Origin of the sequence: Desulfovibrio psychrotolerans, assembly GCF_013340305.1 — a bacterium.
Taxonomy (GTDB): domain Bacteria; phylum Desulfobacterota; class Desulfovibrionia; order Desulfovibrionales; family Desulfovibrionaceae; genus Halodesulfovibrio; species Halodesulfovibrio psychrotolerans.
The window spans coordinates 115343-346028 of the sequence record NZ_BLVP01000002.1 but is presented as its reverse complement, the minus strand read 5'-3'; the positions used below and the strand labels follow the sequence as shown (position 1 = coordinate 346028).

191 protein-coding genes, 3 tRNA genes and 2 pseudogenes (1 of these 196 only partly in view) are annotated in these 230686 nt (G+C 60.1%); 97 read left to right on the top strand and 99 right to left on the bottom strand.

The genetic code is table 11. The features are described from left to right. The 4 genes from HUV26_RS04375 to HUV26_RS04360 form a co-directional block, all read left to right on the top strand. Nucleotides 1-944, top strand: the 3' portion of a protein-coding gene (locus HUV26_RS04375; protein WP_243451253.1) for an ABC transporter permease. 55 nt of this gene lie to the left of the window's left edge; only the last 944 of its 999 coding nucleotides appear in the window; the start codon falls outside the window, past its left edge; the stop codon is at nt 942-944. Continuing rightward, nucleotides 945-1781: an ABC transporter permease gene (locus tag HUV26_RS04370; RefSeq protein ID WP_174408877.1), complete on the top strand. Its 837-nt coding sequence runs from the start codon at nt 945-947 to the stop codon at nt 1779-1781. A 94-nt stretch (nt 1782-1875) separates the two neighbouring features. Further along, nucleotides 1876-3486, top strand: coding sequence for a DNA repair protein RecN (locus tag HUV26_RS04365; RefSeq protein ID WP_174408876.1), 1611 nt, complete (start codon nt 1876-1878; stop codon nt 3484-3486). A gap of 88 nt (nt 3487-3574) precedes the next feature. Continuing rightward, nucleotides 3575-5113 (top strand): hypothetical protein, encoded by a 1539-nt coding sequence (locus HUV26_RS04360; RefSeq protein ID WP_174408875.1) that lies wholly within the window; start codon nt 3575-3577, stop codon nt 5111-5113. Between the two features lie 86 nt (nt 5114-5199). On the opposite strand, the gene rnr is transcribed toward HUV26_RS04360, so the two are convergent. The 3 genes from rnr to HUV26_RS04345 all read right to left on the bottom strand — a co-directional run bounded on the left by rnr (nt 5200) and on the right by HUV26_RS04345 (nt 9522). Continuing rightward, a complete protein-coding gene (rnr, locus tag HUV26_RS04355) occupies nt 5200-7650 on the bottom strand; it encodes a ribonuclease R (RefSeq protein WP_174408874.1) in 2451 nt (816 codons plus the stop codon). Between the two features lie 3 nt (nt 7651-7653). Next, the gene (gene lpxK, locus HUV26_RS04350; protein WP_174408873.1) at nt 7654-8751 is read right to left on the bottom strand and encodes a tetraacyldisaccharide 4'-kinase; all 1098 of its coding nucleotides are present in this window, start codon (nt 8749-8751) and stop codon (nt 7654-7656) included. A 63-nt stretch (nt 8752-8814) separates the two neighbouring features. Then, nucleotides 8815-9522 carry a Bax inhibitor-1/YccA family protein gene (locus HUV26_RS04345; protein ID WP_174408872.1) on the bottom strand — a complete coding sequence of 236 codons (708 nt, stop codon included), beginning with the start codon at nt 9520-9522 and terminating at the stop codon, nt 8815-8817. Between the two features lie 223 nt (nt 9523-9745). On the opposite strand from HUV26_RS04345, the gene HUV26_RS04340 reads away from it, so the two are divergent. Beyond that, nucleotides 9746-10939, top strand: coding sequence for a response regulator (locus tag HUV26_RS04340; RefSeq protein ID WP_174408871.1), 1194 nt, complete (start codon nt 9746-9748; stop codon nt 10937-10939). A gap of 38 nt (nt 10940-10977) precedes the next feature. On the opposite strand, the gene HUV26_RS04335 is transcribed toward HUV26_RS04340, so the two are convergent. Next, nucleotides 10978-11847: a radical SAM protein gene (locus HUV26_RS04335; protein WP_174408870.1), complete on the bottom strand. Its 870-nt coding sequence runs from the start codon at nt 11845-11847 to the stop codon at nt 10978-10980. A 237-nt stretch (nt 11848-12084) separates the two neighbouring features. On the opposite strand from HUV26_RS04335, the gene HUV26_RS04330 reads away from it, so the two are divergent. The 7 genes from HUV26_RS04330 to HUV26_RS04300 all read left to right on the top strand — a co-directional run bounded on the left by HUV26_RS04330 (nt 12085) and on the right by HUV26_RS04300 (nt 18721). Then, complete coding sequence (locus HUV26_RS04330; RefSeq protein ID WP_205245113.1) at nt 12085-12903, top strand: DeoR/GlpR family DNA-binding transcription regulator; 819 nt, start codon at nt 12085-12087, stop codon at nt 12901-12903. Beyond that, nucleotides 12900-13946 (top strand): ABC transporter ATP-binding protein, encoded by a 1047-nt coding sequence (locus HUV26_RS04325; protein ID WP_174408868.1) that lies wholly within the window; start codon nt 12900-12902, stop codon nt 13944-13946. Before HUV26_RS04330 ends, HUV26_RS04325 begins: the two co-directional genes overlap by 4 nt. Continuing rightward, the gene (locus HUV26_RS04320) at nt 13930-15210 is read left to right on the top strand and encodes an ABC transporter substrate-binding protein (RefSeq protein WP_174408867.1); all 1281 of its coding nucleotides are present in this window, start codon (nt 13930-13932) and stop codon (nt 15208-15210) included. Before HUV26_RS04325 ends, HUV26_RS04320 begins: the two co-directional genes overlap by 17 nt. A 99-nt stretch (nt 15211-15309) precedes the next feature. Next, nucleotides 15310-16182, top strand: coding sequence for a carbohydrate ABC transporter permease (locus HUV26_RS04315; protein ID WP_174408866.1), 873 nt, complete (start codon nt 15310-15312; stop codon nt 16180-16182). A gap of 7 nt (nt 16183-16189) precedes the next feature. Next, the gene (locus HUV26_RS04310) at nt 16190-16999 is read left to right on the top strand and encodes a carbohydrate ABC transporter permease (RefSeq protein WP_174408865.1); all 810 of its coding nucleotides are present in this window, start codon (nt 16190-16192) and stop codon (nt 16997-16999) included. Then, nucleotides 16996-17904 carry an endonuclease/exonuclease/phosphatase family protein gene (locus tag HUV26_RS04305; RefSeq protein ID WP_174408864.1) on the top strand — a complete coding sequence of 303 codons (909 nt, stop codon included), beginning with the start codon at nt 16996-16998 and terminating at the stop codon, nt 17902-17904. The genes HUV26_RS04310 and HUV26_RS04305 overlap by 4 nt, the downstream gene beginning before the upstream one ends. Further along, a complete protein-coding gene (locus tag HUV26_RS04300) occupies nt 17891-18721 on the top strand; it encodes an HAD family hydrolase (protein ID WP_174408863.1) in 831 nt (276 codons plus the stop codon). The genes HUV26_RS04305 and HUV26_RS04300 overlap by 14 nt, the downstream gene beginning before the upstream one ends. A gap of 83 nt (nt 18722-18804) precedes the next feature. Here the strand turns inward: HUV26_RS04300 and nhaA are convergent, their stop codons facing one another. The 3 genes from nhaA to HUV26_RS04285 form a co-directional block, all read right to left on the bottom strand. Continuing rightward, entirely contained in the window at nt 18805-20163 is a 1359-nt protein-coding gene (nhaA, locus tag HUV26_RS04295) for a Na+/H+ antiporter NhaA (RefSeq protein WP_174408862.1), read from the bottom strand. A gap of 457 nt (nt 20164-20620) precedes the next feature. Continuing rightward, nucleotides 20621-21304, bottom strand: a complete 684-nt coding sequence (locus HUV26_RS04290; protein ID WP_174408861.1) for a Crp/Fnr family transcriptional regulator — start codon at nt 21302-21304, stop codon at nt 20621-20623. 72 nt (nt 21305-21376) lie between these two features. Then, entirely contained in the window at nt 21377-22006 is a 630-nt protein-coding gene (locus tag HUV26_RS04285; protein ID WP_174408860.1) for an FMN-dependent NADH-azoreductase, read from the bottom strand. 223 nt (nt 22007-22229) lie between these two features. On the opposite strand from HUV26_RS04285, the gene HUV26_RS04280 reads away from it, so the two are divergent. Further along, complete coding sequence (locus HUV26_RS04280) at nt 22230-22493, top strand: hypothetical protein (protein ID WP_174408859.1); 264 nt, start codon at nt 22230-22232, stop codon at nt 22491-22493. A 100-nt stretch (nt 22494-22593) separates the two neighbouring features. Here HUV26_RS04280 and HUV26_RS04275 read toward each other — a convergent pair whose 3' ends face one another. The 14 genes and pseudogenes from HUV26_RS04275 to HUV26_RS04210 form a co-directional block, all read right to left on the bottom strand. Next, complete coding sequence (locus HUV26_RS04275) at nt 22594-23580, bottom strand: quinone oxidoreductase family protein (protein WP_174408858.1); 987 nt, start codon at nt 23578-23580, stop codon at nt 22594-22596. A 177-nt stretch (nt 23581-23757) separates the two neighbouring features. After that, a complete protein-coding gene (locus HUV26_RS04270; RefSeq protein ID WP_174408857.1) occupies nt 23758-24276 on the bottom strand; it encodes a rhodanese-like domain-containing protein in 519 nt (172 codons plus the stop codon). Next, the gene (locus HUV26_RS04265; protein ID WP_174408856.1) at nt 24273-24776 is read right to left on the bottom strand and encodes a DoxX family protein; all 504 of its coding nucleotides are present in this window, start codon (nt 24774-24776) and stop codon (nt 24273-24275) included. Before HUV26_RS04265 ends, HUV26_RS04270 begins: the two co-directional genes overlap by 4 nt. 176 nt (nt 24777-24952) lie before the next feature. After that, nucleotides 24953-26131, bottom strand: a complete 1179-nt coding sequence (locus HUV26_RS04260; protein ID WP_174408855.1) for a phosphoglycerate kinase — start codon at nt 26129-26131, stop codon at nt 24953-24955. Nucleotides 26132-26439: 308 nt separating this feature from the next. Beyond that, nucleotides 26440-28434 carry a transketolase gene (tkt, locus tag HUV26_RS04255; RefSeq protein WP_174408854.1) on the bottom strand — a complete coding sequence of 665 codons (1995 nt, stop codon included), beginning with the start codon at nt 28432-28434 and terminating at the stop codon, nt 26440-26442. 226 nt (nt 28435-28660) lie between these two features. Continuing rightward, on the bottom strand, nt 28661-29317 hold the full coding sequence (gene rpe, locus HUV26_RS04250) for a ribulose-phosphate 3-epimerase (RefSeq protein WP_174408901.1): 657 nt from the start codon (nt 29315-29317) through the stop codon (nt 28661-28663). Between the two features lie 847 nt (nt 29318-30164). Further along, a pseudogene (locus tag HUV26_RS04245) lies at nt 30165-30390 on the bottom strand (MerR family transcriptional regulator); the annotation flags it as partial. 150 nt (nt 30391-30540) lie between these two features. Further along, nucleotides 30541-32970 carry a phenylalanine--tRNA ligase subunit beta gene (gene pheT / locus HUV26_RS04240; RefSeq protein ID WP_174408853.1) on the bottom strand — a complete coding sequence of 810 codons (2430 nt, stop codon included), beginning with the start codon at nt 32968-32970 and terminating at the stop codon, nt 30541-30543. A 102-nt stretch (nt 32971-33072) separates the two neighbouring features. After that, nucleotides 33073-34110, bottom strand: coding sequence for a phenylalanine--tRNA ligase subunit alpha (locus HUV26_RS04235; RefSeq protein WP_174408852.1), 1038 nt, complete (start codon nt 34108-34110; stop codon nt 33073-33075). Nucleotides 34111-34124: 14 nt separating this feature from the next. Further along, on the bottom strand, nt 34125-34478 hold the full coding sequence (rplT, locus tag HUV26_RS04230) for a 50S ribosomal protein L20 (RefSeq protein WP_174408851.1): 354 nt from the start codon (nt 34476-34478) through the stop codon (nt 34125-34127). A gap of 106 nt (nt 34479-34584) precedes the next feature. Further along, nucleotides 34585-34782 (bottom strand): 50S ribosomal protein L35, encoded by a 198-nt coding sequence (gene rpmI / locus HUV26_RS04225; protein ID WP_174408850.1) that lies wholly within the window; start codon nt 34780-34782, stop codon nt 34585-34587. 189 nt (nt 34783-34971) lie between these two features. Then, a complete protein-coding gene (gene infC, locus HUV26_RS04220) occupies nt 34972-35517 on the bottom strand; it encodes a translation initiation factor IF-3 (RefSeq protein WP_174408900.1) in 546 nt (181 codons plus the stop codon). Then, entirely contained in the window at nt 35504-37438 is a 1935-nt protein-coding gene (gene thrS, locus HUV26_RS04215; RefSeq protein ID WP_174408849.1) for a threonine--tRNA ligase, read from the bottom strand. Before thrS ends, infC begins: the two co-directional genes overlap by 14 nt. A 77-nt stretch (nt 37439-37515) precedes the next feature. After that, a tRNA-Val gene (locus HUV26_RS04210) sits at nt 37516-37590 on the bottom strand. A 404-nt stretch (nt 37591-37994) separates the two neighbouring features. Here HUV26_RS04210 and hcp point away from each other — a divergent pair. Then, nucleotides 37995-39599 (top strand): hydroxylamine reductase, encoded by a 1605-nt coding sequence (gene hcp / locus HUV26_RS04205; RefSeq protein WP_174408899.1) that lies wholly within the window; start codon nt 37995-37997, stop codon nt 39597-39599. A 271-nt stretch (nt 39600-39870) separates the two neighbouring features. After that, entirely contained in the window at nt 39871-40722 is an 852-nt protein-coding gene (locus HUV26_RS04200) for an ATP-binding protein (protein WP_174408848.1), read from the top strand. 120 nt (nt 40723-40842) lie between these two features. Here the strand turns inward: HUV26_RS04200 and HUV26_RS04195 are convergent, their stop codons facing one another. The 5 genes from HUV26_RS04195 to HUV26_RS04175 form a co-directional block, all read right to left on the bottom strand. Continuing rightward, nucleotides 40843-41148, bottom strand: coding sequence for a ribbon-helix-helix domain-containing protein (locus tag HUV26_RS04195; protein WP_174408847.1), 306 nt, complete (start codon nt 41146-41148; stop codon nt 40843-40845). Between the two features lie 137 nt (nt 41149-41285). Further along, a complete protein-coding gene (locus HUV26_RS04190) occupies nt 41286-41849 on the bottom strand; it encodes a DJ-1/PfpI family protein (protein WP_174408846.1) in 564 nt (187 codons plus the stop codon). Between the two features lie 159 nt (nt 41850-42008). Next, a complete protein-coding gene (locus HUV26_RS04185) occupies nt 42009-43904 on the bottom strand; it encodes a peptidylprolyl isomerase (protein ID WP_174408845.1) in 1896 nt (631 codons plus the stop codon). A gap of 39 nt (nt 43905-43943) precedes the next feature. Beyond that, a complete protein-coding gene (locus HUV26_RS04180) occupies nt 43944-45875 on the bottom strand; it encodes an aconitate hydratase (protein ID WP_174408844.1) in 1932 nt (643 codons plus the stop codon). Nucleotides 45876-46292: 417 nt separating this feature from the next. Beyond that, a complete protein-coding gene (locus tag HUV26_RS04175; RefSeq protein ID WP_174408843.1) occupies nt 46293-47807 on the bottom strand; it encodes a sigma-54-dependent transcriptional regulator in 1515 nt (504 codons plus the stop codon). Between the two features lie 172 nt (nt 47808-47979). On the opposite strand from HUV26_RS04175, the gene larB reads away from it, so the two are divergent. The 4 genes from larB to HUV26_RS04155 all read left to right on the top strand — a co-directional run bounded on the left by larB (nt 47980) and on the right by HUV26_RS04155 (nt 52219). Then, the gene (gene larB, locus HUV26_RS04170) at nt 47980-48774 is read left to right on the top strand and encodes a nickel pincer cofactor biosynthesis protein LarB (RefSeq protein WP_174408842.1); all 795 of its coding nucleotides are present in this window, start codon (nt 47980-47982) and stop codon (nt 48772-48774) included. Nucleotides 48775-48777: 3 nt separating this feature from the next. Then, nucleotides 48778-49881, top strand: coding sequence for a glycosyltransferase (locus HUV26_RS04165; protein ID WP_174408841.1), 1104 nt, complete (start codon nt 48778-48780; stop codon nt 49879-49881). A gap of 7 nt (nt 49882-49888) precedes the next feature. Then, the gene (locus HUV26_RS04160) at nt 49889-50971 is read left to right on the top strand and encodes a glycosyltransferase family 4 protein (RefSeq protein ID WP_174408840.1); all 1083 of its coding nucleotides are present in this window, start codon (nt 49889-49891) and stop codon (nt 50969-50971) included. 78 nt (nt 50972-51049) lie between these two features. Continuing rightward, nucleotides 51050-52219, top strand: a complete 1170-nt coding sequence (locus tag HUV26_RS04155; RefSeq protein WP_174408839.1) for an aminotransferase class I/II-fold pyridoxal phosphate-dependent enzyme — start codon at nt 51050-51052, stop codon at nt 52217-52219. Here the strand turns inward: HUV26_RS04155 and HUV26_RS04150 are convergent. Beyond that, nucleotides 52185-53288, bottom strand: a complete 1104-nt coding sequence (locus HUV26_RS04150) for an HDOD domain-containing protein (RefSeq protein WP_174408838.1) — start codon at nt 53286-53288, stop codon at nt 52185-52187. The two genes, HUV26_RS04155 and HUV26_RS04150, sit on opposite strands and share 35 nt — an antisense overlap. Before the next feature lie 396 nt (nt 53289-53684). Here HUV26_RS04150 and HUV26_RS04145 point away from each other — a divergent pair, with 396 nt between their 5' ends. Continuing rightward, nucleotides 53685-55436 (top strand): sigma-54 interaction domain-containing protein, encoded by a 1752-nt coding sequence (locus tag HUV26_RS04145; RefSeq protein WP_174408837.1) that lies wholly within the window; start codon nt 53685-53687, stop codon nt 55434-55436. Between the two features lie 76 nt (nt 55437-55512). Here HUV26_RS04145 and feoB read toward each other — a convergent pair whose 3' ends face one another. The 9 genes from feoB to HUV26_RS04100 form a co-directional block, all read right to left on the bottom strand. Next, nucleotides 55513-57813, bottom strand: coding sequence for a ferrous iron transport protein B (gene feoB, locus HUV26_RS04140; RefSeq protein WP_174408836.1), 2301 nt, complete (start codon nt 57811-57813; stop codon nt 55513-55515). Between the two features lie 37 nt (nt 57814-57850). Continuing rightward, nucleotides 57851-58087 (bottom strand): FeoA family protein, encoded by a 237-nt coding sequence (locus HUV26_RS04135; RefSeq protein WP_174408835.1) that lies wholly within the window; start codon nt 58085-58087, stop codon nt 57851-57853. 166 nt (nt 58088-58253) lie between these two features. Beyond that, nucleotides 58254-58502: a FeoB-associated Cys-rich membrane protein gene (locus HUV26_RS04130; protein WP_174408834.1), complete on the bottom strand. Its 249-nt coding sequence runs from the start codon at nt 58500-58502 to the stop codon at nt 58254-58256. 39 nt (nt 58503-58541) lie between these two features. Further along, a complete protein-coding gene (locus HUV26_RS04125) occupies nt 58542-58805 on the bottom strand; it encodes a FeoA family protein (protein ID WP_174408833.1) in 264 nt (87 codons plus the stop codon). A 321-nt stretch (nt 58806-59126) separates the two neighbouring features. After that, nucleotides 59127-60425 carry a phenylacetate--CoA ligase family protein gene (locus tag HUV26_RS04120; RefSeq protein WP_174408832.1) on the bottom strand — a complete coding sequence of 433 codons (1299 nt, stop codon included), beginning with the start codon at nt 60423-60425 and terminating at the stop codon, nt 59127-59129. A 14-nt stretch (nt 60426-60439) separates the two neighbouring features. Beyond that, complete coding sequence (locus HUV26_RS04115) at nt 60440-61192, bottom strand: ABC transporter ATP-binding protein (protein ID WP_174408831.1); 753 nt, start codon at nt 61190-61192, stop codon at nt 60440-60442. Nucleotide 61193: 1 nt separating this feature from the next. After that, nucleotides 61194-62150 (bottom strand): ABC transporter ATP-binding protein, encoded by a 957-nt coding sequence (locus HUV26_RS04110; RefSeq protein WP_174408830.1) that lies wholly within the window; start codon nt 62148-62150, stop codon nt 61194-61196. Beyond that, on the bottom strand, nt 62143-63261 hold the full coding sequence (locus tag HUV26_RS04105) for a branched-chain amino acid ABC transporter permease (protein WP_174408829.1): 1119 nt from the start codon (nt 63259-63261) through the stop codon (nt 62143-62145). Before HUV26_RS04105 ends, HUV26_RS04110 begins: the two co-directional genes overlap by 8 nt. Beyond that, nucleotides 63258-64157, bottom strand: a complete 900-nt coding sequence (locus HUV26_RS04100) for a branched-chain amino acid ABC transporter permease (RefSeq protein WP_243451252.1) — start codon at nt 64155-64157, stop codon at nt 63258-63260. Before HUV26_RS04100 ends, HUV26_RS04105 begins: the two co-directional genes overlap by 4 nt. Nucleotides 64158-64458: 301 nt before the next feature. Between HUV26_RS04100 and HUV26_RS04095 the strand changes: the two genes are divergently transcribed. Together HUV26_RS04095 and HUV26_RS04090 are read left to right on the top strand one after the other, a co-directional pair. Continuing rightward, a complete protein-coding gene (locus tag HUV26_RS04095) occupies nt 64459-65646 on the top strand; it encodes an ABC transporter ATP-binding protein (protein WP_243451251.1) in 1188 nt (395 codons plus the stop codon). 558 nt (nt 65647-66204) lie between these two features. Continuing rightward, nucleotides 66205-66858, top strand: a complete 654-nt coding sequence (locus tag HUV26_RS04090) for a response regulator (RefSeq protein WP_174408828.1) — start codon at nt 66205-66207, stop codon at nt 66856-66858. Nucleotides 66859-66889: 31 nt separating this feature from the next. On the opposite strand, the gene HUV26_RS04085 is transcribed toward HUV26_RS04090, so the two are convergent. The 9 genes from HUV26_RS04085 to HUV26_RS04045 form a co-directional block, all read right to left on the bottom strand. Beyond that, nucleotides 66890-67690, bottom strand: a complete 801-nt coding sequence (locus HUV26_RS04085) for an Hpt domain-containing protein (RefSeq protein WP_174408827.1) — start codon at nt 67688-67690, stop codon at nt 66890-66892. Nucleotides 67691-67835: 145 nt separating this feature from the next. Then, entirely contained in the window at nt 67836-68270 is a 435-nt protein-coding gene (locus HUV26_RS04080; protein WP_174408826.1) for a Fur family transcriptional regulator, read from the bottom strand. Between the two features lie 99 nt (nt 68271-68369). Continuing rightward, nucleotides 68370-71282 carry an insulinase family protein gene (locus HUV26_RS04075; RefSeq protein WP_174408825.1) on the bottom strand — a complete coding sequence of 971 codons (2913 nt, stop codon included), beginning with the start codon at nt 71280-71282 and terminating at the stop codon, nt 68370-68372. A gap of 164 nt (nt 71283-71446) precedes the next feature. After that, nucleotides 71447-72322: a response regulator gene (locus HUV26_RS04070; protein WP_174408824.1), complete on the bottom strand. Its 876-nt coding sequence runs from the start codon at nt 72320-72322 to the stop codon at nt 71447-71449. 2 nt (nt 72323-72324) lie between these two features. After that, entirely contained in the window at nt 72325-73113 is a 789-nt protein-coding gene (locus HUV26_RS04065) for a GGDEF domain-containing protein (RefSeq protein WP_174408823.1), read from the bottom strand. A 170-nt stretch (nt 73114-73283) separates the two neighbouring features. Next, complete coding sequence (locus HUV26_RS04060; RefSeq protein WP_174408822.1) at nt 73284-74033, bottom strand: hypothetical protein; 750 nt, start codon at nt 74031-74033, stop codon at nt 73284-73286. A 96-nt stretch (nt 74034-74129) separates the two neighbouring features. Next, nucleotides 74130-74450, bottom strand: a complete 321-nt coding sequence (locus HUV26_RS04055) for an isoamylase early set domain-containing protein (RefSeq protein ID WP_174408821.1) — start codon at nt 74448-74450, stop codon at nt 74130-74132. 320 nt (nt 74451-74770) lie between these two features. Beyond that, nucleotides 74771-75163, bottom strand: a complete 393-nt coding sequence (locus HUV26_RS04050; RefSeq protein WP_174408820.1) for a hypothetical protein — start codon at nt 75161-75163, stop codon at nt 74771-74773. A gap of 17 nt (nt 75164-75180) precedes the next feature. Further along, on the bottom strand, nt 75181-75462 hold the full coding sequence (locus tag HUV26_RS04045) for a helix-turn-helix domain-containing protein (protein ID WP_174408819.1): 282 nt from the start codon (nt 75460-75462) through the stop codon (nt 75181-75183). 608 nt (nt 75463-76070) lie between these two features. On the opposite strand from HUV26_RS04045, the gene pgl reads away from it, so the two are divergent. Beyond that, nucleotides 76071-76805, top strand: a complete 735-nt coding sequence (gene pgl / locus HUV26_RS04040; RefSeq protein ID WP_174408818.1) for a 6-phosphogluconolactonase — start codon at nt 76071-76073, stop codon at nt 76803-76805. Between the two features lie 123 nt (nt 76806-76928). Here the strand turns inward: pgl and HUV26_RS04035 are convergent, their stop codons facing one another. Beyond that, nucleotides 76929-77561, bottom strand: coding sequence for a YigZ family protein (locus tag HUV26_RS04035; RefSeq protein ID WP_174408817.1), 633 nt, complete (start codon nt 77559-77561; stop codon nt 76929-76931). Nucleotides 77562-77670: 109 nt separating this feature from the next. On the opposite strand from HUV26_RS04035, the gene HUV26_RS04030 reads away from it, so the two are divergent. From HUV26_RS04030 to HUV26_RS04005, 6 genes are all read left to right on the top strand, one after another. Next, nucleotides 77671-79944 (top strand): type IA DNA topoisomerase, encoded by a 2274-nt coding sequence (locus HUV26_RS04030; protein WP_174408816.1) that lies wholly within the window; start codon nt 77671-77673, stop codon nt 79942-79944. Between the two features lie 223 nt (nt 79945-80167). Further along, nucleotides 80168-80665, top strand: coding sequence for a rubrerythrin family protein (locus HUV26_RS04025; RefSeq protein ID WP_174408815.1), 498 nt, complete (start codon nt 80168-80170; stop codon nt 80663-80665). Nucleotides 80666-80776: 111 nt separating this feature from the next. Continuing rightward, nucleotides 80777-81448, top strand: coding sequence for a winged helix-turn-helix domain-containing protein (locus HUV26_RS04020; protein WP_174408814.1), 672 nt, complete (start codon nt 80777-80779; stop codon nt 81446-81448). Between the two features lie 279 nt (nt 81449-81727). Beyond that, the gene (locus HUV26_RS04015; protein ID WP_174408813.1) at nt 81728-83596 is read left to right on the top strand and encodes a UbiD family decarboxylase; all 1869 of its coding nucleotides are present in this window, start codon (nt 81728-81730) and stop codon (nt 83594-83596) included. A 287-nt stretch (nt 83597-83883) separates the two neighbouring features. Beyond that, nucleotides 83884-85377, top strand: a complete 1494-nt coding sequence (locus HUV26_RS04010; RefSeq protein WP_174408812.1) for a UTP--glucose-1-phosphate uridylyltransferase — start codon at nt 83884-83886, stop codon at nt 85375-85377. A 167-nt stretch (nt 85378-85544) separates the two neighbouring features. Then, nucleotides 85545-85967 (top strand): hypothetical protein, encoded by a 423-nt coding sequence (locus tag HUV26_RS04005; RefSeq protein ID WP_174408811.1) that lies wholly within the window; start codon nt 85545-85547, stop codon nt 85965-85967. A gap of 154 nt (nt 85968-86121) precedes the next feature. On the opposite strand, the gene HUV26_RS04000 is transcribed toward HUV26_RS04005, so the two are convergent. Further along, nucleotides 86122-88719: a heavy metal translocating P-type ATPase gene (locus HUV26_RS04000; RefSeq protein ID WP_174408897.1), complete on the bottom strand. Its 2598-nt coding sequence runs from the start codon at nt 88717-88719 to the stop codon at nt 86122-86124. A gap of 307 nt (nt 88720-89026) precedes the next feature. Here HUV26_RS04000 and HUV26_RS03995 point away from each other — a divergent pair, with 307 nt between their 5' ends. Then, nucleotides 89027-89227 (top strand): heavy-metal-associated domain-containing protein, encoded by a 201-nt coding sequence (locus HUV26_RS03995; RefSeq protein WP_174408810.1) that lies wholly within the window; start codon nt 89027-89029, stop codon nt 89225-89227. A gap of 94 nt (nt 89228-89321) precedes the next feature. On the opposite strand, the gene HUV26_RS03990 is transcribed toward HUV26_RS03995, so the two are convergent. From HUV26_RS03990 to HUV26_RS03980, 3 genes are read right to left on the bottom strand one after another with little or no spacing between them, the layout of a single operon-like run. Next, nucleotides 89322-90173, bottom strand: coding sequence for an AMIN domain-containing protein (locus HUV26_RS03990; RefSeq protein WP_174408809.1), 852 nt, complete (start codon nt 90171-90173; stop codon nt 89322-89324). A 58-nt stretch (nt 90174-90231) separates the two neighbouring features. Further along, entirely contained in the window at nt 90232-91062 is an 831-nt protein-coding gene (locus HUV26_RS03985) for a tetratricopeptide repeat protein (protein WP_174408808.1), read from the bottom strand. A 38-nt stretch (nt 91063-91100) separates the two neighbouring features. Then, nucleotides 91101-91889: a tetratricopeptide repeat protein gene (locus HUV26_RS03980; protein ID WP_174408807.1), complete on the bottom strand. Its 789-nt coding sequence runs from the start codon at nt 91887-91889 to the stop codon at nt 91101-91103. A 355-nt stretch (nt 91890-92244) separates the two neighbouring features. Here HUV26_RS03980 and HUV26_RS03975 point away from each other — a divergent pair, with 355 nt between their 5' ends. The 9 genes from HUV26_RS03975 to HUV26_RS03935 all read left to right on the top strand — a co-directional run bounded on the left by HUV26_RS03975 (nt 92245) and on the right by HUV26_RS03935 (nt 100253). Beyond that, nucleotides 92245-92589 (top strand): hydrogenase maturation nickel metallochaperone HypA/HybF, encoded by a 345-nt coding sequence (locus tag HUV26_RS03975; RefSeq protein WP_308483145.1) that lies wholly within the window; start codon nt 92245-92247, stop codon nt 92587-92589. Nucleotides 92590-92601: 12 nt separating this feature from the next. Further along, nucleotides 92602-93258 (top strand): hydrogenase nickel incorporation protein HypB, encoded by a 657-nt coding sequence (gene hypB, locus HUV26_RS03970; protein ID WP_174408805.1) that lies wholly within the window; start codon nt 92602-92604, stop codon nt 93256-93258. Nucleotides 93259-93301: 43 nt separating this feature from the next. Further along, the gene (locus HUV26_RS03965) at nt 93302-94744 is read left to right on the top strand and encodes a sigma-54 interaction domain-containing protein (protein WP_174408804.1); all 1443 of its coding nucleotides are present in this window, start codon (nt 93302-93304) and stop codon (nt 94742-94744) included. A gap of 356 nt (nt 94745-95100) precedes the next feature. Further along, complete coding sequence (locus HUV26_RS03960; RefSeq protein ID WP_174408803.1) at nt 95101-95601, top strand: hypothetical protein; 501 nt, start codon at nt 95101-95103, stop codon at nt 95599-95601. Beyond that, entirely contained in the window at nt 95598-95957 is a 360-nt protein-coding gene (locus HUV26_RS03955; protein WP_174408802.1) for a NifB/NifX family molybdenum-iron cluster-binding protein, read from the top strand. The genes HUV26_RS03960 and HUV26_RS03955 overlap by 4 nt, the downstream gene beginning before the upstream one ends. 51 nt (nt 95958-96008) lie before the next feature. After that, nucleotides 96009-96311, top strand: a complete 303-nt coding sequence (locus HUV26_RS03950) for a hypothetical protein (protein ID WP_174408801.1) — start codon at nt 96009-96011, stop codon at nt 96309-96311. A gap of 246 nt (nt 96312-96557) precedes the next feature. Next, on the top strand, nt 96558-97715 hold the full coding sequence (locus HUV26_RS03945) for a nucleotide-binding protein (protein ID WP_174408800.1): 1158 nt from the start codon (nt 96558-96560) through the stop codon (nt 97713-97715). Next, the gene (locus HUV26_RS03940) at nt 97708-98586 is read left to right on the top strand and encodes an ATP-binding protein (protein WP_174408799.1); all 879 of its coding nucleotides are present in this window, start codon (nt 97708-97710) and stop codon (nt 98584-98586) included. The genes HUV26_RS03945 and HUV26_RS03940 overlap by 8 nt, the downstream gene beginning before the upstream one ends. A 290-nt stretch (nt 98587-98876) precedes the next feature. After that, nucleotides 98877-100253 carry an iron-sulfur cluster carrier protein MrpORP gene (locus HUV26_RS03935; RefSeq protein ID WP_174408798.1) on the top strand — a complete coding sequence of 459 codons (1377 nt, stop codon included), beginning with the start codon at nt 98877-98879 and terminating at the stop codon, nt 100251-100253. Nucleotides 100254-100345: 92 nt separating this feature from the next. Here HUV26_RS03935 and HUV26_RS03930 read toward each other — a convergent pair whose 3' ends face one another. The 5 genes from HUV26_RS03930 to HUV26_RS03910 form a co-directional block, all read right to left on the bottom strand. Then, on the bottom strand, nt 100346-101203 hold the full coding sequence (locus HUV26_RS03930) for a 4-hydroxybenzoate octaprenyltransferase (protein ID WP_174408797.1): 858 nt from the start codon (nt 101201-101203) through the stop codon (nt 100346-100348). 35 nt (nt 101204-101238) lie between these two features. Beyond that, complete coding sequence (locus HUV26_RS03925; protein ID WP_174408796.1) at nt 101239-102495, bottom strand: HD domain-containing phosphohydrolase; 1257 nt, start codon at nt 102493-102495, stop codon at nt 101239-101241. Nucleotides 102496-102585: 90 nt separating this feature from the next. Beyond that, complete coding sequence (locus HUV26_RS03920; RefSeq protein WP_243451250.1) at nt 102586-103506, bottom strand: MogA/MoaB family molybdenum cofactor biosynthesis protein; 921 nt, start codon at nt 103504-103506, stop codon at nt 102586-102588. Nucleotides 103507-103694: 188 nt separating this feature from the next. Next, complete coding sequence (locus HUV26_RS03915) at nt 103695-104399, bottom strand: hypothetical protein (protein WP_174408795.1); 705 nt, start codon at nt 104397-104399, stop codon at nt 103695-103697. Nucleotides 104400-104419: 20 nt separating this feature from the next. Then, entirely contained in the window at nt 104420-105070 is a 651-nt protein-coding gene (locus HUV26_RS03910; protein WP_174408794.1) for a LysE family translocator, read from the bottom strand. 349 nt (nt 105071-105419) lie between these two features. Between HUV26_RS03910 and HUV26_RS03905 the strand changes: the two genes are divergently transcribed. Beyond that, nucleotides 105420-106697, top strand: a complete 1278-nt coding sequence (locus HUV26_RS03905; RefSeq protein ID WP_174408793.1) for an AI-2E family transporter — start codon at nt 105420-105422, stop codon at nt 106695-106697. A 2-nt stretch (nt 106698-106699) separates the two neighbouring features. Further along, on the top strand, nt 106700-106897 hold the full coding sequence (locus HUV26_RS03900) for a YwbE family protein (RefSeq protein ID WP_174408792.1): 198 nt from the start codon (nt 106700-106702) through the stop codon (nt 106895-106897). A gap of 87 nt (nt 106898-106984) precedes the next feature. Here HUV26_RS03900 and nifB read toward each other — a convergent pair whose 3' ends face one another. From nifB to nifH, 10 genes are all read right to left on the bottom strand, one after another. Continuing rightward, on the bottom strand, nt 106985-108253 hold the full coding sequence (gene nifB, locus HUV26_RS03895; RefSeq protein ID WP_174408791.1) for a nitrogenase cofactor biosynthesis protein NifB: 1269 nt from the start codon (nt 108251-108253) through the stop codon (nt 106985-106987). Nucleotides 108254-108307: 54 nt separating this feature from the next. Continuing rightward, nucleotides 108308-109663, bottom strand: coding sequence for a nitrogenase component 1 (locus HUV26_RS03890; RefSeq protein WP_174408790.1), 1356 nt, complete (start codon nt 109661-109663; stop codon nt 108308-108310). Continuing rightward, on the bottom strand, nt 109660-111114 hold the full coding sequence (gene nifE / locus HUV26_RS03885; RefSeq protein WP_174408895.1) for a nitrogenase iron-molybdenum cofactor biosynthesis protein NifE: 1455 nt from the start codon (nt 111112-111114) through the stop codon (nt 109660-109662). Before nifE ends, HUV26_RS03890 begins: the two co-directional genes overlap by 4 nt. A gap of 172 nt (nt 111115-111286) precedes the next feature. Further along, complete coding sequence (locus HUV26_RS03880; protein WP_174408789.1) at nt 111287-111595, bottom strand: (2Fe-2S) ferredoxin domain-containing protein; 309 nt, start codon at nt 111593-111595, stop codon at nt 111287-111289. 44 nt (nt 111596-111639) lie between these two features. Beyond that, nucleotides 111640-112860, bottom strand: coding sequence for a NifB/NifX family molybdenum-iron cluster-binding protein (locus HUV26_RS03875; RefSeq protein WP_174408788.1), 1221 nt, complete (start codon nt 112858-112860; stop codon nt 111640-111642). 116 nt (nt 112861-112976) lie between these two features. Continuing rightward, nucleotides 112977-114353, bottom strand: a complete 1377-nt coding sequence (gene nifK, locus HUV26_RS03870; protein ID WP_174408787.1) for a nitrogenase molybdenum-iron protein subunit beta — start codon at nt 114351-114353, stop codon at nt 112977-112979. Nucleotides 114354-114371: 18 nt separating this feature from the next. Further along, the gene (gene nifD / locus HUV26_RS03865; protein ID WP_174408786.1) at nt 114372-116000 is read right to left on the bottom strand and encodes a nitrogenase molybdenum-iron protein alpha chain; all 1629 of its coding nucleotides are present in this window, start codon (nt 115998-116000) and stop codon (nt 114372-114374) included. Nucleotides 116001-116035: 35 nt separating this feature from the next. Continuing rightward, nucleotides 116036-116410, bottom strand: a complete 375-nt coding sequence (locus tag HUV26_RS03860) for a P-II family nitrogen regulator (RefSeq protein ID WP_174408785.1) — start codon at nt 116408-116410, stop codon at nt 116036-116038. Continuing rightward, nucleotides 116407-116748 carry a P-II family nitrogen regulator gene (locus HUV26_RS03855; RefSeq protein ID WP_174408784.1) on the bottom strand — a complete coding sequence of 114 codons (342 nt, stop codon included), beginning with the start codon at nt 116746-116748 and terminating at the stop codon, nt 116407-116409. Before HUV26_RS03855 ends, HUV26_RS03860 begins: the two co-directional genes overlap by 4 nt. Before the next feature lie 59 nt (nt 116749-116807). Then, nucleotides 116808-117638, bottom strand: coding sequence for a nitrogenase iron protein (gene nifH / locus HUV26_RS03850; protein ID WP_174408783.1), 831 nt, complete (start codon nt 117636-117638; stop codon nt 116808-116810). A 523-nt stretch (nt 117639-118161) separates the two neighbouring features. On the opposite strand from nifH, the gene HUV26_RS03845 reads away from it, so the two are divergent. Beyond that, entirely contained in the window at nt 118162-119436 is a 1275-nt protein-coding gene (locus HUV26_RS03845; protein WP_174408782.1) for a LeuA family protein, read from the top strand. 441 nt (nt 119437-119877) lie between these two features. Then, entirely contained in the window at nt 119878-120342 is a 465-nt protein-coding gene (locus tag HUV26_RS03840) for an Lrp/AsnC family transcriptional regulator (protein ID WP_174408781.1), read from the top strand. A gap of 211 nt (nt 120343-120553) precedes the next feature. Here the strand turns inward: HUV26_RS03840 and fdhF are convergent, their stop codons facing one another. From fdhF to HUV26_RS03815, 5 genes are all read right to left on the bottom strand, one after another. Continuing rightward, nucleotides 120554-123292: a formate dehydrogenase subunit alpha gene (gene fdhF / locus HUV26_RS16760; RefSeq protein ID WP_274602450.1), complete on the bottom strand. Its 2739-nt coding sequence runs from the start codon at nt 123290-123292 to the stop codon at nt 120554-120556. Nucleotides 123293-123318: 26 nt separating this feature from the next. Next, entirely contained in the window at nt 123319-125229 is a 1911-nt protein-coding gene (nuoF, locus tag HUV26_RS03830) for an NADH-quinone oxidoreductase subunit NuoF (RefSeq protein ID WP_308483144.1), read from the bottom strand. A 196-nt stretch (nt 125230-125425) separates the two neighbouring features. Further along, on the bottom strand, nt 125426-126187 hold the full coding sequence (locus tag HUV26_RS03825) for an NADH-quinone oxidoreductase subunit NuoE family protein (protein ID WP_174408779.1): 762 nt from the start codon (nt 126185-126187) through the stop codon (nt 125426-125428). A gap of 55 nt (nt 126188-126242) precedes the next feature. Beyond that, complete coding sequence (gene folD, locus HUV26_RS03820; protein WP_174408778.1) at nt 126243-127160, bottom strand: bifunctional methylenetetrahydrofolate dehydrogenase/methenyltetrahydrofolate cyclohydrolase FolD; 918 nt, start codon at nt 127158-127160, stop codon at nt 126243-126245. An 83-nt stretch (nt 127161-127243) separates the two neighbouring features. Then, nucleotides 127244-129043: a formate--tetrahydrofolate ligase gene (locus HUV26_RS03815; RefSeq protein ID WP_243451249.1), complete on the bottom strand. Its 1800-nt coding sequence runs from the start codon at nt 129041-129043 to the stop codon at nt 127244-127246. 261 nt (nt 129044-129304) lie between these two features. Here HUV26_RS03815 and HUV26_RS03810 point away from each other — a divergent pair, with 261 nt between their 5' ends. Continuing rightward, nucleotides 129305-130084, top strand: coding sequence for a substrate-binding periplasmic protein (locus HUV26_RS03810; RefSeq protein WP_174408777.1), 780 nt, complete (start codon nt 129305-129307; stop codon nt 130082-130084). Between the two features lie 220 nt (nt 130085-130304). Beyond that, nucleotides 130305-133256 carry an ATP-dependent helicase HrpB gene (gene hrpB / locus HUV26_RS03805; RefSeq protein WP_308483143.1) on the top strand — a complete coding sequence of 984 codons (2952 nt, stop codon included), beginning with the start codon at nt 130305-130307 and terminating at the stop codon, nt 133254-133256. Nucleotides 133257-133510: 254 nt separating this feature from the next. On the opposite strand, the gene hgcB is transcribed toward hrpB, so the two are convergent. Together hgcB and hgcA are read right to left on the bottom strand one after the other, a co-directional pair. After that, a complete protein-coding gene (hgcB, locus tag HUV26_RS03800; protein ID WP_174408776.1) occupies nt 133511-133801 on the bottom strand; it encodes a mercury methylation ferredoxin HgcB in 291 nt (96 codons plus the stop codon). 8 nt (nt 133802-133809) lie between these two features. Then, nucleotides 133810-134916 (bottom strand): annotated as a pseudogene (gene hgcA / locus HUV26_RS03795) (mercury methylation corrinoid protein HgcA); the annotation flags it as partial. Nucleotides 134917-135779: 863 nt separating this feature from the next. Between hgcA and HUV26_RS03790 the strand changes: the two are divergent. From HUV26_RS03790 to HUV26_RS03760, 7 genes are all read left to right on the top strand, one after another. Then, nucleotides 135780-136442: an endonuclease III domain-containing protein gene (locus HUV26_RS03790; RefSeq protein ID WP_174408775.1), complete on the top strand. Its 663-nt coding sequence runs from the start codon at nt 135780-135782 to the stop codon at nt 136440-136442. Continuing rightward, nucleotides 136439-137602, top strand: a complete 1164-nt coding sequence (locus HUV26_RS03785) for a murein hydrolase activator EnvC family protein (RefSeq protein ID WP_174408774.1) — start codon at nt 136439-136441, stop codon at nt 137600-137602. Before HUV26_RS03790 ends, HUV26_RS03785 begins: the two co-directional genes overlap by 4 nt. Before the next feature lie 29 nt (nt 137603-137631). Further along, the gene (locus HUV26_RS03780; protein ID WP_174408773.1) at nt 137632-138924 is read left to right on the top strand and encodes a S41 family peptidase; all 1293 of its coding nucleotides are present in this window, start codon (nt 137632-137634) and stop codon (nt 138922-138924) included. Nucleotides 138925-138995: 71 nt separating this feature from the next. Beyond that, complete coding sequence (locus HUV26_RS03775; RefSeq protein ID WP_174408772.1) at nt 138996-140414, top strand: divergent polysaccharide deacetylase family protein; 1419 nt, start codon at nt 138996-138998, stop codon at nt 140412-140414. Between the two features lie 80 nt (nt 140415-140494). Next, nucleotides 140495-140914: a nucleoside-diphosphate kinase gene (ndk, locus tag HUV26_RS03770; protein WP_174408771.1), complete on the top strand. Its 420-nt coding sequence runs from the start codon at nt 140495-140497 to the stop codon at nt 140912-140914. Then, nucleotides 140914-141717 carry a pyrroline-5-carboxylate reductase gene (gene proC / locus HUV26_RS03765; RefSeq protein WP_174408770.1) on the top strand — a complete coding sequence of 268 codons (804 nt, stop codon included), beginning with the start codon at nt 140914-140916 and terminating at the stop codon, nt 141715-141717. Before ndk ends, proC begins: the two co-directional genes overlap by 1 nt. A gap of 226 nt (nt 141718-141943) precedes the next feature. After that, nucleotides 141944-143008, top strand: coding sequence for an NAD-dependent epimerase/dehydratase family protein (locus HUV26_RS03760; RefSeq protein ID WP_174408769.1), 1065 nt, complete (start codon nt 141944-141946; stop codon nt 143006-143008). Nucleotides 143009-143134: 126 nt separating this feature from the next. Here the strand turns inward: HUV26_RS03760 and HUV26_RS03755 are convergent, their stop codons facing one another. Next, entirely contained in the window at nt 143135-145618 is a 2484-nt protein-coding gene (locus HUV26_RS03755) for a glycogen/starch/alpha-glucan phosphorylase (protein WP_308483142.1), read from the bottom strand. A gap of 561 nt (nt 145619-146179) precedes the next feature. Here HUV26_RS03755 and HUV26_RS03750 point away from each other — a divergent pair. The 9 genes from HUV26_RS03750 (at nt 146180) to rlmN (ending at nt 158115) form a co-directional block, all read left to right on the top strand. Continuing rightward, nucleotides 146180-148024 (top strand): DEAD/DEAH box helicase, encoded by a 1845-nt coding sequence (locus HUV26_RS03750; RefSeq protein ID WP_174408768.1) that lies wholly within the window; start codon nt 146180-146182, stop codon nt 148022-148024. 319 nt (nt 148025-148343) lie between these two features. Then, a complete protein-coding gene (locus tag HUV26_RS03745) occupies nt 148344-149669 on the top strand; it encodes an amidohydrolase family protein (RefSeq protein ID WP_174408767.1) in 1326 nt (441 codons plus the stop codon). A gap of 22 nt (nt 149670-149691) precedes the next feature. Beyond that, a complete protein-coding gene (locus tag HUV26_RS03740) occupies nt 149692-150648 on the top strand; it encodes an aspartate carbamoyltransferase catalytic subunit (RefSeq protein WP_174408766.1) in 957 nt (318 codons plus the stop codon). Further along, the gene (locus tag HUV26_RS03735; protein WP_174408765.1) at nt 150645-151919 is read left to right on the top strand and encodes a dihydroorotase; all 1275 of its coding nucleotides are present in this window, start codon (nt 150645-150647) and stop codon (nt 151917-151919) included. The genes HUV26_RS03740 and HUV26_RS03735 overlap by 4 nt, the downstream gene beginning before the upstream one ends. A gap of 272 nt (nt 151920-152191) precedes the next feature. Further along, a complete protein-coding gene (locus HUV26_RS03730; protein ID WP_174408764.1) occupies nt 152192-153505 on the top strand; it encodes an HD domain-containing protein in 1314 nt (437 codons plus the stop codon). A gap of 157 nt (nt 153506-153662) precedes the next feature. Next, nucleotides 153663-154280, top strand: a complete 618-nt coding sequence (locus tag HUV26_RS03725) for a hypothetical protein (RefSeq protein WP_174408763.1) — start codon at nt 153663-153665, stop codon at nt 154278-154280. A gap of 4 nt (nt 154281-154284) precedes the next feature. Next, nucleotides 154285-155430 (top strand): helix-turn-helix domain-containing protein, encoded by a 1146-nt coding sequence (locus HUV26_RS03720; protein ID WP_174408762.1) that lies wholly within the window; start codon nt 154285-154287, stop codon nt 155428-155430. A gap of 300 nt (nt 155431-155730) precedes the next feature. Next, the gene (locus tag HUV26_RS03715) at nt 155731-156717 is read left to right on the top strand and encodes a glycosyltransferase (RefSeq protein WP_174408761.1); all 987 of its coding nucleotides are present in this window, start codon (nt 155731-155733) and stop codon (nt 156715-156717) included. Nucleotides 156718-157038: 321 nt separating this feature from the next. Then, nucleotides 157039-158115 (top strand): dual-specificity RNA methyltransferase RlmN, encoded by a 1077-nt coding sequence (rlmN, locus tag HUV26_RS03710; protein ID WP_174408760.1) that lies wholly within the window; start codon nt 157039-157041, stop codon nt 158113-158115. Here rlmN and HUV26_RS03705 read toward each other — a convergent pair. Together HUV26_RS03705 and HUV26_RS03700 are read right to left on the bottom strand one after the other, a co-directional pair. Next, on the bottom strand, nt 158099-159334 hold the full coding sequence (locus HUV26_RS03705) for an iron-containing alcohol dehydrogenase (protein ID WP_174408759.1): 1236 nt from the start codon (nt 159332-159334) through the stop codon (nt 158099-158101). The genes rlmN and HUV26_RS03705 overlap by 17 nt on opposite strands. A 261-nt stretch (nt 159335-159595) precedes the next feature. After that, nucleotides 159596-160078: a GNAT family N-acetyltransferase gene (locus tag HUV26_RS03700; protein WP_174408758.1), complete on the bottom strand. Its 483-nt coding sequence runs from the start codon at nt 160076-160078 to the stop codon at nt 159596-159598. Nucleotides 160079-160487: 409 nt separating this feature from the next. Here HUV26_RS03700 and HUV26_RS03695 point away from each other — a divergent pair, with 409 nt between their 5' ends. After that, nucleotides 160488-160697, top strand: a complete 210-nt coding sequence (locus HUV26_RS03695; protein ID WP_174408757.1) for an alkylphosphonate utilization protein — start codon at nt 160488-160490, stop codon at nt 160695-160697. A gap of 67 nt (nt 160698-160764) precedes the next feature. Here HUV26_RS03695 and HUV26_RS03690 read toward each other — a convergent pair whose 3' ends face one another. From HUV26_RS03690 to HUV26_RS03670, 5 genes are all read right to left on the bottom strand, one after another. Then, the gene (locus HUV26_RS03690) at nt 160765-162510 is read right to left on the bottom strand and encodes a glutamine--tRNA ligase/YqeY domain fusion protein (protein WP_174408756.1); all 1746 of its coding nucleotides are present in this window, start codon (nt 162508-162510) and stop codon (nt 160765-160767) included. Nucleotides 162511-162716: 206 nt separating this feature from the next. Next, nucleotides 162717-163517 carry a 3'-5' exonuclease gene (locus HUV26_RS03685; protein ID WP_243451246.1) on the bottom strand — a complete coding sequence of 267 codons (801 nt, stop codon included), beginning with the start codon at nt 163515-163517 and terminating at the stop codon, nt 162717-162719. A gap of 44 nt (nt 163518-163561) precedes the next feature. Next, entirely contained in the window at nt 163562-165748 is a 2187-nt protein-coding gene (locus HUV26_RS03680; protein WP_174408755.1) for a putative nucleotidyltransferase substrate binding domain-containing protein, read from the bottom strand. Between the two features lie 234 nt (nt 165749-165982). After that, entirely contained in the window at nt 165983-167758 is a 1776-nt protein-coding gene (locus HUV26_RS03675) for a sodium:solute symporter family protein (protein ID WP_174408754.1), read from the bottom strand. A gap of 44 nt (nt 167759-167802) precedes the next feature. Then, nucleotides 167803-168042, bottom strand: a complete 240-nt coding sequence (locus HUV26_RS03670) for a DUF4212 domain-containing protein (RefSeq protein ID WP_308483141.1) — start codon at nt 168040-168042, stop codon at nt 167803-167805. Between the two features lie 570 nt (nt 168043-168612). On the opposite strand from HUV26_RS03670, the gene HUV26_RS03665 reads away from it, so the two are divergent. After that, a complete protein-coding gene (locus tag HUV26_RS03665; RefSeq protein WP_174408752.1) occupies nt 168613-170802 on the top strand; it encodes a methyl-accepting chemotaxis protein in 2190 nt (729 codons plus the stop codon). 81 nt (nt 170803-170883) lie between these two features. On the opposite strand, the gene HUV26_RS03660 is transcribed toward HUV26_RS03665, so the two are convergent. Both HUV26_RS03660 and HUV26_RS03655 read right to left on the bottom strand, forming a co-directional pair. Beyond that, entirely contained in the window at nt 170884-173916 is a 3033-nt protein-coding gene (locus HUV26_RS03660; protein ID WP_174408751.1) for an efflux RND transporter permease subunit, read from the bottom strand. Then, on the bottom strand, nt 173913-175043 hold the full coding sequence (locus HUV26_RS03655; RefSeq protein WP_174408750.1) for an efflux RND transporter periplasmic adaptor subunit: 1131 nt from the start codon (nt 175041-175043) through the stop codon (nt 173913-173915). The genes HUV26_RS03660 and HUV26_RS03655 overlap by 4 nt, the downstream gene beginning before the upstream one ends. A gap of 453 nt (nt 175044-175496) precedes the next feature. On the opposite strand from HUV26_RS03655, the gene HUV26_RS03650 reads away from it, so the two are divergent. The 19 genes from HUV26_RS03650 to HUV26_RS03560 all read left to right on the top strand — a co-directional run bounded on the left by HUV26_RS03650 (nt 175497) and on the right by HUV26_RS03560 (nt 196688). Continuing rightward, entirely contained in the window at nt 175497-176615 is a 1119-nt protein-coding gene (locus HUV26_RS03650; RefSeq protein WP_174408749.1) for a branched-chain amino acid ABC transporter substrate-binding protein, read from the top strand. 138 nt (nt 176616-176753) lie between these two features. After that, the gene (locus tag HUV26_RS03645; protein ID WP_174408748.1) at nt 176754-177662 is read left to right on the top strand and encodes a branched-chain amino acid ABC transporter permease; all 909 of its coding nucleotides are present in this window, start codon (nt 176754-176756) and stop codon (nt 177660-177662) included. A gap of 60 nt (nt 177663-177722) precedes the next feature. Next, nucleotides 177723-178949 (top strand): ABC transporter permease subunit, encoded by a 1227-nt coding sequence (locus HUV26_RS03640; protein ID WP_174408747.1) that lies wholly within the window; start codon nt 177723-177725, stop codon nt 178947-178949. Beyond that, complete coding sequence (locus HUV26_RS03635) at nt 178949-179734, top strand: ABC transporter ATP-binding protein (RefSeq protein ID WP_174408746.1); 786 nt, start codon at nt 178949-178951, stop codon at nt 179732-179734. Before HUV26_RS03640 ends, HUV26_RS03635 begins: the two co-directional genes overlap by 1 nt. After that, nucleotides 179727-180431 carry an ABC transporter ATP-binding protein gene (locus tag HUV26_RS03630; RefSeq protein ID WP_174408745.1) on the top strand — a complete coding sequence of 235 codons (705 nt, stop codon included), beginning with the start codon at nt 179727-179729 and terminating at the stop codon, nt 180429-180431. Before HUV26_RS03635 ends, HUV26_RS03630 begins: the two co-directional genes overlap by 8 nt. A gap of 180 nt (nt 180432-180611) precedes the next feature. Next, on the top strand, nt 180612-181202 hold the full coding sequence (locus HUV26_RS03625; RefSeq protein ID WP_174408744.1) for a DUF4390 domain-containing protein: 591 nt from the start codon (nt 180612-180614) through the stop codon (nt 181200-181202). Nucleotides 181203-181218: 16 nt separating this feature from the next. Then, nucleotides 181219-183456: a sensor histidine kinase gene (locus HUV26_RS03620; protein ID WP_243451245.1), complete on the top strand. Its 2238-nt coding sequence runs from the start codon at nt 181219-181221 to the stop codon at nt 183454-183456. Nucleotides 183457-183551: 95 nt separating this feature from the next. Then, nucleotides 183552-184514, top strand: coding sequence for a TIGR01777 family oxidoreductase (locus HUV26_RS03615; RefSeq protein WP_174408743.1), 963 nt, complete (start codon nt 183552-183554; stop codon nt 184512-184514). After that, nucleotides 184511-185905 (top strand): HD domain-containing phosphohydrolase, encoded by a 1395-nt coding sequence (locus HUV26_RS03610; RefSeq protein WP_174408742.1) that lies wholly within the window; start codon nt 184511-184513, stop codon nt 185903-185905. The genes HUV26_RS03615 and HUV26_RS03610 overlap by 4 nt, the downstream gene beginning before the upstream one ends. A gap of 15 nt (nt 185906-185920) precedes the next feature. Continuing rightward, the gene (locus HUV26_RS03605; RefSeq protein ID WP_174408741.1) at nt 185921-187348 is read left to right on the top strand and encodes a sigma-54-dependent transcriptional regulator; all 1428 of its coding nucleotides are present in this window, start codon (nt 185921-185923) and stop codon (nt 187346-187348) included. Nucleotides 187349-187448: 100 nt separating this feature from the next. Next, nucleotides 187449-188207 carry a 2,3-diphosphoglycerate-dependent phosphoglycerate mutase gene (gpmA, locus tag HUV26_RS03600; protein ID WP_174408740.1) on the top strand — a complete coding sequence of 253 codons (759 nt, stop codon included), beginning with the start codon at nt 187449-187451 and terminating at the stop codon, nt 188205-188207. Nucleotides 188208-188411: 204 nt separating this feature from the next. Further along, a complete protein-coding gene (locus HUV26_RS03595; protein ID WP_174408739.1) occupies nt 188412-189770 on the top strand; it encodes a tetratricopeptide repeat protein in 1359 nt (452 codons plus the stop codon). Nucleotides 189771-190011: 241 nt separating this feature from the next. After that, the gene (locus HUV26_RS03590) at nt 190012-191184 is read left to right on the top strand and encodes a homocysteine biosynthesis protein (RefSeq protein WP_174408738.1); all 1173 of its coding nucleotides are present in this window, start codon (nt 190012-190014) and stop codon (nt 191182-191184) included. A 13-nt stretch (nt 191185-191197) separates the two neighbouring features. Next, nucleotides 191198-192040, top strand: a complete 843-nt coding sequence (larE, locus tag HUV26_RS03585; protein ID WP_174408737.1) for an ATP-dependent sacrificial sulfur transferase LarE — start codon at nt 191198-191200, stop codon at nt 192038-192040. Nucleotides 192041-192345: 305 nt separating this feature from the next. Next, complete coding sequence (locus HUV26_RS03580) at nt 192346-192657, top strand: FmdB family zinc ribbon protein (protein ID WP_174408736.1); 312 nt, start codon at nt 192346-192348, stop codon at nt 192655-192657. 97 nt (nt 192658-192754) lie between these two features. Next, on the top strand, nt 192755-194047 hold the full coding sequence (gene purB, locus HUV26_RS03575) for an adenylosuccinate lyase (RefSeq protein WP_174408735.1): 1293 nt from the start codon (nt 192755-192757) through the stop codon (nt 194045-194047). A 19-nt stretch (nt 194048-194066) separates the two neighbouring features. Beyond that, nucleotides 194067-194627 carry an orotate phosphoribosyltransferase gene (pyrE, locus tag HUV26_RS03570; RefSeq protein WP_174408734.1) on the top strand — a complete coding sequence of 187 codons (561 nt, stop codon included), beginning with the start codon at nt 194067-194069 and terminating at the stop codon, nt 194625-194627. Nucleotides 194628-194675: 48 nt separating this feature from the next. Continuing rightward, a complete protein-coding gene (locus tag HUV26_RS03565) occupies nt 194676-195989 on the top strand; it encodes a L,D-transpeptidase family protein (RefSeq protein ID WP_174408733.1) in 1314 nt (437 codons plus the stop codon). Then, entirely contained in the window at nt 195990-196688 is a 699-nt protein-coding gene (locus HUV26_RS03560) for a hypothetical protein (RefSeq protein WP_174408732.1), read from the top strand. Between the two features lie 162 nt (nt 196689-196850). Here the strand turns inward: HUV26_RS03560 and HUV26_RS03555 are convergent, their stop codons facing one another. From HUV26_RS03555 to HUV26_RS03530, 6 genes are all read right to left on the bottom strand, one after another. After that, complete coding sequence (locus HUV26_RS03555; RefSeq protein ID WP_174408731.1) at nt 196851-197351, bottom strand: MOSC domain-containing protein; 501 nt, start codon at nt 197349-197351, stop codon at nt 196851-196853. Between the two features lie 144 nt (nt 197352-197495). Then, nucleotides 197496-198347 carry a WcbI family polysaccharide biosynthesis putative acetyltransferase gene (locus HUV26_RS03550; RefSeq protein ID WP_174408730.1) on the bottom strand — a complete coding sequence of 284 codons (852 nt, stop codon included), beginning with the start codon at nt 198345-198347 and terminating at the stop codon, nt 197496-197498. A gap of 48 nt (nt 198348-198395) precedes the next feature. Beyond that, entirely contained in the window at nt 198396-199232 is an 837-nt protein-coding gene (gene amrB / locus HUV26_RS03545; protein ID WP_174408729.1) for an AmmeMemoRadiSam system protein B, read from the bottom strand. 60 nt (nt 199233-199292) lie between these two features. Continuing rightward, nucleotides 199293-203093 (bottom strand): tetratricopeptide repeat protein, encoded by a 3801-nt coding sequence (locus HUV26_RS03540; RefSeq protein ID WP_174408728.1) that lies wholly within the window; start codon nt 203091-203093, stop codon nt 199293-199295. Between the two features lie 115 nt (nt 203094-203208). Further along, nucleotides 203209-204240: a sigma-54 interaction domain-containing protein gene (locus HUV26_RS03535; RefSeq protein ID WP_174408727.1), complete on the bottom strand. Its 1032-nt coding sequence runs from the start codon at nt 204238-204240 to the stop codon at nt 203209-203211. 179 nt (nt 204241-204419) lie between these two features. After that, nucleotides 204420-204797 carry a flagellar basal body protein gene (locus tag HUV26_RS03530; RefSeq protein WP_174408726.1) on the bottom strand — a complete coding sequence of 126 codons (378 nt, stop codon included), beginning with the start codon at nt 204795-204797 and terminating at the stop codon, nt 204420-204422. A gap of 207 nt (nt 204798-205004) precedes the next feature. On the opposite strand from HUV26_RS03530, the gene msrB reads away from it, so the two are divergent. Next, nucleotides 205005-205550 (top strand): peptide-methionine (R)-S-oxide reductase MsrB, encoded by a 546-nt coding sequence (gene msrB, locus HUV26_RS03525; protein WP_174408725.1) that lies wholly within the window; start codon nt 205005-205007, stop codon nt 205548-205550. A 258-nt stretch (nt 205551-205808) separates the two neighbouring features. After that, a complete protein-coding gene (locus tag HUV26_RS03520; protein WP_174408724.1) occupies nt 205809-206768 on the top strand; it encodes a substrate-binding periplasmic protein in 960 nt (319 codons plus the stop codon). Nucleotides 206769-206819: 51 nt separating this feature from the next. Here the strand turns inward: HUV26_RS03520 and HUV26_RS03515 are convergent, their stop codons facing one another. From HUV26_RS03515 to HUV26_RS03495, 5 genes are all read right to left on the bottom strand, one after another. After that, a complete protein-coding gene (locus HUV26_RS03515) occupies nt 206820-207287 on the bottom strand; it encodes an ArsR/SmtB family transcription factor (RefSeq protein ID WP_174408723.1) in 468 nt (155 codons plus the stop codon). A gap of 19 nt (nt 207288-207306) precedes the next feature. Beyond that, nucleotides 207307-209781: a PAS domain-containing sensor histidine kinase gene (locus HUV26_RS03510; protein WP_174408722.1), complete on the bottom strand. Its 2475-nt coding sequence runs from the start codon at nt 209779-209781 to the stop codon at nt 207307-207309. Between the two features lie 282 nt (nt 209782-210063). Continuing rightward, complete coding sequence (locus tag HUV26_RS03505; RefSeq protein ID WP_174408721.1) at nt 210064-210573, bottom strand: chemotaxis protein CheW; 510 nt, start codon at nt 210571-210573, stop codon at nt 210064-210066. A 161-nt stretch (nt 210574-210734) separates the two neighbouring features. After that, nucleotides 210735-211028 carry a hypothetical protein gene (locus HUV26_RS03500; protein ID WP_174408720.1) on the bottom strand — a complete coding sequence of 98 codons (294 nt, stop codon included), beginning with the start codon at nt 211026-211028 and terminating at the stop codon, nt 210735-210737. Nucleotides 211029-211319: 291 nt separating this feature from the next. Then, nucleotides 211320-212273: a histidine racemase CntK family protein gene (locus HUV26_RS03495; RefSeq protein WP_174408719.1), complete on the bottom strand. Its 954-nt coding sequence runs from the start codon at nt 212271-212273 to the stop codon at nt 211320-211322. 551 nt (nt 212274-212824) lie between these two features. Here HUV26_RS03495 and HUV26_RS03490 point away from each other — a divergent pair. The 13 genes from HUV26_RS03490 to HUV26_RS03430 all read left to right on the top strand — a co-directional run bounded on the left by HUV26_RS03490 (nt 212825) and on the right by HUV26_RS03430 (nt 223948). Continuing rightward, on the top strand, nt 212825-213985 hold the full coding sequence (locus HUV26_RS03490; protein WP_174408718.1) for an ABC transporter substrate-binding protein: 1161 nt from the start codon (nt 212825-212827) through the stop codon (nt 213983-213985). Between the two features lie 135 nt (nt 213986-214120). Beyond that, nucleotides 214121-215041: a branched-chain amino acid ABC transporter permease gene (locus HUV26_RS03485; protein WP_243451257.1), complete on the top strand. Its 921-nt coding sequence runs from the start codon at nt 214121-214123 to the stop codon at nt 215039-215041. A 24-nt stretch (nt 215042-215065) separates the two neighbouring features. Beyond that, nucleotides 215066-216142, top strand: coding sequence for a branched-chain amino acid ABC transporter permease (locus tag HUV26_RS03480; RefSeq protein WP_174408716.1), 1077 nt, complete (start codon nt 215066-215068; stop codon nt 216140-216142). Between the two features lie 12 nt (nt 216143-216154). Further along, nucleotides 216155-216922, top strand: a complete 768-nt coding sequence (locus tag HUV26_RS03475) for an ABC transporter ATP-binding protein (protein WP_174408715.1) — start codon at nt 216155-216157, stop codon at nt 216920-216922. Then, complete coding sequence (locus HUV26_RS03470) at nt 216922-217656, top strand: ABC transporter ATP-binding protein (RefSeq protein WP_174408714.1); 735 nt, start codon at nt 216922-216924, stop codon at nt 217654-217656. The genes HUV26_RS03475 and HUV26_RS03470 overlap by 1 nt, the downstream gene beginning before the upstream one ends. Nucleotides 217657-217901: 245 nt before the next feature. Continuing rightward, nucleotides 217902-219065 (top strand): MFS transporter, encoded by a 1164-nt coding sequence (locus HUV26_RS03465; protein ID WP_174408713.1) that lies wholly within the window; start codon nt 217902-217904, stop codon nt 219063-219065. 95 nt (nt 219066-219160) lie between these two features. Next, nucleotides 219161-219643, top strand: coding sequence for a hypothetical protein (locus HUV26_RS03460; RefSeq protein WP_174408712.1), 483 nt, complete (start codon nt 219161-219163; stop codon nt 219641-219643). A 60-nt stretch (nt 219644-219703) separates the two neighbouring features. Beyond that, nucleotides 219704-220549, top strand: a complete 846-nt coding sequence (locus HUV26_RS03455; protein ID WP_174408711.1) for a universal stress protein — start codon at nt 219704-219706, stop codon at nt 220547-220549. An 821-nt stretch (nt 220550-221370) separates the two neighbouring features. Next, nucleotides 221371-222192 (top strand): ABC transporter substrate-binding protein, encoded by an 822-nt coding sequence (locus tag HUV26_RS03450; protein WP_174408710.1) that lies wholly within the window; start codon nt 221371-221373, stop codon nt 222190-222192. A gap of 96 nt (nt 222193-222288) precedes the next feature. Beyond that, entirely contained in the window at nt 222289-222984 is a 696-nt protein-coding gene (locus HUV26_RS03445) for an ABC transporter permease (RefSeq protein WP_174408709.1), read from the top strand. Then, the gene (locus HUV26_RS03440; RefSeq protein ID WP_174408708.1) at nt 222981-223652 is read left to right on the top strand and encodes an ABC transporter ATP-binding protein; all 672 of its coding nucleotides are present in this window, start codon (nt 222981-222983) and stop codon (nt 223650-223652) included. Before HUV26_RS03445 ends, HUV26_RS03440 begins: the two co-directional genes overlap by 4 nt. A gap of 137 nt (nt 223653-223789) precedes the next feature. Continuing rightward, nucleotides 223790-223864 (top strand) — tRNA-Gln (locus HUV26_RS03435). A 6-nt stretch (nt 223865-223870) separates the two neighbouring features. Continuing rightward, nucleotides 223871-223948, top strand: a tRNA-Glu gene (locus tag HUV26_RS03430). Nucleotides 223949-224016: 68 nt separating this feature from the next. On the opposite strand, the gene HUV26_RS03425 is transcribed toward HUV26_RS03430, so the two are convergent. The 6 genes from HUV26_RS03425 to nikA all read right to left on the bottom strand — a co-directional run bounded on the left by HUV26_RS03425 (nt 224017) and on the right by nikA (nt 230560). Next, nucleotides 224017-225312, bottom strand: coding sequence for an MATE family efflux transporter (locus HUV26_RS03425; protein WP_174408707.1), 1296 nt, complete (start codon nt 225310-225312; stop codon nt 224017-224019). Nucleotides 225313-225485: 173 nt separating this feature from the next. Next, nucleotides 225486-226286 carry an ABC transporter ATP-binding protein gene (locus tag HUV26_RS03420; protein WP_174408706.1) on the bottom strand — a complete coding sequence of 267 codons (801 nt, stop codon included), beginning with the start codon at nt 226284-226286 and terminating at the stop codon, nt 225486-225488. Next, the gene (locus HUV26_RS03415) at nt 226273-227211 is read right to left on the bottom strand and encodes an ABC transporter ATP-binding protein (protein WP_205245109.1); all 939 of its coding nucleotides are present in this window, start codon (nt 227209-227211) and stop codon (nt 226273-226275) included. The genes HUV26_RS03420 and HUV26_RS03415 overlap by 14 nt, the downstream gene beginning before the upstream one ends. Nucleotides 227212-227213: 2 nt before the next feature. Beyond that, complete coding sequence (gene opp1C, locus HUV26_RS03410) at nt 227214-228032, bottom strand: nickel/cobalt ABC transporter permease (protein WP_174408705.1); 819 nt, start codon at nt 228030-228032, stop codon at nt 227214-227216. Further along, complete coding sequence (gene opp1B / locus HUV26_RS03405) at nt 228033-228968, bottom strand: nickel/cobalt ABC transporter permease (RefSeq protein ID WP_174408704.1); 936 nt, start codon at nt 228966-228968, stop codon at nt 228033-228035. An 11-nt stretch (nt 228969-228979) separates the two neighbouring features. Further along, on the bottom strand, nt 228980-230560 hold the full coding sequence (gene nikA, locus HUV26_RS03400) for a nickel ABC transporter substrate-binding protein (protein ID WP_174408703.1): 1581 nt from the start codon (nt 230558-230560) through the stop codon (nt 228980-228982). Nucleotides 230561-230686 lie beyond the last annotated feature (126 nt).

Genomic DNA, 230686 nt, shown 5'->3' with positions numbered 1-230686 from the left:
TGCTTTGGGGGATAACGGTCATCAGCTTCTGGGTCATCCATCTTGCGCCGGGCAAGCCCACGGATATGCAGACCTCCATGAACCCGCTGGCGGGAGAAGAGACGCGCCTGCGCCTTGAGCGCCTGTACGGCTTGGACAAACCCCTGCATATACAATACATCAACTGGCTGGAGCGCATCGTTAAGCTGGACTTCGGGCGCTCCATGTCAGGCGACTTCCGTCCCGTGTGGGACAAGATAAAGGAACGCATTCCCCTCACCGTGGGCATGAACGTTGCCTCGCTTGTGCTCACACTGCTCATCGCCGTGCCCATCGGCGTTGCCTCGGCGTATTATCAGGGGCGCTGGTTCGACTCCATAAGTGCTGTGTTTGTGTTCATCGGCTTTGCCATGCCCGGATTCTGGCTGGCACTGCTCATGATGCTCTACTTCGGCATCCATCTGCAATGGCTTCCCATATCGGGCCTTACTTCATTGGATTACCACGCCCTCAGCCCCATGGGAAAACTGACAGACCTTGCACGGCATCTGGTCATGCCCATTTTCATCTACACCTTCGGCAGCCTTGCGGGCATGTCGCGCTTCATGCGTTCTTCCATGCTTGAAGTGCTGCGGCAGGACTATATCCTCACCGCCCGCGCCAAAGGGCTGCCCCTGCGCACGGTTATTTTCAAACATGCCCTGCGCAACGCGCTTTTGCCGGTCATCACCATCCTCGGTCTTTCTGTGCCGGGGCTCATCGGCGGCTCGGTCATCATCGAATCCATCTTCGCCCTGCCGGGGTTAGGCCAACTGTTCTACGGAGCGGTCATGGCGCGTGATTACCCCCTCATCATGGGCAATCTTGTCCTCGGTGCGGTACTCACACTGGCGGGCAACATGATTGCCGACCTCTGCTACGGGCTTGCAGACCCGCGCATCCGCAGCACGGGAAGGGAAGCCTAAATGCCCCTGCTCAGCGCGCACTACTGGCGGCAGTACGGCCTGCTCACGCTGGGGATTGCCATTGTGGCCGTCATGTCCGGCGCAGCCCTTCTGGCTCCGTGGATATCACCGCATGATCCCACAACGCTGGATCTCAACGCCATTCTGCAAGGCCCCAGCGCACGCCACCCGTTCGGCACCGATGCATTGGGACGCGATGTCCTCGCCCGCATGCTCTACGGTGCCCGCATCTCGCTATGGGTAGGCTTTGTGGCCGTGGGTATCTCCGTGTCCATAGGCATCGCACTCGGTCTTGTGGCAGGCTTTTTCCGGGGATGGGTGGACGAGGCAATCATGCGCCTGGTAGACATAATGCTCTGCTTTCCATCATTTTTTCTCATCCTTGCCGTCATTGCCTTTCTGGAACCCAGCCTGAATAATATCATGATCGTCATCGGCCTCACCTCATGGATGGGCGTGGCACGCCTTGTGCGCGCAGAAACGCTGAGCCTGAGGGAGAGAGACTTCATCGCCGCCGCCCGTCTTGCCGGGGCCGGACCAGTGCGCATTCTCGGCCTGCACATTCTTCCCAACGCCCTTGCGCCGGTGCTGGTCTCCGCCACGCTCGGCATAGCCGGGGCCATTCTCACCGAATCCGCGCTGAGCTTTCTGGGGCTGGGTGTCCAGCCGCCCATGCCCAGCTGGGGCAACATCCTCATGGAAGGCAAGGAAGTGCTGGAAATAGCCCCGTGGATGTCTCTCTTTCCCGGCTTTGCCATCCTTATCACCGTGCTTGGCTACAACCTGCTGGGCGAAAGCCTGCGCGACATTCTGGACCCCCGGCTCACGCGGTCATGAAAACGTTTCCGGCTCCACCCCTTTGCAAAGCCAGCGCAATTTGGATAGACATCGACTTGCTCAGTCTTTAACCCCCACGCGCGGAACACACCCCATGCTGGAACTTCTCAGAATACGGCATCTGGCACTTATAGACGACATGGAACTGGAGTTCGCTCCGGGCATGAACGTGCTCACCGGCGAAACCGGAGCAGGAAAAAGCTTTATCCTGAAGGCACTTAACTTCCTCACCGGCGAGAAAATGAGCCCGGACCTCGTACGTCCGGGATCGGAAAAAGCCCACGTGGAAGCGCTCTTCGCCCTGCCGGAAGGCGATCTCGTCCTCAAGCGGGAGCTTGTTGCCGCCACAGGGCGCAGCCGCCTGCTCATCAATGATTCGCTGGGCTCGCAGGACGCCATACGCGACCTGCGCCCTTCCCTGCTTGTGCACACCAGCCAGCACGGGCAGCAAAAGCTCCTGCAACCCGCATTTCAGGCCAAAATTCTTGATGATTATCTGAACAGACCAGACCTGCTGCAACAGCGCGACACCCTGCTCCGGGAACTGCGCGACATCTCCGTCCGGCGCGATGCGTTGCGCGACCGCGCCCGCCACCTTGAAGACAAGCGCGAACTGCTGGAATTCCAGCAGAAGGAAATTGCCAAAGTCAACCCGGAGCACGGCGAAGAAGAGACGCTGGAAACAAAGAAACAGGAACTGCGCAACCAAACCGCCGTTCAGGACGCCATTGATTCGGCTCTCTCTCTGCTCGGGGCGGGAGAAGGCGGCATTCTGGACGGCTTGGGCCGCCTTGAACGGATAATGGAGAACCTGCGCCGCATCCTCCCGGGATACGAAGAAGACACCGAAGCCATAATCGAAGCGCGCCAAGCCCTTCAGGATCTTGCCATGCGCCTTCGCAAACAGCCTGCAGGCGACCCGGACGAGGATTCACTGGAAAGCATAGAGGCGCGCCTGTACGAACTGGCCCAGCTCAAACGCAAACTCAAACGCTCGCTGGATGAGATAGTGGACCTGCAAAAGGAAATCTCAGAAAACCTCTCCTTTCTGGATTCCTGCGCGCTGGACCTGAAACAACTGGAAAGAAAAGAATCCGCCCTGCTTGATGAACTGGCCGCAACGCTGCACCAACTCAACCCGTTGCGGCGCGAAGCAGGCAACGCCCTCTGTGCGGCCATAGTGCACGAACTCAAAGAACTTGGTTTTTCCGAGCATGTGCATGTACGGTTCGACTTCAGGCCCGTCCCCCTGCATCCGGGCAGGGAAGACTGCATGGAAGACCGCCCGACAATGATGTGGATTCCCAACCCCGGCCAGCCGCCGCAACCGCTGGATAAAATCGCCTCCGGCGGCGAACTTTCCCGTTTTCTGCTCGCTGTGGTCGGCATTATGAACCGCAAAGAAACCCCCAGCCTCATCTTCGATGAAGTCGATTCCGGCGTGGGCGGACTCACCCTCAACCACGTGGCCAACGCCCTCGCCCGGCTGGCGGCACAGCAACAGGTCATCCTCATTACGCACTGGCCCCAGCTTGCGGCCCGCGCCTCCCGGCATTTCCAGGTCCGCAAAGAGGTACGTCAGGGCAATACCTTTACCTTCTGCCACGCCCTGAACGGGCTGGAAATCCGCGACGAGCTTTCCCGCATGGCCGGCGGCGGCGACCAAGGCATAGCCATGGCGCGCGAACTGCTCCAGCAGCGGTAAGTATGCGCTTGCATGAACCCTCTTTTTTGCCCATATTCGAAAGCACTTTCCGCACCCGTGCGGCACACAACCAAGGGAAAAGGGTCAGATGACAACGGAGACAGCCCCGGCACTCTCTCCTGCGCAACGCTTTACCGCGTACTGGAACACTCTGCGGGAGCAGAAGGAACGGAAAACCGTTCGCGAGATTCTGGAACGCGAAGTTTTGCTGTGCTTCATCAACACCAACAAAGACCGCATCAACGAATTTCCCCTTCTTACACCGCAGCAAAGAGCCGCCGTTGACTTTCTTACCATCCGGGGTGCCGCCGAACCGCTCCACGAACCCGTGGGCAACCTCATCTCCGCATTCATCAACCTGCTGAACAAATACGGCGGGCTGGCCTCAAGCGGCGACAACGCAGGTGCGGAAGCAGAAGTCCCCCTGCTCCTCAATCTGGAATCCCTGCTGCTCAAGGCGGTGCAGAGCGTTGTCTACACCACCGCACTGAGCGTAGACAATTTCAGCGAGGTGCTCATCCGCCACTACGGCGAAGAAGCACTGCACCCCATAGACTCCATTATGGAAACGGTGGAATTGGGCGAACGGTTCTGGAAGGAACATTTCGATCACTTCATCGGCATGCTGGCGGACTGCGCCTACAGAGAAATCACCGCCAACCAGCTATATTCCATCAGGCGCGACAAATCCCGGCTGGTCATCCGCTTCAATTTCGACGACATCCTGAGCCGCCTGAAAAACACGGCCAAATCCGTAGAAAAAACCCGCGCACAAAGCACGTACGAAGAGAGCCTGCGCTCATTCGAATCCCGCAGGGCGCGCAAAGGGCTTGTAGAACACCTCACAACCCTTGCCCAAACCACAGCACTCCCCTTTCAACTGTCCGACCTGCCCCACATCGCCCGCATAGTCTGCATGGACCCCGCCGGTCTTTCATACGAAAACGCACAAGCCCTCCTGAACGGGGGAGCATCAGGCGCAACCGATGCGGAAGGAACCGTACTGGATGAGGGACACGCCGCATTCGTGCTGGAACAGGTCCGCATCATGGCCTGCACCGCCGCGTTCAGCCTGAACATCATGCGGCAGGATTTTCAAAAATCACTGGGCATGTTCGAAAGCAAAGAAGCCGCCTGCATAATGAAACTGCTCGGCACATTCGACCTTGCATCCATAGAACAAGCCTTCTACGCCATGCTGGAATTCCAGTTCCTCTCCATCATCCGCCAGCGGGCGGGAGATGACCTCGGCAAAATGCAGCTGCGTGCCATGCGCTTGCGCCGCGCCCGAGTTGCGGCTGTGGGTGCACTTGCCGAACAGGGTATGAACCGCATCCGGCGCAACAAGCTGTGGGTGCGTGACCCCGACAACGATGAATTCCTGCTCTTTGCCCAACAACTCCCTCAGGATTTCAAGGCCATGGTGGAGATGCTGCACCTTGAACCCGCACTGCAAAAAAGCATTCTCGCCCTGTGGCAGCGCGCCCCGCAGAAGGTTTTTCTGCTGGTGCAGCTTAATCTGGACCTCATATCCCGCACCACCACCAATCTGAATCAGCGCTTGGGCGAAATATTCGTCCGACTGGGCACCCTCGGTCCCGGCAAAAAAAACGGCACCGCCGCATAGCAACGGTGCCGTATCGGCACATAATTTCCCACCCCAAACACGTCTTCTTTCACTCCGCTCCAGAATCAGGGGCGGACGCAACCAGCTTATTTTTCCGTTTTACGAAGGCCGGTTCCTCCGGCAGACGTTTTTTTGCGCGTCCCCGGCTTGTCTCCTGTCCGACCGGCCTTCTTCGGTGCCGTGCCGGAACCGGCTCCACCCCTGGCCCCACCGTTTCGTCCGGTACTGCGGCCTCTCGTCTTGCCAGCCTGATCACTCGGACCATCCGACCTGTCCGGGCGTCTGCTCCTTCCAGCTGTCTTGCGGGGTTGGGGTTCCGCGCCAAACTCTTCTCCGCCATCCCCGTCAACGGCTTTGCCGGGCTGGCGGGCAGATTTCCCGCCATCTTCCTCATCCCGCAGCGTGAAATTGATCTCCAGCCGGGAAAGATTCACTTCGGCAAGCCACAGATTCACTCGCTGCCCCAGACGGAACCGCCGCCCTGTGCGCTCGCCCAAAAGCTCCTGCCGCTCGGGGAAATAGCCGTAATAATCGTCGTCCACGGTAGAGATGCGCACCAGCCCTTCAGCCATCACCTCTTCCAGTTCCACCCAGAACCCGAAATCGGTCACACCGTTGATAATGCCCGTATAGCGCTCTCCAATCCTGTCCCGCAGGAACAGCACGGTAAGCCGCTTCAGAATCTCGCGCTCCGCTTCCATGGCCTTGCGTTCGCGGGCGTTAAGGTGGTCCGCCACCTGCATCAGTTGCCCCGGCGTGGGATTGGGACCAAACCCCGGCACCTTCAGGGCGTGCTTGAGCGCACGATGTACCACAAGGTCCGCATACCGCCGTATGGGCGATGTGAAGTGGCAATAACATTCGGAGGCAAGCCCGAAGTGCCCCTCATGTTCCGGAGTATAATTCGCCTGCATCATGGTGCGCAGCGCCAGCCTGTTGACGATGAACTCCTGATCCGTTCCCTGTGCCATACGCAGTACATGCTGCAAGGCTTCGGGCGTAGGCGTCTCGGGCACATGCTGAGCCATGTCCGTGCGTTGCAGCGTGCGGAACAGCCCGAGCAGTTTTTCCCCGTCCGGATCAGGGTGGGATCGATAAAGAAAATGCTCGCCACGTTCCGTAAGAAACCGTGCCACCGCTTCGTTGGCAGCAATCATGAACTCTTCGATAATCTTATGCGAAAAACGCCGCACACGGCGGCGCAAATCCACCGGCTCACCAAAGACGTTAAAGGCCACCTCCGCTTCCGGCAGGTCAAAGTCCAGGCTGCCCCTGTGCGTGCGCTGCGCTCTCAGCAACCGCGCCAGTTCTTCCGCCTTCTCCAGCATGGGCAGCACGGGGTCCAGCATCAGCCGTTCCTCCGCCGCCCTGTCCACCAGCGCCGCATGAACCTGCTCGTAGGTCAGCCGTGCCTTGCTCTCAATGACGGCAGCATAGAACTTAGACTTCCCGTAGCTGCCATCGGCGTAGAAATAGGTCTCTGCCACCATGGCAAGTCTGGGCACCCGCGGATTGAGGCTGCACAACCCGTTAGAAAGCGCCTCGGGGAACATGGGTTCCACCGATTGCGGAAAATAATATGAGTTGGCGCGCTCCTGCGCCTCCTCGTCCATGGCGGAACCGGGCCGCACATAGTGGCTCACGTCCGCAATGGCAACCCACAGACGGTAGCCGTCGCCCTGCGCCTCCACATACACGGCATCGTCAAAGTCCTTGGCGGTAGCACCGTCAATGGTCACAAAGGCCATATGCCGCAGGTCCACGCGCCCTTCAAAATCCCCGGCGGAGGGCACAGCAGGCAACGCCGCCGCCTCCTGCAACACAGAAGGGGGAAACTCCATGGGAATGTCATTGTTCAGTTTGACCAGCCGCTCCTGCACGCCCGCAGCCTCTTCATTCCCCAAGCTTTCCAGCGCCACGGCACTCCACAGCCCTTCCTCCACCTGCTCCTCGGGGCGCACCACCAGCAGTTCCCCCTTACCGGGCTTCTCTTCCAGTGCGTCCGTGGTCACCATCAGGGAAATACGCAGGCGCGGGTCTGTGGGACGGCACAAATAACCCTCGCCTCCCAGCTTGCGCACCACACGGCAGGTCATAGTCTCGTGGGCACGTTCCAGAATGCGGACAATGCGCCCTTCCACGTTCTTGCCCTGCCTTCCCCCGGGCAGCAGCGCCACCACAACCTTGTCACCGTGCATGGCATCCGCCATGGCGTGCGGAGCCACAAACACATCGCCGCGTTTCCGGTCTTCAGGCAATACAAATCCCACCCCGGAACGCTGCACCTCCAGCGTACCTGTGAGCATCTTAAGCTGCTCCGCAAGCCCCCACGCGCCGCCGCGCAGGCGCAGCACCCGGCCCTGATTCTTCAGGTCCTCCAGTTGCAGCTCCAATCCCTTCTTCCACCGCTTTCCCACACCCGCCATACGCAGCAGGTCATCCATCTTGAGCGGACGCCGTGCCTCTTTGAACAACGCCAAAATGTCGTTGTGCGACAGCGCCAATTCTGCGCCGTTCTTCTTTTTTGATGTAGCCATTCTCTATCCTTCGGCGGGCGTCATACCCCGCCAGACCTCGTCCCACCATTCGGGGAACGAGGCAGTACAATTCCACGCGGAACCAAACTCGGTCTTCAGTGCTAAGGTCCACACTTCGCCCGTTACTTCAGGCGGCAAGTCCGCCATCTTCACAGCGTCCTTGGGAGTGCAGAGCAGTGGCAGCGCCCGTTGCGACGGTCGTGTCTGACGAGCCTGACGAACCATGGCTCCCACATCGTCTGCCGTATACCGGTGATGGTCCGCAAAAATATGATGCCGCACAGGCGGCCTGCCTAAAAACGCGGTTGCCGTCGCCTCCACCTGAGCGGGGTTTCCCACTCCGCTGAACAGCACGTATCCATCGGGAGCAAACACATCGGGCGTTACGCAATCCTCGCCACCGCACGCCCGTACAATCCCCGTGGAACGCAGGTGAAAGCCGAAAACAGGAACATCAAACACCGCAAGCCGCCGCCGGATATCCGGCAATAGCGCAATGAACCGGGCGGGATCGGCCTTGATAATGAACGCATGGGCGCGGCTCAAGGCATCTGCCCCTTCGCGCCACGAACCGGCGGGTATAACTCTGTTCCAGTCCTCGCGCAGGTCTTCCGGTGCAAGGAGCACGATATCAAGATTCCGGCGTACGGCAAGGTGCTGGAATCCGTCATCCAGAATGAAAACGTTGGGCGAAAGCGCCTCCTGCGCCCATTGCGCGGCCCTGCTCCGTACCGGGTCCACCACCACCCGCGCCAGCGGGTGCTGGCGCGCCAGCATAAGCGGCTCATCGCCCGCCTCGCCGGGTGCACTCTGCGCATCCACAAGATACGGCAGACGGGGCGGTGCCGCCTTGTAGCCCCGCGTCAGCACCACGGCCCGCAGCCCTTCCTGCGCCGCCCAGCCGAGCAGCCAGTCCACCACGGGCGTCTTCCCGGTGCCTCCCCACCCTATGTTCCCCACGGAAACCACGGGAACAGAAGGAACAACCCCCGCCCCTTCCCGTTCAAGCCTGCGTCTGCGCGCCGACATGGCGGCACCGTAGAGCAGCCCCAAAGGGCTGAGCAGAGGAAACAGCAGTCGCTGTGCGGAATGGGATGGCATATGCGCCCCGGCGCGGTTGAAATGAAAAAGGGAGCCGGAGGCTCCCTTCGTTTTCGGTATCGCCTAGTCTCTCGACCCGCCGAAGAGCCGCAGCAGGAAAAGGAAAAGGTTGATGAAATCCAGATACAAGGTCAGGGCTCCAAGAATGGTGCCTCTCCGCACGGCTGTGGCATCGTCCATAGGCATGGTCTCGCCCATGTAGCGCAGCTTCTGGCTGTCATAGGCGGTAAGGCCGGTGAAGATGATCACGCCGATGACGCTTATCATCATGTCCATGGCGGAACTGCCAAGGAACATGTTGATGATCATGGCAATGATGATGCCGAAAAGCCCCATCATCATGAACTGACCCATTCCGGTCAGGTCACGCTTGGTGGTCATGCCATAAATGGACATGGCGGCAAACATACCGGCCGCCGTGAAAAACGCATTAAATATGGTGCTCTGCGCATACACCAGCAGAATGGCAGAAAGTGTCACGCCGTTCAGCGCACTGTACGCAAGGAACAGCCCCGTGGCGGCAGAGGCGGAAAGCTTGCTCACACGGGCGCTCAGATACAGCACCAGGCCGATCTGCCCGAAAAAGAGCACCAACAGCAGCAGGGTATTGCCGAAAATAAGATTGAGCATGGTCTCGCTGCTGGCCACAGCAAGCGCTGTGGCAGCGGTTACGCCCAGACCGGCCGTCATCCAGCCGTAAACACCCCGCATGAAAGTATTGACCAGTTCCACACGGCGTACGCCGGGTGCGCTGACAGTCCTACCGAACATGGTTCCTCCGTTTAACGTATGTATGTTGCGCGTGAACGCGTGTCCGTCGGTGTAACTACGTATCATCTATTGCTCACACCAGCCAAAAAGGTAACAATCATTACCGGGCTTGGCAAGAACAACCGGCGGAAATCCGTACCGATCCACTCGGAAAGGCGCGCCGCTAAACGGTTTCCCCCACCCCGGCATCACTCACAAAGGCTTTTTTCCGCAAAGGATACCCATGAGCGCATCGCAAGACACCACCCCCCGCAACGACATCGGCAACGCTCCGGCTTCCGCGCAGGACCAGTTGAACCGCCGGGTGCTCTTCGTGGATGACGAAAGCAATATTCTGGACAGCTTCCGCCGCACGCTCCGCAAGCGGTTCGACGTCACCACCGCGTCCGGGCCCCTTTCAGGGCTGGATACCATACGCGACCATCCCGCCTTCGCGGTGGTGGTTTCCGACCTGCGCATGCCAAAAATGAACGGGGTGGAATTTCTCAGCAGAGTCAGAAGCCTCTCGCCGGACTCCGTGCGCATCATGCTCACCGCCCATGCGGATGTGGAAGCAGCCGTGGCGGCGGTAAACGATGGCGCCGTGTTCAGGTTTCTCACCAAGCCCTGCCAGACAGAAACCCTCATCCGCGCCATAGAAGCGGGCATGGAGCATTACCGTCTCGTCAACGCAGAACGCGACCTGCTGCGGGGAACGCTGCGCGGCTCCATAAACGTGCTCACAGAGGTGCTTGCCCTTACCAACCCGGAAGCCTTCGGGCGCAGCCAGCGCATAAAGGGTCACATGTCTGCGCTGGCAAAGCGGTTCGACCGCCCGGACGCATGGAAGCTGGACCTTGCCGCCATGCTCAGCCAGATAGGCTGCGTCACCCTCACATCCGACATGCTGCACAAGAAGCTGGCAGGCGGCAAGCTCTCTGCAGATGAAAAGGAGCTGCTCGCCAACCACCCGGATGTGGGCTATAATCTGTTGAAGCACATCCCCCGACTGCACGATGTGGCGGAGATGGTCCGCCAGCAGAACACGTCCCTCTCGGAAAACAGGCAGATTTCCTTCGGCGCAAGAGCACTCAAAATCCTTCTGGACTACGATGCCCGCCTCCAGAGCGGCGCGCAACCGGACGATGCCCTGAATGATATGCTCCCCGCGCACGATGTGTACGACTCCACCATCCTGCTCGCCTTTGCGGAGATGATACGCGGCAGTGCCCCCCGTTCCAGCCGACAACTCTATCTGGAGGACCTGCGCCCCGGCATGGTCACCGCCCAAAATATTGAAACACGCGATGGCACCCTGCTCGCCACAGCCGGGCAGGAACTTTCAGATGCAAGCGTCTCCCGCATCCGCAACTTCGCCCGCGCCTACGGGCTGGACGAACCGCTGTCCATACTCCATTCCCCGGATACAGAGGAGTAGCCGCGCCGCCTGCTGAAGCGGCTCCGCGTGCGGCATTCCTACAAGGTGCGCATGTGCTCCGGTTTCAGCGGCACCCTGCCCTCCAGCGCGGCATCCAGAAGCGCCAGCGCATCGGCTTTGTCGCGCGGCAGGCGCACGGTCATGGGCAGAGAATTGGAAGCATGGTTGGCAAGCAGCAACCCCCTGCGCATGTCAAGCCCGCGGAGCATCTCCCGCAGTTCATGCAGCAGCCCGATGGTATCGGGCAAGAGAAAGTCGCCGCGCTCATACTCGTCATGCAGCGGTGTTCCCGGAATAAGCATCAGGCTCAGCACGCCTATCATGTCCGGCGAAAGGGCGTTGAGCACACGCGCCGTTTCTCTGGCATGTGCAAGGCTCCCCTCCACGCCGCCCAAACCGGCGATAACGGTAACATTCAGCCTCATGCCCGCGCCGTTCAACCGCCTGCCCTGTTCAATCATCCGGGCACTGTCCGTGTTTTTGCCCACCCGGCGCAGCACGGCATCATCTCCTGATTCAAGCCCCATATAGATGAACGACAATCCCAGCGAGCGCAGTTCCGCAAGCTGGGTATCGCTTTTGCGGGCAATGGATGCGGCGCTGCCGTAGCTGCCCACCCGCGCCACCCACGGCAACTGCCCGCGGATGCTCTGCAATATGCCCACAAGCCGGTCCTGCGGCAAAGCAAGGCAGTCGCCGTCGCACAGAAACAATCTGCGCATGGATACCAGATGCCGCGCCGCCCACGCGATATCCTCCTGAATGACAGCATCATCCTTCACCCGAAATACCTTGTCACGGTACGCCCCGCAAAATGTACACCGGTTGTGGGGACACCCCGTCGCCACCTGCAGCAGTATGGAATCCTGTTCGCTGGGCGGCCTTATGATATCGCCTTCATAATGCATGCGCTCTCCTTCCGTCCCCGGCTACCCGCTTTTGCAGGCTTCGTCCAGCGGCTTCGCAGCCCGGTCCTGCACACCGCATCCATAGATGTTCTGCCCGTGCGGCACGTCGTGTCACACACTTGTCGTCCACCTTCCATCACAGCGTCACACCCCGCACCTAGTTTCGTTCGAAACGAAAAAAGAACAACAGGAAACGCAATCGCACACTTTCCTGTTTCGAACGAAAAGGAGCTTGCTGTGCCTCTTTCCGAACGCCAGACCCAGATCCTCGCCCGCCTTCAGCATGCGGGCGGCAGCCTTTCCAGTTCGGAACTTACCGATACCTTTGGCGTCTCCGTGCAGACCATCCGCAAAGACCTGAACGAACTCAGCAATCAGGGGCTTGTGCAGCGTGTCCACGGCGGCATCACCCTGCCCAACCGTAACCTCTCATTCAGCAACCGGCAGGTCATCAATCTGGAAGCCAAACGGGCCATTGCCCGTGCCGTTGCTGCAAGCCTGCCGGAAGGAGCCTGCATCTTCCTCGGCATCGGCACCACGCCGCAGCAGGTGGCGCTGGCACTGCTGGACCATCCGGGCCTGCAGGTCATCACCAACAACCTGAATGCAGCCATGACACTGTGCCATAATCCCCGTATCGAAACCCTTCTTGCAGGCGGCAGGGTGCGCCCCTCCGATCAGGACATGACGGGCGAAGATACCACAGCTTTTCTGCGCCGCTTCCGGGTCAACTTCGGCATCTTCGGCATCGGCGGTTTGAGCGCGCGGGGCGACCTCATGGACTTTTCCCCGGAAGAATCCCACATCTCCCGCGCCATCATCGAATGCAGCGAACAGCGCATCCTCGTGGCAGACAGCAGCAAATACCTGCGCAACGCCCCGGTGCGCTCCGGATCGCTGAGTGATGTGCACCTTTACGTCACCGAATCAATCTGCCCGTCCGTGGCAGCGTTACTGGAACAGGCTGGCACGGAATTGCTGTGCGCAGGCTCCGGCGGCGTCCGCACCGCATCAAAGACAGGCCGCACAGCACGGCGGCAGGAGATGGAACCATGAGTCTTCAGGTCCGCAACCTCAGCAAACACTGGCAGCAGACCAAGGCCGTTGATCAGATCGACTTTGCCGTGGACAAAGGAGAATTTGTCGCACTGCTCGGTCCGTCAGGATGCGGCAAGTCCACCACGCTAAAAATGATTGCCGGTCTGGAATCCCCCACAAACGGACAAATCCTGCTGGACGGTCAGGACATCACCCGCCTCCCTCCGGGCAAGCGCAGGCTCTCCATGGTCTTCCAGTCCTATGCACTGTTCCCGCACCTCTCCGTGCGCGAAAACATCCTCTTCGGCCTCAAAGCCCGGCGCGTCCCGCCGGAGGAACAACGCAGACGGCTCGAACACGTGGCCGACCTCGTCGATCTGGGCAACCATCTGGAAAAGAAGCCCTCGCAGCTTTCAGGCGGACAATGCCAGCGTGTGGCACTGGCGCGCGCCATCGTGGCACAGGCTTCGTTATGCCTCATGGACGAACCGCTCTCCAACCTTGATGCCAAACTGCGCCATGAAATGCGGGCAGAAATTCGCTCGCTGCAACAGCGGCTGGGCATGACCGTGCTCTATGTCACCCATGATCAGGTAGAGGCCATGAGCATGGCAGACCGCATCCTGCTCATACACGAGGGCAAGCTGGTGCAATCCGGCTCCCCCGAGCAACTGTACGGAACGCCCGCCAGCACATTTGTAGCGCGCTTCATCGGCAACCCTCCCATGAACCTCCTGCGCACGGAAAACGGCTTCCTCGGCGTCAGGCCGGAGCATGTCCGCTGCGCGCCGGATGGCATGCAGGCAAACGTGGTGCGCTGCGATTACCACGGGGCAGACACCATCATAGACGCAACCCTCCCCGCGTACGGGATGCAGGTCATCCGCCTGCGCGTGGCAGGTCACCAGATTCTTCCGGCACACCACGCGCTCACCTTGCGCTGGCAGCCGGAACACGAGCATCATTTCTGCGCGCGCAGCGGTGCTCGGCTTCAGGCAACTGTTTCCCCTGTCTTTCACACCACTTTGACCAAGGAGACCAATCATGTTGCGAATCGGTAAACGCCTGCTGCTCGTTGCCCTTGCCCTGCTGGCATTCGGCACTGCGGCGCAGGCAAAAACAGAACTGACAATGTACTACCCTGTGGCCGTGGGCGGCCCGCTGACCAGCGTTGTGGACGGCATGATTCAGGATTTTGAACGCAACAACCCCGACGTAAAGGTCAACGCCATCTACGCAGGCAACTACAACGATGCCCGTGTCAAGGCATTGGCCGCGCTCAAGGGCGGCCAGCCCGCTCAGCTTTCCGTGCTCTTCTCCATAGACGTGCATGAACTTATGGAACTGGACGCCATCATGCCTTTTGACGACGTGGTGGAAACCGATGACGAGCGTCAGTGGCTGCAAAGCTTCTACCCCGCCCTTATGGAAAACGGCATCGTAAACGGCAAGGTCTACGGCATTCCGTTCCAGCGTTCCACCATCGTTATGTACTACAACAAGGATGCGTTCCGCGAAGCCGGGCTTAATCCCGAACAGCCGCCCAAGAATTGGGATGAAATGGCGCAGATGGGCCAGAAGCTGACCAAAAAGGATGCCTCCGGCCGCGTGGAACGGTGGGGCGTCATGATCCCTTCCACCGGTTATCCCTACTGGATGTTCGGAGCACTGGCCAAACAGAACGGCGAAGTGCTCATGAACGGCGCAGGCAACGAGGTCTATTTCAACAAGCCCGGCGTGGTGGAAGCCCTCACCTACTGGCGCGACCTGAGCGCCAAGCACGGCATCATGCCGCAGGGAGCCATAGACTGGGGCACCCTTCGCCAGAACTTCATGGAACAGAAAACCGCCATCATGTGGCATTCCACCGGCAACCTCACAGCGGTCAAGGAAAGCGCCACCTTTGATTTCGGCGTCGCCTTTCTGCCCGCGCACAAAAACTACGGATCTCCCACCGGCGGCGGTAACTTCTACATCTTCAAGCAGTCCACTCCGGAAGAACGCAAGGCAGCCATCCGGCTTGTCCGCCATATGACAAACCCGGAACAGGCAGCCCTGTGGAGCATTGCCACGGGCTACATGGGCGTCAGCCCCGCTTCGTATGAAACGCAGGCCCTCAAGACGTATGTGGCAGACTTCCCTGCGGCAGCGGTTGCCCGCGACCAGTTGCAGTACGCCACGGCAGAACTGTCCACCCACCAGTCCGGCCGCGTGCGCAAGCTGCTGGATGACGCCATCCAGTCCGTGCTGAACGGCGAAAAGCAGCCGCAGGAAGCGCTGGACGCAGCACAAAAGCAGGCAGAACGCATCCTCTCCGGCTATTAACAACCAGCGCGGCACCCTTTCGGCCCTTGCGACCCTTTTGACCCCTTCGACCCTTTGATTGGGTGCCGCGCCTTCCATCCCCGCGCTTCAGGATACGCCATGAATAGAATACACCAGCTGTACGCGTGGCTGATGCTGCTGCCCGCCCTGGTCATGCTCTTCGCCTTCACCCATGCCCCCACGCTGAGCACCGTCTGGCATTCGCTGCTCAGTCCGGCCAGAGGCGGGCGCCCGCAAACCTTCGCCGGGCTTTCCAACTACCGCATGATGCTGGAAGACGATGTTTTCTGGCAGACGCTGACCAACAACCTCTGGTACGCGGCGGGCACAGTCCCCTCCTCCATCGTTCTGGCTGTTGCCATGGCTCTGTGGGTGAACAGCGGCATGGCAGGGCGCACCCTCCTGCGGCTGGCTTATTTCACCCCCACCATGCTGCCCATGATCGCCGTCGCGAACATCTGGCTTTTCTTTTACACTCCGGAAGTCGGCCTCTTCAACAAGCTGCTGACACTGGCAGGGCAGGAAGGCATCAACTGGCTGGGCGACCCCAAATGGGCCCTGCGCAGCCTCATGCTTATGACCGTCTGGAAGGAGGCCGGCTTCTTCATGATCTTCTATCTGGCCGCCCTCCAGTCTCTGAACCGCGAAATGTATCAGGCCGCAGAGCTTGAAGGCGCATCGTGCTGGCGCATCTTCCGCCGCATCACGCTGCCGCTGCTCATGCCCACCACGCTTTTCGTGCTGGTAAACGCCGTGCTGAACGCCTTCAAGCTGGTGGACCACCTGTTTATCCTCACCAAAGGCGGCCCCAACAACGCCAGCAACCTGCTGCTCTACTACATTTACGAAAATGCGTTCAGTTTCTTCAACAGCACCTACGCCGCCACCCTCACCGTTGTGCTGCTGAGCATACTCATCCTTCTGGCTCTCGTGCTGTTCGGACTTATCGAACGCCGGGTCCACTACCGCTGAGGCCGCCATGCAAACACTCTCCCGTCTCCTTTCCACGTCCGCCGCATGGCTGCTGGGCCTGCTGTGGATACTGCCCCTGCTTTACGCCGTATGGGCCGCCATCCATCCCGGTGAATACGCCACCCGCTTCGACCTGCTGGCCCCGCTCACGTTCGACAACTTCACCACGGCATGGAAGCATGCCCCGTTCATGCGCTTCATGCTGAACACGGTCATCATCACGGGCCTGATTCTTGCCTTTCAGCTTGTGCTCTGCACCTTGGCGGGCTACGCCCTTGCGCGCATGCCCTTCCGGGGGGCAAGCGTGGTCTTCGGCCTCATCCTGCTGCAACTCATGGTCATGCCGGAAATTCTCATCGTGGAAAACTACCGCACCCTTGCGGGTCTGGGCCTCATAGACACCCACATAGGCGTGGGACTACCCTACATGGCAAGCGCCTTCGGCATCTTTCTGCTGCGCCAGACCTTCCGCACCGTGCCGCAAGACCTGGAAGACGCCGCGCGGCTGGAAGGCTGCACCCGCCTGGGCGTGCTGTGGAAGGTCTTCGTTCCCCTTGCGCGCCCCACCTATCTTGCCTACGGTCTGGTTTCCGTGAGCCATCACTGGAACAACTTTCTCTGGCCGCTGGTGGTCACAAACACGGAACGCAGCCGCCCGCTCACGGTGGGCATGGCCATTTTCGGTGCGCCGGAGTCCGGCGTGGACTGGCCCGTCATCTGCGCGGGCACCCTCATCGCCGTGGGACCACTGCTGGCCGTGTTCCTGATCTTCCAACGGCAGTTTGTACAATCCTTCATGCACACAGGACTCAAATGACCCATACAGCCCCTCTGCGCATCCTGAGCTGGAACATACAAAGCGGCAAAGACTGCGACGGACGCATCAACCTTCGCCGCATAGCGGACTACATACGGGACAGGGAAACGCCACACATCCTCTGCCTGCAGGAGGTGGCCCGCCATTTCGACTGTTACACAACGCCGGATATGCCCGATCAGCTCGCCTTTCTGTGTGCCGCCTTCCCGGACCACACACCTGTGTGGGGGGCCTCTCTCAGCTGGCCCCACAGCGGCCCGCTGCGGCGCGAATTCGGCAACCTCACGCTGGTCAGCACCCCGCTTCTGGACAGCCGCGTCCATTCCCTTCCCGCCACCGGAACCGAACGCACCCCCGGTGCCAAGCAGACTCCCCGTTGCGCCGTTGAAACCATTGTCACATGGGGCGCGGCTCCGCTCAGAATATTCAACACCCATCTGGCCTACCACTGTGAACACGAACGCGCCGCACAGTTGCGGCATCTCTGCGCATTGCAGGAGCAGGCGGAATGGCTGACCGATTCTCCGCCCGCAGAAGGCCACGGCATTTTCAGCCAGCAGGCGCATACAGCCCGGACAGTTCTCTGCGGCGACCTTAATCTGGACAGCCGTAGCGAGCAGTATTGCTGGCTGCTGCATCAGGGCTGGCAGGACGCATGGACAAGCACGCTCCCTGCCCCCGAATCGGCAACCACAGACCATAATCCCCCTGCGGCCCGTCCGCCCACCTGCGGCGTCTTTGATGCCGACCAATGGCCGCAGGGGCCGCACTGCCGTGACTATTTCCTGTTACGCAACCTCGTCCCCTCCGGCATCGTCTCCATGACCGTAGATACCTTTACCGACTACTCGGACCACCAGCCAATCCTCCTCACACTGGGAACCGCTCCGCATGACAACGCATAACACCTGTCCATCCCCGCTGCCGCTGCCCGAACGGCTGGAATCCCCCGTTCGCTGCCTGTTCACCGATGTTGATGACACACTGACATGGAAAGGACGCCTGCCCGCCGAAACCTTCATGGCACTGGAACGCCTCCGGCAGGCCGGCATTCACGTTGTCCCTGTCACAGGTGCCTGCGCGGGCTGGTGCGACTGCATTGTCCGCACCTGGCCTGTGGATACGGTCATCGGAGAAAACGGGGCTTTTTGGATGCACCGCACAAGCAACGGACATGTGCAGACAACCTACAGCCTTGAAGCGGAGGAACGAGCCCGCAACACGGCCCTGCTGCGCGACCTGCAAGCCCGCCTGCTGCACGATTTTCCCTTTGCCCGAGCCACGGCGGACCAGTCCTACCGCGAAACAGACATCGCCTTCGATGTGGGCCAGCAACACAGCAACAGCCCGGAAGAGCGGCACCTGCTGCTGGAAGCCCTCCATAAGGCGGGCGTGCAGGCCCGGCTCAGCTCCATTCACATCAACGCTTGGATGGGAGAATACGACAAGGCCAGTGCCGCTGCCGCATGGCTTGCACGGCACGCCCCGCCTGCGGGCAGCCCCCCGGCGGAAAGCGAGGTGGCCTTTATCGGCGATTCCGGCAACGACGCCGCCATGTTCTCCCGTTTCGCCGTCACCTTCGGCGTTGCCAATATCGCCCGCTTCCTGCCCATGCTGGAAAAGCCGCCGCGCTTCATAACCGCAAGGAGCGGCGGTCACGGTTTCGTGGAGGTCGCAGAACTTCTGCTCACCCAATCAGGGAGCGCCGCCAACGCCGCCTGACACACCCCCGCCGGGCTCCCGCACAATCAAAAGAGGGGCCGCCCTTTCCGGACGGCCCCTCGCATTGTCAGGTTCAGGTATGACTACCCGTTGGCAGGCGGCAGCCTGCGCAGCCATGCCCAGCCTATAACACCGCACAGGGTGGAGGCCCCAAGCACGCCCACCTTGGCAAGGTCCAGCATCGCCGCATCGGTAAAGGCAAGCTGGGCAATGAACAGGGCCATGGTAAAGCCAATACCGGCAAGGAAGCCCGTGCCCGCAATATGCTGCCACGTCACGCCGTCCGGCAGACGGCACAGCCCCAGCTTAACCATGATGAACGAGGCAAAAAACACGCCCACGGGCTTACCCACGGCAAGGCCGAACACCACGCCCAGCGTGATGGCGCTTGTGGTGGCCGCCGCCGTCCCTTCGCCCAACGTCACACCGGCGTTGGCAAGGGCAAAGATGGGCATAACCACCCACGCCACCCACGGCACCAGCGCATGCTCAAGGCGCAGCAACGGAGCCATGGCATCATTGGAGGCGCGCCGCATGGCGTCCACCAGCGAATGCCCGTGCGGGTCAGCCAGCATGGGCGAGCTGCACTTCTGGCGCGCCACAAAGTCATCCGCAATCTTGCGGGCCGTGGCCAGAAAATCCTCGCGGGAGGCACGGGTACTCGCGGGTATGCAGAAGGCCAGCAGCACACCGGCAACCGTGGCGTGCACACCGGACTTAAGGAAGCCCACCCACGCCACAAGCCCCACTACCACGTAGAACAACGTCCGGCGCACGCCGAACTTGTTGCCCAGTGCCGCCACAATCAGTGCGCCCACTCCCACGGCCAGCGCCATGAACGAAAGGTCTGCCGTATAGAACAGCGCTATGACGATAATGGCGCAGATGTCATCCGCAATGGCCAGTGCGGCCAGAAACACCTTAAGCTGAATGGGCACCCTGTTGCCCAGCAACGAGAGAATACCCAGTGCAAAGGCAATATCCGTTGCCACGGGAACAGCCCACCCGTGCATGTACGGGGTGCCGCCGGTAATGCTCAGATAGATCAGCGCAGGCGCGATAACCCCGCCCGCCGCCGCCCCCAGCGGTAATAGTGCCTGCCGCATGGAAGCAAGCTCCCCCACCAGCACTTCCCGTTTAATTTCCAGGCCGACCATGAAAAAGAACAGGACCATAAGTCCGTCGTTAATCCAGAGCACCAGCGGTTTGTCTATGGCATACCCTTCCGGTCCCACAATAAGATGTTTCTGCCACATGGCGTGCCAGCCGTCCGAAAAGGGCGAGTTGGCTGCCAGCATGGCAATCGCCGTGCATACAAGCAGCAGAATGCCACCCGTTGCCTCGGCATGGATGAAGCGCTGGAACGGGGCAAGAAGCCGTTCCACCGGGGAACAGGGGGTTTCGTAGTGATCCCGGGGGTCAATGTTGGCATGATGGCCCATAGGTACTCCTGTATCTTGGCTAACGTGAATCGGTGCCCGGAATGCCGCAACCGCGCAGACGTTCCGCAAAACGCACCATGTCTTTTGTTCCCGCGCCCCGGCGTTCCTGCCGGTTCTGTCCGCCTCACTCATGTGGCTCCGGAGACTGCAGCACCCCGAAGATGGAACTGTTTCACAGGCACTCTGCCAGACGTGACAATAGACTAACCGAATGCATACGCCATGGAAACGGCCATAACCAAATAATCAACAGATGTTCTGGATTCTTTGGGTCCACGTGTGCGGATGACGCGGGCCACGCACATACCCGTATCAGAAGGATACGGTTTTTCAGTGTGTACTTTGCCATACGGAAAAAAACCGGGCAATAAAAATCGGTCAAAAGTTGCCGGGGCACGTCCCCCGGCAACTTTTGACCGATATCCTTGTAATTTTACTGACTAAAAAATATCAGAACCTACAGCGTTTCCACCCCTGCTGCCAGCGCTTCCAGCGATGTGCGGTCCAAAATGGTAATCTGCCTGCCCTCCACCGCCACCATTCCTTCCTCCACCATCCTGCCCAGCGCGCGCGAAAGTGTTTCCCGCGCCGTGCCCAGCATTCCGGCGAGCAGCCCCTTGGCTATGTCCAGCGAAAAGGAATCCGCCCCGTCCTTCAACTCGCTGGCAGTGATCAGATACGCCGCAAGGCGCTGCGGGGTTTCCTTCAGGGTCAGCGATTCTATCTTGCCCGCAAACTGCCGCAGCCTGCCGGAAAGGGCGGCCATCATGTTCAGGGCAAGCGTGGGGTCCGATGATATCCGGGCAACCAGTGCATCGCGGGGCAGAAACAGCAGCCGCGATTTTTCCACCGTCATGGCGTGTGCGGGAAAAGTTCCGCCCTGAAAAACCGCCACCTCGCCAAAAGGCTCGCCCGGGCCGAACACATGCAGCACGGCCTCCCGCCCGTCAGGCGCACTTTTAAAAATCTTCACCCGCCCCTGCGCCACAATGTAGAAGCCTTTGGCGGGCGTACCTTCCACAAAAATCACCTCGCCCTTTTCATAGGGCTTGTCCACAATCACCGATGCAAGTCCGGTGAGTTGCTCATCCGTCAACCCGGCAAACAGGGCCTGATGGGCGATGACGTTTTTCACGAACATCGGGTATCCTCTCCGCGCCCTGTCATATCCTTCCGGCCCGCACGCGACGGACCGGAAGGAGTAAAGGGCCTGTTAGAACGAATCTGCAAGCGCAGCGGCCTTCCGCATGGCCTCCTGCCGTTTCTCTCCGGCAACGTCCGGCCCTCCCGCCAACGTGGGTTCCACCACCACCGAGGAGATGTTGGTAAACCCGACAAAACCGAGAAAAAGCTCGAAGTAGCGTTTCTGGAAGTCATAATTCTCCGCAGGAGTCCCGGGAGGATACTCGCCCCCGCGCGAATAGGCAACAAAGACAGGCTTTCCCGTCACCAAGCCAAAGTAGCCGTTCTCGTTGTACCCGAAGGTATGGGTGGGGTGTGCCACAAGGTCCACATAATGCTTCAGCCGGTACGGAATGCCGAAATTCCACATGGGAACGGCAAAGACATACTTATCTGCAGCCTTGAACTGGGAGATAACCCCCAGCACCTTGTCCCACGCAGCCTTTTCTTCCGGGGTTGCGGGAAGATCGTGCCCCAGCTTGTACCTGCCGGAAACCGCCGGTCCGTCAAAGGGCGGCAGGGCCGTATCAAACACGTTCACCACGGTCACTTCAGCGGCAGGGTCCTTCCTGCGGTACGCCTCGACAAAGGCATCGGCTGCGGCCACGGCGTGCGAACGCTCTTTGCGCGGAGAAGCCTGAATATACAAAACCTTGGTCATGGTGTGCTCCTTGGTTTGATGTTGCGTCAATCAACCTTCACTCAACATAGTTCCTTCCGGCAACAAGGCAATGGCGCGCCACGCCTTTCCTGCCCACCCTGCACATGGCTCCTGCCATGTCCTGCCATGTCCTGCCATGTCCTGATGGTCAGCTGAACCGCCTGCATTGCCTGTACGGTCAACCTGTCCTATACTCCACAAACAGCATGAGGAGAACCCCCGTATGAACAAAATGTCACAGAGCGTGGCCGCACGCGTAGAAGAACTGCTCCGCGAGCAGCTTGAGGAACTGGGCATCACCCCATCCGGCCTGCAGCCGCACGATATCGCTAAAAACATGCGCTGCGAGGTCTTCCCGGACGACAGCATGGTCTACATATGGCAGGAAACCCAGCTTCTGCGCATCCTGCCGGAAAAGGACGCGGAAGGCCGCATCCTGCGCTGGCGCATGTTCACGCGGGACGATACCGTGGGCACCGTCCACTAACCGCACTGAACGGGCTTTTCCGTAACGGACAAAGCCCCCCTGCACCTCCGCTCATACGACAACGCGGTCCGTCCGGCTCATACGGGCGGACCGCCTGTTTTTACCGTTCCTGCACAACCAGCACGGTGGAACCCGTGGTCTGCCTCGCCTCCAGTGCCCGGTGCGCTTCACCCGCCTCCCGCAGAGGGAACTGCTGCCCTATGGGCACACGTACCGCCCCCTGCCGCACCACGGCGAACAGGTCATGGGCATGTGCCAGCAGGTCTTCGCGCGCTTCCGTGTAGTGCATCAGGCTGGGACGGGTGAGAAAAAGCGATCCCTTGGCGGCCAGCATGCCGGGGTCAAACGGCGGCACAGAACCGGACGACTGCCCGAACGACACCAGCATCCCCATGGGCCGCAGGCAGTTCATGGATTTCATGAAGGTGGACTTGCCCACGGAGTCGTACACCACGTCCACGCCGCGTCCGTCGGTTATCTGCATGACCCGGCTCACAAAATCCTCGTCCCTGTAGAGAATGGGGTGGTGGCATCCGTGAGCCCGCGCGGTTTCCGCCTTATCCGGGCTGCCCACCGTGCCTATGACGGTCGCGCCCAAGTGGTTCGCCCACTGGCACACCAGCGACCCCACCCCGCCCGCCGCCGCATGGATGAGAATCGCATCTCCTTTCTTCACCGCATGGCAGCCAAAGAGCAGATACCGCGCCGTCATGCCCCGCAGCATCATACCCGCCGCCTGCACGGTGGAAATGTCATCAGGCAGGTGCACCAGCCTGCGGGCGGGAATAAGCCGCGCCTCGGCATAGGCGCCGGGCGGATTTCCGGCATACGCCACCCTGTCACCGGGGGCGAACTCTGTCACCCCCTGCCCCACCTCTTCCACCACGCCCGCGCCTTCCATACCCACAATGGCGGGCAACGTAGGCAGCGGATACAGCCCCGTACGGTGGTACACATCTATAAAGTTCACCCCCACGGCTTCATGCCGCAACCGCACTTCTCCCGGACCGGGGCTTCCCGGGTCATACGGTTCCCACACAAAAACCTCCGGCCCCCCGGTGGCGTGCATTCGGATAGCGTGTGTCATGGTCTCTCCTTGCCCTGCGGCATGGTCTTCTCAGTTCCCGGAACACCGGAACGGATTCCGGGTATACGCATTATATCCCAGAACCCACGCCGTGGGAAAGAAAGAATACGCACCCGCGCAAAAGAAAACCGGGCAGGTTTCCCTGCCCGGCTGCAAACATCGTTGTCCGTCTTGCGGTTATTTCACGGTAGATACGGGGTACTTGGCTTCAGCCCACGCCTTAATGCCGCCGGGATGACGGTACACGTTGGTATAGCCCAGCTTACGCGCCCACACCGCCCCGTTGTGAGAACGGGTGCATTTCACAAAACCGCAGTAAAACACAAGCGGGCGGTCCAGATCATCACCCAGCATGGCGCGGAAGGCTTCCACGTCCTTGCCGTCCGTTTCCTTGGTATCCCACTCATTCATGTCCGGGATGGGAAACAGAAACTGCACGGCACCCGGAATGTGATTCTTCTTGTACGAATCCTCAAAGGGCATGGTGTCCACAATAAGCATTTCCGCGCCGGAATCCATCATCTCCTTGAGCTCTGCGGTAGAGAGCACCTTGTACTCACCGCGCTGCACTTCCTTGGCAAGCTTTATAGCCTTGGTTTCCAGTTCCACCTCGCTTTCGGGGAACAGAAAATTCATGCAGCCTGTCAGGGAAACAAGGGAAAGAACACAGACAAACGCAAGCAAAATCCTTTTCATACAGCTTCCTCGGATTGTTGGCGTGACAGGAACAGGGGGGCGGTCATACGTGACCAATACAGATACACACACGCGGCAAGCAGAACGATATCGCGCACAAAGGCTTCGCGCAGCGCAGAACCGTCCGCCACACCTTCCGGCAGTTCACCCGGCTCAAAACACCCGCAGTCGGCAATGGTAAGGCCCGCCGCCATTGCATAGCCCAGCACGCCCATGAACAGCAGGGTCATTCCCGTAACCGCGGCCAGACTTCCCCGCATGTTGACCACCAGTCCCGCCCCCGCAACCACTTCCAGCACGGGCAGCATAATTGCCGCCAGTCCCGGGAGCGGATGCGGCAGAATGCCGAACTCGCCAATCACACGGGCAAAGGCCTGCACGTCCATAAGCTTGGTCGCCCCGGCGTAGAGAAACACCGCAGCAAGCGCCATGCGGACCGTGAAGGGGAGCCATTTCTTCAGAAAGGGCACCGTGTTGGAAAGATGATGCTGTGCCGCCATTCCCGCTGTGTATCAGGCTTGGCGGACAATGAAAAATTGATAATGGAAATATATTTCAGCGCATTGCATAGAAATATCAAATAAAAGCCGCCCCGGTTTTCCGGGACGGCTCATAGGCGGTTCATGCTGATGCAAAGCTTCTATTGATTTACCCCGGCGGGCGGGACCATGCGTTGCTATCCTTTGGCCCGCTCTTCAAGCACCGCCACGGCGGGCAGCACCTTGCCTTCCAGAAACTCCAGAAACGCGCCGCCTCCGGTGGAAATGTAGGATATCCTGTCCGCCACCTTGTACTTGCCCACGGCAGAAACAGTGTCGCCGCCACCGGCTATGGAAAAGGCGGGGCTGTTGGCCACAGACTCGCACAATGCCTTGGTTCCCGCACCAAACTGGTCAATCTCGAACACGCCTACCGGACCGTTCCAGACAATGGTTCCCGCTTTGGAGAGAATGGCATCGTACATCTTCGCCGTCTCCGGCCCGATGTCCAGAATCATCTCGTCATCCTCCACCTTGTCCACAGGTTTGAGCACGGCCTGCGCAGACTCGGCAAGCTCCTTGCCCACCACCACGTCCACAGGAACGGGAATCTCGCCGCCGGCAGCACGCGCGGCCTCCATCAGGCGCGCAGCCTCGCCCACCAGTTCCTCTTCATACAGCGACTTGCCTACGGGAAAACCCGCCGCACGGATAAAGGTGTTGGCTATGCCGCCGCCCACGATAAGCTTGTCCACCTTGGCGGAAAGGTTCTCCAGCAGGGTCAGCTTGCCGGAAACCTTGGAGCCGCCGATAATGCCCACCACGGGCCGTGCAGGCGTATGCAGAGCACGCCCCAGCGCCTCCAGTTCCTGCCACAGCAGCGGTCCGGCGCAGGCCACGGGAGCAAACCGGGCAACAGCACTGGTAGAGGCCTGCGCCCGGTGCGCAGTGCCAAAGGCGTCCATGACAAAAATATCGCACAGGGCAGCCATCTTCCTGCCCAGTTCCTCATTGTCCTTCTTCTCGCCCTTGTTAAAGCGCACATTCTCGCACAGCACCACCTGTCCAGGCTGAACAGCCACACCGTCCAGCCATTCACGCAGGCACGGCACCTCCATGCCCAGCGCCTTGCCCAGCGCGGCAGCCACCGGCTTGAGAGAGGCTTCTTCCGAATACACACCCTCGTCAGGCCGCCCCAGATGCGACATGACAATAACCGCCGCCCCCTTGTCCAGCGCCATCCGTATGGTGGGCACCGAGGCGTTGATACGCTTCATGGAGGTGATGACCCCGTCCTTGATGGGAACGTTCAGGTCCTGCCGGATGAGCACCCGCTTGCCGGTAAGATTCATGTCTGCCATCTTCAGCACTGCCATGGAAAATCTCCTGCCCTGTTGCGGCCCATCAGGGCCGGTTGTCATGCATCTCTTACATATGCCTGCGTCGCAAGGCTCTCTGAACCTGCGCAGCGTTCCCGCAGCATTACCACTGCTTTCCGCAAAAAATGTGCGCTCCGCGCATACCCTGCCGATGCTACTCTGCCGGTTGCGCCCCGGCTTCCGCCCTTGCAAACGGGCTAACCCGCAGCAACCCTCTACAATAAAAAGCAATCACATGCAAAAGGCCCGGACACGCGCATCATAGCATGTCCGGGCCGGGTGTCCATAGTATACTCAGCGGTGCGCTACAGCACCTTACGCACAGTGGCTACCACGTTCTCCACGGTAAAGCCGAAGTGCTTGAACAATACGTCGCCGGGGGCGGATTCGCCAAAGCTGTTCATGCCCACCACTGCCCCGCCAAGTCCCACATACTTCCACCAGAAGTCGGCAGAAGCGGCCTCCACGGCCACTCGGGCAGTCACAGCCGCGGGCAGCACGCTTTCCTTGTAGGCGGCGTCCTGCGCATCAAACAGGTTGGTGCAGGGCATGGAAACCACACGCACGCGGCAGCCGGATTCCGTCAGCTGCTTCCACGCCGCCTCGGCAAGCCCCACTTCCGAACCGGAGGCAATGAGAATGGCTTCCGGCGTTCCCTCGCAGTCCCGCAGCACATATCCGCCGCGCTTGATGTCGGCAAGGGCGGTTGCACTGCGCTCCATGAACGGAATGGTCTGGCGGGTCAGAGAAAGGCAGGTGGGGCCATCGGCATACTCCGCCCCGCTGCGCCACGCTTCCACGCATTCCACGGTGTCGCACGGGCGCCACACATGGCAGTTGGGAATAAGCCGCAGCCCGGCAAGCTGTTCCACCGGCTGGTGGGTAGGTCCGTCTTCTCCCACACCTATGGAATCATGGGTCAGCACCCACACGGTGCGTATGCGCATGAGCGCGGCAAGGCGGATGGCATTCTTTGCATAGTCCGAAAAAATGAGGAAGGTGCCTGCATAGGGCAGAATGCCGCCATGCAGTGTCATGCCGTTCATAATGGCTCCCATGGCGAACTCACGCACGCCGTAGGAAACGTAGTTGGCATCCCACTTGCCGGGCTTGAGCAGCACGGAGTTTTCCCACTTGGTGCCCACAGACCCCGTCAGGTCAGCAGAGCCTCCCACCATTTCCGGCAGCTTCACGCCCAGCGCAGCCAGTGCCTTCTGGGCGGCAATGCGCGTGGCAAGGCTTTGCGCCTCGGCATTGGTCCGCTCCAGTACGGCGGCAACATGCGCGTCCCAGTCGGCAGGCAGTTCGCCCTGCATACGGCGGATGAACTCGGCAGCCAGTTCGGGATACGCTGCGGTATAGCGGGCAAACAGGTCATTCCACGCGCTCTCGCGGGCCATGCCCGTTTCACGGGCGTCCCAGCCCTTGTACACATCGGCGGGAATCTCAAAGGGTGCATGGTCCCAGCCCAAATTCTTACGGGTAAGCGCAATCTCCTCGTCCCCAAGCGGCGAACCGTGGGTGGAAGAAGACCCGCCCTTGTTGGGTGCCCCGAATCCTATGACAGTTTTGCAGCACAGCAGGCTCGGGCGCCCCGTTTCCGCATGCGCGGCAAGAACCGCCTTGCGCACGGCTTCGGCATCGTGTCCGTCCACATCACGCACCACATGCCAGCCGTAGGCTTCAAACCGGGCAGGGGTATCTTCCGCGAACCAGTCCGTCACCTTGCCGTCAATGGAGATGCCGTTGTCATCCCAAAAGGCCACCAGCTTGCCAAGTCCCAGCGTTCCCGCAAGAGAGCACGCCTCGTGCGAAATGCCTTCCATCATGCAGCCATCGCCCAGAAACACGTAGGTGTGGTGGTCCACCACGTCAAACCCTTCACGGTTGAACTGCGCAGCCATAAGGCGTTCTGCCATGGCCATGCCCACAGCCGTGGCAATGCCCTGCCCCAGCGGGCCTGTGGTGGTTTCCACGCCGGGGCATACACCGTATTCCGGATGCCCTGCGGTCTTGGAGTGCAACTGGCGGAAATTGCGGATATCATCCATGCTCAGGTCGTAGCCGCTCAGATGCAGCAAAGAGTAGATGAGCATGGACCCGTGCCCGTTGGAGAGAACAAACCGATCCCGGTCATACCACTTGGGATTGCCGGGATTATGCTTCAGAAAATCGTTCCACAGAACTTCGGCGATATCCGCCATGCCCATGGGCGCACCGGGATGGCCGGATTTGGCTTTCTGCACGGCGTCCATGCTGAGAACGCGAACGGCATTGGCGAGATGTTTACGAGAGGGCATTCTTTCCTCCTGCGGATAATACCGGGATTATACCGGAATGATACCGGATACGTGTGGGCGTGCAGACTGCGCGCGCACCGCTGTGATAACCGTAAGAAAACTCTATGCAGGCCGCTCATAATACGCGTTGCAGGAGGCAGCACCCCGCCCCTGCGCACGCAAAGGAAACCGGGCCTGCTCAGCCATTGCTGCAGCCTGCCCAGCGGCCCGTCATTTCAGCGACTGTTCAGGCCTTGGCCGCCGCCTGCATGAAGGTCTGCAATCTGTCGGCGTACGGCGGAAAACCGAAAAACGCGGAACCGGAAACCAGAACGTCCGCCCCGCGCCGCACCAATTCCGGCGTATTGTCAGGGTCCACCCCGCCGTCCACCTGAATAAGCGTGGTAAGCCCGCGCGCCTTGATCATGGCAGAAAGCTCGGCAATCTTGCGCAGGCTGAACGGCAAAAATCTCTGTCCGCCAAAACCGGGGTTCACGCTCATGATCAGAACCATATCCAGCTGGTCCAGCACATACTCCAGCACGCTCAGCGGGGTGTGAGGATTCAGCGCCACTCCGCACTGCATGCCCAGCCGCTTGATCTCAGCAACGGCGCGTTCCAGATGCACCGTGGCTTCGGCATGCACCACAAGCATGTCGGAACCGGCATCGGCAAAATCGCCCACATACCGTTCCGGGCGGTCCACCATGAGATGCACATCAAAAAACAGGGAGCTTTCCTTGCGCAGCCGTTTTATCACAGGCGCGCCAAGGGTGATGTTGGGCACAAAGGAACCGTCCATCACGTCCCAGTGCACCCACGTGCACCCTGCGGACGCAAGGGCTTCCAGTTCGTCGGCCAGCCGCCCGAAATCCGAGGAAAGCAACGAAGGGGAAAGAATCATTCTGGTGTCTCTCTTCTCGCCACCCGGCACCTGCGCCGGATGCGTCTTGGCTGCCAGTTCAACATGCCGCGCCCGCAGTCGGTGGGTCATGGGCGGAATGCGCGGCAAAAAATTATGGGTCGGAATTTGGGTTCTGCCGGGCTCCGGCATCCGCAAATCCTTTAAAAAAACGTATCGGCGCCTGCTCCACGGCACTGGCGCGGCTTCAACATCTCCCGCAGGGCTTCCAGTTCGGCAATGGCTTCCCGCACAACCAACCTGCATCCGTCCGGCTGGGGCGGCAACAGCGTTTCCGGTTTCCCGGCCACTCTCTCGCCTCTCATGGCGTCCGCCATATTACCTGTCCTGGCGTCCGGCATATTACCTGCCCTGACGTCCGGCACATTACCTGTTCTGACGCCGGGCATCTCACCGGGTATCCCGGCCTTCATTTCGCCCGTCAGTCCGCCAGAACGAACGGTATCTCCGCGTGCGGCAACCTGCACCGTCAAAGGCTGTGCAGCTTCATGTGCCCTCTGCCGCGCCGGTTCGCCCAATCCCGGAGGAATCCCGTGTCCCGAAGCAAGCACCCGCGCCACAATGGCCTCTATGGCTTGCCTGTCCCGCGGAAAATCCTCTTCGTCGCCCACGCCGTCAGCCACCGCATCATGAGCAACATCGTCCCCTGCGTCACGGCCCGCCCCCGCGCCGGCATAACCGCCCGCCCCCGTCTGCCCTGCCCTTTGCAGGGCTGCCATCACGGCCTCGGTAAGCGTCTCGCTGTACAGCGACTGCATCGTCCCCGGCAGGGACGTTTCAGAAGGATGCCCATCCCCCGCCGCCTGTTCCGCAAAAAGCGGATCACCCTGTCCGGTCAAAATACGCCGCGCGCCTTCAATGGTCAGCCCGCGTTCATGCAGCAGATGGCGTATGGTCCGCAGGGTGGAAACATCCTGCTCCGTATAAAGCCTCTGGCCCTTTTCGGTACGGTGGGGGGCAAGCTGGGGAAACTCAGTCTCCCAGAACCTGAGCACATAGGTTTTCAGATTCAGCAGTTTTGCCGCCTCGCCTATGCGATAGGTTTTCTCCTCCATCCGTCCTCCATCCGCGCGGGTCAGCGGGCATTGCTCTCCAAGCACCACATACGGCGAGTATTCTCCTGCATTGACGCAACACAAGCCATAGCCCCGCCCGTCTCAATCACACAGAAGCACCCGAATCGCCCGCGCAACCCGCTCCGCAGGCTAAATACGCACAGGCAACGCCTTCTGGAGCGAATCTGCCACCTTTTCGCGCTCCTTGTCCACTTCCTTGTCCTTCAGGGTCTTGGCGGCATGGCGGAAGGTAAGGCGGAAGGTAAGATTGCGCACAGATTCCCCCTCCGCAGCCCCCGCATCACCTGACGCAGGCGGCACAAAAACATCAATAAGCACCACGCTCTCCAGCAGCGGCAGCTTCATGCCCTCCACATGATCCAGCACCGCCTGCACAGGCAGCGTTGCGGGGGCAATGACGGTCATGTCACGGCGCGACGGCGGATACACGGGCAGCGCGGCAAAGGCAATGGCATTGGCAGCATGCATCTCGCACAGGGCATCGGTGTCCAGATCGGCCATCCAAACATCCTTGCGGGCATGGTAGGCATCCGCGATGTCAGGCTTCACGCGCCCCATCACACCCACACGGGCACCGCCCGCAAACACGCCCACGCAGGGAGAAAGCCAGCTATGCCCCTTTTCGAGCACAAAGGTTCCCCGGCCCACATGCAGGTGCGCCAGCAGATGTTCCACACACCCCTTGATGTCCTGATAGTCCGCATCGGCCTGCACCTGCGGCCATTCCCCGTCAAAACGGTCGCCGTAGAAAAGAATGTTCAGGCGGCCGGATTCCTTGGCCGTGGTGTCCGAGGTGCTGTCCGCCTCAAAGATGTGCGCCAGTTCAAAGAGGCGCAGCCCGGTGTTGCCCTGCGCAATGTTGTGGCGCAGGTTCTGGAGCAGTCCGGGGGCAAGCGCGGTGCGCAGCACATCCTGTTCCGCCGTGAGCGGGTTCATGATGGGAATGCGCCCTTCAGCAGGCAGGCCGAGATGGTCCAGATCCTTCTGTCCCACAAAGGAATAGTTGATCACCTCGTTCAGGCCAAGGCCGCTACCCCAGCGCTTGATCTTGGCCCAGAAAAGATACTCGTTGCGCGCATCATCGCGGGCGGCAAGCGGGCGGCTCACCTTGGGCAGCACGGGAGCAATGCTGTCCATGCCGTACACGCGCGCCACTTCTTCAATCAGGTCGGCCTCGCGCTCATAGTCCAGCCGGTGGCTGGGCGGAACCACCTTCCACTCAGCCGATCCCTCTGCGGCGCTCTCCACAGTGCAGCCCAGCTTCTCCAGCGTCTTGCGGCAAAACGCATCACCCACATCCACGCCCAGCAGATCGCGGGCGCGTTCAGGGCGGAAGCGCAGAACAGGCGCCTTCCACGGACGCGGCTCAGCCTTGCAGATGCCGGGGCGCACGCTCGCGCCCGAAATTTCAGCCATCATGGCTGCCGCGCGGTTCATGGCAAACAGGCAGTTCACCTGATCCACGCCGCGCTCAAAGCGGTAGGAAGCATCGGAAGAAAGGCCCAGACGGCGGGCCGTCTTGCGCACGGAACCGGGGCGGAACACCGCCGCCTCAAGGAACACGCGGGTGGAGGTATCGTTCATTTCCGTGTTCAAACCGCCCATAACCCCGGCAATGCCCACGCTGCGCACTGCGTCCTTGATCATCAGGTCGCTCCCCTTCATGGAGCGCTCCTGCCCGTCCAGCGTGACAAAGGTTTCCCCTTCGTCCGCAAAATCCACCACTATGCGCCCGCCTTCCAGCAGATCCAGATCGTAGGCGTGCATGGGCTGGCCCAGTTCCATCATCACATAGTTGGTAATGTCCACAATGTTGGAAATGGGACGCAGGCCGATGGCATGCAGGCGATAACGCAGCCATGCGGGGCTTTTGCCCACAGAAAATCCTTCAAGGATGCGTCCGTGAAACACGGGGCACTGGTCGGCATCGGCAATTTCCACTGCCACTTCGCCTGTGCAGTCCGCGCCGGACTCCCTGAGCTCAAAAGAGGGCATGGTCAGCGGCAGGTCAAACGCCAGCGCCACCTCACGCGCAAGGCCCAGCACAGAAAGGCCGTCCGCGCGGTTGGGCGTAATGGAAATATCCAGCACCACGTCGTCAAGATCCAGCGCTTCCACCAGATTCGCACCGGCAACAAAGTCTTCCGGCAGCACCAGAATGCCCTCGTGCTCCTCAGAAAGTCCCAATTCGCGCTCCGAGCAGATCATCCCGTGCGAGGGCTGTCCGCGCAGCTTGGCCTTCTTTATCTCCATGCCGTCAGGCATAACGGTGCCCACCGTGGCGACGGGAACCTTCTGCCCCTTGGCCACGTTGGGCGCGCCGCACACTATGGTCAGCGGTTCGTCCCCGCCCACGTCCACGGTGCACACAGAAAGCTTTTCCGCCTCCGGATGCCGCACACAGTCGAGCACATGCCCCACCACCATATCTTTAATGGCGGCAAAGGGATGGATAATCTCTTCCAGTTCCAGTCCCAGCATGGTGAGCTTGTCGCCAAGCTCCTGCGGGGTGCCTTCGAACGGGACAAATTCACGCAACCATTTGAGACTCAACAGCATGTCAGACTCCCATGCCCTTCACGTTCTGCCGTGCGGCATGCACAGCCGCCGGATTGCTCCGGCGGGTTGCCCCGAACGCGACCGGAAAACCGGCCGCACGGATTATACGAACTGATGCAGAAAGCGCACATCGTTCTCGAAGAACATACGCAGATCGCCAATGCCATACTTGAGCATAGTCACGCGCTCCACGCCAAGCCCGAAGGCAAAACCGGAATACAGTTCCGGGTCGTACCCCACAGACTTGAACACTTCGGGATCGATCATGCCGCACCCGAGAATCTCCACCCATCCGGTCTGCTTGCAGACACGACAGGGCGCGCCGTTCACCGTTCCCTTCCCGCCGCAAATGCAGCACGAGATATCCACCTCGGCGCTGGGCTCCGTGAACGGGAAGAAACTGGGACGGAAGCGTACCCGCGTATCGCCGCCGAACACCGCCTGCAAAAAGGCGGTAAGCGTCCCGCGCAACTCAGCCATGCTCACCTTATGGTCCACCATAAAGCCTTCAATCTGGTGGAACATGGGGGTGTGCGTCAGGTCAGAATCGCGGCGGTACACCTTGCCCGGGGCAATGGCCGCCACAGGGGGCTTGCGCTGCTTCATGGTGCGTATCTGAAGCGGCGATGTGTGCGTGCGCAGCAGAACATCCTCGGTAACGTACAGGGTATCCTGCATGTCACGGGCGGGATGGTCCGAAGGCATGTTCAGGGCTTCGAAATTGTAGAAATCGTTTTCCACCTCCGGCCCGGTCACAATGTCATAGCCCAGCCCGCGGAATATGTCGCAGATTTCGGTCATGACAAGGGTGACGGGATGCAGAGAACCCTGCCACGGCTGGCGTCCGGGAATGGTGGGGTCAAAGAGCGAGAGCCGCGCCTCTTCCGCCGCCTGCACCAGCCCTGCCTTGCGTCCTTCGAACAGGTCGGTGAGCTGTTGTTTGACAATGTTGGCGGTCTTGCCCACAGCGGGGCGTTCCTCGACCGAAAGCTCCGGCAGGCGCTGCATTATCTGCGCGAGCTTGCCCTTGCGGCCAAGAAACTCCACGCGCAGCTCCTCCAGAGCATCCAATGAAAAGGCCCGGTCCAGGCCGCTTTCAAGCTCCCGGACCAGGCCTTCAAGATCATGGGTCAGGTTCATACCTGAGATCCCTTCTAATTGAGTTTGGATTTGGCAAGTTCCGCCAGCTTGGCGAAATCTTCCTTTTCCCGAACGGCAAGGTCGGCAAGGACCTTACGGTTCAGTTCCACACCGGCCAGGGCAAGGCCGTGTATGAACTTGCTGTAGGAGATACCGTGCAGGCGTGCGCCTGCGTTGATGCGGAGAATCCAGAGCTTGCGGAATTCACGCTTTTTAACCTTACGGTCGCGGTACGAATAGACCAGTGCGTTTTCCACGGCCTCGCGTGCGGTGCGGTACAGTTTGGAACGCGCTCCGCGATAGCCCTTAGCCAGCTTCAAATATTTCTTATGGCGGCGATGTGCTGCCATGCCTCTCTTGACGCGCATGGATACCCTCCAGGGTCTTTGTCACTCCGTGAGGCGAGAGTTTGGCCAACGGAGTGCAGGTAAAATCGTGTTTGTTGTCTAAATGGCGAACACAAAACCCCTACGCCTAGGCGTAGGGCATCATGCGACGCACGGCCTTCTCGTTGGTGCTGTCCACAATGGCGGACTGACCGAGATTCATCTTACGCTTGGCGCTCTTCTTCGTCAGAATATGACGCAGGTTCTGCTTGCGGCGGCGGAACTTGCCGCTGCCGGTCACAGAAAAGCGCTTGGCAGCGCACCGTCTGGTTTTCATCTTGGGCATTGGTATTCTCCTTACCGTTAACAGCCCGGCCACCGCCTACAGCAGCGGCGACAGGACATGTCAGAAACTCCTGAACAAACTAGGAGCTTCCATGAAATTCCTCATGAGCAAACGCACAGCGCATCCTCAGGGACACGCAGAGCGGGGATATTGCGACAATTTCCCGCGTAACGCAAGCCCCAAAAGCGGCTATTTTTTCGGCAGCGGCACCATAAGCATGTGCAGGGTGCGCCCTTCCGAACTCGGGGGCTGTTCCACCTTTGCAATATCCTTGGTATCTTCCACCACGCGCTCCAGGATAACCTGCCCACGGTCTTTGTGCACAATTTCGCGCCCGCGGAAAAACACGGTCACCTTGCAGCGGTCGCCGTCTTCAAGGAAGCGGCGAATGTGCTTGAGCTTGGTCTGGTAATCATGTTCATCCGTTTTAGGACGAACCTTGATTTCCTTCACCTGCACAACAGTGGCGTTGCGCTTGGCTTCCTGCTTCTTCTTGCTCTGCTCGAACTTAAACTTGCCGTAGTCCATGATTTTGCAGACCGGCGGTTCTGCATTCGCGGCAACTTCCACCAGATCCAGACCACGCTCCTTAGCAAGGTCTATGGCGACATTGCGGCTCAATATGCCCAACTGCTCACCCTGATCGTCGATAACGCGAACCTCGCGCGCACGAATCTGTTCGTTGCGGCGGGTCAAGTCCTGCGGCTCCGGACGCCGGTTCTTAGGAAAAGCGATAGCTCATCCCTCCATTATTGAACGGTTCCTCACAATCAGCCTTAATCAGCTCTGCCACTTCCGCCAGAGTCTTGAAGCCCATGTCGTCGCCCTTACGCGGGCGTACGCTCACACCTCCAGACTCCACCTCTTTGTCCCCGATAACAAGCATGTAGGGGATTTTGGCAACCTGCGCTTCGCGGACCTTGAAGCCCAGTTTTTCGTTGCGCACATCCGCCTCCACACGAATACCCTGCCGGGCCAGCTCAGCCTTGGCCTGCATGGCAAACTCTGCATGCGCATCGGTAATGGGGAGCAACCGCGCCTGTACAGGAGCAATCCATGTGGGGAAAGCCCCGGCGAAATGCTCCGTCAGAATACCGATGAATCGCTCCACCGAGCCCAAAATGACCCGATGAACCATAACCGGCCTATGCCGCTCACCATCTTCGCCGATGTACACCAAGTCAAATCTGTCAGGCAAGGTAAAATCGCACTGCACAGTCGCGCACTGCCACTCGCGGCCAAGGCAGTCACGCAGCTTGATATCTATCTTGGGTCCGTAAAACGCGCCGTCGCCCTCGTTTATCTCGTAGGGCAGCCCCACTCTGTCCAGCGCCTCGGTAAGCGCATTGGTGGCAAGATTCCAGTCGGCATCGGACCCGATGGATTTCTCAGGGCGCGTAGAAAGCTCCAGGCGGTACTCAAATCCGAACACCCCCATCACATCGCGCACAAAATCCAGCACGCCTATGATTTCTTCCTGCAACTGGTCCGGGCGGCAGATGATATGAGCATCGTCCTGCGTAAACTGGCGTACCCGCATCAACCCGTGCAGCACGCCGGATTTTTCATGGCGGTGCACAACCCCCAGTTCAAAGAACCGCTTGGGCAGTTCACGGTAGCTGCGCAGCTGCGATTTGTATATCAGCATGTGCGCCACGCAGTTCATGGGTTTCACGCCATAGGGCACTTCGTCAATTTCCGTAAAATACATATTTTCCCGGTAATTGGCGTAGTGTCCGGAACGCTCCCACAGTTCGCGCTTCAAAATCTGCGGCCCCTGCACTATGTCATACCCGCGCTTCAGGTGTTCCTTGCGCTCAAAGTCCTCAATGATGGTGCGGATAAGCGCGCCCTTGGGGTGCCAATAGGCCATGCCCGCGCCGCCTTCTTCCTGAAAGCTGAACAGGTCCAGCTGCGCCCCCAGCTTGCGGTGGTCGCGCTTCTTGGCCTCTTCCAGCATGGTCAGATACTTCTTCAGCTCCTTGGGATCGCTGAAGGCGGTTCCGTAAATGCGCGAGAGCATGCGGTTCTTTTCGTCCCCGCGCCAGTAGGCCCCGGCAACGCTCATCAGCTTGAACGCCTTCACAAACCCGGTGTCGGGAATATGCGGCCCGCGGCACAGGTCCACAAAGTCACCATGGCGATACAGCGAAACCGTCTCATCCGGCACGGCGTCAATAAGCTCCAGCTTATAGGTCTCGCCCATACCGGCAAACAGCTCGCGCGCCTCGTCCTTTGTGCACACCGAACGTTCAAAGGGCTGCGCCGCCTCAATGATCTTTGCCATCTCCGCTTCAATGGCTTCCAGATCCTCCGGCGTAAAGGCGCGGCTGAATTCGAAATCGTAGTAGAATCCGTTCTCGATGGAGGGTCCAATGGTCACCTTCACATCGGGGAAAAGGCGTTTCACCGCGTCAGCCATGATGTGGGCCGTGGAATGCCGCAGCAGCTCCACGCCCTCGGGAGTGTCCAGATAGACGGGGGTGAGGGTTTCGCACCCGGCGGGAACGGCGGCAGTAAGGTCAAGCATGGTCGTCCCGCACTTGACTGCCAGCACCTGCTTGAGCTTCTTTCCGCTCAGCGTTTCCTTCAGGGCGTCGCGGCAGAGCGAGCCTGCGGCAACCTCAACAACCTGTCCTTCAATAGACACGTTCACGATGGCTTCTCCTGAAAAATGATGTGAATAACGCAAAAGAGGGAGGCATTTCCGCCTCCCTCTGCTCCGATTCAGTGTGGTAGGCACGAGCAGCTTTGAACTGCTGACCCCTACCGTGTCAAGGTAGTGCTCTACCCCTGAGCTACGCGCCTACACCGTTACGGCGGAGATGGTATCTACGCACATGAGCCACCTTCGTCAAGCCCAAATCGCAGCCAAATCATTTTTTCTCCAAAAGATTCCTCCTCCGCCCTCACCTTTTCCCATATATAATGTCCAATTTTCCCTGAGCATGGAAAAAGATGAAAAGATTTCTCCCTTTTTGATGCGTGTCACATACCGCACGGGCCATCCGGCCTAGATTGCACTCAACGGCGCACGGAACATACGCACGCCGGACAACGCAAGCAAATAACCGGCGCGGCAGCATGGGCTTCAGACCTCCTCAGCGCAGCCGGAAAAACGGGAGCAGACCATGATCAAAAAATTTCTTTCCTTCTTTACCGGCAACGCCGCCAGCGGCGAACAGAAACCCTCTTCCAACAAGGAGCATGCAATGTTTTGCAACCAGTGTGAACAGACTGCCAAAGGAACCGGCTGCACCCAGATAGGCGTGTGCGGCAAGCAGCCCGAAGTGTCCGACATTCAGGACCTCGTGGTCTACTCCCTGCGCGGTCTCTCCCTTGCGGCCCTGAAGACCGGCAACAAGGATCTGGCCCTTGGCCATTTCACTGCCAAGATGCTCTTCACCACCCTCACCAACGTCAACTTCGACCCCGCACGTTTCCAGACCTTCATCAGCGACATCGTCGCCAAGCGCGATGAACTGCTTACCAAGGGCGGCGCATCCCTGCCCGCAGGTCCCGGCACCTACAAGCCCGCCTCCACCATCGACGGGCTGGTCGCACAGGCAGAAGGTCACGGCGTTGCCGACTTCGATTCCAACGACGATATCCGCTCCGTCAAGCAGCTTCTGGTTTACGGGCTCAAGGGCCTTGCCGCCTACGCCGACCATGCGGGCATTCTCGGCCAGCAGGACGAGAAGGTATACGACTTCCTGTACAAGGCTCTTGCGGCCGGATACGACGGCGTAGAGCGCGACCTGAATGCATGGGTGGGCCTGCTGCTGGAATGCGGCAACGTGAACCTGCGCGCCATGGAACTGCTGGACGCAGGCAACACCGGCACCTACGGCCACCCTGTTCCCACGGAAGTGCCGCTGGGGCAGAAGAAGGGCAAGGCCATCCTCGTTTCCGGTCACGACCTGAAGGACCTGCACGAACTGCTCAAGCAGACGGAAGGCAAGGGCATAAACATATACACCCACGGCGAAATGCTGCCCTGCCACGGCTACCCGGAACTGAAGAAGTACCCCCACTTCTACGGCCACTTCGGCACCGCATGGCAGAACCAGCACAAGGAATTCCCGGCCTTCCCCGGTGCCATCCTGTTCACCACCAACTGCATCCAGAAGCCGCAGGACTCTTACAAGGCCAACGTGTTCACCACCGGCCTGGTGGGCTGGCCCGGTCTGGTCCACTGCGAAAACCGCGACTTCACTCCCGTGATCAAGCGCGCCCTTGAACTGCCCGGCTTTACCGAAGACAAGCCCGGCAAGACCGTGCTCACCGGCTTTGGCCGCAACGCGGTGCTCGGCGTGGCAGATAAGGTCATCGACGCCGTGAAGGCCGGTGCCATCCGTCACTTCTTCCTGGTGGGCGGCTGCGACGGTGCCAAGCCCGGACGTAACTACTACACCGAGTTCGTGGAAAAGACCCCCAAGGACACCGTGGTGCTCACCCTCGCATGCGGCAAGTTCCGGTTCTTTGACAAGCAGATCGGCGACATAGGCGGCATTCCGCGCCTTCTGGACGTGGGCCAGTGCAACGATGCCTACTCCGCCGTGCAGATCGCCGTGGCGCTTGCCAACGCATTCAACTGCGGCGTGAACGACCTGCCCCTCTCTCTCGTGCTCAGCTGGTACGAGCAGAAGGCCGTGGTCATTCTGCTCACCCTGCTGGCGCTCGGCATCAAGGATATCCGCCTCGGACCCTCACTGCCCGCGTTCGTAAGCCCCAACGTGCTGAACTTCCTTGTAGAAAACTATAACATCAAGCCCATCTCCACGCCTGACGAAGACCTCAAGGCCATTCTGGGCTAATCCCATCAGAACATCGGGAGGGGTGCCTCCTCTCCCCTCCCGATGTCCTGCATTCTTCCCACCACCCGGCAAGACGGAACTCCGAACCAACGGCAGCACCCATTCCGGCGCTGGCCGGTCACAGGACCGGGCATCACCAGAGCGGGTGAAGCACCGCAACCCAAGTGCCCGTCCCGGAACCAAGTAAGGCGCCGACCATGGCACCAGACACAGCTTAGGGCCCGGCACCAACAAAAATATGCAAAATCAATTATCCACAGGGGATACCAATATGTCCAAGATCAAAAGAAAGATTATCGAAATTGACGAAGAAAAGTGCACCGGTTGTGGCCTGTGCATCGTGGACTGCGCAGAAGGCGCACTGGCCATCGTGGACGGCAAGGCCAAAATCGTAAAGGATTCCTTCTGTGACGGACTGGGCGCGTGCATCGGCGCATGCCCGGAAAACGCCCTGCACATCATCGAACGCGAGGCGGACGACTTTGACGAGGAAGCCGCTCTGGCATGGGTTGCCCGGCGCGATGGCAAGGCCACCCCGTCCCACAGTTCCCACGCTTCACACGGCCCGCACGGTCACGGCCCTGCTCACATCGGGCACGCCGGCCACGGTGCTCAACATGGTCATGCGCACGCAGGCGGCCATGGGTGCGGCTGCCCCGGCTCCATGGCCAAGCGCATCACCCCCATGCAGTCAGCACCAGACGGCATACAGGCCGTAACGGTAGAAGGCGGCCCCGTTTCCGGCCCCGGCCACTGGCCGCTCAAGATTCGCCTTGTGCCGCCCACGGCGGAATACCTGAAGGGTGCAGACGTGCTGGTGGCCGCAGACTGCGCCTCCGCAGCCTCCCCCATCTTCCACAGCGAATTCGCACGCGGCAAGGTGGTGCTCATCGGCTGCCCCAAGTTTGACGATACCAACGCCTACGTGCAGAAGATAACAGACATCCTCGCCACCAGCGGCATCCGTTCCATCGCGGTGCTGCGCATGGAAGTCCCCTGCTGCCGGGGCCTCTCACAGGCCGTGTTCGAAGCAGCCAAGCGCGCAGACACCGGCATTCCGGTGGAGGAAATCATCATGACCTGCGGCGGCGGGCGCGCGCAGCAGACTCTGTTCGGGCAGTAGCCACAAAACAACAGCCCCCGGCCGGTTCCGCATGGCGGACTCAGGCCGGGGGCTGTTCATTGTGTGTCGATCCGTTCCGGCTCAAAAACTTCCGGACATTGTTCAAGGCAAAAGGCGCAATTACGGCTGCGGTCTGTCCGCCACCTCGCGCACATATCCCCCGGAACGCACCGTGTCCAGATACGTGGCGCACACCACGCGCAGCAACGAGGCAAAGTTGCCTATCTGGCCGTGCAGGGCAACCGCTTCGTCATGCAGTGCCTCCAGAAACTTGGGCAAAGAGGTGTCTTCCGACTCGGCAAGCTCCTCCAGCACAGCCCAGAATCGCCGCTCAAGCCGCACGCTGGTCACGCCGCCATGCAGACGCACAGAGCGGGTTACCTGTTCGTATTCCGCAGGTTCGGTGGAAGCGTAAATCCGGCACATTATGGCACCTCTCTTTTCGCCGTTCCATACAGCGCACCGGCAAACACCATAGACCGCCGCGTTCTCCCCGGCGGACTCCGGCACCCTCACACCCGCGCCCTTCAACCGGGCACCCTGCGAGATCGTGCTACCGCAGCCTATCCCAGCAGGTCGGCAATCTTGCGCAGCCACTGCGGGTGCGCGGGCCATGCGGGGGCGGTCACTATGTTGCCGTCCGTAACAGCCTCATCCATCGGCAGGTTCACATACTCGGCCCCTGCCAGACGCACTTCCGGAGAGCAGGCAGGATAGGCGGAAATCCGCCGCCCGTCCAGCGACACCGCCGCCGCCAGCAGCTGCGCACCGTGGCACACAGCGCCGATGACCTTACGGGAGTCGTAGAAGTGGCGCACCATGGCAAGCACCTTGTCGTTCAGGCGCAGATACTCAGGCGCACGCCCTCCGGGAATGATCAGTCCATCATACTTTTCCGGTACCACCTCGTCAAAGGTGGCGTTCAGGGTAAAATTGTGCCCCGGCTTTTCCGAATAGGTCTGGTGTCCTTCAAAGTCATGGATGGCGGTCGCCACCGATTCTCCGGCCTTCTTGCCGGGGCACACCGCGTCCACCGCATATCCCATGGCCTGCAAGGCCTGAAAGGGCACCATGATTTCATAGTCTTCCACAAAATCGCCGCAAATGAGCAACAGTTTCTTTGCCATCGAGAAATCCTCCTTGGTTTGGTACACCCTATACCATTTTCCCGCGCAAGGGTAACATCTCTCTACTACGCCATTCACTGCCGCCTCCGCTGACCGCACAAAAAAAAAGAGGGCAGCCGCATGGCCGCCCTCCCCTGTTCTTCATTGAACCGGAAGCTGCTAAAGATTGGCCACGAAATCCTGATTATGGATTTCCACCTTGCCCTTCTTCACCAGTTCGTTGACAAAAGCGCGGAACAGTTCCTGCTTTCTGGCGTTCAGCATGGAGGCAATCACGCGTTCTTCCGCGCTCTTCCATTCTTCTTCAGTGGGTGCCGCCACGTCCTTCACGCGGAAGAACACGGCACCTGCGGTGCTCATGAAGGGGCCGGACCACGTGTCTGCGGTACCGGAGAACACGGCCTCCATAAGCTCGGGAGCCTGTCCCAGACCGGGCACCACCCCGTTGCGGTTAATCAACGGCGAGGTCTGCACGGTATCCGCCAGTGCCTTGGGAAGATTGCCCGCCTTCACATCGTTGGCAATGGCTCTGGCTTCCTCTCCCGCCATGCGGGTGGCGGCTTCCTGCAGCAGGCGTCCTTCAATGGCGGGCTTCACCTGCTCAAAGTGCACAAAACTCTCAGGCTTGCTGGTGTTCACACGGGCAAGAATATACCCGCCTTCCACTTCAAGGGGCGATTCCACAAGGCTGTCAGCCGGAGTGCTGAAAACGATCGCAGCGGACTCTTCCTTCAGTCCGGCCACGTCCTGCGCGCGGGACCGGGGGAATTCCGGCGTGGAACGCAGTTCCAGCTTGTGCTCGTCAGCCGCTGCGGCAAGCGCCTTGCCTGCAAGCAGTTCTTCGAACACGGTATCCATGGTGTCCGCAACCTTGTCTGCCGCTCTGTCTTCGGCTATGCGCCTGCGGATATCATCGCCCACTTCATCAAGGGTCTTCACCTTGCGGGGCGTCACGGCTTCAGCCTTTATGATATGGAAGCCGAACTGCGTGCGCACCACATCGGAAACCTGCCCGGCCTTCAGGGCAAAGGCGGCGTCTTCAAACGGCTTGACCATGGCTCCCCGGCCAAAGGTGCCCAGATCGCCACCCTGCGGAGCGGAAGGACACTCGGAAACAGCCTTGGCCACTGCCCCGAAGTCCTCACCCTTGGCAATACGGGCTTTCACGGCCTCAATCTTTGCCTTGGCTTCGGCAACCTTCTCTTCGGGAGCGTTTTCATCGGCAAGCACCAGAATGTGCCGTGCCTGCATGGATTCTTCCTGCACAAAAGCGCTTTCGCTGTTGGCTTCGTAATAGGCAGCCACGTCTGCGTCAGACACCTCGTCGGGGCGCGCAAGACTGCGCGGGGTAATGAGAATATAGTCAAGGCTCACGCGCGCGGGCTGGCTGAACTGCTGTTTGTTGTTCTCATAAAACTGCTGCACGCTTTCCGGGTCAACGGTGGCCTTTTCCACAAAAGAGGCGGCTGCAAGCACAGCGTACTCTATAGACCGGCGCTCACCCGCAAAGGCAAAGGCGGCGCGCGCTTCTTCGGCAGTCACGGCTGCGGGCAGGGTCACATAGTCCTGCATCTTTTCCAGCAGCAGGTCCTGACGGTAGCTTTCCTCAAACTGCCCGGGGGTCATACCCTGCGCAGCCAGCACCTTTTTGTACACATCGCCGTCAAACACTTCCTGCTCATTGCGGAACACGGCAATGGAAGCAATGGTCTTCTTCAGTTCGTGGGGGGTCACCGTCACGCCCATGCGCTCGGCTTCCTGAAGAATCAGCTTCTTGGTCACAAGCTGCTGCAGCACCTGCTGCCCGAACCCGATCTGCCGCAGATCTTCGGCCTTCAGGCCGGGAATCTGCTGCTTCATCATGGCGAACTGCTGCTCGTATGCCTGCTTGAATTCAGGCACCAGAATGGGCTTCTCGTTCACGGTGGCGAGCACGCTCGCGTTCTTTGAGGGGCTCATGGACCCCACGCCCCAGAATACGAACACTATAATAATAAGGGCAAAGGCAATCTTTACGCCCCACGACTGGGCATTCTGCCGAATAGAGTCCAACATGCTCCGTTTCCTTTCGTTCTGACGTGTGGCGCCGTAATGCTACGCAACGCCGGTTTTTGACAGACGGACATAATTAAGCAGTCCGCCTGCCCGAATAATGTCCAATTCCTTCTGCGTCAAATCATTCCTCACGGCCACGCTGCCGCCGCCCGCAACGGCAACCCGCACTATGCCGCCTGCCGTAATCCCGGCCACAGGCACGGTCAGCCGCTGCCCGAGGGCAAGCACATCATAGTCCGCCTTGTCTTCCAGCATAAGCGGCAAAATGCCGAAGTTCACCAGATTGGCGCGGTGAATGCGCGCAAGCGACTTGGCAATGACGGCGCGAACTCCCAGATGCCTCGGTGCAAGGGCCGCGTGCTCGCGTGAAGAGCCCTGACCGTAATTCTCGCCCGCCACGATAACGCCGTTGTCACAGGCTTTGGCCCGGGCCACAAACTCTTCATCCACCCGGTTGAACACGTAGGCGCTTATGGCGGGCACGTTGGACCGCAGCGCGGTAATCTCCGCCCCTGCGGGCATAATGTGGTCGGTGGTGATATCGTCGCCCGCCTTGAGCAGCACGTCCGCTTCCAGCACATCGCCAAACCCTTCAAACTTCTCCAGCGCCACGATATTCGGTCCGCGCTGCACCTCCACGCCGTCGCCGTCCGCCGGCGGATACAGGAACATGTCCCGTATGCTGGGCACATCGGCGGGCAGATCGGGCACGGCGGGAGCGGTTCCCCACGTGGCAGGGTCGGTAAACGCACCGCGGATAGCCACCATGGCGGCGGTCAGGGGGCTTACCAGATACACCTTGGCATCCTTGGTACCGGAACGGCCCTCAAAATTCCTGTTAAAGGTGCGCACGGAAACGCCGCCGGAAACGGGAGATCCCCCCATGCCTATGCACGGACCGCACGAACATTCCAGCAAACGCGCACCCGCGTCCAGCAGCGGCTCAACCAGCCCTTCGCGTGCCAGCATCTTGAGCACCTGCTTGGAACCAGGGCTGATAAGGGTGTCCGTTTCCGGGCTGACCTTGGCGGCGGCAAAAAGTTGCGCCACAGACTTCATGTCCGCATAGGAAGAGTTGGTGCACGAACCTATGGCCACCTGCTGCACGGCAAGCCCTGCAAGCTCCCGCACGGGCATCACGCGGTCCGGCATGTGCGGCTGCGCCGCAAGGGGTTCCAGTGCGGAAAGGTCAATGACCACTTCTTCGTCATAGGTGGCGTCCGCATCGGCAACAAGCTCCTTCCAGTCTCCCTCGCGGCCCATGGCGGCAAGGAACTGGCGGGTCTGCCCGTCACTGGGAAAAACCGATGTGGTGGCGCCAAGCTCCGCCCCCATGTTGGTAATCACGGCGCGCTCAGGCACAGAGAGCGTGGCAACGCCGGGACCGGCGTACTCAAACACCCTGCCCACGCCGCCCTTCACAGAAAGCAGACCCAGCAGATGCAGGATAACATCCTTGGCAGAAGCCCACCCGGTCAGCGCGCCTTCCAGCCTCACCCGCACCACCTTGGGCATGGCGATGAAATACGGCTCGCCCGCCATGGCAAGCGCCACGGAAAGCCCGCCCGCGCCCATGGCAAGCGAACCTATGCCGCCCGCCGTGGGGGTATGGCTGTCCGAACCCACAAGGGTCGCCCCCGGCTTGGCAAAATTTTCAAGGTGAAGCTGATGACAGATGCCCGTGCCGGGAGGCGAAAACACCACCCCGTATTTCCTGGCCACGGTACGCAGAAAACGGTGGTCGTCCGGGTTGCGGAAGCCCATCTGCAAGGTGTTGTGGTCCACATAGCTCACGGAAAGATCAGTACGCACGCGGTCCACGCCTATGGCCTCAAACTGGAGATAGGCCATGGTTCCCGTGGCGTCCTGCGTCAGGGTCTGGTCTATACGCAGGCCTATTTCCCCGCCGGGAACCATCTCCCCGGAAACGAGATGCGCTGCGATTATCTTCTGCGTAACGTTCATGGTCATGCTGCTTTTCCTGCTTGATTCTGTTTCGCGGACGGTGCGCCCATGCGGCTGCCTTGCGAAAAGGCACTGCCGTAAAACGCGTTCAGCACGGGGAAGATTGCGGCGGCTGCAACGCTCCGCCACCCATCTGCCGACGGCCGATTCCACACCCGTCCTCCGGTCTGCCGGAGGCGTCACCGCCAGCTTGCTTGCTACAAAAAACCAGACTCCCGCGCATCTCTCATGCGCCCGGAGCCTGTCCTGCCTGCGTCAGGCATCTCTCCGCCGCCCTCATGCCGCCTTGCCTGCGGTCTTCGCCACGCCGCACAGGGCGCATCCCTTATCGGGTCCGATAAGGTCCGGTACCACCCGGCAAGACTCATCGTGCTGCGTCCGCGCCTGCGCCCCCCGTTCCATCCGCCGCACAAAGGCTTGGTCCTACGGGATATCCAGCCCCGCGCCCCTGTACTCATTCAGCTTGTTCCGCAACGTACGTACGGAAATACCCAAAATTTCAGCAGCCTGCGTCCTGTTGCCGGAGGTAAGCTCCAACCCCTTCAGGATCATAATGCGCTCCATCTCGTGCAGGGGAATTACAGCCTGCCCGAACACGGCATCTCCCGCGCCTGCGGCAGCATCTGACCCAAGCCCCCCCGACACACCCGACACTCCCGGCATACCGCCAGCAGCACCCGAAGCCGCAGCAGAGGCATATCCGCCCTCTGCCCCGTCTGCGCTCTCACCCGCGCCGTCGTCCTCTGCAAACAGGGGCCAGCTGTCAGGGTCGAGCAGAAAATGCTCCTTGCGGACAGGCCCGCGACCGGCCAGCAGCGAGGCGCGCTCCATCAGGTTCTGCAATTCACGCACGTTGCCCGGCCAGTCATATTCCGTCAGCCAGTCCAGTGCTTCCTGCGAAAATTCCAACCTGCCCAGCCCGTACTCCCGCACATACATATCCACAAAGAACCGGGCCAGTTCTATCGCATCCTCCCCCCGCTCCCGCAGGGCGGGCAGGCGCAGGGGAATAACGTTCAGCCGGAAGAACAGGTCCTGCCGGAACTTGCCCTCGCGGACCCAGTCCTCCAAATTCCTGTTGGTGGTAGCCAGCACGCGCACGTCCACCTTCACGGTCTCCGTGCCGCCCACCCGGTCCACCTCGCCCTCCTGCAGCACGCGCAGCAGTTTGGCCTGCAACCCTAAATCCATCTCGGAAATTTCGTCCAGCAGCAACGTGCCGCCGCTGGCAAGCTCAAACTTGCCCAGCTTGCGGGCTATGGCCCCCGTAAACGCGCCCTTCTCATGGCCAAAAAGTTCGCTTTCCAGCAGATGCTCAGGCAGCGCGGCGCAGTTCACCGCCACAAACGGGCCTTGCGCCCTGTCGCTGCAGGCGTGCAGATAGCGGGAGAACATTTCCTTGCCGGTGCCCGATTCGCCGGAAATGAGCACCGTTGCGCGAGAAGGTGCCACCTGCCTCGCAAGGGCCAGCACCCGGCGCATAACAGGATTGCTGCCGATAATATTCAGCCCGCCGCCACCCTGCTCGGCAGGCAGCGGCCTGCGCCCGCCAAGGGTGGTTGCCTGCGGCACCGGTGCGGCCTTGCGCGCGGAAGGCACAGCGGCAACAACCTTCTCGTAGAGCAGCGGTTCCAGCCAGTAGTCATGTGCGCCAAGGCCGAGAAACCGCTCCGCCTCATCCACAGACCCTTTGTCACTGAATACGATGACGGGCGGAAACGCCGGATCATCCTGGCTTACGGCCAGCAGATCCTCCACCTTGTATCCGGGAAGCTGCGGACGGGAGAAGATAACCCCCGGCCCGGACTTGCGGATGAAGGCGGAAGCGCCCTTAAGGTTTTCCGCCAGCCCCACCTCGTACCCCGCCTCCTTGAGCCGGGGAAAGATGTGCGTCACGGAAGCCGCCGGGGCGAGAAAAAGTATACGTCTCAGTGACATGCCTTACCTGATAACCTCATGCGGAAAGAATCGCAAGAATCAGCCATGCACCATGGCACAAAATGCTGCAATTGGCAAAACATGGTATTGACCTCCTCCGGGCGCTCCCGTAGCCTTTCAGCCTGATTGCCGCACCGGCCCGGAACCGTTCAGCCTACACAGGACTCCCCCCATGCTCCACAAAGACCTTACAGACCTCCTCCGGCTGGTTGCCGCAGGCGATCTTTCGCCGGAACAGGCAACCATGCGGCTGAAAACCGCCCCCAGCGAAGCGGTGCTGAACGGCGTGCACGTAGACCACCACCGCGCCCTGCGCACCGGGCTGGGAGAGGCGGTGCTGGCAACAGGCAAGAGCGATGAGCGCCTGCTCGCCGCCGTGCGCTGCCTGCATTCCGGCAGCACGGACAAGAACCACGCTCCCGCGCCCGTTCTGGTCACACGCGTGTCCGAAACGCAGGGCGAACTGCTTTTGCGGCAAGTTCCCCACGGGCACTACCACAAGGAAGCCCGCCTTTTCTCCGTGGGCAGGGAACTGCGCCTTACCCCGCCCTACAAGGCGCAGGGCGATGTTCTGGTGGTCACCGGCGGCGCGGCAGACATGCCCGTGGCGCTGGAAGCACTGGGCACCGCGCAATTCTACGGGCTTGACGCGGGCCTTATCCCTGACGTAGGCGTGGCGGGTCTTCACCGTCTGGCCCCCCATCTGGAAGCCCTGCACACAGCGCGGCTGCACATCGTGGTGGCAGGTATGGAAGGTGCGCTGCCCAGCGTGGTGGCGGGCCTGTGCGGAAGCCCCGTGGTGGGCGTTCCCACCTCCGTGGGCTACGGCGCAGGCGCGGGCGGCATCGCCCCCCTGCTGGCCATGCTCAATTCCTGCGCGGCGGGCCTGTGTGTGGTGAACATAGACAACGGCTACGGAGCGGCAGTGTTCGCCGCCAAACTCCTGAACACCCTAGGCCAAGAGTAGCCCATGCGCCTCGCCTTCTTCAACGCTACCCGCAGCTGGGGCGGCGTAAAGACATGGACCCTCGAATTCGCCTCCGCCCTGAGCGGGCTGGGACACTCCGTCACAGTGTTCGGCAGGCCGGGACCGTTCATCGAGCGCGCCCTGTCGCTGGGGCTGGACGCCCGCCCCACGGAATTCGGGCCGGACTACAATCCCGTTGCCATTGCCCGGTTTGCGCATCTTTTCAGAACGGAAGGCACACAGGCCGTGCTGGTCAACGTGGGCCGCGACCTGCGCACAGCAGGCATTGCCGCCCGTCTGTGCGGCATCCCGCTCATCCAGCGCATCGGCCTGCCCGGCGACATGAAAAACGTCTGGAAGGTACGCGCCCTGCACCACCTGCTGCGCCCGCACTACCTCTGCCCCTGCCGTTTCAACCGCGACGGACTCCTGCAGAACCTGCCCTTCATCAACCCTGCGGACACCACGGTCATCCACTCGGCAAAAATTCCTGCCGATACCCCGCCCGCCCGCATGGGATCGCCGCTGCGCATCGCCACCACCAGCCAGCTGAAGCCCGACAAGGGCCATGCGGGACTCATGCTCGCACTTGCGCGGCTCAAGGCGGCGGGCCACGCCTTCCACTGGGATGTGGCAGGCACGGGCCAGTCGCAGGAAGCCCTGCACGCGCAGGCCCGTTCACTGGGCCTGTCGGACTGCATAACATGGCACGGCTGGACGCAGGACGTGCGCTCCATCCTGCGCCCTGCAGACATCTTCGCCCTGCCCTCCCTGAGCGAAGGGCTCCCCAACACCCTGCTGGAGGCCATGGCGGAAGGTCTGGTGCCGGTGGCCCGCAACGTGGGCGGCATAGCCGAGGTATGGCCCGCCGTCCTGCCGGAATTTCTCGTTGCAGACACTGCCGCAACAAGCGATGAAGCGGCCGATGCCTTCTTCCCCGTGCTGGAACGCATCCTCACCGCCCCGGCGGAGACGGTTCTGCAATGGAAGCGGCTTACGTGGGAACAATGCGTGCATCACTTCTCGCTGGACGTGCAGGCCCGCAAGCTGGAACTTTTTTTCTCAGACCTCGTGCCGGGCGGCACACCGCCCCGGAATAACGGATAGCCACCACATGCACATCATCTTCTGCACCTCCTCAAGCACCAAAAGCGGCGGCTCACGTCAGGCACTGTATCTGGCGCAGGAATTCATCCGGCGCGGGCACACGCTCACCTTTTTCACTCCCGCCGACTCCACCCTGCGCTCGCTGGATGCGTCCATAACATGGGCCGACCTGCCAGAACGCCCCCGCCATTGGCGCGCAGCCATCGAGGCGGCGTTTCCCTCTGCCGCAGGCAAACCCGTTCCCGCCGTGTTCCATGCGTTCCACAACAAGGCGGTCAAAAAGGCAGCATGGTGGGGTCTTTTGTGGCGTTCGCGCGGCGTGGTCTGTGTCGCCCACCGGGGCGTGGTCTACAAACCGGGCAATCCTCTTCCCTACTGGTCGCCGGGCATCGGCGCCTTCGCCGTCAATTCGCAGGCCTGCGCCCGCGTGCTGTCCCGGTGCGGCGTGGGCAGTGCCCGGCTGCATGTGGTGTATAACGGCATCCCGGATGCACGCACGGTTCCGCACACTCCTGCAACGGAAATGCGAAAACAGCTGCATATCCCGGATTCACGCTTCATATTCGGCACGGTGGCGGGCAACAATCCGGTCAAAGGCGCAGATATCCTCCTGCGGGCTTTCGCGGCAGCCCGCCTGCCCAATACCTCACTGGTCATGGTGGGCGTCTCTCCCGCGCAGTGGGGCGACCTTGCCGCAGAGCTTGGAGTGGAAAACGACGTGCGCATGATTGAGCACACGGAACATGTGGCGGACTACCTGAACATCATGGATGCCTTCGTGCTGCCATCGCGCTCCGAGTCCATGCCCAATACGCTGCTGGAGGCCATCCGCATGGGCCTGCCTTCGGTCGCTGCAGATGTAGGCGGCGTGGGCGAACTGCTAGCCGACTGCGGCATTCTGGTTCCGCCGGATTCCCCGGAAGCCATGGCGCAGGCCATGGCAGAAATGCGCGGCAGCGCAACGGCGCGGGAGCACTGGGCCGCCAACAGCAAAGCCCGCGCACCACTGTTCTCCATCTCCAACCGGGCAGAAAGCATGGAATCCATCTACCGCAACCTGTTCGCAGCCCGAAAGCTGCTCCCGGAATAACCGCACAAGCTGCGGCAGACAAAACGGAAATACGCCCCCTCACCCGTTCCGCACGGCACATACAGCGGAGATTCGCGCATGGCAGACAACCGGCCCCACAAAACACCAGACCTCCATACCACCGCCGGCAGCAGCGTTCCTCAGGAAGCGCAGGGCGCACATGGCGGCGAGGTGTACCGGCTGGCCCGCCGCCTCGGCGTTTCCCCGGACGCCATTCTCGATTTTTCCAGCAACGCCAATTCCCTGTGCGACGATCTCACACGCGCCATTCTGGAAGCCATTCCCTACTCCTACCGGCACTACCCGGACACCTGGTGTTCCGCCTTGCGGGACCGGCTCGCAAAGCATGAACAGGTTTCCCCGGCGTCCGTCCTGGTAGGCAACGGCTCCTCCGAGAATATCTTTCTGACCGTGCAGCAGCTTCGCCCGCGCACCGCCGTGCTGCTGGCTCCCATCTTTTCGGAATACGTGCGGGCGTGCGAGGCGTTCGGCGTGGAATACACCCTCATCCCCTGCCGGGAAGAACACGGTTTTGCCTGCACCCCCCGCGAACTTGCCCTGCTGGCGGAGCATCCGGCGGATATGGCAATCATCTGCTCGCCCAACAATCCCGCCTGCGTCACTTATGAAAATATGGCGGATATTCTGGGAGCCGTACGCGCCCGGACCGTGGTTGTAGACAACACCTACGCCGAATTTCTCTGGGGACTGCCCGAATACGCAGCCAACCGCCATGCCGCCTACAGCCCCTTGCTGCCCCCACACACAGAGCTTGTCACGGTGCAGAGCTTCACCAAGTTCTTCTACTGCACAGGGGTACGGCTGGGGTATTCCGTAAGCTCGGAATCACTCACACGGCGGCTGGAAGAAGGCAAAACACCGTGGACAGTGTCCGCCTTTGCGGAACAGGCAGGGCTGGCGTTCATGGATGAACAAAAGACTCTGCCCGCTTACCGGGCGCGTCTGAAGGACATGCGCCGCGAACGTGCAGCCTTTGCAGCCGCCCTTACGGCAACGGGCATGTTCATGGAAGACAGGATTTTTCAGGGAGTCAACTTCATCACGGCACGGCTTCGGCACCCCGGTCAGACGGCGGAAGTCTATGCCGGGCTGCTGGAACACGCCATTCTGGTGCGGGTGTGCGACAACATTCCCGGCATGCCTCCCGGCTTCCTGCGTATGCAGGTACGCGAGCAGGCGGCGTGGCAGCAGCTCACGTCCGTGCTGGCATCCCTGCGTCAGGCATGAGCAGGGCACGGCAGACCTGATCAAGCTCTCCTTCCAGCGATGCCAGAACTCCGCCAAGCGCCTGCGGCTCCATGCCCAGCTTATCCCAGACGGCATGGTCCAGCGGCAGCACGCGGGCATCCGCCACCGCCCCAAGCCCCAGCGACTTCACCACCGTATCCGCCACATGCACTATGGCAGGCTCATCATGCTCCGTGCAGCGCGAAGGCGCATGGTGGTGCAGTACCGCAGCCACCAGATTGGGGGGAAAATTCCATTTCTCAAATATCCTGCCCCCCAGCCGGGCATGGTCAAATCCCATAACATACCGCTCCGCTTCAGGAAAAGTGCACCGCCGCGTCTCCACCACGTCCAGCACCTGCTGCGCCATGCCGGGATGGGTGCAGCACAGCGCCAGCCACCCCATGTCGTGCAGCAATCCCGCAACGAAGTATTTTTCAGGGTTTTCACTTCCCGCAATACGGGCAATGCTCCGGGCGGTCATGCCCGTGGCTATGGAGTGCTTCCAGAACACATCCAGATTGATGCATTCCGGCGGCCGCTCCCTGAACAGCCCGAGCATGAGCGTCCCCAGCGCAAGGGTGGAAATCTGCCGCGTTCCCAGCACCGCCACCGCCCGCGACACCGTGTCAATGGAGGAACGGAAGCTGAACAGGGCGCTGTTCACCAGCCGCAGAATGGAACTGGTCATCTTGGGGTCCAGACTGATCACCCTGCCCAGTTCATCCACGGTGACATCGTCGCGCTCGATAAGACTCTGCAGTTCGTGAAATACCTGCGGCATGGCAGGCAGCTTCACGCTTGCGGCAATGACTTCAAAGGATTCCTCTCCGGCGGGAATCGCCGGGGGCGACACCAGCTTGGGCAACACCTCTCTGGACCGCAGCGGATTCACCGCTTCCGGTGCGCATGCGTCACACCCGCACACCGGCAGCAGCCGGAGCCGTGCCTCATCATACAGCCAAGCCAGCAACGGATGTTCTGTGCCTGCATGCCTGAACCGTTCCGTCAGTATCCTTTCCGCCTGTTCCGTCTCCGCCTTGCCGTAGGCAAATACGCACTCTTCCATTACAGCGCCCTCGTTCCCCCCAAGTCTTCCATGCACCATAGGGCAGAGCATATCAGAACGCAACCCGCTCCTGATCTTCCGCTTTCGCCTCCCCACTGCGTTCCTGTCGTCCGCCTGCCGTGTATCCCAAACGGACAAGCCCCCTGAGAGGGGAATCTCAGGGGGCTTGTCAAAATGAAGCGACTGAATCAAAGTCCGCGAAGCGAGGGACCACACGGACATAAGACCGTTTGTTGTCTTATTCCGTTTGCACACGGTGTGCCAAAAGCAACACCGTGCGCTAACCCGCGCCCCGTGCCCGTTCCGGCGCTTCCCGTCCGGCTGGACACGCTACGAAATTTCGTATACTACGAATAATCGTAACGAAAATTCGTAACACAACCGTACGGAGCACCCATGTCCGATACCACCTCACCGGCAGATTCGCCCACGGCATCCCCGGCAGTATCACCAGTCGCCGCTCCCCGCCCTCACCCTGCAAGGCAGCAGCTCGGGCAGCCGGACCCGCAACTGGTTCCCACCCTGCACAGCATAGACGTCAGCCCCTTTCTGGACCTCATGCTGGGCATCGCCCGCGAAAGAACCATAGACGGCATTCTGCGCCTGACCAAACGCACCTACAGGGGCAAGCACGTAATTTTCGGCGGTCTGTGGATTGTTGCCTCACAACGCATTACCGGCACGTCGGAGCACAGCAAGCCCGGCGCAGACCGCAAACTCCGCCTCATGGCCTATTCCGGCATGGGCAAACCGCGTCCGTCGCTCTGGCGTCATCCGGACGGCACGTATGACCTCGTTCCCTTCACCGACCCTATCCTCGGCCCCAGCACGGCGGGCGAACCCACATTTGCCGCCTCGGCCGATGAATGGGAACGCCCCTACTGGGCAGTGGAGCACGGCTACCACGCCTATTCCGCCTTTCCCATCATGCACAAGGACGAGCTTTTAGGTGTTATGGCCGTATTCTACGACAGGCCCATGACCGGCGAGCAGGCAGACATGCTGCTCATGCACCGCAAGATGCACAAGATTTATGCAGACTCACTGGCCGCCGCCCTTGCCAACGCCGCCGCGTTTGAAGAAATTCATGCCCTGCGCCGCGAGCTGGAACTGGAAAACGAACACCTCAGACGCGCCGTGCGCACAGCCCATGCAGACGACCACATCGTGGGAAATTCCGCTGCCCTGAACAAGGTTATGGAGCAGATAGAAGTGGTGGCCCCCACAGACGCCACCGTGCTCATTCTCGGCGAATCGGGCACGGGCAAGGAGCTTCTGGCAGAAGCCATCCACACCCGTTCCCACCGCCGCACAGGGCCGCTGGTCCGCGTAAACTGCTCCGCCATTCCGCACGAACTGTTCGAAAGCGAATTCTTCGGCCATGTCAAAGGCTCCTTCACCGGTGCCGTGCGTGACCGGGCCGGGCGCTTTCTCATGGCAGACGGCGGTACCCTCTTCATGGACGAGGTGGGCGAAATTCCTCTGGAATTGCAGGGCAAGCTGCTGCGCGTGCTGCAGGAGGGCACCTTCGAACCCATAGGCGATGACCGGGCACGCAAGGTGGACGTGCGCATCATCGCCGCCACAAACCGCGACCTCGCCGCAGACGTGGACGCAGGGCTTTTCCGGCAGGACCTTTATTTCCGCCTGTCCGTCTTTCCCATCCGCAACCCGCCCCTGCGTGAACGGCTTGATGACATACCGGTTCTCGCCCACCACTTCATAGCCAACGCGGCCCGGCGGCTGAATGTTCCGGAACCCAAACTGCACTACCGCCACATCCAGCAGTTGCAGACGTACGACTGGCCCGGCAACGTGCGCGAACTGCAAAACGTCATCGAACGCGCCCTCATCATGTCGCACAGCGGCAGGCTGGACTTCTCCCAGCCGGAGACAGGCAGCCCCATATCCCCCGGGCTTCCCGCAGCACCTGCCGCAACTGCCCCTTCCGGAACGCTTCCGGCGGCAGATACCGCCATATTCACCGATGCCCAGATGGATGAGCTGCAGCGCGAAAACACCCTGCGTGCCCTCACAGCCAGTAACTGGCGGGTTCAGGGGGCTGGCGGCGCAGCAGAATTGCTCGGCATTCCGCCCACCACCCTGCAATCGCGCATACGCAAGTTCGGCCTCAAGAAACCGCGCTGACGCCCCTCGTCCCATGCAAAAAGGCCGCCGCTCCTTCCCGGAACGGCGGCCCTTAATCTAACGCTCTATCTTTCTGTTACAGGGAACCTATCTGGTACACCGCCACAGCCACCACCATCGCGAAGGCTGTGTTGAACACGGTGGAGAAGATAGCCCACCCCCACGAACCGGCCTCCTGCTTGATGGCGACCACCGTGACAAAGCACGGGGCGTACAGCAGCACGAAGAGCAGCAGGGAAACAGCGTTGGCATGCGTCCAGTGCGGGTCATTGGCTATACGCTCGGCAAGCGGCTGCGCTTCTTCCGCATCCACTTCACCCAGCGAATAGGCAGTACCCAGCGTGGAAACAATCACTTCCTTGGCGGCAAAGCCACCCACCAGAGCAATGTTTGTCCGCCACTCAAAACCGGCCCACTTTGTGACAGGTTCCAGGGCAATACCCACCCGTCCGGCAACGGAATTCCGCAGCCCGGCCTCGCTCATAGCGTTTTCAATCTCCGTCAGTTCTTCTTCCAACGCTTCCATATCCACTTCAGAAACAGCGGCTTCGTTTTCCGCAACCAGCACCCCTGCTTCCTCAGCCTGTTCTTCACCGGAGACCTCAGCGCCAGCTTCAGTGGCAGCGGCAGCTTCATCGGCAGCAGGCACGTCAGTTCCCCCGGCAGCCTCTATCAGCGCGGCAATCTCTGCCTGACGGGCTTCAAACGGAGCCATCTGCTCATCGGAAAGCTGCGGGAAGGTCATGGCAAGCCACAACAGGATGGATATGGCCAGAATAACAGTACCGGCTTTCTTGATGTACTGCCATGTGCGCTCCCACGTGTGGATAAGCAGACCCCGGAAGGTAGGAACACGATAGGGTGGAAGCTCCATAACAAACGGAGTGGGTTCGCCCTTTATGATAGTGGAGCGCAGCAATTTGGAGACCAGCAGCGCAGAAGCCCATCCCGCCAGCGTAAGCAGGAACATGACCAGCGCCTGATTCTCAGCGAAAAACACGCCCACAATAAGCAGAAACACGGGCAGTTTCGCGCCGCACGCCATGAAGGGAGCCGTGAGCAGCGTTGCCAGCTTTTCCTTGGGGCTGCGCAGAGTGCGCGCGGCCATAACACCGGGAACAGCGCAGCCGCCTGCAATGCCGCCGGATACGATAAACGGCATAACCGAGCAGCCGTGCAGGCCGAAGAAGCGGAACACCCTGTCCAGCATGTAGGCCACGCGTGCCATGTACCCGCTGTCTTCAAGGAAGGCTATCTGCAGGAACATGAACATGATCAGGGGCACAAAGCCCATAACGCCGCCCACGCCGTCAATAATGCCGGAAACAACAAGCGACTTCAGCAGGCCGTCGGGCATGGCCTCAGAAACGGTTTCGTTCAGCCAGCCGAAGAAGGATTCCAGCCACCCCATGGGCACTTCGCCAATGGTGAAAGTAATTTGATAGATAAGGAACAGCAGCCCCAGCATAATCATGGGGCCGAGCATCCTGTGGGTGAGCACCTGATCCATCTTGTCTGAAGTGGCAAGGCGGTTTTCCAGATCGTTCAGGCGGGAAACCACGCCCTGACGCAGCAGGGAAGAAATATATCCGTAGCGGTAGTCCGCAATAACGGCTTCAGGGTAGGTTTTGAGCGTGGCTTCCAGGTGCTCCGACACTTCACGGGCGCGTGTCTCAAGCTCGGTGGCCACGGCACCGAAAGGCTTCCCAATGCGCAGCATTTCTTCGTCATTCTCAAGATACTTCAAAGCCACCCAGCGGGCGGGGTAGCGGTCGGTAAGAAACTGCTCCTTGCTGATCAGGGCCACCATCTCATCCAGAACCGGATCAAGATCAGAACCGTAGGATATGATCAGCGGCTCCCAAGGCTTCCCTGCTTTTTCACGCGCGTGCTCCACTGCCGTGCGCATGAGGTTGTCCATACCCTCGCCCACGCGTGCCACAGTTTCCACCACCGGAATTCCGAGCAGGCTCTGCAGCTTCTGCACGTCAATGCGCATGCCCTGCTTCTTCGCCTCGTCCATCATGTTCAGGGCAAGGGTCAGCGGCGCGCCCATTTCCATAAGCTGCACAGCCAGATACAGGTTACGCTCCAGCGCGCCTGCGTTGAGCACGTCCACAACCATGTCGGGCCGCTCGTCCGCTATCACGTTGCGGGCCACCACTTCTTCCATGGTGTACGCACTCAGCGAATACGTACCCGGCAGGTCAATCACGTGCACCGTCTGCCCGTCAACAACGGCAGTGCCCTCTTTCTTGTCCACGGTTATACCGGGATAGTTGCCCACATGCTGGCGGGCCCCGGTTATGGCGTTAAATGCAGTTGTCTTGCCGGAGTTGGGGTTACCGGCAAGGGCAATGGTAATCTTTTTGGACATGGTTTCCTTCCCTCAGGTTACTTGGGCGTGCCCCGTTCTACAGAACTTCCACCGTGATGTAGTCGGCCTCGTTATTGCGCAGTGAAAGCGTGAACCCGGTCAGCCGCAAAGCCACGGGGTCTTGCAGGGGCGCACGCCCGGTCACTTCCACCTCCGCGCCGGGAATGAGTCCCATGTCACGAATCCTGCGCCCGAGTTCACCGTGTGCCATAACGGTCTGTATCCGGGCCTTCTGCCCGACCTGCAGCTTCCGCAAGGGAATGACTGTAGACATAGCGTTTCCTCATATGCGATCAAGCCTGCCGCGTGGCAGACCAATCCCTTTGGGTAAATTTGAAAATGATGTTGATAGTCGATCTCAACAGGTGGTGCCAAAAAAAATGCACGCCGTGCATCACGTTTTCGGAGCAAGACACCCCTGCCCTTAAGACCGCCCCCTTCTAATGGCAGCCGCCCTTGCCGCCGCAACCGCATGAGGCAGAAGACGTTTCACGCGCCTTGCCGGAATCTCCGTCAAAACGCTTCAGCCCGCCGTCCTTCGACTGACCGCCTTTCAATTGACCACCAGATCCGCAGCAGCCGGAACCACCGCAGCCGCAGCCGCCGGAACCGTCACGCCTCACAAACCGGCGCACCAAATATATGGCGGCCACAGCAACAATAAGGATAACCGCAAGTGTATCCCACATAACAGCCTCCCTGCTCTCTCCGGGAACGGAAAAAGCCGGTTACAACCCCACCGCATCGGCTGACGCACAGCCGGAGCGGGGCTCGTTTTCAAGAGGTTCGCAGGTTACCAGCCCCGCCATCTCGCGTCCGAGAGCAAGGCACGATTCACGAACCCGCACACTGCACGGAGCACACACTTCCACCACGGTACCGGGCGTAAGCCCCATGGCGCAGAGGCGTCCCCGGGACTTGCGGCATCCGCAAAACCCCTTAATGGTCGCTCTGCACCCTGCGGGGAGTTTATCCAACGTGCAACAAGCCATAAAAATCCCTCCGAAAACGTCCCTATGGACTATTCCAGTTGAAATTGAATGTCAAGTTCCTCTGCCGCCAAAATGAAACTAATTCTCATTCTGCCCGGCGGATTGACCTGCATCACATTTCAATAGCATTCTCGGCAAAATTTTTACGGCCCGCTTTCTGACTGTAAAAAAGTCAAACCGCGGGCCGCCCAAAAAAGATATCGGCAATATGCAGGTATCGTTCAGTCCCAACCCCCTGCCAGCGCGTATAACGCCCTACTCCATCAGCTGATCATTTGATCATCTCACGGCAACGCCGCAGAATGCCTTCTTGCCAAAGACCTATAGCTGCCGCCTGTCCACCACCCTACGAATCTTCCCTTCCGTGCGTTCCAGCGTTTTGCGCCCCACAAACACCACGTCCATCGAAACGCCCAGTTCCGAGGCAAGCTGCCGCTTAATCTGCTCCTGTGCCTCGCGCGCCACGCGCATGCGGTCAAACAGCAGGTTCTCAGAAACCTCCAGAAACACTGTGGCCGTATCCAGCCTGCCCTCGCGCTCCAGAACTATCTGATAATGCGGTTCCGCCCCCTCCATGCCGAAGAGGATAGACTCCACCTGCAGCGGAAACACGTTTACCCCCCGTATGATAAGCATGTCGTCCGTGCGCCCTATCACGCGGGCAATGCGGCGGAAGCTGCGCCCGCAGGAGCATGGCTCCGCTATCATGCGGGTCAGATCCCCAGTGCGGAAGCGCACCATGGGAAAGGCTTCCTTGGTCAGCGTGGTTATGACCAGTTCCCCTACCTCGCCGTCCGGCACGGGAACCCCCGTCTCAGGATGCACGATCTCAAAGAGGAAATGATCCTCATTCACATGCAGCCCCTGCCGGACAAGGCATTCGCCCGCCACCCCCGGTCCCATGACCTCGGAGATGCCGTAATTATCCGTAGCCGTAATCTTCAGGCGTTCCTGAATCTCTTCGCGCATGGCTTCAGACCACGCCTCCGCGCCGAACAATCCCCGCTTCAGGTGCAGGGCGTTGGGGTTCACGCCCATCTCTTCCATGGTGTCCGCCAGGTGCAGGGCATAGCTCGGCGTGCAGCACAGGGCCGTGGTCCGGTAGTCCTGCATAATCATGATCTGCCTGCGTGCGTTGCCGCCGGAACTGGGAATGACAGAAGCCCCCAGCCGCTCCGCCCCCGCGTGCAACCCGAACCCGCCCGTGAACATGCCGTAGTGAAAGGCTATCTGCACCACATCGTCCCGGCAAAGCCCGCCCATGACCAGAATCCGCGCCACCATGGCCGCCCAGCTGTTCAGATCATTCCCGGTATACCCCACAACAATGGGCTTGCCCGTGGTACCCGATGACGAATGCAGCCGGACCACGTCGCGCAGCGGAACGGCGAACAGCCCGTAGGGATAATTGTCGCGGATGTCCTGCTTGCTGGTGAACGGCAGACGCTGCAGATCCTCCAGCGATCGAAAATCGTCCGGGTCCACGCCGTGCTCCGCAAACCGCCTGCGGTACAGGGGCACACTGCGCGCCACCCGGCTCAGGGTGGCCTGCAACCGTTCAAGCTGGAGCTGTTCCAGAGCCTCACGCGGCATGCATTCTTTATCCTGTTCAAAAAACATATTCGTCACCTCGGTCATTCCGCCCTTGCAGGCTGGGTTTCCCGGTCAAGATCACGGCCCAGATAGGCGCGCTGCACATCCCTGTTGGCCAGCAGTTCACCCGCCTGTCCCTGCAAAATAATGCGCCCCGTCTCCAGCACATAGCCCCGGTCGGCTATGCGCAGGGCCGCGCGCGCGTTCTGCTCCACCAGCAGCACGGTCAGGCCCAACGCGTCCCGCAGTTCCACAACGTGCCGGAATATCTCCTTCGTCACCGTGGGTGCCAGTCCCATGCCGGGTTCATCCAGCAGCAGCATGCGGGGCTTTGCCATAAGCGCGCGGGCTATGGCCAGCATCTGCTGCTCCCCGCCGGAAAGCGTACCCGCCGCCTGCGCCCGCCGCTCGTGCAGACGCGGAAACATGGTATACATCCGGTCCAGTTCGTCCCGCACGTCCAGCCGCCTCCCGAACCGCCTCCGCGAAAAGGAGCCGAGCAGCAGATTGTCCTCCACGGTCATGGGGCCAAACACCAGCCTTCCTTCCGGCACATGGGATATCCCGGCCCGCACAATGGCGTCCGGCTGCATGCGCGTCAGGTCGCCGCCGTCAAATTCCATCACGCCGCCCGCAGGCCGCATCAGGCCGGAAACAGCCGTAAGCAGGGTGGTTTTTCCCGCGCCGTTGGCCCCGATAAGGGCAACAATCTCCCCGGCCCCCACATGCAGCGAAACCCGCCGCACCGCCTGAATACGCCCGTAGGCAAGGTCCACGTTCCGCAGCCGCAGCATGTCAGTTTCCTCCCGTGCCGGTCTGCGCGTTCAGGGACGCATGGTCCCGCCCGCTCCCGGCATTCCCGACATTCCCGGCGGCCACGGCGTCACCGCCGCCACATGCACCTCCGGCACCCCCGTCGTCCTCGTCATCCCCCAGATACGCGGCAATAACGGCAGGGTTGCGCTGAATCTCCAGCGGCGTGCCCGTGGCCAGCACCTCACCGAAACAGAGCACCACAATATGGTCGCTGATATCCATAACCAGCTCCATGTCGTGTTCCACCAGCGCCACGGTTATGCCCAGCTCATCCCGCACACGACGGATAAGCGCACCAAGCTGCTGCGTCTCGCGCATGTTCAGCCCGGCCGCCGGTTCATCCAGCAGAAGCAGCACGGGCTCCGCCGCCACCACCCGGGCAATCTCCAGCAACCGCTGGCTGCCATAGGCCATCTCGCCTGCGGGCATATGGGCCATGTCCGCCAGCCCCACAAACTCAAGCGCGCGCAGGGCGGCAGCTTCGGCCTCGCGTTCCTCACGGCGGTATCGCGGTGTCTTGAAAAAGGCGTCCGCAACACTGTAGCCGCCCTTGCGGTGCCTGCCCGCCATAACGTTTTCCAGCACGCTCATGTTGGTAAAAATTTCCAGATTCTGAAACGTGCGCATAATCCCGCGCATGGCCCTGCGGAAGGGGGGCAGCAAGCCCATATCCTCCCACTCTTCCCCGTTCCGGGAAGGGGTGTCCCCCTTGCCCTGCCCGGCGGATACAGCCTTCCCGCCACGCAGAAGAATGACCCCTCCCTCGCTGGACACCATGCCGGTTATCACGTTCAGCAGCGTGGTCTTTCCCGCACCGTTGGGACCGATAATGGCGGTAATGCGCCCCTGTTCCAGCCCGCAGGAAACGCCGGCAAGGGCCTTCACGCCTCCAAAGCTCACGGAAATGTCAGAGCAGCGCAGCAGCGTATCAGCCATTGGAACCTCCCCGCACCGCACCCGCGTCAGGGGGTTGGCCCGTCGGCAATGCGCCGGTGGAACCGTTTTCCTGTCCGCTTTCAGGTCCGCTTTGCGGTCCGGCTTCCGGGGCACCTGCCGGGGCGCGCAGCCCTCCGCATAGCCGCCGCGCCCTGCGGCACAGCATTTCCGCACCGCCTGCCAGCCCCTTGGGCATAAACATCATGCTCAGCACCAGAATGCTGCCATAGATAAGCGGTTCAATGGTTTCAAACACCCGCAGAAACTCAGGCAGCACGGTGAGAAAAATCGCACCCGCCACCGCTCCCCACACAGATGCCATGCCTCCGAGCACCACCATCACGATGAGCTGCACGGAAAAATGAAACCCGAAGGAAGAAGGCGCCACAAACCCCAGATAGTGAGCATACAAAAAGCCCGCCACCCCCGCATACAGTGCGGAGAACACAAACACCGCCAGCTTGTAGCGGGCAATATCCACACCCATGCACATGGCGGCCTTCTCGCTGGTGTGTATGGCCTTGAGCGCCCTGCCGAACCGGGAACGGATAAGATTCAGCGACAGCAACAGGATGCAGCACAGCACGGCGGAAACCAGATAGAAATAAGCGTTGTCAGACCAGAATTCATACCCGAACAGGGCAAGACGCGGGATGCCCACCATGCCGGAAGGCCCTCCCGTAAGCTCAATGGACTCGTTCAGAAAAATAAAGACGATGATCCCGAAACCCAGCGTGCCCATGGCCAGATAATGCCCGGTGAGCTTGAGCGTGGGAATGCCCACCAGCAGCGCCACCAGCCCCGTCAGCCCCACGGCGATGAAAAACCCCGCCTCCATGGGCAGGCCGTAGGTAGCCGTGGCAATGCCCGTGGCATAGGCAGCTATGCCGTAAAAGGCGGCGTGCCCCAGCGATATCTGACCGGCGAATCCCAGCAGCAGATTCAGCCCCACCACGATAATGGCGTTAATGCAGGCAAGGGTGAGCGTGCTCACGTAGTAGGGGTTGGGCAGCACATACGGCATGGCCAGCAGGCAGACGAAAAAGACCGAAACAGACACCAGCGAGCGGTAGCTCGCAGGCACGGAAAAGGAGGACGGGGCACAGGTCATACGCGCTTCACCTCAGCCTTGCCGAACAGGCCCGAAGGACGCACGAACAGCAGTAACAGCAGGATGATGAAAGCAAAGGCGTCCTTATACGCAGAGGATATGACCCCCGCCCCGAAGGATTCCAGAACGCCCAGCAAAAGTCCGCCCGCCGCCGCACCGAAGGGATTGCCCAGCCCGCCGAGAATACAGGCCGCAAACCCCTTCAGCCCCAGCAGAATCCCCACGTCAAAGGCGGTCATGGTCATGGGGGCAAGAATCACACCGCCCACGGCCCCCACAAACGCGGAAATCATGAACGAAAGCAGCACCATCTGCTCCACACTAATGCCCACCAGCCACGCCGCCTTGCGCTGATGCGCACACGCCAGCATGGCCTTGCCGAAGATGGACCTGCTGAAAAACGCCCGCAGCGCAACCAGCACCAGTGCGGTTATGCCCAGAATCCACAGGCTCTGCGGCATAAGCGTAGCGCCGCCCACGGTTATGGGTTCAGTGCCGGAAAAATGCGGCAGGGTATGGGTGTCCCTGTCCCACAGCAGCATCACAAGGCTGCGGATGAGAATGGATACGCCTATGGTGATGATGATAAGATTTATATGCGGCGCAGTACGCACCGGGCGTATGGCCAGCCGCTCCACCACCGCGCCTGTCAGCGTGGCTCCCAGCACCGCAAGCACCACAGAAACGGGCAGCGGCAGCCCCAGCAGTGCCTGAAACGCCACCGCCAGCATGCCGCCCAGCATCACAAACTCGCCCTGCGCAAAGTTAATCACGCCGGTGGTGTTGAAGATAATGGTAAAGCCCAGCCCCGTCAGGCCGTAGGTGGCTCCCACGGTAAGGCCGGAGAACAGGTATTGCAGAAAACTGGAAAGATCCATGATGGCAACCGGGGTCATAGGGGGGAAGAATTCCGTATAGCCTGCCGCGCGGCCATTCCGCCAGCGGCCCTGTCGGAAGCCCAATCTCTCTTCAATATCACCACTTTGTCAACTTCGTATGGACAAATCATACCTTTTTCCGGCCGTTAAGGACGCCCGTTTTGAAAACTCCCCCGCAGGGCTGTTGTCCGCAACCTGTTCCGCAAGGCCTTGCACATTCCGCCCGCTACAGGCACAAGAGCACAAACCTACTACGCGCTGGCCACACAGGATAGCCCCCGGAAATATGCATAGTACGGAACAAGGAGCGTCCCTGCCCATGGAACAGATACCGGCCCACACACCCGGCACCGATGCTGAAACCGCCCCCCGCGCAGCGTCTCAGGCAACGCCTGCCCCGCTGCTGGATGTGCGCGGCCTCACCACCGTTTTCCACACCGCCAAAGGCGATGTCACCGCCGTGGACGACGTAAGCTTCTCCCTGCGCCCCGGCCGCACGCTGGGACTGGTGGGCGAGTCGGGCTGCGGCAAAAGCGTAACGGCTCTTTCCATCATGCGCCTGCTGCCCCATCCCGCCGGAGAGACCACCCGCGGCGAGGTGCTGTTCAACGGCAAAAACCTGCTCGCCCTGCCGGAAAAAGATATGCGTACCGTGCGCGGCAACGACATCTCCATGATTTTTCAGGAACCCATGACTTCCCTGAACCCGGTTTTCCGGGTGGGCGACCAAGTGGCGGAGGTCATCCGGCTGCATAAAAGGCTCGGCAGAAAAGAGGCATGGAAAGAGGCTGTAGACCTGCTGCAGCAGGTGGGCATTCCCTCGCCGGAGCAGCGGGCCCGCGAATTCCCTCACCAGATGAGCGGCGGCATGCGCCAGCGGGTGATGATCGCCATCGCCCTTGCCTGCACCCCCCGCCTGATTATTGCGGACGAACCCACCACCGCGCTGGATGTGACCATTCAGGGCCAGATTCTTGACCTCATGAACACCCTCTCCCGTGAGACGGGTTCCGCCCTTCTGCTCATCACCCACGACCTCGGCGTGGTGGCGGAATCGGCGGAAGACGTCATCGTCATGTACGCCGGGCGCATCGTGGAGCAAAGCCCGGTGGCCGATCTTTTTGCCAATCCGCTGCATCCCTACACGCAGGGACTTTTGCGGTCCATTCCCGCACTGCCTTCCCCCGCCCGGCAGCCCGGCGGCCTTCCCTGCGGCAAACACCAGAACACCACAGGGCACGGCACGAATCAGGCACCGGAAGACGAAGCAACGCCGCGCCCGGAACATGAAGCGGAGCACGGTTCCACACTCGCATGTGCCCCCGGTTCTGCACGCCGCACGCCGCTGCAAACCATTCCCGGCACGGTGCCGCCTTTGCACGCCCTGCCTGCGGGCTGCAAATTCAGCGACCGCTGCGACAGAGCGTTCGCCCCCTGTGCCACCGGGGAACCGCCCCTCTTTTATCCCGTTCCGGGGCACGGCGTGCGTTGCTGGCTCCACGCCTGATAAAAACCCCTGCATTCCAGTGTAAAATGCACAGCGCATATGCGCTGCCGCATAATCATACAACGCATCGCGCATGCAGAATATTCAGAACGCGGTATATCCCCATGCAGCCAACCCTCTTTGCAGCACCGCACGCACGATACTTCGCTGGCCTGCAGACAAAACAAAGGAGCAGCTTGCGCCGCTCCCTCGTAGAATTCCGTAGATTCCCATGCCGGAGCATGATTCATGCGGAATTTCGGATCGCCCCCTGGATGCTTCATAACAATGAAGCGTGCCAACATATAATGTCCTGTAGAGGACAGCACACCCGTTGCATACATTTTTTGTACTCGGCAGTCTGTCCGGACGAATGCACTATGGAACAACGGCAAAAGAAAAGATATTAGGCAAAACCCCACTTTTCAAGGTAGGGTTTCCCCTCCTTTTCCGTTTTCAGATATCTTTACATTCCGTCCCCATTTCTCCATACTGCTGCAAGACCGGTCACCCTGCCGCCCAATTACCTGCGGCAAGCCGCTTCCTTTCACCGATAGCCTGACCCGAACGGACGTGTGCATGAGCATTTCCATCCTCATTGCGGAAGACCTTGAAATTGTCAGAGAAGGACTGCGCGCATTGCTTTCCGCGCAGCAGGGGTACTCGGTGATAGGAGAAGCGGCAGACGGCCTGCAGGCGGTGCAGTTGACGGAAAGCCTGAAGCCGGACGTGGTGCTCATGGACCTGCACATGCCCAACATGGACGGACCGGATGCCATACGCCGCATAAAAAAAACTCTGCCCAAGACCAGAATCATCGCCCTTACGGCAGACAGCAAGGACAGGATGTTCTTCAAATCCCTGAACGCAGGGGTAGACGGCTACATCCTCAAACGCGCCAACTGCGAAGATCTGGTCAAAGCCATCTCCACCGTTCTTGGCGGCAAAAGCTACATCAGCCCGGACATCTCAAGCCACCTTGTGGAACAATACCGCAAAGGCGGCGGCATTCCGCAGGAAGGCCCGCTGGAAAGCCTTACCGAACGGGAGCAGCAGGTTCTCAAATTCATCGCCGAGGGAAGGGGCAACAAGAGCATTGCCCAGATACTGTGTATCAGCCATAAGACGGTGGAAAAGCACAAAGCCAACCTGAAGAAAAAACTCGCCGCCACCTCCACAGCCGACCTTGTCGCCGTGGCACTGGATAACGGACTTATGGACACCCCGCCCTGACCGGCCATTGACCATCCGTGCCGTGCAGAAGTCAGACCGGCGCATCCCCTGCACAGCCCAGCCGCGCCAGCACATCCAGCCACCACGCCGCCTCAGCCGTATCCTCAGCGGCAAAGGCATCCTGCAAGGCATCCGCCGCTTCCGCCAGCACCAACTGCCCAAAGGACATGGCCGTCCCCTTCAGCGTATGGGCGGTGCGTTCGCCTCCAGCGCAGTCGCCTCCCTGCAATGCGGCTGCACAACCCTCGTGCAGTTCCTGCAATGCTCCCCGCAACCTTCCGGAAAATTCCCGCAATTCCGCAGGCAGGGGATGTCCGAACAGGGCAGGCCCTGCAGGTCCGGCAAACCCGGCAGGCGGCATCTGTGATACTACAGCAACTGCCGCCGCCATCAGCCTGCGCAGCATCCTGCGCGGCACGGGCCACGTCAGGCGCACCGGCCCCTCAGAAAGCCGCATAGACTCACCCCTGCCCGTTTCCGAACCGGCATACACGCAAAGCACCCCCTGCACACCATGTGTCTCCTGCCCCCCCGTAGCACCCGGCACCCCCGGAACATCCGGCGCCCCAGGCTCGCGGGGATACACTCGTGGCGACGATAATCCGGACGGTTCGGGCAACGGCAGAGAGCGCACGGACGATACGGGAAACGCATCAGAAGCCAATATCAGCCCGCACAGGGTGCCGCCTAGCTCCCCGGCATCCGCCACCGCATGAAAACGGCAACGCATGTCCAGATTGTCCGCCTCCGCGCGCACCCATCCCGCCAGCAGCATTCGGTTGCCCATAACCGGGTCCAGTACCCAGACATCCAGTTCGTAACAAAATGCCACTGCCATCCCCTCGCCTCAAACATTCAAAAAAAAGCGGGCACCCCGTGCCCGCCCCATACAACCACTACTGCGAATACCCGCAAAACACCATGCGGAACCCCGCAAAGCACAGCGTCATATTCCAGAAACCGACTTTTCCGGAAAGTTACTTCTTTCCCCGGCAGTCATCGCACACACCATAAAGATACATACGGTGGCTCGTCAGCACAAACCCATGCCGCGCTGCCAACTGCTCCTGCAACAATTCTATCTGCTCATCAATAACTTCCAGATTTTTGCCGCACGCCTCGCAAATAAGATGGTCATGATGCTCGCTGCCGTATTTCTTCTCATACCGCGCCACCCCGTCGCCAAAGTGCACTTCCTTGGCAATGCCGGAATCGCACAGCAGCTTCATGGTCCGGTACACGGTAGCCTGCCCCACGGTATTATCCACCTTCTTCACCCGCTCATACAGTTCCTCGGTGGTCAGGTGCCCGTCTTCCCGCAGGAAAACCTCCACAATGCGCAACCGCTGTGGCGTAACCTTCAGTCCGTTTTTGGCAATATACTCCGTGAAAACCTGTGCTGGCTCTTTCATGCTTCCCGTCCAGGCTGAAGTGTTCAGTTGCCCCGCATGCTAGCCCGATAGCGGTAAAACCGCAATATGGGGAACAATGCAGGCAGGATGCCGCATGGCCTACAAAAGCTCGACAAGCTTCCAATCGTTCTCCTGCGCGGCTTCCCGCACACCTGCGCCGCCAAGGACGCACACCGCACCCTGCGCCGCTGCCTCCGCGAGCAACTCGCCGAAGGCATGGAAACGGTCCAGTGTGGTGCTCAGAATCTCCTCACGCATACGCTGGCGTCTGTCATCACTGTCGCCCGTCAGGTACCGGGTCATGGCTGCCGCGCCCTTGGCATCCGGCAGCAGATGGGCGTCCAGTTCGCCTATGGCTCCCACAATGGCCTTTTCCAGTTCCTCTGTGCTCAGAGAAAGCGTGCGCAGATACTGCGCCGAGGCATCGTACACCTCCAGCGTCTTCATCAGGTTGGGGTCGCGGTAGGAAACCTGCGCCAGCGTACCGCTCAGGCGGTCAAAGGCAGCAAACACGCCATATGCTCCGCCCTGCACGCGCACCTTGTCCCACAACCAGCCCATGCGCAGATGCTTAAAAATAACATTGGCCGAACCATGATACACATAGCCCAGATCATACAGGTTCGCCGCCTTGCCAACATAGTTCACCTGTGCGGGCACGGCAAACGCCTCGTCCCCCAGCAGAGCATCGGGAAGCCAAAGGGAATCGGGCAGGTCACGGCGCGGCAGGGACGACAGAAACGCCTCCGCATGGGGGGCAACGCGCTTCCAGCCTTCGCTTTCCGTGGTAATGTTCAGCAGTGCGCCGTCAGAGCGGACCAGAATGGCGCGCAACCGCTCCAGTTGTTCCAGCACGCCGCCCCAATCCGCTTCCACGCGCGGCAGCAGCCTGCGCAGATATTGCAATCCGGCTATGCCGTCCGTCAGTTCTCCCACCCATCCGGCCACACTGAACCGCGAACGCAGGCGCGACATGACCACCGCGTGCCCGGAAGGAACAAGCTGCTCCTCTGCCCGGGCCTTTTCCTCCAGCAGCATGGAGCGGAACCGCTCCCTGTCGTCAAGGCGCGTTTCCAGCAGCACCTCACCCATCAGTTCAAACAGTGCCCCGGCGTTTTCCACCGTGGCCTTGCCGTTCATGACCAGCTTCACCACCGGAGCACGGCTGTCCAGCACGGTGGTGACAAGGGTGTCTCCCTCTATGCCGCCGGTCTTGGCGGCAATGCGCATGCCCAGTTCAACAAAATCCCGCCGCGCCGTTCCCATTTCGGTAAAGCAGCGCGCAAGCAGGGGAACAAGGGGAAGCAGATCGTCCGGCACGGCGCGCATGTCCAGCGCAAGGTCGGCGTAAACTATACCTGCGATGGAAAGGTCATGGGTCATGACCAGCACGCCTGCCCGCTCCTCTGTTGCAGAGGGAATACGCTTATTCTCCGGCGGCAGGTCACGTACGGTCACACGGGGAATGGCCGCCACCGCTTCGGGGCTGTCCGGGGCTTCCTGAGCCAGACGCAGCATCTCCGCCTGCTCTGCCACCTGACGCAACCCGGCATCGTCCAGTCCTGCACGAACAGCCGCCAGGCGGCCTTCTTCCTGTGCACGGCGCACCGCCTGCAACTCTTCGTCCGGCACCAACAACACCGTGGACCGGTGGGGATTACCCAGCAAAGCGCAGGTGATCAGATCCTCAAAAACCCTTTCGCCCGCCTGCAACCGCTGCTTAATGGCGGCAAGGGGTTTTTCAAACGTTAACAGCGCCAGCGGGTCGCCATCATACAGCCATGTGGAAAGGGCGCGCAGCATGACCGCCAGCCCAACGGGAAAGCGTCCCGTATTGTTTTCGCGCAGCGAAAACTCCACGCTGTTCACGGCAGCCTCCACGCACGCAGGGTCAATCCCCTTCTCGGCAAGCTCGCGCAAAGTATCGAAAATCAGCGCCTCAACCTCGTCCGCATCGGCAGGGTCAATCCCCTTGAGGCCCGTGGAAAAATACATCTGCCGCAACTCGGTTTCCAGTCCGGTCCCCGTCACATCCTCGCCCAGTCCGGACTCGATAAGCTCCTTGCGCAACGGCGATGCGGGCATGCCTATGAGGATGTGCTCCAGCATCTGAAAAGCAAAGTTCATCTCCACATCCACGGTTTCCGGCAGCAGCCAGTTCACGGTGAACATGGCCCGCCCGCTCTCTTCCTCCTGCGCGGCACCGGCAGCGTATCCGGCCACCACAGCCCGCGGCTCTGCAAAGGGCTGCTGCAAGGGCACGGCAGAATCCACGGCAAGAGGACCAAAACGGTCCAGCAGTTTACCCAGCCGCGCCAGCCGCTCCTCTTCGGGATCATCTCCCCAGAAATAAAAACGCCCGTTGGAGGGGTGGTAGTAGGTTTCGTGGAAAGAATGGAACTGTTCGTATGTCAGGTCGGGAATAACCAGCGGGTTTCCGCCCGAATCCAGCCCGTACGTAATGTCCGGGAACAGGGACTGCTGCGACTGTTCCGCGAGCACGCTGTCAGGCGAACTGTACACGCCCTTCATTTCGTTAAACACAACCCCCTTGAAGATAAGGCGACGCTCCTCACCTTCCACCTCATAATGCCAGCCTTCCTGCTTAAAAATGGATTCCGTGATACGCGGAAAGAAGCAGGCGTCCAGATACACGTCCACCAGATTGTAAAAGTCCTGCAAATTGGTGGAGGCAACCGGGTAGCACGTCTTGTCGGGATAGGTGAAGGCATTGAGGAAGGTCTGCAAGGACCCCTTGAGCAGCTCCACAAACGGTTCCTTGACGGGATACTTCTCCGAACCGCACAGCACGGAATGCTCCAGAATATGTGCCACGCCTGTGGAATCCTTGGGCGGAGTGCGGAAGGAGACGCCGAACACTTTGTTCTCGTCACTGTTCACCATAGAAAGAAGCTGCGATCCGGTCACGGTGTGCCGCCACAGCCGCGCAACGGTCGCCAGTTCCTCCACCGGCTGTTCATCCACAAGCTCAAAGCCGTACAACTTGGTCATGCATATCCTCCGGGCCCGTATTCGACGGTTATCATCAAGAAAGGCAGGGGGGCGGATGCGTCCGGCCGCGCCCTGCCTTGCGAAATCGCAGAGTCCTGTCGGGGCTACATATATCACAGTTCAGCGTCAGGCAAGGGCCGTCCGGGGGAGCGGCAGAGCTTCCATCACGCTCCGGCAACACCCCGGCACAGCAGACCGTGCAGCAGGCGAACCTGCGGCTCAAGCTCGGCACAGAGGTCCACCACCTCCTCCGCATCACCGTTGCGGGCGGCATATTCCATTTCCCGCGCCAGCAACGTTGGCCCTTCCGCCACAATATCAAGAACGGATCCGGCCAGCGCATGGGCAAGACCGGCCACGCGCTCCAAGTCGCCCTGTGCTACGGCATCGCGCAGTGTCGCCAACTCATCCGGCAGACTTCCGCACAGCACTGCATACAAGGTCCGCACATCTTCCGTTTCCAGTCCAAAATCTTCCTCCACCATGGGCACGGGGCGCAAGGCGGCGCCCATCATCCGTGCCGCCTCAGCAGGATGCTTCGCCCGCGCATCCCTGCCGTATCCGAGCAGGGCCTCATACAGCGCGCGGAGCAATTCACGGGCCCCCGCGGGCTTCACCAGATACCCGTCCATGCCCGACTGCACACAGCGTTGCCTGTCCTCTTCCGCATCGCGGGCGGCAAGGGCCAGCACGGGCATCTGCGGGTCCAGATTCGGCGCGGTGCTGGTACGCACCGCCTGCGCAAGCTGTGCGCCGTCCACTCCGGGCAACGCCAGCTCCGTCACCAGTGCGTCATAGGGGTGCCGCAGCAGTTCGGCCACAGCCGCTGCCCCGTCCTGCACTCCTGCCGCGTGATGACCGCGCCTGCTGAGCATGGCACAAATGAACTTGCAACCAAGGGGGTTGGAATCTGCCACAAGTATGCGCAGAGGTTTGAGTTGCGGGCAGGCTTCCGAACCGTACCGAGCATCGGGCCGGGCTTCGGGCCGAGCATCAGAAAGAATGTTACGCCCGGAAAAGAACGATGCTCCGGACACCATCCCTACGCCTTCCTCATTTCCGGCCCGGCCGCTTCCGTTCCGCCCTCATCGTCCGTCCGGCCCATTTCCACACGGTTACGCCCGTTGGCCTTGGCCCGGTACAAAGCGCGGTCCGCCACGCCGTACAGCATATCCGGTTCGGCAATGGGGTCTTTGCCATTGTAGACCGAAATTCCGAACGACATGGTTATACGGATGCTTCTGCTGTCATCCAGCCAGATGGAGGCGTCCTTCACATTCAGCCGCATACGCTCGGCCAGCACCATGGCCCCTGCACTGTCTGTGGCGGGCACGATGACGGCAAATTCCTCCCCGCCCACCCGCGCCACCACATCGGCATCACGCACGGAAGAAACAAGCAACGCGGCCACCTGACACAGCACCCCGTCACCGGCCTGATGCCCGTAGGTATCGTTCACCCGCTTGAAAAAATCTATGTCGCCAATGAGTAAGGCCAGCGGCTGATGCTGGCGGGCACTGCGGGAAAGCTCCTGGCGGAACCGCATATGGAAAAACCGGGTATTGTACAGGGAGGTGAGGGAGTCTATAAAGCTGAGTTCGGCAAAACGCTGCTCATGCCGGCCTATGATAAAGCCGAACACCGCGAAAATGCTGATGGTACCGAAGGTCATGTAGGTAAAGAGCCAGAAAAGATACTGGGGATGCTGCGGAGAAATATCTCCCAGCGCGGAGATGATGGCCCAACCCGCAGGCGCTCCCAAGCCGAGAACAACGCCTTGCAGCAACCGCTTGACGCGTGTGCGGCTTATGCCGAAGAACCGCCACTCCATAGCTCCCCTCCGTTTGGCCCCGGCAAACCGCCCCGGTGTCCGGCCCTGCAACCTGATCCGCCCCAGAGCCCTGCAATCCGGCTACCTCAGACACGCTGCCCCCGGACCCGCCCCCGGCCACACCACCCCAGTTCGTACCGGCCACGCCCGTTTCACGGCATATCACGCACTCAGCGCATGTAAGAACGCGCCACCCGGAACACGTCCTCGTAGTCCAAACGCGCACTTATGGCTATGCACATCTCCGTGGACATGACCATCTTGCGGCGGGCGGCGGCAAGTACCACCGCCTTGTGCTCCTTGAGCCACTTGCGTACGAAGGGGGCATCAAATCCGTCTATGACCATGGCAAGCCCCTCACGGAAGAAGCGGGAAGAGACATATCCCAGCAGGGGTTGGCAACCGGCTTTGCCTTCGTGCCGTGAAAGCAGAACATAAAACAGCAGGGCCACAACAAGCCTGTCGTCCTGCGCCTTATGTGCCACGTCATAAAAACGTTCCTGTCCGGCTTGATGCTCCGGTAACAGCTTGAGCAGCTCCTGAGCCAGCGTCATAGCCTTATCATCACTTACGGGCGGCACGGGAAACTGGGCGTAGAGCTTGGCAAGCGTGCGGTGGGGATTCTCTCCCGTGGCCACATCCATAATGGCAATGCGCATGAGGTTAAACCGTCTGGCAACCTCATCCAGCAGCACATCCGCCTTGGCTGCGGCAAGCAGACGCACCCGCTCGTCAGAAAACCCACGGAAACCCACATCAAGCAGATGTCTGACAAAGGGTTCAGACGTATACGCGGCCTCTTCCTCCAGAATTTTAAAATTCCGCCTGCTGCCCACCAGCTTCTTCAGCGAGAGCCAATACGCGGCCACGCCTTCCAGCGGGAACTCCAGAATATCAAAATCCTTTTGAATTTCAGCCATATGCACCGCCATGCGTATCGAACAAGCGGCCCTATCCGCCTGTATTCTTCACTGAATACAGGACGATACGCATATTGGCAAGGCGGGGAGCCACCACTACAGCGCTATAACGGAATTATCGGCGGAAGCGTAGGAGCAGTATTCGTGCCTGTCCGCCTGAGGCTCGTTGTACCACACAACACCGCTGTCCGCGCACATCCCAAGATAGCGGAACCGGTACTCACGCCCAGTTTCCAGATCCAGCGTGGCGGAAAAGGAACCGTCCTTCAGCCTGTTCATGGGACACGCCTTCTCGTTCCACTCATTAAAGTCGCCCACCACGAAGAACTCATCGCAGCCGTTGGCTTCCTGCCCTTCAAGGCGAAACTTCACCTTGCACACGGGCTTGCTTTTCAGAAACTGCTTGTTCAGTGACATGTCGCACCTCCTTGAAAAATCAGACTCACGCTCATCCTGTCCTCTGCATACACGAATATGCAGGGGGTTTCCACGACAATCCCATGATATTTGGAGGAAAGGCCGAAATAAAGGGGAGTGGCGGCCATGAGCTTACACCAGCTGCTGCGCGGCCACCTGAACAGAACTATGCGGAAAGGGAGAGGGAGGGAAAAAGAATAGGCCGCGCCCAGAACAAGGGCACAGCTCAAGGCTGCCGGAAAATTCCGGTCAGAAAGAGGCTGGCAACACTGGCACCGGGCCTTCCCCGCAACTCGCTGAGGAAAGCCCGACCACGGCTGTTACTGGTTCACGGCCCTCAGCGTTTCCTCAAGCGACTGGAGGAACTCCTCGCTGCGCCCGGAACCATCAAGACCGCAAAGACCGCGCACGGCAGTCATCAGCAGATCCAGTTGCACGGTAACATCAAACAGGCCGTTGTTTATACGGCACATGTCTCCGTCCACCTGCAGCAGGTACACCCGGCGATCCTTATTCACGCCGTCGCTGGTGACAATGGAATACACCTGCTGGTTCTGCTCCGTCACATACAGCCGCTGCCGGGTCATCACGCCGGACTCTTCGTCATAGTATGAGCTTTCGGAGTACAACCGCCCCCGGAAGGTGATGTCTGCACCGACATCATTCATCAGGGTGATTTCCTCCATCACGGCTTTAGCCTGTTCATTGCTCATACCCGAACCTCCTATACTTAGGTGGGCAAAGTTAGCTGTTCCGGCCCACGGGGCTTCTTGGGCTTTTCCTGTACCGGTTCCGGCTCATGCTCCGCTTCCGGGGCCTGCTCCGCCTTTTCGAACAAAGCGCCGCCCCCCATGGAACTCCAGAACGCCTCAAGATCGGCACGGGATATCCGATACCCGCGCCCCAGCTTGGCTGCCCGCAACGAGCCATCTTTGATGGCCCTGCGGATGGTTTCCTTGTGGCAGCTGAGCAGGTCGGCCGCCTCACCCAGGGTGTAGGTCTGCTTTGTCATCGTTGCTCGTGTTTCCTCGTCGGTTGCGCCTTGGCACAATCAGAAACAGCACCGGGAACCACACAGGGAACGAAAAACACCCTTACAAGCTCACCAAGCTGCGGTTATCAGATATTTCTCGCCACAGTTAACACCCACAATCAACTATTGTCAACATTGGGCCTCCAAAATGCGCCTACCTGCACTCTTACGCCCATGTGTACACTTTTGCAAAGTTTCAGGCATTGCCGCATGTCCACCGACGTCTGTGGTTATTCCCCTGCGGTTACGGACGTTTTTGCTTTGCCTGCAGCATTACAACACACTCCAGATGGCTAAAAGCCCTCCACGCTCTCTGCTGCCTACCCGGCCCCCTCACAAACACGGTAACGATGCTGACGACCACTCTAAACAGCAGATTATCCCCAGCACAATCCGACTCCATGCCTGCCTGCTATTCACAGTGAGGACGGAATATGGCAGACTGCTGCGCAGGCAGGAATATTCGCCGGCGCCGCACCTGTTTGACCGCAGCCATGCGGCAGCGCGCCTGGCCATGGTAGAAAAGGACTTTTCCTGCGGCCCTTCACAAAAAATAACCCCGTCCGAACCTGCCGGAGACATTACATATGCCCTCATCCACACAGCTTTCTCTGCACGTAACGGAAACGCCTGAAGATCTGGCTGCACTTGCCGCAAATCTGGTTATTTATCACTGCGAGCAAGCCATTGCCCGCAACGGCAGATTCACGCTGGCACTTTCAGGCGGCACAACACCCACCAACCTGTTCCGGCTTCTCGCAACACCGCAGTACAGAAGCCGGATTCCATGGGAGAAAGTGTTGTTCTACTGGGTTGATGAGCGTTGTGTTGACCCGGACCACCCGGACAGCAACTACCGGGTGGCGCGCGATGCCCTGCTCCATCAGGTGGAGGCGACCAAATTCTACCGCATGAAGGGCGAACTGGACCCGGCGGAAGCCGCTCAGGCGTATGAGAACCTGCTGCGCCAGCACTTTGACCTTGCTCCGGGGGAATTTCCCCGGTTCGACTGCGTGCTGCTGGGCATGGGCGCAGACGGGCATACCGCCTCGCTCTTCCCGGAAGAGGAAGGCATAAACATCAGAGACAGACTGGTGGTGGACCAGCGCATCCGCAAACTGAAAAGCGACCGGATCACCCTTACCCTGCCCGTGCTGAACAACGCCCGCTGCTGCATCTTCATGGTACAGGGCTCGGAAAAGCACGCCGTGCTGGCTCAGGCGCTCAACCTGCTGGCAACACCCGACCTGCCCGCACAGAGGGTACGCCCTGTAAACGGCGAACTCATCTGGGTTATCGACGAAGCGGCGCGCAAAGGCTGAACACGAGGCAATACAAGGTGGGAAGACAGGGCAAGCCCCAAGGTTCGGGCGGGACGATGACGGGACGAAAGGATGACGGGACGACGGGATGACAGGACGACAGGATGACGGCGCGATGCGCGTTCAGCCATCTGAGTCCATGTTCCGCACCTCAGCGAGCACGGCTCCGCCGGTCATCTCCTCCAGCGCGGCACACAGCGGAGAGACACGCTCCTGCGGCAAACGCAGGACAAACCGCGCATCCGCCCCGAACTCCTCTTCCGTCACCACGGCCTCAAAGTCCGGCAGCATGCGCTTGAACAGCGTTATGGCGTTGTAATCCAGCACCACCTCCAGCATAACCGGAACAATGCGCTCGCGCAGGGGCAGGATTTCCAGTGCGGCCTTAACCATGCCCGCGTAAGCGCGCACAAGCCCGCCTGTACCCAGCTTTATCCCGCCGAAGTATCGCGTCACCACGCAGGCCACCTCGCCCACAGGCGCATGCAGCAGCACGTTCAGCATGGGACGCCCTGCCGTGCCGTGGGGTTCGCCGTCGTCGCTCATGCCTACACGGGCCGTGCTGCCGGGTGGTCCGGCCTGAAACGCCCAGCAGTTGTGGGTGGCATCCGGAAATTCTGCGCGCACCGATTCAATAAAGGCGCGGGCCTCTTCCGTCGTAGGGGCATGGGCCACTGTGGCGATGAAGCGGCTCTTCTTCAGAATTTCCTCAGTTCTGTGCCAATCAGGGGCCGGAATGGGGTAGCGCGATGTCATGGGCAAGGCATAGCAGGCCTTTGAAAAAACGCAATCCGCTGCGGTGCGGCAGAATGCCCGGCCACCCCGAGTTGACCCCGAAGCCCATTCAGCCTACATCCTCCCCATCATGCCCAAAACGCTTATCATCGCAGAAAAACCCTCTGTTGCACGCGAAATCGCGCCCCTTGTTCATGCCGCCACCCGCCGCGAAGGGTATCTGGAAGGCCCGGAATACCTCGTAAGCTGGGCAGTGGGGCATCTCGTGGGCATTGCCGAACCGGAAGAACAGCATGAGGCATGGAAGGGCAAATGGACGCTGGAACAGTTGCCCATCATTCCCGCCCGGTTCAAGCTTGCCGTGCTGAACGATGGCCGCCGGCAGTTTACGGTGCTGCGGCAACTGCTCCACCGCGATGATGTGCAGGCCGTCATAAATGCCACCGATGCCGGGCGCGAGGGGGAACTTATCTTCCGGCGCATCTACCTTATGGCGGAATGTGTAAAGCCCGTGCAGCGGTTCTGGGCAAACGACATGACCGAACAGGGACTGCGCAAGAGCCTTGCAAAACTGCTGCCCGATGCCTCCAAGCGCAATCTGGGCCTTGCATCCTTTGCCCGCGCGGAGGCGGACTGGCTTATCGGCATGAATTTTTCCCGCATTTTCACCATTAAAGCCAACACACTAGTTTCCGTGGGCAGGGTGCAGACCCCGGTGCTCAAACTGCTGGCAGACAGGCGCCGCGAGATTGAATTCTTTGTGCCGCAGGACTACTGGACGGTGGAAGCCACCTTTGAGCGGGAAGGCACCGGCTTTGCCGCCACGTGGCACGAACCGCCGGAGCTGAAGGAAACACGCATCCCGCGCGAACCACGCGCTCAGGAAATCGCCACCGCCTGTACGGGGCAGGAAGGCGTGGTGGAGTCTGCCGCCAGCCGCAAAGGCAGCACCAAGCCCCCGCTGCCCTTCGACCTGACCACCCTGCAGCGGGAGGCCAACACCCGCTTCGGCTATTCCGCAAAAGACACCCTGTCCATAGCGCAGGCTCTCTACGAGCAGAAAAAGCTGCTCACCTATCCGCGAACCGATTCGCGCTATCTGACCAAGGAACTGTATGGGGAAATCCTCACCCACTTCCGCGCCATCTACCACCTGTACCCGGAGGAAACAGTCCCCGCCGTGGAGCGCATCCGGTCTGACAGCACGCAGGGCGGACAGGGCAAAAAATTCGCCTGCGTCGATGACAAGAAAGTCACCGACCACCACGCCATCATCCCCACTGCCAACAAGGCGGACAAATCGCGCCTGTCTGCGGAAGAAGCCAATATATATGATATGGTGTGCCGCCGCTTCATAGCCACGTTCAGTGCCGAGGCCACCTTCTCAGCCACCACGGTGCATGTGAACGTGCACAACCATACCTTCATTGCCAAAGGCAAGGTGTTCCGCGACCGGGGCTGGCTGGCGGTGGAACCATGGCGCACGGCGGAGGATAACCCCCTGCCTGCCCTGCGCAAGGGGTCGCGCGTGCTCGCTTCGTCCGTCACGGCGGTGCGGCGGCAGACCAAATCTCCCGCCCATTTTACAGATGCCTCGCTGCTCGCCGCCATGGAAACCGCAGGCAAGTTCGTGGAAGACGAAAAACTGCGCAACGCCATGAAGGAGCGGGGGTTGGGCACACCCGCCACTCGCGCACAAATCATTGAAACCCTGCTCAGCCGGGGATACGTGGAAAAGGATGGGAAAAAGCTCATCTGCTCTGACAGAGGGCTGGAGGTGGCGGACATGGTCACCGCCCTGCTGCCGGAAGTGGCATCGCCGGAGATGACCGGCGCATGGGAAAAAAAGCTTAAGGATATGGAAGCAGCGCAGTACACCTACCCGGACTTCATGCGTGAAATACGTACCATGGTCAGCCGGGGGATAACGCACATAAAGGGGCGCAGCGTCTCTTCCATCCTTATTGCCGCCAAAGCCCGCCTGCAACCGGAGCGTTCGCCGGACGGATTGTGTCCCCTGTGCGGAGGCGAGGTGGTGGAGCGTGAAAAAGGCTTCGGCTGCGCGCGCTGGAAGCGTGACGATGGCGGCTGCCCCTTCACCATCTGGAAAACCATGTTCGGGCGGACCCTTGCGGAAGATACCGTGCGGGAAATCCTGACCACGGGAGGCACCCGGGAACCGCTGGATTTTGTTTCCCGCGCAGGCAAGCCTTTCCGGGCACGGCTGGTGCTGGAACAGGGACAGGTTAAGCCGGTTTTCGTCCCGGCAGCCGATTACAATGGCGATGGCAGCAACGATGACAATAGAGATGGCTGCGTCAACGCAGGACAGAGTCCGGTCCGTGGAGATGCAGACATGGGCGCGGAACAGCACACCGGGCCGGACGTAGAACCCGAAGTGTAATCAGGCGCACACCCGACCGCCAAAGAGCAACCGCAGTCTCAGGGAGCACAGTTTTTCCCGGACTGCAAAGAATTTTCTCTTTTTTTCATTTTCTCCTTTACAACCATAAGGAAGGCGCATAAACAGTAATCATTCCTAACAAGAAAAGGGGCCGGGAACCCACTCCCGAAGCACCCTTGATATACCGAACGCCAATACAATCAAATTCAAGGAGAATCACGACATGAGCAAGACCCTCAACAATCTGATGGAAGCATTCGCAGGCGAATCTCAGGCCAACCGCAAGTACCTTGCCTACGCAAAGCAGGCAGAAAAGGAAGGCCTTCCTCAGGTTGCAAAGCTCTTCCGGGCAGCAGCGGACGCAGAAACCATCCACGCTCACGGCCACCTGCGCAACGCGGGAAAGATAGGCGACACCCTGTCCAACCTCAAGGACGCCATCGCCGGTGAAACCCATGAGTTCGAGAGCATGTACCCCGCCATGATCGCCGATGCGGAAGCCGAAGGCAACAAGGTGGCAGCACGCTACTTCACCTTTGCCAACAAGGCGGAGCAGGTACATGCCACCCTGTACAAGAAAATGCTCGAAACTATGGAAAACCCCGTGGATGTGGATTACTACAATTGCTCTGTATGCGGATACACCCATGAAGGAGCCTTCGAGGGTGACAAATGCCCCATCTGCGGTGCCGCTCCCAAGGCCTTCTACAAGGTTGACTAGTCCTCGCGGCGCGCGGTGAAGCGCAACACCATTCCAAGGGCCGGATTATACCGGCCCTTTTTTATTTCTAATGCGGTTGCAACACATTTCTCTATGCCATAACTATGGCCTATGCATATTTATCTTGCCTCATCCGCGCACGAGATCATTTCTTTCGCTCAAGAAGGGCTGCGCAATTCCCCCTTCACCCTTGTGCTTGTGGATTCCGCTCAGGATTTGGCAAAGCATCTTTCCCAGCCCGTGCCATCCGCCACGGTCATGCTGGATATGAACTTTCCCCATGCGCACGAGGCAGCGGAACACCTGCACGAAACGGCCCGCCGCTCCCAGCCGGTGCCGCTGGCACTTCTGACCGATTCCAAGCATCCCATGCCCAACGAACCAGCCGTTCCGCCACACGCGGTGCGCATACGCAAGCCTTTCTGCATCGCTTCGCTGGAACTGGGAACCTCACTGGCGGGCAGGGCCGCAAAGGGCTTGCCCCACGAGATGCTGGAATCGGGCGATATCCGCCTTGTTCCCGCCACAGGTGCCGCCTACCGTCAGGGCAGGGCACTGCGTCCCCACCCGCGCGAGGCACTGCTTCTGGAAGCCTTTATGCGCGCACCGGGGCAGATACTTTCCCGCGAGACCATTCTGCACAAGTTTTTCGATTACACGGCCCATCCGCGTCCCAATCTTGTGGATGTTCTGGCCTGCCGCCTGCGGTCGCGGCTGCACGGCGGCTTCGGCAAACCCGTGCTGTTTACCGTACGCGGCAGCGGTTACGTTTTCCGCCCCTAACCGGGCATCTTCATCCGGCCACCTCTCCCGGCGATGCTCCGGACTCCCCCTATCCTGTCCGGCCCCTGTCCTGTTCTCTCCGTTCAGGTCATGTCCGGTCATGTCCGGCCCTGTCCCCGGCTCTGTTCTGGCATGTCCGGACATTTCACTGCATATCCGGGCATATCCGGGCATGTCCGGTAGCCACCTCTTGCGCTTGCCTTTCATCGCAAAATGCAGCACCTTTGCCACGGTTTGCCCGGCGGGCGTCATTCACCCACAGCCAAGGACCAGTGCCCCGTGCGATACAAAAACATGCAGCAGCTTCTGGCCGATCTGGAACGGACCGGCCAACTCATCCGCGTTACGCAGGAAGTGGACCCCTACCTCGAAGTGGCGGAAATCCAGCGCCGCGCATACCGGGCCAAGGCTCCTGCCATCCTTTTCACCCGCGTCAAGGGCACCACGTTTCCCATGGTGTGCAATGTATTCGGCACCATGGAGCGCACCCGGTGGATATTCCGCGACTCACTCCGCGCTCTGGAGGGTGTTTTCGCGCTCAAGGTCAACCCGTTCGACTTCTTCAAGCAGCCGTGGCGCTATGCCGGAGTCCCGCGCGCCGTCTACTCCACCATGCCCAAGAAGGTGCGCACCGGCCCGGTGATGGAAGCCGAAACCACGGTTTCCAAGCTCCCGCAACTCTATTCATGGCCCATGGACGGCGGCGGTTACGTCACCCTTCCGCAGGTGTATACAGAAAGCCCTGACAAGCCCGGATTCATGAGTTCCAACATCGGCATGTACCGGGTGCAGCTCACCGGGCCTTCGTTTGAAACGGACAAAGAAGTGGGCCTGCACTACCAGATTCATCGCGGCATAGGCTACCATCACGCAGAAGCACTGCGCCGGGGGCAGCCGCTCAAGGTAAACGTATTCGTGGGCGGTCCTCCCGCCATGACCCTTGCCGCCATTATGCCCCTGCCGGAAGGCATTGCAGAAATCCTCTTTGCCGGTGCGCTGGCCGGATTCCGCATTCCCATGATCCACAGGCCCGGAGAACTGCCCATGCTTGCCGAGGCCGACTTCTGCATCTGCGGCACGGTGCACCCCGGTGAACAGAAACCGGAAGGCCCCTTCGGCGACCATCTGGGCTACTACAGCCTTGCCCACGATTTCCCTCTCATGCGCGTGGATGCCGTCTACCACCGCAAGGACGCCGTATGGCCCTTCACCACCGTAGGCCGCCCCCCGCAGGAAGACACGGTGTTCGGGGCATTCATCCACGAACTCACTGCCGACCTCGTTCCCACGGTCTTCAACGGCGTGCGCGAGGTGCATGCCGTGGATCAGGCCGGGGTGCATCCCCTGCTGCTGGCCATAGGCAGCGAACGCTACGTGCCCTACGCTGCGGAGCGCCAGCCGCAGGAACTCATCACCTGCGGGCTCTCCCTGCTGGGCACCACGCAGACATCACTCTCCAAGTACGTGCTCATTGCAGCGCACGAAGATGCGCCAGATCTGCACACGCACGATTTTCCCCGCTTCTTCAGGCACATGCTGGAGCGCACCGACCTTACCCGTGACCTGCACTACATTACCCGCACCACCATAGACACGCTGGATTATACAGGCATAAGCCTCAATCAGGGCTCCAAGCTCATCTGGGCGGCATGCGGCCCGCGCAAACGCCCCCTGTGCGAATCCCTGCCCACCGGGTTCTCGCTGCCCCAGGGCTTTTCCGATGCCCGCCTGTTCATGCCCGGAGTAGCCGTGGTGCAGGGTCCCCGCCACACGGCCGCGCGGGATGAACACGACAACGCCATGTTCAGGCTGGCGGAACATCTGCACGGTATCCAGGGCAGAGATGGCGAAGGACAGCAAGTCCCGCTCGCAGGCCTGCCCCTTGTGGTGGTGGCAGACGATGCGGCCTTTACCGCCAAGGACTGGGACAACTTCCTGTGGGTCACCTTCACCCGCTCGGACCCGGCAACAGATATGTACGGCGCGGGTGCCTTCACCCACTGCAAACACTGGGGATGCGCCGGGCCGCTCATCATTGATGCCCGCCTCAAGTCCTTCCATGCTCCGCCTCTGGAAGAAGACCCGGAAATCACCCGCCGCGTAGACACCCTTGCTGCGCCGGGCGGCCCCCTGCACGGAATACTCTGATCTTACTGCACTCTGCGGCCCCTTCGGGGGCCGTTCTCGTTTTGTCCCGCCCCACCCAAAATATCATGCACTTTGCAATTATCTGTGTTATGGTCAGCACTCCATACCCTTTGAAAAGAGGCACAGCACGCCTGCGCAGACACGGCCGCCCCCTCTTCCGGAAGGCACTATCCCCCCCCCAAAGGTATGGACTTTGCATTAATTTGACCGTCCGGTCATGTTCCCGCACTCCGATTGTCACATCGTTGCGGCAGCATGACAGAACACATATTCCCGACGGAGTGCCCATGAGCCACAACGCCACCCTTCTCCGCCCCATGCGGCCACACACCGCAGCCGTGCCGCACCAGACCACTGCGACCTCCCTTCCCGCAGCCGGAAAAGATCCCTTCACCCTCTTTGCGGAAAAAATGGCCGCACAGGGTCTTTCGCACCAGCTCATCACGCTGTTCCATTCCTATTACGAAGAAATCCTCCGCAACCATACCGGCATGATTGCCGATGCAGACATCCTGCCCGTCGGCAGGGAAGATCTGCCCTGCATATCCTCTCTGGCCCAGTATGCTGCACGGGGCCGGGCGGAAGCGGCACACGCCGTGGTCATCAAGCTGAACGGCGGACTGGGAACCGGCATGGGCATGACCTACGCCAAATCGCTCATCCCCGTTCGCAACGGGCTGACATTCCTTGAAATCATCGTCCATCAGACGGAAGCCCTGCAAAGCACGCTGGGTGCGCAAATACCCTTGGCCCTGATGAACAGCTTCAGCACGGACGAAGACACCCGAGCCTCCCTTCAGGCCATGCAGGCAACCCATGTGCTGCCTTATTGCTTCACCCAGCACAAATTCCCCAAGGTAGACCGCGCCACGCTGCTCCCCGCCGCCTATCCGGAAAACCCGGAACTGGAATGGAACCCGCCGGGCCACGGCGACCTTTTTTCCGCCCTTGCCCTTTCCGGCGTGCTGGACGCTCTGCTCAGGCAGGGCCGCCGCTACGCCTTTATTTCAAACTCCGACAATCTTGGGGCCACGCTGGACCCGCGCCTGCTGGGCTACATCGCTGCCGAGGGCATACCCTTCCTCATGGAAGTAGCCCCCCGCACCGTCTCCGACCGCAAGGGCGGCCACTTGGCCCGAACGGCGTCAGGAGGCCTTGTCCTGCGCGAACTGGCCCAATGCCCGCCTGAGGATCTGGATAAGTTTCAAAATATTGAACGGTACGGACTGTTCAATACCAACAATATCTGGATAGACCTGCGCACCCTGCGAGAGCATATCCGCCGTCACGGGCTGCTCAGGCTCCCCATGATTCTGAATCCCAAGACCGTGAACCCCAGAGACATGCATTCCCCCAAGGTCTATCAGGTAGAAAGCGCCATGGGTTCTGCCATTTCGTGCTTTCCCGGCGCACGCGCAGTGCGGACATCGCGTGAACGCTTTCTTCCGGTCAAGTCCTGCTCAGACCTGCTGGCTGTCATGTCCGACTGCTTTGTCATGAAGCGCGATGCCACCCTGCTGCCCAACCCCGCCCGTCTGCTGCCCCCCATTGTCATCGAACTGGACAAGGCCCATTTCGGAACCATTGAGGGGCTGGAAGCACATTTCCCGCACGGCACCCCTTCGCTGGCGGCATGCCGCTCCCTGACCGTGCAGGGCGATGTAACCTTTGGTGCAGACATTACGGTGGTTGGCGATGTGGTCATCCGCAACTATTCGCCCCTGCCCGTGCGCCTGCCCGCAGGCATGCGCATAGACCACGACATACTCATCGAGGAATAAGGCACGCCCCGCCAAACCTGCGCGCTGTCAATTTTGAGATGTGTTCTAGATAGTTTCTTGAGTATTCGCAGTAAACGATGTAGCATTGCGCCAAATGCCATGATTCCCGGGGGGTCATGGGGGAAAAATCTTCAAGAAATCCCTACCCATGTGCATGGGGGCCGCGAATGCCACAAGTTGCCGCACGGATAACCAATGATCAGGAAAAGTGGCTAAAGGACTATTTCCGCACCAAGAGCGCCGGTGCGGAGTTCATTCTGCCATGGGCGGTCGACACATTCTTCCGTGCGACCATGCAGATTAAAAGCCTGTTTTCCGCTCCCGAACTGAAAACCATTGTCGAGGCCCACAAAGACACCAAGCTGCTTCCGGAAAACACCCGGCTGGACTATCTGCTGCTGCGCACCCGCGATGCGTGCGAGGTGGGCAATGTCCACGTCAAGCACGGTGCAAGCAAGGCCAGTCTTGAAGCCAAGCTCAGGCGTCTGGATGACACGCAGGCCACCGCCCTTATGGTATGGGCGGCTGCGTTCTGGGTCAGCAAAAACTGCTCGGCGGAAAGTCTGGACGAATACATCAAGCAGTACTAGACCGCCAGCCCGCGCCCTGATTTTCCTTCCCTGCGCCCGAACGGGCGCTGATACGATGTGATGCGCCCAGATATTGCCTGACGAGCTGGCTATCAGCCCCCCCTTCAGACAGGACCGCCGCCGGACCTGCTTCTTCTCTCTGCCTTTCTTCCTGCTATTCCTTAAAAAATCGCAGCCGCAGCGCATTGGACACCACGGAAACAGAACTCAGGGCCATGGCCCCGCCCGCAATCATGGGAGAAAGAGTCGGTCCGTCAAACAATGCATACAACACCCCCATGGCCACGGGAATGCCCAGCACGTTGTATCCGAACGCCCAGAACAGGTTCTGGCGTATATTCGCCACCGTGGCTCGGCTGAGGGCCAGCGCGGTGAGCACACCGCCGAGCGCGCCCTTCATGAGCACTATGTCTCCCGCCTCCACAGCCACGTCTATGCCCGTGCCCATGGCTATTCCCACATCGGCGCGGGCAAGCGCGGGCGCATCGTTTATGCCATCGCCCACCATGCCTACGCCTGCGCTCTTTTCCTGCAAGGCGGCAATGGCGGCATCCTTCTGGTCGGGCATCACACCGGCAATAACCTCATCAATGCCCGCCTCCGCAGCCACAGCACGCGCAGTACGCGCATTGTCACCCGTAAGCATGACAACGGCTATGCCCATGTCTTTCAGCCTGCGCACCACGCCGGGGGCTTCCTGCTTCAATGTGTCCGCAACAGAAAGCAGCGCAGCCACCTTTCCGTCCACGGAAACCAGCAGCGGTGTCCTTCCCATGTTCGCCTGCTCGTCCATACCATCCCGTACGTCTCCGGCGACCCTGCCCTCCGCACCCTGCGCGCTCAGCGTCCCTTCTTCCTGCGGCAAGACAAAGGCTTCATTGCCAATGCGGACCGTCCTGCCGTCCACCACCCCCTGAACGCCCTTTCCCGGAACAGCCTCAAAATCACGCACGGGCATCAGTTCCAACCCCCTCTCGCGGGCGCCCCGCACAACAGCCGCCGCCAGCGGATGCTCGGAAACAGACTCCAGCGATGCCGCCATGCGCAACACAACGCCTCCCGCATCCTCTCCCCCCCCCGGTGCGAACTCGCCAAGCGGTACAACAGCCACAAGCTCCGGCTTGCCGTGGGTGAGCGTGCCTGTCTTGTCAAACACAAGGGTCTTCACCTTGCTTGCCGCCTCAAGTGCGGCCCCGTTCTTGATAAGCACGCCAAGCTGTGCACCGCGCCCCGTGCCCACCATCACGGATGTGGGCGTTGCTAGGCCCATGGCACAGGGGCAGGCTATGACCAGCACAGCAATGAAAATGCGCAATGCAAAAACAGGCTCCGCCCCAGCCAGAAGCCAAGCCAGGCCGGAAACCACGGCCAGTGCCATAACCGTAGGTACAAAATACAGGCTCACCCGGTCCGCCATGTTGGCGATGGGAGCCTTGGAGCCCTGTGCGTCCTGCACCAGCCGGATGATACGGGCCAGCACCGTGTCCGCGCCCACGCGGTCTGCCTGCATGGTCAGTGCGCCGTTCATATTCATGGTGCCACCGGCCACGGTATCCCCCGCTGTCTTGGAAACGGGGAGCGATTCCCCCGTTAGCATGGACTCATCCACGGCGGAACGCCCGTCCGTGATCGTACCGTCCACGGGGATACGCTCGCCCGGCTTCACCAGCAGCAGATCGCCCCGGTGCACTTCTGCAATGGCAATCTCTTTCTGTTCGCCTGCCTGCAGCAGTATGGCAGTGTCGGGTGTCAGCTCCATAAGCCCCCTGATGGCGTCAGAGGTATGCGCCCGCGATCGCGTTTCAAAATATTTGCCCAGCGAAACAAGGGCAATAAGCACGGCCGCCGCCTCAAAATACAGGTCCATGGCCAGCTCCATGTTTCTCGGAGCGTGGGACCCGGCAAGAGCTATCTCTAGCGTGTTCCACAGGCTGTAAACAAAGGCTGCTCCGGTTCCTACGGCAATGAGCGAATCCATGTTCGGGGCCAGTTGCGCCAGATTGCGAAACCCCACACGGTAAAATTCCCTTCCGGACCACATAACGGGGAGCACAAGCGCAAGCTGCACCAGTGCGAACCCTAACGGATTATGGTGCGGAGAGATTGCCTGCGGCAACGGCATCCCCAGCATCTCGCCCATGGTGAGCACCAGCAGCGGCAGCGCAAAGGCAAAGGCGGGAACCAGCCGCGCCTTCATGGCCGCAAGGCGGCCTGCCGTCTCTTTCTGCTGCATCTCCCACATGGAGGCCACATCGCCCGGACCGTGCGTCAGATACTGCGCTTCAAATCCCATCTGGGCCACACGCGCCACAATGGCATCCACCAGTTCACGGTGCACCGTGCCGGGACGGACCCGCACTGTGGCGGTATCCGTGGCAAGACTCACCTCCACGCCATCCACACCATCCATCCCCCCCACCACGCGCTGTATACGTGCGGAGCAGGCTGCGCAGGTCATGCCGCGTATGGCGAAACGCAGAACATCCCCATCCTCCGGATCTTCAGCCCCCTGCGACGCAGGCAGCAGAGCCTCAAACCCTATGGCCCGCACCCGCTCCGCAATGGCTTCCGGCGTCACTGCGTCCGGCAGAAAACGAACGTCCAGCAGTTCGGAGGCCAGATTCACGGAGGCAGCCTCCACTCCCTCCATTCTTCCCACCACCTTCTCTATGCGTCCCGCGCACACCGCGCAGGTCATGCCCCGCACGGGCATCCGCAGCGCTCTGGAAGACACACCCCCGGCAGGCTGCATGGCTGCAACAGGAGTGGCTGAAGGCGTGGAGGAAGCCGCGGAAGAACCTTCCGCTTCAGTGGCGGCATCAGCCGTTTGCGATGGGGAGTGGGGACGGGATGCATCAGTCATGGAATGTCCTCCGATATATTCCTGCGGTGCTGCAAGGTGCTGCAGGGCCTCCGGTTGCTCTCCGCTGCTTGCGTAATCAGTTTGTACGACCTACAATAAGGAATATACGCAACAAGACAACCGCCCGGAGCGTTTACGCGAAAATTCCCGCCAATATGCACTCCGCCGCAGTTGCCGCAACAGACGGAGAACCGCTATGCCCTCCATTAACGTACAAGGCATGACCTGCAACCACTGCAAGGCATCCGTGACAGAGGCTGTCTCCAAGGTTCCTGGAGTTGCCTCCGTGAATGTGGACCTGCTCAAAGGCGAAGCGTCATGGACTGAAAACGCCCCTGTGGACAAGGCCAAAGTCCGTGAAGCCATAATCAACATCGGCTTTGAAGTGCCGGATTAAGGCGCGGCGGGCAGCCGCCCCCACTTGGCACACTGTTCAGCAAAAAAAAGCGAGGGGCCATCCCCTCGCTTTTTTGCATTCTGTAAGCCGCCCGCTATTTGAGCGTCACGGCCAGCCTGTTACCCGCAGGCTGTGCGGCTGTCCATGTCCGCTCGTTGTGCCCGGCTATGTCCATGACAATACGCACACTGTTTTCGTGCTTGGCAACACGCACCCCCGTTATCATGGAATTGGGCTTCACCACGGGGTTAACCAGCTTGCCGAAGTTGCCGGTAATATCCACCACAATACGCTCCGGCTGCTTAAGCCGGAACACCTTGTAGCCAAAGGCACCTGCGGCACGCACCTCCAGCACACCGGCGGCACTGAAGCTCACTGCCTGCAGTTCATTCACCGCCAAAGTCTTTACCTGAGCCTGCGCTGCCGGCGTGGGGTCAGCAGGTTTCACTGCGGGCTTGGGAGCCACCTTCTGTTCAGGCTGCTGCGGTTTGCTTTCCGGCTTCTTTGCCACCACACCCCCTGCGGCTTCTCCTGTACCGGAAGTTGCCGGAACAGCGGGAGACACGGAAGTGCCTGCCCCTCCGGAAATACCGGGGGAGGCAGTTACGGCCCCGTCCTGCGCTGCGGACAAGGCAGCTGATTCGCGCGGCACCTCAGACATACCCGGTGCCTCCTGCCCCATTCCACCTGCCGCGCCCGCAAGGCCTTGAGCCGACAAGGCCGCAGCCGAAGCATTACCGCCCTGCATGCCCCCTTCCGGCACAGCCACCCGCACCCCGGGGGCGTCATCCGGCACTTTCACCACCGGCGACTTCTTCAGGATATCAGAAAAATCAGCACCGCTCTGAGGCGGCTGCGTCGGGCTGAACGCCCACTGGTTGATCACGATCAGAATCATGGCCAGCAACACCACAGAAAGGAGAAGCATGGCGACATTCTTGTTCATTTATTCCTCGTTGCGGCAAAAGGCCGGCACGCTGTCGGCGCATACGGCTTTACAGGTTCTACATATCCAGCTTTATGGGACCACCGCCGCCGCGCTTTTTGCGGATAAACCGCATAAAACGCTCGGAGCATGAAAGCTCAGGATTCAGTTCAAGCGATTTCTTCAGATAGCGCACGGCGCTGCTCTCGTCGCCCAGCTCAAAATAGATCCGCGCCACATTGTGATGGGCGTGATCATCCTCCCCGCTCAGTTCCACTACCTTGAGATGGTGTTTAAGCGCCATCTCAAGCAGGCTGCTCTTGCGCAGGCTGATTCCAAAATCCGTGAACATGTGCTTGTGGCCGGGCACAAGCTCCCGCTCTTCCAAAAGTTTTTCAAATATCCGCAATGCCTTCCGGCTGTCTCCCTGCTTCAGATAGACAAGCCCCATGCCAAAGTCGGCACGCATCTCCCGCTCCTTCTCCTCGGAGGGGCCGTCCAAAGGTGGCCGCTCCCCGGCAGCGGTGGGAGCGGCAAGACCCATCTCCGCTTCGCGGTCCAGAAAATCGAGGTCGTCCAGTGCAATGGTCTGCCTGTGCTCGGAACGTGACACCGCCTGCCCCTTGGCGGGTTCCCGCGCCCCGGCATCGGCATCCTGCGTCCGCGCAAGCGAGGGCACCATACCCGGTTCCGGCGTATACTGAGCCGTAAACTCCTCCCGCGTGATGATACGCTTGGCACCCGCAGGCTCAAGAGCGGCAGAGAGCGGCTGCACCGTCACCGTGCCGGATTCGGCCATCTCGTCCCACACAAGCCAATACCGCTTACGGGTTACTGCGCCTCCGTGGGGCTTCGTGGTGCGGTCGGCTTCCCGCGTGGAGTGCACACCGCGAAAGGTATCTATATCCAAGGCACTGTCTCCGTCCGCGCTACCCGCGCAATGCCCGCCTACACTCTGGGAGAAGGCAGCTTGCCCGTTTTTCTGAGAAAGCTCAGAAACTGCTGGGAGGGCGTAAGTTCCGGGTTTATTTCCAGCGACTTCTCGAGCCACTGCCTGCAATTGTCGTATTTATTCTGTTCATAATACACGCGTGCAATATTGTGATGCAGGTGCTCATCTTCAGGCGCCATCTCCAACGCCTTGAAATAATGCTTCAGCGCCACATCCAAAAGCCGCGTCTTGCGCAACCCGGTGCCGAATTCGCAGAACATGTGCTTGTGCTCCGGCTGCCATGCAATATCACGCTCCGCAATGGAAGAAAAAATCTCCATGGCCTTGCGGGTATTCCCCGCCCTGAAAAACGTCAACCCCATGCCGTAGTCTGCACGGGCCTCGTTTTCAAGCCGTTCCACCTCGCGCAGCCGCATGGCAGCCTGCGCTTCTGCGTTGATACGCCTTTCCGCATCGATATCGCTTTCCGCTCCGGCAACCGGCTCGGGCCGTCCTGCCGCCTGGGGGCGGTCCTCTTCCGGCATAAGCGATATAATCCTGTTCGGATCAACATAAAAATCAGGCTCATGCTTGTAGGAGGCGGCAAACTCCTGCGCTTCCACCTGCCGCGGCGTTCCCACAGGAACCAGATTGCTGGTCAGGGGCTGCACCTTCCATGCACCGCCTCCCGGCATTTCAAAGCAGAACCAGAAGCGCCGCGAAACCACCTTGCGTTTGGTCGTTCCGGACCCTATCCAACTGTTTCCCTTTGTGGAGAAAACTCCACTTCTTCCTTCAAACGTCATACGCCCCCCGCAGACTCGCTCTTCTCATACCCGCGCCCGTAATGCACACAGGCACCCGCTACGCGTCCTGTCCCCTATATCATAGAGTCCGCCGGATGCAAATTCCTCTGTCCGCCGTTCCGGTCTCAGACCACGTCCGGCGTCACATCCCTGCGCCGCCCTGCCAGCCCCTGCCGGCCCATAGCCATTTCCTCCGCCCGTTCCCGCCAAGAACGGCAACGGCGAAGGTAACTGGGCATCTCCGGCTGTCCCCCCGTAACGGACAAGCCGAAGGCAATGCAGCCTCTTTCTCCCTTCTCCCGCTAACCCTCTGGACGGACGTTTCTTTTTCCAGTACGTTCCGGGCATGCATGAAATGGCAATCGCATCCAGCCTCATAGAAATAATCAAAGAAGAGCTTGCAAAGCACGGTGCAACGCGCCTTGTTTCTGCACGCGTATGCCACGGCAAGCTCACCAACATCGTGCCGGAAGCCCTGCGCTTCGCCTTTGAGGTGCAAACGCAGGAAACCTCCATGGCCGGTGCCGAGCTTGAACTGAAAGAAATTTCCGTCACCGTGGCCTGCGGCGGCTGTGGCACCCAGTTCACCCCTGAGCATCCGGACCTGTTCTACATGCCTTGCCCCTCCTGCGGCAGGGAGTTTGCCCATGAGGTGCTTTCCGGCAAGGAAATTTATCTCGACCATCTGGAAGCCGAATAACGGAGTCGCTCCATGGAAATACCTGTTGTACGCAATATTTTCGAAGCCAACGAAAAAGTGGCCGGACAGCTCAGAGACCTCTTCGCCCGGCACTCCATTCTGGTGCTTAACCTCATCAGCTCCCCCGGCGCGGGCAAGACATCGCTGCTGGAGCGCACCCTCACCGACCTGAAAAACGAATTTTCCATGGCCGTCATCGAGGGCGACTGCCAGACAGACAACGATGCCCGCCGCGTAGCCGCCACAGGTGCCAAGGCCGTGCAGATCAACACCGACGGCGGCTGCCACCTGAACAGCGCCATGATCCTTGCCGCCATAGAAAACTTTTCCCTTGCGGAAATCGACATCCTGTTCGTGGAAAACGTGGGCAACCTTGTCTGCCCCGTGGAATTCGACTGCGGAGAAGACCACAAAATTGCCCTGCTCAGCGTGCCGGAAGGCGATGACAAGCCGGAAAAATACCCCGTACTGTTCGAAAAATCCGCCGCCATGGTGCTCAACAAGAGCGACCTGCTGCCCTACGTGGACTTTGACGTGGACCGGGCCAAGCGGTTTGCCACGCACCTGAACAAGGACATGCCCATCTTCCTTACCTCCTGCCGCACCGGCGAAGGGCTGGAGGACTGGTACAACTGGCTGCGCGCCGCCGTGAAGTCCAAAAAACAATAGGCACCTGCCGCCCATGACAGACGCGGTGCCCCCGGAGCCGACCATGCCGCTGCCCGGTCACATCCCCTGCGAAACCGTCATGCAATCCATTGCGGACGGCATTTTCACCGTGGACAGGGACTGGAACGTCACCTTTTTCAACAAGGCGGCTGAGCAGATTACGGGCATTCCGGCATCCGAAGCCATAGGGCGCAAGTGCTGGCAGGTCTTCCGCTCCAGCCTGTGCGACGGCAACTGCGCGCTGGAAGAGTGCATAGAGCAGTCCCTGAACATAAGCGGCAAGTCCATCTTCATTGTCCGGGCAGACGGCACCCGGGTTCCTGTTTCCATAAGCGCCTCTCCCCTGCGCGATGCACGCGGCGAACTCATCGGCGGTGTGGAGACCTTCCGCGACCTCACGGATATCATCATGCTGCGCAAGGAGGTGGAATCCTCCTACACCTTCGAAGACATCATCGGCAAAAGCCCTGCCCTTACCCGCATATTCTCCATACTGCCGCAGATAGCCCAGAGCGACTCCACCGTGCTCATCACCGGCGAAAGCGGAACCGGCAAGGAGCGCATAGCCCACGCCATCCACAATCTGAGCACCCGCGCCGATGCACCTTTTGTGGCCCTTAACTGCGGCGCGCTGCCGGAATCACTTCTGGAATCAGAGCTTTTCGGGTACAAGGCGGGAGCCTTCACTGATGCCAAGCGCGACAAACCCGGCCGCTTCAAGCTCGCACAGGGCGGAACCATCTTTCTGGACGAAATCGGCGACATTCCTCACGCCGTGCAGGTCAAACTGCTGCGGGTGCTGCAGGAACGCACCTACGAACCGCTGGGGGGCGTTGCCCCGGAGCAGACAAACGCCCGCATCATTGCCGCCACCAACGCGGAGCTTGAAGAACGCGTGCGTGAAGGACGGTTCCGGCAGGACCTCTTCTACCGCCTGAACGTCGCCCGGCTGCACCTTCCCCCCTTGCGGGAACGCCTGAGCGACATCCCTCTGCTTACAGACCATTTCATCCGCAAGCTGAACACGCTGCGCGACAAGTCCATACAAGGCGTTTCTGAAGACGTTATGGCCGTGTTCATGCGCCACAATTTTCCCGGCAATGTACGGGAGCTTGAAAACATCATCGAGTTCGCCTTCATTCTCTGCGGCTCCGGCTTCATCCAGCTGGAACACCTGCCGGAATCTCTGCAACCCGCAGCCGGGGAGTTTCACCCCGCGGACAGCACATCAGGCAGACGGGCTATGAAAAATTCCCGGAATCCGGCCTCCCCCGCCCGTCACGCCACCGACTCCGCCCCCGCCGAAACAACAACGGCTCCCCTGCCTCCCATGACCATGGAGCAGGCTAAGTGCCTCGCGGTTAAGGCAGCGCTTAAGCGCAACAAGGGCAAACGTATGGCTGCGTGCCGCGAGCTCGGCATCACCAAAGATACGCTGCGCAACATCCTCCGCCGCTGCCCGGATGCCGAAGAGAGCGCAGAGTGATTCTTCCCGCACCCACCCGCCGCCACCGCCTGCCCCACTGTGGGCACAGGATTCAACCGGCGTCTTAACAGCTCCGTTGCAGCCTCATTTCAGGCTCTTTCCAACCCCTTTCTAAGCTCTGGGCTAATGGCTAACTTTTAGCCCATAGGCACTTCCGGCCATCCAAAACGGGCTAAAAAATAGCCTACTCACACCCTCCCTCGCTACCACGCCTCCCTTCTCTCGTCTCAACATACTGGCATAAAACACTATTCCTATATGGCACGCTATCTGCTTCTCTAGCCACACCGGTCGGGAGCGTCCGCGGCAGCAGGCATAGGGCCTGCGCAACGTTGAACGCAAGACCGCAGGTAGCCATGATTGTCTGTCTCGCCATGTTCAATAACCGACTCGCGGCAGTGTTCGACTCTGCCGACACCTACGCCCTGTATCAAGTGCAGGACATGCAGGTTTGCCATCTGGCTACCCTGCCCATAACCCATCTGGCACCAGCGGAACGCAATGACATTCTGACCCGCCACTGCGTCTCTCTGCTCGTCTGCGGTGCCCTGTGCGGCTGCGACCGGCGCAGCCTGCAACAGACGGGAATGGAGGTTGAGCCATGGGTCTGCGGCACAACAGATGAAATATTGAACGCGCTGTGCCTGAACCAGCTGGAATCTCTGCGCATGCCGGGATGCCGCAACAATGGAAACGGCAGGCGGGATGCCTGCCCCACAGCACGGGGGCAGGACGCGGGCCGGAATGGGAACATTGGAAAAAGTGGAAGCAACGGCCCTGGGCCCGGTTGCCCGCAATCCCATCCCCGCAGACAAAGAATGGCGCAACAAACTGCAACAGAAGGAGCAAAACAATGAAAATAGCCATCAGCGCACAGGGGAGCAGCCTGCAAAGTCCGCTGGACCCGCGATTTGGCCGCGCCGCAGGATTCGTCATAATGGACGGTCAGACAGGCGCGCACGAATACCGTGACAACGCCCAAAACCTCAATCTGCCTCAGGGCGCGGGAATTCAGGCAGCCATGCATGTAAAGGATGCCGGAGTCGAGGCCGTGATAACCGGCCATGTGGGCCCCAAGGCCTTCGCGGCCCTCAGCAAGGGCAATATTACGGTATACTATACAGAGCTCCCCACCGTGGAAGCCGCCTATGCCGCTTTCACGAGAGGCGAGCTTATCCCCGCGCAGGACGCCGACAAGCAGGGCCATTGGTAGCGGATACGCAGGCGGGACTGTACCAATTCACCAACGATAAGGGAGGTACCCATGAACGCAGGAAGACACGGAAACGGCCACGGCAGACGCTTCGAAACAGCGGGCTACGAGCGGGGCAACCAGTGCGGCAAAGGCCGCTATCGCGGCGACCTGACTGAAGACGGGCAGGAAAACCGGCTACGCCGCAACAACAGATTTGGCAGCGATGTTTTGATGGAAAACCCCGCGACGGACGATGCCGCTCCCGCGCAGGCAGCTGGCATGACACGGGGCGGCTTCGGAAGAGGGCTGCGACTGCGCGACGGCAGTTGCCGCAGGCGTGTCGGCACCGCCCCCGAACGGCCCGAAGAATAGACGGCTGCCAACGGTCAACTTCGCAAGGCTGCAACGGCACGGATAACCCGGTCCCCAGCCGACTCCACACGGTTGGGTTACGCAGTGCACGCCTGTCCGCCTGCCTGCGACCGTGCCGACCACAATCCCGGAGCGGGTCCGGCGACTCCTCCCACATGCAGGCCGGCAGGCCGCTCCGGGATATGCAGGGGTAGCATGCCCCAAGAACAAACCCGGCACAAACATTCTATTTGTACAGGATATCGCATGCATATAGCCATAGCCAGCGGCAAGGGCGGAACGGGAAAAACCACCCTCTCCGTCAATCTTGCCGCCCACCTCTCCCGCAGCGGCTTCCCCGTCACACTCGTGGACTGCGACGTGGAAGAACCCAACGCGCACCTCTTCTTCCAACCGCAATGGGCATGGACACGCACCGCCCACGCCCCCGTACCCGCCGTGGACAGTAGCCGCTGCATCGGTGAAACCTGCCGCATATGCGTTACGGAATGCCGGTTCAAAGCCCTTATCTGGATGGGGGAGATCATGGAATTCCCCGAACTGTGCCACGGCTGCGGTCTGTGCATGGAAGCCTGCCCGGCAGGAGCCATAACGGAAAGCACACGGGTCATAGGCACAGTCCAAATGGGTACTGTCCAAATGGATGCTGTTCGGGCGGAATCGATTTCCCCGCAAAACAGCCACACGGCTGACACCCCGGCCCTGCGTCTGCTCACCGGCAGCCTGCGCGTGGGAGAAGCCATGTCACCGCCGCTCATCCGCGAACTCTTTGGACAGCTTGAACAGCTTGATCAGCTTGATATGGGCGTGCATGCAGGACAGGCAGAGCGCATACGCGTATCTGTTCCGCGAAGAAACGAAGAAATCGTGCTGCGCGATTGTCCTCCCGGCACCTCCTGCCCGGTCATCACTTCCATGGATGGTGCCGACTACACCATTCTGGTCACGGAACCCACTCCTTTCGGCCTGCACGACCTGCAACTGGCCGTTGAAACGCTACGCACCCTCAAGCAACCGTTCGGCGTGGTCATTAACCGTAGCGGCATGGGAGACAACCGGGTAGATGAATGGCTCGCAGCACAGGCCATACCCGTGCTGGCCCGCATTCCGCATAGCCAGCAGGCCGCCACCGTCTGTGCAGAAGGACAACTGCTTATAAACGCCCTGCCGCAGATGCGCGATGCGTATGCCGCCCTGTGGGAACGCCTGCATCAGATTGTGACGCAGGGACGGAACACAACGGAAGCGGAAACCACCGGGGAAGCCGCATCCGCCAAAGCTTCCGCACTCTCGACGACCATACATGGCGTCAAAACTAACGCCAGACCTGACACCGAAACTGACACCAAGGCTGCCAGGCATGCTGCGGCACTTCAATCCGCATCGGAGGCGCATCATGCGTGAACTGCTTGTCATCAGCGGCAAGGGCGGCACGGGCAAAACATCCATCACGGCGGGACTTGCCGCCACCGGCCCCGCCAAGGTTGTGGCAGACTGCGATGTAGATGCCGCAGACCTGCATCTTATTGCCCTCCCTCAGGCACAGGGAGTTGTCCCCGGAACAACACAGGCACACCCATTCCACAGTGGCCAGCGGGCTGTTCTGGACCCGGACCAGTGCACACAGTGCGGTATCTGCCATGAAAAATGCCACTTTAACGCCATAACCGAAGATATCCGCCTGCGGCCCGAATACTGCGAGGGATGCGGCATGTGCGCCTATGTCTGTCCGGCAGGGGCCATCCGCATGCAGGAGCGGCTCTGCGGCCAGTGGTTCCGCTCCGAAACCCGCTTCGGCACCATGATTCATGCGGCACTTGGCATAGCGGAAGAAAACTCCGGCAAGCTGGTCACCACCGTGCGCACCGTCTCAGGGGACACGGCACGGGAACAGGGTCTGGATGTTATTCTCACCGATGGCCCGCCCGGCATAGGATGTCCGGTCATCGCTTCCTTGACAAACACGCGCATGGCCCTTTTAGTATCGGAACCAACCCGTTCCGCCCTGCACGATTTGCAACGGATTGTGGAGCTTACCCGGCACTTCCGGGTTCCTGCCGCGCTGCTGCTGAACAAGGCAGACATCCACCCCGCTCTGGCGGACGAAATGCGCGCATGGTGCGCGGAGAACAACCTGCCTGTGGCAGGCGAATTCGGCTGGACAGAAGATTTCACGCAGGCACAGTTGCTGGGGCTTGCGGTTACCGAATACAGACCCGATGCGTGGAAACCCCGGTTTGAGCAGCTATGGGAAACCCTGCTCGCCCGCATGTAACGACAGACAAGACTGCAACCGACAACATCATACTGTGTCCCGGCATGGTCCGCCCGACCCGTACAGTCCGTACAGTCCGCACCCGCCCTGCATCTTCCCGCATACGGAAGAAAGAGCAGCGCCCAAACGGCTGCAGAGCGGCTTCAGAACTGGCTGCAACGCCCGGACAGAACCTGCCCGGCACCAAGCCCCTTCCGTGCCGAAACAGGATCGGAACAGGACCGGAACAGGACCGGCACCGGGCAACGCCCACAGGCAACCGGAACACACACTGCAAGGAGATACCGATCATGAGCGAAAAAGCATGTGGCTGCACAAATTCGGACTGCGCCGGAGGAGATTGCTCGGGAGGAGATTGCTCGGGCGAAACCACCCCGTCCCGTAACGGCGGACAGGGCGGGAACCACGGCGGGTGCGGCAGCGGATGCGGCGGGCATCATCAGGAAATCAGCCCTGAACAGGATCGCATGAACCGCACCCTGCGCCGTGTGAAGCACAAAATCGTCGTCATGTCCGGCAAGGGCGGCGTGGGCAAAAGCACCGTGGCCACCAACATTGCCGTGGGCCTTTCCCTCGCAGGTAAAAAAGTGGGCCTGCTGGATGTAGACGTGCACGGCCCCAGCATCCCCCGCCTGCTCAGTTTGCGCGACGCGAAGGTGCACATAGACGCCAACCATATAGAACCGGTACCGTGGAGCGAAAACCTCTCGGTCATGTCGCTGGGCTTTCTGCTGCCCAATCCCTACCAGCCGGTCATCTGGCGCGGCCCCGTCAAACAGGGCTTCATCCAGCAGTTGCTGGCAGATGTCGCATGGGGAGATCTGGATTACATGATCGTGGACTGCCCGCCCGGCACCGGCGATGAGCCTCTCTCCGTTCTGCAAATGCTGGGAGCGGACGCCAAAGCGGTAATCGTCACCACCCCGCAGGGTGTCGCCGTGGACGATGTCCGCCGTTCCGTCACTTTCGTGGGCGATGTGGGCAACTCCGTGCTCGGCATAGTGGAGAACATGAGCGGCATCGTCTGCTCACAGTGCGGACATGTGGAAAACATCTTCGGCAAGGGCGGCGGCATGCGCCTTGCGCAGGAAACCGGCGTCCGCTTCCTTGGCGAAATCCCTCTGGACCCGGAAGTGGTCCGCTCCGGTGACGAAGGATACTGCTTCCTCAAGGTGCAGACAGACAGCCCCACCGCCAAGGCCATTCAAAAAATTCTCAAGCCCATCCTGCTGCTTCCCGACCCGCAGGACCCGGCACAGGCAGCTGTGGCCGCCCCTGCCGGATTTGCTCCCGCCCCGGCGGAAACGGGGATTGTCAAGGTGGCGGTGCCCCTTGCCAAGGGCCAGCTCACCCAGCACTTCGGACACTGCGAACAGCTTGCGGTGGTAACCGCCAACTTCGACACCAAAGAAATCCTGTCCAGCGAACTGGTCACCCCGCCACCCCATGAACCCAGCGTCATGCCCGCCTTTGTGGAACGGCTCGGCGTGCGGCTGGTCATCGCCGGCGGCATGGGGCAGAAGGCGCAGACCCTGTTCAACGAGAAGAACATCACCGTCATCTGCGGTGCCCGTTCCGACAACGGAACAGGCATTGGCCCCTCAGAGGTTGTCAGCCGCTACATGCAGGGCACCCTCCCGGCGGGAGCCAATACCTGCGACCATTAATCCCGCCTGTCCGGACAAAACACAAAGCCCCTGCGGAACCGGTATTCCGCAGGGGCGTAATGCATATCATGGTCTCTCCGCCCGGCGGGGCATCAAAGAAAAACGCCCAGCAGCACACCGGCAAACAGCGCCACGGAAATATAGCCGTTCAGGGTAAAGAACGCCATGTTCACCCGGCTCATATCCTCTGCGGAAATAATGGAGTGCTCCCAGTACAGCACGCCGGAAACAGCAGCCCACACAAGATAATAGGGCCAAGAAAGCCCTGCCGCCCACCCGCCCATGAGAAACATCACAGACGTGACCACATGGCAGAACGAGGAGATGATAAGCGCCGCCGGAATGCCGAAGCGCACCGGCACGGAATGCAATCCGGCGGAAGCGTCAAACTCCGTATCCTGACACGAGTAAATGATATCGAATCCGGCCACCCAGAATACAATCCCCCAGAAAAAGAGCACGGCGGGCACGGTGAACTGAGGGTCCACCGCAATCCACCCCGCAAGGGGTGAAAGCCCAAGCACTCCGCCAAGCCAGAAATGGCAGATCCACGTAAACCGCTTGAGCAGGCTGTACACGGCAGATACGGCCAGGGCCACGGGGGCAAGGGCAAGGCTCAACGGGTTGAGTCCCCAGCAGGCGAGCACAAACACCGTTGCCATCACACATATGAAGGCCCACGTCTGCGCGGGCGATATCTCGCCCGTCACCAGCGGTCGCTGCTGCGTGCGCGGGTTGCGGGAATCAAAGGGCAGGTCCACCACACGGTTGAAAGCCATGGCAAATGACCGCACGCCCACCATGGCAACGGTGAGCAGAAGAAGAGGCAGCAATCCGGGCCAGCCCCCTGCGGCAATAAACGCGCCCAGATAGGCGAACGGCAGGGCAAACACCGAGTGTTCTATCTTGATCATGCGGCACACCGCACCAAAATTTGCAAAGGGATTCATGACGCTCCGGAAAAAAAGCTACAGGTTACACGCCGCTAATGCCGCAGGTTCCGCAACCCGCCTGAAAAGCGCTCAAATTCATCTCTGGCCTTCTGCTGTTCACGCTCGCGCGCGCAGTTCAGGTCGTCCATGCGTTCCAGCAGCAGGCAGACAATTTCCGGGTCCAGCACGCGTGCATCCGCCTGTCTGCGCAGCAACGCCGCTGCCGCCTCCGGCCGCATGCCTTCGCGGTAGGGCCTGTCTTCGGTAATGGCGGTAAACACGTCCGCCACCTGTATAATCCGCGCCCCAAGGGAAATAGCCTCGCCCCGCAGGCCGAACGGGTACCCAGTGCCGTCCAGACGTTCATGGTGCTGCCCGGCCCACTGGCAAACCAGTTCCAGTCCCGCAACGTTGCCCAAAATCTCACCGCTTATCCGGGCGTGCTCGCGCATAACAGCGAACTCCGCATCCTCCAGTGCCGACGGCTTTTCCAATATGCTCCCCGGAACAGCCAGCTTGCCTATGTCATGCAGCAACCCGGCCACATGCATGGTTCGCTGCTCGGTCAGCGAAAAATCCACGGCACGGGCAAGATCCTCAGCTACCACCGCCACCCCGCGTGAATGCGTTGCTGTGAACCGACTGCGAAAATCGATGACCTGCGCAAAGGGTGAACAGAGGCGCACCACGTCTTCGCAGCCCAGATACTCCTGCTCCATCCGCTCCTCTGCATCCGTGTACAGATGGCTGGCGGGTGCGTAAAGACCGTCAAGGGCGCCATGTTCCGCTACCAGTTCGCGGAACACCTCCACGCAATCCGGGTTAAGCAGCCTGCCCGCCTCACGCTTTGCAGATGCAGCCACGTCGGCAAACTGCACGGCATAGGGCTTGTGCCGCCGCAGCCGCACATCCACAAAATCCGCCGCATTGATGATGTTCGCCCCCAGACCCAGCGAGCCGGAATCCCTTTCGCGGAGCACATCCCACGGGGTGTGGTGCTCCCCAACCATCCACGAGACCCCTTCAAATCCCGGGCAGTTGTCCAGCAATAGCTGGCCCGCACGGGCATGCGTATACAGGTCCCGTTCAAAGGCAAGAGATTCCAGGGCGGTGTGCAGGGCAATGGCCCCGGCATCGTGCACCATGCCCGCCAGCAGCACATCGCGCTGTGTGGCGGCATCCATGCCCAGCCTGCCCGCGAACCGGGCGGCAAGAAACCCCACATGCACGTGGTGGTTGCCCAGCATACGGGAAACAAGGTCCAGCGCGCGCGATAGCACGCCCATAAGATCAATAAGCCTGACTTGCATGTCTCAATCCCAGTGTGTGTTCATCCCTGCGGGCAGTACCGCCCGCCCACGCCGTTCCTCCTGCCCCCCGGCGGAAGAAACGGCTTCCGGCTATCCGCCGCAGTCCGCTCCGTCTCCCTGCAGCTTGGCAACGGTATGTGCCACCGCAGGAAGTACGGCTTCAAGATTTTCTGCCACAGCCTTACGGCTTCCCGGCAGGGTGATGATCAGGCTGCCCCCCAGCGTGCCCGCCACCGCGCGCGATATGACGGCATTGTGCGTCTTGCTCAGGCTGGCTGCCATCATGGCCTGCTCAAACCCGTACAACCGCTTTTCCAGCAGGCTCCCCAGCGCCTCCGGCGTGGTATCACGCGGCCCCACCCCCGTCCCCCCGGTGGTGACAATAACGTCATAGGCCTGCCCGAGAGCAAGGTCGGTAACCACATGCCGCAGTTCGCTCACGGAATCCGGCAGGATAAACCCCTGCGCGAAGCCCACGTTCAGCGAGTCACGCATCAGCCGCTCTATCAGAGGTCCGCTTTCATCCGTGCGTTGACCGGCTGCTCCTTTGTCAGAAAGCGTAACCCACGCAATACTAAGTCCGGTTTTTGCCGTGGCAAGCGTCAGCGGCTTAGACTCCGTTCCGCCTGACACCCCGGTCAGAGCAGGAATATCCGCCAGCGCCTGCGCCCAAAAGCCCTTCGCGGCATGCACCGCCCCCGGCACCGGCAACTGCGTATTGCACACCACCCGGAAAAGATCCGCACCTTCCGCGCAGCCCCCGGAACCGGATACGGCCCTCAGCACCGTGCCTGCGGGCAACCACGGCCTGCGCCCAAGGCCGGTTACGGGCCAGAAGCCAGAGAAGTTGGCAGAATTGGCAGAGCAGGCAGAATTGGCAATCTGGGCAGCACCGGCAAACGTCTGCGGCTCCGCTTCCAAGCCGCCGCTCTCTCTCAGGTCCGGTGCGCGGAAAAAACGCATCTCGTCCCTGCGGACGGTGCAGCATACATGTATTGAACACTCAGGCATTTACGCCTCCTGTTCCCGCCGGAACGCACAAGACGCTCCCGGAACGGTTCGCGCGCCTGCGGTCTCCGCAGGCACACCGGATGCTATACTATGATAACGGTTAACGCCGCACCATTAGAATTCGAAGTGCAACACGCGCCCTGCCGGGCCTTCCCATGCGCACCGGCGCTGGCCGTCAGCCCGGTTTTTCAGTCCAGTGGTGGCCATTGGTCAGGGGAAATGGGCATATTCTCCGGCACGCACAGCCTCTCCGACCACGGGGAAAAATACGTCTCCACCGCGTCTGAACATCCCCGCCGCTTGAACAGATGCTTCCAGCGGTCCGTGCACTGCTTCCGCAACTCCTTCACCCGTTCGTCCGTCTTCATCCTGGCTATGTCGCGGCGGCATCCTTCCGCGGACCCGTAGGTCATGCCCTTGTCTGTTATGGTGGCATAGGCCATCTGGCATCCTTCCACACACCCGCGGCGGGTCAGAATACCGTATTCATCGTCCTGCAGGCAACGCCGTGCACAGGCACGCCATAACGGGGCTATGTCTATGGTAAAACGTGAAGAAGCCACCGTACCGGCTTCTGCCCCGAAGTCCGCACCAGACCCCGGTTCTGCTCCGGAAGGCTCCGTGAACTCGTCGGACCACAGGGGCATGTCCCGTTGCGCGGCATCCTGTTTCTGCCCGGCTTCACGACAACCGGATAAAGCAAGCAGGCCACACATGCCGGAAACCACCAGCGCAAGACAGAGCAGCGCTCTCAGGGCGCGATACCTCGCGGAAGGCTGACCGGAAGCCTGAGAAATCAGGCCGGAAACTAGGCCGGAAGCAAGTCCGGCTGTCCGCCCGCCACTGCACCAGACATCCCGCCCAAAATCCCACAAGCGATTGCGGTCATCCATGCGGCACCACCCTCTCCGCACTACGGTGCCTGTTCCATGGCAAGGCGGATGCCGAAAACCACCATCAGCCCGCCGGTCACCGTCTCCAGCTTGCGGCGAAAAGCCGGACGCAACAGCACATGCCGCACCCTGCCCAGACACATGGAGAGCACCGTAAGATACACAACGGCAATGACGAACTGAAAACCCACAAAGAACAGGGTATCGCGCAGGATAAGAGAAGGCTCGCCGATCACCTGCGGCAGCACCGCGAGATAGAACACCACCACCTTGGGGTTGAGCACATTGCTCATGAACCCTTCACCCCATGAACGACGCAGGTTGCCCATGTCGCCGCGCAATAGCGGCGCCCCCTCGCAAGCGGCAACGTCCGGCGACACCCCCGTCCGCCATGCGCCCCACAGAGAACGCACGCCAAGGTAGACCAGATAGCACGCGCCCAGCACCTTGAGCACGGTAAACGCCGTGGCCGAATACAGCAACACGGCGGAAAGCCCGCACACGGACAGGGTGGCATGCACAAAAAGGCCGCAACACGCGCCCACTCCCGTTGCCACGCCTGCAAACTTTCCGCGCAGCATCACGTTGCGCAGCACGAGCATGGTATCGGGTCCGGGGGTTATGACCAGCAGAAACGCAAGGCCCAGCAAGGCCCACAGGGTACTGTCCACGAGGTTTTCTCCACTCAGACGGCAGAATCATTTCAAAAGAGGAATTATATTCCCAACCGTTGCCGCAGGCAAGAAGGATATGCTCATCCCGCCCAAGCATCATCAGACAACCCCAAACACAACCGTACACACCCGGCGAACCCGCCGTTCGGCGCCAGCCCGACATACAAACCCGACAGTCCGCGCCGTACTGGCCAACCTGAAGGGCTGCCCCGTAAAGTCATTGCCCGGTGCGCATGGCGCACAGCACAGCAGGCGAATCTTGCGAAACTGACACGCTGCGGGTATATCTTCCAGCAGAACAGGCAACCCCACAACACCGCGCCGCCAAACCGCGCAAGGAAGCTTCATGGTCATCAGCGACAAACCGTTCACCTTTGACAGAGTCATCCGCATTGCTATCACGGTGGGTCTGCTGTGGGGCATCGTCACCGTTCTGGGGTACCTCAGCGACGTACTTGTCCCGTTTGTGGTGGCCCTCATCCTCGCCTATCTGGCGCATCCGCTGGTCATGGCGGTGGAAACGCGCATCCGCAACAGGCAGGCAGCCGTGCTGCTCAGCCTTGCCATAATCGTTTTTGCCATCTCCACCCTGTTCTCCTTCGTCATGCCGTACATCATGGCGGAAGTGAAGCACATGGGGCGGCTCATAACAGCCTTTGCCACCAACTCCGACCTTGCCGCCAAAGCCTCCCGCCAGTTGCCGGAAGAAGTGTGGATAGTACTGCGGGACGCACTCACCCAGAGCGACCTGCGCGAATTCTTCACCTCCTCACAGGGGCTGGACATGGTGCAGACCATGGCCAAAAAGGTGCTTCCGGGCCTGTGGGGAGCGGTAAAGGGCGCACGGGATATCATTCTGGCCATAACCGGGCTGCTCATCATCGTGCTGTACACGGTCTTCCTGCTTCTGGACTTCCGCAAAGTGCAGGAAAACTGGCAGTCCATGCTGCCCGTCACGTGGCGGGAACCGGTAGCCCTTTTCGTCCGTGATTTTGAGGCGGGCATGAACCGCTACTTCCGTGCGCAGGCGTTGGTGGCGGGCATTGTGGGAGTGCTTTTCGCCATCGCCTTCTCCCTCATGGGGCTGCCCATGGGCATCATGCTCGGCCTGTTCATCGGGCTTTTAAACATGGTCCCGTACCTGCAAATTCTGGGCTTCATTCCCGCCGTCATGCTGGGCGTGGTGCACTGGCTGGAAACGGACATGAGCCTCTCGCTGGTCATGGGCCTTATCCTTGCCATATTCGCCGTGGTGCAGCTCATACAGGACGCCGTGCTGGTCCCCCGCGTCATGGGCAAGGCCATGGGGCTCTCTCCGTGGATGATCCTGCTCTCGCTCTCGGTGTGGGGCAAACTGCTGGGCCTGCTGGGCCTGCTCATTGCCCTGCCCATGACGGTGCTGTGCCTCTCGTATTACCGGCGCATCATAGAACCTGTCCCACCTGGTACCGCAGGGCCGATCACACCTGATGCCGCGAAACCGTCCCCGCCTGTGCAGAACACGTCCGATAAGGCACCTGCAGACGAGACACCTTTACAACCCGATACTGCAGAAACACCCGCAGAAGCCCATAAGAATGCCCCGCCCGCTACAGAACAGAACAACAACGCCAAGGAGCGCTAACCATGGACGGAACAAACCGCAGCCTCATCTGCCCCGGTCAGCGCGTGCGTATAGTGCAGAAGCAGGACCAGCGCACCGGCAAACTCACGGAAGGCATTGTCAAAGCCTTGCTCACCAAGGCCCCCTACCACTCACGCGGCATCAAGGTGCGGCTGGAAGACGGGCTGGTGGGCCGGGTGAAGGAAATCCTCACGTCGTAATCCCGCCACACACGTAAAGCACACGAAAACGCCCCTGCCGATATTTTTCGGCAGGGGCGTTGTTTTCTGAGGAAGAAGAACCTTGTTTCAGCAGCCACAGCCGTTGCCGCCGCAGCCGGAACCGGCTACCTCCGGACGCCTGCCGCGCAGCACGGACAAGTCCCCGTCTCCAAAGGCAGCTGCCACCGCAGACTCAATAAATCCATTGGCTGCCACAGGCGTAATCCCCAACCCGGTCAGCACCTGCCTCGGGTGCTCGCCAAAGGCCGCCACAAGCAGAATACGGCAGTCCTTCAGCACAGCGGCAAGCTGCTTCCAGCGGTCCGGCCCGCACCCGCGCGAAGGAGCCTCGCGCTCGTCAATCTTCACGTAGCCGCCGTTTCGTCTGGCCCATATCTCAAAACTCGCCGCCTCACCGAGGTGCTGATTCACCAGCATGCCCTCGCGGCTGGCAACAGCCACATACGGCCGATCCACCTCCGGCGCGGACGTAAGCTTGGAACACGCCTGCAACGTACCGCACAACTCGGCGGAGCGATCTTTGTCCAGCAGCCCCACAGCATCAGCGCGGCAACGCTTGCAGTGCGTCATCTGGGTGATGTGCGCCCCTGCCTCTGCACGCAGCGCCTTCACCATCTCGGCAGAAGGTTCCGGCAGGTCCGAGAACATTGTATCCGCCGTGGGACACAGGGGCAGCAGGTTCTGAATATCTGCTCCCAGCTCCGCCACCGCACGGGTCACTTCCGGAATGTGCGCATCGTTCACGCCGGGAATGATGATGGTGTTCACCTTAACCATCATGCCGCGTTCCTTGGCTCCGCGTATGGATTCCAACTGCCGCTCAATAAGCCGTTCCGCCGCCTGCCTGCCTCGGTAGACCACCTTGCCTTCCCGCGCCCATCCGTAAATTTTCTCACCCACCTCCGGGTCCACGGCGTTCATGGTCACGGTAATGTGGGTAACGCCCAGTTCCGCAAGCTCATCCAGATACGGGGGCATGTTCAGCCCGTTGCTGGAAAGGCAGAACAGCAACTGCGGATAACGCTCCTTGAGCAGCCGCATGGTTTCCAGCGTCTCCACAGGGTTCGCCATGGGGTCGCCGGGACCGGCAATGCCTGCCACGGTAATACGTGGTTCAGCCTCCAGCACCTTTTCCATATACGCCAGTGCCTGCGGCGGAGTGAGCACGCCGCTGGTGACACCGGGGCGCGATTCATTCACACAGTCGTATTTCCGGTTACAGTAGTTGCACTTAATGTTGCACTTGGGTGCAACCGGAAGGTGGACACGCCCGCAGCTTCCCTTGCTTTCTTTGTTGAAGCAGGGATGATTATCCGTATTCTTCACAATCTGCATGTCCGCCTCCTTATATCCCGTTATAGCGCGGCGTTATTCATCGTTGCCCGTCAGCTAGAGGTAGACATAGCCGACAGGGCTGTCTTCCTGCTTCTTTTCCAGAATGGCGTTCACTATGTGGTCCAGCAACGCCAGCGCGCCCCGGTAGCCGATATGCAGCATCCGCTGCCCGCCAAACCTGTCATGTATGGGAAAGCCCACCCGTATGAGCGGCACATTCCATTCCCGGGCATAACGATAGCCCTTGCTGTGCCCCACCATCAGATCGGGGGCGAGGGTGGCGGAACGCTCGGCAATGTCATGAAAATCCACGCCTTCGTGTATTTCCGGCAACTCGCCCGCCACACCGGCGCACACGTCCGCTATGTGCTTCTCCAGCCCCATGTTGCGTGCACCTGTAGCCACCAGCACGGGCTTCATGCCTATTTCCGCCAGAAACGCCGTAAGCCCCACCACAAGGTCTTCCTCGCCGTAGACCACCACCCGCTTGCCGAAGACGTACTTGTGCGCGTCCACCATGGCATCCACCAGCCTGCCGCGCTCCAGCCCAACCTCACGGGGCATGGGCACACCCGCAGCCTCTTCCAGCGCGGCAAAGAACGCGTCCGACTCCCGTATACCTATGGGCATGCCCACGGTATGGCAGGGTACCCCGAACCGCCTGCGCAGCGATTCACCGGCAGAGTCCCTGTCCGCAAGGGTGCGACCGAACTGAATGGTCGCCCGCGCGCCGGACATGCCCCGTATGGCGGCAAGCGGCGTGCCCCCTTCGGGAATGGGCTCGTAGTCTTCCTTGGCGGTTCCATCCAGCGTATCGGAAATGTCCGGCAGTATGACCGGCGCAATGCCGAAGGTGGCGCACAGCTCCCTGAGATGCCGTATGTCCGCCGGAGAAACCAGCGATGGCAGAATATTCACCGAATGCGCAGGGGGTGCCTTGTCCGTGACCATCTGGTCCACAATGGCGCGCACGGCACGGTGCCAGCCTTCCATATGGGTGCCCATGTAGCTGGGGGTGGAACAATGCACTATCTCCGGCAGTTCCAGATCACCAAACTCCTTGCGGAACTCGTGCAGAATCATCTGCACGTCGTCGCCTATGGTTTCCGTCAGGCAGGTGGAAGCCACGCCTATGAGCGCAGGAGAATACTTCTTCATGACATTGAGCAGACCCTTTTTCAGGTTGGGTCCGCCGCCGTACACCGCATGCTTTTCGCCCAGCGCGGAGGAGGCAATGTCCATGGGCTCACGAAAATGGCTTATGATGTAGCGCCGCATGTACGTGGCGCAGCCCTGCGAACCGTGCAGAAACGGCACGCCGCCTTCTATGCCCTTGAACACAAGCGCCGCGCCCAGCGGCGTGCACAGCTTGCAGGCATTGGTGGTGGATGTGTAAGGAACCCTGCTCATGCCGCGTCCTCCTTCTTTTCCTGACCGGTCGCCGCAGTAGCCGCTTGGGCAGTATGGGCAGGCCGTTTTTCGCGCCGGGGCACAAAACGCCACACCGGGCTCATGGCAGAGGCATGTACCTCCCGCGCAAAGTTCAACATGCCCACAAAGCCTTCCAGCGCTTCCTTGCGCTCGTGGTTGTGGTCACAGAAGCCCACCCCCAGCTTGTAGGCTATGGGCCGTTCCTTCACGCCGCCCACAAACAGATCCACATCCTTTTCCTTAATGAACTTAGAAAGCTCCAGCGGGTTGGAATCGTCCACAATAACAGTGCCGGGATCAGTAATGGCTGCCAGTTCCTCGTAGTCTTCCTTGGTGCCTGTCTGCGACCCCACCAGCACCACCTGCATACCCAGATGCCGGAACGCCTTGACCAGCGAAAAGGCCTTGAATGAGCCGCCCACGTACATAGCCACCCGCTTGCCCTGCAAATCCCTGCGGTAACGGGCCAGTTCCGGCATCAGCTTAGCCAGTTCGCCACGCACCAGTTCCTGCGTGCGGCGCATTATGTCCGGGTCGTCCTTGCTGAAAAACTCCGCCACGTCGTAAAGCGAATCCGCCATATCCTCTATGCCGAGATACGAAACCCGCAAAAAGGGCGTGCCGTATTCTTCCTTCATCATCTTGGCCAGATCCATGGTGGCGCCACTGCACTGCACCACGTTCAGCGCGGCGGTATGACAGCGGCGAATGTCGTCCACGCGCCCGTCTCCGGTAATATTGGCAATGACCGTAAGCCCCATGCGTTCAAAATACTCACGGATAATCCATATCTCCCCGGCAAGGTTAAAATCGCCGAGAATGTTCAGGGTCATGGGCCGCACGGCGGCACGCACGGCCTCCTTTTCCAGCGGGGCCGCTTCGTTTCCGGAGGCAGTGCCCACCAGCCGGAACATGGCCTTGCACGCGGCCACATAGCCTTCGCGCTTGTTGCCCTTAAACCCTTCCGACATGACGGGAATGACCGGAATGCCCTTCGTCGCCGTCATCTTGCGGCACACGGCCTCAAGGTCGTCGCCGATAATGCCCACAATGCAGGTGGAGTAGACAAAGGCGGCCTTGGGGTTATGCCTGTCGATAAGCTCATCCAGCGCGGCAGTGAGCTTGGGTTCGCCGCCGAAGATAACGTCCTTTTCCTGAAGATCGGTGGAAAAGCTCAGCCGGTGCAGTTCCGGCCCGGAGGAGAGTGCGCCGCGAATATCCCATGTGTACACCGCACAGCCGATGGGACCGTGCACCAGGTGCAGGGCATCGGCGATGGGATAGAGCACCACGCGCGAGCCGCAGAACACGCAGGCGCGCTGGCTCACGGCCCCGGCAAGGCTTTCGCGGTTGCAGGCCATGTCCAGCGGTCCCTCGCCCGTGCGGTGCACCTGCGAACGCCTCTCGTCCAGCAGGTCGCCGTCCGGCATAACATCAGGTTCGCCGTCCACCGCTATCGTCATGAGGTTCGGAACAGGTTTGGCATGTATGGTCATGGCGTGTGCCCTCCGTTCTTTTGTGCGCGGGAGGGGATACACTCCCCGCCCGCGCCGCCAGACGGCATTGAATTTCCTTGTTTTCGGTGACGCTGAAAACGCCCTGCTATGCTTCGTACAGCAGCAGATCTTCCGCCGGGCTGCCCTCTTCCAGGCCGTCCAGTATGGCGTCTATCTTGTCCGTGCTGTCCACGCCCTTGAACCACCAGTTGTTGGGCTGCACAACCATAATGGGACCTTCCTCACAGGCTTTCAGACAGCCCGTGGTGGTGATGAGCACATCCAGCCCCCGGTCCAGCACTTCTTCTTCGATGTACTGCGCAAACCCGTCGGTCTGCTTGAAACAGACGCCCTTGGGCTCGCCCTTGGCACGGAAACTCTGACAGAGCATTATCTGATATGTCGGCTTCGGCATGATATTTCCCTTTTGTTCTGAATAGATATGGGTTCCGTAAAGAGCTACTTTCCGCGTCCCTTGCCGCCCTTGCCGCCCTTACCTCCACCGTAGAGCACATCCACCAGTCCCTCTATGTTCTCTTCCGTCTGAATGACCCGTATGCCGTGGGCTGCCAGCACCTCACGGGGACGTCCGCCCGCGCTGGAAACCAGCACGTACCGGCAATCCCGCAGGGTTTGGGCCAGTATTTCCCAGCGATCGTCTCCCGTTCCCGGTGCCGGGGCGGGGCGCGCCTCCAGCAACGAAACAGGGCCTTGCTTGGGACCGTAGATAAGGAACTTTCGGGCATGGCCCAGGTGCTCGTTCACATCAAACCCGTCCGAACTGGCAACAGCCACATTGGGCCTGTCGCCGCCGGGCACGGGCAGACCGGCCTGCGGAGTCACGGCTTCCGGTCCGGTGCCGCAGCTTTCGCCCATCACGCCCACAATCATCTGCCCGCAATGCTCCGGGGCTTCCATGACCGGCAGATGAGCAGCGGCGGCAGCCCGGGCGGATGCCATAACGGCATCGTCGGGCTTCGGCAGCGCGGGCGCGTCCGGCGGTTCCGCACCCTCCCAGGGCGGCAGGAAGGGAACCACATGGATGATACGCGCCCCCAGCGCGGCGGCACACTGTGCCACCTCGCCCACATGGGCATGGTTGATGCCGGGATACACGGTGGTATTCACTTTCACCGTCACTCCGGCATCCCGCAGGGCAGTAATGGCTGCCTTCTGAGATTCCACAAGCAATGCTGCGGCTTCCGCCAGCGGAACGGTTCTGGTGCCGGGGCGTATCCAGCCGCAAAGCTGCTCCACAATGGCAGGTTCCACGCCGTCCATAAGAATGGTAACGTGTGCTACGTTCAATGCGGCAAGCTCTCCGGCATAGGGGGCAACATTCAGCCCGTTGGTGGTGACACACAGGTCCACACCGGGCATGGCACCGCGCACAAGGCGCAGGGTTTCAAGGATCAGGTCGGGAGTGGCAAAGGGGTCTCCGGGGCCGGTAATGCCTACCACGGCAAGCTCCACCCCCCCGGCGGCAACCCGCTGCGCGTAGGCCAGAGCCTCGGCGGGCGAAAGAGTCTGCGGAGCCTTTTCCAGCAGGTTTCTGCCTGCGGCCACAAACATAGCATCGCCGTACCGGCTGCGCACGTTGGCCTTGGGTGCCACCGGCAGGTGCAGCCGTCCATGGGTGGAACGGGCATCCGGGCTGAAACAGGGGTGAGAGGCGGTCATGGCTGGCTCCTGTGACTCGGTTTCGGACAAAACAATCTTGAGAAAGCCCGGGACCGGGGCGTCCCGGGCTCTGTGTCTGCAATGCAAAAGGCGGAAAGGTTCCGCGCTTTGCGGTGTTAGAGGACGAGTTCGAAGGTTTCTTCGGGTGAGTCGCGGTCTTTGCGGTCCAGCAGCACGCCGAGCATTTTCTCCATAAGGCGCATGCCGCCCCTGTAGCCCACGCTGGCAAAGTACTGGTGTCCGGGGCGATCCAGAATGGGGAACCCGAACCGGACAAATGGCAGATCCTCGTCCCGCGCAATATACTTGCAGTAGGAGTTGCCCATAATCAGGTCCACAGGATCATTCTTCATCCACTGATGCAGCAGGAACATATCGCCGTGGGCGCGCACGTTGGGCTCATAGCCCTTTTCCTTGCACAGTTCGGTGATACGGGCCTCAAACTTCTTGCCCGGTGTGCCGGTGACAATATGCACGGGCTTCATGTCCAGCGTGAGCAAAAACTCCGTCATCGCGATAAGCTGGTCGGGGTCGCCCACCAATGCCACCTTCTTGCCGAAGAAGTACTGGTGGTAGTCCGCCATCATATCCAGCATCTGCCCGCGTTCAAACGCCACGGTTTCCGGCACCGAGGTGCCGCCTGCAATACGCAGGGCATCCACAAAGCGGTCCGTGGCCTTAATGCCTATGGGAATGTCCAGCACGCGGCAGGGAACCTTGAACTTGGTGTCCAGCGTGCGGGCGGCGTCCGCAGAGCACCATTCGCCAAGGGCAAGAGTGCCCATGCTGTCGCCGGTGCTCTTTATCTCCGCCACCGTGGTGCCCCCCTTGGGGAACATCTCGTATGTGCCGGTCATGGGACCGTTCAGCACACCGGAAGTATCGGGCAGCATGATGATGGGCACGCCCACCATGGCGCAGATGCGCTTCAGCTCTTCCATGTCGGAAGGTTCCACCCAGCCGGGGATGATGTTCACCTTGTGGTTCTTCTTGCCCGTGGATTCAGCCAGAACGTTTACCGTGCCCTTGACCATGTTGGAAAACCCGGTAACGTGCGACCCCACATAGCTGGGGGTGGAGGCGTACACCACGTTCTTGCCGGTGGGAATCTTGCCTTCCTTCTGGGCCTTGTCCACAATCTGCTTCAGGTCGTCGCCTATGGTCTCGGAAAGGCAGGTGGTGTGCACCGCAATCACTTCCGGCTCATATACGGTGAAGATGTTATCTATGGCCTGCAGCAGGTTGGCCTGCCCGCCGAACACGGAAGCACCCTCGGTGAAGGAGCTGGTGGCAGCGGAAACGGGTTCCTTGTAATGCCGGGTGAGCGTGCTGCGGTGGTAGGCGCAGCAGCCCTGCGAACCATGGCTGTGCGGCAGGCACCCGTGGATGCCCAGACCTGCATACATGGCCCCGATGGGCTGGCAGGTCTTTGCCGGGTTTATGCTGAGCGCGGAGCGCTCCTTTATTTCAGTAGGTGTGTGTCTAAGCAGCATGTATGTACCCGTCCTTCGTTATTCCCAGACATAGGTGGCCGAGAGTTCCGGATTCTCTTCCCAGGGAGCCTTCATGCCTGACCAGACCTTGCTGGTAACCATGCGCTTGATTTCCTTGTAGAAGTTGCAAGCACCCTTAAAGCCTGCATAGGGTCCGCCGTAGTCGTAGCTGTGCAGCTGCTTCATGGGCACACCCATTTTCTGGATGGAGAACTTTTCCTTGATGCCCGCGCAGAAAATGTCGGGCTTCATCAGTTCCACCAGCTTGTCGGCCTCGTACTGGTTCAGGTCGTCAATGACGATGGACCCTTTGTCCATCTCGGGCATCATGCCTTCGTAATCCTTGAACTTCAGCCCTTCTGCCTCAAGCCGCATCAGCTGCTCCACGCTCTTGCGGGGGCTGAAGCGGGCGGTATCCGGCGTGACTTCCAGTTCCTCAATGTTCCGGCTGTCCGCATCCACCTTTATGTCGGGGATAACGTGGCGGCCTTCGTAGTCATCGCGGTGGCCGAACTCGTACCCGGCGGAGAGGGTTCTCATGCCCATCTCGTTGAAGAGTTCCTGGTAGTGGTGCGCGCGCGAGCCACCCACGAACAGCATGGCTGTCTTGCCCTTGGTAAAGGGAAACACCTCGTCCAGGACAGCCTGCACCTGCGGCATTTCTTCGGCAATAACCTCTTCCACGCGGTCAATGAGCTTCTTGTCGCCAAAGTACTGGGCAATCTTGCGCAGCGACTTGGCCGTGGCTTCCGCGCCTATGAAGTTGATCTTGATCCACGGAATACCGTATTTAGTCTCCATCATCTCGGCCACGTAGTTGATGGAACGGTGGCACATAACGGTGTTCAGGTCCGCCGTGTGGGCGGTGGCGAACTGCTCGTAGGTGGAGTTGCCGCTGAACGTGGAAACCATGGTAATGCCACACTTTTCCAGTATACGTTCAATCTCGAAGGCATCGCCGCCTATGTTGTATTCGCCCAGCACGTTGATCTTGTACTCGCCCATCTTCACCGTATCGTTTTCACCCACCACGTGCGTGAAAATCTGGTTGTTGGCGATGTGGTGCCCGGCAGACTGAGACACGCCCTTGTACCCTTCACAGCTGAAGGCAAACACGTTGATGCCGAGCTTTTCCTTCATCTTCCGGGCCACGGCGTGCACGTCATCGCCGATAAGCCCCACGGGGCAGGTGGCAAAAATAGCCATGGCCTTGGGCTTGAACAGTTCGTATGCCTCAAGGCACGCCTGCTCCAGCTTCTTCTCGCCGCCGAAGATAATATCCTCGTCCTGCATATCTGTGGAGAATGCGTACGGCATAAAGTTTTCGTCCGTGGCGGAAGGGGCTTTGGTCTGGTTACGGCGGGTCAGCCACGAATAGAATCCGCAGCCTATGGGACCATGCGTAATGTTCACGATATCGCGGGTGGGTCCCAGAATAACGCCCTTACAGCCCGCGTATGTGCAGCCACGCATGGTGATTATGCCCGGAATGGTCCGCACGTTGGCCATAATCTCGGAGGAATCTTCCTCCCCGGTAATATGAATCTGCTTGTCGCGCTTACGGGCAACCTTGGGAGGATACTTCTTCAGAAGCTCTTCCTTCACCGCTTCCGCGCTCAATACCTTCTTCTTCTTTTCAACAGCCATACTGCACCTCATTCGGTTGGCCTTTTCCGGCCCGCTTATACGATGGCCTTTTCACCGATTTCGCCGGTGCGCACGCGCACCGCCTCCGGCACAGGACACACGAATATTTTGCCATCGCCGGGTTTGCCGGTCTTGTTGGCCGCAATAAGGGCCTCCACCACGTCTTCCACCTGCTCGTCGGGCACCACAACGGTAACCATGCGCTTGGTGTACAGACGGTCTTTCTCACCAAGCAGTTCTATCGCTTCCTCGTAGCCCTTTTTGGCTCCCTGAAGCAGGTGCGAACTGACCAGCCCTTTGCCCCGTCCAAAGGCTTCCTGCGCAAAAAACGCATCCACGCCTATCTCGGTAAGAGCCTTTTTGGTCTTGTTCATCATGTTGATGCGCACAATGGCCACTATCTCTTTCATGCGGCAGCCTCCTGCCCTTCGCGCACACCGGAGCTTATGGTGTACACGTCTTCAACGGGAGTGATGAATATCTTGCCGTCGCCGAACGCTCCCTTGGCACCGGACCGGGCAGTCTTCATGATGGTTTCCACCACAAAGTCCTTATCGCGGTCCTGCACCACGCTGATGAGCATGGTCTTGGGAATTTCGTCATAGGTCACTTCACCTATCTTTATGCCGCGCTGCTTGCCGCGTCCGGCCACGGAAAGCTTGGTGACGGCGGGAAACCCCGCGTCCATAAGGGCAGCCAGAACTTCATCGGACTTTTCGGGGCGCACAATGGCTCGTACCATGATCATCGTCTCTCTCCTTTGGTGTTCAGTGCGGGGGGGGGATGGTCATCCGGAAGGACGGGCCCCTAGGCTTCCATCAACCCGTAGTCCATGAGCAGCTTTTCCAGTTCTTCAATCTCCAGCGGAGTGGGCACCACGAAAAACTTATTTCCGTCGATGGCCTTGGCCAGATTGCGGTAATGGTCTGCCTGCACGCACGCGGGATTCCATTCAATGACCGTGCGGCGGTTAATTTCAGCACGCTGCACGTCGTTGTCGCGGGGCACAAAGTAGATGAGCTGCGTTCCCAGCTTCTTGGCCAGTTCCTCAATCATCTCCTTTTCGTTATCCACGTTACGGGAGTTGCAGATAAGCCCGCCAAGGCGCACGCCGCCGGATTCCGCGTACTTCATAATGCCCTTGCAGATGTTGTTGGCGGCGTACATGGCCATCATTTCGCCGGAGCAGACAATGTAAATTTCCTCGGCCTTGCCGTCGCGGATGGGCATGGCAAACCCGCCGCACACCACGTCGCCCAGAACGTCGTAGAACACGTAGTCCAGCCCTTCGCGCTCTTCATAGGCACCCAGCGATTCCAGCATGTTGATGGAGGTAATGATGCCACGGCCTGCACAGCCCACGCCCGGCTCAGGACCACCGGATTCCACCGACCATGAATCGCCGAACCCCTTCTTGCGGATATCGTCCAGTTCCACGTCCTCACCCTCTTCGCGCAGGGTATCGAGCACGGTCTTCTGAGCCAGACCGCCCAGCAGCAGACGGGTCGAATCCGCCTTGGGGTCACATCCCACAACCATGACTTTGCGGCCAAGAGATTCCGCCAGACCAGCTACCGTATTCTGCGTAGTGGTAGACTTGCCGATGCCGCCTTTTCCGTAAATGGCCACTTTTCTCATGGTTTCCTCCATGTATGATGGTGCCTTGTTTCCTGCGGTTTTCCACAAACCGCCCGCCATGCCCGCCGCAGGCCGGACCGCCCGGATGTGTCGGACATGGCGCGCTTGCACAAAATGCTGTTTCAGCACGCGGGAGCCGCGCTCCCTGTAACCCCGCCTTGGCAAGGCGCGTGCCAAACTGCAAAAGAGCACTCAACACACCGCAATAACAGGAATTTATAAAGAAAAGCCATTCATGTCCGTTCGGTTGCCTACACTGTTGCACCCTACAAAAGTGTGTGCACCTACACTTTTGGGGGCAACAATGTAGGCCCGGACTCCCTCGCGCCCATCCGGTAAAAACAAGGCCCGCCGCTGCCGGCGCGGGGCCTGACTCCTTCCTTCAACCGGCCTGTGCCGGCTGGCACCGATAGTGCAAACACCTATCGTCAGTTGGTCAGGCTGCCCCGTCGGCAGCCAACTGAAGCGGCTGCAAGAGCGGCGGTTGTAAAACCGCACCATTTTCATACCCAAGGAGCAGGCCATGTCCCCGGATGCAGGAGGCACCATGCGCACAGAAATATTCCGGCAGACCGAACGGCTGCCCGCCACCCCTCCCGCCCTGCTGGACACCACCCTGCGCGAGGGTGAACAGTCTTTCGGCGTCTATCTGGATATGAATGCCAAACGGCACATCATAAAAACGCTGTACGCCGCAGGCATAGAAGAAATGGAACTGGGCTATGCGGGACAGGAGAGCCTGCCGCAGCTTCTCCAGCACACCCGGCGCGCAGCCCCGAATATGCCCTGCACCGTCTGGTGCCGCTGCCGCGAGGAAGACATCCACGCCGTTGCCGCGCTGGGGGTCACACGCATCAGCATAGGCGTGCCCGTATCGCACGCGCACATTGTCACCCGCCTGCGCACAACGGAAGAAGCCCTGCTCGCCCGTCTGGAATCCGTGCTGCGTCTGGCCCGCACCTGCGGCATCGGCTTTGTCTCGCTGGGTCTGGAAGACTGCTCCCGCGCCGCGCCGCAGACAGCCCTGCGCATGGCACTGCACGGGGTGACGCACGGGGCGGCGCGTATCCGCCTCTCAGACACCGTAGGTATTCTCACGCCTATGCAGACGGCTGAACTGGTACGGTTCTTCCGCCGCCACCTGCCCGCGCACGTGCGTCTTGCCACCCACTTTCACAATGATTTCGGCATGGCCACGGCCAACGCCATAACCGCCCTTGCCAGTGGCGCGGACAGCACAGACGTTTCCATTCTGGGACTGGGGGAACGGGCAGGCATTGCCCGGCTGGAAGAGGTTGCCGCCGCCCGCGTCCTGACAGGCGAAGCGCATAATGCGGCCGGCACACAGGGAGCGCACAGCCGGTCCGATGCCTCCCCGCAGTACAACCTTGCCGCCCTGCGCACGCTGGCGCACACGGTAGCCGGGCTGACGAGCATGCCCCTCGCCCGCAACCTTCCGGTCATAGGTGCCGATATCTTTTCCGTAGAAAGCGGCATCCATGCGGACGGCATGCACAAATCGCCCGAACTTTTCGAGCCGTATGCTCCGGAACTGGTGCAGGGCTCACGCTCCATCCGGCTCGGGCGCAAATCAGGAGCCGCCGCCGTTGCCCATGCGGCCCGCAACGCGGGGTGGTGCCTTTCCCGACATGCCGTCAACGAACTGGTCGCCCGTGTGCGCGCCCTTTCCGACCGCTGCAACCGCGCCCTGACGGATGCGGAATTTCGCAACCTGTGCCACCAAGTGCACACTCAGGCTCCTGACAATGCGAACACAGCACCCCACCGGGCACACTGAACCACGCGGCAAACGACACTTTTTCCATCCTTGTCATGAGCGGCGCAGCCATAACCGACACGCCATCTGCCGTTTTGTGCAGCACTGCGGCACCTGCTCTATGTGCCAAACGGCAATGGCCTGCCGTTTTCACCATGCGCGCTCCGGGGAGTGCTTTTTTCCGCAAAAAAGCATCCCTAAATGCGCACAAGCACCTGCCCACCTCATCACATCCGGTGGAACGACAATGTTTCCGGCAGGCTGAATCTTGCGCTTTTCAGCAAAAACAACTTTGTGAAGGGCAGGGAATTGAACTTTTTTGTAATTTCCATTACGGTTCTGCCGTGCCGGAAGATGGTTTATCGTGGTTGTCCGGGCTTTCGCCCTGTTCCCCTCACCCTGCGTTGCGTACCGGGCTGCGGAAAAGCGCACCCGCCGTAACAGAGACTACCGGAGGAAATAGTGAAAATCGACAAGCTGAGCTTCCAGATTGCGGGGCAGCTGCTTGACGGGCGCAAGTCCTACAGGGAGATCGCACAGGAGCTTTCCGTTGCGGAAAACACCGTGCGTTCGCGCATCAACAAGATGCAGGCAGACGGCGTGATGGACATAGTGGGTCGGCTGGATATCGAAAAATTGCCCGGGCACACCATCGTGTACACGGGCGTGCGCCTCAGCGAGCGCGATCTGTTTTCAAAATGTCAGGAGCTGAGCGAACTGAAGGGCGTCATCTCGTCCGCCGTGGTCACGGGACGGTTCGACATCATCCTCACCCTGCTGCTGCGGGAAGGATTCGGTCTGCTGGAATTCTATTCCAACGAAATGTCCAAGGTAGACGGCATCCTCTCCGTAGAGAGCTTTGTGGTTTACAAGGGCACCCGCATGATGGCTCCCTATATCCTCGACCCCGACACTCTGCCGGAATAACCCCGCACGCAGAGCGCACAAAAAGCGCCCGCCCAAGAGCCCCGGATACGCCGCAAAGCGCTCCGGGTCTGCCGGACGGGCGTTTTTCTTTGCCCTATCTGCCGCATAAGGCGGCAAGCGATATGCCTTGCCGCGCGCGGCAGCAGGATGCACCGCCCCACGAACAGCATGGCACTATCTACCGAGTTACCGGACGATAGGGCGCAGCACGCTACAAAGCCTGAATTGCCGTAAGACGCACCGCGCAGACCTTAAATTCGCTTATGCCCGCCACAGGGTCCGCCGCATCGCTGGTCAGGCGGTTTGCCGCCGCCTCCGCAAAATGGAAGGGAACAAACACCGTGCCTTCCACTGCCTTGGATGAAATGCGCACCGCCACCTCTATCTCTCCCCGGCGCGATACCACCCGCACCATGCCGCCCTGCACCACCCCCACCCGCTGCGCGTCCTGTGGCGCAATCTCCACAAAGGGGGCAGGCTCCTGCCGCGAAAGCCCCCGTGCCCGCCGGGTCATGGTGCCGGTATGGTACTGAAAAAGCACCCGCCCCGTGGTGAGGATGAGCGGATAATCCGCATCCGGCACCTCTGCGGGCGGCACCCACGCAACAGCGTGGAACTGCCCTTTCCCCCGCGTGAATTCCCGCGTGTGCAGAATGGGCGTACCGGGATGCCGCACGTCCGGGCAGGGCCACTGAATCCCCCCGCCTTCCAGCCGTGCATGGCGAATCCCCGCGTACAAAGGCACCACGGCGGCAATCTCCCGCATAATCTCAGCGCAGGACGCATAGCCCATGGGGTAGCCCATGCGAGAAGCAAGGGCGCATACTATCCGCCAATCCTCCCATGCGTCTCCCGGCGCGCGCACAGCCTTGCGCACCCGCTGCACGCGGCGTTCGGTATTGGTAAAGGTGCCGTCCTTCTCCGCAAAGCAGGCAGCGGGCAGCACCACGTGCGCCCGGCGTGCCGTTTCCGTAAGAAAGATATCCTGCACCACCAGAAAATCCAGCGCATCAAGGCACGCTTCCGCGTGGTTTAGATTGGCGTGAGAGAGCATGGGATTCTCACCCACCAGATACAGCCCCTTCAGCCGTCCCTGCTCCATGGCGCGGAACATATCGCGCGAGGTCATGCCCGGCGTGTCCGGCAGCACCGTGCCCCACGCCTCTTCCAGACACCGCCGTGCCGCAGCATCGCTCACGGAACGGTAACCCGGCAGCTTGTCCGGCAGGCCGCCCATATCGCACGCGCCCTGCACGTTGTTCTGCCCGCGCAGGGGATTCACCCCGCCGCCCTCGCGCCCCACATTGCCGCAGAGCATGGCAAGGTTGGCCAGAGCCTTCACCGTTTCCGTGCCGCCCACATGCTGCGTTATGCCCATGCAGTACAGAATGGCCGCCCTGCCGGACGCATACAGCCGTGCAGCCTCCGTAAGGCGCTGTGCCGGAATGCCGCTGATGGCCTCCACCCTTTCCGGTGTGTATGCCCCCACGCTTGCGAAAAACGCCTCCGCCCCTTCCGTGCGGGCGGCAATGTATGCGGCATCGTGCAGCCCTTCTGCCAGAATAACGTGGGCCATGCCCAGAATCCACGCAGTGTCTGTTCCCGGCGCGGGCCGCAGCCACACATGGGCGCGGCGGGCCATGTCCACCCTGCGCGGGTCCGCCACGATAAGGCGCGTCCCGGTCTTCATCGCCCGCTTTACCGCCGCCGCCATCACCGGATGATTCTCCGACAGATTGGAACCGGCCAGCAGCACCACATCCGCCCGGGCCACGTCGTCTATGGGATTGGTTGCAGCACCGCTTCCGAAGGCGGCGGCCAGACCGGCCACCGTGGGGGAGTGTCAGTGCCGCGCGCAGTGGTCCACGTTGTTGGTGCCCACCACGGCACGGGCGAACTTCTGCAACAGGTAGTTTTCCTCGTTGGTGCACCGGGCCGAAGCCAGCACGCCCACCGCATCCGGCCCTTGCTCCCGGCGTATGCGGCCAAGCCCCTCTGCCACGGCATCCAGCGCCTCATCCCACGTGGCGGGCGTGAGCACGCCATCCCGGCGCACCAGCGGCGTGGTCAGCCTGTCCGGCGATGCGATAAACTCCATGCCGAACCGCCCTTTCACGCACAGGCTGCTGTGGTTGGGAACGCCCTCTGCCCCCGTGACCATATGCACCACGTTGTCCCGCACATGCAGGTTCATCTGGCATCCCACGCCGCAGTAGGCGCAGGTGGTGCGCACCGCCGTGGTTTCGCACAGGCGCGGTCTGGACCGCGCGTCCTTCAGCGTTATGGCTCCCACGGGGCACACCTGCAGGCACTCCCCGCAAAACACGCAGTCAGACTGCCCCAGCGGCAGGTCGTTACGGGTAATGATCTTGGTCTGTGCCCCCCGGTAGCCGTAATCAATGGCCTCGTTCACCTGCACGTCCTTGCAGGCCTGCACGCAGCGGCCGCACAGCACGCACTTGGAAAAATCGCGGATGAGAAAGGGATTGGACGTATCCGGCGTGCGCCGCTCAGCCGCTCTGCCACGCTCCGCCCCCCTGTCCCGCTCTGAAGGCTCATGATGCCTTCCCGCCTCCCCGCGCCGCGCAAAGGTTTTGCCGCCCGCGTTATACCGGAAGGCTAGCGCCTGCAACGTACAGTCGCCGGAAGCAGGGCACAGCAGGCAGTCATGCGGCCCGGAGGCCAGCAGCAGCTCCAGATTCATGCGCCGCGCCCGCACCACGCGGGGCGACTCCGTAAGCACGTCCATACCCGCCCCGGCAGGAGCGGCGCAGGCAGCCACCAGCGTGCGTGCCCCCCGCACCTCCACCACGCACAGGCGGCACGCCCCCGTGGGAGAAGCCCCTTTCAGATGGCACAGGATGGGAATATCCACATGGTTCCGCCGCGCAACGTCCAGAATGGTCTCACCGGGAACAAAGTCGCACGCGGTGCCGTTCAAAGTCAGCATGTTGTCCATCCGGCTCGCTCTCCCGTTCAGTCAATGGCGTCAAAGGCGCAGGCGCCGTAGCAGCTCATGCACCGCACACACAGGTCGCGGTCAATGGTGGCCACCTCTTTCTTCTTCCAGCGCACGGCGTTTGCGGGGCAGGTATGAAAACACTTGCCGCACCGTTTGCACCGTCCGGGGTCCACCGCAAAATCCAGCAGCGCGGCACACCGCCTCGCCGGGCAGGTCCGGTGTTCAATGTGGGCCTCGAACTCATCCCTGAAATACCGCAGGGCGGAAAGCACGGGGTTGCCCGCCGTCTGCCCCAGCCCGCACAGGGCGGAATCCGTTATCACGGCGGCAAGCTCTTCCAGCAATTCCACATCACCGGAGCGCCCCCTCCCCGCGCAGATATTCTCCAGAATCTCCAGCATACGGCGTGTGCCCTCCCTGCACGGAGTACACTTGCCGCAGCTTTCATCCTGTATGAACTCAAGAAAGAAGCGCGCCATATCCACCATGCAGGTGCGGTCGTCCATCACAATGGCGCCGCCGGACCCCATAATGGCTCCCACCTTGGCAATTTCCTCGTAATCCACCACCACATCCAGCTGCGATTCCGGAATACATCCGCCGGAAGGCCCGCCCAACTGAACGGCCTTCAGCCTGCGCTTTCCCGGAATACCGCCGCCTATGTCGTACACGATGGTGCGCAGCGGCGTGCCCATGGGCACCTCCACCAGTCCTATGTTGCACACATCGCCGGAGAGCGCGAACACCTTGGTCCCCTTGCTGCGCTCCGTGCCCACCGAGGCATACCACGCGCCGCCGTTCAGCATTATCTGCGCCACGTTGGCAAGGGTTTCCACATTGTTCAGAATGGTTGGCTTCTCCCACAGCCCCCTGTGGGCGGGAAAGGGCGGACGCGGACGCGGCATACCCCGCCTGCCTTCAATGGACCGCATAAGGGCGGTCTCCTCGCCGCAGACGAAGGCCCCCGCTCCCTGATAGATGTCCACGTCAAACGCAAACCCGGAACCGAGAATATTCCCGCCCAGCAATCCGCGTGCCCGTGCCTGCTCAATGGCCATCTGCACGCGGCGCACCGCCAGCGGATATTCCGAGCGGCAGTAAATGTATCCCCTGTGGGCGTTAATGGCGCGCGCGGCGATAATCATGCCTTCCAGCACGGCGTGCGGGTCCGCCTCCAGAATGGAACGGTCCATGAACGCGCCGGGGTCGCCCTCGTCCGCGTTGCACAGCACATACTTCACCCCGCCGGGGCTGCGCATGGCAAATTCCCATTTCATGCCTGTGGGAAATCCCGCTCCGCCCCGCCCGCGCAGCCCGGAAATCTTCATCTGCTCCACAATATCCTGCGGGGTCATGTCCAGCAGTGCCTTGGCAGTGCCCAGATACCCGCCCCGCCCGATGGCGTCTTCAATGGATTCCGGATTGATCAGGCCTTTGTTGCGCAGGGTCCACGGCATCTGGCGGGCAAAGAAGGGAATATCGGCAAAAAGCGGTATGGGGGTGCGGCTTTGCGGGTCGCGGTAGAGCAGCCGCTCCACCTGCCGCCCGTGCACAAGCTGCTCTTCCACCAGTTCCGGCATGTCATCCGCGCCGAGCTTCTGGTAAAACACGTTGTCCGGATGCACCAGCAGCAACGGGCCCAAGGCGCAGAATCCGTTGCAGCCCGTCTCCACCACACGCACCCGCTCCTGCAGACCACGGGCGGCAATCTCCGCCACCAGACGCTCCTTCACAGCAATGCTGCCCGTGGCATGGCACCCGGTGCCGCCGCAGATGAACACATGCCGCACGCCGGGGGCGTTCAGCCGCGCTTCATACGCCGCACGCAGCACATGCAGATCGTCCACCGACAGACAGCCCGTTCCGGGCGGCATATCCGTGGGGGTGGTGCAGCCGGGTGCTTCCGGCGGGCGGTGGTCATTCATGGCGGCTCCTTCGTTCTCAAGCGGTTGCCGTGCCCGCGGGCAGCTCAATGGCTCCGGCAGGTAACAAACCCAGATGTGGCAGGCGCAAGGGCAACAGATGCAAGAGCATCAGCCTCCCTGCGCCGCGCGCACAGCCATACGCTGTTCCGTGCAGTGTGCCGCACCCCGGCATACCATCCTGTGTCATCGGATAACTCTAGGCGTACTTCTTCAACAGTTCCAGCACAGTATCCGCAGAAACGGCCCCGTGGGTGTCGCCGCCCACAACCATCACCGGAGCAAGTCCGCAGGCACCGAGACACCGAACCCCTTCAAGGTCAAACCGCCCGTCCTGCGTGGTCTGCCCTTCACGAATGCCGTATTCTCCCGCAATGCGGCTTATGACTTCGCGGATGCCCTTCACATAACAGGCAGTGCCCGTGCATGCCTTTATGGAATGCCTCCCGCGCGGCTCCAGCGAAAAAAGGGAATAAAAGGAAACCACGCCGAACACGTCGCTGCCGGGAATATTCATCCCTTCGGCAATGCGGTCCAGCAGCGGGGTCGGAAAATACCCCACCACCTCCTGCGCCTCGCGCAGCACGGTGATCAGCGAACCGGGCACATGCCTGTGGCGCGCAATCACTGCGTCCACGGCGGCCCACTGTTCCGGGGTTACAGCGTGCCGGGAGCTGCCCGCCTCCTCACCGCAGCAGCAGGAATCCCCGCGGCATCCGGCGTGTGCGCCGCCTGTGGCATGCGGGCTGTTGCCTGCGGGGAATATGTCCGCACCCGATGCGTCCGGGCACAGCGGTCCGGCGTCCGATATGGCAGTGCCGGTCGTGTCCGGTCCAAGCAAATTCGGACCCGACGCATCCGGTCTGGGCAAATCTCGACCGGACGTGTCCGTATCGAATGTTCTAGGCTCAAACTTTTTGGACCCGGACTTTTTGGGACCGGAAGAATCAGAACGGCTCATGAAAGGCTCCCAAACAGTTGCGCCGCCCGTAAGAAGCGGGCGGCGCGAAAAGTACCTAGCGGCAGATATGCGTGCAGTCGGGCCTGTTTTCCAGTTGCATCCACGCGGCTTTCACGGTGTTCTTCATCAGCATGGCAATGGTCATGGGTCCCACGCCGCCGGGAACAGGCGTAATCTTACCCGCCACCTTGCTGGCAGCTTCAAAGTCCACATCGCCGCTCAGAATGGCCTTGCCGGATGCGGCAGTCCCCACGCGGTTCACGCCAACATCTATAACCGTGGCACCGGGCTTAATCCAGTCGGGCTTCACCAGACCGGGCACGCCTGCCGCAACGATAAGAATATCCGCCCGGCGACAGTGCGCCGCAAGGTCGCGGGTACGGGTGTGCACCATGGTCACGGTACTGTCCGCCCCTTCGCCCTTCTGTCCCATCATAATGGCAATGGGCTTGCCCACAATGTTAGAACGCCCCACAACCACCACTTCCGCCCCGCTGGTGGGCGTGCCGGAACGGACAATCATTTCCTGTATCCCTGCGGGGGTGCAGGGCAAAAAGCAGCATCGGCGGTCGCCCAGCACCATGCGCCCCAGATTGACAGGATGAAACCCGTCCACATCCTTCTCGGGGTCAATGGCGTGGATAACGCGCTCCTCGCTGATATGCCTGGGCAGCGGCAGTTGCACCAGAATACCGTGAATGTCCGGGTCCTGATTATACTGGTCAATGAGGTCGAGCAGGGCTTCTTCCGTAATGGACTCCGGCTGGTTGTCCTGCACTTCATGGAATCCCAGCGAAACGGCTGTCTTCACCTTCAGGCTGACGTAGCTTACGGAGGCGGGGTTTTCACCCACAAGAATAGTCACCAATCCCGGCACCTTGCCGTGCTTCTCCCGCATCATGTTCACCTCGCGGGCAAGCTCCTCAAGTATGGCGGCGCGCATTTGGGTTCCGCTGATTATTTCCGCACTCATTTCCGTCTCCTGTGGCTGGGATGAAAGGACACGCCGCGCCCGGTATTGCCCAGACACGGCACGCTGTCAACCCGCAATCCGCATCAGAACAGCCCCTTCACCCGGCCGGTTTCCGTATCCACGTCAATGCGGCGGAACGAAGGATTGGACCCCGTGCCCGGCATAAGCGAGATAGACCCCGCCACCGGCACAATAAATCCTGCCCCGCCGAAGGTGAGCACATCACGCACCTTCAGCCGCCACCCGGTGGGTACCCCCTTGCGCGCAGGGTCATCGGAAAGGGAGAGATGCGTCTTTACCATGCACAGTCCCAGCCGCGAAAGCTCCGTATCCTTTTCAATGGCTTCCAGCCGCGCCTTGGCTTCAAACGAATAATCCACGCCCTCCGCGCCGTACACCTTGGTCGCCACCGTCTCTATGCGGCGGCGCATGGGCATGGACCAGTCATACAGGGGTGTGAACACGGTTTCGTCGTTGCAGGCGTCCATCACGGCATCGGCAAGCTCCAGAGCCCCCTCGCCACCCAGTTCCCAATGCCGCGAAACGGCAACTCTGGCCCCGGCAGCCTCGCACAGTTCGCGCACCTTGGCTATCTCCGCCCGGGTGTCCGTCACAAAGGCGTTTATGCACACCACAGGGGAAACCCCGCTCTGCTTCACAATATGCACATGGTGCAAAAGGTTGGCGCAGCCCTTTTCCACCCACTCCACATTCTCCTCGGCATACGCCTGCGGCAGCTTCTTTCCCGGTGTGGGCACGGGCGCGCCCCCGTGGCATTTCAACGCCCGCACCGTGGTCACCACCACGGCGGCGTCCGGCGTAAGCCCGCTGTAATGGCACTTCAGATTCCAGAATTTCTCATACCCAATATCCGCCCCGAACCCCGACTCCGTCACATGATACTCAGAGAGCTTCAGCCCCACCTGATCGGCTATGATGGAACTCTGCCCTATGGCAATGTTGGCAAAAGGCCCCGCATGCACAATAACGGGCTGCCCTTCCAGCGTCTGGATAAGATTGGGGTTCACGGCATCCACCAGCCACGCCGTCATGGCACCGTCCACCTCAAAATCACGGGTGGTAAGCGGCTTGCCGAACTTGTCGTAGCAGATGATCACTTTGCCCATGCGCTCGCGCAGGTCTTTCAGGTCCTTGGCAACGGAAAGAATGGCCATAAGTTCCGAGGAAACAGCGATATCGAACTTGGACCGCATCATGAATCCGTCATTGGCCCCGTTCACCCCGTCTATGCCTATAATGATATTACGCAGCGCCTGCGCGCAGTAGTCAATGACCCACCCCATCTCCACGCGCGTGGGGTCCACGTTCAGCCGCCGCAGACCGGAAAGCTGGTCCAGCTTGTCGTCCGAGTAGTTGCGCTCATGCTGCATGCGCGCGGTAAGCGCCACCATGGCAAGATTGTGGGCATTCATTATGGCGTTTATGTCGCCGGTAAACCCCAACGAAAACGGCGTAAGCGGAATGCACTGCGACCGCCCGCCCCCGGCGGCAGACCCCTTCACCCCCATGGTCGGCCCGCCGGATGGCTGGCGGATGGCTGCGGAAGCCCGCTTCCCCCTGCGCCCCAACCCCTGCACCAACCCGATGGTCGTGGTGGACTTGCCCTCGCCCAAAGGGGTGGGCGTTATGGCGGTCACATCCACATACTTGCCGTTGGGCTTTCCTGCCAGCCGCCGCAGCACCGCCCGGTAGTCTATCTTGCCCATATAGTGCCCGAAGGGAAGCAACTCGCGCTCCTCCAGCCCCATCTCGTCACCCAGACGGTAGATGGTCTTCATGCGGCTTTCCGCATCCTGCGCTATTTCCCAGTCCGGGTGCTCCTTGGGGTCCAGCGATTTCATTCCGGCGGTATCCAGCAACATAGGCTCGCTCCTTGGCAAGACATGATCAGGGCAACGCGGGCGCGCCACACATAGTGGTGCCCGCATACAATTCATACTTCAAAAATGCTCATTTCGTCAACTTTAGCATCATTTTTTGCGCAATATAATCACTGAGGAGCATCACCCCGCCTCTCAGTACCTTCTCCACATACCACAGCGATTATATTCTGCGCCCTCAGGCTTGCAGCATCCATGATGTTTCCCGTATACTGAACGCATATTTCTTCTCAGGAGACCTGCATGGGATATATACTCCGCGTTACGCTGCACGTTGCGGCCATGCTGCTTTGCCTGTCCGTTCTCGGTCCGGCACAGGGACATGCCATTCCCGCTGCAAGCATTAATGATATAGACTTCATGACGGAACAATATCCTCCGTTCAACTACATGCACAACGGAACACTCAAAGGAATTTCCGTAGAACTTCTTGATCTGGTCTTCAAAGAACTGAACGCCACCGTCTCTGTAAACAACGTCCGCCATCTTCCGTGGGCGCGCGCCTACAAAACGGCACTGCATGTGCCGGACTCCTGCCTCTTTGTCATGACACGGAGCGGGTTCCGCGAAAATCTCTTCAAATGGGCGGGACCGGTCATGCCCACCACCATTGCGGTCATTGCCCGCAAAGACCGCAACATGCAGGTGCCAGATGCGCAGGCACTCAAGGCACACACCATTGCCGCGCTGCACGATGATATAGGACATTCCCTGCTCATCAATGCAGGATACCCCGAAAAACGCATCGCCACAAACCCCTACGCCAGCAGCATCATAGAAATGCTGAACAAACGGCGGGTGGACGCATGGGCGTATGAAGAATCTGTGGCACGCTACTTCATAGGCGAGGCGGGTTACGACCCGGACGATTTCGAAACCATCTTCACGCTGGAAAGTTCCGAACTCTATTTCGCCTTCAACATCAGCACGCCGGACGCCATAATCCGCGACTTTCAGAACGCGCTTGACGTGCTGCGCGAGCGTGGAGAGGTGGAATCCATAATCCGGCGGTACATACGCTGAAAAGCAGGCGGGCTGCCAGCTGTCGTGCAGGTGCCAATCACGCATCTTGCCGGTTCCGGACAAGTTCCGAACAAGTTCCGGGCAGATTCCTGACAGACAGCAGACTCTTTGACCGAACCGTTCCGCACCGGACCGGTCCCGCAGCCCTTTCCAGCCGGAGTGGTATGCGGTATACGTGCCTTCCCGGACTTCACGTCCCAATCAGCAACCACCCATCGCCATGAAGCCCGCACCTCCGACCAGCAAACCTCCCCTGCTTCCGCATCCGCCACATCCGGGTTTGCCGAATCTACCGGACCTGCCCGTCTCCGGCATCCTCCCAGACTTGGCCGAAAGCCTGCGCACCACCCCGAACGCCCTGCTCCACGCCCCGCCCGGCGCGGGCAAAACCACGCTGGTGCCGCTCTCGCTCATGCACGCCCCGTGGTTGAACGGCAGGCGCATCCTCATGCTGGAACCGCGCCGCATCGCCGCCCGTGCCGCCGCCCGCTACATGGCGCGCCTGCTGGGAGAACAACCGGGACACACGGTCGGCTACCGCATCCGCCACGAAACCCGCGTCTGCGCAGCCACCCGCATAGAGGTGGTCACAGAGGGTGTCCTCACCCGCCTGCTTCAGTCGGACCCGGAACTTGCCGGATACGGCATGGTCATCTTCGATGAATTTCATGAACGCAGCCTGCACGCAGACCTCGGCCTTGCCCTGTGTCTGGAAGCCCAGTCCGCCCTGCGGCAAGACCTGCGCCTGCTGGTCATGTCCGCCACGCTGGACTGCCGCCCCGTGGCAACCCTCATGGGCGGCTGCCCCGTCATCTCCTGTGAGGGGCGCGCCTTTCCTGTCACCGTGCGCCACCTGCCCCCGCCCCGGCGCGGTACCGTTCCTGCGGGCGGCGCGCACGCACAGGCAGACAAACGCCACGTTGCCGCCGCCGTGGGTCACGCGCTGGCATCGGAACCGGGCAGCATCCTTGTGTTCCTGCCCGGTGCGGGAGAAATCCGCTCCGTGACGGAACTGCTGGGTGCTCCTCAGGACTACGGTTCCCGCGCCGCTACAGGATTGACCTCTCCGGCTGGTCAGACATCTGCTGCCGGCTCGGCACATCCGGGTGGCCCGGCGATTCTTCCGACTGGCTCGACTGACAACACAATGGGCAACGCAACCGCGCCTTCCCTGCCGCCGGACGTGCGCCTGTTCCCGCTCTACGGCGACCTTTCCGCGCGCGAACAGGACACCGCCATCACACCGCCGCCCCCCGGCATCCGCAAGGTCGTACTGGCCACATCCATTGCGGAAACCTCACTCACCATAGAAGGCGTGCGCGTGGTCATAGATGCCGGATACGCCCGCCTGCCCCGCTTCGACCCTAACAGCGGCATGACCCGGCTGGTCACGGAACGGGTCTCCCTCGCCGCCGCTGCCCAGCGCACAGGCCGCGCGGGTCGGTTGGAGGCGGGCGTCTGCTACAGGCTATGGGAACAGGCAGAGGAGCACTCCATGCGCCCCTTTGCCGCGCCGGAAATCACAGAGGCCGATCTGTCCCCGCTGGCGCTGGAACTGGCCGCATGGGGCGTGGCGGGATACGCGGGTGCAGTCTCCCTGCCGTGGCTCACTCCGCCGCCGCAAGGCAATTTCGCACAGGCATGCGAACTGCTGCACAGCCTCGGCGCGCTGGACTCCGCCCACCGCATCACCCCGCACGGCAAGGCCATGCTCGCCCTGCCCCTGCATCCCCGGTTGGCGCATATGGTACTCCGGGCCGCATCCCCGGAGAGCGAGCGTAATACGGAAAACACGCCGGAGAAGCCTTCCGGCCATAATGCGGAACATCCCCATGCGGCCACCGCCTGCGTGGTAGCTGCCCTGCTCTCCGAAAGAGAACGCGCTTCCGGTGCAGACCTTCGCCCCGCCGTGGCGCGTTACGCGCGCGATATTTCCCGGCTGACAAAGCAGGGCCATGCCCCCGCAGGCCCGCATGGCACAACCAACCGCATGACGGCTGCCATCCACCACATTGCCCGCACCGTATCGCACCTTGCCCCCTCCCGTGAACAGGCCGAACGGGCCGGACAGACTCCATTGGCTAAATTAGCTACGCAGGCTGCAGAACCGGAAGATACGGGAATCTGCCTTGCCCTCGCCTACCCCGACCGCATCGGGCAGCAGCGCGGCGCAGGCGTATTCCGCCTTTCCGGCGGCAGAACCGCCTTCCTCCCGCAGGAAGACCCGCTCGCGCGCGAACCGTTCCTTGCCGTGGCGGAACTGGACGGCAACGCCGCCCGCGCCCGCATATGGAGCGCCGCCCCCATCACGAAGCAGGACATAGAACGCCTCTTCGCGCACGCCCTTGCCGATGATGATTTCGTCCTGTGGGACAGCCGGACAGAATCCGTCACGGCACGGCGGCAGACCCGGCTGGGCGCGCTTGTGCTTGCAGACGCCCCCAGCGACTCCGCGCGGGAAGAGGATATCATGCACGCGGTTACGGATGGCATCCGCTCCATAGGTCTGCACTGCCTGCCGTGGACGGAAGAAACCCTCAGCCTGCGTGCACGGGTACAGTTTCTGCGTACTCTACAGCCGCAAGGCTCGTCCCCCGATATGCCGCAAGGCCCATGTCCAGACATACCGCAAGCTTCATGCCCGGATATGCCGCAATGCCCGTGGCCGGACCTCTCGGACGACGCCCTGCTCCGCACCCTTCCCGCGTGGCTCGGGCCGTTTCTCGGCGGCATCACGCGCCGCTCCCAGTTCAGGAGCATAGACCTTGCGGCGGCACTTGCCGCCCTGCTCGGCTGGCAGGCCACGCAGCGTCTGGACAAAGAAGCTCCCACCCACATCACAGTGCCGTCCGGGTCGCGCATCCGGCTCGATTACACCACGGGCGGCGGACAGCAACAAGGCCCCGTACTCCCCGTCAAACTGCAGGAAATGTTCGGCGCGCAGCAAACGCCCACCATCGCGGGCGGACGCTACGCCCTGCCCGTGCACCTGCTTTCCCCCGCAGGCCGCCCGCTGCAGGTCACGCGCGACCTCGCCTCATTCTGGAAAAACGGCTACCCGGCAGTGCGCGCAGAAATGCGTGGCCGCTATCCCAAACACCCATGGCCGGAAGACCCCGCAACGGCACAGCCCACCCGCCACGTCACCAAACGCATGCAGCAACCCGGCTAGCAGCAGAGAACACCCTGCTGAAAGGCAGCGAACAAACGCACGCCAAACAAAAGGGCGGTATGCCCATACCCTGTTGAAAAAAGTCTCAACAGAGCATGGGCATACCGCCCTAAACACTCTCTTTCCGCCGGCACGCTAGTCTGTGTGCCGGTCAGCCCCTGCTTTACGCATGCCCGGCAACTCACCGCCGTCCGCCGTCATCGCAGACAGCCCGGCAGCCCGACAACGCGACAGTGCTACAGCGCCCCCGCAGGTCAGCAGCAGCCGTTGCCCATGCGCACGGGCAGTCCCTTTTCATGCAGCCAGCGTTTAATCATCAGCGAGGCGCACCCCACGCCGGGGTTCACGGAAAGCGCTCCCACAGGGCAATTGCGCGCACACGCCCCGCACTCCATGCAGGCTTCGCGGTCCGCAAATCCGGCCTTCCCATCCTGCATGCGAAACACCAGATGCGGACACACCTCCGTGCACAGGCCACAGCCCACACACTTCTCCGCATCCAGGCCTATGGTGACCACATTCTCAATATATCTGAAGCCCTGCATACATCCTCCTACACAAAGGCGGCAAAGACCCATAAAAAGGCGCACACCACCACTACCAGCGCCTGCAGCGGCACCGCGCGGCGCATCTCCCACTCCACCCCGGAGGGCGAGGCGTAGGGGGTGGAACCGCTGAAATTCATGGCCAGAAACGAGCTGATAGTCACCGTCCACAGCCCCAGCGCAACCCACTCCATCAGGCCCGGCCCTCCACTTCCGGCGGCTCCGGCAGCTCCGGCCCACACAGCAAACACCAGCAGCGGCAGCACGCACGCGCCCGCCACCGCCCCCTTGGCGGCAAAGGCCCGGAAGGGAATACGCGGCAGCAGCAGCGGCACGCCCACATGGCCCGCCAGCACCCCGAACAGGGTCGCCCACGCAAATCCGCCCAGCCGCGTCACCGCTTCGGTGAACGAAAACACATGCGGCCCTATGCCGGAAAGCACGAACACTGCGCAAAAGGCCAGCAGCAGCGTCTTCCACAGCAGCACCAATTCCACGGGAATAAGAACCGCCCGCTCCCGCAGGGGAAAATCCACCAGACGCATGGCCTCGGTAGCCTTCTGTCCGGCAGCGAGAAAGTCAGGCAGGTCCGCCGACCGCACAGGACCGTACACCACGGAAAAACCCGTGGCCCGGCGTACTTCGCGGGCAGAAACCCCCGGTGCCCCAAGCTGCGGCAGCACTACCCTGCGGTGCGATACCACCTTATCCAGCTCTGCACGCCGTATGCGGCGCACCACCTCATCCGTAGAGAACAAATTCTTGCCCGCCGCGCACCACACGTTAATGCCGCGAGTATCCAGCACCAGCAGCCAGACATGCTGCCCCGCAAGGTCTTCGCGCACCACATCAAACGTCAGCTTGTAGTTGGCGGTAACAATAACCGGAGAAGCCGCATCCGGCGTGCCCACGGCATACAGACCGGGCGAAACGACATAGTTGTCCCGCGTTATGCCCAAACGGGCAAGGGCAGTACCGGCCCAGTCTCCCGGTCCGCGCCGGGTCCGCACGCGGGGTACGGGACCGGCAGGGGTATCCAGAAAGGTGTCCACGCAGGAATACACGGCGTAGCCCGCCCGCTCGTACGACCTGGCCTCAGGTCGCGGCGGTGGGCCTCAGCACGGCTCGGCGGCAGGGTTGGCACTTTCGCCGCATGCTGAACCGCATCCCGTATCACAGGTCGCACCACTGGCGGAATCCAAGGCAGAATCATGAACAGAACCACGGGAGGCATCAGCAAATGCAGACGCCGCAATCCCTCCTGCCTCCCGCCCGGAAAAGGCAACCGGAGGAACAGGCGCAAATGGCGAATCCGGCCCTGCTTCAGCAGCACAGCATCCGGGAACCGTACTGCCAACGGGCGGGCACGCTTCCGGCGAACATGCACAAGGTGCCCCGCCGGAAAGCGGCGCAGCCGCACAGGACGAGCCTGAGGGGGTATACTGGCCTGCCAGGTCTGTCTGATCTGTCTGGTCTGTCTGGCAGCATTGTCCTGTCCGGTCTGTCTGGCCCGGGCAGCACTGTGCCGGGTCTGGCGCAGAAGCCTGTGGCGCCATGCGCAACGGTTCAAACAGCTTCACAATCGTTTCCTCACAAAAATTAACGTATCGTCAACGCAACCTGATCGTATTTCCTGATCGAATATCCTGATCGAATATTCTGAGCGCGTATCCTTGAATGTCCATTCTGAGCGCGCATCCCTATCACGCCCGGGGCAACGGCAGCAGCACGTTTCCCTGCGGACACATCCCACCGGACACAACACACCGGACACATCCCACGGACCAGCACACCAAAAAAGCTTTCATTGCGCACCGTTGCACTTTCAATTCAGGCAACTGCGCGAATAGGCATTCCCGCTCCGCAAGGCAAGGTAATACTCCCGCCCGCTACAGGCAAGCTGCATGCAGGGCGTTATTGCACATCCGTCACCGCCCCAGTTGCAACACGCTGCGGGAAACGCTAGCATGCGGGCATAATGAATCGCCAACAACTCCTCCTGAACATGTTCCAAGCCATGCTGGACCGTCTGGGCCCCAGCCGCTGGTGGCCCGCAGAGTCTCCGTTCGAGGTCGCCGTCGGGGCCATCCTCACCCAGAACACCAACTGGGGCAACGTAGAACGCGCCATCGCCAATCTCAAACAGGCAAACGCCCTTTCCCCCCGTGCCATCCTCGGCATGCCGGAATCCGAACTGGCGGAGCGCATCCGTCCTTCGGGCTATTATAATATGAAGGCGAAACGGCTGCGCACCTTTGCAGGCTGGCTCACGGAATACGCCGGAGGCGATATCGCCGCCCTCGCGGAGAAAGATACGGCAGATGTGCGCGAAGCCCTGCTCGCCATCAAGGGCATAGGGCCGGAAACAGCAGATTCCATAGCACTTTACGCCGCAGGGCTGCCCACCTTTGTGGCAGATGCCTACACCCACCGCATTCTCACCCGGCACGGCCTTATGCCGGAAGATGCGGACTACCATACCATGCGGGACTATTTCATGGATGTACTGCCGCAGGACGTGCCCCTTTATAACGAATACCATGCCCTCATCGTGCGGGTGGGCAAGGAATGGTGCCGCAAATCAGCCCCCCTCTGCGCACAATGCCCGCTCAACCCGTACCTGAACGGCGGCACCGCATGACCACGCACACCCACCGCCACCCGTCCCTGCCCTGCCCTGCCGCCTCTGTATGCACGGTGCTGCTCCTGTGCTGCGCCGTCATGCTCATGCTGCCTGCCTTCACGGCACATGCGCAGAAGCAGGAGACCATAGAAAAGTCCCTCTCCACGCAGCAGAATAAGGCCAAGCAGACAGAAAAAAAGCTGAACGCCCTCACCGCGCAGGAACGTGCCCTGCACAAGGAACTTGCTGCGGCAGAAGACCGTATGAAGCAGCTTGAGCGCGATCTCGCCAAGCAGGAATCGGACCTCGCCGCCATAGAGCGCAAGCGCGAAGCGGCAGAAAAAGAACACGGGCAGGTACTGGCCCAGCGCCGGAAAACAGAGCAGGAACTGCGTGAACTGCTCGATGCCATGTGGCCCCTGTACATGCAGAGTCAGGCCGGACGTGGCGGCAACGTCCCGGACTGGCACGAGGCCGACCGCCAGTTCGAATGGTCGGGCAGAATATACGCCGCCATAGACGAAAAAAACCGGGCCATTGCGGAACAGGAAAAGAGCATCGCCAAGGCCCTGAAAACGCAGGAAGAACTTGCCCGCAGTGCCCGCGAGCGTCTGGCCGCTGTCAATAAGACCAAAGACAGGCTCCTGCGCGACAGGCTGCAGCACAACAGCAAATTGCAGGCCGTGCGCAAGGAAAAGGAAGACGCGGAAGCCACGCTTAAAAACGTGCTCGACGTCATCAAGGACCTGAACTACCGCATGGAGGAAACAGGCGGCCCGGAAGGCGAATTCGCCAAGATGAAGGGCAAACTGCCCTGGCCCGCCAGAGGCAGGCTGGCACACAAGTTCGCGCCAAACGCCAACCCGCCCAACCGGGGCATGGCCCTTGCCCTTTCGCAGGGCACAGAGGTCCGCTCCGTTGCCTCCGGCAAGGTGGTGCATAACGATGTGCTGCGTGGCTTCGGCAGGGTGGTCATCGTCATGCATGACTCAGCCTACTATACCCTCTACGCCTTCCTGTCCGAAAGCGGATTGGGCGTGGGGCAGAATGTAACCAGAGGACAGAAGCTCGGCACGGCGGGACACTTCCCCCGTGTAGAAGGCCCGGGCCTGTATTTCGAATTGCGTTTTCATCAAAAAGCCATTAACCCTGAGCCGTGGCTAACAGCTTCGAATTAGGTACAATACGGTCTCTCGGAGGATCTGTAATGCGTATATCCATGTGGGTCGCCTCGGCGGCGGCCCTTGCAATACTCGCTTTTTCCACGGCTCCCGGCCTTGCTACCGGCGATCAGAACAAGTTCGACTCCCTGAAGCGCTTCAGTCAGGTTCTGGACATGGTTGAACGCTATTATGTCAATGAAGTCAGCCGCAAGGACATCATAGACGGTGCCATTCAGGGCATGCTGCAATCCCTTGACCCGCACTCCTCGTTCATGGACCCCACCGAATACCAGAGCATGCAGGAGACCACCTCCGGTGAATTCTTCGGCATAGGCATAGAAATAACGCAGGATGAAAACGGTATTCTCAAGGTGGTGGCCCCCATTGAAGACACCCCCGCATGGAAAGCCGGGCTGAAAAGCGGCGACCTTATCCTTGAAGTGGGCGGCGCTCCCACGCAGGAGATGTCCCTGAGCAAGGCGGTTTCGCTTATCAAAGGCCCCAAGGGATCCAAGGTCACGCTGACCGTCCTGCCCAAAAATGCCAACGAACCCAAGGAAATGACCATCACGCGCGACATCATCCCGCTCATCAGCGTGAAGACGCGACTGCTGGATGACGGTTTCCTGTGGGTCCGTCTCATGCGCTTCTCAGAACGCACAACCGATGAACTGTACGAAAAGATAGCGGAATACTCCAAGCAAAACGAGCTTAAGGGCATCGTTCTGGATATGCGCGACAACCCCGGCGGTCTTCTGGACCAGTCCGTCAGCGTTGCAGATGCCTTCCTCGGTCAGGGCACTGTGGTGTCCATCCGCGGACGCGGCAAGGAAAGCCGCGAATTCACCGCACGCACCCAAAGCTCAGACATCACGGCTCCCATGGTCGTGCTCATCAACGCAGGCTCCGCCTCCGCCTCGGAAATCGTGGCCGGTGCCCTGCGCGACCACAAGCGGGCGCTTCTGGTGGGCGAACGCAGCTTCGGCAAGGGGTCCGTGCAAAACATCATCCCCCTCAGCGACGGCGGCGCGGTCAAGCTGACTATCGCGCACTACTACACGCCCAACGGCACCTCCATTCAGGCAGAAGGCATCCAGCCGGACATCCTCCTGCCCTTTGAGATGCCCGCTGAAGAAACGGAAAAGAAACCGCGCCGCACCATGCGCGAAAAGGATCTTGACCGGCATCTGGACAACCCGGCAGACAAGACCGGCGTTGCTCCCAAGGGCGACTTCAAGCGCACGCAGGAAGTGCAGGAGGCGCTGGACCGCGACAACCAGCTGCGCATGGCGCTGCAACTGGTGCACTCCCTGCCCAGAATACAGAGCATCCACTAGAATAACCACGGGGGCGCGGAAATCCGCGCCCCCGGTTTGCAACGCCCCCCGCCATCGCTGCAGCACGCTCCATGATGACCCACTCCCCAAAACCAGAAAATACACACGGCCCCGCCAGCGGAGATGCCAAAGGCAAGGCTGCCCTGCTCGCGCAGGCATCCGCACGCCTCCGGTCCTCCCTGTCACGCCTGCAAAACGCGCTGCCGCGGTGGGCACTCCCCTTCCTTGCGGGCGTGCTCTGCGTTCTTCTCCTGCTGGGCATTGTGCGCTGCATGCAATCGCCTGCGCCAACAACCGCCCTCAATGCAACCGAAGCAGCTGAGAGCACGGCGGCAGGTTCGCTGCGCGGGCGCGTGGACCCCACCTCCCTGCCCTATGAGGAAACACTGGGCGGACCGCTGGAAGAAAGCGTAAAGAAGATAGATTTCGCCCTCCTGCAGGCATTCGCAGGTCTTGCCCTGCACCGTTCCGCCGTGCTTCTGGAAGAGGTGGAAACCCGCTTCCACAACGGACAGGAGTATCACTTCCAGCGCATGCGCCTCTACAGCACGGAACCGGAAAAGGTGACCGCAGCCATAGCAAACTCGCTTGCCGCATGGGTGGGCAACGCCACGTTCACGCCCACCGGTCCGGAGAGCTTCACCATATCGGTCAACGGTGCCTCCACCCACGAACTGACCCTTGCAGCATCCCCCGCTCCCCCGTATACACAGGGGGCGGAAACAGATATTTCCACAACACCGGATTCCGGGGAACCTCCGTCCGCTGAATCCGGTGCAACTCCGGCAACAAGACCCAGACCAGACCCACGCCCGACCCCGGAAGGAACCGGACGTCTCGCCATCGTCATTGACGACCTTGGCGAAAGCGTGAACGCCGCCCGCAAACTGGCCTCGCTCTCCTACCCTGTCACCTTCGCCATCTGGCCGCGTTCCACAAACGCCAAGCTGGTGGCGGAAATAGGCAGGCAACGTGGCGAGGAGATCATCCTCCATCAGCCCATGGAGCCGATCGGCTACCCAGAGGTACGCCCCGGACCGGGAACAGTGTTCGTGCGCATGACACCGGACCAGATACACACCATCATTGCGGAAAACCTGAAAATGGTTCCGTATGCGGTGGGTATCAACAACCACATGGGGTCACGGTTCACGCAGGACAGACAGGCCGTGCAAGCGGTGCTGGAAGAACTGCGCGAACGCGATCTGTTCGTGCTGGACAGCTGGACGCACCCCAAATCCGTGTTCTTCGGCGAAGCGAAGAAGGCCGGGTTCACCGCCTACAAGCGGAGCGTCTTCATTGACGTGGTACAGGATGTACCAAGCATTGTGCACCAGTTGGAAAAGGCAGAGCGCATAGCCCTTACCACGGGGCAGGCCATAGCCATAGGCCATCCCCTGCCGGAAACCCTTGCAGCCCTCAAGCAATGGGAGGCAAGGCGCAATCCGGCGGTCAGCGTGGTAACCGTGCGTTCGCTCCGGCCAAACTGAGAGGGGCCATTATCCCGCAACGCATGTTGCCGCTTGCGGGAGTCCGAACATACCATTACACTTTCGGAGGAATGTCTGTCATGTTGCAAAGAACGTTTTCCATCATCAAGCCCGATGCCGTAAACCGCAATCTCGAAGGCGAAATCCTCGCCCGTATCCAGAAGGCCGGTCTGCGCGTCGTGGCCATGAAGAAAATACACATGACCCGGGAACAGGCGGAAGGATTCTACCACGTGCACAAAGAGCGCCCCTTCTTCGGCAGCCTCACAGAATTCATGTGCTCCGGTCCCGTGGTCTGCTCCGTGCTGGAAGGCGATGACGCCATTGCCAGATACCGTGAACTCATGGGCGCAACCAACCCCGCCAATGCGGCGGAAGGCACCCTGCGCAAGGACTTCGCCCTGAATCTGGAAGCGAATTCCGTGCACGGTTCCGATGCGCCGGAAACCGCCGCGTTCGAAATAAGCTACTTCTTCAACGCACTGGAGATTACAGGCTAATGATCACTCTCGGCTGCATAGGCTGCGGCAATATGGGGTCCGCCATTCTGAAGGGACTGGGAAGCCGCGAGGATATTGCCCTTGCCGGCTACGACCGCAGCACCACCACCCTGCAAACGCTTAAGGACGATGCCGCCCTGCCCCGGTTCACCATCTGCGGGTCGGAAGAACAGGTCGCTGAGCACGCGGACTACATCCTGCTGGCTGTAAAGCCCGATCAGGTGGAGCCCGTTCTTGCCAGAATCGCGCCCCGGCTTGCCGGAAAAACGGTCATCTCCATCGCCGCGGGTGTTTCGCAGGCTGCGCTTAAACAGTACAGCGGCGGTGCCTGTGCCGTGGTGCGCTGCATGCCCAACACACCCGCCATGGTGGGCGAAGGCATCTTCGCCCTGTGTCTGGAAGACCCGGACCTTGGCGAAGCCCGTATGCAGACCGTGCAGGACATCTTCGGCGCAATAGGGCAGGTCATGGTGCTGCCGGAGAGCAAGTTCAACGCCTTTACAGCCGTTGCAGGCTGCGGCCCCGCCTATGTCTTCCACTTCATGGAAGCGCTGGTTGAAGCGGCAGTCACCGTGGGCTTTACCCGGCAGGACGCAACGGATATGATCATCAAGCTCTGCAAGGGCTCGGTGAAACTTGCGGATGAATCCGACAAGCACCTCTCCGTGCTGCGCGAAATGGTCTGCTCCCCTGCGGGGGTTACCATTGCCGCCGTAAACCATCTGGACCGCACTGCCGTGCGGGGCAACATAATCGACGCCGTTCTCCAGGCCCGCACACGCGGGCAGGAGATGAGCAAATAGCACCGAGCGTGCCCGCGTGACGGGGGGTATCGACTGCGTGCCGGGGGCGCGTACCGCAAGGTACGCGCCTTCTTTGTCTTTCCGCTTGCATACACCGCGCGCGCGCCGTACTTTGCCAAAGTGTGCGTCTGGAAAAGAAGGCACATACCCCCGCCCCCCTGTCAGATGCCCGGCAGCGAACCGCCGTATGTACCAACCCCGCAAACCTTCGCAGGGCCAGCCCATCATGCCAAAGACGCCAGAAACGCCACAGACTCCCAAAACGCAAAAGACGCCAGCAGCACCCGGCCAGCCAACCCATCCACAAAACGCCTGCCTTGTCACCGGCTGCGCCGGATTTGTCGGCAGCCACCTTACCGATGCCCTGCTGTCGCTGGGCTTTCCCGTCGTGGGCGTGGATATCATTCCCCGTGCGCAGGCAGCCAACCTGTCGGATGCCTTCGGCAATCCGGCCTTCCGCTATGTGGAGCACGACATCACGCGCCACGGCGTCCTCAAACGCTGCCATGAGGAATACCCCCGCATCGGCCATGTGTTCCACCTTGCCGCCGTGGTCATGGTGGCCTTTTCCATGGAACACCCGGAACTGACCATGGCCACCAACTACACGGCCACACAGGCCCTGCACGCAGAATCGCGGGAAGCCGGGGCGCAGGCCTTTGTGTTCGCGGGGTCGGCGGCGGAATATGGCGATGATCCGCGCCTCCCCCTGCGGGAAGAATACGCCGATCCCCAAACCGTCCACAACAGCCCCTACGGGCGATCCAAATACCTCTCCTCCCGCCTCATGCAGGAAAGCGGCTACGGTTGCTCCCTGCGGTTCTTCAATATCTTCGGCCCCCGGCAGGATCCCAGCAGCCCTTACAGCGGCGTGGTTTCCAAGTTCATCACGCAGGCAACGGCAGGCGATGAACTCGCCATCTTCGGAGACGGCGGGCAGACCCGCGATTTCATCTACGTCTCAGACGTGGTACGTTCCTACCTCATTGCCGGGGGAGTCATCCCCAATCCGGCAACCGGCCTCACCGCGCCCCTTTCCGGTATCTATAATGTGGGCACCGGCAGCAGCATCACCATCCGCAGTCTGGCAGAAAAGGCCATCGCCACCACCGGCACGGGCAGTTCCATCCGCCACGCCGCTCCCCGCGCAGGTGACATTTACCACTCGCAGGCAGACATCTCCCTGTTCACGCAGACCACGGCATTCGCGCCCCAAATTACCTTTGAGGAAGGCCTGCGCCGCACCATCGCATGGGCAAACAGCCAGCATGCCGCAGCGGGAAAGGCGTAAAAGGATTCTCCTGCTTCCCAAAGCGGGCTTCAATGCAGGCGCCGGCTCACCACTCCACTTTCCAAAAAAAAGGGCGGCCCGTGCCGCCCTTTGCAATCATATCTGTCCTGCAAACCGTCCCGCCGCCTACACGCCCTCCACACCCCATATGTCACGGGCATACTCGCCCATGGAGCGGTCGCTGGAGAAAAAGCCCATACGCGCCGTGTTCAGCATGGACCGCCGCGCCCACCCCGGCTGATCCAGATACGCTCTCGCGGCATCCTGCTGCCGATATGCATATGACCGGAAATCAGCCAGCACCATGTAGCGGTCGCCGTGATTAAGCAGGCTTTCCACTATATCACGGAACATGTGGGGGTCGCCGGGTGAGAAGTAGCCACCGGATATCATGTCCAGCACCTCACGCAGCTCGCTGTCCGTCTCATAGAAGGTACGCGGGTTATACCCCTGCCTGCGCAGGTCTTCCACCTCATGCGAAAGCAGCCCGAACAGAAACAGGTTTTCATCACCCACATGCTCCAGCATCTCTATGTTAGCGCCGTCGTGCGTCCCTATGGTAATGGCACCGTTCAGGGCAAACTTCATGTTCCCCGTGCCGGAAGCCTCCATCCCCGCCGTGGATATCTGCTCAGAAAGATCCGTGGCAGGCATGATGCGCTCCGCCAACGTCACGCAGTAGTTCTGCAAAAACACCACCTTAAGCATATCTCCCACGCGCGGATCGGTATTTATGGTATACCCCACGGCGTTAATAAGCTGGATAATGTGCTTCGCCATGTAGTATCCCGGTGCCGCCTTGCCGCCAAAGATGAACGTGCGCGGCACTATTCCCGCGTCCGGGTCCCTGCGGATGCGGTTATACAGCGTTATCACGTGCAAAATATTCAAAAGCTGCCTTTTGTATTCATGAAACCGCTTCACATGCACATCGTACAAACTTTCCGGCAAAATGGTTATGCCGTTCTTTGCATGTATGTACTCGGCAAGCTTCTGCTTATTGCGCAGCCGCACCTCCATCCACGCCTTCTGGAATCCTGCGCTTTCCGCATACGGCTCCAGCTTTTTCAACTGTTCAAGGTCTGTCAGCCACTCCGTGCCGATATGCTCAGTTATCAGCCACGCCAGCGTGGGATTGCACTGCCTCAACCAGCGGCGCGGGGTTATCCCGTTGGTCTTGTTGTTGAAACGTTCCGGGAATATCTTGTAGAATTCGTTAAAAATGCTTTCTTTGATGATGTTGGAATGGTGCGCCGAAACCCCGTTCACGCTGAAGCTGCCCACAATGGCAAGGTGGCTCATGCGCACAAAGCGCTGCTCCCCTTCGTGAATGAGTGAAACACGGGCAAGCAGCCCGGGGTCATGCGGAAACTGGCGGCGCACGTCATGCAAAAAGCGCCGGTTTATCTCGTAGATAATCTGCAAATGCCTCGGCAGTACCTTGCGGAACAGTTCCTCCGGCCACACTTCCAGCGCTTCGGGCAGCACGGTGTGGTTGGTGTAGGCAAAGGTACGCACGCAGATGTACCACGCCTCTTCCCACGGCAGCAGTTCTTCGTCCACCAGCAACCGCATCAGTTCGGGTATGGCAACGGCAGGATGCGTCTCGTTAAGATGAATGACGTTCTTGCGGGGAAACTGGTCCCACGCCACGCCTTTTTTGCGGAAACGCCGCACAATATCCTGCATGGTGGCGGAAACAAGAAAGAACTGCTGCTTCAGGCGCAGTTCCTTGCCCTCCGGTGCCTCATCGTTGGGATACAGCACCATGGAAATATTCTCGTCCCGAATCTTCTTTTCCACCGCCCCTATGTAGTCCCCGGTGTTAAAGAAGGAAAACTCGAACTCCCGACTGGATTTCGCCGCCCACAGGCGCATGTTCAGCACATAGTCGTTCCGGTAGCCGGGAATGAACATATCGCACGCCATGGCCATCACGGTGCTGCCGCCTTCCAGCGTATGCCGCAGCCTGCCCTGCTCATCCACCCACTCCCGCACGGAACCGTAAAACCGTACCGGATGCATGTAATGGGTGCGTTCAAACTCCCAGTGCTGCCCTCCGCGCAACCAGTTGTCCGCCCGTTCCACCTGCTGCCCGTCCCGGATGAGCTGATGAAAAATACCAAAGGCGTAGCGTATGCCGTAACCGTAGGCGGGCAGGCGCAAGGCCGCCATAGAATCCAGATAGCACGAGGCCAGCCTCCCCAGCCCTCCGTTGCCCAGTCCGGGCTCCCACTCCTCTCCTGCCACATCGTCAAGGGTAAACCCCAACTCGGTCAGGGCATCACGCGCCTCTTTCTCCAGCCCCAGCGCAATCAGGTTTTGCCGCAAAAACGGACCGGGCAAAAATTCCAGCGAAAGATAATACACCCGCTTGGAACTCTTGGCATAAATGGCCCGCTGGCTGGCAATCCACTTTTCCACCAGCCGGTCGCGCAGGGCAAGGGCAAGCGCGCGAAACACGGTCTGCCTGTCCGGGCGTTCGTTATCCCGCCCAAGACTGTAAAGAACATGCCACAAAATATCGGCTTTCAGGGTATCGGCTGGCAGGGTGGCCGGCGAAGCGGTCTCACGCATTCCGGCCAATGCTTCGGGAGTGGTGGAATCCATGCACAAAACCTCCGGCTAGTGGGGGTTACGGTCCGTTCCTTGGCGCATCATGTCCGCATGCACGCCCTCATACACGTCCGCCTAATGCAAGCGTGCGCAGGAGCCTGTATACGGGAATCGGGCATCTTCATACCATACTGTACAATGCCCCCTCATACCATGATTTCCAGCAGGAAGATACGTTTTTCGCCCATTTCCCCAGCCCAAAGCAAGGCTCTCCGGCCCTGCGTCAACTCTTTTTTTCAGATTGATTGCATAAATAGCTTTACATCGGCCCGGATTCGCGTAGAGATAACCCACTCGCGTGACCGGACATGAGCCACACCCCACGTCTGCCCGCGTGCACCGCCCCTCAGAACAGGGAGAACAGGTGCCGCACACAGGGCAACGCCGTTTCGCATAACACCCGAACCGACAGACTCCCGTCCAGAGCACAACAAGACACTTGCCGGACCGCCCAGCGGATTGCGCCGTTGCGCACTTCCATGTATGCGGCCGGACGCGCAATCGACAGTCACGCACGATTGCCCCACTCCTTCCAACATATTTTCAGGAATCCACGTGAGCTTCGAATCCTTTTCTCTTGACCGGCGCATACTCGCCGGCGTCACTGCGTGCGGGTACGAAACCCCCACCCCCATCCAGACCCAGGCCATTCCCCCCGTCCTTCAGGGACGCGACGTTCTCGGTCTGGCTCAGACAGGCACCGGCAAAACCGCCGCGTTTGCCCTGCCCATTCTCCAGCATCTCGTAAACGTCGATGCAAGCCGGCGCGGCCCCGTGCGTGCGCTTGTGCTGGCCCCCACCCGCGAACTGGCTCTGCAGATACAGGAAACCTTCGTTTCCCTCGGCAAGCAGACGGGCTTTCGCAGCACCTCCGTGTTCGGCGGCGTCGGCATTGTCCCCCAGATAAAGTCCCTGCGCGCATCTTCCATAGCCGTTGCCTGCCCCGGCCGCCTTCTCGACCTGATTAACCGCGGCGAATGCGACCTCTCGCAGGTAGACGTGCTGGTGCTGGACGAAGCGGACCGCATGTTCGACATGGGCTTCCTGCCCGACCTGCGCCGCATTCTCGCCCGCCTGCCCGTCAAGCGTCAGAACCTCATGTTTTCTGCCACCATGCCTTCGGAAATACGTGCCCTTGCGGGAGAGGTTCTCAACGACCCCATTACCCTGCAGGTGAACCACACCGTTCCGAAAACCTCCATTGAGCATCTGGCCTACGCTGTTCCGCAGCGTCAGAAGACCAGCCTGCTGGAGGCCCTGCTCAAGGAAACCGATCACGAAAGCGTTCTCGTCTTCACCCGCACCAAGCACCGCGCCAAGAGCGTGGCCCGCATTCTGGGTGAAAAGGGCTGGCGCGCCACCTCGTTGCAGGGCAACCTTTCGCAGAACAAGCGTCAGGAAGCACTGGACGGTTTCCGCTCCGGAAAATACTCCGTCATGGTGGCAACCGATATCGCCGCACGCGGCATAGACTGCACAAGCATTTCGCACGTCATAAACTTCGACCTGCCCGACACGCCGGAAACCTACACCCACCGTATCGGCCGCACCGGCCGTGCGGACAGAACAGGCAAGGCCCTCACGCTGGTTTCAGGCGAAGATGTCTCCATGATGCGCTCCATCGAACGCACTCTGGGCAGCGAAATCACCCGCTGCACGGTAGCAGGCTTTGCCTACGGCGTGCAGGATTCCACTCCCGATCAGGACAACTTCGGCCGTCCCAATGAACGCAACGGACGCAATGGCCGCTACGGCCAGCAGCAGAAGTCTGGCCAGCAGGCCGGACGCGGCGGCAAGTCCGCTCCCGCGCAGCGTTCTGCCCGGCAGGATGACCAGCGTTCCTCGCAGGATCGGTACAAAGACCGCCCCTACGAACGCTCCTCAGAGCGCGCAGGCCGCGACGAATCCCCCTTCGGCAACAAGCGTTCCGGTGGCCGCTCCCCCTACGCTGACCAGCTTGCAGACGACCGTTCCAAGCCCGCTTACGGGCGCGCCGCAAAGCCCGCCTACGGACGTGCCGCGCAGCCTGCTGGCAAGTTTGCGCAGGAAGGCGGCGTTAAGCCCTGGCGTAGCGCAGAATCCGACCGCAATGCGGATGCAGGCAAACGCTTCGACAGGCAGGACCGTACCGGTAATACGGGTAATGTGGCTAACACGGGTAACGGCAACGGTGGCTACCGTGGCCGTGAAGGCTTCGGCAAGGGCCGTGAATTCGGCGAAGAACGCGCCTCCGGCAACGGACGCGGCTACGCAGGCGACCGCCCCTACGAAAAGGCCGCACAGCGTCCCGGCAAGCCGCAGCGCACCCGCACGGACAACGCCGCACCCTCGCGTGATGGCGACTCCCGCCGCGATGTTGCCCCGCGCGATACCCGCCGCACCCGCGCAGGCTACCGCTAGTCCGGCAACCGTCCGCGCCGCCACTCCGGCACAACAGCCGGAAAAAGCAGCGCCCTGAAAACTTTTACCGGTTTTCAAGAACCTGCGGTGCCACGAGCATACAAAACCCCCTCCCTGACAGGCCGCAACCACGGCCCGTCAGGGAGGATTTTTCTTTTCCCGTCAGGCCGTTGCACCGCCTCCTCCCGCTCTTTTCCGGAACACGCGCACTGTATGATCTGCCGCGTCCCCCCACTCCGCCCTTTACAAACGGAGGGGATTATGTGAGGTAACTGTGTGGGCGTGTGCCCGATTCTCAAGCATACAACCCGGCAGAACCATGCTCACAGCCGTGCGCGCCAAGCGCGTCCTGACCATGGCCGACCAGCGGCCCAGTCCCTGCGGCAGCGCCTCCCGTGCGCCCATTCCGTCACCCATTGCGTCACCCGTTGCGTCACCCGTGTCACCTGCCCCGTCACCCGATGCAGCCCCCGCATCGCCCGTGTCATACCCGGCACCGCACGGCCCGGCACCGCACGACCCGGTCCCCCTGCCGCCCGTCCTTGACGATGCGGTGGTGGTCGCGCACCACGGCGTCATTACAGACGTGCTCCCCTACGCAGAGTTCTGCGCCGCCTATCCTTTCTCTCCGCAGGACCTCGGCCCCGCCACCATCCTTCCGGGACTGGTGAACTGCCACACCCATCTGGAACTCTCCCACCTTGCGGAAAGGGCAACCTGCGGCAAGGGATTCGAGGCGTGGATAGACTCCCTGCTGCCCCTCATGGCGCCGGACGCCGTCCCGGCAGCAGACCGCCTGCACGCGCTGGATCAAGCCGTGGCGTCCATGGTGCGCACAGGCACCGTTCTTGCGGCAGATGTCTCCTCCGCCGCCCCGCTTCACGTGCACGAGGCGGCACTGCGGCACGGGCTGCACGTGGAACACCAGATGGAAGTCTTCGGCTACGCCTTTTCCCCCCGGCCAGATATGCAAAACATCTGGCCCGCCGCCGCATCCTCTCTGCCCGCTCAGGTCCGAAAGCGGAACACCGCCCTTGCCGGGCATGCGCTGTATTCCACACATCCCGCCGCGCTGGTATTGGCCAAACAGTGGTGCCGCTCCCATGAGCGGCATTTTTCTATGCACCTTGCGGAACACCCCGGCGAGGAGCAGATGCTGCTGCGCGGCACAGGGTCGCTCCACGCCATGCTCTCCCGCCGTGTGCTCCCGGCAGACTTCACCGCCCCCGGCATGCGCCCCGTGTCCTATGCCGCAGAACTCGGCCTGCTGGACGAATGCACCCTCGCCGTACACTGCGTGCACTGCAATGATGCAGACATCGCCCTGTTACACGCCAGCGGTGCCACGGTGTGCCTGTGCCCCCGGTCAAACGCCCTCATCGGGGTGGGATGCCCCCCCGTACAGTCCTTCATGGAGGCAGGCATCCCCCTCTGCATCGGCACAGACAGCCTCGCCTCCAACCACAACCTCAACCTCTGGAACGAAGCCCGCGTCCTGCGCGACGAATACCATATCCCCGTTCCCGCCCTGCTGCGCATGCTCACGGCGGAAGGTGCCCGCATACTGGGGCATTCGCATACGCTGGGCTCGCTGGAACCGGGCAAGCTGTTCCGCTATGCCGTGCTGCCTAACGATTTTTCATGACCCATCAAACAGAGTGCGCAACATGCAAGAAAAACATCGCTTCACATGGCCTCACAAGGATCTGCTGGATGTCTCCCAGCTCTCGCTGGACGAGGTGAACCATCTTCTCGACACCGGGGAGCAGTTTCACGAAATCAACCGGCGTCCCGTCAAAAAGGTGCCCACCCTCAAGGGCAAAAGCGTGGTGCTCTTCTTCGCGGAACCGAGCACGCGCACCAAAACCTCGTTCGACGTGGCAGGCAAGCGCCTTTCCGCCGACACCTTCGCCCTGACCAAAAGCGGCTCCAGCATCACAAAGGGCGAAACGCTCAAAGACACCGCCCTCACCCTGCAGGCCATGAACCCGGATGTCATCGTCATCCGCCACTGGTCCAGCGGCGCGGCGCAGTATCTGGCGGAACGGCTGGACTGCGCCATCGTCAACGCGGGCGATGGCTGGCACGCCCACCCCACGCAGGCGCTTCTGGACGCCTTTTCCCTGCGCAACCACTGGGGCAGGAGCTTCGCGGGCAAAACAGTGCTCATTCTGGGCGATATCCTGCACAGCCGCGTGGCCCGGTCCAATGTCCAGCTGCTCACCAAGCTCGGTGCCAGCGTGCGCCTGTGCGCCCCCCACACCCTGCTTCCTGCGGGCGTGCACAACTGGCCCGTCACCGTGCACACCTCGCTTGATCAGGCCGTGCAGGGCGCAGATGCCGTCATGTGCCTGCGCCTGCAACTGGAACGCCAGCAGGCGGGCCTGCTCCCGGACCTCAGCGAATACGCCACCACCTACTGCCTCACCGCGCGGCATATGGCCATGGCCAATCCCGGCGCGCTGGTGCTGCACCCCGGCCCCATGAACCGGGGGCTGGAAATAGCCTCCGAGCTTGCAGACAGGCCGGAGAGTCTGGTGCTGGAGCAGGTGGCGTCCGGCGTGGCCGTGCGCATGGCCATTCTCTTTCTGCATGCAACCCGCAAAGACGGAGGCACAAAATGAGCAGCCCCCTCATCATACGCAACGCCCTGTATCTGGGGCAGGCAGTGGATATCGCCGTGCGCGGCGGCGTGGTGGAGTCCGTAACCCCGCACGAAGCGGCCCGCAGGTCCTTCCCTGCTGATACCGCCGTGCACGAGGCGCAGGGCCTGAAAATCTTCCCCAGCTTCGCAGACTGCCACGTGCACCTGCGCGAACCCGGCTACGAGTACAAAGAAGACATAGAATCCGGCCTGCGCGCCGCCGCCCATGGCGGATTCGGTGCTGTCATGGCCATGGCCAACACCAATCCCGTCAACGACAACGCCTCCGTCACCCAATCCATGCTTGCCAAGGCCCGCGCAACGTGGCCTCACGGCCCGCGCCTCTTCCCCGTGGGAGCCGCCACCGTGGGGCTGGAAGGCAAGCAGCTGGCCCCCATGGCGGAACTGGCAGCCGCAGGCTGCGCCGCCATATCCAACGACGGCCGTCCCGTAGGCGGTGCGGAACTCTTCCGCCGCTGCATGGAATACGCCCGCACCTGCGGCCTCATCGTCATAGACCATTGCGAAGACCCCACCCTTGCCAAAGACACCCACATGAACGAGGGCGAAACCAGCGGGCGCATAGGCGTCAAGGGCCAGAGCGTGGTGGCGGAATCCGTGCAGGCCGCGCGCGATATCCTGCTGGCGGAATACCTGCAAATTCCCGTGCATCTGGCCCACATAAGCTGCAAACAGTCGGTGGACCTCATCCGCTGGGCAAAGGAGCGCGGCGTGCCGGTCACGGCAGAAACCTGCCCCCATTACCTGCTGCTCAACGATACAGAGCTGGTCAACTACTCGCCCATGGCCAAGGTAAACCCGCCCCTGCGCACGCCTGCGGACGTGGCAGCCATGCGGCAGGCACTGGCAGACGGCACCATAGACATCCTCGTCACAGACCACGCCCCCCACGCCGAGCACGAAAAAGAATGCACGCTGGATGAGGCCCCCAACGGCATCTCAGGGCTGGACAGCGCCGTGCCGCTCACATGGACCCTCGTACGCGATGGCGTGCTCTCGGAGCACGACTTCATCCGGCGCTGGTGCCACGCCCCGGCAGAAATCTTCAACCTGCCCGTAAACCGCTTCGCCCCCGGCGACCCGGCAGACTTCTTCCTCTTCGACCCGGAAGAACGCTGGGTGCTCACGCCGGATGCCATGCACTCCAAGGGCAAAAACACACCGTTCCTTGGCCGCATGCTCACCGGCAGGGTCAAGGCGCATTGGCTAGGAGGCGTGCGGGTCGTGTAGCCTTCCGGCATACTGGCGGGTAATACGGCAGCGCGCTGTTTCCACAGTCACAGGCACGGTTAAGGCTTGTCTTTTCAGAACAGGGTGTTATATGCGCTGTATCCTACGTGTTTCACACGTTTCCGGCAGAGCGCAGCAGGGCAACTGCCCGTTCAAACAGCCACGATTCGCTTGACAACGGAAGCTTCCCCTGTGAAGCAGATTCTTTCCGCAACAGAACGCACCATCCATCCCGTCTGGCAGTAGGCGGGATGTATGACATAGGAGGATGAATGAGCCAGCCTTTCAAGGATGCCATCGGCATATGCAAAACCATCATGCGCAACGGGTACGATGCGTATGTGGTCAATACCATGTTGCAGAAAGAACTTTACAGCCCCCGCCGCGAGGCGGAAATTGATATCGCCTGCGAACCACCAACAGAAGAACTCGCACGGCTGTTCCCCGGCCTGCAGCCGGGTGTGGAAACCGGCTCACTGGGCATGCTCAAGGAAGGCGGCATCACCTTCCACTTCTACCCGGCCGATGTGGAAGATGCCTCGCACCCGGAAGCAACACTGGCGCGCATAACCCCCCGCCTGCTCAAGCGGCTGGAAGAAAACGGCTCGCTCCCTGCGCACCTTGCCTGCCCCTATATTCCCCGCACTTACGAAACCTATGACGGGTTCGTCGATTTTCATGTGGGCGAAATCCGGCTGGAAGGCATCCCGGATGAAACCCTGCGCCGCAACTATCTGCTGGGCATCCGCGCCCTGCGGTTTGCCGCAAACTTCGACCTGCCGCTGGAAAAGAACACATGGATGGCCATCGTCAAAGGCGGCTCGCGTATTCTCGATTATGTTGCCGTAAGCGACATCATGGACGAGTGGCGCAAGGTGGAAGCGGAAAACATGTGGCATTTCGTGCAGTTGATGTTCGACTCCATGCTCCTGCACGGCCTGCTGCCAGAGATAGCCGCCCTGTCCCGCGTGGTGCAGATAAAGAATGATGAAGGCGATCAGGAAACCGTGCTGGAGCACACCATCGCCACCATGCGCCGGTATCCGGAAGAACTCCCCTTCGACTGGCTGGGCACCCTCGCCCTGCTGTTCCACGATGTGGGCAAGCTGTTCACGGCAGAATTCGACGGCGACCGCTGGACCTTCTACCAGCACCACCGCGTGGGGGCCAAGGTTACGCGCAAGCTGCTTTCGCGTCTGTCCTTCCCCACAGAAGACATAGACCTCATCTGCCATCTGGTGCGGCATCATCTGCGGTTCCACTCCATGCTCACGGATAAGGGCATCCGCAGGTTCCGTGCGCTGGATGAATACCCGCGCCTCATAGAGATGGCCCGTGCAGATCGTAAGGCGCGTGGTAAGGCGCTCACCTCGTTCAATCACAATATGAAGTATCTGGAACGTGCGGATACGCCGGAACAGATGGTGGAACCCTACCTCAACGGGCGCGATATCATGCAGGCCACCGGCCTGAAGCCCGGCCCCCATGTGGGGATTATCCGAGATGCGTTGCTCACGGCTCAGATTGCCGGGCAGGTGAACTCGGTTGAGGAGGCTGTGGAGTGGGTGAAGGGGTATAAGTTGTAATTGGCCTTAATCATAGAATTATTGAGATTTAGCCCGGACGAGAAATCGTTCGGGCTTTCTAAATTCAAAGCTTTCACAGCTCATATGATAAAACTTATTGACAATAACAAGTCGTATGGTTAATTTTTCAAAAAAAATAAGTCAAAGGAGTTTTCTATTGAGCACGACCTTTTCCTCCTCCACACTAGATGCCATCGCTGAGTTTTTCATCACGCACCTACTCATAAACTACAAAGAAGCTGCAAACGATGCTTGTAGCGCATATGCAATCAGTGCTTTCTTTACGAATTACACGCTTGGGGGCACATTCTGGGATTCTTCTCACCAAAGGATTGTGGCTCTTTGCCAAAAAAACGAAGACTTAAGGCAATTTATATCCTTCGCCAACAATACGTTGATTTTTAATATTGCTGGGACCGAATTTAGATGCTACCGAGTGCCGCCAGAAACGGGTATCCCCCACGGAGCGATTGCTTTCAAAAAATCTTTAAAGAGAGATCAACATTTACTCACTTCGGATTTTGAGCAATACATTCCACAGGGAAAACTAATGGTAGGTTTCCATGTTGATTCGGAAGAAGGGCTTGTAAAAGCAGACCTCTCCGAAATATACCCACGGATTGACTCCAAAGGTTTCACTCGTAACCCCCTGCTTACTCTTTTCAATGCCTCAAGTTCAATGCCACTTTTTCCGGCCGAAACTGAACGCCCCAAACCCGCACGTCCCAAAGTTTCCTTTGAGGGAGCAATGGGATTGGAGGCGGTAAAGAAATAATAGCATGCCATCCAAAGGACTCCAGTACTATCTTAACAAGCTAAACCCAAGCATGGTAACGTATGCTCGGGAATTGAAAGGCGTTACCAAAAAGGAACTCGCAGAAAGTCTGCGCAAAACGCCTGCAACTATTTCGCGAATTGAATCAGGCGACCTCAGACCTGACATAGAAACTTTTTTTTCTCTTTCGAGAGTTTTGAACGTTGAGCCTCAATTTCTTTCAAGAGACGAAAACGACTTCTTAGCTTTTGACATTTCTAGGATACACTTCCGTGGGCAACGCAAGGCAAGCGCAACTCAAAAAAAAATGCTAATCCGACAAGGAGAAGCAGTCTCCGATGTTTTTAATTTTTTCAAAAAAAGAGGGATATCTTTTCCATCGGATAACATTTCAGACTTATCAACACCAGCCCAAACACAATATGATATAGAAGAGCTATCTATTGAGTTACGAAAGAGACTGAACCTTGGATTTGGCCCAATAAGCAACTTAACAAATTCACTTGAATGCAATGGATATACAATAATAAAACTTGAAAATGGACATGGATTTTCTATAGATGCATTTTCGAGCATGTCAGGAAAAACTCCTACAATCGTATTGTGCCCACACGAAAGCTCTAGCAGAGCTTTATTTAGTATAGCGCATGAGATTGGGCATCTTCTATTGCATGAATATACAGATGGAAGCATGCAACAAGAGAAAGAGGCGAATTATTTTGCAAGCTCTTTCTTGATGCCTTGGAAGTCATTCAAAGATGAATGCCCAAAGAGATGGAACTATACTGCTTTTTCAGAATTAAAAAAGCGTTGGAAATTATCAATTGGCGCAATGCTATACAGAGCAAAGCAACTTAATATCTTTTCTGATTCAACGTACATACGGGCAATCAAGCAAATGAAATATTCAGGCACAAGTATACACGAACCAAATGAACCAGATACAGAAAAAGTTTCTCTTTTCAGCGAGGCCATTTCGCTTTTAATAGACAACAATATTAAAATTAATGAAATTGAGGAACAAACAGGGCATAAAAGAAAAAACATTATTGATATTCTTATTGCACAAGATGTTGATCAAGAGCTAGTTTCGAGATTTATACCTGGGAATACCCAAGAAAGAAAACCATTAGTGCAGATGATGCCATAAACTGCTTCATATCAGTCAAGTTGTAGAATGAAGAACGCATCATCGTGCCATCAAGATCGCACACACCCAGCGATTGCGGTGGCACTCCAGATCTCCCCGCAAACACCGCATCAATCTTTATTGACAAACGAATAAACACACCCTATCCAAAATCTGGAGGCTTTGTCGACGTAAGTTGACATTGCCTTTTCTTTTTTTTCAGCAACCCTTTCCAGACTCGCCCCACCACCATTGACTCGGCATTTGAAAACTTGCATATTTTCAGGCGTTCATACCTTCATACAAGTCAACAGGCACCCCATGCCCCTCCTCAACATAACCATCCCCGTCTTTAACCGACCGGAGCTGACGCGCCGGACGATTGAGGCGGTGCGGCATAACACCCGGCATCCGCATACGCTTACGGTCGTGGACAACGGCAGCGATGCGGAAACGCAGGATTTGTTGCGGGAGATGAAGGAGCGGGGGCAACTGGAATATCTGTTCCGGCTGGAGAAGAATTACGGGGTGGCGGTTGCCGCCAATGTGGGCTGGCGGCTCATTCCCGCGCCCATCTACATGAAGCTGGATAACGATGTCATCATCCGCAACCCCAAATGGCTGGATATCGTGCTCCTGCACATGCAAAAGGCACCGCGCGATGCCGTGTGGGGCGCAGACCTCAACAACCAGATGCACAACCCGGAATACGTTACCGATCGGCAGGGGCTCATCGCCCGCACCACCTCCCACGTTTCCGGCGGGGCCATACTCATCCCCAAATCCATTTCCGATATCGCCGGATACTGGTGCGAAGACTACGGGCTATACGGTTGCGAAGACGGCGACTACGGCGAAAAGCTGAAAAGCCTGAGCATTGACCAGTACTATTTCGACCACACCCCGTTCATGGACCACCTCGGGCACGACGGCGAAACCATCAAAAAGGCATACGGGCTGGATAAGCAGACCACGCAGGATCTTTTCCGCAATCTGTTCACCACAAACTATCTGCTCTACGCCACGGGAAACCGCGCCGCGAACACGCCCCCGCAGTACATTCCGGAATCATTCGATGGCTACACCCTCACCATGCGCAGCAACAAGCCCTACCGCCACATATGGCGGGCACTGCTGCAATTCCACAACATCCGCCTGAACCACATGCACGATGCGCACAAAAACGCCCACTACCTGAATCTGCTCATCACCGAACAGAACCGCCACTGGTCGCAGGCTGTATTCGATGCGGAACAGGCTTACGCCCGCATCCGCAGGCAGCTGCACACCCCTGAACCAACGGCGTAAGCCTCCGGAGCACCGCACGCCGCGCACGTCCCGCTGCACGGCAAATCCGGTCAGACCGCCGCAACTTCTCCCGCTCCTTCCAACAAGGCAGACCGCATAAAAGCGGAGCAGGCAGCTACATGCCACCCGACACACAGCCCCGCACGCAGACACGCCCCCTGCCGCCCGCCCCTTTTTCCTTGCACACATCCCCCTTTTCCCGTACCAATCCGGCACAGCGGAACAGGCCCCCGCGATGCCCGCAACTGTTCGGGCACATCTTCCGCCCACTCCACCCACACCGCGCGGGCCGCATCCTTCCCACATTCTTCGGAGCATTGCATGGTCGATATTCTTAACCTCACCTTCTCGGAACTGGAATCCTTTCTGGTGGAACGCGGCGAAAAAGCCTTCCGCGCCAAGCAGCTATGGCAATGGATGTGGAACAAATACACCCGCGATTTCGACCTGATGACTAACGTGTCCAAGGCCACGCGCGCCATGCTCAAAGAGCATGCCGAAATCGTGTGGCCGGAGGTGGTGACCATGCAGAAAAGCTCAGACGGCACCACCAAGTTCCTGCTGCGCCTGCGCGATGGCGCACTGGTAGAAACAGTGCTCATCCCCGGCTCCAACGGCAGGCTCACGCAGTGCCTCTCGTGTCAGGTGGGCTGCGCCATGGGCTGCACCTTCTGCTCCACAGGCACCATGGGCTTCGAGCGCAACATGACCATGGCAGAAATTCTGGGGCAGGTGCTGGTGGCGCGCGAATACCTGCAAGACGATGCCGCAAACCCCACCCTGCGCAATCTGGTGTTCATGGGCATGGGCGAACCGCTGCTCAACATGCGCGAGATGATGCGCAGTCTGGAAAGCCTGAACAGCGTGCTGGGGCTGCAATTCTCCCCCCGCCGCATAACAGTTTCCACCTGCGGCATAGAAAAGGGACTGCGGGAACTGGGCGAATCCGGCCTTGCCTATCTGGCCGTTTCGCTGCACGCGCCCACGCAGGAACTGCGCAAGCAGATCATGCCCAAAGCCGCCAACTGGCATCTGAATGATCTCATCACCGCGCTGGAGAACTACCCCCTCAAAACGCGCGAACGCATCACTTTCGAATACCTTCTCCTCGGCGGCGTAAACGATTCCGTGGAACACGCGCAGCAACTGGTGCGCCTTGTCTCGCGCACAAAGGGCAAGATGAACCTCATCATCTACAATCCCTCGGAAGGCGACCCCTACAAGGCCCCCACGGAAGAGGCAGTGCTGGCCTTTGAACAGGTCCTGTGGTCAAAAAACATCACAGCCATCATCCGCAAGTCCAAGGGCGCAGACATCAAGGCCGCCTGCGGACAGCTCAAGGCAGAACAGCAGGCCCTGTGCGGCGAACCGACTACGCAAACTACAGCACCCGCATAAATATACGCGTCACCTGCTCCTCGTTCAGCGGCACCAGCCTGCCCAGAGCGCGATAACCAAAGGCGTTGCGCACCATCTCCGGCACATCCTCCGCGGTCACGCCCCAGTGGGAAAGATCAGCAGGTGCTCCCCACGCGGCAAAGGCCCTGCGGGTGGCGGCCACTCCCTCGCGGGCAAGGGCACGCATCGCCTGCGGGTCCGCGTCCATGGCCCCCGCAACGCCTGCGGCCTCGCCGCCGGACTGCCCCACACCCCACACCGTGCGGGCAAACCGGGCAAACACCGCAGGGGCCACATCGCACACCTCTTCCATCCATGAAGGAAACAGCACCGCCAGCCCCGCGCCATGCGGAATATGCGGATACCGCCCGCTGAGCGCATGCTCCAACGCGTGCGATGTCCAGTCGCCGCCGGAAAGCCCGGCCACGGTAAGTCCGTTCAACCCCCAGCAGGCAGCCCACGCAAGGCTTGCACGCGCCCCGTAATGTGCCGGGTCGCGCTGCAACACGTTCAGCGACTGCACAATGCCGCGCAGCAGCCCCTCGTTCAGTTGCAACGTTGTCTCCTCATGGAAAAACCCCGTTGCCGCATCCGCCAGCCTGCCGCGAAAATAATTCTCCATCACGTGCGTCATGGCATCTATGCCACCCGTCATGGTCAGGTGCCACGGCACATCCGCCTGCACCTGCGGGTCTATGATTGTCACACGCGGGCAAATGCACAATCCGCTCACCGACCACTTCTTGGCCTCAGGCTCGTTGGTGATCACAGCCTTCTCGTTCATCTCCGTGCCCGTGCCGGAAAGCGTGAGCACCGTAAACACGGGCAAAGCCTTTTGCAGCAGCTTGCGCGTTTCCACATACGTCCAGTAATCGTCCAGAAAACATCCAGCCGCAATGGCCTTTCCGCAGTCGATAACGCTGCCGCCGCCCACCGCCAGAACCCCCTGCGCCCCATAGGCGCGGGCCTTGTCCACCCCCGCCTCCACCTGCGCCAGCGACGGGTTGGGCTGCACCCCCCAGAACTCTTCCCACGCCACGCCTGCCGCCTGCAACGATGCCGTCACCGCGTCATACACCCCGTTGCGTCGCACCGAACCGCCGCCAAACACCAGCAACACGCGGCTCACACCATGTTCGGCAATGTGCCCGCCCACCGAGGGAATGGTATCGCGCCCGAACACCACCTTGGTGGGTGCGCAAAAGGTAAAACCGTCCATACAATCCTTCCTGTGCGGTTGCCCGTTTATAGTAATTGCAATCCATGCCGTTCCGGTGCAATGCGGCATTCATATATCTTCATAAAAATAGACATCATTCTTTGCATTCAGCGCTGTGCTGCGCCTCATATGCTATCTGGCATTCTGCATGGCATATACATAAAAGACGCCATCTTTCACCCTCACGCAACGCGGCATTCATCCACTCACGCACAGCGCGGCATTCTGCTACCCACACGAAATGCGGCACTGCCGTCAGGCTCAGCCCTGCCGCGCAAGTCGCATCATCACTGCGGCAATGCGGCTCCCGTCCCAGTTCACCCGCTCCTCCACGGCATAGGGCGTAAAGCCCATCCGCGTATACAGCAACAGGGCCGGGGTGTTTGTGCTGAAGCAGCACAGCGCCACCTCACGGGCGTCATACCGCGTAAACGCCGTCTCCGCCATGCGCGATACCAGATACCGCGCCACGCCGCGCCCGCGCACCGCCGGGGAGACAATAACATTCCCCATGGAGCAGCGCCCGCCCATCTCCCATTCATAAAAATTGGCAAACCCCGCCACCGCGCCCTCTGCCAGCACCACCGTGGCCTCCGCGCGGGCGGCCACCGCAGCCCGCAACTGCTCCTGCGTGAGCGGATACACGGCCTTGGGGAACATAAAGTACAACTCCTGCGGGTCACGCGGAAAGGCGCACACGGCAGGCAGGTCAGATTCCAGAAATGGTCGGTGCGTCAGTTCCATGCGGCATGCTCCATGATAGTTTTCGCTGTGCGGCCCGGAGCATACACCGCATGGACCGCGTATGCCAATCCCTGCCATTGCGTTCTGCCATTGCGTTCTGCCATTGCGCCCTGCCATTGCGCTCTGTCGGTGTTGCTCAGGCCATACCTGCATGTCCGGCCTGTTATGGACGCCTGCCATGGCAAAGATAGCATTCCCGGCCTGTTATGGCAGGGCTTCTCTGTTCTTGTCGGCCTGTCCGCAGCAACCTGTCAGGGATGCGCTTCCAAGACTGTTCAGGCCATGCCCCGCGCATTGCACGGCAGCAGGCAAGGTGCTACGTTGCGCGGATACAGACACCACCGCATGCGGCAGGCCCCGGCCGCCGCCAACAGCAATAGAGCCGCAAAGGCTCATTACGGATGTGAACATGGATGTGAAAGACAGCAACGGTGCACCACTGCAAGACGGCGACTCCGTCATGCTCATAAAGGATCTGAAAGTGAAGGGGTCTTCCCTCAACCTCAAGCGGGGCACGGTGATGAAGGGCATCCGCCTGACCGGAAAGCCCGAAGAGGTGGAATGCCGCACCGGCAAAACCACACTGGTCCTCAAGACCTGCTTCCTCAAAAAGGCGTAACGCCGCAAAAAAGGCCGCCCGATCCCGGACGGCCTTTTGCTTTTCTGCTCATCGCCGAATCCCGGCGCTATCCCTGATTCCTCTCCACCCGCGCCCAACTGTCGCGCAGTGTGGCGGTGCGGTTGAACACCGGCTTTCCGGGCTGGGCATCCTTGTCCATGCAAAAATACCCCAACCGCTCAAACTGCACCCGCTCTCCCGCCCCGTAGGTGGCGAGATGCGGCTCCACATAGGCGGTCACCACCTTTTCGGAATCCGGGTTCAGATAGTCGATGAAGGTTTTGCCCTCTTCCACCTGATTGGGGTTCTCCTTCAGGAACAACGGCTCATACAGGCGAACTTCCGCAGGCACACCATCCGCCACGGAAACCCAGTGCAGGGTGCCCTTCACCTTGCGTCCGTCCTCGGTGGAACCACCCTTGGATTCCGGGTCGTAGGTGCAGTGCACTTCCTTCACGTTGCCCTCGGCATCCTTCACCACACCTGTGCAGGTAACGTAGTAGGCGTAACGCAGGCGCACTTCCTGCCCCGGCGTAAGGCGGAAGAACTTCTTGGGAGCCTCTTCCCGGAAGTCGTCGCGCTCAATCCACAACTCGCGCCCAAAGCGCATAGTGCGGTTTCCGTAGCTTTCGTCTTCCGGGTGCAGGGGCATGGTAAACGTATCAAACTGCCCTTCCGGGTAGTTGGTAATAACCAGCTTCACGGGGTCCACCACGCCCATAAGACGGGGCGTCACGGCGTTCAGCTTTTCGCGCACGCAGAACTCCAGCAGCGCGTAATCCACCATGGAATCCGCCTTGGCAATGCCTATGCGGGCGCAGAACTCCCGCAACGCTTCCGGCGGAAAACCGCGCCTGCGCACGCCGGAAAGGGTGGGCATGCGGGGGTCGTCCCATCCGCGCACGTGCCCTTCCGTCACCAGTTGGATGAGCTTGCGCTTGGAAAGCACGGTATAGGTAAGATTCAGCCGTGCAAACTCAATCTGCTGCGGGCGGTACAGTCCCAGCGTCTGCAAGGTCCAGTCGTACAGTTCGCGGTTGTTCTCAAACTCCAGCGTGCAGATGGAATGGGTAATGCCCTCTATGGAGTCCGAGATGCAGTGCGTGTAGTCATACATGGGGTAGATGCACCATGCGTCGCCGGTGCGATGATGGTGCGCCTTGCGGATGCGGTACAGGGTGGGGTCGCGCATCACCATGTTGGGCGATGCCATGTCTATCTTGGCACGCAACACATGGGCACCGTCCGCAAATTCGCCCGCCCGCATGCGGCGGAACAGGTCCAGATTCTCCTCCACCGGGCGGTTGCGGTAGGGGCTTTCCTTGCCTGGCTCGGTCAGGGTGCCCCGGTATTCGCGTATCTGCTCTGCGGAAAGGGAATCCACATACGCCTTGCCGTCCATGATCAGCTTTTCGGCCAGCTGATACAGGCGCTCAAAATAGTCGGATGCATAAAACATCCTGTCATCCCAGCTAAATCCCAGCCAGCGCACGTCCTCCTGAATGGAATCCACGTACTCCACATCTTCCCTCACGGGGTTGGTGTCGTCAAAGCGCAGGTTGCACTTGCCGCCTTCATGCTCCCCGGCAATGCCGAAGTTCAGGCAGATGGACTTGGCGTGCCCCAGATGCAGGTAGCCGTTTGGCTCCGGAGGAAAACGCGTATGGACGCGCCCCTGATATTTGCCTGTGGCGTTGTCATCCGCAATAATGGTCCGGATAAAGTCCAGACCGGCCGGGCTTTTGGCATCCGCACCTGCGGCGGCGCTGCCGGTGCCGGAGGAAGAAGAGGGAGAGGAAGGGGTGTTGCTCATGGAAATGCTCGTCCTGTTGGGAATGCTCGTGTATGCGGCATCGCGCGGCAACCGCGCGGGTAAATCGGCATGTTCGGCACGACATACGGGAAAGCGCAGCGGCGGTCAATTCCGCCCTGCACCCCGTTGTGACCGCATCCCCTGCGCCATGCGGCCTGTGGGAAAAACCATTTTCCACAGACCATTCAAAAAAGGCAAGCAGCCACCTACATATACCACCGCCAACTGCGCCCTGCCATGAACAGGTCGCGCAGGGTGCGTATGGAACCGCCGCGCATCTTGCGCCCCAGATACACGAACAGATACGCCGCCTGCATGGCGTCCTCCAGCGCATCATGCTCACGGAACCGGGGCAGCCCGTAACGGTCCGCAAGGTCGCGCAGGTTGTACGATATACTCGGCTGGAACGGATCAAAGGAATTTTCCCAGCATTCCTGCTCCCACGCCTGCGCCAGCCGCATGGTGTCAATGCACGGGGTATGCAGCGTCCCGCCCAGGTGCCGCTGCGTGGTACGGTTCAAAAACGCCATATCCAGCCCCACATGGTGCCCCACAAGCAGTGCATCCCCGCAAAATTCCAAAAAATCCGGCAGAACCTCCTCAATGGACGGCTTGTCCGCCACCGCCTGTGGCGTGATGCGGTGCACCAGCGTGGCGGGCTTGTGCATGGCCCCTCCAGGTCGCACCATGGCATGGAAGATGTCCGAAGGGTTAATGCGCAGACCGCTTACCCGCACCGCCCCCACAGAAACGATCTCGTCCGAACGCGGATTCAGTCCGGTCAGTTCCGTATCCATGACCACAAAGGTGTAGTCCTCCAGCGGACGATCCTGATCAAACGATGCAAACCGCTCCCGATTCTCCCGCAGCAGGGGGTGTCCTCCGCCCCGCAGCCCGTGCAGCCAGTGCCGGAACCGCTCGCGCATTCCCTGAGCGGCCGGGGGCGTTACGGGGGCCGGGGTTGCTGCTGGTTTCCCGGTTGTGGTGTGTGTCGCGTGTGGCATCATGACTCATCCCCTTTATCCGATGGCAAAACGTATGCACCGGCCCGTCAGGCCATGTGCATATGGAAAACATCCTTCAAAAACGATTGCAGCTTAACCGCCACGGCAAACGCTTCCTTAAGCGTCTGCTTCTCAAGGTCGGTCAGCCGCGCGGGGTCTATGTGGTTATCCGGCGGTTCGCCGCGCTCAATCTGCTCCACCTGATGCACCAGCCGCAGGTGCATGACAAACTCGTAGGCATCGCGCGCCTCCCTGCCCAGTTGCGCCGGAACATGCCCGCCCGCCTCCAGTGCCAGAAAACGGTCCAGCGTATTGGTTTCCCGCAGTCCGCACCGCAGTGCCATCACCCGCGCAAAGTCCACAAACGGCAACCCGCCGCGCTTTTTCAGGTCCAGCGTGTTGCGGTGCTGCCCGTCTTTTTCCACTATGAAGTTCCGGAAAAAACTCAGCGGCGGGCGCATGCGCAGACAATCCGCCGCCAACTGCCGCTGAAACATCTCGTTGGCCCGGCTGTCCGCCAGCACCTGCTCCCACAGGCTGTCCACAAAATCCGCACGTCCGTACCCGGCACGAAAATCAAAGAAGATGGAGGCATTCAGCACCTCCTGCGGCTCAGGCTTGCGTATCCATGTGGCAAACTGCCGCTTCCAGCCCCCTACATCCATGCTCCACCGGGGATTGCTCGCCATAATGTCCCCCCGGCAGCGGCGGAATCCGCAGGCGTCCAGATGCTCCACGGCCCGCTCCGCAAAGGCGCGGAAATACACTTCCGCCGCACGGCGCACCACGGGGTCTTCCGTATCGCGCATTACCAGCGCGTTGTCCTGATCGGTCATAAACGTCTGCTCGCGCCTGCCTTCGCTCCCCATGCACATCCAGCAGAACGGCACCGGCGGTGGCCCAAGCTCCCGTTGCAGCAGCGAGAGCACCTTCTCCAGAATAAGGTCATTAAAGACCGTTATCATACGGGTAATGGAACCGGCACGGGCTCCTTCCTCCACCAGCCCCCGCGCCACATACACCACCCGTGCGCCCAGCGGATGCAGTCCCGCAAGCGTCCGCTGATGCAGTATCTCGCGGAACAGCGACATGGGCGTGCGCCCCTGCATAACCATAATATCGTGCGCGGTGATAACCCCGGCAATTTCCCCGTCACGGGTTATGGCAAGATGATGTATCTGCCGCCGCATCATCTCCAGCAGCGCGTCAAAGCACGGGCGTTCCGCGTCCACCGCCACCACGGGGGAATTCATGATGGTGCCCACCGGCGCGGCGTAGTCCATACACATGGCAACCGCTTTGCGCAGGTCCGAATCAGTGACAATGCCTATGATCTCGCCCAGCCCCTCCGCACCGCCTTGCCCCGGCGCAGTCTCCCCCGGCTCCACCCTCTCGTCCTGCACTGCCAATGTGCCAAGTTCCCGCAATTCTTCCCGGTAATCATCCCCCCCCAGCAGCGACCCGCCGGAATACCCAGCACAGTCATACGCCGCATCCTCCGGAACCATACCGGTTGCCGACTCCCCGCCTCCTTCACAGTCTTCGCGAATAAGCAGCGACCCGACCTCCTGTTCCACCATGAGCGCAGCCGCCTGCCTGAGCGAGGCACTCCGCGGCATGGTCACCAGCGGGCGTGAGACAAGGTCGCCCACACGGGTGGCAAAGAGATACAACCCCTTCTCGTCCGCCAGCCCCTCGCAGCGCACCCGCATTTCGGAAAAAGCTTTGGATATGAACCGCTCCGGCAGCCCCTTCAGGTAATATTGGGCCACCACCTGCTCACGTTCCACCAGTTCCAGAAACACCTTACGCGGAACAGTGATGAAAAACGTATCTTCCACCGTATCCACGTCCGCCGTGGCGGCACCGCCATCCATCAGCGCCACCGCCCCCACGGAAGCACCCTCGCCGCGAACGTCCGTAAGGGTTTCCTCCCCCTGCACGCCTCCGCTTGCCGATGCGGCACTCACCGGCGCACCGCTCAGGGCATCGCCCCCACCTCCCGCTTCAGGCGCGCTTTCGGCGCAGGAGAGCTTTACCGCCCCCTTCTGCACCAGCCACAGCCTGTCCGGCCTTGTCCGCCCGCGCTCAAAAAGGCGTGTTCCGGCGGGCATAAAGTCCACGGAACACGCCTTGGCCAGCCACTCCAGCACATCCGGCGCAAGCTCGCTGAACGGCAGGGTGGCACGCAGAAAATCCAGAGCAAGCTGCGGCTGCCGGGAAGGGTCGGTCATGGTTTTCTCCTTGCCATCTGCGCGGCCTGCACCGTCTGCGGCATCCCGTTCGGCAGGGGCGGATACAATCCGCCCCTGCCCGGTTTGGGAGTGCACAAGGCACGGGACACGCTCTTTCGGTACTGCGGGTATCGTATCTTCGGTATCTCACTGCCCCCGCCAGCCTTGGCAGCCACGGTCTACGCGGTCGCCACGGAAACCGGGCGGTACTGCCGTCTTCATTCCCCGGTGACCCTAGTGATCAATGGCCGCCGCCGCACCACGCGGTATGCGTATGGATTCCACCATATCCTGCACCGACTGCGGAGGCGGCGCGGTCATGTGGCTCACCGCTATACATACCACAAAATTGACCAGCATGCCCACAGTGCCTATGCCTTCCGGGCTGATGCCCATAAACCACGGGGCCATGCCCATGAACTTGGTCTGTACGATGTAGAGCATGGTAAATCCTATGCCGCTGGTCATGCCGGCAATGGCTCCTTCACGGGTGGCGCGCTTCCAGAAGATGCCGAGCACCAGCGTGGGGAAGAACGATGACGCCGCAAGCCCGAAGGCAAGTGCCACCACCTGCGCCACAAATCCGGGCGGATTGATGCCGAAGTATCCGGCCACACACACCGCCACGCCTATCATAATGCGCCCGAGGAGCAGCCGCTGCTTTTCCGAGGCCTGCCTGTTGATCATACGGTAATACAGGTCGTGGGAAATGCTGGAGGCAATAACCAGCAGCAGGCCGGAGGCAGTGGAAAGCGCCGCAGCCAGACCGCCCGCCGCCACAAGGGCGATAACCCACGGCGGCAGATTGGCTATTTCCGGGTTGGCCAGCACAATGATGTCATGGTCCACAAACAGCTCGTTGGGGCCGTCCAGCGGCGTGTTCTTCACCAGCCGCTGCCCGTCCGGGCCAAGCTCGCCGGTAAAGGCAGGCTTGCCATTAAACGGCGAACCGGCCCTGTACTGCACAATGCCGTCCCCGTTCTTGTCCTGCCATGCGATAAGCCCCGTCTTCTCCCAGTTCTTGAACCATGAAGGAGCCTGCGTATACGCCACGTCGTTAAGCGAATTGATCAGGATATACCGGGCAAAGGCGGCTATGGCCGGTGCCGTGGTATACAGAATGGCGATGAACAGAATGGCGTACACGGCAGAAAGCCGGGCACCGCGCACCGTCGGCACCGTGTAAAACCGCACGATCACGTGGGGCAGCCCTGCGGTGCCCACCATCAGCGCCATGGTAATGGCAAACACGTCAATCATGCTCTTGCTTCCGGGCCCGAAAGCTGTGGTGTACGAGGCAAACCCCAGATCAGTGGCAATGAGGTCAAGTTTTTCAAGAATATACACGCCCGCATCCGGCCCGGCGGCAATGGTGGAACCAAAGCCTATCTGCGGCACGGCAACACCTGTTATCTTCATCGAAATGGCCACGGCAGGGATAAGAAACGCCACGATAAGCACAACATACTGCGCCACCTGCGTCCATGTTATTCCCTTCATGCCTCCGATTCCGGCGTAAAAGAACACAATGGCCATGCCTATGAACACGCCGGTATTCACGTCCACCTCAAGGAAGCGGCTGAACACAATGCCCACCCCGCGCATCTGCCCCGCCACATAGGTAAGCGAGACAAACACCGCGCACACCAGCGCCACCAGCCGCGCCGTGCCGGAGTAGTAGCGGTCGCCCACAAAATCCGGCACCGTAAACTTGCCGAACTTGCGCAGATAGGGCGCAAGGAGCAACGCCAGCAACACATACCCGCCTGTCCAGCCCATCAGATACATGCAGCCCGCGTACCCGTAAAACGAGATAAGCCCCGCCATGCCCAGAAACGAGGCGGCGCTCATCCAGTCCGCGGCGGTTGCCATGCCGTTTGCCAGCGGCGGCACCCCGCCGCCTGCCACGTAAAACCCCTTGGTGTCTCGCACGCGGCTTGCCCAGGCAATGCCCATATACAGGGCAAAGGTCACGCCCACCATAATGTATGTCCACGTCTGTATGCCCATTTTCGTCCCTCCGATGCTTAGTATCTCTGCGCCGTCAGCGGATGCTACTCGTCAATGTCGTACTTGCGGTCCAACCTGCGCATGAGCAGGAAGTAGACAAAGATGAGCAGGACGAAGACATAGATGGACCCCTGCTGCGCAAACCAGAATCCCAACGGAAACCCGCCCATGCGGATGGTGTTCAGCTCATTCACAAGCAGAATGCCGAACACATAGGAGACCAATGCCCATATGGACATGAGTACAACCATGTAACCGATGTTCGTTCTCCAATACGCCTTCATATCCGGTTTCATGCGGCACCTCGCTTGCTACAGGTTCATCCCCCGCCAGCCTCCCTGCCGGACAATCCTGCAGGGTCTGTGCATGAAAGCACTATGGCAGAAAAAAACAACAGCGCACGTGTTCTTCGGTGAACGGCACAATGCGCTTGGCGGAAGGATGAACGGACAAAAGCCGCCGCTCACCGGGCGTGAACGACCGCGCACGGGGGCGCACCCTGCCCTTCCGGGCACTCTGCGGACACAGCAACGGCGCTCAGCCATTCACGGGCGCCTGAAAACGCAACACCAAAGCATCAAATTTTTCTCATCCGAATGACGCCTTCCGCAATTCTCCGCATGCAAAACAACGCACCGCGCAATCACCGTAGTAACGGCATAAAACCATTGCTCCGCACAGCCCTGAATGGTAGTAGCACTCCGCAGACATCTTAAAGCCATTATTCCCGCATGCGGTACGCGGGAAGTGGCTATGCAACAGCACAAATCTTACAGAACATTGCCGGGCATATCGCGCCTTGCCCTCCGGTTACGGCTGTTGTCCGGCAGTTTCACAGACATTCGGGAGCCTGCATGATCGCTGGAATAACACTCAAACTGAAGATGACAGTCTTTTGCCTGCTCATAGGCATGCTGCCGCTTGTGGGCATGGGCTACTACGCATACGGCACAGCAGCGCGAAGCCTTGAGGATAAGGCATACGCCCAACTGGTTTCCATCCGCGAGGTCAAACGCCACGCCGCGCAGGAAATGATAGGCACATGGCGGAGCGACATCCGGGAATTCGCCGCCTCGCGCCTTGCCGCAGACTCCCTCTCCGCCTTCATCGCCTTTGCCAACGGCTACGGCGGCATGAAGGGCGACACCGTTGATGTGGAATCGCGCTGGTATGCCCCCCTGCATGCGGACGCCGTGGATATCTTCGGTTCCTACGTTACCGACAAGGGCTACTACGATGCCTTCCTCACCGACCTTGAAGGACGCATCCTGTTCAGCGTTGCCAGAGAATCAGACCTTGGTCTGAACCTCATCAAAAGCCATCTGGCCACAAGCGGCATTGCCCGCGCGTGGCAAAAGGCTCGCCAGAGCGGTTCTGGCGGTGCGGGTGATGTGGGTTTTGCGGATTTCAGCCCCTACGCTCCCTCGGCAGGTGCACCCGCCGCATTCATCGCCGCCCCCGTCCGTTACGAAGGCGAAATGACGGGGATAGCCATCCTCCAGATACCGCTGGACAGGCTCAACGCGCTCATGCAACTGCGTGCGGGACTGGGCGAAACAGGCGAAACCTATCTGGTGGGGCCGGACCTGCTCATGCGCTCCGACTCCTATCTGGACCCGGAACATCACGGCGTGGTCGCCTCCTTCCGCAATCCGGAAACGGGCAAGGTAGACACCACAGCCTCGCGTGAGGCACTGGCAGGCAATGCCGATACGGGCATCATCGTGGACTACAACGGCAACCCGGTCCTGTCCTCCTACGCCCCCATCCCGGTAGAAGACACCCGCTGGGCACTCATCGCGGAAGTGGACCAGTCAGAAGCCTTCGCCACCATCACCCACCTGCGCAACGCCCTGCTCATGGCGGGCGGTGCCGTTCTGGCAGTGGTTCTTGCCGCCACGCTGGCCGTATTGCGCATCCAGCTGCTGCTCCCCATGGACCGCATCCGCGCCTACGCGGAAAAGGTGGCGGGCGGCGATCTGGATGCCAAAGCCCAAGGCCCCTTCAATGTAGAAATAGCCGCCCTGCAACACGCCATTGCCACCATGGTCCAGAATCTCAAACTCCAGATGGCAGAGGCGCACAACAAGGGAGAAGAGGCCGCACAACAGGCGGCTCACGCCCGCGAGGCACTGGCACAGGCGCAGGAGCAGCAGGCCAGAATCGCCGGGCTTATGGAACGTATGCACTCCACGGCGGGACAGGCCAATGCCGTCTCCGAACGGGTTTCCTCCGCTGCGGACCAACTGGCGGCACAGGTGGATCAGGTGAATGCCGGGTCTGTGGTGCAGCGCGACCGCATGCAGGAAACCGCCTCAGCCATGGAGCAGATAAACGCCACGGTCATGGAGGTTGCCAGAAACTCCGCCAACGCGGCAGAAAGCTCCGGCTCCGCGCGCGACAAGGCGGAACACGGCGCGTCCGTGGTCAATCAGGTCATCGCCGCCATCAGCCAGGTCAACCATACCGCCGCTACGCTCCGGACAGACATGACCGACCTCGGGCAGCAGGCAGAATCCATCGGGCAGGTGCTCAACGTCATTTCAGACATAGCGGACCAGACCAACCTGCTGGCCCTGAACGCCGCCATAGAGGCTGCCCGCGCGGGTGACGCAGGACGCGGTTTCGCCGTTGTGGCGGACGAGGTGCGCAAACTGGCGGAAAAGACCATGACCGCCACCAGAGAGGTGGGCGAACGCATCCACAGCATACAGGCCGCCACCTCCAGAAACATGGCCAACGTGGAACAGGCGGTCAGCGCCGTGGCAGCCGCCAACGAACGCGCAAACGACTCCGGTCAGGCCCTTGCCGCCATTGTCGATCTGGCGGAAACCACGGCAGGCCAGATTTCCGGCATCGCCACGGCAGCAGAAGAACAATCCGCCGCCATGGAGCAGATTAACCGCGCCATTGACGAAGTTTCCACCATCATCAACGAAACCACAGAAGGCATGGCTCAGGCTGCGCAGGCAGTGCAGGAACTCGCAGGGCAGGCGGGCGAACTTCGCTCCGCCATCCGTGCGCTGGAAGCGTCAGACAGCTGATCCTCCTTTCTCCCATCCCAAAAAAAACGCCCCCGGTGCGAATTTCGCACCGGGGGCGTACCGTTACGCAGCCAAGGCACCCTATGTCACTTCGCGCACCCGGAAGAAGATGGCGTACAGCACAGGCACCACCACCAGCGTAAGAATGGAGGCAAAGGTAAGCCCGGCCATTATGGTCACCGCCATGGCTATGAAAAAGGCATCGCTCAGCAGCGGCAGCATCCCCAGCACCGTGGTCCCCGCCGCCATAAGCACCGGCCGCATACGGCTTACAGATGCCTCAAGCACCGCATGATAGGCCTCGCGCCCTTCATCCATCTGCACCCTTATTTCATCCAGCAGCACAATGGCATTTTTAATGAGCATACCTGTCAGGCTCAAAAAGCCCAGCAGCGCCATGAACCCGAACGGCTGCCCTGTGGAAAGCAGGCCGGTAGTTACCCCGATAATGCCCAACGGCACGGTAAGCCAGATAATAAGCGGCTGACGCAGGGCGTTAAACAGCAGCACCGTAATGAGCACCATAATGGCAAAGGTGGCGGGAATGGACGCCGCAAGCCCCTTCTGCGCATCGCTTGAGTCTTCATACTCTCCGCCCCACTCCATCCTGTAACCGGGCGGCAGGGGCATGGCTTCCAGTGCCGGACGCAGTTCCTCCCGCAGGGCACTCGCCAGCCCGGTGGACGGTTCGCAGGCAGCGGTTACCGTGAACTTTCTGTTGCGGCTCTGCAAAATCCCCTCTTCCATGTCCGTGCGGAAGGCAGAAACCACCTGATTGAGCGGAATCATGGTCTTCAGGGCGGGGCTCCACACCTGCACATCCGCCATACGAGCCACCTCAAGCCTCTCTTCCGCAGGGGGTCTGGCTATTATGGGCAACAGGGCATCCCCCTCGCGGTACACGCCCACCCTCGTGCCGGAAAAAGCCATCTCCAGCGCGGAGGCAATATCCTTCCGGTCCACTCCCGCGCGCTGCGCCGCCGCCTCTGAAAGTACGGGACGAAGCACCTTGATCATCTGCCGCCAGTTGTCCCGCACGCCCTGCGTATCGGGATGAGCGCGCATAATGTCCTGCGCCTGCGCAGAAAGGCCGCGCAGCACGTCCGGGTCCGGCCCGCTGAACCGCACCTCCACGGGGTCGTCCCTGCCCGGTCCCAGCCGCACCATCTTGAACTTGAAAAACGCTTCCGGAAAATGCGCCTGCACGTACTCGCGGTAGTCCGCCATCACTGCCGGAATCTCGCGGTAATCCTTCACCGTCACAATGCATTGGGCGTAGTTGGCGTAGTCCTTTTCCGGGGTGTACACGAGCATGAAGCGCGGCGCGCCCCCGCCGACAAACGCCGAAACAAACTCCACGCGGTCATCCTGCAGCAGGCGTTGCTCCAGCAGGGCCATTTCCCTGTCTGTAACGCGTATGTCAGTGCCTTCCGGCTTCCACATATCAATGAAAAACTGCGGTTGCGTGGAAGCGGGGAAAAAGCTCTGGTCCACAAAACGGAAACCCCAGACGGAAGCCCCCAGCAGGCCTATCATCACGCCCACCGTGAGCCAGCGAAAACGCAGACAACGGGCCAGCAACCCCCGATACAGGGTAAATGCCTTGCCGCCGTACGGGTCCTTCACCTCGCTGCCACCTTTGATAAACATCTCGCAGAGCACGGGGGTAAGGGTTATGGCCGTCATCCAGCTGAGCATAAGCGATATGAGCAGCACCCAGAACAGGGAACCGCAAAACTCGCCGGTGTTGTCTTCAGAAAGGCCAATTGCGGCAAAGGCCATAACCGCAATGACTGTGGCCCCCAGCAGCGGCCATACGCACTGCCGCACCACCTCTGCGGCGGCGCGGATGCGGTTTTCCCCTTTCTGTATGCGCACCAGCATGCCTTCCGTCACCACAATGGCGTTATCCACCAGCATGCCCAGCGCAATGATAAGCGCCCCCAGCGAAACCCGCTGCAACTGTATGCCCATCAGCTTCATGAAAATAAACGAGCCGCACACGGTAATGAGCAGCACCCCGCCTATGAGCAGCCCGCTGCGCAGTCCCATGGTGAGCATCAGCACGCCTATGACAATGACAATGGCCTCCAGCAGGCTCACGGCAAACCCGTCCACGGCACGGGTCACGTAGTCCGGCTGAAAATAGACAGGATCAATGATCATGCCTGCGGGCGTATCGCCATCCAGTTCCGCCAGCTTGTCCATGACCCGCTTGCCCAGTTCCACTATGTTGCCGCCCGAGGCAAGCGATATCCCCACCCCCAGCGACACCTTGCCGTTCTGGCGCATCAGCTTCTGTTCCGGCTCCACATACCCGCGCACTATGCGGGCAACATCCTTCAGGTAAACCAGCTTGCCGGTGGACACATCCGTAATGAACAGATTGCCCAGATCCTCCACCGAGGTTATGCCCCCGGAAGGAGAAATGCGGATATACTCAGGCCCCACGGCCACATTCCCCGCGTTGGTCACCAGATTGCGCTGCGAAAGCGCATTGTAGATGGACGTAACGGAAACGCCCATGCTGCGCAGCCTGGAGCGCGAAATTTCCACATACACTGCCTCGGGCTGCGCTCCCCATATGGTCACCTTGGCCACGTCGGGAACAAGCAGCATCTCCTTGCGCAGCCAGTCCACGTAATCCTTAAGCTCTTTGTAGGAATACCCGTCCGCCGTCACGGCAAAAAAGATGCCGTACACATCCCCATAGTCGTCATACACCACGGGCGTTGCCGCGCCGGGCGGCAACGAAGGGGCTGCATCGCCCACCTTGTGCCGCAATTCGTTCCACACCTGCGGCAGCTTGTCCCGCCCGTACTTGTCCTTGATGGAGACGGTGATAATCGACATGCCCGGTCTGGAAACGGAATTGACCCGCTTCACCTGCCCCATCTGCTGAATGGCGCTCTCCAGCTTATCGGTCACCTCTTCCGCCACCTCCCGTGCCGTGGCTCCGGGATAGGCGGTGATGATCTGCGCCTCCTTGATGGTGAATTCCGGGTCTTCCAGCCGCCCCATGGAAAAGTAGGCCGCAAGCCCGCCCACGATCAGAGCAAAGGTCAGCGCCAGCGTTGCCACGCGACGGCGGATGGAAAATTCGGCGATATTCATCGCGGCGTGCCCCCCACGGGTCCGTCAAGGGGCCGCACCTTCTGCCCCTCACGCAGATAATGCACCCCTGCGGTCACCACCTTCTCTCCCGCCGCAATCCCGGCGGTAACAATGATATCCTCGCCCCGCATCTCACCCACAGCAACGCTCCGGGCGCGCACAACCATGTCGTCTTCCACCACCCACACGGCCTTGCCCTGCCCCGCATCGCCAAAAACAGCCGTCACGGGCAGCACAAACCCTTCCGTCGCACCGGTGGGCGGCAGCTTGCCCTGCACCTCTGCGGTCATGCCGGGCTGCAACGCAATATCCGCAGGCCGGTCTATGGTCATGGTAACGGTGTACGTCTGGGTAAGGGAGTTGGGAGTGGTCTGGTACTCCTTCAGCCGTGCGGGAAACTCGCGCCCGGGAAAGGCCTCAAAGCGCACCACGGGCGGCACCGGAACCCCTTTATAATTCATAAACAGCACATACACGAATTCGGGAATCTGCACCTCCACGTCCAGCGAATTCACGTCCTCCAGACGCACTACCGGCTGCTGTGGCTGCACGTTTTCAAAACTCTTCATGTATTTTGCCGCCACAACGCCGGAAAAAGGCGCGCGCAATTCCGCATACTGCATGTTCAGCCGGGCCTGCCGCACCTGCTGCTCCATGGATTCCAGCCGCGCAAGGGCGTTCTCGTAGGTCGCCTTGGCAGAATCATACGCCGCCCGGGAAATGGTGTCCGACTTCAGCAGTTGCTCGTTGCGGTCAAAATTCAGCCGCGCCTCGTTCAGCGTCGCCCGCGCGCCTACCAACTGCGATTCCAGATTGCTCAGCGCGGTCTGTAAATCCCTTTTGTCCAGCCGGCCGAGCAGGTCTCCCTGCCGCACCGCCTGCCCCTCGCGCACGGGCAGTTCCGCAATCTGGCCGGCCACGCGGAACCCCAGGTCAACGGCATTTCCCGCCACCACCACACCGGGAAACGCACGCAACGCCCCTGCCTCGCGCTCACCCACCACAATCATCTTCACGGGTTTAACCGATTCAACGGGAGCCCTTTCAGGCTCGGCGGAACATCCGCCCGCAGCCACAGCAACGGCCGCAACAAGGCACGCCAGAAGAAAAATGCGAAAAAAGGGCATCACCGTGGTACTCCTGTTCAGGTTCAATCGTGCCGCGTATCACCGGTTGCGGTGCGCAGGCGCAGGGTATAGACTATAGCAGTATGCGCTGGCACCCTCAAGAACAAACGCGCCCGCTCATGCTTGACTTTTCAGCCTCTTCGGGCTTTTTTTCAGTCAATCCTGCGGCAATTGTCCATAACACATTGCAGTTAACGCGCACACCGCCTCATTTCCTGACATTTTGACACTTCACGACCGGAATAGTCATACAAATTGACATTTTTTGCGGTTTTATGGCATGCGGTTTTGACAATTTTTAACTTTTCGGCAACAACTACCACGAAAGGGATCTGATTTTTCGGAAGGTATTTCCCGGCTGCTGAAACGCCCCCGAGATCGCAACGCGGCGGAACGGCAGCCCCGCCGGAGTGTTTCACGCTTTTTCCCGCACAGTCAATTCTGGAGGAACCGATGAATTTCAAAGGACTTAAGAAGAGCATTGTAACCGGCTTGGCACTTGCCATGCTGTGCACCCCCGCATTCGCCCAGACCATCAAGATCGGCGTTGCCGGTGCCCACACCGGAGACCTTGCCTCCTACGGCCTGCCCACGGTAAACGCCGCCAAGATCGTTGTCGATCAGGTCAACGCCAAGGGCGGCATTAATGGTCAGAAGCTGGAACTGCTCATTCAGGACGAGGAATGCAAGCCTGAAAAGGCGACCAACGTTGCCACCAAGCTCGTGTCCGACGGTGCCATCGCCGTTATCGGCCACATCTGCTCCGGTGCCACCAAGGCAGCCCTGCCCATCTATACCGAAGCCAAAATTCCGGTCATGTCGCCCAGCGCCACCAACCCCGAACTGACTCAGTCCGGCCAGTACCCCACCTTCTTCCGCACCATCGCTTCTGACGATGCGCAGGCCAAGCTGGGCGTGGACTTCGCCATTGATACCCTGAAGGCCAAGAAGATCGCCGTTCTGCACGACAAGGGCGACTACGGCAAGGGCTACGCCGAATTTGCCAAGCTGTTCATCGAGCAGGGCGGCAAGGCAGAAGTGGTGCTGTTCGAAGGCATCACCCCCGGTGCCGTGGACTACTCCGCCGTTGTGCAGAAGATCCGCCGCTCCGAAGCCGACGTGGTCATGTTCGGCGGCTACCATCCGGAAGCCTCCAAGCTGGTTTCCCAGATGCGCCAGAAGCGCGTTGAAGCCCTCTTCGTTTCCGACGACGGCGTGAAGGACGACACCTTCATCAAGGTTGCCGGTCCTGAGTCCGAAGGCGTTTACGCCTCCGGCCCCCGTGACGTTTCCGGTCTGGCCCAGTACCAGCAGGCCATCGAAGCTCACAAGGCCATGTTCGGCACTGAACCCGGCGCATTCTTCGACTCCGCCTACGCAGCAGCCCTTGCCTTTGTGAACGCCATTGAGAAGGCCGGTTCCACCGACTTCGACGCCATTGCAGACAAGCTGCGCACCGAAATGGTGGACACCCCCGTGGGCAGCATCAAGTTTGACGCACGCGGCGACGCAGAAGGCGTAGGCTTCTCCATGTATCAGGTCCAGAGCGGCAAGTACGTGGAACTGAAGTAGAAATCCGCTTAACCAGTATCAGCGCTGGGGGACAGGCTCTGCCTGTCCCCCGCTTATTTGACAAACAGCCGGCTCTATACCCGCCCTCACCCCGCCATACTCTGGGGTGCCTCGGGGGAGTCTGGACGGGACACGCACATGGATTGGAGTTACTTTTTCGAACTGTCGCTCGGCGGACTGACCCGCGGCAGCATTTATGCGATGATCGCTCTCGGCTACACCATGGTGTACGGCATCATCGAACTCATCAACTTCGCCCACGGCGAAATTTACATGATGGGGGCCTTCACCGGCCTTCTGGTGGCGGGCGTTCTGGGAGTCTACGGCTTCCCGGCGTTTGCCATTCTCGCGCTGGCTGCCACGGTGGCCGTTATCTACTGCGCGGCTTACGGGTTCACCATGGAAAAGGTGGCCTACAAGCCCCTGCGCAATGCGGGACGCCTCTCTCCGCTCATTTCGGCCATCGGTATGTCGCTGTTCCTGCAGAACTACGTCATTCTGGCGCAGACATCCGACTTCCTGCCCTTCCCGAGGCTCATCCCCGATTTCGAATTCCTTGATCCCATCGTCCACATATTCGGGTCCACGAACCTTGTCATCGTGGTAACCAGCGGCATAGCCATGGCCTGCCTCACCCTGTTCATCAAGTACACCAAGATGGGCAAAGCCATGCGCGCCACCGCACAGAACCGCAAGATGGCCATGCTGCTCGGCATAGATGCAGACAGAATCATCTCCACCACGTTCATCATCGGCTCCTCACTTGCGGCGCTGGGCGGCGTGCTCATTGCCTCGCACGTGGGTCAGGTGAACTTCATGATCGGCTTCATCGCCGGCGTAAAAGCCTTCACCGCTGCCGTTCTCGGCGGCATAGGCTCCATTCCCGGCGCCATGCTCGGTGGCCTGTTCCTCGGTCTGGCAGAAAGCTTCGCCACCGGGTACATTTCCAGTGACTATGAAGACGTGTTCGCCTTCACCCTGCTTGTGGTCTTCCTCATTTTCCGGCCCTCCGGCATAATGGGCAAGGCCCCTGTGGAAAAGGTGTAGCGGCCCCGTTTACGCATATTGATACCGCGGCGGATGCCGCGAGTCTGTGGGATACATGTCATGCAAGAACTCAAAAAATCTCTGATCGTGAGCGCTTGGTTCATGTTCCTCACCTTCCCCATGCTGGTGATCCGTGTGAACACCATAGAAAAAACGGTGGAATGGCGATGGATGAACCTTGCGTATATTGCGATTGCCGCCTTTGTACTCTCCTTTGTCTGGCGCTGGGCCATGCGCCGCAAGGAATCCGGCCGTGCCAAAGAAACCGTTCAGGCCGGTGCCAAGCCGTCATTCATGGACAGGCTCGGTTCTGACAAGCGCTTCACCGTCAGCATTTACGGCGCGGCCTTTGCCGTCTTTATGACCCTGCCGCTGCTGGTAAGCACCTATCAGACCAACATCCTTATCTCCTTCCTCATCTATGTTATTCTGGGCCTCGGCCTGAATATCATTGTCGGGGTGGCGGGCCTGCTGTTCCTCGGGCATGCGGCGTTTTACGCCATCGGCGCATACACCTACGCCCTGCTGAACCAGTACTTCGGGCTGGGCTTCTGGATAGCGCTGCCCATCGGCGGCGTTATGGCCGCTCTTGCGGGCATCGCGCTGGCCTTCCCCGTGCTGCGGCTGCGCGGCGACTACCTTGCCATCGTCACCCTCGGTTTCGGCGAAATTGTCCGTCTGGTGCTTGAAAACTGGAGCGACCTCACGGGCGGCCCCTCGGGCGTATCCGGCATCCAGCGCCCCGGCTTTTTCGGGCAGGAACTCACGGTGGCGCAGGCCAACACCTACATCTACTACATCGTGCTGGGCGTTGTTATCGTCACCATCATTGCCGTGCAGCGACTCAAAGATTCCCGCATAGGACGCGCGCTGCAGGCCCTGCGTGAAGACGAAATCGCCTGTCAGGCCATGGGCATAGACCGCGTCAACGTCAAGCTCATGGCCTTCGGCCTCGGCACCGCATGGGCCGGTTTCGCGGGGGTCATCTTCGCGGCCAAAACCACGTTCATCAACCCTGCCAGCTTCACCTTCTTCGAGTCGGCCATCATCCTTTCCATCGTGGTGCTGGGCGGCATGGGCTCCAACCTCGGCGTCATTCTGGGCGCGGCCTTCCTCGTGCTCATCCCCGAATATCTGCGCGCCTTCTCGGAATACCGCATGATCATGTTCGCGGTGGCCATGGTGCTGATGATGATCTTCCGTCCGCAGGGCCTCATTGCCCCCAAGGGCAAGACATACGTGATAGATGACCCGGACCTTGCCCGCGCACAGGGAGGCAACGCCTGATGACACCGGTACTCAATGTCAGCTCCCTGTCCAAAAACTTCGGCGGCCTGCGCGCCCTGAACGAAGTGGACATGCAGATAAATGCGGGAGAAATCGTGGCTCTCATCGGCCCCAACGGGGCAGGCAAGACCACCTTCTTCAACTGCATCACCAGCATATACACGCCCACCGAGGGCGAAGTGCGCTTTACCCCCAAAAACGGCAAAGAAACCGTCATCCGGGGAATGAAGCCCAACCTCGTCACCCAGCTCGGCATGGCCCGCACCTTCCAGAACATACGCCTGTTCAAGAACATGACTGTTCTGGAAAACGTCATGATAGCACGCCACTGCCGCACCCAGTCGGGCATTCTGGGCGCGCTGCTGCGCACTCCGGCCGTGCGGCGCGAAGAGCAGGAAATTGTAGATAAAAGCTACGAACTGCTCAAATATATCGGCCTGCATAAATACTACAAAGACCTTGCCTGCAACCTGCCCTACGGCGAGCAGCGCAGGCTGGAAATCGCCCGCGCGCTGGCAACGGACCCCACCCTGCTGCTGCTGGACGAGCCTGCGGCGGGCATGAACCCGCAGGAAACAGCCTCGCTCAAAAGGCTGGTGCTGCGCATCCGTGATGAACTGGGCATGGCCATCCTGCTCATCGAGCACGACATGAGCATGGTCATGAGCCTTTCGGAACGCATCTACGTCATGGAATACGGCTGCATGATCGCGCATGGCACCCCGGAGCAGGTCAGCAAAGACCCCCGCGTCATCAAGGCCTATCTCGGAGAGGACCATGCTTAAGCTTGTCAACGTAAACACCTTCTACGGCAACATCCACGCCCTGCACGACATCAATCTGGAAATCCGCCAGGGAGAGATCGTCACCCTCATCGGTGCCAACGGTGCGGGAAAATCCACCACACTCATGTCCATCTGCGGCGGCACACCGCCCCGCAGCGGGGAGATATACTTCGAAGGCAAGCCCATCCACTCCATGCGCGCCAACGAGATTGTCCGTCTCGGCATCAGTCAGGTGCCGGAGGGACGCCTCATCTTCCCCCAGCTCACGGTCATGGAGAATCTGGACCTCGGCGCCTTTCTGCGGAACGACAAGGAAGGCATCCGCCGCGACCTCGACTACGTCTTCGACCTCTTTCCCATTCTTGCGGAACGGCAGAAGCAGTACGGCGGCACCCTTTCCGGCGGCGAACAGCAGATGCTGGCCATCTCCCGCGCACTCATGAGCAAGCCGCGCCTGCTGCTGCTGGACGAACCCTCGCTGGGTCTTGCCCCCATCATCATCCAGCAGATATTCGACATCATCAAAAAGGTTAACGAGGCAGGCACAACAGTCTTCCTTGTGGAACAGAACGCCAACCAGGCCCTCAAGATCGCCCATCGCGGCTACGTCATGGAAACAGGCCGCATCACCATGGAAGATTCGGCGGAAACCCTGCTTTCCAACGATGAGGTCAAAAAGGCGTATCTCGGCCTGTAACCTTCCCGGCCCTGCGCCGGACCTTGAATATCAGGGGGCGGTCCTGCCGGATCGCCCCCTCTTTCATAGGTCCTCTCCCATGCTCCCGCTCCCGGCTCCGTTCAGTCCCGCGCAAAGCGGGTTGCCAACCGTGCGCGGGTATGACACTATTTTCAGGTTACCCTTTTACCCAAAGAGACCATGCGCCGTCCGAACAGCCCTTTCCTCCTTTTCACAGGCACCCTGCTCCTGTGCCTTGCCCTTGCCGTCACAGGCTGGGCCACTGCCGCCCGCGCCGCCAGCCAGCAGCTCAAGCTGGAAGACTTTGTGTTGGACAACGCAGAAGGTCAGCTCGCCATCCGCTTCGGCGTGGGCATACAGGACAAAGAACGGCTGCGCGTCATGCTTAAGGAAGGGGCGGTCATCACCCTCACCTGCGAGGCCACCCTGTCAGACACCTCCGGCATGTGGCTGAACACCACCCTCGCACGGCAGGAAATGGTCAGCACGCTCTCCTTCAACGCCCTTACCCGGGAATACGCCATCGCCTACGAAGGCTCCCCCGCCGTGTACCGCAACGCCAACCTCATGCGGCTGCTTTCCGAAACATGGGAACGCCTCTCGCTCAAGGTAGGACAACTGGTCAATCTGGAACGCGGTCGCGAATACCGCGTGGACCTCTCCGTGCGCATGCAGAACGACAATGTGCCGCCGTGGCTCTCCAAAACGCTGTTCTTCTGGTCGTGGGATATAGCCCCGACCATGCGCTATTCCATGAATTTCATTTTCTGACCGGCAGGGCAGCGCCATGGCTATGCAACAGGTTCCTCCTTCCCCCATGGACACCCCGCCCCAGGGCGACACCATCCGCGTCAGCGTGTCAGACACGCGCGAGCGTAAACGCCGCCAGCGCGAACTGCTCCTCGCGGGCGTAGCCTTTCTGCTTGTCATCGCCCTCACATGGGTGGAACTGAACTATCTGGGGGTAGATTCCTATCTCTTCCTCGGCCTGTTCAACCTGAACTTCATCCTGCTGCTGCTGGTCCTCTTCATCGTTGTACGCAACGGGGTTAAACTCATACTGGAACGCCGCCGCCGGGTGCTCGGTTCCCGACTTCGAACCCGCCTTGTCCTTGCGTTCATGTGCCTTTCGCTCTTTCCCACAGTGCTCATGTTTCTGGTCAGCGCGCGCTTCGTGCAGACCTCCGTGGACTACTGGTTCAAGAATCAGGTGGAAAACTCCATGGAACTGGCGCTGGAGGTGGGCCAATCCGTCTACGCAGACTCGCGCCAACGGCTGCAGCAGCGCAGCGAATTCATCCTCGCGGACATTGTGGAACGCCGTTTCGCATGGGGCGGCAAGACCATGGACGACTATCTGTCCCAAAAGCTCAAGGAATACGATCTCACGGTCGTGGGCGTTATCCGCCCGGACAGACAGGAACAGAACTGGCACGGCCCCAAGGAATTCAGCAACGTGTGGGACGAAGCCAAATCCCGCATAAATTGGGAAAGCCTGGAGCAGCACCCCATGTTCTGGTCCATCATCTGGCCCAATGCAGACGCGGACTATGCCGTGGGGGTCATGCCCGTGGATGAAGGCAAATCCGGCTATCTGGTGCTTGTGGATAACGTGGGTCAGGGCTTTATGTACCGGCTGGACAGCATCGTGCGCGGCGTGGAGGAATACAAAAAGCTCAAGACACTCAAGCATCCCCTCAAGGTAACGCTCTATTTCATTCTCGGCGTGCTCACGCTGCTCATCATTCTGGGAGCCATGTGGTTCGGCTTCCGGCTCGCCAAAGAACTGGCTGCTCCCATCCTCGCGCTGGCAGAAGGTACCGAACGCATTTCCCGCGGCGACCTCGCCGTGCGGCTGGAAGACACCTCCACCGATGAACTGGGCGTCCTTGTCCAGTCCTTCAACCGCATGGCGGAAGATCTGGAGCAAAGCCGCACCCGCCTTACCGACGCCAACCTCATGCTGGAACGCCAGAACACCGAAAAAGAGCAGCGCAACAGGTACATAGAGGCCGTGCTGGACAACATCGCCGCAGGCGTCATCTCGCTGGACCACTCGGGCAACATCTCCACGCTGAACAAGGCGGCTTCGGCCATTTTCAATGTGGAGGCAAAGGCCCTCATCGGGCTGGGCGCGCGCGACCTGCTGCACGGCGAATATTCGGAACTGGTGGATGACATGTTCCAGCACTTCTCCAGCATGCCGGAAGCCCACTGGCAGCGGCAGGTGGACCTTGCCGTTGGCGGCAGGGAACTTCGGCTGCTGGTAAACGCCGTGTCACTTCCCGCGCAGGAAAGCCGGGAATACGGCATTGTTATCGTGTTCGAAGACATCACCGAACTGGAAAAAATGCAGCGCATGGCCGCATGGCGCGAGGTGGCCAAACGCATCGCGCACGAAATCAAAAATCCGCTCACGCCCATCAAGCTTTCCGCGCAGCGGCTGCAGCGCAAATACGGCGCACAGGTAGACGACCCCGTGTTCTCCCAGTGCACCGACCTCATCGTCCGGCAGGTGGAGCACCTGCAACAGATGGTGCAGGAGTTTTCTGCCTTTGCCAAACTGCCGGAGGTAACTCCCAAGCCGGACCATATGGAACCCCTGCTTGAAGAACTTGTTTCGCTCTTCCGGCACAGCCACAGCCACATTGCGTGGCAGTTGGAGTTCCTCACCCCGCTCCCCATCCTGCCCATGGACCGCGAGGCGCTGCACCGTGCCTTCCTGAACATCATCAGCAACGCCGCAGAAGTGCTGCACAACCACCCCGCCCCCGCCGTGCAGGTGCTGGTGCGCCACGACAGGCAGCTGGGCCTTGTGCGGGTGGATATCGCCGACAACGGCCCAGGGCTGACCAAGGAAGAACGCTCCCGCCTGTTCGAACCATATTTCTCCCGCAAGAAAGGCGGCACGGGGCTCGGTCTCACCATCGTTAAATCCATCGTCAGTGACCACCGGGGATATGTGCGGGCAAACCCCGCGGAACATGGCGGAACCATTGTCACCGTGGAGCTTCCTGTGGCATAGTGTCCGCTGTACGCCCCCCTGCACGCAGCACGGGCGATGTCTAACGACAGGGCAAGGCAGGGGAAACGGCAAAAAACCGGATGAGGGAGGTTGACATGCGCGCAGTCATTCTGGGGGGCACCGGATTCATCGGCACGGCTCTGTCCGGATTTCTTCTGGACAAGGGCTGGATGGTCACCGTCCCATCCCGTTCGCCGGAGAAGGGCCGCTTCATCGTCCCCAAGGGACACTCGCTGAACATCTCCTTTGTTCCGTGGAACGGCACAGACCCGCAACTGCTGATCAAGCACCTTTCCGGCTGCACCGCGCTGGTCAACCTTGTGGGCGAAAACATTGCGGCCGGCCGCTGGACAGAGGAGCGCAAGGAACGCATTCTTGCCTCGCGCGTGAACACGGGCAAAGCCATCATGACCGCCTTCAAAGAAATGCAGTCCCTGTCCGAACCGCTTCCGCAGGTGCTGGTGCAGGCCTCTGCCGTGGGCTATTACGGCAGCAGCGAGCAGTTGAAATCGCCCTCGGACTATGAAGAGTTTGCCCCGCACGGCAAAGGTTTTCTCGCCGCCGTGGCCCGCCAGTGGGAAGACTCCACCGCAGGCGCGGAATCCATGGGCGTACGGCGCGTCATCGTGCGCACCGGCGTGGTTCTGGGACCGGGCGGCGCGCTCCAGAAATTCATCCCCCCCTTCCGCATGTTTCTGGGCGGCAGGCTGGGAAGCGGCAATCAGGGCTTTTCGTGGATCCACCGCGACGATGCCGCCATGGCCATTGCCCATCTTATAGAAAACGAATCCTGCGCAGGACCATACAACCTCACCGCACCGGACCCAAAAAGCATGTCAGATTTCTGCCGCGTGCTCGGTGCGGCCATGAGCCGCCCATCATGGCTTCCGGTTCCCCGCTTCGCCCTGCGCCTCCTGCTGGGAGAAATGGCAGAAGAACTCATCCTGCAAGGCCAGTATGCCATGCCCGCAAGGCTTACCGCATCAGGCTACACCTTTGCCTATCCCAATCTGGCGGGCGCCCTGCGGCAGATACTCCAACCCCCGGTCAAATCATGAGCATCACCTCCGCCTCCATCCTGCTGGTAGAAGACGAGCCTGTCATCGCGCTGGATATCCGCAGGCGTCTTCAGCAACTGGGCTACCCCAGACCCGTCGTTGCCACCTCCGGCGAAGAAGCGGTTGCCCTCGTGCCCGACCTGCGCCCGGACCTCATCCTCATGGATATCTTCCTCGGCGGCGAGCTGGACGGCATAGACGCAGCCGCCATGGTACGCAGCCAGCACCCCGTGCCCGTCATCTACCTCACCGCCCATGCAGACCCGCACACGCTGGAGCGGGCCAAAATCACAGAGCCCTTCGGCTACATCATCAAGCCGTTCGAAGACAGAGAACTGCACACCTGCATCGAAATGGCCCTGTACAAACATAAGATGGAAACGGACATCCGCCGCAAGGAACGCTGGTTCGCCACCACCCTGCGCAGTATAGGCGATGCCGTTGTCTCCCTTGACGAACAGGGCCGGGTCACCCTCATCAACGCGGCGGGTGAACGCATGTTCGGCATTACAGATGCCGCAGCCACCGGCGCGTCCTTCGAACAAATTTTCCACGTACGCGATGACCAGAGCGGTCTGTACATCTCCACCCGGTCCGCACTCGGGCACAACAACGCGTACATGCACGCCTCTCCCGCAACGGTGGAACGCCCCCACAGCCCAGCCGTGCCCGTGGACATAACCATTTCGCCCACGGTAGACGCCAGCGGCCTCACCTCCGGTTCGGTCATCGTGCTGCGCGATGCCACAGAACGCAAACGGTCAGAAGAAGCCCTGCGCACCAGCCTTGAAGAACTGCGCAAAACCTTTGAACAGACCGTGCTCGCCCTTGCCGTCACCTCAGAAAAGCGCGACCCCTACACGGCAGGTCACCAGACGCGTGTTGCCACCCTGGCCTACGCCATCGCACACAGGCTGGGCATGAAAGAAGACACGCAGGAGGCACTGCGCGTGGCAGGCACCCTGCACGACATAGGCAAGATATACATACCGGCGGAAATCCTGTCCAAACCGGGCAGACTCACCACCATAGAAATGGACCTTATGCGCACCCACCCCTCGGTGGGATACGACATTCTGAGCCGCATCTCGTTTCCGTGGCCCGTGGCGGAAATCGTCCACCAACACCATGAGCGGCTGGACGGTTCCGGCTATCCGAACGGCCTCTCCGGTGCCCGCATCCTGCCGGAGGCCCGCATCCTCGCCGTGGCAGACGTGGTGGAAGCCATGTCATCGCACCGCCCCTACCGCCCCTCACTGGGCCTTTCCCTCGCCTTCGACGAAGTGCGCAAGGGGCGCGGCACCATATACGACCCCCTCGCCGTGGACGCCTGCATCGCCCTATTCGAGTCCGGGTTCACGCTTGAAGAATCCACCCCGCATCACCCCTAGCCCCGGAGCCGCTTCATGCCCCGCAAGGCACACATTCTCATCATCGACGACGAAGAAAGCATCCGTTTTTCCCTGCGCGGCATTCTGGAGGACGAAGGCCACACCGTCAGCGAGGCAGAAACCGGCGAGTCCGGGCTGGATATGCTCGCCCGCCAGAATCCGGATCTTGTGTTTCTGGATATCTGGCTCCCCGGCATAGACGGCCTTTCCGTGCTCTCCTCCATCAAGGAGCAGGACACCTCCCTGCCCGTGATCATGATCTCCGGGCACGGCAACATAGAGACTGCGGTAAACGCCATCAAACGCGGCGCGCACGACTTCATCGAAAAGCCACTTTCGCTGGATAAGGTGGTCATCGCCGCCGCAAACGCGCTGGAATTCCGCGAACTGCGGCGCGAAAACCTAGCCCTGCGCTCCCGAATCGCCAGCGAGCAGACCGAGGAACTCACGGGCGAATCAGAGCCGATACACCAGTTGCGCGAACAGATAGAACGCGTGGCCCCCACAGATGCATGGGTGCTCATCACCGGCGAAAACGGCACTGGCAAGGAGATAGCGGCCCGGTCCATCCACGCCCTTTCCAAACGGCGGGACAAACCCTTGGTGGCGGTAAACTGCGCAGCCATCCCGGAAGAACTCATCGAAAGTGAACTTTTCGGGCATGAGAAGGGTGCTTTCACCGGAGCGGACCAGGCCAAGACCGGCAAGTTCGAACTCGCCGACGGCGGAACCCTGTTTCTGGACGAAATCGGCGACATGAGCATGAAAACGCAGGCCAAAATCCTGCGCATCCTTCAGGAGCAGAGCTTTGAGCGTGTAGGCGGCAACAAGACCATCCGTGTTAACGTCCGCGTCTTCGCGGCCACCAACAAGAATCTGGAAGAACAAATCCGCAGTGGTCAGTTCCGTGAGGATTTATACTACCGCCTGCGTGTTTTTCCGCTTACACTCCCTCCGTTGCGTCAACGCGGGAACGACATCCTTCTCCTTATCCGCGACTTCTTGGCCGCACTGACGCGCGAACAGGGGTTCAAACCCCTCACGTTCACCAAGGATGCGGAACAGGCACTGCTTGCCTACCCGTGGCCGGGCAACGTGCGTGAATTGAAAAACTTTGTGGAGCGCATGCTTATTCTCTACGCGGGCCAGACGGTAAACAGCAGGCTCCTGCCACCGGAATACCGCGCACCGGCTTCGCACCAAGCCCCGCAACTATCCATGCAGCCGGAAACGGAACAAGACGAATCGATGATGGAGTTTGCCTTCACAGAACCGGGCCCCGTTGACTTCAAGTCCGCACGTAACGCCTTCGAAGCGGCGTTTCTGGAATCCAAACTCAGGGAATTCGACGGCAACATCACCAGACTGGCAGAGGCCATAGGGCTGGAACGCAGCTACCTGTACCGTAAACTGAAAGGGTATAACATCCAGACATCAGACTGATGCCCGGCAGCAAGGGAACATGCGCCGCAGGCTATTGACACGAGCCGGCACACGCCGCCGGAACCTGTAACTTCGCAAACGGTCCAGCAGGGAGAATGCCATGTCCACCCCGGTTCACACCCTCGTCCTTCTGCGCCACGGGCAAAGCCAGTGGAATCTGGAAAACCGCTTCACCGGATGGACAGATGTGGACCTCAGCCCCGCCGGAGAGGCAGAGGCACGGGATGCTGCCGCCCTTATGGCTGAAGCAGGACTGACATTTGACATATGCCACACTTCCGTGCTCAAACGCGCCATTCGCACGCTGAACATTGTTCAGGAGCAACTGGACCTGCTCTGGCTGCCCGTCTTCCGCACCTGGCGGCTGAATGAGCGGCACTACGGCGCTCTGCAGGGGCTGGACAAGGCGGAAACAGCGGCACGGTACGGCGAAGAACAGGTGTTTATCTGGCGGCGCAGCTATGATACGCCGCCTCCCGTGCTGGACCGGGCAGACCCGCGCCACCCATCCGGAGACAGGCGTTACGCCGAAATCCCTGCGGCAGACCTTCCCTGCGGCGAGAGCCTCAGGAACACAGTGGCACGTGCGCTGCCATACTGGCATCAGGTCATCGGCAGGGACGTCACTGCGGGCAAAAGAGTGCTCATCGTGGCGCACGGCAACAGCCTGCGGGCCCTGGTCATGCACCTTGGCGGCATGACGCCTGAAGAAATCATGCAGTTCAATATTCCCACAGGGCTGCCGCTCGTGTATGAGTTGGATGCAGCATTGCGGCCCCTGCGGCATTTTTACCTCGGCAATCCCGAGGAAGCGGAAGCCCGCGCCAAGGCAGTGGCCGAACAGGGCAAGGCGAAATGAGGCCGGTTACGGGGGAAACCGGCGCGGACCGCCTGCGGAAAAACGCAGGCTTCTCCGCATAAAAACCTTCAGCGTATGGTACGGCGGCGGCGCAATGAACGGATTCCGCCCGAACTACCACACAGCATTCCGGCCCCGGCCTTTCAGCAGAAGCGCAGGGCACCGGTTTGAAGAGACTGAGCAACGACGCACTCGGAGCGATATATGGCAAGCAACATCAACATGAAGATGAAGCAGAAACAGTATGAAGGCCACGTGGTGGAGTACATCACCGCGGCCAAAGGGTACTTTGTAGTTGCCAGCGATGACAACAACTTCCAGTCCATCCTGCGCTCCACTCTGCAAAAACACCTCGCCATCACGGAAGATGCCATCACGGTGGTAAGCAACCCGGACCACATCCTCAAAACCATCCGCGATGCAAGCCTGCGGCGCAAAAGCCTGCTTGTGTTCATAGAACGCACCCTGCAAGGCAAGGACATGGGCTTTCTTGTCCGCCAGCTCAAAAACGCATTCGATTTCGTAAAGATCATCATCCTCACAGGCGAGGCAGACCGCCAAAAGCTGGTCCTGCTGCACGAGATTGGCGCAGACAACTTCATCACCAAACCCATATCCATCAATACGCTCATTGAAAAAATTGCCTTCACCATCCGCCCGCAGGGCAAGCTGGGGCAGCTCATAGACCTTGCCAAAAGCATGGTCACGCGCGGCGCGTTCGACCAGGCCCTCAAGGCCAGCCGCAAGATACTGGAAATAAAGCCCAACTCTGCTGCGGGTTTTCTTGTTATGGGCGATGCCTTCAAGGGAATGGGCAAGCTGGACAAGGCGCGCGAAGCGTATGAAAGCGCCAGCGATAACGCGCAATTATATCTGGAGCCGCTCAAGAAGCTGGCCGACCTGCATAAGGAAACAGGCGACATGGCAGAGCAGCTCAAATACCTAGAGCGACTTGACAAGCTCAGCCCCCTTAACGTGGAGCGCAAGGTGGACATAGGCTCCATCCATGTGGAAATGGGTAACGAGGAAGAAGCGGAACGCCTCTTCGAAAGCGCCGTCAATCAGGCCACGCGCGATGCCCTGTCCTACATTGGCGAAATTTCCGAGCGCATCGGCAACGTCTACGCCCAGCGCGACCCCGCCCGGGCCGAACTCTACTACCGCCGCGCGCTGAACGCCAAAGGCGACATGCTGGAAAAATCAGACATCGCCACCTTCAACAACCTCGGCATCGCCCTGCGCAAACAGGGCAAATGGTTCGAGGCCACGCAGGAATATGAAAAGGCCCTGCGCATTGCCCCGGACGACGAGCACCTCTTCTACAACCTTGCCATGGCCTCCGCAGAGGGCAAACAGTACCGTGCCGCCGCAGAGCACCTGACCAGCGCCCTCGGCATCAATCCGAACTTCGCGGGCAAAGACAAGGTGGTGGCCTACAACATGGGACTCATTTTCATGCGCTGCGGCAATAAAGACAGAGCAAAGGAAATGCTGCGTCTGGCCGTGGAACTGGCCCCGGATTTTGCCAAGGCCAAAGAGACACTGGCCCAGTTGGAAAGCTGATCCCTCCCCTGCTTTTTTCAGGCGGGCGGCCCGGCAACCATGCCGCTGCCGCCCGCCTCTCTTCAGACTCCCGCCGTACCGCGGATGGCACTGACCAAAGCCTGCTCCAAACTACTTGAGCTTATCAGGAATACTTGATATTGTTTCTGCATAACTCATTTCCGCTGTCAATTCAGATAGTTCCGCGTTTACAGGACGCAGCGGAGAGTATGATACGCATTTCCAAGTTCAGGAGGACCATGTGGCCCAATATACGGTGAACAAGACCATAGCGGAGATCAACGAACGCATCCGCAAAGGCAAAGCGGTGGTGCTCAACGCCGCAGAAATGACAGAAGCCGTGCGCAGGATGGGCAAGGAAAAAGCCGCGCGCGAAGTGGACGTGGTAACCACGGGCACCTTTTCCCCCATGTGCTCCTCCGGCCTGCTCTTCAACATCGGCCAAAAGGAACCGCCCACCATAAAGACCTCCCGCGTGTGGCTCAACGGCGTTCCCGCCTATGCCGGTCTTGCCGCCGTAGACAGCTACATCGGAGCCACCGAACCGGCCGAGGACGACCCCCTGAACAAGGTCTACCCCGGCGCGTTCAAATACGGCGGCGGACACGTGATAGAAGACCTTGTCCGGGGCCGTTCAGTGCATCTGCGCGCAGATGCCTATGGCACGGACTGCTATCCGCGCCGGTCGCTGGACCGCCAGATCTGCCTCACAGACCTGCCCTTCGCGGAACTCTACAATCCGCGCAACTGCTACCAGAATTATAACGCCGCGGTGAACCTGACCAGCCGTATCATCTACACCTATATGGGTCCGCTCAAACCCAACATGCGCAATGTAAACTACGCCACGGCAGGTAAGCTTTCCCCGCTGTTCAATGATCCGCTGTTCAAGACCATCGGCTTCGGCACCCGCATCTTCCTCGGGGGCGGCACCGGGTACGTGGTGGGCGCGGGCACGCAGCACGTCCCCAATCCCAAACGCACGGAACGCGGCCTGCCCCTTTCCGCAGCGGGCACCATTCAGGTCAAGGGCGACCTCAAAAAGATGGACCCCCGTTACCTGCGCGGCCTCAGCTTCATAGGCTACGGCTGCTCCCTCAGCGTGGGCGTGGGCATTCCCATCCCCGTGCTGAACGAGGAAATCGCATGGTACACCGGCGTGGACGACAGTGATATCCAGATGCCCGTAAAAGACTACGGCCACGACTACCCCAACTGCCTGCCCCGCGTGCTGCAGCACGTGACGTACGAAGACCTGAAGAACGGCGAAGTGGAAATACAGGGCAAAAAGGTGGAAACCGTGCCCATGACAAGCTATTCCCTGTCGCTGGAAGTAGCAGATACCCTCAAGGCGTGGATAGAAAAGGGCGAATTCCTGCTCTCGGAACCCGTGGAGCCCATCCCCGCATGGTAACCCGCCCCGCGCCATGAGCGAACCATATCACAGCACAAAACGGCAGGCCCTTGAGGAACTCCTCAGGGGCCTTGCCCTTCCGGCGGGCGTTGCCGTCTCCGGCGGCGCAGACAGCCGCCTTCTGGCCCACACGCTGTCCCGGCTGGGCATACCATTCACGGCCGTGCACTGCACAGGCCCCCACCTCACCCCGCAGGAAACGGAGCACGCCCAACGCTGGCTGGCTGGCAGGGGTATCCGCCATCTCGTCATCCGCTTCAATCCGCTTACCCTGCCGCAGGTGTCCGCCAACGACAAAGACCGTTGCTACCACTGCAAACACGCCCTGTTCAGCGGCATACGCACCCTCTACGGCACTGCCACCACCATTCAGGAAGGCTCACACGCCTCAGACGCGCAAACCTTCAGGCCGGGCATGCGCGCCCTTGCGGAATTACACATCCGCAGCCCTTTTCTGGAGGCAGGCCTGAACAAAGAAGATATCCGCCGCATGGCGGGCGAAACAGGTCTGGACTGGCCAGACCAGCCATCGCGCCCGTGCCTGCTTACCCGCTTCGCCTACGGCGTGCAGCCCGATGCGGAAACCCTGCACAGACTGGGGGCTGCGGAAGACGCTCTCTCGCAGACCGGCCTTACGGGTTTCCGGCTGCGCATCCCCTGCGCGGGCAGCGCGCTGCTTCAAATTCCCGCAGCGCAAAAAAGCCTTGCCCATGCAGCCCCGGACAGGATACAGAGCCTGCTCGCGCTCCACGGGTTCGGCAACGCCGCCATTGAATACGCCGAGAGCATAAGCGGCTATTATGATCGCGCATTCCCGCTGGACTGCCCGCTGGACAAGCACGCCCTTCATGAGTAGGGTGCATTGTTGATCTCAACGCTGGAGGACATATACCATGGCTCACAAGAAGATTGAACGGAAAAAGGAACTCGACCGCCGCCGCAAGCGCCGTGAAGAGCGCATCAAGCAGCGCATCAAAGAAGCCAAGGCAGCCGCCAAGAGCTAGTTTTTCCGGGTTTTTTGCCGCCGCGCCGCAAGGGGCGGCGGCAAGATACGTCCATGCCGCTGCGGTTTCGTGTGTCTCCGGCATGAAACCGCGCACGAACTCGCAACGCGCATGCGTATCGTATTTTTCAAAGGTTACCTGCATTAAGGAGGAAACGGTGCCCATCTACGAGTATAGATGCGATGCCTGTGAACAGATCTTCGAAGAATGGCAAAAATCCTTCGAAGGCAGTCACGCAGACTGTCCCGTCTGCGGGGGCAATGCGGAACGCATCATGTCCAACACCACCTTCGTGCTCAAAGGCGGCGGCTGGTACGCTTCCGAATACGGGCGTAACAGCGCCTCCACTTCGTCCGCAAGCGATGCGGGAGCCGCCTCTCCGGGTGATTCCGGCAGCGTCCCTGCAACAGGCGCGGCAGCCCCTTCGGGCGTAGCCGAAGCCGCAGCGGCGGGCGGTTCCGCTTCCTGATAACACAAGGCGGCCATACGGCTGCCTTTTTTTCACCCGGCAGCGCCGCACTGCGGTGCGCCGCCCGTAACAGAAACACATTCGAGAGTCTGCCAACATGATTGATCGCTACACCCGCCCTGAGATGGGACGGCTCTGGACGCTGGAAAACAAATTCCGCGTCTGGCTGGAAGTGGAACTGGCCGTGTGCGAGGCATGGCACAGGCTGGGCGAAATTGACGCCCGGAGCATGCAGGACATACGCGAAAAGGCCGACTTTGATGTGGACCGCATTCTGGAAATAGAAGAAACCACCCGCCACGATGTCATTGCCTTTCTGACCGCTGTGGAAGAAAAAGTCGGCCCCGCCGCACGCTTCATCCACCTTGGCTGCACCTCTTCAGATATTGTAGACACCGCCAACGGGGTGCTCCTCGTCCGTGCGGGCGAAATCATCTGTGCCGGGTTCGAAAAACTGCTCGCCGCTCTCAAGTCACTGGCCCACGCCCACAAGGGTCGCCTGTGCATGGGGCGCACTCACGGCATCCATGCAGAACCCACCAGCTTCGGCCTGAAGATAGCCGGGTTCTACGCAGAATTTTCCCGCCATTACGAGCGGTTCCGCCATGCTCTGGAAGGCGTCCGCGTAGGCAAAATTTCCGGTGCTGTGGGCACCATGGCCATGATCCCCGCCGAGGTGGAAACCATCACCTGCGAGATTCTGGGCCTGAACGTGGACCCCATCTCCACCCAGATCATCCAGCGCGACCGGCACGCCCACTTCTTTACCTCGCTGGCGCTTGCGGCGGGCGGCGTGGAACGCCTGTGCGTGGAACTGCGTCACCTGCAGCGCACCGAGGTGCTGGAAGCCGAAGAAGGCTTCCGCAAGGGGCAGAAAGGCTCCTCAGCCATGCCGCACAAGAAGAATCCCATCTCTGCGGAAAACATGACCGGCCTGTCGCGCCTCATCCGCACCAACGCCCTTGCCGCCATGGAAAACATGGCCCTGTGGCACGAGCGCGATATCAGCCACTCCTCCGTGGAACGCGTCATCATGCCGGATTCCACCATCCTCATGGATTACATCCTGCACCGCCTCGCGGGTCTCATCGAAAACCTGCGCGTCATTCCGGAGAACATGGACCGCAACCTCATGGGCTCCATGGGCCTCTTTTTCTCGCAGCGTGTCCTGCTCGGACTGGTGGACGCGGGCATGGGCAGGCAGGACGCCTACGTGCTTGTGCAGCGTTGCGCCATGCAGAGCTGGGACACCAAACGCCTGTTCCGCGACATCGTCTGCAACGATGCCGAAATAACGGGCCGCCTCAGCCCGTCCAAGCTTGAAGAAATATTCGACCCAAGCTACTATCTGCGACACGAAGACCTCATATTCAGCCGGGTATTCGGCTAACAGCAATACAGGAATCCGCATGCTGGAACTGAAAAAAAGACTCGCGCGCATCCTTGCCGAAAAATCGTACCGCGAGGGAGATTTCACCCTCGCTTCCGGCAAGAAGAGCGACTACTACTTCGACTGCCGCCAAACGGCGCTGCATCCGGAAGGCTGCTGGCTCATCGGCCAGCTTTTCTTTGACCTGCTCAAAGACAAGGATGTTCACGCCGTGGGCGGCATGACCCTTGGCGCAGACCCGCTGGTCAGTTCTGTTGCCGTCATTTCGCATGAACAGGGCAAGCCCCTTCCGGCGCTCATCGTGCGCAAACAGGCCAAAGGTCACGGAACCGGGCAATATGTGGAAGGGCTGGCCAACGTGTCTCCCGGCCAATCTGTCTACATGCTGGAAGATGTCGTCACCACCGGAGGCTCCGTCATCACCGCCATTGAGCGGATAGAGGCTGCCGGACTCACGGTCACGGGCGTCTGCTGCGTGCTGGACAGGCAGGAAGGGGGGCGCGAGGCGCTCAAGGAAAAGGGCTACGATCTTATATCCATTTTCACCCGCAAAGAGCTGGTGGAATTGTCCAACGCCTAGCACGCGTCCGATACGCTCTCTGCGGAGGGGTATTCCGGCAAGGACTCTATGCGCTCCGTACTCAACGCAACTGCACGTCTTTCCCTGCTGTTTCTCGTTGTCTGCCTGTCCGGTGCCGCATTGGCAGCGCCTGCCGCTTCTGCTGCCCCCTCCTCTCAGGGCGGGTGGCAGGCCCATTTTGATGAGCAGCCCGGCATGCCCCCCATGGTCGTTGCCGTGGATAAGGCACAGCAGCAGCTCTACCTGCTCAGGCATAAAAGCCCTCTGGAAGTCGCGGAGCAGTATCCGTGCACCACAGGGCAGGTGGTCGGCGACAAGCTGGTGGAAGGCGACAAAAAAACGCCGGAAGGCGTCTACTTTGTCGGCCGTTACATCCGCAGCGGGCTGGATTTCGGCATGTACGGCGGCATTGCCTACACCCTGAACTACCCAAATCCCATGGACGTGCTGCGCCGCAAGTCCGGCTACGGCATATGGGTTCACGGACGCGGCCACAAGATCATTCCGCTGGAAACGCAGGGTTGCGTTGCCATGAACAACGACGACCTCATCGCCCTCGGCCCCAAGCTCGTCTCCGGCACTCCGGTGGTGCTTGCCCAAACCGTTGTCACGTCGGAACCGCAGACCACAGAAGAAAAGAAGATTGCCGCCGCGCTGGTCAACATGACGCGGGAATGGGCCATCGCGTGGGGCAACCGCGATGCGGCCATGTTTGAATATTACGACGCCAAGGCCTACACGGCTTCCAATTCGGGCGACTTCAACGACTTCATGGCCACCAAGAACCGGCTCTTCAACTCCCTGCCGTGGATTCTGAACTGGATAGACAACGTGCATGTGCTGCAAGGGCCGGATTACTGGGTCACGTGGTTCAAGCAGTACTACCGCGCGCCCAATCTCACCGTGCAGGGGCACCGCCGTCTTTACTGGCACAAGAACGGCGAAGGCAACCTGCTCATCGCAGGCATGGAATGGGAACGCGCAGACCTGAATCTGGAAGAAGCGTTTCTGCAAGCCCGCAGGCCCGATATACTCAAGTTTATAGAAGACTGGCGCATCGCATGGGAATCTGCTAACCTTGCCAAGTATGCCGACTGTTTCACCCGCACTGCCAAACAGGGAAACCGTGTCGGGATGGAAGCCATACGCGACCACAAGGTCGGCCTCTGGAAGTCAGCCCGTCCCCAAAAAGTTCGCTTTTCAGACTTTTCCCTCTCTGTGGGGCCTGACGGCCTGACCGTGGAGATGAAGCAGAACTACAGCAGCAGCGACGGATTCAGCGATACGGGCATCAAGACACTGGTACTCCGCCCTCATGGCGACACATGGCGCATCGAACGCGAAGACTGGAGAGCCTTGTAGATGAGTGAAAAATACAGCGTATTGTTCATGCGCGACGATACGAGGGTACACCGGTTCAGAATCAGCCCGCTGTGGCTCAAGCTCCTCATCTGGATGCAGGGCATACTGGTTCTGGTCGCTTCACTCGGATTTTACGCGGGCTACACCTACTGGCACAGAAACGAATCGCTGCAGACAGAGCGCATCAATCTGGAGCGGGAGCTGCGCGAAATGCAGGTACATCTGGAACGGTTGGAAAACGTCGAACAGATTCTTCAGTCCAATGACCCGGAAGATTTGCAGGTTCTGCTCGGCACAATGAGCGTGGAAGATTCGTCCAAGGAAAAAAGCACGCTGGACCTCGGCGCCCTGCTGGCAACGGAAGACAGCCAGCTTGTCAGCATAGAGAACATCGCTCTCAAGGAAACCGACAGTTCCACCTTAAGCCTCTCCTTCGACCTGAACAATCTGGACACCACCAAAAGCGTGGACGGCGAAGCCCTCATCAGTCTGGTCACGCGCGACGGGCAACTCGTTTCCGTTAGCGCAGACAGCAAGGACCTCAAGTTCCTCATCTCCCGCTTCAAAAAGGTGGTGGCTGCCCTCCCCATGCCGGAAAACACAACCCTGAAGGATGTCTACGCCCTGCGTATCGTCATCAATTCTGGCGGCAAGACCGTTCTCAGGGACGTACTGCCCGTGGAATCCATCCTCCAGTAATCTCCTGCCCTCCGTGGCTCACCGCACGCCGGGCACGCCGGGCACGTCGGGTACAACAGACAAACGGGCTGTGAACGCAAGCATGCATTCGCCAGCCCGGCTGCCGGACGCTCTCTGATTACCGCCCGGACTCTCTGAAGATTCTCTGAAAAAACCGATTCGTTACGCATCCGCTGCACGGGCAGGCACCACGCGCAGCACATCCCCGGCACGCAGAACACCCCCCGCAAGCACCCGTACAAATATCCCCTGTGTAGGCATAATGCAGTACCCCACGGTCTTGTGAATATTGCACTTGCTGTGACACTTCTTGCCTATCTGCGTAATCTCCATCCGCACGCCGTTATCCGCGCACAGCAGCGTTCCCAGAGGCAACTCGGCAAGGGGCAGCCCGCGCACCAGCAGGTTCTCGGCAAAATCCCCGTCCGCCAGCGTGGGCATCTTGCGCCGCATCACGTCCACCCCCTCCACGCCCAGCAGGCTCACCTGCCTGCCGGACCCGGCGTGCACGTCACCTTCTATGCCGTAATCCTCGCGCAGCGTAACCGAATCTACGGGCGTCTTGCGCTCTCCGGTCTTCTGGCTCACGCACACGGCAACAATGGTGCCCTGATCCGCTGCCGCAAACGCCGTATTCTCACGCCCCGTATGTATTTCCTGCATCCATGTTCTCCTTTGGCTCCGTGGTTCCAATGAAACCGCAGTATGCCCCATCCCGGAAATCCTGACAACATCAGTCGGACTTGCTGCCGAATCCGCACAGCCGTCCGGCACGCATACTCCATATTGGCGCGGATACGCTCAAAATCATCCGTTGGCGGGGGAGAAGACTGAAGGGTCCACAAGATGCAGAAACCCTGCAAAATCATGGATGCCGTGCATGCGGCAATGCACATAGAGCGCTACGTATTCCTCGTAGGTGCGCAAGGTGCCGAATACATTGAACTGCGCGCCCTCTCCACCAAAGGCAAACCCGTGAAAGGCCGCCACCTGCGGGTGAATGGGCAGTTCAAACTCCGGATACGGGTCTGAAAAGGCGCTCTCCAGCACCGCCGGAAGCGGGGCAAACCCCAGCACCGCCAGCATTCCCTGCGCCACATGCAGCACGAGCCGCCGGTTGGGATGATTAATGGTGTTAAAGAGCCGTTCCGTGCAACAATGTTCCAGCACAAGGTCCACGGTCTGCACCGGGCAGCCTTCTTCCTTTCGCCGTTCATGCGCCACGGATTCCGCAAACATGGCGGCAAGGTCAAACTTGGCGGTCAGGTCCGTACGCAGGCAGACATGCAATATCTCCCGCATCTCAAGCCCCATGTCCACCAGATGGTCAAGAAAGAAATCACCGAAGTCCATGGAACTCCGGTTCGTCCAGAAAGGCCAGTACCCTTTGAACAGCAGGTTGGGAATGGGCAGGCAGGTCGCGCGCGGGTTCACCCGCTCCAGCAGCGCGCGCGATGCATGGTCGTCCCACTTGTCGCCCAGCGGCTGATAGAGAAACAGTGAACACGATTCCAGCTGTCCCTGCGGAATAGTTTCGCGCAGGTAGTTGGTGTACTTCACCACTTCGAACCGGCTGCCGAACTGCGGGTGCAGCATGAGCAGGGCGCGCAAGGGGTCGCCCTGACAGTTGGCGTGGATGATGCAAAGTTCCTTGGGCATGGGCAATGGAGTATCGCGGCCGGTGGTTCCCATCAAGACGAAAATGCCCTACGGCGCAGACACAATGGCTCCGGCATAGCCCACCACGCGCTCCATGTCGCCGCTTGTCTCGCCGGAGGTGGCATAGTCCACCAACTCCGCCCGCACCGCTCCCAGCAGCCGGCAGGCTACAAGCGCCGCCGTCATGGGGAACAGGCCGCACATACTTATGCCGTGCGCGCGCACCGTTTCGTACAGCCCTTCCGGGTCCAGACTCCGCACCATGGAAAGCGCCAGATGATCCAGCCTGCGGGCCTCTTCATGTGGCACGTAGTGGCTCATGTCCGTGCTCACCACCATGCTCACGGCACCCTCCGGCATTTCGCGTATGCACCGGGCAAGGGCCGCGCCGCAACGGGCCAGCACCTCCGGTGAAGGCGAGGCAACAGCCACGGGAACAATCCGCAGACCAGGCCTGCATTCCTGCAGAAAAGGCAGCACCACTTCCAGTGAATGCTCATGCACATGCGCCGCGGTATCCAGCGCAAATACCGGGTCTGTCTTCACCAGCCGTGAAACAAATGCCGTATCCACCGCCACCGCTCCGAGCGGGGTATGCCACTCGCCTCCCGGCCATACGGCCACGGGCAACCCTCTTCCGGTGTGATTGGGGCCGAGCATTACTACGATTTCGCCCAAATTGGCCCGTCCGAGCGTCTTGCCCGCCACAATCCCGGAGTAGACATAGCCCGCGTGGGGCACCATGGCGAGCAGGGTGTGCCGTGCCTCGGCGGGTTCTCCGGCGGTAAGATAGGCCAGCACCTGCCCCCGCAGTTCCGACGGATTCGCCGTGTAGAACTGTCCCGCCACCACAGGGCGGCGCGCAACGGATAATCCCTGCGACATACCTCCACCTCCCGTAGAACGGTTGTGCGGCAATGCGTCCTTAAAAAGTCCCTCAGCAGGTTACAATCGTCCGGTGGGCGAGAACTGCGATGCCCCCTCCGTAAGGTCATAGGTCCGCAGTTCCGAAGCCGCCATGCGCCCGTACAGGGAGTTCGGGCTCTGGTCGCGCAGCTGCGTCATGATAGACCGCCATTTATCCAGCTCCGCGTTCTTTCTGAATAATCCGGCAATGCGATACTGCAGCCCCGGATAATCCGGGTCGGAAGGAGCCACCCGCGCGGCGTATTCCTGCGCCCAGTCCAGCGATTCCCGTATCCGCATGGTCCGTTCGGTAATATCCATCAACGATCCCAGCAGGTCCTTGATTTTCTGTTCATCGGCCTTGGCGGGGTCGCGCTTGGCCAGTTCCCGGAATCCTGCCAACGCCTGCTTGGCCTGATTGTAGGCGGTTTCCCAGTCGGCCTTACGCTCCGCCTCACGGCTGAGGAAATACAGCGTATAGGCCTCCTTCTCTCTGGGCATGTCCTTCTCGTCGGTCAGCTTGGCCCACATGGGGCTTGCCTTGTCATGCTCACCCAGATTCTCGTGCGCAAGCGCAAGGGCATACCCTAACTGGCGCTGGCTTTCGGAGTTCAACTCCCACTGCTCTATGCGCCGTGCAAGGGCCACTATGTCTGCCCAGCGTTCGTTGTCCAGATAGACGCTCAGGGCAAGGTTCAGCGCCATTTCAGAATACTCGGGCACCTTCAGCCCTTGGAAGAAGGGATCTATCACTTCCAGCGCCTTGGAAGGCTGCTCCTTCTTCCAGTAAGAAAGGCCCAGTGCCACGCGGCTTTCCGGCGCAAGCTCCGTATCCTGCCCCCGCACAATGGGGAACTGGTCCCAGGTGTGGAGAATACGCTCGTAGTTGCCTTCCTTAATATTATCAGCCACCAGCACGTTAAACGCCTTCAGGGCCACTTCCTTCACCCTGTCGGTAAGCTCGTGGCCGGGATGCTGCTGCACAAAGGAAGAAGCCGTGGCGAGCGCGTCCGGATACTCCTTGTTCCACAGATACCATATGGCCTTCTTCAGATGCGCAAGGGGCGCCAGCGCACTCTCCGGATGCTCGTCCATGATGCGCGAATAAATCTGCAGGGGCCGCAAGTTGTAGGGCCTGTCAAACACGGAGAACATATCGGCAATGTTGGGGCTGTCATACACCCCCTCTTCCGCCAGACGCATAAACGAGATAAGCCCGCCGTCCCGCTCCGGGAACTTGCGCGCGGCTTCTTCATACACCTCGCGCGCCGCATCCACTTCCTTCTGTTCCAGATACAGGTCGCCCAGACGCGCCAGAACCATGTCCGCGTCATCGCCGTCCGGGTCAATGTTGTAATACGTCCAGTAGGTTATGCGGGCCTTTTCAAATTCCTTCATGCGGTAGGCCACGTCCCCCATCTGGCTGAGGAAGGGCGGATACTCCACGTAGAACCGCGGCCAGCGCTTTTCCACGTAATCCACAATCTGATAGGCCTGTTCATAAAAGCCCAGACTGTAGAGCGCCCGCGCCAGCCCCACCCCGGCCTCGCGCACAAACTGCGAATCCGGAAAATTCTGCACCACGTGCTGGTAGTTGTCTGCGGCCTTCTGCCACTCCCCCTTATTGAAGTAATGGTCACCCCAATAATAGTAGGTCATGGGAATGAGGTCGCTGTTCGGATGATTGCTGCGCAGAATGTTGAAGTAGGCCTCCGCTTCGCGGGTATTGCCTATCTTCATGTTCGTCAGCCCTATGCGCAGCAGGTGCCCCGGCACAGATGGCCCCTTCAGGTCAAAGTTCATGGCCTCGGTGCTGGATTGAATAATCTTCTCGTAATTGGCCAGCAGGTCGTCCTTGCCCATGGCATAGGTGGCATCGGCAATACCGTTGAGCACCTCGGACCGCTGCTCGTCGGTAAGATTGCGCATGGCCTTCAAGGCCGCAAACTGCTCCAGGGCCGATGCGCCCTCGCCGTTGTTCAGCGCGGCCTGTGCCCGGAATATAAGATCCTTGGGATCCGGCGGGGGCGGAACAGGATTGCCTTCCTTGTCCACATACACCACTTTGGGTGCAGGCGGTTCAGGCACGTTGCTCACCACCTGCTGCAATTGCTGCGGTGCCACAGTCTCCGCCACAGGCGCGGGCGGTGGTGGGGGTGCAATGGCAGGCTCGCCTTCCAAATTTGACTTCAACGTGGGGTACTCGGGCAGGGGCGGTGCCTGATTGCTGACCACAAACCGGGATGCTTCGCCCTCACCCTGCCCGCTGGACGCAGGCTGCGCGGGAGCGACTTCCGTCACGGGCTGTAACGCGGGCATGGCCGGAGCCTGCGCCTGTCCCGGAGCTTGTCCCGAAACCGCATCGGCACTCTGCACGGGTGCCTGTGCCGCAGCAGTCTCGGCAGCACCGGGCATCTCCGCTCCGCGACCGGAAGCGGCGGAAACACCGTCGGCAGCGCGCCGCAGCGTCACCACCTCGCCGGGTGCAGCCACACGGGACCGAACGGCGTACCCGTTCTCCGCCCCTTCCACAGGAATCTCGGTTCTGCCGCCGGCTTCAGGGCGGGATTCTGCCTCTACAGCAGCCGCTGGCATCTGTCCGGGCATGGGGGCGGATGCTGGAGCAACCTGCTGCTGCACCTGCCTTTCAGCCTGCTCTGCCCTTTCTGCCTGTTCTGCCCGTTCTGGCTGTTCCGGCTGTTTCCCCAGTTCAGCCCCTTCCTGCGCAGCAGCCGCCTCCGTGCGCCCGCGCTGTTCAGCCGCACGTGCCTGCTGCTCTATCCGTTCGCGCTCCGTCCGCTCCCGCTCTTCCCTGTCTCGGGCTTCACGTTCAGCGGCAGACATGGCACTCCTGTCCCCGCCGCCATTCAGACCGGAACCGTTAAAGGAAGCTGCTCCCCCGGATGCAGGCGGCAGGTCCGCCAGCACAGGGGCAGAAACAGGCGCACGCACCGGCTCGTCCCACGCTTCCGGACCTCCCCGGTTTATGCGCGACCGGAACGTATACGGCACGGAAAAATATGACCGCTCGGAAGTGCCTTCAGCCCGCACGCCCTGCTCATCAGGCGTGCCTCCGGCACCGGGCATGCCTGCTGCTCTATCCGGTACTGTGCCCGGTAATGGAGAGGAACCGTTGCCCGGCAGTGCCGCGGGATCTGAAATGGATGCCTCAAACAGAGGGGGCGGAAGAGCGGGTGCCAACGACCGTGTACCCGGCTTCTCCAGTCGCGGAGGCGGAGAAGGTGCGGCAGGTGCGGCAGAAACAGCGGCAGGAGTTGCCGCCTTCTGTGCCTGAATCTGGGCCTTAACAGGGGCAGAGGCATTGCCGGAAGCACCGGTCGTAGTCTGTGCCTGTGCGGCTGGCTTTGCCGCAGGCGTGGTGCTGTTCTTCGGTGCGGCAGAGGCAGCCGGGGGCTTCCATCGCGCGCCAATGGGGTCGGGGAACAGGTCCACTACTATCTTGTTACCGCTGACAGTCGTAGAAATATAGCCGAACGCAGCCGTGCGTGTGGGAATGGTGACAGTACGCCCTTTTCCGCTGGGACGCCCCAGCAGTTTCGCGCCGCCCAGAGCGCGAGTGCCCGGTTCCTGACGCAGCGCCCCGGCATTCACCGCTGTGCCGCCCGCCTGCGCAGGCAGCGTAAGTGTGAGCGTCTGCCTTCCCGTGCGCTCCAGACCATAGCTCTCCACAGGCCCGTCAAGCACCACCACCAGACGTTCCTTGTCCGGATGGGTGCCCCAGTACCATGTAAGGGCTACGCAGGGTATGGCACTCCAAAGCCAGATCCCGCATGCCGCCAGAAGAGTCCAGAAGGCTCTGGATGCGACGATACGACTCACGCCGGAACCTTTGCAAATAACATGCAAAACACACATTACCCCGGCAGGCCGTGCCGGTATTCCCTGCCCGCGATACGCAACATTCGCCACGCGGCAGCATGCCGGAAAAAGAACGCTACATTTCACCCAGATTTTTCTTTTTCAGCTTCTCGATTAGGGTTGTGCGCTTCACGCCAAGAATCTCCGCCGCCTGATTCTTCACCCCGTCCGCTTTTTCAAGGGCTTCAAGCAGCAGTTTTTCTTCCGCCATATCCAGAAACTCCTTCAGCCCCATGCCGTGCTCCCGCAAATGCTCAATGCGTGGCCACACAAAGCCCTGCTGCGCGGATGCCGCTGCCGCAGGAGCCGTCGGTTCCGGCAGAGAGACGATATCGCCCACGTCTTCCAGAATCTTGGCGGGCAGGTCTGCAGGCTCCACCACGTTGCCGTCGCAGAGTATGCTCAGGCGCTCCATAAAGTTTTCCAGTTCCCGCACGTTTCCGGGCCACCTGTAGGCGTTGAGCACCTTGCGCGTATCTTCCGTCAGGCTGAGCAACGGACGGCTTCTGCGCTGGCAGAATTTCTCCAGAAAATGCGCGGCAAGCACCAGTATGTCTCCGCCCCGGTCTCGCAGGGCAGGCAGGTGCAGCGGAATGACGTTCAGGCGGTAGAACAGGTCCTCGCGGAACCTTCCCGCCTTCACCTCCCCTTCCAGATCACGGTTGGTGGCAGCCACAATACGCACGTCCACCTTCTTCACGCAGGTGCCCCCCACCCGCTCGATTTCCTTTTCCTGCAGCACGCGCAGAATCTTTACCTGCAACGTCAGATCCATCTCCCCGATTTCATCCAGAAAAATGGTACCGCCGTCCGCCAGTTCAAATCGCCCTGGGCGCGTCCGTATGGCGTGGGTAAAGGCCCCCTTCTCATGGCCGAAGAGTTCCGACTCCAGCAGTTCCTTGGGAATGGCCCCGCAGTTTATGGGCACAAAAGGGGCATTATGGCGCAGGCTGTTTCCGTGCAGTGCCCGGACAAGAAGCTCCTTGCCGGTACCGGATTCCCCGGTAACAAGCACGGTGGTATCGGTGGGGGCAACCTTGGCGAGAATACGGAAGACTTCCTGAAGAGATGTAGACTGGCCGATGATGCCGCTGACATTGAGGTCCATTTTGCCTCCGGTGCGCAATGCCTTCCGGCATCCGGGTCAATGCCGGATGCGGTCAGGTTCAATCAGTATGCACTCATGACTGTCAAGATTATGACGCAAAGTCAACCGATATATGCTAAATCCCAAAAAAAGAGGCCGCGAATGCTCGCGGCCTCTGTGTCTTTCCCTGTCCCGTCAGGCTAGGCAATCTCGTCAATGAAGCTGCCGAGCAACTCCACCTGCGTCTGAATGGACTTCACATTTGCGGCGTACGCATTCTCGTCCCGTATCATGTTCAGCGTTTCCCGCACATACTCCGTGTTGGACCCCTCCACCACGTCGCGCAGCGCCGGGTCACCCTCCGCCTGCACGGAAAGATCGGGATAGTGCATCACCGGTCCCGGCGTCTCGTTCACGTGTATCTGCGCCACAGACACGCCCAGCCCTTCCGGCCCGGTTTCCAGCCGTACATCAGACGATTTAAATCCGTCCGTGTTGGCATTGGCCAGATTATTGGCCGTAACCTGCTGGCTTATGGCAAAGGCGTCCAGCGCACTGAGATTAGCGTCTACCCGCATGGCAATACCTCATGCACACAATATAGCACAGAACGGCGTGTTGTCACCTCCGGTGCTTACTCCAAATATTATCAGTAACTATTATTGACTGCTTGCAGGCGATGATTACTCATTGTCAATGGGAGGCACAACCACAGACTACAGGCTCGTGCCGCGCCCTTGGCCGGTTTCAATCACGTCTTTGTCCGCCCTGCAAGAGAGGACACCATGAAATTTACCAATTTGCTGAGAACCCTACTGCCATGTGCGGGCTTGCTTCTGTTCGCTGCCACCGGGGACGCGACAGCGGGGGGCTCTTGGCAAAACTTTACCAAACCGGATGAACAGACCCTGCGGCAAAGGCTCACCCCCGAGCAGTTTCATGTCACGCAGCAAGACGGCACCGAGCCGCCATTCAGAAATGCCCATGCAGACAACCACCGGCAAGGAATCTATGTAGACGTGGTTTCGGGAGAACCCCTCTTCAGTTCCGAGCACAAGTACGATTCGGGAACAGGCTGGCCCAGCTTCTGGCAGCCCCTCGAACCGGAAAATATCGTGCAGCACGAAGACAGAAAGCTCTTCGTCACCCGCACGGAAGTCCGCAGCCGTCACGCCGATTCGCACCTCGGCCACGTGTTCACGGACGGCCCGCCCCCCACAGGGCTGCGCTACTGCATGAACTCTGCGGCGTTGCGCTTCATCCCTGCGGAAGAACTGGAACAGCAAGGATACGGACAGTACTCGGCTTTATTCAAAACATCTGAAAACTGATGCAACAAGGCCGCTATGCACCGCACACACCTCCAGTGCGTTCATATGGCCCTGACGGGCGGAACGTAACAATTCCGCCCGTTTTTTCTTATAGTGCCCGGAGCGGGCAACGCGCTCAGAGCCCGCGTTAGAAATTGTCTCGTTGACGCGCAAACCGGCTCTTCCTATTTTGGTCAGACCAAACCACACGTGTCCCCATACCTTGGCCGTCCGCACGCACCGGGCCGAAGGTGAAATACTCCAGACAGAGAGAACAGCATGCGCTACCCCTCACTCCTCCGGTGCAAACCGCCAAACTCCCCCCGCGGCCCCGCTGCGGCCTCTCCTGTGCTGCTCTCCCCCCGCCACTCTTTTGCCGTGCTGTGCGTTGCGCTCATCTTTCTCGCCATGCCGCCCTCAGTCTCCTCCCTTGCGGCGCAGGAACCACAGCCGACGCAAAAAGCCGTTCTGCGCATCGGTTACGCAGTGCTGCCCCCCCATGTGCTGCCCGCCCCTGCGGACAATCCGCAAGCCCCGCCGTCCGGTGCCGCCGTGGATTTTTTCCTGAACCACATCGCACCACGCATGAACGTGCAGCCTGAATTCGTAGGTCCGTTCCCGCTCGCCCGCCTGCTGTACGACTTTGACCGACGGCAACTGGACGCCGTGATCATGCTCATCCGCTCGCCGGAGCGGGAAAAACGCTTCGCCTTTCCCTCTCTGCCCTTCTGGAAAATGAGCGGCGCGCTGGCATTGCGCAACGAACACCCCCTGCTCAGCGTCCATTCCCTCACACAACTGGAAGGCATGCGCATCGGCTACACGCGCGATGCATGGCTTCCGGCTTTTTTCACCAACAGTTCCGTGCATTTCGATTTCGCTTCAGGGCCGGATGCCTCACTGCTCAGCTTGCAAAAACTGGCCAACGGCAGGGTAGACGCCGTGTTCGGGCCGGACCGCTGCTGGTTGGAATGCGCCCTTATCACACGCGGCCTTACGGACTCCGTGCGTCTGGTAGACCTGCCCGACTCATCCGGTGCCCTGTACACGGCATTCCGCAAATCCATTCCCCGGTCCATTCTCGCCAGCTACGAGTCTGCCCTTCAGGAAGCCCAGGGGCATGTAAACTACGCAGACCTCAAGGACCGCGCCATGGAGCAGTTTCTCGGCACGACCCCAAAGGTTTATCCCCATGTGCACCACGCAGAAACAGAATCAGCCCCGCCTGCGCAAAACTGAACACTCCTTCCTTGCGGCCTGTCGCAGCCCTTCTCTGTGGGAAAAAAGAAATCAGCGGTTTTCGCGGATATGCTCCAGAGCCTGCCCCAGCAGACTGGTCACATGCTCATCGTCCAGCGAATAAAAAACGTTTTTGCCTTCCCTGCGGTAGCGGACCAGTTTCACGGCTCTAAGATACCGCAACTGATGCGAAACGGCAGACTGCGTCATGCCGATGATGGATGTCAGATCGCACACACACAGTTCATGGGCGGCAAGGGCCAGCAGCATCCGCACCCTTGTGCCGTCACCAAGGGCTTTGAACAGTTCGGCAAGGGCGGTCACATCCCCGTCATGGGGCATGGCGCGCCGCACATGCTCTATGGCCTCCACGTGCTCGCACAGGGTCTGGCACACAGGGCTGGCATCGGGCACTCCCGCCGCAGCTGCCGTGCCCCGTCTACGCGCCCCGGCTTTGCCCGGGGAATCAACAGAATTAACAGAACTGGCAGAACCAGTTGAATCGGGAAAATCACTCATATCCGGCACTTCATGCTCCTTACGGCAGAAAATCGTCGTTCCCGCACCCGTTCCACGTCCGCAGCGGCACAACGGCCCGCACCTGCGTACCCCTGCCCTTTTCAGAAGCAATATGCAACTGCCCTTCCACCAGTTCCAGCCGCTCGCGCATGCTGTCCAGCCCTATGCCCGCAGGCGGCGTCTCTCCCGGCTCAAACCCCACCCCGTTGTCGTATACGGCAAGGCAGCAATACGCCTCCTCGCGCGTCAGCGAAACACTCAGGGCATCCGCGCCGCTGTGCCGGGCGGCATTGGCAAGAGCCTCCTGCGCCACGCGGAAAAGTGCCGACTTCTGCCGCTCGTCCAGACAGGCTTCATCCAAATCCAGCCACAGCCGGAACCCTATATCCGGATGCATCACGCAAAACTCGTCCTGCAGCCAACGCATGGCGGAAAGCAACCCCAGATCATCCAGCACCGTGGGCCGCAAATCCATAATGATGCGCCGCAATTCGGTTATGGCCCCCTGCAGCAAAGAAACCACCTTGCGCATCCCCGTGGTGTCCCACGGCATCCCCTTCCGGTCCATGGCCCGCAGCTCCGCCTCCACCATGAACTTTATGCCGGAAAGTGTCTGCGCGGTGCTGTCGTGCAGTTCACGGCCAATGCGCTTGCGTTCATCCTCCTGCGCAGAAAGTACCCGCCCGGAAAGCCAGCGCATACGCTCCTCAGACTTCTTACGCGCCGTCACATCCTTGCTGTACAAGGCCACCCCGGCCACCTGCCCCTGCACGTCAAACACCGGGTAATAGGTCACATCCCACACCCCCTCGCCCAGCGCCAGTTCATCGCGCACGGGTCTGCCGCGAGAGAGCACCTCGCGGAACATGCGGCGGTGCGCCGCGCTTTCCCCTTCCGCCATGCACTTGAACAGCACCCTTCCCGTCAGCTTTTTCTCACAGCCGTTCAGGGCGTTCGCCGCAGCCGTGTTCAGCGTGATGATGCGCCCGCGCATGTCCAGCAGCATGGCGGAATCTCCCAGCGCGTTCATAAGTGCCGTCAGGTGGTTGCGCTGCTCCACCACCTGCCGTTCGGCGTCCTTGCGTTCGGAAATGTCGTGAACAATGGAAAAGACGGTCCTGCGCCCTTTGTCCTGTATGGTGCCCGCATAGACTTCCACGTCCATCAGGGTTCCGTCCACACGCCGGTGCTTGCTCTCAAAAAAGGCCGTCCCCTCCTTCATAAGCCGGCTGGTCCGCTCGTCAATTTCCTGAACGGGCGAAAGCGAAATGTCATGCAACGATAATTTCAGCATCTCTTCGCGGGAATACCCGTAAAAACGCAGCGCAGCGTCATTGGCTTCCACCACAGCTCTGGTTTCCGCGTCCACGAGCAGCTTGATGGCCTGATTGGCAAAGAACAATCCCCTGAAACGGGCCTCGTTCTCCTCCAGCTTCTTCTGCACCTCCAGCCGCTCCATTGCCTCTCGCACCAGCCTGCCGTTCAGTTCCGCCAGAGCCACCGTGCGCTCCTTGACCCGCTCCTCCAGTTCGCTGTGCGCCTGTTCCAGCGCAAGCTGGCTGACCTTTCTGTCCGTCACGTCCGTGGCGATATTCAGGGCATATACCGTTCCTCCGGGCATATGCAGGGGGGTGGTCACCGTGTCGTACCAACGATAGGTGCCCAGCGCGTCATCAATATCCTGCTCCCGCCGTACGGTCTCCCCGCTAAGACACACGCGCTCTGCGGCATCTCCCACCAGCACCCATGCGGGCGACCCGGAACAAAACACCTCTTCCAGCGGAGCGTCTTCCGCAAAGCCGAAAAGCGATGTAAACGCCCTGTTCACCAGCAGCGGTGCACCCTGCGCGTCGTATACGGAAATAAAACTGGGGTCCGTGTCCAGTACAAGCCGGAAAAACTCCCGCTCCTGCCGCAACGCCTCTTCCGCCCGCATACGCTGGTGCATCTGCACATGCAGCGCCGCCGTCCGCGCGGCAATGCGCTCCTCCAGCACCCTGTGCGCCTGCAGCAGCAGGTGCCGGGCGTGGTCGCGCTCCGTTATGTCAAACAACCCCAGAAAAAAAACGGCCTTGCCAAACAGTTGCGCGGGCATGGCCCGACACTCCAGCAGACGGCTTCCCTGCTCTTCCGTAAGAGCCAGCCCCTCCCCGGTGCTCACGGCAAACTCAAGCACCTTGCGGCACGGGTGCCCTGTGGGCAGCCTTTCGGAAAGAACAAGTTCTCCCAGCGCCCCTCCTTCCGGCATCTCTCCCAGCAGCATCTGCATCCCCGGCGTGTTCGCATGGAGCACCCGCCCGGCGTCGTCGGTCACCATAAAAATGTCGCCCGCCGTCTCCACCGCCCCCCATACCACCGATGCAGGCCTGAATCCCCTCGCCAGCCGCCCTTCCAGCTCGGCGTTGCGCAGCCGCAACCGCTCCACTTCACGGCGCAGCGCCTCCACCTCGGTTTCGTGGAGCATTTCAACGTCGGCGGGAACAATATCTTTCATCAAGGCTCCATCCCTGTCCTGCATACCCCGTATCAGTCTTTCCTTGGTCACACCGCCCGCGCGGCGGTCCGGCGACGCGTTCAGCCGGGCACGTCCCTGCCATCATGCCTGTCCGGCAGATCCGACGGTTCCGGCCAGTCCGGCAAGCCCGGCAGCTACTCCGTGATACACGCTTCCCCCGCACCGGACAAGACCGGCAAACAAAACCCCGCAACCTTGCGGCGCGGGGCAGAAAAATACAGAACAGGGCAAAAACAATCGGATGGGGCATGCCCCGTTACATCAGGCGCGCGCCTCTTCCGGCGCAGTGGCACCCACAGGAGCGGGCGCGGTGGCGGAAACCTCGGCCAGTTCCTCGGCAGAGAAAATTCTGTTCACGTCCAGAATGATGACAAAATGTTCACCCTGCCTGCCCATGCCCCTGATGAAGTCCGACTTTATGGCAGTGCCCATGCGGGGCGGGGCTTCAATGGTATCCTGCCCCATTTCGAACACTTCGCGCACAGAATCCACCAGCGTGCCTATTATGGTGGTATCTCCCCCCATCTCCACCTCAACGATGATAATGCAGGTGTTCACGGTGTCGGAAACAGGCGGCATACCGAACTTACGACGCAGCTCCAGAACCGGCACGGCATGACCGCGCAGGTTAATGACCCCACGCATGTAGGGCGGCGTTCTGGGAATACGGGTTATGGACGCAAGCTCCAGAACTTCGCGCACGGAACTGATATCCAGCGCGAAAATCTCCTCAGCAAGGGAAAAGGTCAAATACTGGTTATTCTCGTTCATGATCCGTCCCTCCTCGGTATGGAACCGCATAACGATGCCAACGTCTCACCACAACCCGGCACAAACGCAGCACAAACGCTCCGCGCAACAAGCCTCTTCAGGTGTACCGTATCACTGTTGCGTGGCAACCACTGCTCTGTCCAGTATAATTTCACGCCTGCTCAGGCTACGGAAAATTCTTCCGCCATGGCCCGCATCCGGTCACGGTCCGGGCATGCAAGCAACTCCTGCAACCGCTCGTAGGGCAGCAGGTTGGTATCGTATTCCACGGTCAGATTGCGGGTAAAAATATTCAGGCGTGTCTTGCGTATGGCAGGCCAACTGGCCGCTCCGGATATGCCGGATGCCTTGGGATGACGGCGTATACCAAGATCCACCTTAAGCACAAGCGTACCCGGCACATGACGCTCAACAGAAAGAAACTCCCACAAATCAACAAGAAGGGTCAAATCCATGCGTGTGTCTGTCCAATACGGTTATGGAAAAATTTATGTCTACGGCATCCGCGTCATGAATGCCGCCGTCTGTACAACTATACTATACACCTATATTATTGATGCAGCCCGTCCATTCCCTGCACTGCACGTGCAGGCGGCACATACCGGCACACCCTACCCGCATCCGCCCCGGGGCACAAGGGCAACCACGCGGCCACATGTCTGCCAAGTATCTGGCAAGTATCTGCCTCCTCTCTGGCAGCTCGTCGGCAGCCGGATACTCCGCCCTGCTCCCCGCAGCAGCCCGGCTCAAACGGAATACAGAAACGCCTCACCCCGCGCCACAAGCCGCACAGGCCCGCCAATCCACGCCTGTCCGAACCTGTCCGGTCCGGCCAGCGTCACGGCGGCGCGTATACACTGCCCGCTCGGCTGGCGCACATCGCGCACAAACGGCTCACCGCTCCTTCCGGCCACAAGCAGCCCCAGTGCCACCGTGCCGGACCCGCACCCCGTCTCGTAATGGGTAGAACCGGTTTCGCGCACCCATACCACAGGGTCAATTCTCCAACTGTCGCCATGGCGCGCATACCATACACACCCCGCCGCCGCCTCGCCCTCCAGCCCAAGACGCCTGCGCAACCCGCCGCACACCTCTCCCTGTTCCAGCGGCGTAGGCAAGGGATGCTTCTGCGCGTCCAGCATCACATGGGTTATTCCCTGCAAACGCACAACATCCATTCCCTGCTCCACCGCATGCAGGCACTCCCCCACCATGTCCGGTACCGTCAGCCGTACAGAGGCATCCAGACACGCCGCTGCGCGCCTCGGTGTCCCGTCTGCGCCGCCGCACGCACCTTTTTCCGGCACGGATGACCCCTGGCTGCCCCCCACAGTCTTGCCCGCCCCGCTTCCCGTGCAGGTTCGCACCCGCACCTGTACAGGCGTGTGCGCGCCTGAAATGGCGACCATGCCTTCGCATTCCCCGCGAGTGTCACAATACTCCAGTGCGGGATGCCCCTCCATTGCCAGCAACGCGGCAAAGGAACGGGCGGCGTTCCCGCAAAACTCCCCTCCCATCATCTCCAGTCGCGGCAACTCCGCGCCCATATCCGCAAACCCCACCTGTTCCGCTCCCAGATGCAGCGGATGCATCAACTCGTTGGCCATACGTGCCCGTTCGGCTATGGGCGGCGCGGGTATGGAAAGCAGAATGGTGGTATTGCCACCGGGGCTCAGCTTGGCAAAGGGCACGTTCAGCATGGCTGAAAACTCCTGTCGCTCCCGGGCATACCGGAGCGCATCACGGATTGTTCGCTGGATCAAAACGCCATTTCACTCAGCCTGTTGTAGCCAACCCGGACCAAACGGACAACCTCAATTTCCATTCGCGCCGGATACAACGTGCCTTGGTGCGGAAAACATCTCTTTTTCCAAATTATCTGCGCAAAAACACAATTGTAACAACAAGACATGAAGACATCGACAAACGCTTGCAAAACAGCCTGTCAAGCACCTTTTTGATTCACGAAATTGTTTAAAGGATAATAATTCAGACAGATAGGTTAGAATTGATCAATCAATCATTTCCTGGGAATGGAAGAAACACCCTTGAACATGACCATGCAACCGTCCGAATTAATGAGGTTTTTTAGTGTACAAATTTGTTATTTTGCAACTAGCTGTTTTTAAAGACTATTGACAAAAAGCGCAATTCGCGAAAAAGTGGTTGCAAGTGTCGCTGCTTCGGGTAGTGTACATCGCACTGGGAAACAACTTTTTTTGACCATTTCACCATGTTGAGGAGGCTATCCATGAGGAAATTCCTGTTTGCAGCCCTGTTCGTGCTGCTTTTCGCCGCTCCCGCTCTTGCGGCAGAAACCATCAAAATCGGCTTCAACCTCCCCCTGACGGGCGACATCCCCAAAGTGGGCGAAGCATCCAAGTTTGCCGCTGAAATGCTGAAGGAAGACATCAACGGCGCAGGCGGTCTGGAAGTAGGCGGTCAGAAGTACATGCTCGAGTTCGTGTACGAAGACAACGAATCCAAGGCCGAATCTGCGGTGAACGTTGCCCTCAAGCTCATCGAGCGCGACCGCGTTGTGGCCATTGTCGGCCCCAACTCCTCCAAGCAGGCCGTTCCTGCAGGCGGCACCTGCGATGACAACGAAACCCCGATGATCTCCCCGTGGTCCACCAACCCCGACGCCACCTTCGACCGTCCCTGGGTGTTCCGCGCCGCCTTCCTTGACCCCTTCCAGGGTCCCGTGGCCGTGAACTTCTCCGCAAAGACCTTCGGCGCAAAGACCGCAGCCGTTATCTTTGACGTCTCCAACGACTACTCCAAGGGTCTGGCAGAGATCTTCAAGAAAGAATGGGAAGCCAAGATGGGTGCCAAGAGCGTTGTGGCATTCGAATCCCACGGCACCAAGGATCAGGACTTCTCCGCCCAGCTTTCCACCATCATCCGTGGCAACCCCGACTTCATCTTCATCCCCAACAACTACAATCAGGTTGCCCTGATCGTGAAGCAGGCCCGTCAGCTCGGCTACAAGGGCCCCTTCATGGGTTCCGATGCATGGGGCTCCGCTGAACTCATGACCCTGTGCGGCAACGACTGCGTGGGCCAGTACTTCTCCACCCACTACGCTGCTGCCGGTGCCACCGGTGCCACCAAGGAGTTCATCGACCGCTACTCCGCCAAATACGGCTACACCCCGGACGACGTTGCCGCCCTCACCTGGGACGCAACCCGCATCGTGCTGCAAGCCATCCAGAATCACGGCAAGGTGGAATCCGACACCCGCGCCATGCGCAAGTCCATCCGCGACGCCATGGCCGCCATCACCACCTTTGAAGGCATCACCGGCTCCATGAAGTTTGACGAGCAGGGCGACCCCATCAAGTGCGCCGTGGTCGTCAAGATCAGCCCTGAAGGTCAGTTCGAATACACAGAATCCGTCTGCCCTGAATAATCGCTCCCGCACATGAACAAGGCGGCGGGTTCGGCCCGCCGCCTTTTTTCCACACCGCAACAACGCCAACCATCAAACCGACAGCACAGCGGCAGCCCGGCGGCATGCTGTCGAGGAGGGTCTCCCCCGGTGGATCTGCTACAGAGCATCCTGCAATACATAATCAACTCGTTGCAGTGGGGCAGCTTCTACGCCCTTATCGCCATTGGTTACACGCTGGTATACGGGGTACTGCTGCTCATCAACTTTGCCCATGGCGACGTTTTCATGGTCGGTGCGTACATCGCGTTCTTCATTTCTTCACTGCTTCTGGCTGAGTTCAGCGGCTTCCTTTCCGGCTGGACACTCGTAGCCATGGCTATCCCGCTTACCATGATTCTCACCGCCTGCGTGGGGGTTACGCTGGAACGGGTTGCCTACCGCCCCTTACGGCGCAAAGGGGCGCACCGTCTCTACGTGGTCATCACGGCCCTCATGTGCGGCCTCATCCTCGAAAACGGCAACCTCGCCCTTCTGGGTGCCAGCCGCAAGAAATTTCCGGACATCGTGGACACCGTGGTCATCAATCTGGGCGGGGTGGTTACCATCACCAACCTCAAGCTCATGGTCATCATAACCGCCGTGCTCACCTTCCTGCTGCTGAACTGGATAGTGACCAAAACCAAAATAGGCATGGCCATGCGGGCGGTTTCCTTCGACAAATTTGCCGTTCCGCTCATGGGCATTCCGCTGAACACGGTCATCGTGTTCACCTTTGTTCTCGGCTCCGGCTTTGCTGGGCTTGCAGGCATGCTGTTCGCCATGTCCTACCCCATTCTGGAACCCTACATGGGCGCGCTCATAGGCTGGAAGGCCTTCATCGCAGCCGTGGTGGGCGGCATAGGCGACATACGCGGTGCCTTCATCGGGGGCTTCCTGCTGGCCTTCATCGAGATAGGCGTGGCCTCCGTGCTGCCCTCCTCCTACAGGGACCTCTTCGCCTTCTCCATCCTGCTGATGATTCTGTGGGTCAAACCCACCGGACTCTTCGGCGTGGCAAAGACCACCAAAATCTAGCAAACCGAATCCCGGGAAATTCCGATGCAGAAACACACCTTCACCATCGCGCTCTTCCTGGCCTGCCTCGGTTTGGTAGGCGCAGCGCAGTTCAATGTCCTTGACCAGTACATCCTCACGGTCATCATGTTTATCGGGATAAACATTATCCTCTCTTCCAGCCTTAACATCGTAAACGGCTACATGGGCGAATTCGCCTGCGGACACGCCGGGTTCATGTGCGTGGGGGCCTACATATCCTCAGTGCTCTCCGTGGTGCTCTTCACGCGTGACCGCGTGTTCGGCGATGCATGGTTCCCGCCGGAATTCGCATGGATAGGCTTTCCCGTCGTCATCCTCATCGGGGCGGCGGTCGCTGCGCTGGCGGGGCTCATCGTGGCGCTGCCCTCGTTCAAAACACGCGGCGACTACCTTGCCATCATCACCATCGCCGCCAACTACATGGTTATCTCCGTCATAGAGAACATGGACGCCATAGGCGGCCCGCGCGGCTTTCAGGGCATGAAGCGCGTGGTAAACTCCATGCACGACGTGGTGAACATTCCGTGGATGCTCATCTGGATCATCATCGGCACCATCTTCTCCGTGTGGCTCATCCGCCGATTCGTCTCCTCCACCTACGGCAAGGGCATCATCGCCATCAATCAGGATGAGGTGGCCGCCAACATCATGGGCGTGAACACAGACAAGATGAAAATCGCGGCATTCATGCTCTCCGCAGGCCTTGCCGGACTTGCAGGCGGTCTCTTCGCCCACGTTTACGGCTACGTTAACCCGCAGTCGTTCAACATCATGAAGTCCACGGAATGTCTGGTCATGGTCTACCTCGGCGGCATGGGCTCTCTGAGCGGGTCAGTGCTCAGCGCCATCCTCTTCACCCTGCTCATCGAATCGCTGCGGTTCATCATCCCCGGTGTGGACACCCTGCTGCACTCGCTGGGCATCGTACCGGACAGCTACGAGATTTCGCAGGTCTGGAAGTGGGTCATCATTCCGATGATCCTGTTCTTCCTCATGCAGTTCCGGCCGGAAGGCATCATGGGGAACAGGGAACTGCCGGACATCTTCCCCAAACTGCGCAAATACTACAGCTTCAAGTAGGGGTAGATGACCATGGCACTGCTCGAAATCAAAAATCTGACCCAACGATTCGGCGGCCTGCAAGCCGTCTCCGACTTCAACATCAATATTGAAGAAGGCCAGCTTCTCGCGCTCATCGGCCCCAACGGCGCGGGCAAGACCACCGTGTTCAACCTCACCTCCGGGTTCTACCAGCCCACAGAAGGCTCCATAACCTTCAACGGGCAGAACACGGCAGGGCTTAAGCCGCATCAGGTCACCAAGCTCGGCATCGCCCGCACCTTCCAGAATATCCGCCTGTGGCACGACATGACTGTGCTGGATAATATCCGCATCGCCCAGCACTACCAGATGGGCTACAGCGTGTGGGACGCCTTCCTGCGTACCAAACGCTACGCAAACCGCGAACGCTCCATAGATACGGTGGCGTGGGAAATGCTGGAGGCCATGAGCCTCAAGGAATATGCGGATGAGCGGCCCAAAAACCTTCCTTACGGCATGCAGCGCCGTGTGGAGATAGCCCGCGCCATGTCCATCCGGCCCAAGCTTCTGCTGCTGGACGAACCCGCGGCAGGACTCAACTCCGTAGACGTGGAAGGCCTCATCAAGCTCATCCGCTGGATACATGACGAGTTCGACATCACCATCTGGATGATCGAACACCAGATGAAGGTGGTCATGACCCTGTGCGAACACATCAAGGTCATCGACTTCGGTTCCACCATCGCCGATGGTACCCCGGAAGAAATCCAGTCCAATCCGGTGGTTATCAAGGCCTACCTGGGAGACGATACAATCTGATGCTGCTATCCATAGAAAACCTCTTCGTAAAATACGGCAACATAGAAGCGCTGCACGGCATCAGCTTCCATGTGGATCAGGGCGAAATAGTTACGCTTATCGGTGCCAACGGCGCGGGAAAATCCACCACGCTCAACACCATCATGCGGCTGCCCCCGCCAGAGGCACCCCGCGTCACAGCGGGCGACATCAAGTATCGCGGGCAGTCCATCCTCACTGTGGAACCGCACGATGTGGTGGCCAAGCTCAATCTGGCCCTCGCACCGGAAGGCCGCCGCATCTTCGGCAACCTCACGGTCATGGAAAACCTGACACTGGCCACCTATGCCCGCAAGAACGACCCTGCCTCGGAAATTCAGCGCGACCTCAGCCGCATTTTCGATCTGTTTCCCCGTCTGGCGGAACGCAAGAACCAGCGCAGCGAATCCCTCTCCGGCGGCGAACAGCAGATGCTCGCCGTGGGACGCGCGCTCATGACCAAGTGCGAAGTGCTCCTGCTGGACGAACCGTCCATGGGCCTTGCCCCGCTGCTCATGTACGAGATGTTCCGCACGCTCAAGCAGATCAATCAGGAAGACGGCCTCACCATCGTGGTGGTGGAGCAGAACGCCAAGGTGGCCCTCAGCCTCGCACACCGGGGCTACGTGCTGGATACCGGCGAAATCGTGGCCTCCGGCCCTGCGGAAAAGCTTGCCAACGACCCGGAAGTCAAAAAAGCCTATCTGGGCGGCTAATCACCCCGCCCCCAAAGCGCATACAGCAACGCACACAACGCCCCGCGGCTTCCTGCCCGGGGCGTTTCTCTGTCGCCGCCGGGCATTGCGCCATGTGCACCGCCGGCAGGCTCATGCCCGGTTGCGCATGGCTTCCGGTAATGACAGAGAGAACGGAAGGGAGAACGGAAGGGAGAACGACAGGAACCAGCAGGGCAAACAGCAGGTTGCCATTCTTCCAAAGCACGCCTACAACCGGAAAACGCATGTCACATCCGTCCGCCATAGACGCCGACAACCGGCGCATGTTCATCTTTCTGCTGGTGCTGGTGCTCGCCGTAGCCGCCGCTTTTCAGGGCTGGCGCACACTCTACAACAACTTCGCCGTAGAACTGGCAGGACTCACAGGCGAGCAGAACGGCCTCGTGCAATCCCTGCGGGAGGTTCCGGGCTTCCTCTCCCTGCTGGTCATCTACATCATGCTGGTCGTGCGCGAACACACGCTGGTCGCCCTTTCCGTTCTCACACTGGGCGTGGGCGTCGCCATAACGGGCTTCTTCCCCTCGTTCCACGGCGTCATCTTCACCACGCTGATCATGAGCTTCGGCTTCCACTATTATGAAACCGTCCACCAGTCGCTGGTGCTGCAATACTTCAACAAGGCGCAGGCTCCCGCCGTCATGGGCAGAATGCGTGGCTTCTCCTCCGGAGCCAATATCGCGGTGGGTATCGCCATCTTCCTGCTTTCCCCCGTGCTGGAATACCACACCCTGTTCCTCCTCTTCGGGTGCGTGGCAGTACTGGCAGCCCTGTGGTGCTTCACCCAAAACCCCGTTTCACGCCACACGGTTCCGCAGCGGCGCGGCATGGTGCTGCGCAGGCGGTACTGGCTGTTCTACCTGCTCACTTTCTTCAGCGGGGCGCGCAGGCAGATATTTGTGGCCTTTGCCGTATTCCTCATGGTGCAGCGGTTCGGCTTCTCCGTGCAGGAGATAACAGCCCTGTTCATACTCAACAACGCCGTAAACTGGTTCCTCTCTCCCGCCATCGGCAGAGCGGTAACCCGTTTCGGAGAGCGGCGGATGCTCACGCTGGAATACGCGGCCCTCATCGCTGTCTTCGTGGGCTATGCCGTCGTGCAGAGCAAGCTGCTCGTGGCCGCCCTGTATATTCTCGACCATGTGTTCTACAACTTCGCCATGGCCATAAAAACCTATTTCCAGAAGATAGCCGACCCGGCGGACATCGCCCCCAGCATGGCGGTCAGCTTCACTATCAACCACATCGCCGCCGTATTCATTCCCGCCGTGGGCGGCATGCTGTGGATGGTGGACTACCGCATTCCCTTTCTGGGCGCGGCGGGTCTGGCATGCGTCTCCCTCGTGCTCTCGCAGTTTATACGCACCCCTGCGCCTGAAGAAGATAGATAGCCGCAAGGCATGACTTTTTCCTCCGCCACAGTTGCCTTACCCCGCCTGCGGCTGTACAATCTCCCACAAACAACCCACACACAAAGGAGACCGCAATGCCGCGTCTGTTCCTGCATATCCTCGCAACCCTGCTCCTGCTGGCTCTGGCTGTTCCGGCACTCCCGGCATTCGCGGAAGAACCGGAAAAGAAACCCCTCAAAGATGCGCCGCAACAGGTTTCCACGGGCAAATCCACCACAGTGGCCGTGGAACACGAAGGCGAAGACACCATCGGTGCCCGCCTTGCCTTCCAGCTCAAAGAAATTTTCAACACCTCCAGCCTGTTCCAGCTTACCGATGCCGACAAACCCAAACTGAACGTCCTCGTGTCCACGGTTTCGGAATTTCCTTCCCGGCCTGATGTAGGCTCCGCCTACGCCGTGGTCTGGGTCTATTCCGAAAGCCGGGGCAACCTGCAATACTACCTCGGTCGCCAGACCGGCGTGGTCAGCGAGGCAGGCGTGGCAGACGTTGCGCGGGTTCTGGCCGAACGCACGGACGGCATTGCCGTGAAATACGGCTATCTGTTCGGCAACTGATACCCGCAATCGACGAACCGACCGCCGCTCCCACCATTTCGGACCACTGCTGGAGGCGTTATGGAAAAGGCCCTTCTGCTCACCGTAAGTGACGACATGACCTACGCATGGGGCATGCGCTTTGCTGTCTCCTTCTTCCACCATAAAGAAGATATACGGCTGACCCTGCTCTATGTTGCCCCCTCCGGCTACGCCGATGCCCAGTCGCAGGAAGAGACAACCCTCTCCGACAGCCAGCAGCGCAAAGGAAGGGAAATGGTGGCAGAGGCGCGCCAATGGCTTGTCGGGCACGGCTTCCCGGAAGCGCATATAGAAACCAAGGTCATACCGAAACAGCACGGCGTGGTCCGCGACATCATCGCCGAGGCACGCAGGGGCCTGTATGATGCCGTGGTGGTGGGCCGCCGCTATCTGGACTGTCTGGAGCGCGTCTTCACCACCAGCGTAAGCCGCGGCCTGTTGTGGGAAGGCGGCGATTTTCCCGTCTGGGTCTGCAACCAGCCCGCACCGGAACGCAGCAACATCCTGCTCTGCACAGACGGCTCCTCTTCCTGCGCCAATGTGGCAGACCATGTGGGGTTCATGATGGCGCACGAACCCCGCCACCGGGTGACCGTCCTGCACCTCCGGGAAGGCGGCATAACGCCGGAGTCCGCGCTGGAAGAGGCCATCGTGCGCATCCGCGAAAACGGTGTGGAAGAGTCGCGCATCAGCACCCTGATCATGGACGCCGATGACAAGACCCGGACCATCCTGCGTCTGGCGGATGAAGGAGAATACGCTGTCGTGGCGGTGGGCCGCAGGCAGGACTTGCCGGAATCCCTGCTCCAGTGTCTGTTCAAGTCGTCCGTAAGCCTCGGCCTGCACGAAAGCGTGAATAAATTCTCTCTCTGGGTAAGCCGCTGACAGGCACTAACTGCACTCCCGGTAACAGACAATAACAGGCAACAACAGGCTGCAACAGGCAGTAACAGACCGTAACGGGCAGCAACGAACAGCTACGGGCAGCAACCGGCAGTTGCTTTTCGCCCCGCACCTCTTGCCAAACGACCCTGTCGGTGTTATCTTTACTTTGTTGCGGAGGTGTCCACCATATTTCTTCATGGTCCGGACTCTCAACAACACATATACGCCCTATTTCCGGCCTGTGCCGGTAGAAATTGAGCGATTCGTACAAGTTTGAGGATTGCCCCCCAATTCCGCCTTGAATCATACGAATCGCTCTATTTTTTTGCCTGCTCCCGGCCCATCCTGCCCTCTGCCGCCTCCCCGCCCAAACGCCTGCGTCCTTGCAAAGGCCCGACGTCATTACTCAATGTCATTACCTGACGCCATTTCCCAGCGTGATTTCCTTACGTCATTACCCTATGCCATTTCCTTACGTCATTACCCAATGCCATTTCCTTACGTCATTACCCAATGCCATTTCCTTACGTCATTGCTCACGCCGTACGGCATAATCCAAGCGCCAGCCCCATAGCGAAGAAGCCCCCTGTTTATCTTCGTATCTTTTGGTTCGTTTCTGTAAGCCTCCCCAAACAAAAACCAAACCCCTCTCACTCCCTTGAGCGTAACACCTTGTTTAACATACTAAAAAAAATCAGGCGCAAAGTGCCAAACCATAAGCAGGGTAAACACGGTAGACAAGTTCATATTCGTTATGTAGCTTGCAAATCACGGTACAGACTTGCTATAAATTACCATAAATAACCAAAACGGAGAGACTCATGCACCGATTCCTGCTTATGCTGCTGCTCGTTGCTCTGGCCCTGCCCGGCGCGGCGCGGGCGGAAAACCCCGTCCTGATGATGGCCACCACCACCAGCACCGACGACACCGGCCTTCTGGACGTCCTGCAACCCGCCTTTGCCGCCGATACAGGCATAGACCTGCGCTGGACAGGCGTGGGAACGGGCAAGGCACTTGAGCTTGGCAAAAACTGCGATGTGGACGTCCTGCTCGTGCACGCTCCGGGTGCGGAAAAAGCCTTTGTGGAGGCCGGTCACGGCGTTAACCGCGTTCAGCTCATGTACAACGACTTCGTCATTGTGGGCCCCGCCGCCGATCCGGCGCAGGTAAAGGGCCTTTCCGTGCGTGATGCACTGGCCAAGTTCGCGCAGACCTCCACCCCCTTCTGCTCGCGCGGCGACGATTCCGGCACGCACAAGAAGGAACTGGGCCTGTGGAAGGAAGCAGGCATGGCTGTCCCGGAAAAGGAAGCATGGTACATCCAGACAGGGCAGGGCATGCTGCCCACCATCAACGTGGCGAGCGAAAAGGGTGCCTACACCCTCACGGACCGCGGCACCTTCATCAAGTATGAGGCGTCCCACAACGGCAATCCGCCCATGGTCATTCTGGTGGAAGGCGACGGCGCCCTCTTCAACCAGTACAGCGGTATTGCGGTAAATCCGGAAAAGTGCCCCAACGCCAAGTACGACCTCGCCATGAAGTACATCGAATGGATGGCCTCTCCCGCCACCCAGAAGCTCATCGGCGAGTTCTCCCTCATGGGCAAGCCCCTGTTCGTGCCCAACGCCGGGAAGTAGAACGCAACTCCGCCGCCATGTCTTGCATCGCGGCGCACTTCCACGTATTGCAGGGCGGACCCGGTGCCGCCCTTTTTCATACCTGACGGGGAGATAATGGACTTCATACTGGACGGTTTCATCACGGCATTCCACCTGCTGCTGAGCGGGAATGAGGAAACATGGTCCGCCGTATACGCCACTGTATACGTTTCCACGCTGGCCATCCTGCTTACCGTGCTCATGGGCGCGCCGCTGGGCTTTCTGCTGGGCTACTGCACGTTTCCCGGCAAACGCGCTGTCCGGCTGGTGGTAGACACCCTGCTTTCCTTCCCCACCGTGGTCATAGGGCTCATCGTCTACGGGCTCATCTCCCGCAACGGCCCGCTGGGCGATATGGGCCTGCTGTTCACCCTGCAGGGAATCGCTCTCGGGCAGGTGCTGCTCGGGCTGCCCGTGGTCATTGCCATGGTGGCCAACGCCGTGGAAAACGCCGACAAACGCCTCCAGTTCACTCTGCTCACGCTGGGGGCGGACAAAGCGCAGCAGCTTGCCGCCACCCTGTGGGAGGTCCGCTACCACGTCATGCTCGCCACGGTCGCCGCATACGGGCGCATCGTTTCAGAAGTGGGCATCGCCATGATGGTGGGCGGCAACATCAAATGGCACACCCGTACCATCACCACCGCCATCGCGCTGGAAACAGGCAAGGGCCAGTTCGCCATGGGCGTGGCTCTGGGCATGGTGCTCATGGTCGTCGCCTTCGGCGTGAACATCTCCGTATCCGGGCTGCGCCGGAGGGCAGGCAGATGAACGCGCTTTACACCCTGCACAACATCCGCCAGCAGTATAACGGACGCCCCGTGCTTACCGTGGATAGCTTCGTCATAGAAACGGGCAGCATCGTCGGCATCGTCGGCCCCAACGGCGGCGGCAAGTCCACGCTCATGCGGCTTCTGGCCTTTCTGGAACCACCCCATGCGGGCAGCATCCATTTCGCGGGCACAGACGTAGACCCGCGCGGCCTTTCCTCGGGCCAGATCACCACATTGCGCCGCAAGGCCACGCTGCTCACGCAGGAACCCTACCTGCTCCAACGCAGTGTGGAAGAAAACGTGGCCTACGGCCTCAAGGTACGCAAAGAACAAAACATCGCCGCACGCGTGGCCTCCGCGCTGGAAACCGTGGGACTTGCGCCTGCGGAATTCTGCAAACGCCAGTGGTTCGAACTCTCCGGCGGAGAAGCCCAGCGGGTGGCACTGGCGGCGCGCATCGCCCTGTCTCCCCGCGCGCTGCTGCTGGATGAACCCACCTCGTCACTGGACGAAGAATCCACAGACCGCATCCGCGAAGCCACCCTGCACATCCGCAATACCAGCGGAACCACACTGGTCGTCGTTTCGCACGACAGGGAATGGCTCGCCTCCGTTGCAGATACCATCCGCACGGTCAGGCAGGGCCGCCTGCAACCGGTGGAATGAACAGCGCATCAGCTTGGCCTCCCGTATCACCGGGCGCACACAGGCCGCCGCTTGCACTGCAAAAAACGGATTTTCCACTTTTCATGAAAATCCGTTGACAAGGAGAGCGAGTTTCTTTAGTTACTTCCCTCGCACACTGGGCTGTCGTTCAATTGGCAGGACACCGGATTCTGACTCCGTCAATCAAGGTTCAAGTCCTTGCAGCCCAGCCATCAAGCGTCCCCATCGTCTAGCCTGGCCCAGGACACCTGCCTTTCACGCAGGCGACAGGGGTTCAAATCCCCTTGGGGACGCCACAGAAACACAAAACGGGTTATGTCACACGACATAACCCGTTTTGTGTTTCCGCCACACGGCCTTCCGGCTACACGCTGCGCAGCAGCCGGGGAAGATAAGGCAGCAGAAAGAGCGACCTGCTCAGGCTGAAGACAAGAAACGCCAGTATCAGGCCATGGTTGCCCAAAACCGGCGTCAGCCCGTACTGCGCTAAGCTATACGCGGCAAGTGAAAAAAGCATGGAGTTGCGGATGGGGGCCGTGAGCGTTGCACCTGAGAACAGGCCGTAAAACACAAGCCCCACACTGCCGCATACGGGAAAAACAACCATCCACAGCCCGAACTCACTGCCAAATGCCAGTACCTCCGGAATGGAGGTAAACAGCCGGAACACCATGTCATACGTAGCCAGATAGGCACAAGAGACAAGCAGTGTCCCAAACAGGCACCACTGGGCAGAAAGCGAAACAGCCCTGCGCAGAAGCACCCTGTCTTCCGCTCCCGAAGCCCTGCCCGCCACCACGCTGGAGGCATTTGCAAGCCCGTCAAAAAAATACGCCATAAGATACTGAATCTGCAACAATACCGCGTTTCCGGCCAATATCTCCTTACCGAAGCTTCCCCCCTTGGCCACAAACATGTTTGTGACTGCAAGCAGACAGATGGTACGGATAACAAGGTCTCGGTTCACCGAAACTATCTTCCGCATGGCCTCGGAGTCAAAGAAATCCCGCCACACAATGCTTCGCCATGAAAAGCGCGCATACCGCGCCACCAGATAAAAGCCCAGTCCCACTCCCGCCCCCTGCGCGATGAGCGTGCTTGCCGCAACGCCTTCCACTCCCCACGAAAGCCCCATGACGAACCATATCGACAGGACAATGTTAACGGCGTTGGTGCTCACCTGCAAAAAAAGCGATGCCCTAAGCCGCATCTGCCCCATCAGCCAGCCAAGCAGCACATAATTCATCAGCACACACGGAGCACCCCATATCACAATGGTAAAGTATGCTTCCGCATGTGCCCGCGCATCGGGGGCAGGGTCCAGGAAAAGCAGGGCGGCGTGCAGTACAGGCTGTTGCAGAAGAATGAACGCGCAACCTATGCACAAGGCAATGCCAAGGGGCCGTACCAGCGCCCACATTCCCAGCCCAATGTCTCCTGCCCCGTGCGCCTGCGATGAAAATCCTGTGGTGCTCACACGCAAAAAACCGAGCAACCAGTACATGGTGTTCAGAATAACCACGCCCACCGCAACCCCTCCGATATACGCAGGGTCGGGAAGCCGCCCCATCACGGCGGTATCCACCGCACCGAGCAGCGGCGTGGTAATGGTGGCAATAACAAAGGGAACGGCAATTCCCATATATTCCCTGTGTGTCATGATGGCTCCATACATCGGGCGCACGGAATGAACCGCTTCCAACCGCGGCCTCCGGCAGTTCAAGGGTTTTCATACCAGATGAATAAGTAGTCCGGGCAGATACGCCCACAAGCAAACACGCATCGACTGCACGGTGCAGTTAAGAAACAGAGTCCCGCACCACAACAGTGCCGTCAGACCAGAACAGCCTCCAGCAATTGCCGCGCGTAGCCGCTGCGCACGCGGGGCAGCTCTTCAAGGTCGTCCACCTGTTCAACAATGGCCCCGTCATTAAAAAAGAGTATCCTGTCACACAGGTAGGTCACCGCAGTAAGATCATGGGAGATAAAAAGATACGAGAGGTTCCGCTCCTCCTTAAGCGCCTTGAGCAACTGCAACACCTGATACTGCACGGAAACATCAAGCGAGCTGACCGCCTCGTCCAGCAGTATCAGCGGTGGCCGTGCCGCCAGTGCACGCGCTATGCACACGCGCTGTAACTCGCCCCCGCTCAGTTCGTGCGGCTGCCGTGCAAGATAGGAAGCAGGCAACCGCACCTGCTCCAGCAACTGCTCCAGATAGGCCGTCCGCCTGTTTCCTCTCCCGGCAAGAGCCGGAATCTCTTCCACGGAACCGCCTCCAAGCCCCCGCAGCGGCTCTTCCAGAATGTCCCTGACAGAGAAGTACGGATTCACCGAGGCGTTGTAGTCCTGGAATACAATACTTACCCTACCACCCAGCCCGGTGCTTTTTGCAAACCCGGTTCCGGCGTAAATATCCTGCTCCATAAGCCGCACAGTTCCCCGGTCCGGCCGTGCTGTTCCGGTAATAACCCTGCCCAGCGTGCTCTTGCCGCTGCCGCTTTCACCTATAAGCCCAAGGCACTCCCCGTTTTCCATAGAAAGGGAGACCCCCTTGAGCACCTGCTTGCGGGAACGGGAAAACAGGCCATCCCTCTGCCTGAAGCTCAAATGGATATTCTCAACCTGCAACATGGGCATCCTCACTCACACAGGCCAAAGCATGTCCCGCACCCGCCGCGCCCACAAGCCTCGCAAAGCGTCCGGTAAGCTCCCTGCGCGTCTCAATAAGATACCGGGTGTGCTCATGGCGGGGATTGTTAAAAACAGTCTCTGCGGGACCATATTCCACAGCCCTGCCCTGACACATAACCAGCACGGCATCAGCCACCATCCGCAGGGCACCGAGATCATGCGAAACAAAAATCATGGCACCGTTGCTCTGCTGACGCAGGCGCACAAATTCCCGCATCACCTCATGCTGCGTCACGCTGTCCAGAGCCGTTGTCGGCTCGTCAGCAAGGATCAACGCAGGCTGAAGGGCCAAGGTCAGCCCTATCATCACACGCTGGAGCATGCCCCCGCTCAACTGGTACGGAAAACAACGCAACACCCGCTGCGGCTCCTTTATGAGCATGCGGTCCAGCGTATCCGCCGCCAGAACTCCCGCCCGCACCGAACCGCCCAGATGGGTCCGGAACGTTTCCTCCAGCTGCTCGCCTATGGTGAAAAGGGGATTGAAGGCAGAAAGCGGATTTTGCATGATAATGGCTATCTGCCTGCCGCGTTTGGGCCGCATGACCCGCTCGTCCTGAAGCGGCAATCCCTCTCCCTTCAGACGCACAGCCCCCCGCACCAAAAAGTCGTTGTCCAGCAGTCCCATCAGCGCTTTGCATGTAATGCTCTTGCCGCTGCCGCTCTCTCCCAGAATGCCCAGGCATTCCCCCTGCCGCAGCGGAAAAGATATCCCCTCAATCAGCTTCTGCGGCACTCTGCCGCCCACATAGTCCACGCAAAGCTCATCCACAGTCAGCAGTGCCGCGCCATCGTCACGCAGCACCGCCCCCGGGCTGGCGTCTTCCGGCCCAATTATCGTGCTCATGCTTGTCGTCTTGCTCATGCTTATCTTCCCCGCACTTCAAGCGCACCGCGCAGGCTGTCGCCCAGCAGGTTAAAACATGCCACCAAGGTCAGCACCGCCAAGCCGGGGGCCAGCATCTGCTGCGGGTATGAAACCATAACGTGGCGCGCCTCGTTCAGCATGGCACCCCATTCCGGTGCGGGAGCCTGTACACCAAGCCCCAGAAAGGAGAGGGTGGAAATATTGATGATAACCCACCCGGCATCCAGCGATGCAAGCACAATAATCTCCGGCAGCACAGAAGGCACAATATGCCGCCACAGTATGAACCCGGTTCCCGCTCCCGTTGTGCGTGAAAAGATCACAAACCCTTTCTCGCTGTGCTGAAGCACGGAACCGCGTATCATCCGCGCGTACCACGCCCACTTGATGAGTATGTTGGCAATAATCACATTTTCAATGCCCACCCCCAGCATGCCCACAACGGCAAGAATCATTACCTGACTGGGAAACGAGAGCATCACATCGCAGGCACGCATGATGATCTCATCCACTGCGCCGCGAAAATACCCGGACACCACTCCCAAAAAACCGCCCAGGGCAATGGTGCCCCCCATCGTCAGCAGCGAAAGCAGAATGGTGGGCCGCACTCCGTAAATAAGGCGGGAAAGCACGCACCTGCCCTGCTGGTCCGTTCCCAGCGGGTAGTCCCACGACATCCCCCTGAACTTGGCCATGATATTGGCCTCCAGCGGGTCGTTGGGGGCAACAAGCGGCGCGAAGATCCCCAGCAGCAGTGTCGCGCCGATGATGCCCAGGCACGCCACGGCCACCCTGTCCCTCATAAGCCTACGCCACATCTAGCCCTCCGCCCGCTGTCTGGGGTCAATCCACGCATTGATTATGTCCACGATAAGATTGAACATAATGAACAGCACTCCCATCATCAAAACATAGGCCTGAATAATGGGGTAATCCCGGTTGAAGATGGCCGATATGCACAGCCTGCCAATGCCGGGCCATGCGAAGATGCTCTCCACCACCACGGTGCCTGCAATGAGCTGGGGAATACTCATCCCCAGCGCCGTAATGCTGGACTGCAACGAATTCTTGAACACATGCCGCAGAATAATCCTGCGGCGCGAAAGCCCCCGCGCCCGTGCATACAGCACAAACGCCTCCTGCATGGTCTGGAGCATGGTGCTGCGCACCAGCCGCACATAGGTGGAAATATACGTCAGCGACAGCGTGAACGCCGGCAGCAGGTACGACTGCCACCCCGCCTTGCCGCCTGTGGGCAGCAGGTCGAAATGGATCCCGAAAACCCATATAAGGATAAACGCCGCCCAGTAGTTGGGCATGGCCGTGCCGAAAAACACCACAGCGCGCACCACGGTATCAAAAATGCTGCCCCGCCACACAGCGCTCAGCACCGCCAGCGGCAGGCTTATGATAAGCGTAAACAACAATGAGGCCGCCGCAAGGGTCAGGGTTGCGGGCAGGCATCTGGCAATCTCCTCTGCCACTGCCCTGTGGTGGTTGGTGTACGAGAATCCCAGATCAAGCTGCACCGCTTTATACAGCCACACCGCGTACCGTTCCAGAAAGGGCCTGTCGAGGCCCAGCGCCTTGCGCTGGACCTCGATAAGCTCTGGAGTAGGGATAATCTCATTGACACGCAGAGCCACTTCCGCCGGGTCCGCCGGGATAATGGATATAAGGACAAACGCCAGAAACGTTACCCCGACAAGCATCGGCACCGAGGCAAGAACACGTCGAATGATATACCGTCTCATGCCGCGCAAACCTAAAAGGACATCTTCTCAAGCGGCACTTCAAACTGCGAGGGATTAAACGTAACTCCCTTCAGGTCCTTGGTGAACACGGCCCGGTTTCTCTGATAGGTCAGAGGAATGTACACAGCTTCGTCATGCAGCGTGGTCAGCAGCCAGGAGAACATTTCCCTGCGCTTTTCCTCATCAACGCTCACAAGAATGTCGTGCACGGTCTGGTCAATCTGCTTCTTCTGCGGCAGCCCCAGTTGCGCGGCGTAGTCACCGTACACGGTCCGCACCATGCTGCCGATGAACGACTGCGGATCATACGGCGTGCCCCACGAAATGTTGTGCACAATATCAAAATCCCCCGCCTTCATGCGGTCACGGTAGGCCTGCTCTTCTTCGCCAAAGAGCTCAAGCCCCACACCGGCCTTGCGAAACTCCGCCTGCATGAACTCGGAGATATTCTTTTCCGTCACACTGTCGCTGTTATAGTATATTTTAAGGATAAGCTGCCTGCCGTCCTTCTCCCGCACGCCCTTCCCGGCAGCAAGCTTCCAGCCCGCTTCATCCAGCAGGGCCTTGGCCTTTTCCACATCAAGGTCATAGGGCTTCAGCGGCACATCGCAATAGGGCACGTTGGGGGCAAAGAGAAAATCAGCCGCACTTTCATACCCGTTAAACAGACCCACGGATATGGCCTCACGGTTGGTCAGGTGCTGCAACGCCTTGCGCACATTCTTCTCGTCAACGCCGGGCCTCGTGGTATTCACCACAAGATTCCGTGTGCTCAAGGGCTTGGAAAGCTGCACATCAAATCCGGGGGTCTGGCTGAAATGAGCTAGCGTCTCCGCGTCAATAAGGTTCGTCCCGTAAATCACGTCAATCTCGCCTTTTTTCAGCGCCATGGCGCGGGCCTGATTATCCGGTATCACGCGGGCGCGTATGGTCTTAATGGCGGGCTTGTCCCCCCAGTACCGCTCGTTGCGGACAAAGGTGGCAACCTCGTCAACCTTATTGTCTGCAAGAACATAAGGCCCGGTGCCCGCATAGCTGGAAACCCCGTCCCTGGTGCCGCCGTTTATCATGCTTTTGGGCGATATGAAGCGGAAGGGACGCGTCACCGCAAGCTCGGTGAGCATGGGAAAATACGGCTCCTTAAGGGCAATCCGCAGGGTATAGTCATCCACGGCAGTCACGGAGTCCATGAGGCGTATCATTTCAAGCCATGTATGCCGTTCGGTATTCTCGATAATGGCGTCAAAGTTCATCTTGGCGGCATGCGCGTTAAAGGGCTCACCGTCAGAAAACGTAACATCCCGGCGCAGGGAAAACGTATACACCCTGCCATCGGCGGAAACATCCCAAGACTCCGCCAGCCACGGCTCCACGCCGCCTTCCACATTGCGCACCAGCGATTCAAAGATCAGGTTCTGCGCGAACAGTTCCCCGGAATAGAGATGCGGATTAAGGTTTCGTATATCGCGAAAGTTCACAAATACGAGTTCGCGGTCTGCCTCTGCCTGCGTCGCGTGCGCCACAGCCCCTGAAGCGGCAACAAGCCACGTCAAAGCCAAAACCATCGCCAACCTGCTGAAACGAGAAAACATAACAAACTCCTTTGCTGAAAACCCTCTCAACGGGGCCTTGAATCAAACGTCCCGCTTGATTTTGAAGTTGATTTTTATTATCAACGCAAAGGAGTCGTTTATTCCCATTTTCAAAACCTGACAACC

Excerpts from the sequence above, each read along its gene's own strand:
- HUV26_RS04180 (WP_174408844.1), bottom strand. The coding sequence starts at position 45,875 with ATGACCATGAACGTTACGCAGAAGATAATCGCAGCGCATCTCGTTTCC.
- HUV26_RS04065 (WP_174408823.1), bottom strand. The coding sequence starts at position 73,113 with ATGGAGTGGCGGTTCTTCGGCATAAGCCGCACACGCGTCAAGCGGTTG.
- HUV26_RS03670 (WP_308483141.1), bottom strand. The coding sequence starts at position 168,042 with ATGAAGGCGTATTGGAGAACGAACATCGGTTACATGGTTGTACTCATG.
- HUV26_RS04260 (WP_174408855.1), bottom strand. The coding sequence starts at position 26,131 with ATGGCAGTGCTGAAGATGGCAGACATGAATCTTACCGGCAAGCGGGTG.
- rnr (WP_174408874.1), bottom strand. The coding sequence starts at position 7,650 with ATGGCTACATCAAAAAAGAAGAACGGCGCAGAATTGGCGCTGTCGCAC.
- HUV26_RS03890 (WP_174408790.1), bottom strand. The coding sequence starts at position 109,663 with ATGAGCAGGGTTCCTTACACATCCACCACCAATGCCTGCAAGCTGTGC.
- feoB (WP_174408836.1), bottom strand. The coding sequence starts at position 57,813 with ATGTCCAAAAAGATTACCATTGCCCTTGCCGGTAACCCCAACTCCGGC.
- HUV26_RS04025 (WP_174408815.1), top strand. The coding sequence starts at position 80,168 with ATGAGCAAGACCCTCAACAATCTGATGGAAGCATTCGCAGGCGAATCT.
- HUV26_RS04315 (WP_174408866.1), top strand. The coding sequence starts at position 15,310 with ATGAATAGAATACACCAGCTGTACGCGTGGCTGATGCTGCTGCCCGCC.
- hrpB (WP_308483143.1), top strand. The coding sequence starts at position 130,305 with ATGAAGCCCGCACCTCCGACCAGCAAACCTCCCCTGCTTCCGCATCCG.
- HUV26_RS04195 (WP_174408847.1), bottom strand. The coding sequence starts at position 41,148 with ATGTGCCGGATTTACGCTTCCACCGAACCTGCGGAATACGAACAGGTA.
- HUV26_RS03450 (WP_174408710.1), top strand. The coding sequence starts at position 221,371 with ATGCACCGATTCCTGCTTATGCTGCTGCTCGTTGCTCTGGCCCTGCCC.
- msrB (WP_174408725.1), top strand. The coding sequence starts at position 205,005 with ATGAAATTTACCAATTTGCTGAGAACCCTACTGCCATGTGCGGGCTTG.
- gpmA (WP_174408740.1), top strand. The coding sequence starts at position 187,449 with ATGTCCACCCCGGTTCACACCCTCGTCCTTCTGCGCCACGGGCAAAGC.
- HUV26_RS04030 (WP_174408816.1), top strand. The coding sequence starts at position 77,671 with ATGCCCAAAACGCTTATCATCGCAGAAAAACCCTCTGTTGCACGCGAA.
- HUV26_RS04105 (WP_174408829.1), bottom strand. The coding sequence starts at position 63,261 with ATGACCTGTGCCCCGTCCTCCTTTTCCGTGCCTGCGAGCTACCGCTCG.
- HUV26_RS04115 (WP_174408831.1), bottom strand. The coding sequence starts at position 61,192 with ATGCTGCGGCTGCGGAACGTGGACCTTGCCTACGGGCGTATTCAGGCG.
- rpe (WP_174408901.1), bottom strand. The coding sequence starts at position 29,317 with ATGATTCTTTCCCCTTCGTTGCTTTCCTCGGATTTCGGGCGGCTGGCC.
- HUV26_RS03495 (WP_174408719.1), bottom strand. The coding sequence starts at position 212,273 with ATGCTGAACGTGCCCTTTGCCAAGCTGAGCCCCGGTGGCAATACCACC.
- HUV26_RS04190 (WP_174408846.1), bottom strand. The coding sequence starts at position 41,849 with ATGGCAAAGAAACTGTTGCTCATTTGCGGCGATTTTGTGGAAGACTAT.
- HUV26_RS04325 (WP_174408868.1), top strand. The coding sequence starts at position 12,900 with ATGAGTCTTCAGGTCCGCAACCTCAGCAAACACTGGCAGCAGACCAAG.
- HUV26_RS04120 (WP_174408832.1), bottom strand. The coding sequence starts at position 60,425 with ATGTTTTTTGAACAGGATAAAGAATGCATGCCGCGTGAGGCTCTGGAA.
- HUV26_RS04090 (WP_174408828.1), top strand. The coding sequence starts at position 66,205 with ATGAGCATTTCCATCCTCATTGCGGAAGACCTTGAAATTGTCAGAGAA.
- HUV26_RS04095 (WP_243451251.1), top strand. The coding sequence starts at position 64,459 with ATGGAACAGATACCGGCCCACACACCCGGCACCGATGCTGAAACCGCC.
- HUV26_RS04050 (WP_174408820.1), bottom strand. The coding sequence starts at position 75,163 with ATGAGCAATGAACAGGCTAAAGCCGTGATGGAGGAAATCACCCTGATG.
- hypB (WP_174408805.1), top strand. The coding sequence starts at position 92,602 with ATGGAAATACCTGTTGTACGCAATATTTTCGAAGCCAACGAAAAAGTG.
- HUV26_RS03420 (WP_174408706.1), bottom strand. The coding sequence starts at position 226,286 with ATGTTGCAGGTTGAGAATATCCATTTGAGCTTCAGGCAGAGGGATGGC.
- HUV26_RS04125 (WP_174408833.1), bottom strand. The coding sequence starts at position 58,805 with ATGGCTTGTTGCACGTTGGATAAACTCCCCGCAGGGTGCAGAGCGACC.
- opp1C (WP_174408705.1), bottom strand. The coding sequence starts at position 228,032 with ATGTGGCGTAGGCTTATGAGGGACAGGGTGGCCGTGGCGTGCCTGGGC.
- HUV26_RS04160 (WP_174408840.1), top strand. The coding sequence starts at position 49,889 with ATGCACATCATCTTCTGCACCTCCTCAAGCACCAAAAGCGGCGGCTCA.
- nifK (WP_174408787.1), bottom strand. The coding sequence starts at position 114,353 with ATGCTGCTTAGACACACACCTACTGAAATAAAGGAGCGCTCCGCGCTC.
- HUV26_RS04305 (WP_174408864.1), top strand. The coding sequence starts at position 16,996 with ATGACCCATACAGCCCCTCTGCGCATCCTGAGCTGGAACATACAAAGC.
- ndk (WP_174408771.1), top strand. The coding sequence starts at position 140,495 with ATGTTGCAAAGAACGTTTTCCATCATCAAGCCCGATGCCGTAAACCGC.
- HUV26_RS03825 (WP_174408779.1), bottom strand. The coding sequence starts at position 126,187 with ATGAGCCGTTCTGATTCTTCCGGTCCCAAAAAGTCCGGGTCCAAAAAG.
- HUV26_RS03815 (WP_243451249.1), bottom strand. The coding sequence starts at position 129,043 with ATGTTGCTGGATACCGCCGGAATGAAATCGCTGGACCCCAAGGAGCAC.
- HUV26_RS03915 (WP_174408795.1), bottom strand. The coding sequence starts at position 104,399 with ATGGATGACCGCAATCGCTTGTGGGATTTTGGGCGGGATGTCTGGTGC.
- HUV26_RS03925 (WP_174408796.1), bottom strand. The coding sequence starts at position 102,495 with ATGCAAGTCAGGCTTATTGATCTTATGGGCGTGCTATCGCGCGCGCTG.
- nifD (WP_174408786.1), bottom strand. The coding sequence starts at position 116,000 with ATGGCTGTTGAAAAGAAGAAGAAGGTATTGAGCGCGGAAGCGGTGAAG.
- lpxK (WP_174408873.1), bottom strand. The coding sequence starts at position 8,751 with ATGCCATCCCATTCCGCACAGCGACTGCTGTTTCCTCTGCTCAGCCCT.
- HUV26_RS03425 (WP_174408707.1), bottom strand. The coding sequence starts at position 225,312 with ATGACACACAGGGAATATATGGGAATTGCCGTTCCCTTTGTTATTGCC.
- HUV26_RS03940 (WP_174408799.1), top strand. The coding sequence starts at position 97,708 with ATGCGTGAACTGCTTGTCATCAGCGGCAAGGGCGGCACGGGCAAAACA.
- HUV26_RS03470 (WP_174408714.1), top strand. The coding sequence starts at position 216,922 with ATGCTGCTATCCATAGAAAACCTCTTCGTAAAATACGGCAACATAGAA.
- nuoF (WP_308483144.1), bottom strand. The coding sequence starts at position 125,229 with ATGAATGACCACCGCCCGCCGGAAGCACCCGGCTGCACCACCCCCACG.
- pyrE (WP_174408734.1), top strand. The coding sequence starts at position 194,067 with ATGCTGGAACTGAAAAAAAGACTCGCGCGCATCCTTGCCGAAAAATCG.
- HUV26_RS03500 (WP_174408720.1), bottom strand. The coding sequence starts at position 211,028 with ATGGATTTGACCCTTCTTGTTGATTTGTGGGAGTTTCTTTCTGTTGAG.
- HUV26_RS03505 (WP_174408721.1), bottom strand. The coding sequence starts at position 210,573 with ATGAACGAGAATAACCAGTATTTGACCTTTTCCCTTGCTGAGGAGATT.
- HUV26_RS03845 (WP_174408782.1), top strand. The coding sequence starts at position 118,162 with ATGTCCCCGGATGCAGGAGGCACCATGCGCACAGAAATATTCCGGCAG.
- HUV26_RS03880 (WP_174408789.1), bottom strand. The coding sequence starts at position 111,595 with ATGCCGAAGCCGACATATCAGATAATGCTCTGTCAGAGTTTCCGTGCC.
- nhaA (WP_174408862.1), bottom strand. The coding sequence starts at position 20,163 with ATGGGCCATCATGCCAACATTGACCCCCGGGATCACTACGAAACCCCC.
- amrB (WP_174408729.1), bottom strand. The coding sequence starts at position 199,232 with ATGTCGCAGGGATTATCCGTTGCGCGCCGCCCTGTGGTGGCGGGACAG.
- HUV26_RS03775 (WP_174408772.1), top strand. The coding sequence starts at position 138,996 with ATGATGACCCACTCCCCAAAACCAGAAAATACACACGGCCCCGCCAGC.
- hcp (WP_174408899.1), top strand. The coding sequence starts at position 37,995 with ATGTTTTGCAACCAGTGTGAACAGACTGCCAAAGGAACCGGCTGCACC.
- rpmI (WP_174408850.1), bottom strand. The coding sequence starts at position 34,782 with ATGCCCAAGATGAAAACCAGACGGTGCGCTGCCAAGCGCTTTTCTGTG.
- HUV26_RS03700 (WP_174408758.1), bottom strand. The coding sequence starts at position 160,078 with ATGGAACTGACGCACCGACCATTTCTGGAATCTGACCTGCCTGCCGTG.
- HUV26_RS03945 (WP_174408800.1), top strand. The coding sequence starts at position 96,558 with ATGCATATAGCCATAGCCAGCGGCAAGGGCGGAACGGGAAAAACCACC.
- pgl (WP_174408818.1), top strand. The coding sequence starts at position 76,071 with ATGCCCTCATCCACACAGCTTTCTCTGCACGTAACGGAAACGCCTGAA.
- HUV26_RS03535 (WP_174408727.1), bottom strand. The coding sequence starts at position 204,240 with ATGGACCTCAATGTCAGCGGCATCATCGGCCAGTCTACATCTCTTCAG.
- HUV26_RS03905 (WP_174408793.1), top strand. The coding sequence starts at position 105,420 with ATGGTCATCAGCGACAAACCGTTCACCTTTGACAGAGTCATCCGCATT.
- HUV26_RS03595 (WP_174408739.1), top strand. The coding sequence starts at position 188,412 with ATGGCAAGCAACATCAACATGAAGATGAAGCAGAAACAGTATGAAGGC.
- HUV26_RS03695 (WP_174408757.1), top strand. The coding sequence starts at position 160,488 with ATGGATGTGAAAGACAGCAACGGTGCACCACTGCAAGACGGCGACTCC.
- HUV26_RS03460 (WP_174408712.1), top strand. The coding sequence starts at position 219,161 with ATGCCGCGTCTGTTCCTGCATATCCTCGCAACCCTGCTCCTGCTGGCT.
- HUV26_RS03660 (WP_174408751.1), bottom strand. The coding sequence starts at position 173,916 with ATGAATATCGCCGAATTTTCCATCCGCCGTCGCGTGGCAACGCTGGCG.
- HUV26_RS04360 (WP_174408875.1), top strand. The coding sequence starts at position 3,575 with ATGACAACGGAGACAGCCCCGGCACTCTCTCCTGCGCAACGCTTTACC.
- HUV26_RS03790 (WP_174408775.1), top strand. The coding sequence starts at position 135,780 with ATGAATCGCCAACAACTCCTCCTGAACATGTTCCAAGCCATGCTGGAC.
- HUV26_RS04285 (WP_174408860.1), bottom strand. The coding sequence starts at position 22,006 with ATGACCAAGGTTTTGTATATTCAGGCTTCTCCGCGCAAAGAGCGTTCG.
- HUV26_RS03620 (WP_243451245.1), top strand. The coding sequence starts at position 181,219 with ATGGCTATGCAACAGGTTCCTCCTTCCCCCATGGACACCCCGCCCCAG.
- HUV26_RS03475 (WP_174408715.1), top strand. The coding sequence starts at position 216,155 with ATGGCACTGCTCGAAATCAAAAATCTGACCCAACGATTCGGCGGCCTG.
- HUV26_RS04290 (WP_174408861.1), bottom strand. The coding sequence starts at position 21,304 with ATGTTCGTGAAAAACGTCATCGCCCATCAGGCCCTGTTTGCCGGGTTG.
- HUV26_RS04200 (WP_174408848.1), top strand. The coding sequence starts at position 39,871 with ATGTCCAAGATCAAAAGAAAGATTATCGAAATTGACGAAGAAAAGTGC.
- HUV26_RS03555 (WP_174408731.1), bottom strand. The coding sequence starts at position 197,351 with ATGCAGGAAATACATACGGGGCGTGAGAATACGGCGTTTGCGGCAGCG.
- HUV26_RS04150 (WP_174408838.1), bottom strand. The coding sequence starts at position 53,288 with ATGGAAGAGTGCGTATTTGCCTACGGCAAGGCGGAGACGGAACAGGCG.
- HUV26_RS03760 (WP_174408769.1), top strand. The coding sequence starts at position 141,944 with ATGCCAAAGACGCCAGAAACGCCACAGACTCCCAAAACGCAAAAGACG.
- HUV26_RS03740 (WP_174408766.1), top strand. The coding sequence starts at position 149,692 with ATGCAAGAAAAACATCGCTTCACATGGCCTCACAAGGATCTGCTGGAT.
- HUV26_RS04320 (WP_174408867.1), top strand. The coding sequence starts at position 13,930 with ATGTTGCGAATCGGTAAACGCCTGCTGCTCGTTGCCCTTGCCCTGCTG.
- HUV26_RS03705 (WP_174408759.1), bottom strand. The coding sequence starts at position 159,334 with ATGGACGGTTTTACCTTTTGCGCACCCACCAAGGTGGTGTTCGGGCGC.
- HUV26_RS03510 (WP_174408722.1), bottom strand. The coding sequence starts at position 209,781 with ATGAAAGATATTGTTCCCGCCGACGTTGAAATGCTCCACGAAACCGAG.
- HUV26_RS03490 (WP_174408718.1), top strand. The coding sequence starts at position 212,825 with ATGAGGAAATTCCTGTTTGCAGCCCTGTTCGTGCTGCTTTTCGCCGCT.
- HUV26_RS04110 (WP_174408830.1), bottom strand. The coding sequence starts at position 62,150 with ATGGCTGATACGCTGCTGCGCTGCTCTGACATTTCCGTGAGCTTTGGA.
- HUV26_RS03980 (WP_174408807.1), bottom strand. The coding sequence starts at position 91,889 with ATGACGTTTGAAGGAAGAAGTGGAGTTTTCTCCACAAAGGGAAACAGT.
- HUV26_RS03445 (WP_174408709.1), top strand. The coding sequence starts at position 222,289 with ATGGACTTCATACTGGACGGTTTCATCACGGCATTCCACCTGCTGCTG.
- HUV26_RS03860 (WP_174408785.1), bottom strand. The coding sequence starts at position 116,410 with ATGAAAGAGATAGTGGCCATTGTGCGCATCAACATGATGAACAAGACC.
- HUV26_RS04055 (WP_174408821.1), bottom strand. The coding sequence starts at position 74,450 with ATGTCACTGAACAAGCAGTTTCTGAAAAGCAAGCCCGTGTGCAAGGTG.
- HUV26_RS04045 (WP_174408819.1), bottom strand. The coding sequence starts at position 75,462 with ATGACAAAGCAGACCTACACCCTGGGTGAGGCGGCCGACCTGCTCAGC.
- HUV26_RS03480 (WP_174408716.1), top strand. The coding sequence starts at position 215,066 with ATGCAGAAACACACCTTCACCATCGCGCTCTTCCTGGCCTGCCTCGGT.
- HUV26_RS03560 (WP_174408732.1), top strand. The coding sequence starts at position 195,990 with ATGAGTGAAAAATACAGCGTATTGTTCATGCGCGACGATACGAGGGTA.
- HUV26_RS04145 (WP_174408837.1), top strand. The coding sequence starts at position 53,685 with ATGTCCGATACCACCTCACCGGCAGATTCGCCCACGGCATCCCCGGCA.
- HUV26_RS04075 (WP_174408825.1), bottom strand. The coding sequence starts at position 71,282 with ATGACCAAGTTGTACGGCTTTGAGCTTGTGGATGAACAGCCGGTGGAG.
- HUV26_RS03635 (WP_174408746.1), top strand. The coding sequence starts at position 178,949 with ATGACACCGGTACTCAATGTCAGCTCCCTGTCCAAAAACTTCGGCGGC.
- nifH (WP_174408783.1), bottom strand. The coding sequence starts at position 117,638 with ATGAGAAAAGTGGCCATTTACGGAAAAGGCGGCATCGGCAAGTCTACC.
- HUV26_RS03875 (WP_174408788.1), bottom strand. The coding sequence starts at position 112,860 with ATGACCGCCTCTCACCCCTGTTTCAGCCCGGATGCCCGTTCCACCCAT.
- HUV26_RS04070 (WP_174408824.1), bottom strand. The coding sequence starts at position 72,322 with ATGGTGTCCGGAGCATCGTTCTTTTCCGGGCGTAACATTCTTTCTGAT.
- tkt (WP_174408854.1), bottom strand. The coding sequence starts at position 28,434 with ATGCCCTCTCGTAAACATCTCGCCAATGCCGTTCGCGTTCTCAGCATG.
- HUV26_RS03530 (WP_174408726.1), bottom strand. The coding sequence starts at position 204,797 with ATGCGGGTAGACGCTAATCTCAGTGCGCTGGACGCCTTTGCCATAAGC.
- HUV26_RS03645 (WP_174408748.1), top strand. The coding sequence starts at position 176,754 with ATGGATTGGAGTTACTTTTTCGAACTGTCGCTCGGCGGACTGACCCGC.
- HUV26_RS03515 (WP_174408723.1), bottom strand. The coding sequence starts at position 207,287 with ATGAGTGATTTTCCCGATTCAACTGGTTCTGCCAGTTCTGTTAATTCT.
- HUV26_RS04010 (WP_174408812.1), top strand. The coding sequence starts at position 83,884 with ATGAGCCACAACGCCACCCTTCTCCGCCCCATGCGGCCACACACCGCA.
- HUV26_RS03950 (WP_174408801.1), top strand. The coding sequence starts at position 96,009 with ATGAACGCAGGAAGACACGGAAACGGCCACGGCAGACGCTTCGAAACA.
- rlmN (WP_174408760.1), top strand. The coding sequence starts at position 157,039 with ATGGTCGATATTCTTAACCTCACCTTCTCGGAACTGGAATCCTTTCTG.
- pheT (WP_174408853.1), bottom strand. The coding sequence starts at position 32,970 with ATGCTGTTGAGTCTCAAATGGTTGCGTGAATTTGTCCCGTTCGAAGGC.
- HUV26_RS04080 (WP_174408826.1), bottom strand. The coding sequence starts at position 68,270 with ATGAAAGAGCCAGCACAGGTTTTCACGGAGTATATTGCCAAAAACGGA.
- HUV26_RS03990 (WP_174408809.1), bottom strand. The coding sequence starts at position 90,173 with ATGAACAAGAATGTCGCCATGCTTCTCCTTTCTGTGGTGTTGCTGGCC.
- HUV26_RS04175 (WP_174408843.1), bottom strand. The coding sequence starts at position 47,807 with ATGTCACTGAGACGTATACTTTTTCTCGCCCCGGCGGCTTCCGTGACG.
- HUV26_RS04345 (WP_174408872.1), bottom strand. The coding sequence starts at position 9,522 with ATGTTCGGTAGGACTGTCAGCGCACCCGGCGTACGCCGTGTGGAACTG.
- HUV26_RS03975 (WP_308483145.1), top strand. The coding sequence starts at position 92,245 with ATGGCAATCGCATCCAGCCTCATAGAAATAATCAAAGAAGAGCTTGCA.
- HUV26_RS04185 (WP_174408845.1), bottom strand. The coding sequence starts at position 43,904 with ATGTTGGACTCTATTCGGCAGAATGCCCAGTCGTGGGGCGTAAAGATT.
- HUV26_RS03520 (WP_174408724.1), top strand. The coding sequence starts at position 205,809 with ATGCGCTACCCCTCACTCCTCCGGTGCAAACCGCCAAACTCCCCCCGC.
- HUV26_RS04000 (WP_174408897.1), bottom strand. The coding sequence starts at position 88,719 with ATGCAGCCTGCCGGGGGTGTGTCTTCCAGAGCGCTGCGGATGCCCGTG.
- HUV26_RS04280 (WP_174408859.1), top strand. The coding sequence starts at position 22,230 with ATGAACAAAATGTCACAGAGCGTGGCCGCACGCGTAGAAGAACTGCTC.
- proC (WP_174408770.1), top strand. The coding sequence starts at position 140,914 with ATGATCACTCTCGGCTGCATAGGCTGCGGCAATATGGGGTCCGCCATT.
- HUV26_RS03960 (WP_174408803.1), top strand. The coding sequence starts at position 95,101 with ATGATTGTCTGTCTCGCCATGTTCAATAACCGACTCGCGGCAGTGTTC.
- HUV26_RS03755 (WP_308483142.1), bottom strand. The coding sequence starts at position 145,618 with ATGGATTCCACCACTCCCGAAGCATTGGCCGGAATGCGTGAGACCGCT.
- HUV26_RS03720 (WP_174408762.1), top strand. The coding sequence starts at position 154,285 with ATGCCATCCAAAGGACTCCAGTACTATCTTAACAAGCTAAACCCAAGC.
- HUV26_RS03745 (WP_174408767.1), top strand. The coding sequence starts at position 148,344 with ATGCTCACAGCCGTGCGCGCCAAGCGCGTCCTGACCATGGCCGACCAG.
- HUV26_RS04370 (WP_174408877.1), top strand. The coding sequence starts at position 945 with ATGCCCCTGCTCAGCGCGCACTACTGGCGGCAGTACGGCCTGCTCACG.
- HUV26_RS03640 (WP_174408747.1), top strand. The coding sequence starts at position 177,723 with ATGCAAGAACTCAAAAAATCTCTGATCGTGAGCGCTTGGTTCATGTTC.
- HUV26_RS03810 (WP_174408777.1), top strand. The coding sequence starts at position 129,305 with ATGGGATATATACTCCGCGTTACGCTGCACGTTGCGGCCATGCTGCTT.
- HUV26_RS03685 (WP_243451246.1), bottom strand. The coding sequence starts at position 163,517 with ATGATGCCACACGCGACACACACCACAACCGGGAAACCAGCAGCAACC.
- HUV26_RS03920 (WP_243451250.1), bottom strand. The coding sequence starts at position 103,506 with ATGCCTGAGTGTTCAATACATGTATGCTGCACCGTCCGCAGGGACGAG.
- HUV26_RS03690 (WP_174408756.1), bottom strand. The coding sequence starts at position 162,510 with ATGAGCAACACCCCTTCCTCTCCCTCTTCTTCCTCCGGCACCGGCAGC.
- HUV26_RS03615 (WP_174408743.1), top strand. The coding sequence starts at position 183,552 with ATGCGCGCAGTCATTCTGGGGGGCACCGGATTCATCGGCACGGCTCTG.
- HUV26_RS04235 (WP_174408852.1), bottom strand. The coding sequence starts at position 34,110 with ATGAACCTGACCCATGATCTTGAAGGCCTGGTCCGGGAGCTTGAAAGC.
- HUV26_RS04310 (WP_174408865.1), top strand. The coding sequence starts at position 16,190 with ATGCAAACACTCTCCCGTCTCCTTTCCACGTCCGCCGCATGGCTGCTG.
- HUV26_RS03440 (WP_174408708.1), top strand. The coding sequence starts at position 222,981 with ATGAACGCGCTTTACACCCTGCACAACATCCGCCAGCAGTATAACGGA.
- HUV26_RS03965 (WP_174408804.1), top strand. The coding sequence starts at position 93,302 with ATGCCGCTGCCCGGTCACATCCCCTGCGAAACCGTCATGCAATCCATT.
- HUV26_RS03455 (WP_174408711.1), top strand. The coding sequence starts at position 219,704 with ATGGAAAAGGCCCTTCTGCTCACCGTAAGTGACGACATGACCTACGCA.
- HUV26_RS04335 (WP_174408870.1), bottom strand. The coding sequence starts at position 11,847 with ATGCATTATGAAGGCGATATCATAAGGCCGCCCAGCGAACAGGATTCC.
- HUV26_RS03665 (WP_174408752.1), top strand. The coding sequence starts at position 168,613 with ATGATCGCTGGAATAACACTCAAACTGAAGATGACAGTCTTTTGCCTG.
- HUV26_RS03995 (WP_174408810.1), top strand. The coding sequence starts at position 89,027 with ATGCCCTCCATTAACGTACAAGGCATGACCTGCAACCACTGCAAGGCA.
- HUV26_RS03900 (WP_174408792.1), top strand. The coding sequence starts at position 106,700 with ATGGACGGAACAAACCGCAGCCTCATCTGCCCCGGTCAGCGCGTGCGT.
- HUV26_RS04060 (WP_174408822.1), bottom strand. The coding sequence starts at position 74,033 with ATGGCTGAAATTCAAAAGGATTTTGATATTCTGGAGTTCCCGCTGGAA.
- HUV26_RS03625 (WP_174408744.1), top strand. The coding sequence starts at position 180,612 with ATGCGCCGTCCGAACAGCCCTTTCCTCCTTTTCACAGGCACCCTGCTC.
- HUV26_RS03680 (WP_174408755.1), bottom strand. The coding sequence starts at position 165,748 with ATGACCGACCCTTCCCGGCAGCCGCAGCTTGCTCTGGATTTTCTGCGT.
- HUV26_RS03735 (WP_174408765.1), top strand. The coding sequence starts at position 150,645 with ATGAGCAGCCCCCTCATCATACGCAACGCCCTGTATCTGGGGCAGGCA.
- HUV26_RS04020 (WP_174408814.1), top strand. The coding sequence starts at position 80,777 with ATGCATATTTATCTTGCCTCATCCGCGCACGAGATCATTTCTTTCGCT.
- HUV26_RS03655 (WP_174408750.1), bottom strand. The coding sequence starts at position 175,043 with ATGCCCTTTTTTCGCATTTTTCTTCTGGCGTGCCTTGTTGCGGCCGTT.
- nikA (WP_174408703.1), bottom strand. The coding sequence starts at position 230,560 with ATGTTTTCTCGTTTCAGCAGGTTGGCGATGGTTTTGGCTTTGACGTGG.
- HUV26_RS03855 (WP_174408784.1), bottom strand. The coding sequence starts at position 116,748 with ATGATCATGGTACGAGCCATTGTGCGCCCCGAAAAGTCCGATGAAGTT.
- HUV26_RS04100 (WP_243451252.1), bottom strand. The coding sequence starts at position 64,157 with ATGACCCCGGTTGCCATCATGGATCTTTCCAGTTTTCTGCAATACCTG.
- HUV26_RS03780 (WP_174408773.1), top strand. The coding sequence starts at position 137,632 with ATGCGTATATCCATGTGGGTCGCCTCGGCGGCGGCCCTTGCAATACTC.
- HUV26_RS04270 (WP_174408857.1), bottom strand. The coding sequence starts at position 24,276 with ATGAAAAGGATTTTGCTTGCGTTTGTCTGTGTTCTTTCCCTTGTTTCC.
- HUV26_RS03955 (WP_174408802.1), top strand. The coding sequence starts at position 95,598 with ATGAAAATAGCCATCAGCGCACAGGGGAGCAGCCTGCAAAGTCCGCTG.
- HUV26_RS03630 (WP_174408745.1), top strand. The coding sequence starts at position 179,727 with ATGCTTAAGCTTGTCAACGTAAACACCTTCTACGGCAACATCCACGCC.
- HUV26_RS03610 (WP_174408742.1), top strand. The coding sequence starts at position 184,511 with ATGAGCATCACCTCCGCCTCCATCCTGCTGGTAGAAGACGAGCCTGTC.
- rplT (WP_174408851.1), bottom strand. The coding sequence starts at position 34,478 with ATGCGCGTCAAGAGAGGCATGGCAGCACATCGCCGCCATAAGAAATAT.
- HUV26_RS03565 (WP_174408733.1), top strand. The coding sequence starts at position 194,676 with ATGCGCTCCGTACTCAACGCAACTGCACGTCTTTCCCTGCTGTTTCTC.
- HUV26_RS03930 (WP_174408797.1), bottom strand. The coding sequence starts at position 101,203 with ATGAATCCCTTTGCAAATTTTGGTGCGGTGTGCCGCATGATCAAGATA.
- HUV26_RS03730 (WP_174408764.1), top strand. The coding sequence starts at position 152,192 with ATGAGCCAGCCTTTCAAGGATGCCATCGGCATATGCAAAACCATCATG.
- purB (WP_174408735.1), top strand. The coding sequence starts at position 192,755 with ATGATTGATCGCTACACCCGCCCTGAGATGGGACGGCTCTGGACGCTG.
- nifE (WP_174408895.1), bottom strand. The coding sequence starts at position 111,114 with ATGCCGGACGGCGACCTGCTGGACGAGAGGCGTTCGCAGGTGCACCGC.
- HUV26_RS04005 (WP_174408811.1), top strand. The coding sequence starts at position 85,545 with ATGCCACAAGTTGCCGCACGGATAACCAATGATCAGGAAAAGTGGCTA.
- hgcB (WP_174408776.1), bottom strand. The coding sequence starts at position 133,801 with ATGCAGGGCTTCAGATATATTGAGAATGTGGTCACCATAGGCCTGGAT.
- nifB (WP_174408791.1), bottom strand. The coding sequence starts at position 108,253 with ATGCAGATTGTGAAGAATACGGATAATCATCCCTGCTTCAACAAAGAA.
- HUV26_RS03465 (WP_174408713.1), top strand. The coding sequence starts at position 217,902 with ATGTCACATCCGTCCGCCATAGACGCCGACAACCGGCGCATGTTCATC.
- HUV26_RS04265 (WP_174408856.1), bottom strand. The coding sequence starts at position 24,776 with ATGGCGGCACAGCATCATCTTTCCAACACGGTGCCCTTTCTGAAGAAA.
- HUV26_RS03415 (WP_205245109.1), bottom strand. The coding sequence starts at position 227,211 with ATGAGCAAGACGACAAGCATGAGCACGATAATTGGGCCGGAAGACGCC.
- HUV26_RS04035 (WP_174408817.1), bottom strand. The coding sequence starts at position 77,561 with ATGACATCGCGCTACCCCATTCCGGCCCCTGATTGGCACAGAACTGAG.
- HUV26_RS03785 (WP_174408774.1), top strand. The coding sequence starts at position 136,439 with ATGACCACGCACACCCACCGCCACCCGTCCCTGCCCTGCCCTGCCGCC.
- HUV26_RS04300 (WP_174408863.1), top strand. The coding sequence starts at position 17,891 with ATGACAACGCATAACACCTGTCCATCCCCGCTGCCGCTGCCCGAACGG.
- HUV26_RS04130 (WP_174408834.1), bottom strand. The coding sequence starts at position 58,502 with ATGTGGGATACACTTGCGGTTATCCTTATTGTTGCTGTGGCCGCCATA.
- HUV26_RS03935 (WP_174408798.1), top strand. The coding sequence starts at position 98,877 with ATGAGCGAAAAAGCATGTGGCTGCACAAATTCGGACTGCGCCGGAGGA.
- HUV26_RS03715 (WP_174408761.1), top strand. The coding sequence starts at position 155,731 with ATGCCCCTCCTCAACATAACCATCCCCGTCTTTAACCGACCGGAGCTG.
- HUV26_RS03550 (WP_174408730.1), bottom strand. The coding sequence starts at position 198,347 with ATGCCCAAGGAACTTTGCATCATCCACGCCAACTGTCAGGGCGACCCC.
- HUV26_RS04365 (WP_174408876.1), top strand. The coding sequence starts at position 1,876 with ATGCTGGAACTTCTCAGAATACGGCATCTGGCACTTATAGACGACATG.
- HUV26_RS03605 (WP_174408741.1), top strand. The coding sequence starts at position 185,921 with ATGCCCCGCAAGGCACACATTCTCATCATCGACGACGAAGAAAGCATC.
- HUV26_RS03650 (WP_174408749.1), top strand. The coding sequence starts at position 175,497 with ATGAATTTCAAAGGACTTAAGAAGAGCATTGTAACCGGCTTGGCACTT.
- opp1B (WP_174408704.1), bottom strand. The coding sequence starts at position 228,968 with ATGAGACGGTATATCATTCGACGTGTTCTTGCCTCGGTGCCGATGCTT.
- HUV26_RS04340 (WP_174408871.1), top strand. The coding sequence starts at position 9,746 with ATGAGCGCATCGCAAGACACCACCCCCCGCAACGACATCGGCAACGCT.
- HUV26_RS03675 (WP_174408754.1), bottom strand. The coding sequence starts at position 167,758 with ATGGGCATACAGACGTGGACATACATTATGGTGGGCGTGACCTTTGCC.
- HUV26_RS04165 (WP_174408841.1), top strand. The coding sequence starts at position 48,778 with ATGCGCCTCGCCTTCTTCAACGCTACCCGCAGCTGGGGCGGCGTAAAG.
- HUV26_RS04135 (WP_174408835.1), bottom strand. The coding sequence starts at position 58,087 with ATGTCTACAGTCATTCCCTTGCGGAAGCTGCAGGTCGGGCAGAAGGCC.
- folD (WP_174408778.1), bottom strand. The coding sequence starts at position 127,160 with ATGAGTGCGGAAATAATCAGCGGAACCCAAATGCGCGCCGCCATACTT.
- larE (WP_174408737.1), top strand. The coding sequence starts at position 191,198 with ATGAGCGAACCATATCACAGCACAAAACGGCAGGCCCTTGAGGAACTC.
- HUV26_RS04155 (WP_174408839.1), top strand. The coding sequence starts at position 51,050 with ATGGCAGACAACCGGCCCCACAAAACACCAGACCTCCATACCACCGCC.
- HUV26_RS04275 (WP_174408858.1), bottom strand. The coding sequence starts at position 23,580 with ATGACACACGCTATCCGAATGCACGCCACCGGGGGGCCGGAGGTTTTT.
- larB (WP_174408842.1), top strand. The coding sequence starts at position 47,980 with ATGCTCCACAAAGACCTTACAGACCTCCTCCGGCTGGTTGCCGCAGGC.